Source organism: Citrobacter sp. U14242 (genome assembly GCF_046555775.1).
Lineage (GTDB): Bacteria > Pseudomonadota > Gammaproteobacteria > Enterobacterales > Enterobacteriaceae > Citrobacter.
The window spans coordinates 1-230686 of record NZ_JBKGLW010000001.1 but is presented as its reverse complement, the minus strand read 5'-3'; the positions used below and the strand labels follow the sequence as shown (position 1 = coordinate 230686).

Sequence of the window (230686 nt, the reverse complement as noted above, 5' to 3'; positions counted from 1 at the left end):
CGGCTCCGTTTGCCAGCGTTGAATAATCCAGGCCGTTGCTCCCGGGGAAAACGTCGTCGCCATAACCAGCTCCTTCCCCTGTGCCAGACAGGCCGCCGACAGCGACATAAAACACAGTGACAACGCCAACAAACTACCCCGACAGAAAAGTCTGTTTGTGATCCTGTTCATAAATACCAACATCTTCGAAAAATAATATTGAGACAAAACTTACCCGTTTATCACGACGGGTGGAAAAGATAAAACTGCTATCAGAATAACCAGACGGAATGCGATAACAGAGATAAAGAATACCTGAAAATGTCGTTTGAATTTGTTAATACCCGCACATGCTGATGATAAAAATGCATTAAGAATAATAATCCCGGTCTCACCATAATTCAAAAGGGTCAAAATCAGTCCCATTTTCAGCAAATTGGGTCAATAATGACACATTTCTTCAGTTTGAATTTCTTCACCACCTATATCACTCTTCACTGCGAAAAATCCTGATATTCACATCAATATAAATTTAGGTGATGATATGTTATCAATATTCAAGACAGGGCCATCGGCAAATAAAGTCCCGGAAGATAAAATTCAGGAGACTTATGGTCGATACCGCATTCAGGCGTTACTTAGCGTATTTCTTGGCTATCTTGCGTATTATATTGTACGCAATAACTTCACTCTCTCCACCCCGTACCTGAAAGAACATCTGGATCTCAGCGCAACACAGATTGGTTTACTCAGCAGTTGTATGCTCATTGCCTATGGGATCAGTAAAGGCATCATGAGCAGCCTGGCAGACAAAGCCAGCCCGAAAGTCTTTATGGCTTGCGGCCTGATCCTGTGCGCCATTGTCAACGTTGGCTTAGGGTTCAGCACCGGATTCTGGATTTTTGCCGCGCTGGTGGTCTTCAACGGGTTGTTCCAGGGGATGGGCGTCGGTCCCTCGTTTATAACCATCGCCAACTGGTTCCCACGCAAAGAGCGTGGACGCGTTGGTGCATTCTGGAATATCTCACACAACGTCGGTGGCGGTATTGTCGCCCCCATTGTTGGCGCCGCCTTTGCTATTCTCGGCAGCGAACACTGGCAAAGCGCCAGCTATATCGTCCCAGCCTGTGTTGCGGTGCTATTTGCTTTTATTGTTCTGATGTTGGGAAAAGGCTCACCACGCGAAGAGGGCTTGCCCGCTCTGGAACAGATGATGCCGGAAGAAAAAGTCGTGTTAAATGCCAGGCACGTAACCCAGGCACCGGAAAACATGAGCGCCTTTCAAATTTTTTGCACCTACGTGCTGCGTAACAAAAATGCCTGGTATGTTTCATTGGTAGATGTTTTTGTCTATATGGTGCGTTTTGGTATGATCAGTTGGTTACCGATTTATCTGTTAACTGAAAAACATTTCTCGAAAGAACAAATGAGCGTGGCGTTCCTGTTTTTCGAATGGGCCGCAATTCCTTCCACACTGCTGGCAGGCTGGCTGACCGATAAACTGTTTAAAGGTCGTCGCATGCCGTTGGCCATGATTTGTATGGCGCTGATCTTCGTCTGCCTGATCGGTTACTGGAAAAGTGAATCCCTGCTGATGGTCACTATTTTTGCCGCCATCGTCGGGTGCCTGATCTATGTGCCCCAGTTCCTGGCGTCTGTTCAGACCATGGAAATCGTCCCCAGCTTTGCTGTCGGTTCGGCGGTCGGATTACGCGGTTTTATGAGCTACATTTTTGGTGCATCGCTGGGAACCAGTCTGTTTGGTGTCATGGTCGATAAGATGGGATGGCATGGCGGTTTTTATCTGCTGATGGGCGGGATTGTCTGCTGCATTCTGTTCTGCTATCTGTCTCACCGCGGGGCGCTGGAACTCGAACAACAACGAAAAAATGCCCAACAACAGGACACGGAGCTGCAGCTTGCTGATGCAAGGTAATCTGCTTTAGAGAGAAAAAAGTGCCAGCGATGCTGGCACTTTAGTTTGCTCAGATGGAAGCCAGGAAATCAGTCAATGTGGTACACAATTGCGTTTTCAGTTATGAACCTTCGATTTAATGCTTATCATCCCCCACCATAAAGCGAATGATCAATCCGCATGCCGGGGCAAGAAAAAGAAATAGTCCCGTTACCATTTCGTTTCCATCAGTCAACCGTATGGTAAAGAAATAAATTAATGCCGTAAGGATAGCCATGCCGAAAAAAGAACTAATTGACGCGGCAGCGCCCATTACCTGCCAAATATAGCAACTGACGCACAGAATACTCAATGCGAGGAAAGTCCAAAAATAGAACATAGCGTTACCTCCTGTCTGCCGTAAAAATCGACGTAAGTCCTTACACATCCTTGATTTTATAGTCTAAGACAATTCCTATCCGTTCGCAATTCAAGCAACATTTCGCTACAATAACCGTTCATCTTCTGAACAGAGCATTCCCTGTTGACCTTTATTTAATCGTCATAAAAACAACAAATTATCTATAAGCTTATTCTCGCTTTTTATCGACCATAAAACATTTACGAAACTTGAGGAATTATTTCTGGATGATATTAATCTTCGGGTGTACATTGTCCGTCCGATCATTCATACCCCTCGTGGTTTGTCCTGACTCAGTTTTACACTCTTTACAGGAACCATTGTCGCTCATAGTGACCTAACTGTTCAGTGTCAGAGAGTAACGCTGTAGACAAAGAATCTTCGCGATACATTATTTTCGTACCAACAACAGGTGCTTATGTTCCCCCAATGTAAATTTTCGCGCGCGTTTTTGCATCCGCGCTACTGGCTCACATGGTTCGGTGTCGGTGTGCTCTGGTTACTGGTGCAACTCCCTTATCCTGTTTTATGTTTTCTGGGTACCCGTACAGGTACGCTGGCGCGCCCATTTCTAAAGCGCCGGGAATCCATTGCCCATAAAAATCTCGAACTCTGTTTCCCGAACCTGTCACAAGAAGAAAGGAACAAACTGGTCGACGAGAATTTTCGCTCACTCGGCATGGCTCTGCTTGAAACCGGTATGGCCTGGTTCTGGCCAGATCGCCGGGTGCGTAAATGGTTTGATGTTGAAGGTCTGGACAACCTGCAACGCGCTCAGGCGCATAACCGTGGCGTAATGGTAGTAGGCGTACATTTTATGTCGCTGGAACTGGGGGGCCGCGTGATGGGGCTTTGCCAGCCAATGATGGCAACCTACCGCCCGCACAACAACAAATTAATGGAGTGGATACAAACCCGCGGCCGTATGCGCTCGAACAAAGCCATGATCGGCAGAAATAATCTGCGCGGCATTGTCGGTGCCCTGAAAAAAGGGGAAGCCGTATGGTTTGCACCCGATCAGGATTATGGCCGTAAAGGCAGCTCATTTGCTCCCTTCTTCGCCGTCAAAAATGTTGCGACAACCAATGGTACCTACGTGCTGTCACGCTTGTCGGGGGCGAAAATGCTGACCGTCACCATGGTGAGAAAATCTGATAACTCCGGCTACCGTCTGTTTATCACGCCAGAAATGGAAGGTTACCCGGAAGATGAAAACCAGGCCGCGGCCTATATGAACAAAATCATTGAGAAAGAGATCATGCGGGCACCCGAGCAGTATCTCTGGATCCATCGTCGTTTCAAAACCCGCCCGATGGGTGAAGCCTCGCTATATGTCTAAAAAGAAAGGCCGAGTGGCCTTTCTTTATTTCTGCGCTTGAATTACTTAACACTCCACTTGTTCTGTAGTTCAGTCATTCGTTCGCTATATTCTCTGGCAAGGCAGGCGGGCTTATCCTGCTCTTTCCAGCATTCATTACGTCCTTTGATCCAGCCTCGTTGCTCTGCTTTTAGCATTGGGTCATTTTTCGATTTAGTCAGCGCCTGCTTGTAGACCCCGTTCAATTTTAAATCCATTGCGGAGAGCGACGGGCTCTGACAGATAATCTCTTCCATACTTCCCTTTTCCACTGCAGAACAGGAAAACGATGGGCCAGCATGAGTCGTTTTTTTCGCCGGAGAGAAATCAACATTATCTTCAGGCAGACAAATCCCATGCTTGCGGTTTGGGCCAGCCCAGGACACTTCCGGGTTTCCGTCATCTTTTCTGGAAATAGAGACGGTATTTTTACCGCTCTTCGCCTCCCAGTAATTGTCATTGAAGGTCTTAATGGTCGCTTTTGTGCCATTAATCCATACATTGCCTTTACCATCACTATTCACACCACCAATACTTGCGCAGCTAAAATTGAACGCTTGCGGTGCAGCCGCCATCGACGTCAATGGCGCAAGAACAAGTGCTAACATCATTAATCTGGTCATTTATAACCTTTTCATTATCAAATTCCGCGAAAAAATTAACCGCATTAACGTCAAGGTGATATGAGAATTTTCTGAGTAACAGCTACGTCGCTCAATAGCAATTTATTACCGTCAGAAATTAAACTGTCGCCGAATCACGACACTTGTAAGTTACTAAAATTAAATAAAAAAATGCCTCTTGTTTCACCTCATTTTTAGGCGTACATTAGCGCCGTCTGGAGCATTAAAGCTCAGAATTCTGAGGTGATGCAGCCAAGCAAACGCGGGGTATTCTCCCTTTCGTTTATGCTCGCATCAGCTCTCTGTCAGGTAAGCATATGTTCATTTAGGCGTACTCATCGTATGCGGAGAGATGAAAAGTGAAATATTTCTTTATGGGCATTTCTTTTATGGTCATCGTGTGGGCCGGTACTTTTGCCCTGATGATCTAAATTGAAAGATGCAGCAAAAAAACAGGAGCCATTTGGCTCCTGTTTGCGTATGTAAGGTAAAGGTTTTGCTAGTCGGTACTATCAGTGGCTGATTTCGGGCTGGCCGGCAGTAAACCATCTGCGCGGAACATGGCTTTGATCCCACGGATTGCCTGACGGGTACGGTCACGGTTCTCAATCAGCGCAAAACGCACGTGTGTATCACCATAGTCCCCAAAGCCAATCCCCGGCGAAACACAGACCTTCGCCTCATTCAGCAATTTTTTGGCAAATTCAAGCGACCCCATCGCGGCGTACTGCTCCGGAATTTTCGCCCACACGTACATCGACGCTTTTGGCATTTCAATCATCCAGCCCGCTTCATGCAGCCCCTTGACCAGCACATCGCGACGACGCTTATATTGCTCAGCGATATCCCGTACGCATTGCTGATCACCTTCCAGCGCGGCAATAGCGGCTACCTGCAGCGGTGTAAATGTTCCGTAATCGTGATAGCTCTTAATGCGCGCCAGTGCGTTTACCAGCGTTTTATTGCCAACCATAAAGCCAATGCGCCACCCCGCCATGTTATAGCTTTTCGACAAGGTGAAAAATTCAACGGCAACATCACGGGCACCCGGAACCTGCATAATCGATGGCGCTTTCCAGCCATCGTAGACAATATCGGCATAGGCCAGGTCATGAACCACCAGCACATCGTAGCGTTTAGCCAGTGCAACGACCTTTTCGAAGAACTCCAGCTCGACACACTGCGCCGTCGGGTTGGACGGGAAGCCTAAGATCATCATTTTCGGTTTCGGGTAGCTTTCGCGAATCGCACGCTCCAGTTCATTAAAGAAGTCGACCCCTTCCACCAGCGGCACGGAACGCACCTGTGCTCCGGCGATAACGGCACCATAAATATGGATGGGGTAACTGGGATTCGGCACCAGGACCGTGTCGCCGTGATCCAATGTAGCCAACATCAGGTGAGCCAGCCCCTCTTTGGAGCCAATCGTTACAATCGCTTCGGATTCAGGATCGATCTCGACGTCATAGCGTTCCTGATACCAGCGAGAAATCGCCCGACGTAAACGAGGAATACCGCGCGACGTTGAATAACCGTGGGTATCCGGGCGCTGCGCCACGGTACACAGTTTTTCAACAATGTGAGGAGGCGTAGCACCATCCGGATTCCCCATGCTGAAATCGATAATATCTTCGCCGCGCCGACGCGCAGCCATCTTCAGTTCAGCGGTAATGTTAAAAACGTAAGGGGGAAGACGATCAATACGCGTAAAACGACGTTCAGGGCGGGAATCAGCCATAATATCCTCAGATGTACGTTAGCGCCCGGACCGTCCGAGCGACGCTGCCACGATGGTGGCACGTTTAGAAAATAGCCTGAACAATTTCCTTCTGTCGAGAGGTACAGCAAAATATTTTTTATCGACATAAAAGAGGAACTACCTTTCTAAAACGGGAAATTCATGAATATCCAACCCTCATGAAATCACCAGTTTTTAACATTTTGTTGTTAAATACATTACGTTGAAGTTCGCCTTCTCAGGAGAGATATTGTAAATACAACAATCATGCAACAATCCCCTTTTAATATTGTGGTTTTTCCTCATTAGCCTGTGCTGACAGGGATGCTGGTCATCCTGCCTCAGGTTACCTATCATAGAGGTTTAACCCCTTCGCAAGAGTCACCTGTGCACGAAATATTCAATATGCTGCTGGCGGTCTTTGATCGGGCAGCGCTGATGCTGTTCTGTCTGTTTTTCCTGATTCGTATCCGCCTGTTCCGCGAACTGTTGCACAAGTCAGCTCACTCGGTGAAAGAACTGCTCGCCGTTACTGCCATTTTCTCCATGTTTGCCCTGTTCAGCACCTGGTCTGGTGTACCGGTAGAAGGCTCACTGGTGAACGTGCGTATCATTGCCGTGATGTCAGGAGGAATTCTGTTCGGCCCATGGGTCGGTATCATTACCGGACTCATCGCGGGTACGCACCGTTATCTGATTGATATTGGAGGTGTTACCGCCCTTCCCTGTTTTATTACCAGTATCCTTGCTGGCTGTATTGCGGGTTGGATCAACCGAAAAATCCCTAAGGCACAACACTGGCGCGCCGGTATTTTAGGCGGGATGCTGTGCGAATCATTGACCATGATTCTGGTGGTCGTCTGGGCCCCCACAACCGAACTGGGGCTGGATATCGTCTCGAAAATCGGTATCCCGATGATCCTTGGCAGCGTCTGTATCGGCTTTATCGTCATGCTGGTACAAAGCGTGGAAGGAGAGAAAGAGGCCAGTGCGGCAAAACAGGCTAAACTGGCGCTGGATATCGCCAACAAAACCCTGCCGCTTTTTCGACAGGTCAATAGCGAGTCGCTACGCCAGGTGTGCGAAATTATTCGCCATGATATTCATGCAGATGCCGTCGCGATCACCAATACCCAGCACGTTCTGGCCTATGTCGGCGTTGGCGAACTGAACTACCGCGATAACGATGATTTCGTTAGCCCTACCACCCAGCAGGCGATAAATTACGGAAAAATCATCATAAAGAACAATGATGAAGCACATCGCACGCCGGAAATACACTCCATGCTGGTAATACCGTTGTGGGAAAAAGGTGTGGTCACTGGCACACTGAAAATCTACTACTGCCATGCCCACCAGATCACCTCTTCATTACAAGAAATGGCTATCGGTCTGTCACAAATTATCTCGACTCAGCTTGAGGTTTCCCGCGCCGAGCAGCTACGCGAAATGGCAAATAAGGCAGAGTTGCGGGCACTACAAAGTAAAATAAATCCCCATTTTCTGTTTAACGCGCTAAACGCGATCTCATCGTCAGTGCGGCTTAACCCGGACACTGCACGCCAGCTCATTTTTAATTTATCTCGCTATCTTCGCTATAATATTGAATTAAAAGATGATGAGCAGATCGACATCAAGAAAGAGCTGTATCAAATTAAGGATTACATTGCCATTGAGCAGGCCCGTTTTGGCGATAAGTTGACGGTTATTTATGATATCGATGAAGAGGTCAGCTGTTTTATTCCCAGCCTGCTGATTCAGCCATTGGTTGAGAATGCCATCGTCCATGGGATCCAACCCTGCAAAGGGAAAGGTGTGGTCACTATCAGCGTAGCTGAATGTGGTAATCGGGTACGCATTGCCGTCAGAGATACCGGCCATGGTATCGATCCGAAAGTCATTGAACGCGTCGAGTCCAATGAAATGCCGGGCAATAAAATTGGCCTGTTGAATGTGCATCACCGCGTTAAGCTCCTGTACGGTGAAGGGCTACATATCCGCCGTCTTGAACCTGGCACAGAGATTGCCTTTTACGTGCCAAACCAGCACTCACCTGCAGCAGCCCCGGCCACATTATTGCTTTAACCAGGAGTAAAGTTGTGAAAGTCATCATTGTTGAAGATGAATTCCTGGCCCAACAGGAACTTAGCTGGCTGATAAAAGAGCACAGCCAGATGGAGATTGTCGGCACATTTGACGACGGTCTGGATGTGCTTAAATACCTGCAGCACAACCGCGTTGACGCTATTTTTCTGGATATTAACATTCCGTCACTGGATGGTGTGCTGTTGGCACAGAACATCAGTCAGTTTGCGCATAAGCCCTTTATTGTGTTTATTACAGCCTGGAAAGAACACGCTGTTGAAGCCTTTGAACTGGAAGCGTTTGACTATATTCTGAAACCGTACCAGGAATCACGAATTGTCGGCATGTTGCAAAAACTGGAGGCAGCCTGGCAACAGCAGCAAACAGGAGCCCTCCTGACCAGCCCGGTGACGCGTGAAAACGATACGATCAACCTGATCAAAGACGAGCGGATTATCGTTACGCCAATCAACGATATTTACTACGCTGAAGCTCATGAAAAGATGACCTTCGTCTACACGCGGCGCGAATCGTATGTCATGCCGATGAACATCACCGAATTTTGCAGCAAACTGCCTGCCTCACATTTTTTCCGCTGCCACCGCTCATTCTGCGTAAACCTGAACAAAATCCGCGAGATCGAACCATGGTTTAACAACACCTATATTTTGCGATTAAAAGATCTGGAATTTGAAATCCCGGTTAGCCGGAGTAAAGTGAAAGAGTTCAGACAGTTAATGCACTTATAGCGCCGAGAAAAAGCGATGAAAGAGCCAGGACTACCCGCGGACCAACAGTTTTTCGCCGATCTGTTCAGCGGCCTGGTGTTAAACCCCCAGCGTCTGGGGCGCGTGTGGTTCGCAACCCAGCCCACCCTATTACCGACCGGTAGTATATGTATCGACCTCCCGCGCCTCGATATCGTACTACGTGGCGAATACAGCAACCGGTTGGAAAAACAGCAGCATAGTCTGCCAGAAGGGGAGATGCTGTTTATCCCGGCGAAAGCGGCGAATCTACCCGGCAGCGATAAACCTGTGATGCTGCTGAGCCTGGTGTTTTCTCCGTCCTGGCTGGGGCTCTCATTTTATGAAAATCGAACCGCATCGCTGTTACGCCCGGTACGCCGTATTGAGTTACCCCATCCACAGCGCGGCGAAGGTGAGGCGATGCTCACCGCATTAACCCATTTAAGCCGCTCACCTCAGGCCCAGGATATTATTCAGCCGCTGGTGCTTAGCCTGCTGCATCTTTGTCGTAGCGTGGTGAATACCCACCCAGACACAGGGCGTCCGCGTGCTGAATTTCTCTATCACTGTATGTGTAATTGGGTACAGGATAACTATGCCCAACCGCTGACCCGGGAAAGCGTGGCGCAGTTTTTTAATATCACCCCTAATCACCTGTCAAAAGTCTTTGCCCAGCACGGCACCATGGGGTTCGTCGAATATCTGCGGTGGGTCAGAATGGCGAAGGCGCGCATTATCTTGCAGAAATACCATCTGTCGATTAGCGAAGTCGCGCAACGATGTGGATACCAGGACAGTGATTATTTCTGCCGCCTGTTCCGGCGTCAGTTTGGCCTGACGCCGGGAGAGTACGGCGCACGTTTTCAGTCTGCACGTTGATTGAGACAGCATCAACGGGTTTAATACGCCACAGGCTTACTCAATAAAGTGAATATGCGATGAAAAACAGACGTGCACTCTCCCTGATGTGTTATCAGATGCTGGAATCAGGTGCGGATCGTCGGACCGTGAAAAGAGCCCTGACCTCCCGCCGTGTTAAAGGTCGTCAGGCAGTGGTGCTACTGTGCAAGCAAGAGATGACGCTGTTAAGAGCCGGGAAACTGCCGGTGCAAAACGCGCCGCATTGATGATTTCGCTTTCCGGTTGCGTTTACCCAGCCTGCAACCACAACGCCACAAGGCTGGATAGCGCTCTTTCCGTGAAGCTTAAAACGTCAGTTCCGCCTTCAGCAGCGCCAGAATACTGTCGGCATTTTCAGCGGCAAACAACGATTGGCGGAACTGCTTGTTAACGAGCTTACGCGCCAGCTGCGAGAAGACCTTCACGTGGTTAATGCCTTCATCGGCACCCAGCGTCAGCATGATCACCAGTTCCACCTCACCCATCTCAGACTGCCAGTCAACGGGCTGGGCAAGCCGGGCAATGCTGATACTGGAATGACGGATCCACTGGGATTTCGTATGCGGGATAGCGACGCCAAAACCGACGGCGGTGGTGACTATCTCTTCGCGCTGCCAGACATCCTCTTCCAGCTCAAACGGATGTTCAGTTCGTCCATTTACCCCAAGATTGCCGCACAGGAATTGGATCACCTGCTCTTTGTTACTCAGCGTCTCGCCAACAAAGATATTCTCCAGCGCCAGCAGCGGACGCACATCTTTCTGCGGCGCAAACTGATTCAGCAAATCTTCTATCTCTTGAGCGCTACGGCACTCACAGGCCTGCATGGCGAGTTCACAGCATGCCTGGCTGTCCAGTTGACGAAGCTGACTTTTCACCGCTGGAATACGCGGACTACTCATGCTCAGTTCGTCGAGTCCTAAACCCAGGAGCAGCGGTAAATAGCGTCCTTCGCCACCCAGTTCACCACAAATGCCCACCCATTTACCGCGTTCGTGCGCCACGCGGACAATCTGTTGCAACATACGAAGGAACGACGGTGTAATCGGATTGTACAGCGGCGAAACGCGTGGGTTATTACGATCGACGGCGTACAGGTACTGGGTCATATCGTTTGAACCAATACTGAAAAAATCCACCTCATCACAGAAATGGTCGATGATGTAACACACCGACGGCACTTCAACCATAATCCCCAATGAGATTGTCGGAGCATGACGTAAACCGTCTTCTTTCAGCGCCACCAGCGCTTTTTGCAGTTCGCTTTTTACCCACAAAATCTGGTCGAGGCTATGCACCATCGGGATCATCAGCTGTGCGTTACCGAAGGTCGCCGCACGTAGGATGGCACGCAGTTGGGTACGAAACAGTCCGGCAAACTCCGGATAAATCCGCACCGCACGGTAGCCGAGGAACGGATTTTCTTCCTGCGGAATATTGAGATAGCGGATATTCTTATCACCGCCAATATCCATGGTGCGAAAGATAACCGGCTTGTCGCCCGCGGCCAATAAGACCTGCAGGTAGGCTTCAAACTGTTCCTGCTCGTCAGGAGCGCTGTCGCGGTCCATAAACAGCATTTCAGTACGAAACAGCCCAATCCCTTCCGCACCATTGGCAAATGCCCCCGGCGCTTCCAGCCCGGTGCCAATATTCGCCGCAACGTCAATGCGCTGGTTATCTTTGGTCAGCGCGGGTTGGGCGGCATCAAGCGCCTGCCGCCGCTGGCATTCATCGGCCAGCTTCTGTGCAATCGTGTAATAGCCGCGAACCGCATCGTCCGGATTGATGGCCAGTACCCCGCAGCGGGCATCCAGTACCGCAGACTGCCCTGTGTAGCGGCTAATGGCCTCCAGAGGCAAGCCGCTAAGCACCGGAATAGCCGACGCGCGAGCGAGAATCAGGGTATGCGAGGTGCGCCCCGTTTTCTCAAGGATCATGCCAGAAAGATGCTGCAAATCGAGGCTTAAAAACTGGCTGGGCGTCAAATCCTCAGCGACCAGAATCGTCGGCTCATTCAGTATCAGCGTATTGCGCGGACGTCTTTTAGGCCAGGTGATGTGCAGCAGTTGTTCGCTGATATCACGGATATCGCTGACGCGCTCGCGCAGATAATCGCTACCAGAGGCCGACAGCTTGTCGCACACCTGCTCCATATTAGCGACGATTGCCGCCCCTAGCCCCAAATGCTGCTCCAGCATTAAGCGGCGAATATTCCCGGCAAACTCGTCGTCCTGAATCAGAGACAGATGCGCGCTGAGGATGGTTTTACTCTCACCGTCGCGCTCGCGCAACTGTTGATTGAGCTGTTCGGCAAGCGTCGCCAGACTGTGCTCCAGCCGGGTATTGTCTTCTGCACTCGCCGCAATCGCGCGATAGCTTTCCAGATTATCGCTTAGCCAAAGCGTGAGCGAACCGGCGCCCACGCCCCCGGCCAGCACGGTGCCGTACAGCAGGTCCGGGTTGAGGCGAATCAGCGAACGCGGTAACGGATGAGCCGCCAGTTCCACCGACGTCGGTTGAACGCTATCGCTGTCAATAAACCGGTGCCGGAGATACTCCTCCAACGCTCGCCGGGCCTGTTCTTCATCGCGACCGGTGATGGCTAAACTACAGCTGTCGTTAAACAGCGTCCCGGTGCCAATCAGCGCCAGCGAGCTTTTCGCATCCGCCTTCGCATTCTGGCGATGGTTAATAAATATCACCTCACTTTGCCACTGACTGCACTGCTCTTTCAGCTCCCACGCCGGACGCGCATGCAGGCCATTGGGTAACGGGCAAAGAAATTGAATCGTTAGCATAACAACTCCTGATTAGCGGGAAATCAGCACCTGAAGTCCGTCAGATGAGCCACGGTTTCGCACGTAAGATGTGAAATAAGAGCCGACAACAACTGCTGCGTCTGAATGATGTCACGACAATCGGCAATCGACGCCGCACAGTGCCCATGTCGCGTGGCTGGCCCCATGACAACCGTTGGGATCCCCGTGCCGCTTACGTGCACCGCCCCGCCGTCGGTGCCGCCATTGCTGAACATATCCAGCTGTAGCGGTATACCTATCTCAGCGGCAATGCTTTCGATCCATGCCGTTAATTTTGGCGGCGCAATAAGCGACTTATCGCTCAGCACCAGCATCGGGCCTTTACCCGTCTGCCGGTGGTTGGCTTTACCATAATCAAAGTTTTTGGCCCAGCAGGCAGTATCCAGCACAATCGCCACATCAGGTTCGACCGCTCGCGCCGCCGTTTGCCCTCCGCGCAGCCCGACCTCTTCGCTGGAACTGGCCACCAGCCAGACCTCGCAAGGCAGTTCAGCACGATGCCATTCGCGCAGCAGGGCTATCAGCAAATAGCACCCGAGTCGATCATCAAAGGCTTTGCCCATCACCCGCTGGTGTGGCAGGACCTGAAAAGTCGTGTCGAAGGTGACGCGATCGCCTGGCCGAACACCGGCCTGAATCACTTCGTCATAAGAGCGTGCGCCAATATCTACCCGCAATGCGCTAACGTCATTGCCGCTGCGCTCACCGTCAAGCAGTCCGGGGATTTTGCTCTCTTCACGGGTGGTAATCCGCACCGGTTGCAATTGCCTGGCCGCCATACGCACATTTCCCACCGGCAATACATCGATTGCCCCTTCGCTGGAAATACCGCGCACGATAAATCCCACTTCATCCATATGCGCGCAGATCATCACCTTCGGACCGGTTGATTCATTCAGACGGATCAGCACCGATCCCAGGCCATCAAAGCGCACCTCTTTATGCAGACGATCCACTTCTTCGAGCAGGATCTGGCGCACTTCCTGTTCTGAAGAGGCGATCGCGTCCGCCTCGCTCAGAGCCTTCAATAGCGATAAGTCCATTACGCCTCTCCCGTGTGTAACAATGTTTTTGGCATGCTGTAGAGCACCTCTCCACCGTCTGGCGTAACCAGCACGACATCCTCAATACGCACGCCTCCCTGCCCCGGCAGATAAATACCCGGTTCAACGGTGAGCAGCATGCCAGCCGCCAGAGGCGTCGAGTCAGAGGGAGAGAAGCGTGGGTTTTCATGCACCTCAATGCCAATAGCATGTCCTGTATTGTGACCAAACTCATCGCCATAGCCCGCCAACGTAATGACCCGCCGGGCCGCAGCGTCCACCTCATTGCAGCGCGCGCCTGGTCGAATTGCCGCCACCGCCGCACGTTGCGCCGCAAGGACAATCTGATACACGGAAAACAGCGCACTTTCTTCAGCAGGCTGATTGGTGTCGGGGATGCGAAAGGTTCGCGTCATATCCGAACAATAGCCCTGGTACTGCGCGCCAAAATCCAGCGTGATGAACTCGCCTGCTTCGACAACCTTGTCGCTCGCTTTTCCGTGCGGCAGCGCGCCGCGCCAGCCGCTGGCGACAATGGTGTCAAAAGACGCTTTTTCCGCACCAAGCGTGCGCATAAACCACTCCAGCTCGGCGGCAATTTCACGCTCACTGAGCCCCGGCTGAATATAACGACGAATGTGTTCAGCGCTGAGATCGGCAATCCGGCAGGCTTCGCGTATACGGGTAATTTCCTGCGCCGTTTTTACCTGCCGCAGCACATCCGGTACAGCGCTCACCAGTCGGGCACGCAGTTTGCCTGACCATGTGTTCGCCGTTTCCCAGCTTACCTGCTCGCCTTCGACCCCCACCGTCTGCAGCTTTTCGTTAGCAATGATGTGATTCACCCGCGAATACAGCGTCTGCGCTCCATCAAGTAGATGGATCTGATAGCCCTGAGTACGCGTGGCGACATCGGTGTAATAACGAGCGTCGACCAGGATATGTGCGCTTTCATGGCTGATAAACACAAACCCAGAACTGCTGGAGATCCCCATATGTGGCTGTTTATTCTGCCGCGATGACAGCAGCATCGCATCGAGATGTTGCGCCGTTAGCCAGTCGCGCAGCGAAGCAAGAAAGCTCATGGTCACAATCCTTTTAATCAGAGACTTTCAATCAGCAATTTGCCTTTGCGATACATCATGTTGCGCAGAAACACCACCATCAGCGCCGTAATCACAGCACCTAGCAGGATCCCCGCCATATAGACGCCAAGGTTAGTAACCAGCGGCCACGCCCAGATAGCTGATTCCGGGAACCACTGCACCGCGCCCAGCCAGACGGCAACCGTCGATCCAACAATGGCGCCAACCATATAGGAAGGAATTGCCGTGATGGGGCTCTCCAGCGCAAACGGGATCGCCCCTTCGCTGATGCCCATAAACGCGAGGAACATCGCCGTTTTCCCCTGTGGGTAGAGCTGTGCGCTGAACAGGCGCTGACCGGTTAAGCGACGATCGAGAAGCGTGGCCAGCCCGAGCCCAATTGGAGGGATCACAATCGCAATAGCGCGCGCAGTTACCGGCAGAACGTGATCGGTGGTAAAGCTGAAGGCAACGAACCCTGCGGCCTTATTGATGGGGCCGCCGAGGTCAATCGCCGTTGCCGCGGAAATACCCATTGCATACATCAGCGTGCCTTTCTCTCCGGCCGCCGTCAGCAAAGTACGAATTCCACCGTTGATCCAGCCGCCAAACGGCGTTATCACGTAGTACATCGCCAGCATGACAAAAATGGCAGAAAGAATGGGCAGTAAAAAGGTGGTTTTGAACGCCAGCAGGAAATCAGGCAACTGGATTTTCTGGTTCATCCACTTCACCAGATACCCAGCTATAATCGAGATAATCAGCGCGCCAATAAAGGTTGACGGGACGGGAGCACTGGTTGCCCATTGCAGCGTCGCTGGGTCAAAATTCAGTACCTGCGTGGGCTGGGTGGACATCAGACCGCCGATGAACCCCGCTGGAAATGCCAGCTTGCCGCCGATAGAGTTGGCGACGAAGGCGGCAAACATCGGAATAGCAAAACCAAACAACACGCCGCCAAAAGATTGCGACAGCCAGGCAAATTTCAGTAATGAGAGATTAAAACCGGAGAATTTTCCGCTGTTCAGCGCATCCATGATGCCAGTGTCAGCAGGAATATCGAGCCAGCTATAGGCGATCAGTTGCGAGAAGGCGAGAATGACCCCGCCCATAATTAACGTCGGCACCATGCGTGAAATACCCGACATCACATGTTGTGGAAGTTCGCCCCAGAAGCTATTGCGGGAGGCCGGTGGATTTTTTATTGCCGCTGCCGCACCAGATGCGCCAGGCACAACGGTTGCACTGCGTTTTTTAATGGCCATACGTGATTCCCTGTAGACAATTATTGTTGTTCTGCGGCAACCATCTCTTCGATCTCTTTAATGATGCCAGCAGCATTTTTGATCGCGTCCTGCAACGTAATTTCATACACATCGCGCGTTTCAAAACGCTCGTTATCTTCCGGGGTGACGGCAACAGAATGGATAATTAACGTCGCCTCCGCGATGTCCTGCGGCGTCAGACGGTTTTGAATACCATCAGCACCCTGGGTTTCAATTTTCACTTCATAGCCTGCTTCAACCGCCGCTTCCTCCAGCGCCTGAGCCGCCATAAAGGTGTGAGCCAGCCCCATTGGGCACGCGCATACGGCAATCAGTTTTTTGCTCATAATCATTTCCTCGTAATAGTAAACGAGTGAAATTATGGTCCGGGAAAAGTAACAACCGTTATCAGACAAATAATGCTTTTACTGGATAAATAATCCCGTCATTCGGAAATGTGACGAAGGTCGGAAAGGGGGACGGCGGACATAAAAAAACCGCGTCAGAAGCGCGGCTTTGCGGGATGTATGGGCCGGATAAGCGCAAAGCGCTATCCGGCACAAGTCTTACAGAATGTGCCCCAGCGTCTGGCGTAAATGCGCGCCGGAACCAAGCAGACCTGGATTATCATGCACAATAAGATATACCGGAATATCCTGCACATAGGCTTTAAAACGCCCTTTATCCTCAAAACCACCGCGAAAACCCGACGCTTTAAAGAATTCCAGGAAGCGCGGCACTATGCCACCGGCAATGTACACCCCGCCAAACGTCCCTAGCGTTAATGCCAGATCGCCGCCAAACCGGCCCATGATGACGCAAAACAGCGACAGTGCACGACGACAATCAATACAGGAATCGGCCAGTGCGCGTTCCGTAATATCTTTCGGTTGCAGATTTTCCGGCAGACGTCCGTCGGATTTCACAATCGCGCGATACAGATTTACCAGCCCAGGACCGGACAGCACGCGCTCCGCAGAAACGTGGCCAATCTCAGCCCTCAACACTTCCAGGATAATCGCTTCTTCCTCGCTGTTCGGCGCAAAATCTACATGCCCCCCCTCGCCTGGCAGGCTCACCCAGCGTTTATCCACATGTACCAGATGTGCCACGCCAAGACCGGTGCCCGCGCCATAGACTGCAATAGGTTTGCCCTCGACAGGCTCAGCGCCGCCAAACTGGATCAAATGCTCTTTTTTCAGCATTGGGATTGCCATTGATACGGCAGTGAAATCGTTGATGATTTCCAGATGGCTAAAGCCCAGATTCTTTTTCATCTCAGCAATAGAAAATGCCCAGGTATGGTTGGTCATGGCCACCCAGTCGCCGGTTATTGGGCAGGCAATGGCGATACAGCCATCTTTGACGCTAACGCTATGCTCATCCAGGTACACGCGCACAACGGCTTCAAGGCTTGGGTAATCCAGCCCGGAATAGGTTTTCGCTTGCGAAATCTCGCCACTGGCGATATCGCACAGTGCAAGACGCGCATTGGTGCCGCCAACATCACCCACTAAAGCATATTTTGTCATTCTTCCACGGCTCCGCTAAAGTCAGAATAAATCTTTGCCACACTGTAAATTCATGGGGGCATAACAACAACGCCCTGAAGGCTGATGCCCGTGGAATATCGATCCAGGTCACAGAATTACTTTATCGTTTCAGCACCATTTGCAGCGATGCCGTTGGGCAGGCTGTGCAAACTACCTCTATGACTCTGCATTAAGGAATAGAAAATGCTCCATCCGCGAGCCAGAACGATGCTCTTGCTATCAACACCTGCGTTACTGATTGGTGTAGCGTCCAGTCTGGTGCTGATTGCTGTGATGAAAGTGGCTTCCGTTTTACAGCAATTTTTGTGGGAACGTCTGCCCATAAGCATCGGTATTGCCCAGGATTCTCCATTCTGGATTATTGCTATGCTCACGCTTACCGGGGTCATGGTCGGGCTCATCATCCGCTACAGTCATGGTCATGCTGGCCCTGACCCAGCCTGCGAACCCTTAATCGGTATGCCCGTCTCGACCTCTGCGTTGCCAGGACTGCTGGCCGCCCTGATTGTTGGCCTCGCGGGTGGCGTCAGTTTGGGCCCAGAGCACCCCATCATGACCGTTAACATTGCGCTGGCAGTGGCGATAGGTAGCCGCATGTTTCCGCGAATTGCAAAGCTGGACTGGACCATCCTCGCCTCTGCTGGCACCATCGGGGCGCTATTTGGCACCCCAGTTGCCGCTGCGCTGGTCTTTTCGCAAACGCTGAACAGCTCCAACGATGTCCCCCTATGGGACCGTCTGTTCGCACCGTTAATGGCCGCCGCGGCAGGATCACTCACCACCAGCCTGTTCTTTCATCCCCACTTTTCATTGCCCATCACGCACTATACGCAGATGCATCTGGTCGATATCTTCAGCGGCGCGGTCGTTGCTGCCATTGCTATCGCAGCGGGGATGGTGGCCGTGTGGTGCCTGCCTCGTTTGCACCATCTGATACATCGCCTGAAACACCCGGTGCTGATCCTCGGCGTTGGAGGCTTTATCCTTGGTATTCTGGGTGTTATCGGAGGACCACTGACCCTGTTTAAGGGCCTGGATGAGATGCAGCAAATGGCATTTAGCCAGACGCTGGGAGCCTCAGACTATTTCATGCTGGCGGTGATAAAGCTGGCAGCGTTGGTCGTGGCTGCAGCGAGTGGTTTTCGCGGTGGGCGGATTTTCCCCGCGGTATTCGTTGGCGTCGCGCTGGGGCTGATGCTGCACGCCCATGTCGAAGCCGTTCCTGCCGCGATTACGGTCTCCTGCGCCATTATGGGACTGGTACTGGTCGTCACTCGTGATGCATGGCTGAGCCTGTTTATGGCGGCTGTGGTGGTGCCGGACACCACCCTACTACCGCTGTTGTGCATCGTTATGCTTCCGGCCTGGCTGCTATTAGCCGGAAAACCAATGATGATTGCTGACCGTCCCGATAAGTAGCTACCCCCCGTTACGGGATTCCAGCGCACGGGTCACCGTGCGCAAGAGTTCAGGAAGGTCAGCTTTCGGCAACACCACCTCGATCAACGAGAGGCGTTGCGGTTTTACCAGACGAGCCAGAACCTCTTCCAGTTGGACAGCCTGCTTCACACGCCAGCATTCCGCCTGGCATTCACGACTTAGCGCCTGTGGCACCAGCGTCCAGCTCCATCCGGCGATATCATTGTATCGTTGGTTCGCGCCATGAATGGCACGTTCCACGGTATAACCGTCATTATTGAGCAGTAAAATAACAGGAGTTTGCCCGTCTCTAAGCATGGTACCCAATTCCTGAATGGTGAGCTGTGCCGCGCCATCGCCAATAATCAGGATCACCCTACGGTGCGGGAAGGCCGTTTGCGCCCCGAAAGCAGCAGGCAAAGCGTAACCGATTGACCCCCACAGCGGCTGGACCAGTACCTCCGCCCCGGCAGGAAGCGACAGCGCAGCTGCGCCAAATGCTGCGGTCCCCTGATCGACAAGAATAATGTCGTCGGGGGCCAGATACTGTTGCACCGTATGCCAGAAATTCCCCTGCGTCAGAGGGCCTTTCTCAACCTGCAGACGCCCGGCACAAGGACGTTCAGGCGGAAGCGAAAACGACATTTCCAGGCACAGTTCCCGTAGCGTAGTGACCGCCTGTTCCATAGGGATGTTAAACCAGCTCCCTCCAACCCGCGACGCATGAGGTTGAACCTCAATAGTTCGCTCGAGAGGTACGTTTTGCGTAAACCCGGCAGTCAGCGTGTCAACAAACTGGGTACCGACGCAAATAATCGTATCGGCATCTTCTATCGCCTGGCGCACATAATCACTGCTGGCCCCCGCACTGTATGTGCCAACAAACGCCGGATGTCGCTCGTCAAACAATCCTTTGCCCATCAACAGCGTGGCATGAGCCATCGGCGTTTCTGTCATCCAGCGTTGTAAAACGGGCTGCAAGCCAAAGCGTAGCGCGAGAAAATCGGCTAATAGCGACACTCGCGAACTGTCCAGCAACTGCTCACGCGCATGATAGCGAAACGCAGCAGCGACACTTCTTTCCGGCTCGCTCAAGGGAACAATAAGTATGTCACTCGGTGGTGTAGCAGGCTGTTTCGCAACATCAGCAGGTAGCATCAGATAACCCGGTCGTCTTTCGGTTAACATCGCCTGCAGCACACTATCAATTTCATAGCAGGCATTTTGTTCATCCAGCACTGCACTGGCTACCGTCACTGACTGTTGCATACGGTAGAAATGCTCAAAGTCACCGTCGCCAAGGGTGTGATGCATTAACTCGCCACGACGCTGAGCGCTGCGACATGGGGCCCCGACAATATGCAGGACAGGAACGTATTCTGCGTAACTTCCTGCAATGCCATTAATTGCGCTTAATTCGCCCACACCAAAAGTGGTCAGCAGCGCGCCCGCTCCGACTACCCGGGCGTAGCCATCCGCGGCATACGCCGCATTCAATTCATTCGCACATCCGACCCAACGCACACTTGAGTGGTCAATAACGTGGTCAAGAAACTGCAAATTGTAATCGCCCGGCACACCAAACAGATGGTCAATGCCACAGCCTGCCAGCCTGTCCAGCAGATAATCAGCAATAGAATACGGGGTTTGCATGACAGCTATCCTTCTGACGGTAACCTCATGTTGAGTATCGAAGAACTGTGATGACTGTCCAGGAATGTCGCCGTGAAGGGGTGGAAAGCAGGATGTACAGTTTTGGCGAATAAAATTTCCTTGAAGAATCGATTGTGTAACCGTATACACTGAAAAACACAAATATTCTGGAAGGAGGCGACATGGTTTATCAGGCTAACGAAAATCGCTATCACACGATGGAATACCGCCACTGCGGTCAGAGCGGGCTCAAACTGCCGATTGTCTCCCTGGGTCTGTGGCACAATTTTGGTGATACTACTCAGGTCGAAAACAGCCGGGCCTTATTACAGCGCGCCTTCGATCTGGGGATCAGCCATTTTGATCTGGCGAATAACTACGGTCCGCCGCCAGGTTCGGCTGAACGAAACTTCGGTCGAATCCTGCAGGAAGATTTTTTATCGTACCGGGATGAACTGATAATCTCGACCAAAGCGGGCTATACCATGTGGGAAGGTCCCTACGGTGACTGGGGGTCGCGCAAGTACCTTATTGCCAGCCTCGATCAAAGCCTGAAACGTATGGGGCTGGAGTATGTTGATATCTTCTATCACCACCGCCCCGATCCCCAAACACCGCTCAGAGAAACCATGAAAGCGCTGGATCATATTGTGCGTCAGGGGAAAGCGTTGTACGCAGGACTCTCTAACTATCCGACGGATCTCGCCAGACAGGCGATCGAAATACTCGATGATTTAGGGACACCATGTCTCATCCACCAGCCGAAATATTCCATGTTTGAGCGCGAGGTTGAGGGGGGACTGTTGTCACTTTTACAGGAGAAAGGTGTTGGCAGTATCGCCTTTTCCCCACTGGCTGGCGGGCAATTAACTGACCGCTATCTGAACGGTATTCCGGCGGATTCCCGGGCAGCAAGTGCCAGTCGTTTTCTCAACCCAGACCAGATCACCCCACAAAAACTGGAAAAAGTCCGTGCCCTGAATGCGCTGGCCGGGCGCCGGGGCCAAAAACTGTCCCAGATGGCGTTAGCCTGGGTTCTTCGCGATGATAAAGTGACATCAGTACTGATTGGCGCCAGCAAACCTGCGCAAATTGAAGATGCCGTTGGCATGCTGGCAAACCGTCATTTCTCTCCCGAAGAGTGTGCGGAGATCGACACCATCCTGGGTTGATGGAAATAAAGACACATTTATTAACAAAAAGTGCTCTCTCAGATCATTTAAGAGTTAAGGCGATGAAACGGGGCTTTACTGCCCCGTAATATTGCGTTAACAGGCCGGCTACGGCTCGATCGTGAAGGAGAGAAAGAATGTTCAGGTCATTGATTCTGGCGGCAGTCTTATTGGCTTTTGCACCGCTGGCCGCAAACGCTGGCGAAATAACCCTGCTGCCGTCAATTAAATTACAAATTGGCGATCGCGATAACTACGGCAACTACTGGGACGGTGGACGCTGGCGTGACCGGGATTACTGGCACCATAATTATGAATGGCGTAAAAATCGTTGGTGGCGTCATGACAACGGTTATCATCGCGGCTGGGATAAGCGCAAAGCTTATGAGCGTGGCTATCGTGAAGGCTGGAACGATCGCGATGACCATCGCGGGCGTGGACGTGGCCACGGGCACCACCATTAATGTAAAAAATCCCCATCATACGGGGAGTACTGTTCACACAAATCATCGAGTTACCCAGGGCCTGTGTCTATGCATAGGCCCTTTTTGCATCACGCTTTGTCAATCGCCAGATGACGAGCGTTCACATCCGCTCTCCCCTGCTTTCCCGTAAATTTCCTGTTCATTTCACAAATTCGCAAAATCGGAAAAAAAAATTCCGATTTATCGTGTTTTTTTTGAACTTTGCGCGATAAATATTAACATTAATTTAATATTATAAAACCTGGGGTGAGCGCTAATGAAAAAACAAGAACGACAAAAGGCCATTCGGGTTAAGTTAGTCACCGATAAAAAGGTTTATGTTAGTGAATTAGCAAAGGAATTATCTGTCACAACTCGCACGATCCGTAATGACTTAAATGAATTAAGTCAGAATAGCCTTTTCTCGTTATTTCATGGTGGTGCGCAATTAAAAAGCGCATCTGATGAATCATTATTTGAACAGTCTTTCACCAACACCATATTGAATGGGTTCAAAAGCCACAGAGAAGAAATTGTATCGGTTTCTACTCACGCCAAACAAAATAGCTATATAGATGATAGCATTTACATACTTGGTTCATTTAATATAGATATTGTTTCTGAAACGACGACATTTCCTCAGATTGGCCAGACCATCCGAGCCTCTGCCACCCGTTTTTATGCCGGAGGAAAAGGCACAAACCAGGCGGTTGCCGCAGCTAAAATCAATAACAATGTTCATCTCACCGTTAAGTTAGGAGCCGATGAATTTTCAAAAAAAGCCAAAAGATATTTAACCAACACTGAAATTTCTTCTTTTTCTTTTTTTGAAAATGAAATGTCATCCACGGGCATTGCAATGGTATGGGTTTCAGGAGCCACGGGTGACAATATGATCAGTATCGATCTTGGGGCCAATGAAACATTTACCCAGGAAGATATTCTATTGGATATTGATACCATCCGTAATTGCAAAGTTTTTTTAACCCAACTGGAGAACAATTTCCCGATCACGCGTTTCGCTATCATGCAGGCAAAACTGGGAAAATCGCTGGTTGTCCTGAACCCGGCGCCTTATGTTTCAGAGATCAAAGAAATATTGCATTTAATTGACATTATTACGCCAAACAGAATTGAAGCTGAAGCGTTATCTGGTATCAACATTATTGATATCTATTCGGCCAAAAATGCCGCCAGGAGCATTTATGTGCAAGGCGCAAAATGCGTCATTATCACGTTAGGTAGCGACGGTTGTCTGATCTTTGATGGCACAGTTTTCACGCATATTCCTGCCTATAAATCAGCCGTGGTCGATACCAGTGGAGCAGGCGATGCCTTTACCGGGGCACTGGCTGCATGCATTGCAAACGGTAAAGGACTCATCAATGCAGCGCAGTACGCTTCTGCGTTTGCATCGTTGAAAGTTGAACGTAAAGGTGCATCAAACATGCCCAACAATTCACTCGTTTATCATCGTATGCAGTAGCTGTTTAGAGCATCATTCAGCCCCCTACACCTATAGGATAATCTCATGAAAAATAAAATGTTTTATCGTGTTATCGGTGCCACAGTTGGTTTAGCGCTTTCCGCCACTTTCACCGCCCCCGCTTTTGCCGCCGATACTCAGACGCATAAACCTAAAGTCGCGCTGGTGATGAAGTCACTGGCAAATGAGTTTTTCCTGACCATGGAAACCGGAGCAAAAGAGTATCAGAAAAAAAATGCTGACAAGTTTGATTTGATTTCTAACGGCATCAAAAACGAAACGGATACGGCAAATCAAATCCAGATCGTTGAACAAATGATTGTCTCAAAAGCCGATGCGATTATCATTGCGCCATCAGACTCGAAAGCCCTTGTACCGGTCATTAAGAAGGCAATTGATGCAGGTATTATTGTCATCAACATTGATAACAAATTTGATGACGGTGTACTTAAAGATAAAAACCTGAATATTCCTTTTGTTGGCCCGGATAACCAAAAAGGTGCAAAAGAAATTGGCGATTATTTAGCGAAGCATCTTAAGGCCGGCGATCAGGTTGGCATTATTGAAGGCATCCCTACCTCCAGCAACTCTCAGCAACGTACTCTGGGCTTCCAAAATGCAATGGCGCAGGGTGGCATGAAAGTCGTTTCTGTTCAATCTGGCCAATGGGAAATTAACAACGCCAATGCGGTCGCGGCGGCAATGTTAAGTGAGTATCCTGATATCAAAGCACTGTTAGCCGATAACGATAATATGGCATTAGGTGCCGTTTCCGCCATCCGCTCTGCCGGAAAAAAAGGACAGGTTCTGGTTGTCGGCTATGACAATATCGAAGCAATTAAGCCTATGTTAAATGACGGTCGTGTTTTAGCAACTGCGGACCAATTTGCCTCTCAACAAGCTGTATTTGGTATTGATGCTGCCCTTGATGCCTTAAAAAATGGCAAAAAACAGAGTGAGCTCTCCAGCAACGTAGAAACCCCAATAAAACTGATCGTCAAACAATAAGCGGATAACAGTGCGCCGCTGTGGTACTGGCATCAGTTGAGTATCAGAGCGGCTTACCGGATAAGGCCAGAATATGAAAAGTGGGCAAGAAATCCTCACAATACAGGGGGTAGGTAAAACCTACAGTGAACCTGTTTTGGTGGATGTGACGCTAGCATTATATCCAGGAAAAGTACTGGCCCTGACGGGAGAAAACGGTGCCGGGAAAAGTACGTTATCAAAAATTATCGGCGGGTTAACCAACGCAACGACCGGGAAAATGGTTTATCAGGGGCAGCCTTACGCACCTGCGAGCCGAAAAGAGGCGGAAAAGCTGGGTGTTCGCATGGTTATGCAAGAACTCAATTTACTGCCTACGTTGTCGGTTGCAGAGAACTTATTTCTCGAACAACTTCCGCATCGATTCGGCTGGATCGATCGAAAAAAGCTCGTAGAAATGGCCCGTCCGGTAATGGCAATGGTTGGGCTGCAATCCGTCGATCCAAATACGCTGGTGGGCGAATTGGGGATTGGTCACCAGCAGATGATCGAAATCGCCAGAAACCTGATTGGTGAAAGCCGGATACTTATTCTGGATGAACCGACGGCCATGCTCAGTAGTCGTGAGGTCGAACTGCTGTTTAAACAAATAGCAATCTTCAAAGCCCGAGGCGTTTCAATAATTTATATTTCTCACCGACTGGATGAGCTTGCGATGATTGCTGATGACATCGCGGTGCTACGTGATGGTCATTTGGTCTGCGTGGACGATATTAAACGTTATACCAGCGATCAACTTGTTTCGTTGATGGTCGGCCGCGATTTAGAAAGTTCATTTGATTTAAGTGGACGCCAGGCCGGTCAACCCATCCTGAAAGTGGAAAATTTTAAGCGTGGAAAAATCATTCGGGACACGTCGTTTACCTTGCACAGTGGCGAAGTGCTCGGCATTAGTGGCCTTGTCGGCTCTGGCAGGACCGAGCTGCTACGCGCTATTTTTGGCGCGGACAAAATAGACAGTGGCACATTACTGATTGGTACTCCACTAAAACCGGTGGTGATCCGTTCGCCTGCACAAGCTATCCGACACGGTATCGCCTTAGTCACGGAGGATCGTAAAGGTGAAGGGCTTCTGCTACCACAGTCGGTTGCCGCAAATATCTCGTTGGGTAACAGCGAGAAAATTAGCCATCTGTCGGTCGTTAACGCATTGAGTGAAACCACATTAGCGAATAAGCACATCAAAAGTTTAGGCGTTCGTACAACGAATACCTCACAGGCCGTGGAAAGCCTGTCAGGTGGTAATCAGCAGAAAGTTCTCATTAGCCGGTGGCTGGAACGAGACTGTGAAGTCGTCTTATTTGATGAGCCGACTCGCGGTATTGATGTAGGTGCCAAACAAGATATTTATCAATTGCTGAATACGTTAACGGCGAAGGGAAAAGGCGTTGTTGTCGTTTCCAGTGACCTACGCGAACTGATGCTGGTTTGCGATCGTATTGCGGTCATTTCCGATGGCAAGTTAGTGAACACATTTACACGTGATAACTGGAGCCAGGATCGCATTTTAGCGGCTGCATTTTCGGCCTATCAGCATTCAGAAGAGACTGTCAGCGAGTAGCCGGGGATAAAAGATGAAAAACAATTTTGCGACAAAACAAGCGGCAGCAGAGAAAAGAAATACACCGACGTCATGGAAAGGCCTAAGTAGCTATATCGGGTTGCTCGGGGCGTTAGCCGCAATGATCGTCCTATTTTCATGCCTCAGTTCTCATTTCTGGAGCATGAACACTTTCAGCACTATTGCGAATCAGATCCCCGATTTAATCGTTATGTCGGTGGGGATGACATTTATCTTAATCATTGCCGGCATCGACCTTTCCGTTGGATCGTTGCTGGCGCTTGCTGCTGCAGTCGTCAGCGTCACCTATTTAAATTTTCATTGGACGCCCTGGCTTGCCGCGCTTTCAGGCGTAGCACTCGCCACATTCGTTGGAGCGTTAACGGGCCTGATTACCGTTGCCTGGCGTATTCCGGCGTTTATCGTCTCACTGGGCGTTCTGGAAATGGCCCGTGGAGCAGCGTATCAGTTAACTGACTCGCGGACCGCGTATATCGGTTCTATTTATGATTATTTAGCCGACCCCATTCTCTTTGGTGTCTCCCCTTCTTTTATTATCGCGATCGTTGTCATTGTTGCAGGGCATCTGGTACTGACGCGAACCGTATTTGGTCGCCATTTGATCGGTATTGGCACCAATGAAGAAGCCGTTCGATTGTCAGGTATAAATCCAGGTCCTTATAAGGTCGCAGTCTTTGCCTTGATGGGGGGATTATCCGGCCTGGCGTCGCTGTTTCAGGTTGCCCGTCTTGAAGCCGCCGACCCCAATAGCGGCGTTGGCATGGAACTGCAGGTGATTGCCGCAGTTGTGATTGGCGGCACGAGCCTGATGGGAGGACGTGGCTCTATTATCTGTACGTTTCTTGGCGCGTTGATTATTTCCGTTCTGGCGGCGGGACTGGCGCAAATTGGCGCAAGCGAGCCGACAAAACGTTTTATAACAGGAGCCGTAATAATCGTTGCAGTGGTACTTGATACATACCGTAGCCACTTAAATAAAAAATAATCATGAGGGTTGCCCGGCTTGACCGGGTAACCACAGCAGATGAAATCCCTGTTACAGTCCGAGCGCGGTCCCGACGAGCAACCAGATATTCAGCGCCACCACCAGCACCACAATCACCCAGCCAACATATTTAACCCAGACAGTGTTAACCAAATCCCCCATTAACGTACTGTTGCTGGTGAATATCAGGAGTGGTACCAGCGCCAGCGCGATACCGAAACTCAGTAGTACCTGACTCATGACCAGAATACGGGTGGGATCGAGGCCCATCAGGATGACGATAAATGACGGCATCATGGTGACGGTACGGCGCACCCAGAGCGGGATATGAAAGCGGATAAACCCTTGCATAACCACCTGCCCCGCCAGCGTGCCAACCACAGTAGAGGAAAGCCCTGCTGCCACCAGGCTTAAACCAAATACGGTAGCCGCAGCATGACTCAGCAGCGGTTCAAGCGTCAGATAGGCCTGGTCCAGGTCTGCAATACCGGTATGCCCGCTAAAGTGAAACGCGGCTGCCGCTGTCGCCATCATTGCCAGATTCACAAATCCGGCAATCGTCATGGCGATTGCCACATCCCATTTCGTCGCTGCGTAACGCTGTTGGCGCGTACCACCGTGCAAATGCTGGGTTAAGGAGGAGTGCAGATAAATGACGTGCGGCATGATGGTGGCACCAAGCACACCGGCCGCCAGGAACACCGCTTCGGAATTGGGCAGGCTCGGTATAACCATCCCTTTGCTAAGCTGCGCAAGGTTCGGTTGGGAAAAAATCAGCTCGACAATATATGCCGCTGCCACGAACAACAACAAACCGCCGATCACTTTTTCCAGGGGTTTTTGCCCGCGACGCTGCAGCATCAGAATTAAAAATGTCGCAATACCAGTGAGCACAGCCCCCTGCAGCAGCGAAACGCCAAGGATAAGTTTAAAGCCAATCGCAGCGCCAATAAATTCTGCAAGATCGGTCGCCATCGCAATAATTTCGGCCTGTACCCAGTAAAACCAAACCACTGGACGAGGATAGTGATCACGGATCTGTTCCGCCAGGTTTTTGCCGGTGGCAATGCCAAGCTTGGCCGACAGCACCTGAATCAGCATCGCCATCAGATTTGCCCAGACCACAACCCACAACAGTTTGTAGCCAAAGCTGGCCCCTGCCTGGATATTCGTAGCAAAGTTACCGGGATCGATATATCCGATAGCCGCGATGAACGCAGGTCCCATTAATGCGAGCTTCAACTTGCGCGCTGCCCGTCCACTGCTACTCTCAACGCGATCGTTAGTCATTTTAGTGCCTCAGAAACATAGCCTTTGCTATGTTTCAAGCTACGCCTGTTGAGAATGATTATCAAATTCATTTTAATGGGTGAAGTTGATTTCTCTGATAGCGTTTGTCTATGGAACGGTAAGAAATTTGGAAATGCCGGTAAGATGTTTGATTATTGTTATGAGATTAGCACAGTGACATAACTTTTCACTTCCATACTAAACATAACGGAAGTGTATCACCGATCACTAATTTTGAATCTCGTCACAGGTCCTTATTATAGTGTGTGTTTGATCTCGTTTTCTTTACTGTTGTTACATAGAATGTGCACGAAAACTAAATCTGCCTCAAATTTGGAGCAAATATGGACCGCGTTCTTCACTTTGTCCTGGCCCTTGCCGTGGTTGCGGTACTCGCACTGCTGGTAAGCAGTGACCGTAAAAAAATCCGCATTCGTTATGTTATTCAATTGCTTGTTATTGAAGTGTTACTGGCATGGTTCTTCCTGAACTCTGATGTCGGCCTGGGCTTTGTAAGAGGCTTTTCCGAGATGTTTGAAAAACTGCTCGGATTCGCTAATGAAGGGACTAACTTTGTCTTCGGCAGCATGAACGATAAAGGCCTGGCATTCTTCTTCCTGAAAGTGCTTTGCCCAATCGTCTTCATTTCCGCTCTGATCGGTATTTTGCAGCATATCCGTGTTCTGCCGGTTATCATCCGCGCGATTGGTTTCCTGTTATCCAAAGTGAACGGTATGGGCAAACTGGAATCCTTCAACGCCGTTAGCTCCCTGATCCTGGGTCAGTCCGAGAACTTTATCGCCTATAAAGATATCCTCGGTAAAATGTCTCGCAACCGCATGTACACCATGGCAGCAACGGCGATGTCTACCGTTTCCATGTCTATCGTTGGCGCATACATGACGATGCTGGAACCAAAATACGTTGTTGCTGCGCTGGTTCTGAACATGTTCAGCACCTTTATCGTCCTGTCACTGATCAACCCTTATACCGTTGATGCCAGCGAAGAAAATATTCAGATGTCCAATCTGCACGAAGGTCAGAGCTTCTTCGAAATGTTGGGTGAATACATTCTGGCAGGCTTCAAAGTTGCGATTATCGTTGCAGCAATGCTGATTGGTTTCATCGCACTGATCGCTGCCCTGAACGCCCTGTTCGCTACCGTTACCGGTTGGTTTGGCTACAGCATCTCCTTCCAGGGCATCCTGGGTTACATCTTCTACCCGATTGCGTGGGTGATGGGTGTGCCGTCCAGCGAAGCGCTGCAGGTGGGCAGTATCATGGCAACCAAACTGGTTTCCAACGAATTCGTCGCAATGATGGACCTGCAGAAAATCGCCTCTACGCTCTCTCCGCGCGCTGAAGGCATTATCTCTGTGTTCCTGGTTTCCTTCGCGAACTTCTCTTCTATCGGTATCATTGCAGGCGCAATTAAAGGTCTGAACGAAGAGCAAGGTAACGTGGTTTCCCGCTTTGGTCTGAAACTGGTTTACGGTTCTACACTGGTCAGCGTACTGTCTGCTTCCATTGCAGCACTGGTACTGTAAGACGACATCAATACAGCCGTTACCAAACCGGGGAGTTCAGATTCTCCCCGGTTTTTTTATGTCTGTTATCCAGCAATCTAAGCAAATAAACGAGAAACGCAGGCAGGAATCAAATGCAAAAAACCCCCGCTTTTCAGCGAGGGTTTCAATTTTGGTGGAGCTAAGCGGGATCGAACCGCTGACCTCTTGCATGCCATGCAAGCGCTCTCCCAGCTGAGCTATAGCCCCACGATGCGTTTACGTACCAAATTCATTGGGATTAAATTTGGTGGAGCTAAGCGGGATCGAACCGCTGACCTCTTGCATGCCATGCAAGCGCTCTCCCAGCTGAGCTATAGCCCCGTCACGTAAAGCTTGTCGAGTTGACGGGCGGCATCATATGAATTCCCTTCGCGTGTGTCAACGGCAAAATTAACTCATAGAATTCAATCGCTGAAAAAGCAGGCAAATGAAGAACATTGCGCAACAACTCGCATTCAGTAGTTAAACGCGTCACGGTTTCTACTAAAATGGTGCTATAAAATGAACCACTAATTAACCCCACGACTATTCAGGGAATCGTTATGTTCAAGGAACGGATGACGCCAGAAGAACTTGCTAATCTGACCGGATACAGCCGACAGACCATCAATAAATGGGTGCGCAAGGAAGGTTGGGCTACCTCACCCAAACCAGGCGTTCAGGGCGGTAAAGCCCGTCTGGTTCACGTTACCGAACAAGTTCGTGAATACATTCGCAGCGCTGAGCGTTCAGCGGAAGGCTTATCAGATAATTTATCTTTATCAGGTGACACCTCCATTGAAGCTCTACTGATAAGACTCGCCAAAGAAATGACGCCATCAGAACAGAAAATGTTTACGTCGCTGATCCTGCGTGAAGGCATTACGGGTTTGTTACAACGCTTAGGGATTCGCGACAACAAATAATATGAAAAAATTACGCAGTAAAATGACCACCGAAGAGCTGGCTGAATGTCTCGGTGTCGCCAAACAAACCGTCAATCGCTGGATCAGAGAGCAAAACTGGACAACCGAAAAGTTTCCCGGTGTTAAAGGTGGTCGCGCAAGGCTTATTCATATTGATGCGGCTGTCCGAGAGTTTCTTCTCAATATTCCCGCTTTTCGCAAAGTGCCAGAATTTTATCAGGCAGAAGAACCGCTTGCCGAGTATACACACGTGGTTCGCAGTCACGCCTGCCGTCAGATAATCAGCGCACTGGATAACATGTCACCAACGGAACAGGAAAAGCTGGCGATGTATATTTCGCGCGAAGGTATTCGCACTTTCCTGACCCGTCTGGGCATTGATGAGTCTGAATAAATACCAAAAAAACGGCAGGGTATGCGCCTGCCGTTATTTTATCTCTCAACCCGTCTTACTGCTGACTTTCACGCTCAGTAATAAACGCGAGCGCTTTGTTAATACGTTCAATGCTGCGAGATTTACCAATCGCATGCACAGTAACGTCTAACGCCGGAGACTGACCCGCACCAGTGACGGCTACGCGCAGCGGCATTCCGACTTTACCCATGCCCACTTCCAGCTCGTCAGCGGTTGCCTGAATCGCGTGGTGCACGTTTTCCGCGGTCCATTCGCTGATAGCAGCCAGTTTGTCGCGAACCACTTCCAGCGGCTGACGAGCAACCGGACGCAGGTGTTTCTTCGCCGCATCGGCATCGAACTCAGCAAAGTCTTCGTAGAAGTAGCGGCAGCTCTGCGCCATCTCTTTCAGCGTCTTGCAGCGTTCGCCCAGCAGTTTTACCAGCTCAGACAACTGCGGGCCAACGCGCGTATCGATATTTTCCTGCTCGATGTGCCACTGCAGATGTGTCGCCACATATTCTGGTGCCAGTGCATTAATGTAGTGGTGGTTCAACCACTGCAGTTTTTCAGTGTTGAATGCGCTCGCAGACTTGCTCACCGCACCGAGAGAGAACAGTTTGATCATTTCTTCACGGGTGAAGATCTCCTGATCGCCGCTGGACCACCCCAGACGTACCAGATAGTTCAGCAACGCTTCCGGCAGGTAGCCGTCGTCGCGATACTGCATAACGCTGACCGCACCGTGACGTTTAGAGAGTTTTTTGCCGTCGTCGCCGTTGATCATCGATACGTGAGCATAAACCGGGACCGGTGCGTTCAACGCTTTCAGGATGTTGATCTGACGCGGGGTGTTGTTGATATGGTCTTCACCACGAATGACGTGGGTGATTTCCATATCCCAGTCATCAACCACAACGCAAAAGTTATAGGTCGGGGAACCATCAGTACGGCGGATGATCAGGTCGTCCAGCTCCTGGTTGCTGAATTCGATCGGCCCACGGATCTGGTCGTCAAAAATAACGGAACCATCCTGCGGGTTGGCAAAACGCACCACGCAAGGTTCGTCGTCCGCGTGGTGTTCATGGCTATGACGGCAGCGACCGTCGTAACGCGGCTTCTCACCTTTCGCCATCTGCTCTTCACGCAGTTGTTCCAGACGCTCTTTGGAGCAATAGCATTTATATGCCGTACCTGCTTCCAGCATCTCATCAATGACAGCATTGTAACGATCAAAACGTTTAGTCTGGAAATACGGGCCTTCATCCCACTCCAGATTCAGCCAGTTCATACCATCCATAATGGCTTCAATAGCTTCCGGAGTGGAGCGTTCGAGATCGGTGTCTTCAATACGCAGCACAAACTCACCGCCATGGTTACGTGCAAAAAGCCAGGAATAAAGAGCAGTACGCGCACCGCCGACGTGCAGGTAACCTGTCGGGCTTGGCGCGAAGCGAGTTTTGATTTTCATGAAATGGCCTTACGTTTATAAAGATGCCGACAACCGGCAAATCCTGGGAAGATTATCAGGCTGGTATTCTATCACTGTGGTCTGATTCCTCAATGTTGTTCAGGTTGGAACATCACGCTTTGCCATTTTCGTATACAAATCATGCGGCATGGATTGTTTTGCGATCGTTTTGCTTAAATTTACGACGAACGAACAATTTCTTTAGAAAATGCGTTGACTCATTTTCAACTCTCCCTATAATGCGACTCCACACAGCGGGGGTGATTAGCTCAGCTGGGAGAGCACCTCCCTTACAAGGAGGGGGTCGGCGGTTCGAACCCGTCATCACCCACCAACTACTTTAAGTAGTCTCCGCCGTGTAAAGTAAGAAATTGAGAAGTGGGTGATTAGCTCAGCTGGGAGAGCACCTCCCTTACAAGGAGGGGGTCGGCGGTTCGATCCCGTCATCACCCACCACTTTCTCGCCAGCTGGATTTCTTACAATACAATGAAGTACCGAAGTGGGTGATTAGCTCAGCTGGGAGAGCACCTCCCTTACAAGGAGGGGGTCGGCGGTTCGATCCCGTCATCACCCACCACTTCGGGTCGTTAGCTCAGTTGGTAGAGCAGTTGACTTTTAATCAATTGGTCGCAGGTTCGAATCCTGCACGACCCACCAATGTAAAAAGGCGCCCTAAAGGCGCCTTTTTGCTATGCGCAAAATTTAATGATTCGAACCTGCAGCAGGTTCGGGTCGAACGTAGTGAGACAACGGAGCCGTTAACGGCGACGACCCGAAGGGCGAGCGAAGCGAGTCATCCTGCACGCCCCACCAATGTAAGAGAGGGCGCTGGCGGCGCCGTTTTGCGATTTGCGATTTATAAAAATCATGTTGTTAATGCTGTAACCAGCTTATTCAATGCCGGTGTAGCCTGCTGTTGCTCATAGACAATATACAAATCTGCCGGAATACGTTCCTCTAATGGGCGGAATACCACACCAGGCCAGTTCATTTGCGCATAACCATCAGCCATCAGCGTAATGCCGATCCCCATACTGATCATCGCCAGCACGGTCTGCGGTTCGACCACTTCACGTACAATCATCGGTGAAAATCCAGCCTGCTGGCAAATTCGCTGTAAAAAAGCCCAATCTGAATGTACGGAAGGTAATGTGACAAAATATTCATTGCGCAGTGCCGCCAGGGGCACCGCCTGACATACAGCCAGGTGATGATCTTCTGGCACTGCGACTAAAAATGATGATTCATGCAAACGCAGGCTGGCAAAACCCTCGGGAAGTTCAATCGCCATTCGCCAAATCCCGGCATCAAGCTCCCGACGCTCTAACAACGCCATTTGCATACCTGGCGATTTTTCGCGAAACAGTACCTCAACATTAGGGTTTGCTTTCAAAAAACGGTGCATTGCAGGGCGCATTCTGCCCCACAGCGCCGTACCCACTACGCCCAGTTCAATGCGCCCTGCTTCACCGCGACCAATCTGCTCTACCCGCGCTAGCGCCTGATTTGCACTGGCCAGCAAACGACGCGACTCTTCCATTAATATCTTTCCCGCATGGGTTAACGCCACGCTGCGAGAATGACGAATAAAAAGCAGTGTACCCAGTTGGTTTTCCAGTTCTTTAATATGAACACTAAGCGGTGGCTGAGACATATTCAGACGCGCCGCAGCACGCCCAAAATGGAGTTCCTCCGCAACGGCAAGAAAATAACGTAACAACTTAAGGTCTGTTCGGTATACACGTTCCATGGTTAAGTGCTCCGTAGCGGTGAGAAGGGTACGTCACTTTATCAAGGCATAAAGTACTTCACCACCAAATAACCTATATACATAAATACAATTGATAATATTCCCGGCAATACATTTGGAACGGGAATAGGTAAACGTAATAACGTAAAAAGAGCACCAATACCAAAACCGACACCCGAAGAGAAAAATATTTCTTTCACGCACTATCCTTTATAATTTAAAGCAGTTCTGGCAACCAGAACTGCTAATCCATTTTAATGAGCAACCGCACGACTCGCTATTTTCTCAGGATCATGTTTGTATTTAAATCCGAAGAAAAAAAGCACCGCGAGAAATAATGCATATCCTGCAAACACCAGCCATATTGTTTGCCAATCCTTAACGCCATCGAGGGAGAAATAATCCACTGCCATACCGCTGAGAATCGACCCCACCCAAGCTCCCACACCATTAACCATGGTCATAAACAACCCCTGAGCACTGGCGCGAATACTGGAGTCCACTTCCTGCTCTACAAACACCGACCCCGAAATATTGAAAAAGTCGAATGCACAGCCGTAAACGATCATCGACATAAGCAGCAGGATGAAACCGGTTGGTGACGGATCGCCAAAAGCAAAGAAACCAAAGCGCAGCGTCCATGCCAGCATGCTCATCAGCATCACCGTTTTAATACCAAATCGCTGCAGGAAGAACGGGATGGTAAGAATAAATCCGACCTCAGCCATTTGCGAAACGGACAGCAAAATAGACGGATATTTCACCACAAAACTGTCAGCAAACTCCGGATTGCGGGCAAAATCATGCAGGAACGGATTGCCAAAAACATTCGTGATTTGCAATACCGCGCCCAGCATCATGGCAAAGAGAAAGAAAATGGCCATACGCGGATTTTTAAATAATACAAACGCATCCAGCCCGAGTTTACTGGCAAGCGTTGCTGTTGCTTTTTTCTCTGCTACCGGGATTTTCGGTAACGTCAACGCATAACCCGCCAGCATCAACGAGGCCCCGGAGGCAATATAAAGTTGCACGTTACTCAGCTCAAGATGCAGCAGGCTGACCGACCACATCGCAATAATAAAACCTACCGTACCAAACACGCGGATAGGTGGGAAGTTTGTTACCGGGTCAAGGCCCGCCTGCGCGAGGCAGGAGTATGAGATGCTATTGGATAAAGCAATGGTTGGCATAAAGGCCATCGCGTTGATAAGCATCACCCAAAACATCATATCGGCGTCGGTTACTGAGGCGGAATAGAACAGTACGCCAGCACAAACCAAATGGCAGAGCATATAAGCGCGCTCTGCTCTAAGCCATTTATCGGCAATAATCCCCATAATACCGGGCATAATAATCGCCGCGATACCTTTGGAGCTATATACCATCCCAACGTCTGCACCGGTAAAACTCAGGGTATTAATCATGTAAGATCCGAGGGTCGTCAGCCAACTCCCCCAGATAAAATATTGCAAAAAGGACATTACCTTTAAACGAGAAGTGATGCTCATCATCGTTTCCTTATCGCATCAATAGACCTCATATCCGAGGCCTTTTTATGTTGTTTTATCAGGCAATTTTGCGCAGAAAGCCGCAAATAAGATTGATAAAGTTCTGTCGCGAAAGTTCCGCCGCTGCCAGGGTTTGCGCATGGGAGAGTTTTACATCGCCCAGCCCCTCTGCCAGATTGGTAATCGCGGATACTGCAACGACGTTGAGACCGCAATGACGAGCCGTTATCACTTCCGGCACAACGGACATCCCTACCACGTCGCCGCCAATAATCTGCATCATGCGAATTTCTGCCGCCGTTTCGAAGTTCGGCCCCGGATAAGAAACAAATACACCTTCGGTGAGAGGGAACCCCTCTTCTGCCGCAACGGTCTGGAGAACAGAGCGGTAATTTGCATCATAAGCATTTGCCAGCGAGAAGAAGCGATCGCCAAAACGATCATCATTCGCACCTACCATCGGCGTACCTGGCATCGTGTTGATATGATCGCGTAACGCCACCAGACTGCCCGGGCCGACTTCTGGGCGCAAAGACCCCGCAGCATTGGTACAGAACAGCAATTCACAACCCAATAATTTTAGAGTACGAATCGCGTCAGTCATGATGGTCATACCCCGACCTTCATAGAAATGACCACGACCTTTCATGCAGGCGACAGGCACACCTGCCAGATGACCGAGTACCAGTTCTCCTGCGTGTCCGTGGACGGTGCTGACAGGAAAGCCGGGAAGTTTTTCATAGGAAATGGCGACCGCATTCTCAATTTGCTCAGCCAGCGCACCAAGCCCGGAACCTAAAATAAACGCAACTCTCGGGGTAAACTCCGGTTTGTGCGCACGAATAATATCAACACAATACTCAGGATTATGAGAAATGAGAGCGTGAGGCATAAATATCCTTTTTCTATCAGGTTAAATTTGACTCCTTTTTTATAACGACGTTCACACCATGCTGACCAATACACTTTTCATGCCTTATCAATAGTCATTCGGTATCGATGGATTTAGATCCATCCGGTATTAATACCTGGACAAAACAGTATTGGTGGTTGGTTGTTTTTCGTATTAACAATATACCGATTTTATTCTTATAAATTACCCACTTATTCATTAAACCATTAATAAAAATCGGCATAGGGAAATATGCGATGAAAAAACAGCTCCTCACTCTGGCACTCTCTTCTTTACTCATTATTCCCGCGCTATCCCATGCGGAATTTAAAGGCGGTTTCGCCGATATTGGTCTGCATTACCTCGACTGGACATCAGACACCACGGAAAGAACCAGTAAGAAATCACATAAAGATGATTTTGGCTATCTGGAACTTGAAGGCGGTGCAAACTTTAGCTGGGGGGAAATGTACGGATTCTTCGACTGGGAGAATTTCTACAATGGCCGCCACGCTAAACCCGGCAGTGAACAGCGCTACACCTTCAAAAATACCAACCGTATCTATTTAGGTGATACAGGGTTAAACCTCTATCTTCATGCCTACGGGACTTACGGTTCACCGAACCGCGCTAACTTTCATGATGATATGTTTCTCTATGGTTTAGGCTATAACTTCACAGGTAACGGCTACTGGTTTAAACCCTTCTTTGCCAAACGCTATACCGACCAAACCTATTACACCGGGGATAACGGTTATGTAATGGGTTGGGTGGCCGGATATAGCTTCTTGCTGGGCAGTGAGAAATTCAGTGTGACTAACTGGAATGAGTACGAATTTGACCGTGACGCAACCTACGCCGCAGGGAATGGTGGTAAAGACGGCATTAATGGCGCGATCGCATTCTGGTGGAATGCTACCCCTCATCTGACAGCCGGCATTCAATATCGCTACGCCGATAATAAACTGGGAGAATCCTTCCTGCAGGACGGCATTATTTACTCCATCAAATACCTGTTTTAACGCATTACGCCAGCCAGATAATTAGATTTGATAGAGCGGATCGCGTGCCCGGCCAGCAGTTAATTCACTGGCCTGCGTACGCACCACGTCCCACAATGCCTGAGCGGCAGTTGAGAGAGAGCGATTTTTGCGTCGCGCCAACATCAGTTGCCGCTCAACAACTGGCGTTAAACGTTTAACCTGTAAATGGCTGCCCTGTGGTAAGGGTAGTGCCAGCGCGGGCAGCACGCTGATACCAATCCCTGCTTCGACCATCGGGAACAGCGTTGCCGGGTGTCCAATCTCCTGAACAATGTTGGCATCAATAGAAAAATGAGACAATGCCGCATCAATCAGCGGTCGGCTACCGGAGGCATAATCCTGCAACACCAGGCGCTCATGCTGCAGATCCTGCCAGTTAATCCATTCCCGGTGAGCTAGCGGGTGATCCTGACGACACAACAACAGAAACGGCTCCGATAGCACCGCTTCACACTGCAGATCGGTTACGGCTCCCGGGTCAATCACAATGCCAAAATCCACTTCCCCCTGACGAATACTCTCCAGTACCCACTGTTGTGGCCTGTCGTGCAGGACAAAATCAATTGCCGGATAAAGCTGATTGCTCTGCGCAATACACTGCGGAATGAGATGCGCGGAAATCGTCTGGCTGGCAGCCACACGCACCGTACCGGTTAACTGCGTACCCACCTGCCCGGCTTCGCGCAGCGTACTGTGCAGTTCATCCAGAATGCGTTCCAGCCGTGCCGCCAGCTGTTGCCCGGCTTCCGTCAGCACCACCTCGCGCGTTGTACGATCCAGTAGCCGGACACCCGTCTGTCCTTCCAGCTCTTTTACACTATGACTGACCGCCGACTGGCTTAAGCCGATGATATCCCCCGCCCGGCTAAAACTTTTAGCCTGAGCGACGGTGACAAAGATACGTAATTGGCGCAAAGAATAATTCATCGATTCAATTCATATATAGATGCAATAAATCAATTTTATTTCTCAAATGGAAAAACGCAAAATGTGAATACCGAATTTCAGGAGCTTTTATGAAACTTTTTCGTATCCTTGATCCGTTCACGCTGACGCTGATTACCGTCGTTTTATTGGCCTCATTTTTCCCTGCCGAAGGCGGCTTTGTTCCTTTTTTTGAAGGCCTAACCACCGCCGCTATTGCCCTGCTCTTTTTTATGCACGGTGCAAAGCTCTCGCGTGAAGCCATTATTGCCGGCGGTAGCCACTGGCGTTTGCATCTGTGGGTCATGTGCAGCACCTTTGTGGTCTTCCCCGTACTGGGCGTCCTGTTTGCCTGGTGGGCACCGGTCAACGTTGATCCGATGCTCTACACCGGTTTCCTGTACCTGTGCATTTTGCCTGCCACGGTGCAGTCGGCAATTGCCTTTACGTCACTGGCGGGCGGTAACGTTGCCGCCGCCGTGTGCTCCGCCTCTGCCTCCAGCCTGTTGGGTATTTTCCTCTCGCCGCTGTTGGTCGGGCTGGTGATGAATATGCATGGTGCAGAGGGCAGCCTGGAGCAGGTAGGGAAAATCATGCTGCAACTGCTGCTGCCATTCGTGCTGGGGCATCTTTCACGCCCATGGATTGGCGACTGGGTGTCGCGCCATAAAAAATGGATCGCCAAAACGGACCAGTCTTCGATTCTGCTGGTGGTTTACTCCGCTTTCAGTGAGGCGGTCGTGAACGGGATCTGGCACAAAGTTGGGGTCGGTTCACTGCTGTTTATTGTGATTGTCAGTCTCGTATTGCTGGCCATCGTGATCGGGATAAATGTCTTCGTGGCGCGTAAATGCGGCTTCAATAAAGCCGATGAAATTACTATTGTGTTCTGCGGATCGAAAAAGAGCCTGGCGAACGGGATCCCTATGGCGAATATTCTGTTCCCGACTTCGGTGATTGGTATGATGGTGCTGCCGTTGATGATCTTCCATCAAATTCAGCTGATGGTCTGTGCCGTGCTGGCGCGTCGCTATAAGCGCCAGACGGACGCATTACAGGCGGCGCAGCAGAGTCGCGCCGCGAAAGCTTAAAGCGGACGTTTCAGGGGCTGTACCAACTGTGTCAGCCCCTCGGTTTTAATCAGCAGCGTGATTTGCATTAGCTCACCCAGTTTGCCTGGCGGAAATTCATCTTTGCGGGCAAACCACAGCAGATACTCTTCCGGGACGTCAATCAGCCGACGCCCCTTATATTTTCCAAAAGGCATCACGGTATTGGCAATTTCAATCAGTTGCTCTTTTTCCATCTCAGGCGCCCAGTAAGCGGATCATTTCAGCTTCATCAATAACGGCAATGCCCAACTCCTGCGCTTTTGCCAGCTTCGAACCTGCCGCTTCACCGGCAATAACCAGATCGGTTTTCTTCGACACGCTGCCTGCCACTTTCGCCCCCAATTCAGTCAGCCGCGCTTTGGCATCATCGCGCGACATCTGGCTCAGACTCCCGGTCAGCACCACCGTTTTCCCCGCGAAAGGACTGTCGATATCTTCTGCATTGATGACGACGGGTGCTGGCCAGTGAATACCCTGCGCCAGCAACTGGACGATCACCTCGCGGTTGCTCTCTTCGGCAAAGAAGTTAAACACGTGAGTAGCCACCACAATGCCAACATCCGGTACTTTTTGCAGCTCTTCAATGGAAGCCGCTTCCAGCGCATCCAGCGTACCGAAATACGCGGCCAGACCCGCAGCCGTTGCTTCACCGACTTCGCGAATGCCCAGCGCATACAGGAAACGGGCAAAGGTGGTTTCTTTCGCTTTTTCCAGCGCGTTCACCACGTTTTGCGCCGATTTCGGTCCCATACGATCGAGACCGGTCAGCTTACCTGCGGTCAACGTGAACAGATCCGCTGGTGTGTGCACGTACTCTTTCTCGACCAGTTGATCGATAATTTTGTCGCCCATACCGTCAACATCCAGCGCACGACGGGAAACGAAGTGTTTGAGCGACTCTTTACGCTGCGCACCACAGATTAAACCGCCAGTGCAGCGAGTCACGGCTTCGCCTTCCACGCGTTCAACGTCAGAGTTACACACCGGACAATGCGTGGGAAACTCGATTTCGCGCGTATCTTCAGGACGCTCGGACAACACCACGTTTACCACCTGCGGGATCACATCGCCCGCACGACGAATAACGACTTTGTCGCCAATGCGTAATCCCAAACGCTCGATTTCATCGGCATTATGCAACGTAGCGTTACTGACCAGCACGCCAGCCACTTGCACCGGCTCGAGGCGAGCGACGGGCGTAATCGCGCCGGTACGCCCGACCTGAAACTCAACATCGCGAACAAAAGTCATCTGTTCCTGCGCCGGAAACTTAAAGGCTACCGCCCAGCGCGGTGCGCGGGCAACAAAGCCCAGTTGCTCCTGCAGCGCCATGGAGTTGACTTTGATCACCACGCCGTCAATATCGAATCCCAACGTTGGGCGGTCTTCTTCAACCTTATGATAGTAAGCGAGTACTTCCTCCGGAGAGTCGCACAACGTTACCCTGTTGCTGACCGGAAGGCCCCACGCTTTAAACTGCAGCAAGCGCCCCAAATGCGTATCGGGTAGTTCGCCGCCTTCCAGCACACCGACGCCATAGCAAAAGAAAGTAAGCGGTCGCTTCGCCGTGATACGCGGATCGAGCTGGCGTAATGATCCTGCCGCCGCATTACGCGGGTTAGCAAACACTTTGTTGCCAGTGCGGCGGGCTTCTTCGTTAATTTTTTCAAACCCGGCCTGCGGCAAAAACACTTCGCCGCGCACTTCCAGACGAGCCGGAATATTATCGCCGCGCAGTTTTAACGGGATCGCGCGGATGGTGCGCACGTTCGAGGTAATGTCCTCGCCAGTCGTACCATCACCACGCGTTGCTGCGCTGACCAGTACACCATTCTCATACAGGATACTGACCGCCAGACCATCCAGCTTCAGCTCACAGCACCAGGTCAGCTTATCCGTACTCTTCAGTCTGTCCTGAACGCGCTTATTGAAAGCGAGAAAACTCTCCTCATCAAACACGTTATCCAGCGACAGCATAGGCACTTCATGACGGATCTGGCTGAATGCCGCCAGTGGTGCGGCTCCTACGCGCTGGGTGGGTGAATCGGGCGTGACAAGTTCAGGATGCTGCGCTTCCAGTTCACGCAGTTCGCGCATCAGGCGATCATATTCCGCATCAGGAATTTCCGGCGCATCCATCACATGGTAAAGATACTCATGATGGCGAAGCGTGGTTCGCAGTTCTGTCAGTTGTTGTTCGATTGATTCCATATCGCACCATCAATGATAAAAAACCCCCGACAGGCGGGGGTTCAGAAAGGAGAGGTCACGCCAGATGAAAATCAGACGTGAGATTCTTTAACTTCGCGGATGCGGTCCTGATACTCGCGCAGTTTTTGCGGCGTCATCATACGACGTTGATCGTCGAGCACCACACCACCTACTTCATCGGCAATGTGTTGTGCGGACTGCAGCATCAGCTTGAAGTTTTGCAGCTCGTCGCCATAGGACGGAACCTGCATAAAGATAGTGACGCCCGGTGTGCTGAAATCGCCGGTCATCTCAGGGTCAAACGTCCCTGGGTTAACCATGTTGGCAAGACTGAACAGCGACGGACCACTACCATCCGGGCTGAGATGACGATGGAAAATATTCATATCGCCAAATTTAAAACCGGCCTGCTGAATGCTGTTGAGCAACACTTCACCGTTGAGCTCGCTACCATGATGCGCCGCGACGTTCATAATGATAACCGCTTCTTTACGCTGCGGTTTTTCAGCAACGGGCGCTTCTTCAACAACCGGTTCAGGCTGCGGTTGCGGTTCAACAACAGGCTCTACGGGCTGGAAGGTCTGCGGTGCAGGTTGTGGCGCTTGCTGCACGGGTTGCTGTACCTGTGGAGCCGCTGGCTGAGGTTGCATCGGTTGCTGCTGTACCGGCTGATGTTGCACCGGTTGTGGCTGTTGTACTGGCTGCTGCGGATGCTGAGCATGCGGCTGCGGTACCTGTGGCGCCTGAGTGGGCTGCTGCGCGTGTTGACGCGGCTGAGCAGACGCATAAGGCGGCTGGTACTGGTGTTGCGGCGCCTGAGGAGGAACACCATGTTCCTGAGCGCTGCCGGGAGCATGATTCACACGATGCACGCGGACTTCACCCACGCCTTCGTCTTCCTCGACGTCGTCGTTGTAGGAATCCTCGTCATCACGTTTAGACTTCATGCGTTTCAGTGGGCGATCGCGGAATATAGAAGACCGTTCTTTACGGCTAGTCCAGAAACCATGTACCAGTAAAGCGATTATGGCGATCGCGCCAACAATGATTAATATCAGACGCAAATCCTGCATCATTATATTCTCTGTTGTTCTAACACCTTGCCACCACGGCAAACATTTACTCACTAAGAGTATTTGCCGATTACGCCAAGTGCAAGTGCACTCTTGGCTTTCACGGCATAAAGATGAATAAAAACGTGCTTTTTGCTGTTTTTTCGAACATTTCTGAACAGCCTAACGCTCAACAACCCGGTAAGATACGCAAAGTTTACCAGAGCTTATATAACAAGGAGTATGTCCTGACCATGGTTTCATCATCTGCAGTTGTACCTCGCAGCGGTTTTTATTACTTTTCTCAGGGATGGAAACTCATCACTCAACCGGGAATTCGTCGCTTTGTTATCCTGCCTTTACTGGTGAATATTGTGCTGATGGGCGGTGCATTCTGGTGGTTGTTTACACAACTGGACAGTTGGATCCCCGCGCTGATGAGTCACGTCCCGAACTGGCTACAGTGGCTTAGCTATTTGCTATGGCCGATTGTCACGATCTCCGTGCTACTGGTATTTGGCTACCTGTTCTCCACCATCGCCAACTGGATTGCCGCACCGTTTAACGGCTTATTGGCAGAACAACTCGAAGCCCGCCTGACAGGTGCGACACCGCCTGACACTGGCGTTCTTGGCATCATGAAAGATGTGCCGCGTATTATGAAGCGCGAATGGCAAAAGCTGGCGTGGTATCTCCCACGCGCCTTTGTGTTACTGCTCCTCTATTTTATCCCCGGCGTGGGGCAGACCGTCGCACCCGTGCTGTGGTTCCTGTTCAGTGCGTGGATGCTGGCCATTCAATATTGTGATTATCCGTTCGACAACCACAAAGTCCCTTTCAAAGAGATGCGTATCGCCCTGCGCACACGCAAAGTCACCAACATGCAGTTTGGTGCGCTAACCAGTTTGTTTACAATGATCCCGGTGCTCAATTTGTTCATCATGCCGGTTGCGGTTTGTGGTGCCACGGCGATGTGGGTAGACTGCTATCGTGCTAAACACGCGTTATGGAAGTAATGCAAAAATGTGTAAAACAGGGGTGGCTTATGCCGCCCCTTATTCCATACTGACGTCGAATATTTCCTTTCTGAATATAGATATGCTAAATCCTTACTTCCCCATACTTTCTCAACAGGTATGCTGAAGCGGTATCCCAATTTCATACAGTTAAGGACAGGCCATGAGTAAGATTTTTGAAGACAACTCGCTGACTATCGGTCATACGCCGCTGGTTCGACTGAACCGTATCGGTAACGGACGCATTCTGGCGAAGGTGGAGTCACGTAACCCGAGCTTCAGCGTCAAATGCCGTATTGGTGCCAATATGATTTGGGATGCCGAAAAACGTGGTGTACTGAAGCCGGGCGTTGAGTTGGTCGAACCGACCAGCGGTAACACCGGGATCGCGCTGGCATACGTTGCTGCCGCCCGTGGCTACAAACTCACCCTGACGATGCCAGAAACCATGAGCATTGAACGCCGCAAGTTGCTAAAAGCACTGGGTGCAAATCTGGTGTTGACCGAAGGTGCGAAAGGTATGAAGGGCGCGATTCAAAAGGCAGAAGAGATTGTTGCCAGCGACCCAGAAAAATTCCTGCTGCTTCAGCAATTCAGCAACCCGGCTAACCCGGAAATCCACGAGAAAACCACCGGCCCGGAAATCTGGGAAGACACCGATGGTCAAGTTGATGTGTTTATCTCTGGCGTAGGCACCGGCGGTACGCTGACCGGGGTGACTCGCTACATTAAAGGGACTAAGGGCAAAACGGACCTCATCACCGTTGCCGTTGAACCGACAGACTCTCCGGTTATCGCCCAGGCGCTGGCGGGTGAAGAGCTGAAACCGGGTCCGCACAAAATTCAGGGCATTGGCGCAGGTTTCATTCCAGGTAACCTTGACCTGAAACTTATCGATAAAGTGGTTGCCATCACCAATGATGAAGCGATTTCCACGGCGCGCCGCCTGATGGAAGAAGAAGGCATTCTGGCAGGTATCTCTTCAGGTGCTGCGGTTGCTGCTGCGCTTAAACTCCAGGAAGATGAAACCTTTACCAATAAGAATATAGTGGTTATTCTACCGTCATCGGGTGAGCGTTATCTGAGCACAGCACTGTTTGCCGATCTCTTCACTGAGAAAGAACTGCAACAGTAATGCCAGCATGTTAAATGCGCGTAAAAAAGCACCCTTTTGGGTGCTTTTTTGTGGCCTGCTTCAAAGTTTCAACCCACCTGGCATTGATTCAGCCCGCCGGAACTGGTATTTAACCAAACTAATTATTTTGATGCGCGAAATTAATCGTTACAGGAAAAGCGCTAGCTGAATCGATTTTATGATTTGGTTCAACTCTTCCTTTCGCGGCATAATGTTTAATGACGAACGAAACGTCAGCGGCAAGAAGTTGCCAGCAACGGATTGCACCGAACTCCTTTTGTGTCGCGTCCTGTTTACGTCGACGCTAACAATACAGGCTAAAGTTGAACCGCCAGGCTAGACTTTAGTTCCACAACACTAAACCTATAAGTTGGGGAAATATAATGTTCCAGCAAGAAGTTACCATTACCGCTCCGAACGGTCTGCATACTCGCCCTGCTGCTCAGTTTGTTAAAGAAGCAAAAGGCTTTACGTCTGAAATCACTGTGACTTCCAACGGCAAAAGCGCCAGCGCCAAAAGCCTGTTTAAGCTGCAGACTCTGGGCCTGACCCAGGGCACCGTTGTTACCCTTTCCGCAGAAGGCGAAGACGAGCAGAAAGCAGTTGAGCATCTGGTTAAACTGATGGCTGAACTCGAGTAAGTTCAACGAGTTCTTTTAAATATCAGTCACAAGTAAGGTAGGGTTATGATTTCAGGCATTTTAGCATCCCCGGGTATCGCTTTCGGCAAGGCACTGCTGCTGAAAGAAGACGAAATCGTCATTGACCGGAAAAAAATTTCTGCCGACAAGGTTGATCAGGAAGTTGAACGTTTTCTGAGCGGTCGTGCCAAGGCATCTGCGCAACTGGAAGCGATCAAAACCAAAGCTGGTGAAACATTCGGTGAAGAAAAAGAAGCCATCTTTGAAGGGCATATCATGCTGCTCGAAGATGAGGAGCTGGAGCAGGAAATCATAGCCCTGATTAAAGATAAGCACATGACGGCTGACGCAGCTGCGCATGAGATTATCGAAGGTCAGGCCACAGCCCTGGAAGAGCTGGATGATGAATACCTGAAAGAACGTGCGGCTGACGTACGTGACATCGGTAAACGCCTGCTGCGTAACATCCTGGGTCTGGCAATTATCGACCTGAGCGCTATCCAGGAAGAAGTTATCCTGGTTGCCGCTGACTTGACCCCGTCAGAAACCGCACAGCTGAACCTCGAGAAGGTGCTGGGTTTCATCACTGACGCAGGTGGACGTACCTCTCATACCTCAATCATGGCGCGTTCTCTGGAACTGCCTGCCATCGTAGGTACCGGTAGCGTCACCTCGCAGGTGAAAAACGACGACTATCTGATTCTGGATGCCGTAAACAATCAGGTTTACGTCAACCCAACTAACGACGTTATCGAACAACTGCGTGCCGTTCAGGAACAGGTTGCTACCGAGAAAGCGGAACTCGCTAAGCTGAAAGATCTGCCCGCTATCACGCTGGACGGTCATCAGGTTGAAGTGTGTGCCAACATCGGTACCGTTCGTGACGTTGAAGGCGCTGAGCGTAACGGTGCTGAAGGCGTGGGTCTGTATCGTACCGAATTCCTGTTCATGGACCGTGAATCGCTGCCAACTGAAGAAGAACAGTTTGCTGCGTATAAAGCCGTTGCTGAAGCGTGTGGCTCTCAGGCGGTTATCGTACGTACCATGGACATCGGCGGCGATAAAGAACTGCCGTATATGAATTTCCCGAAAGAAGAGAACCCGTTCCTGGGCTGGCGTGCAGTGCGTATCGCCATGGATCGCAAAGAGATCCTGCGTGACCAGGTTCGCGCTATCCTGCGTGCCTCTGCTTTCGGCAAACTGCGCATCATGTTCCCGATGATTATCTCTGTTGAAGAAGTGCGCGCACTGCGCAAAGAGATCGAAATCTACAAACAGGAACTGCGTGACGAAGGTAAAGCATTTGACGAAAGCATTGAGATTGGCGTGATGGTGGAAACACCGGCTGCGGCAACAATTGCACGTCATTTAGCCAAAGAAGTTGATTTCTTTAGTATCGGCACCAATGATTTAACGCAGTACACCCTGGCAGTTGACCGTGGTAATGATATGATTTCACACCTTTACCAACCGATGTCGCCATCTGTTCTGACGCTGATCAAGCAAGTTATTGATGCTTCTCATGCTGAAGGCAAATGGACCGGCATGTGTGGTGAGCTTGCAGGCGACGAACGTGCTACACTTCTGTTGCTGGGGATGGGTCTGGACGAATTCTCTATGAGCGCCATTTCTATCCCGCGCATTAAGAAGATTATCCGTAACACGAACTTCGAAGATGCGAAGGTGTTAGCAGAGCAGGCTCTTGCTCAACCGACAACGGACGAGTTAATGACGCTGGTTAACAAGTTCATTGAAGAAAAAACAATCTGCTAATCCACGAGATGCGGCCCAATTTACTGCTTAGGAGAAGATCATGGGTTTGTTCGATAAACTGAAATCTCTGGTTTCTGATGATAAGAAAGACACCGGAACTATTGAGATTGTTGCTCCGCTCTCTGGCGAGATCGTCAACATCGAAGACGTGCCGGATGTAGTTTTTGCTGAAAAAATCGTTGGTGATGGTATTGCTATCAAACCAACTGGTAACAAAATGGTTGCCCCTGTTGATGGCACCATCGGCAAAATCTTTGAAACCAACCATGCGTTCTCTATCGAATCTGATAGCGGCATTGAGCTGTTTGTTCACTTCGGTATTGATACCGTTGAACTGAAAGGCGAAGGCTTCAAGCGTATCGCTGAAGAAGGCCAACGTGTGAAAGTGGGCGACCCGGTTATTGAATTCGATCTGCCGCTGCTGGAAGAGAAGGCCAAGTCAACCCTGACTCCGGTTGTTATCTCCAACATGGACGAAATCAAAGAACTGATCAAACTGTCCGGTAGCGTGACCGTGGGTGAAACTCCGGTTATCCGCATCAAGAAGTAATTCTTGCCGCAGGGAAGAATGGCGCCAGATGGCGCCATTTTTTTATCTAACGGGCGTCAAAACCTGCCGGATGGCGGCATTAAATTTGTGAGGTGACCGGTCGGTAACACGCCTCGCGCATCAGGATTTTCATGCCGTCCGGCCCGCTTTCCAGCATCCGCCGTTCCGAATCCGCCACTAACAGTTCACAATCATAGCCACCAGCAATCCCAAACATGGCGCGCGCCACACAGATATCTTCCAGCGCCTCTGTTCCGCTGGTATCAAAATGCCCAACGATGCGTCCATGCTGACGAACCACCAGTCGATAACTCTTCATCGCGCCTCCCCTGCCGGTGGCAGAATTAACTCATCACAACCGCACAAGTGCGTCCATGTCATCACTTCCAGCACGCGTTGTGCTGCATCGTGCGTGGCGGTAGTGAGGGGTTTCCCCAGCACGATACCGCTCACCAGTTCAGCGCAGAACAGATCGCCAGTCCCTTTCAGATCCGTTTTCACCCGCGGATGGGCTAGCACCTCAACCGTTTCAGCCGTCACGACGGCAACCTGAATGACCTCCTCGGTTTCTCCCGGTGCGCTGGTGATTACCACCCATTTCAGCGTATCGGTGAGCAGTGATTTGGCTGCCAATATCGCTTCATCAAGCGTGCGACACGGTTTACCGCTCAACATCTGCAGCTCAAACACGTTTGGTGTCAGGCCCTGTGCCAGCGGTAGCAGATGTTTGCGATACGCCTCCGGTATTTCGGCCTTTACGTACATGCCGCTGTCTGTATCGCCAATCACCGGATCGACCAGAATACACAGATCCGGGTGGGTCGCCCGAACGGTCTCCAGCCACTGTGCCAACAGAGCGATTTGTTCCGCACTGCCCATATACCCCGTGGTCACCGCTTTTAGCTCACGTAACGCATCGCGTTCATTTAAGGCGCGAAGATAGCCGCTAAACCAGTCGGCCGGGATAACACCACCATAAAAGGTCTCATAATGCGGTGTATTGCTGAACAGCACTGTTGGGATCGCAGTGACGCGTAATCCCTGCGCTTTGATGGCTGGCACGGCGATGCTGTTGCCTACGCTGCCATACACCACCTGTGACTGGACGGCAACGATATCGGTTTGTAACGCCCGATGCTTGTCGTCGAAGAGCACTGACTGTATTTCACTCTCCTGCTGCATAAACTTCTCCTCTCGCTGGACAGCGGGCTATCGCCTCACTATTATCGTCATATGCTAAAATTCATTTTGTCATAGGTCAATAATGATCGACGGAAAAACCGCTAACGAAATTTTTGACAGTATTCGTCAACATGTCGCTACAGGCACCCTCGCCTCAGGCGAAACGCTTCCGCCAGTGCGCGAGCTGGCGACGACATTGAACGTCAACCGCAATACTGTCGCGGCGGCTTATAAACGACTGGTCACCTCCGGGCTGGCACTCAGTCTTGGGAGAAACGGGACGGTAATAAAAGGAATGTCCTCCCCTGTCGCGCTGGAGGGAAGTAACCCGGATACCCCACTTACTGACCTTTCCGGCGGTAACCCGGCGCCGACGTGTCTCCCCGATCTCAGTCGTTATTTCGCGAAAATAAATAAGAGTCCACGTCTGTATGGCGATGCCGTCGTATCGCCCGAGCTTAAAACCTGGGCCACACGCTGGATGCAGGATGCCCTCCCTGGCGTGGGGGAAATTGATATCACCAGCGGTGCTATCGATGCCATTGAACGACTACTGTGCGCCCATTTATTGCCGGGCGATAGTGTCGCGGTAGAAGATCCCTGTTTTTTAAGTAGCATCAATATGTTGCGTTATGCGGGATTCTCAGCAAGTCCGGTCACCGTAGACAACGAAGGCATGCAACCTGACATGCTGGAGGCTGCGTTACAAAGAGGGGCGCGGGCAGTGATCCTGACCCCCCGCGCCCACAACCCGACGGGATGTAGCCTGAGTGCCTCACGCGCTGCCCAGTTACAAAACATCCTGACCCGCTATCCGCAGGTGCTGGTGATAGTCGACGACCACTTTGCACTGCTGTCCGCTTCCCGCTGGCACCCGGTGATTGCCACGCAAACCACACACTGGGCAGTCGTCCGTTCAATGTCGAAAACACTAGGCCCGGACTTACGCCTTGCAATCGTTGCCAGCGATCCGGTCACTTCAGCGAAACTGCGGTTGCGACTCAACCCCGGCAGTCAGTGGGTCAGCCATCTGCTTCAGGATTTAGCCTGCGCTTGTCTGAATGACGAGGAGTATCAACGTAAGCTGGTACAGACTCAGCAGTTTTACGCGACACAACAGCAAAAACTGACCACCGCTCTCAGAGGATATGGCATTGATCTGCCCGTCGGTGATGGTCTGAATCTGTGGCTGCCTCTGACGCACCACAGTCAATCACTTGCTTTTGCCCTGGCAAAATCCGGTTGGCTGGTACGCGAAGGCGAGGTGTTTGGTGTGAATACACCATCGCACGGTCTGCGCATTACGCTGTCGACCTTAAACGACAGCGATATTCATAAGCTGGCGGCTGATATTCATCAGGCGCAAAAGCGCTAACAGGAGAGAAAAAGTGCGAGTTCATTTTGTTATTCATGAGTCTTTTGAATCTGCTGGCGCGTATCTGCCGTGGGCAGAACAGCGTGGCTATACCATCACCTGGTCACGGGTTTACGCCGGAGAATCGGTTCCCGCCAATGCTGATGGGTTCGATATGCTGGTTGTCTTTGGTGGCCCGCAGTCTCCACGCACCACGCTGGCGGAGTGCCCGTATTTTGATTCTCAGGCCGAACAGCATCTGATCAATCAGGCGATTTCAGCACGCAAAATTGTGGTAGGGATCTGCTTAGGTTCACAGCTAATTGGCGAAGCGCTGGGCGCGAAGGTATGTCAAAGCCCGGAAAAAGAGATTGGTCATTATCCCATTACACTGACTGAAGCAGGTAAAGCAAACCCGCTGATCGCCCACTTCGGATCGCCGCTGATGGTCGGTCACTGGCACAACGACATGCCTGGATTAACCGATCAGGCGACAATTCTTGCGACAAGTGAAGGCTGTCCGAGACAAATCGTGCAATACGGTAATTTTATCTATGGCTTCCAGTGTCATATGGAATTCACCGCCGAGGCAATAGAGGGGCTGATTCAGCATTCGGAGCAAGAGTTAGCAGAGGCCGAAGGAAAACGCTTTATCCGATCTGTTGCTGAAATGCGCGAATGGGATTATCAACAGATGAATGAAAAACTGTGGCAGTTCCTGGATAAACTGGTAGAGAACCGTAACGATTAGTCATTGAAGGCCGGATAAAACACGCAACGTCTTATCCGGCGATCGTGTCGTATGTTTGCCAGAGGGCGCTACGCTTATCAGGCAAACAAATTAAATCCCTGCGCCCTGGTTGAAGTGCTCTTCACCAAAAACGCCGGTCGAAAGGTAACGATCGCCGCGATCGCAGATGATCGCCACCACCACAGATCCGGGTGTAGCACGCGCCACGCGTAACGCCCCCGCCACCGCGCCGCCAGAGCTCACGCCGCAGAAAATCCCTTCACGAACCGCCAGCTCACGCATAGTGTTTTCGGCGTCAGTCTGATGAATATCCAGCACTTCATCGACCAGCGAAGCGTTAAAAATACCCGGCATATATTCCGCAGGCCAGCGGCGGATTCCCGGAATGCTGCTGCCCTCTTCCGGCTGCAGACCGACAATCGTCACCGGTTTAGCCTGCTCACGCAGAAAACGCGACACCCCCGTAATAGTGCCTGTGGTGCCCATACTGGAGACAAAATGGGTGATACGTCCTGACGTCTGTTGCCAGATTTCCGGCCCGGTGGTCGTGTAATGCGCATACGGGTTATCGGGATTGTTAAACTGATCGAGCAGTTTTCCTTCGCCACGTTGGGCCATTTCCAGGGCTAAATCGCGTGCCCCTTCCATGCCCTGCTCTTTAGTCACCAGAATCAGTTCAGCGCCATAAGCACGCATTGCCGAACGTCGCTCCTGACTCATGTTATCCGGCATCAGCAGCTTCATGCGGTAGCCTTTCAATGCCGCAATCATTGCCAGCGCAATACCGGTATTCCCGCTGGTTGCTTCAATCAGTACGTCGCCAGGCTTAATTTCCCCGCGTTTTTCCGCTTCGACGATCATCGATAACGCCGCCCGGTCTTTCACCGATCCCGCCGGATTATTCCCTTCCAGCTTGACCCAAATTTCACTGCCGTTATCCGGCGTAAGGCGTTGCAGTTTGACCAGAGGCGTATTGCCAATTGTTTGTTCTAATGTGTTCACGAGCACTGTCCATAAAAAAGCCCGGATCGCGGAATGCGCCTCCGGGCGATAAACATGCGAATTAAGCTATCAGGCCGATTCTGCCAGAGCAAGCTCCGCTTCACGCGTTTCAATGCGCTGGTCACCGTTGTACAGACGTGCATTTTGCAGCCCGACAAACAGGCGTTCGCCACGAGCAGGGGAATCGTCTCCCTGCATGACCACTGTCAGCGGTTCGTGATACCACCCCAGTGGTTGCACAACTAATTGGGTGTAGTGACCTTTCGGGCTGGCTTCCAGCACCTGTACAGGCAACGGGGAATCCAGGCTGGTACGACGGCTCACATCCACTTCCCACGGACGCAGGAACAGGTCGACCGGTCCCTGATACGCGGGCGTATACCCCAGCGGCCAGCGATGTGCGCCAACGTGGAACTGACCGCCACGAACTGTGCCCTGCAGACGGTTAACTTCGCCCATAAACTCCAGCACAAAGCGGGTTGCCGGTTCGCGCCATACCTGGTCCGGCGCATCAGCCTGCTCAATATGTCCCTGGCTCATCACCACCACGCGATCCGCCACTTCCGTCGCTTCTTCCTGATCGTGGGTGACAAACACGCTGGTGAATTTCAGTTCTTCGTGCAACTGACGCAACCAGCGACGCAACTCTTTACGCACCTGAGCGTCAAGTGCGCCAAACGGTTCGTCGAGCAGCAGGATCTGCGGTTCCACTGCCAACGCACGCGCCAGCGCCACACGCTGTTTTTGCCCGCCGGAAAGCTGCGCCGGAAAGCGATCCGCCAGATGCGCAAGCTGCACCATTTCCAGCAATTTGGTGACTTTTGCTTTGATGGCGGCGGCATTTGGACGTTCGCGACGCGGCAGTACCGTCAGGCCAAAGGCGATATTGTCGAACACGGTCATATGGCGAAACAGCGCGTAGTGCTGAAAGACGAAGCCCACCTTACGGTCGCGGGCGTGCAGACGACTGACGTCCGTACCGTGAAAACGGATATGCCCGCTGGACTGATGCTCAAGCCCGGCAATAATGCGCAGCAGCGTCGTTTTACCCGAACCGGATGGTCCCAGCAGCGCGACCATCTGACCTGAAGGAATATCCAGCGAGATATCGTTCAGCACCTGGGTGCGACCAAAAGACTTCTTAATATTGGCAATCTCAATGCTCATGATTTTCCTCCTGCTGCGCGCGTTTTTCCTGGTTCTCCAGACGCCATTGCAGCATGCTCTTCAAAAACAGGGTAATAATCGCCATCAGCGTTAACAACGCCGCTGCGGTAAAGGAGCCGACAGTGTTGTAGTCCTGCTCCAGTAATTCAATCTGCAATGGCAACGACAAGGTTTCGCCACGAATCGAACCAGAAACCACCGACACCGCGCCAAATTCGCCAATCGCGCGGGCATTCGTCAGCACCACGCCATACAGTAGCGCCCAGCGGATATTCGGTAACGTCACACGACGGAACATCTGCCAGCCGGATGCACCGAGTAAAACCGCCGCTTCGTCTTCATTGCTGCCCTGGCTCAACATCACTGGCACCAGTTCGCGCACCACAAACGGACAGGTCACAAATACCGTAACCAGCACCATCCCCGGCCAGGCAAACATGATTTGCAGGTTATGTTCATCCAGCCAGCCGCCGAGCGGGCCGTTGGAGCCGTAAAACAGCAGATACACCAGACCCGCAACAACCGGCGACACCGCAAACGGGATATCCAGCAACGTCAGTAATAACTGACGACCAGGGAAGTTAAAACGGGTCACCAGCCAGGCCAGCAAGACGCCAAACACCAGGTTCACCGGCACGGCGATCAGTGCGATCAGCACCGTAAGCCAGATGGCATGCAGCATGTCCGGGTTAGCCAGATTCTGTAATACCGGCAGTAACCCTTTACTGAACGCCTGCACGAAGATATAGATCATCGGCACCAGCAGAATAAACGCGGACACCAGCATGCCCGTGCCAATCAGAAACCATTTCCCCCAGTTGATGCGGGGCGCGCCATAGCGTTTCAATTGGGTAATCTCTGCCATCAGTGACCTACCACGCGTCGACCAAAGCGACTCTGCAGGGTGTTAATCGAAAACAGTAGCAACAACGAAGCCCCAAGGATTACTGACGCAATCGCGCTGGCGGCCGGGTAGTCAAACTCCTGCAAGCGGACAAAAATCATCAGCGAGGTCACTTCCGTTTTCCACGCAATGTTCCCGGCGATGAAAATAACGGCGCCAAACTCCCCCAGACTGCGGGTGAAGGAGAGCGCCACACCAGCAACCAGCGCAGGTGATAACTCCGGCAGCACCACTTTACGAAAACTCTGCCAACGCGTAGCGCCAAGCGTTTCCGCCGCTTCTTCATACTCCGGACCTAACTCTTCCAGCACCGGCTGTACGGTACGCACCACGAACGGAATACTGGTAAATGCCATAGCCACCGCGATACCCAGCCAGGTGTAAGTAACCTTAATATCCAGTTTCGCCAGCCATTCGCCGTAGAAACCGTTGACCGAAAACAGTGACGCCAGCGTCAGACCCGCTACCGCCGTAGGCAGCGCAAACGGCAGGTCCATCAGCGCATCCAGCAACGTGCGGCCCGGAAAACGGTAGCGGGTTAAGATCCACGCCATTAACAGACCAAACACGCCGTTAAAAATCGACGCTACAAATGCTGACAGCAGCGTGACTTTATAGGCCGCCACTACCTGCGGGTTAGTAATCACATCCCAATATTGCGCCCAGCTCATTTGCGCCAGTTGCATTACCAGCGCACTAAGCGGTAACAGCAATATCAGGCACACAAACAGTAAGCTGGTACCCAGACTTAAGGTAAAGCCGGGCAGCACGCGTCGGGAAGAAACAGCAAACATTTACTTGCGCCCCGCCGCCAACAGCTTGTCCAGCTCACCACCGCTGACAAAGTGTGTTTTCATCACTTCGGGCCAGGAGCCGAACTTGTCTTCTACGCGGAACAATTCAGTCTGCGGGAATTTATCTTGCAGCTTGTCCATTACCTGTGGGTTATTCACACGGTAGTAATAGTCGGTGATGATGGTTTGCGCCTGCGGGCTGTACAGCCAGTTCAGGTACGCTTTAGCCGCTTTCTCTGTGCCGTTGGCCTGCACATTCTTATCTACCCAGGCAACCGGGAACTCGGCAAGAATATTGGTTTTCGGAATAACAACCTCAAAACCCTGTGCTTCATACTGCTTGCGAATGTTATTCACTTCTGACTCGAAGCTTATCAATACGTCACCGAGCCCACGCTCAGCAAAAGTGGTGGTCGCGCCACGGCCGCCAGTATCAAACACTTCGACATTTTTCAGGAACTGGGTCATAAATTGTTCGGTTTTGGCTTTATCGCCGCCGTCTGCTTTATCCGCAGCGCCCCACGCCGCTAAATAGGTGTAGCGCGCATTCCCGGAGGTTTTCGGGTTCGGGAAGATAAGCTTGACGTCAGAGCGAACAAGGTCATTCCAGTCGTGAATATTTTTGGGGTTTCCTTTACGCACCAGGAATCCCATTGTGGAATAGAACGGTGAACTGTTGTTCGGCAGACGAGTTTGCCAGTCGGCCGGGAGCAACTTGCCTTTGTCGTGCAGGATCTGCACGTCGGTCACCTGGTTATAGGTCACTACGTCGGCTTTCAGTCCCTGTAAAATCGCCAGCGCCTGTTTTGATGACCCGGCATGAGATTGCTTTATCGTCAGTTTGTCACCGCCGTTATCCTTCGCCCATTGCTGCTCAAACGGAGGATTAAGGGCGGCAAACAGCTCGCGAGACACATCGTATGAACTGTTCAACAGCTCTGTTGCCTGCGCCTGCCCCACCAGCAACAGCAGCGCCGCCAGCGTCAGGGTTCTTTTTTTCAGTAAGTTAACGGCCATTGCGCACCCTTATAAATTTAATGACTTTCTTATGGTCATCATATTTATAACCGGCACTAAAGGAGTAACGGTTTTATATACCGTTTGATGATTTGAAAGTTGAAAAGAGAATAAGAGGTACCTCCTCCCCAGTACACGGGGAGGAGACCGGCATCAATCAGACGCCGACGCTGACGCTTTCAGGCAGTGTGCTGCCGCCATCAATCACGTTTTGCGTGCCAGTTAAGTAACTGGACTCATCCGACGCCAGGAACGCCGCCAGTTCACCGACTTCGAGTGGGCAGGCCAGACGGCGCATTGGAATCGCTTTCGCCATTTCGACTAATACGGATTCAGGATCGTCCGGGTTAGACTGACGAGCAATATTCTCTGCCATCGGCGTACGAACGTAGCCCGGGCAAATAGCATTAACGCGAATGCCGGACTGCGCGTATTCCATAGCCAGGGATTTGGTCAAACCGATGATCGCGGCTTTCGACAGCGCATAGGCTGTTTCACCCGGATCGGCAACCATATCACCAGTCACTGATGACATCATCACGATGCGCCCGTCTTTACGCGCAATCATCTCCGGCAGAACGGCCTTCGTCACGTTCCAGACACCTTTAATGTTGACATCAATGTGGAAGTCGCGATCTTCATCGCTCATTTCAAGGAAGTTGCCAAGGCGACATACGCCTGCATTGTTAACCAGAATGTCGATTTTGCCTTCAATTTTCTTCGCGCGATTTACCGCGGCGGTAACAGAAGCAAAATCTCTGACGTCTGCGTGAACCGCTGTGCAACGGTGGCCGCGTCCAGCCAGTTCATCCGCCAGTTTTTCAATCTCATCGGAGATATCCAGCAGGATTAAGTTCGCACCATGGCGGGCAAACGTTCTGGCGATCCCCTCGCCAATACCCTGAGATGCGCCTGTAATCAATGCTGTTTTGCCCGTGAGTTTTCCCATTTCAATATTCTCCTTTTGAATATGAAGCCTTCACTTCATTCACGCAGAAGATACAGCAATAACAAATTCATGCTGAGGAATAGCTCACTAAATCAGGTTAATCTCAGGTAAAAAAAATCCCCGTCGGGGCGGGGACCTAACAACAATCACGACCTGACCAGATGAACAGAGGACTTACAGCCTTTTTTCCAGCAAATGTGCTCTCATCAACTCAGATGCCATCTGTGCATCCCCTTTTTTGATATGGAGCAGTATTTCTCTCTGTTTCGTCGCCGTATCAAGAAAATACTGACGATCGTTCACAGGTAGCGACTCCCTGGTTTTCTCGAAATATGTAATCAAAACATCAGAGAAAACCTGAAGCACCCGGTTGCCACTCGCCTGTAACAACAGTAAATGAAAATCCCTGTCGTGACGATCGGCCTCCTGCGGGTTATCAGCATTTTCTTCAATGAGCCTTAACTCGCTCTCAAGTTTAGAGATCATTGCCGGGAAAATTCTCCGCGTTGCCAGAGGGATAATCGCACACTCAATCAGGATCCTCGCCTCTGTAAATTCTGTGATATCAAACCCGGACAAATCAAACTGCATTAGCAACTGGTTATTTATGCTGTGCTGTTCCAAATTTTTCAAAACGCTGCCACGACGGGGAGAGCGCTCAAGCATTCCCATCTGTACCAGTGTGCTGAGCGCCTGACGAACTTTATATCTTGATGTATTAAAACGAACAGCAAGTTCAGTCTCAGTTTCAATGCGACCATCGGCATCACGGTTCGCATCATCAAGCAGATAATTTTTAATATTTTCAAACAGTTCGTTTTTGTTATTCATAAACACTCTCTGATTAAAGAGCTACAAAACAAATGAGTATAAATAATCTAATAAGTTAGATTGCTTAATATACTGTTATGGTAAGATTATAGCCCCTATTATTCAAACTATATCAAGCCATTTGTTAATAAAAAGGAATTAATTATGGTGTTATTCGTAACTCAGTTTGCGATAGTGCTTACATGTATCGGTATAGGTGGGCGTTTTGGCGGGATTGGCCTGGGGGCTGCAGGCGGGCTAGGACTCGCTATCCTGACTTTTGGTTTTGGACTCCCGCCCGACTCTCCTCCTATTACTGTTATTTCTATTATCCTTGCTGTTATCACTTGTATCACAATCCTCCAGGCGGCTGGCGGGCTTGATTTATTCGTGACGATGGCTGAACGGATCCTCAGAAAGTGGCCGGGCGCTATCACTTTTCTCGGACCAGCAGTCGCTTACCTTTTTACTGCAATCTGCGGAACAGGATATGTCGCCTTTTCCGTTTATCCAGTAATTGCAGAAATTGCAGCTGATGCGAGGGTACGGCCAGAAAGAGCCATGTCGATGTCAGTCATCGCTGCCAATTTTGGGCTCATTGCCAGCCCGGTCAGTGCGGTCGTGACAGGGACAATTGCAGTCCTTGCTGGATTACATGTCTCTGCTTTAGATATCTTATTAGTCACCATTCCCGGAACGTTCCTTGGTTGTCTTGTCGGCTGCCTGTTCGTCTTTAAAAGAGGTCATGAGCTTAACCGCGATCCGGAATTCCAACGCAGAGTTGCTGAAGGTGAGTTCGAATCGATAAAAGCTGAAGAGCGAGCAGCCAGTATTGTGACTAAAGAGGCCAAGAGAGGATTACTGATTTTTCTTATCGGGATCATCCTGGTCGTCCTTATGGGTTCAATTCCTGAATTACGTCCTGAATGGAATAACGGCACAGGGATGGAGCGTATGAGTATCCCAACCACGCTGCAAATAGTTATGCTGACAACGGCATGTATTATTATGATGGTGTGTCGAATTTCTCCTTCAAAACTCGATTCAGGTTCTGTTTTCAAAGCCGGCCTTGTGGGTGTCGTCGCCATATTTGGTCTGTCATGGATGATGAACTCCTTTTTTGAAGCCTGGCACGAATTATTTAACACGGCTTTCCACGATTTTCAGAATCCAGTATTGTTCGGCATTATTGTTTTTGGGCTTTCTGCCGTAATTTATAGCCCAGCGGCAACTGCTGTAGCGTTACTCCCCGCAGGCGTGTTAATGGGATATCCGGCAGAAACTTTGGTCGCCCTGCTCCCGCTAACCTGTGGATCATTCATTATTCCAGGGGGAGCACAGATTGGCTGTGTGGCGTTTGATCGTACAGGGACAACTCGAATTGGCAAGTATGTGGTTAATCACAGCTATATGCTACCAGGCCTTGTTACCGTTGTGGCATCAACTCTTTTTTGCTTCCTTTTTTCCAGTATGCTGATGTAGCGCGGGAGAGCAATTTAATTGGGTAATACCTATTTTCTCCTGGCATCCCCCTTGATTCACCTCAGAGAGGATGCCATTACTTACTTCTCAATATTGCTACTGTAATTTCCCACAGAATGCGCTTTACAGGACAACCTGAGCAATTAAGTAGGCAAAAATTACCTGAGAGATAACCATTACAAAACCCGGACGTATGTAGCTATGGTTGACAACAAAACGTCCAATCTTTGTAGTACCTGTTCGGTCAAATGCAACACAACCGATTTGATTGGCTCCCGGTATAATAAAATCACCACAGGTACAGGCAAAAATAGCGATAAGAAACGGTGCTGGTATTCCCAGGGTCACACCTAGTGGCATGATGGCGGCGACCGTCGCCGCTGGGCTCATAATGACCAGAGAGAACAAGAACACAACCACACCAAAAAGCATTGGTGCGCCATTTACCATACCACCAAAGACCTTAATCAGTTCTGGCTGATAAGCATCAAAAAACGTTGCCGTCATCCATGACACGCCGAGTATTGCAACCACCCCCATTAAGCCGGCACGGAAGACTGAGCCACTGTTCAAGGTGCTACTTGGTACTTTACTGACAATCATAATAAACAAAGCAGCTGTCAGCATGATCATCTGAATAACCATCGGGGTTGACAGTCTTTTTCCATCCCAGGAAGGGAGTAACCCGGTAAAAGAACCTAAAATAAGAACCAGCACCACCCCAATCGCAAAGATAACGACCCCTTTTTTTGCGCCCGCTGAAGCAACAAATTCTTTTTTCTGCGCAGTATGCATGAACTCATATTCACCAGCGGCAACTCGCCTCTGAAACTCAGGATCATCCTCCAGCTCTTTTCCGCGTTTGTACACTGAAAAGCTGGTAACAATGGCAGCCATAAAAAATGAAGGAAGAGCAATAGCCAGTATTTGCCCAAGGCTAATTCCAGCATATTCATGCAGAATAGCCAGCATCCCCGCTGTTGCCGCACTCATCGGGCTGGCGGCAACCGCGACGCTAGCCGCTATAACCGTTGCTGACAATGCTCGCTCCGGGCGAACCTTTGCTTCAGCGGCAACCTCAGCGACAACCGGATACAAAGAGAATGCAACGTAAGTAGTCCCGCAGAATAACGTAAATATTGAAGTCAATATTGGGGCAACAAAGGTAATAGCCTGTGGCTTTTTACGGAGTAATTTTTCAGCCACGCGCACAAGATAATCAAGTCCACCAGCCGCCTGTAATACACTGACTGCACCAATAACACAAATAATAATTAGCATTGCAGTAATAGACGGTGTGGAGGGTTTAAGTCCAAAACCCAGAACTAATATGGCAACACCAAGTCCGCCACCAGCACCAAGTCCCATTCCGCCATAACGCCCGCCGATACCAATACAAGCGAGCACAATAAACAATTGTAAAAAAAACAAAGCATCCATTTTTTCACCTCAACGCGACTCCCGGATATTGCATCCGGGAGATATTGATTATTATGCTCAGGATTAGTTCAGATATGATTTTGCAATTTCGATCTGTTTTTTAACGGCATCCGTCCCTGTTCCACCATAAGACATTCTTGCTTTAATACAGGCTTCCAGAGATATATTCTCATAAATATCATTTTCAATTTTATTATCAAATGAATGAAACTCATCCATTGTAAGTTCTTCCAGCATTTTTCTATGTTTTATACAGTAATTAACAGCACTGCCGACAATATGGTGAGCTTCCCTGAAAGGAATTCCCTTACGAACCAGGTAGTCAGCCATATCGGTCGCATTTGAGAAACCTCTTGCCGCCGCGTTGCGAGTATTATCAGAAAGAATAACCATTTTATCGAGCATCGGTGCCATAATTTTTAGACTGGTCTGCAAAGTATCCATGGAATCATAGACCTGCTCTTTATCCTCACTCATATCAGTATTATAGGCGAGAGGAATCCCTTTCATAATGGTCAGCATCGCCATTAAATTTCCGTACATACGACCGCCTTTACCGCGCATTTTTTCAGCCACGTCGGGATTTTTCTTCTGTGGCATGATGCTGGAACCGGTACAGAAATCATCAGAAAGCTCAATAAATTTAAAATCCTGACTTGAGAATAAAACCAGTTCTTCTGACAAACGGGTAAGATGCATAAAGCACATAGCGGCTGCAGCAGTGAATTCAACCATATGGTCACGATCGCTGACAGAATCAATACTATTCTCAGTCGGCTTATCAAAGCCAAGCTGTTGAGCGGTGAAATCACGATCAATAGGGAAAGTCGTGCCTGCAAGAGCAGCTGAACCTAAAGGACATTCTCCCATGCGTTGATAAAGGTCTGCAAAACGAGTCCAGTCACGACGTAACATCCAATAATATGCCATGATCCAGTGCGATAAAAGAATGGGCTGACCAGTCTGTAAATGAGTATAGCCCGGCATAATCGCATTAATATTATTTTCAGCTTTGTTGATAATGATTTTTTGCAGATTAACAATATCCTGCTGAATATCACGAATAGTTGATCTCATGTGCATTTTAGAATCGACAGTCGTCTGGTCATTACGACTTCGACCTGTATGAAGTTTCCCGCCAACAGGACCAATTATTTCGGTCATACGTCTTTCGATTGCCATATGAATATCTTCATCAACAGTATCAAAAACGAACTGCCCTTCTTCAATCTCTTTGCCTACTTGCTTTAACCCGCCAATAATCGCATTCGCTTCATCCTGTGTGATAATCCCCTGACGGCCCAACATAGTCGCGTGGGCAATACTCCCTTGAATATCAAAAGGACAGAGGCGTTGTTCCAGCATAATTGTCGCGTTGTATGATTCGACCAATTTATTTGTAGGCATATCAAAACGCCCACCCCATAATTTTGTAGACATAAAACCTCCAATGCACTTTTGTTGCCAAATGGTTAAACAGAAATTCCGTTATTTTTCGCTCATTTTCAGATTACAAGACCATTATTTTAATTGTCAACAAATCAAGTCATTAAATCAATTTATAACGAAATTAATTAGACTTATAAGGCATTTTATTTTTTATGAATAGAATAAAAAAATCAGATCTTCATCACATTTAAACCATGATTTATTTCAGATACATTCAGAATCTTTAAAGTAATTATCTGGAATCTATTACTTATTAATTCTAAATAGCGGTGATTAATATCGGTGCTTTAGCCCACTAACTAACAGGTAAACAACACTAAATTTGGGATGTGATTTTTTACGATGAACGTCAATGCGGGGGCAACATCAGCATGGCAAGCGTTGTGGGGTTCGGAGGGTAACTATTTTGTAAAAGATGGCGGCGTCACCGCCATCTGGAATCAAGAATTACAGCGCCATCAGTCGATCCAGCGACGGTGCAAAGTAATAGCCACCGGTGACCGGTTTAGTAAAGCGCAGCATCGCGTCACGTTTGCCGTCGGTATCACCAAACATGCTCAGCAGTTGCTGCTCAATATTGTGCAGACGCGCGCAGTAAGCGCAGAAATAGAGACCATGCGTACCGCTGGCTGTACCGTATGGCAGGCTCTGACGAACAATTTTCAGACCCTTGCCATCTTCTTTCAGATCCACACGGCTCAGGTGAGATGTTACCGGACGATCGTCACCATCGATCTCTTCGTTGGCTTCCTTGGTGCGGCCAATCATCATTTCCTGATCGTGAATACTCATGCGGTTCAGTTGCTTCAGGTTGTGCTCCCAACGCTGCACAAACACATAGCTGCCGCCGGCATCCACGCCATCTTTGATAACCGCGACTTCACGACGCGTTTCTTCTCCCGCCGGGTTTTCCGTGCCGTCTACAAAGCCGCTGAGATCGCGCTCTTCAACCCAACGGAAACCGTGGATCTCTTCTTTCACTTCGATGCAGTCGCCAAAGGCTTCCATCGCCGCCTGCGCAACGGAGAAATTCACGTCATGACGCAGGGAGAGAATATGGATCAGTACGTCATACTGGGTCGCCGGAGCCAGTCCTTTACCGTAGGGGATGAAGTCTTTCAGCTCTTCAGCGCCCACGCCGCCGCTCAGTGTGCGCCAGGTGTTGTTGCCAAAAGCGACGACCGCGCCAAGGTGCGCATCCGGGAATTTCGCTTCAAAGGTTGCCAGCTTATCGGCAAATGTTTTGCTGGCCGCTCGCAGAGCCTCAACATCACCTTTTACATTGGCTTCAATCCAAATCGCCGCACGGCAATGTTCTGGCAAAATGCCACTCTGAACCTGAGACATTGTTCCTCCTGAAAAAAAGCTGCCACGACATCGTGGCATTGATGGGCGTTATTCTACCTGTTTTTTTAGTAAGTCGATTTGTTCAGACGCAAATTAACGCCGCCAGATAATTTTGCTTACTTTCCACTCTTTCAGCGTATCGTCAGACGGCATTATACCTTCAGGGCCGCTCCACTCGCCGGAGAAAATATAGCTAATATGCTGACTTCCTTCAGCTTTACACTCAACATACGCACTGTCATCACCGGTTGCTTTCTGGCAATTACCGAATGCTTTAGTGTAAAGGTCGCTAAACGGTGTACCGATTTCGACACCCGAGGCTGATGCGATGTTGCTGTCCAATACATCAATGCGGCTGATGGTTCCCTGGTCGCCATTGATCACCATTGCCAGCTTGTCATCTTTCATCGCCTCAAAAAATCGCACTACATTGCCGTTATTGGTTTTCATCCCACTACGCAGGCGATAATCGCCATCCAGCGCATCAGCAATGGTCTTTTCTTCCAGTATTGTCGCACCCGTGAGTTTTCCCACGCCTTGCTCAGTGACCTCGGTCGAAGAACCAAACCAGTTCCACGGATTAGCGGCGGACCAGTTCACCGATGAGAGGGTTGAACACCCGGTCAGCACCAGCGGTATCGCGCATAACGTCAAACGCAGTGATTTCATTTCACTTCCTTCCATATTTATCAACGCTGCTTTGAGTCCGGTTTCACTAAAAAGTGCCGTTATTCTTTCTCGGGGGAAAAACAGGCACGCAAACGTTGATTGGTTAACAGCCAGACCAGCGCGACAATATCCGCCACCAGCAGCGCCAGACCAACGCCGTTGACAGGATCGCCTTCCAGCCACAGCATCGGCTGCCAGCAGAGCAGCGCCAGTTGAGCCAGAATCAGTAATCCGCGCAGCCTGTGCCACAAAACTGGAAATGCGAAACGCCGCCCGCTGAGTAAAAATGCCAGCACGGCCGGAACACCGGGAAGTAACCCCAGCCAGAACGCGTCATGATCGGGATAAAACAAATTCAGCAACGTGTTGCCCTGATCGCGGGAAGACCCCGCAATCACAAACAACACCCAGGTACGCGCCTGGAGCAGCAGCACGCACCAGAACAGAAATGGCAGACGCAGACGCCCATGACCGTCATAGTCGGCGGGATGGAACTCAGTACTCTTCATCTTCGATTAAACGTTTACCCAGATGGAGTACATCGGTATGTTCATAGCCCAAACGCTCATACATCCCCAGCACAACGTCATTATCGTCACGCACCATGATTTGAATCTTTGGACAACCACGGGCAATGAGCTTTTTCTCCAGTCGGTTCAGCAGCGCATTAGCAATACCACGCCCCCTGAACTCAGGATGCACGCCAAGGTAATAAGCGGAACCACGATGACCGTCATAGCCCCCCATCACTGTGCCAACAACTTCACCGTTCACTTCTGCGACCAGAAACAAACTGACGTCATGATTGACTTTGCGCTCAATATCCATTTCCGGGTCATTCCATGGACGCAGCAGATCACAGCGCTCCCAGAGGGTGATCACCTCTTCGAAATCTTCCTGGCGAAATACGCGTATTTCCATGGTATTAGTTTCCTTTTCAGGACGTTAAAAAGCGATTATGGCGCGAACCACTGATTTAGCCAATATCTGACGCGAAGCGACGGAAAAAATGGCATAATACGGAATTGTCACGTATTGAAATGAAAAGTAAAACAATTCTTATCCCGATCCGTCGCAACGGACTACGCGATACGATATAACGTCTGGAACCTTTTTTTACAACTCAGGCCGTATGAGCACTTTTAAACCACTAAAAACTCTCACATCGCGCCGCCAGGTGCTGAAAGCCGGACTGGCAGCCCTGACGCTGTCAGGCATGTCGCAAGCCATCGCAAAGGAAGAAACGCTAAAGACCAGTAATGGTCACAGCAAACCGAAAGCCAAAAAAGCGGGTGCTAAGCGTGTTGTTGTTCTTGACCCAGGGCACGGTGGTATTGATACCGGGGCAATTGGCCGCAACGGCTCGAAAGAAAAACACGTGGTGCTGGCGATTGCCAAGAATGTACGCTCGATTTTGCGCAATGAAGGAATTGATGCACGCCTGACCCGCTCCGGAGATACCTTCATTCCACTGTACGATCGCGTTGAGATTGCCCACAAGCACGGTGCCGATCTGTTTATGTCGATTCACGCCGACGGCTTCACCAATCCGAGCGCGGCGGGGGCATCGGTCTTCGCCCTGTCCAATCGCGGCGCCAGTAGCGCCATGGCGAAGTATCTGTCCGATCGTGAAAACCGTGCCGATGAAGTCGCGGGTAAAAAGGCCACCGATAAAGACCATTTATTGCAGCAGGTACTGTTCGATTTGGTACAAACTGACACCATTAAAAACAGCCTGACGCTCGGTTCGCACATTCTTAAGAAAATCATGCCGGTACACCGCCTGCACAGTCGCAGCACGGAACAAGCCGCTTTCGTGGTACTAAAATCACCTTCCATTCCGTCGGTACTGGTCGAAACGTCATTCATCACCAACCCGGAAGAAGAACGACTGCTGGGCACAACCGCATTTCGCCAGAAAATCGCCACTGCTATCGCCAATGGCATCATCAGCTATTTCCACTGGTTTGATAATCAGAAAGCCCATTCGAAGAAGCGTTAATTATGAAGCCCGATGCACAGCGCGTTAAACAGTTCCTGCTTAGTCTGCAGGATAATATTTGCCAACAGTTATCTGCCGTCGATGGTGCAACGTTTGTTGAAGATAACTGGCAGCGTGAAGCGGGCGGAGGTGGTCGTAGCCGGGTGCTACGTAACGGCGGTATCTTTGAACAAGCGGGGGTGAATTTCTCCCACGTACACGGTGACGCAATGCCAGCCTCTGCTACCGCACATCGCCCAGAGCTTGCCGGGCGCAGCTTTGAGGCGATGGGGGTCTCACTGGTCGTGCATCCGCTCAATCCGTACATCCCTACCAGCCATGCCAACGTGCGTTTTTTTATCGCAGAAAAACCGGGTGCCGATCCAGTATGGTGGTTTGGCGGTGGCTTTGATTTAACGCCCTACTATGGTTTTGAAGAAGATGCCATTCACTGGCATCGCACCGCGTTTGAACTCTGCCAACCGTTTGGTGATGACGTGTACCCGCGTTACAAAAAATGGTGCGACGACTACTTCTTTCTGAAGCACCGTAACGAGCAGCGCGGTATCGGTGGGCTGTTTTTCGATGACTTAAATACGCCAGATTTCGACCACTGCTTCGCCTTTATGCAGGCGGTCGGGCAAGGTTACACCGAAGCGTATCTGCCGATCGTCGAACGCCGCAAAGCGATGCGCTGGGGCGAGCGCGAGCGCGATTTCCAGCTTTATCGTCGCGGACGCTATGTGGAATTTAATCTGGTGTGGGATCGCGGCACGTTATTCGGTTTACAGACCGGCGGACGCACGGAATCAATTTTGATGTCAATGCCGCCGCTGGTACGCTGGGAATATGACTGGCAGCCGGAAGCGAACAGCCCGGAAGCTGCCCTTAGCGAGTTTATTCAGGTCCGCGACTGGGTGTAATTTACCTGGCCGGAGAAGACGCATTAGCGTCGCATCCGGCACGGCACAAAATTCATATCATCACGCCCACTGACGCATGCGCTGATGCAGCGTCAGCGAGGGTTTTTCCGCAAACAGCTGCTGGTAATCGGTAGCAAACTGCCCTAAATGCCAGAATCCCCACTGCATCGCAGCATCTTTCACCGTCGCACTTTGTGACCACGGGCTAATAAGCTCCCGGCGCACAGCATTCAGACGAATACGTTTTAACCAGGCATTCGGTCCGATACCCAGGATCGCGTGAAACGCGTTTTGCAGCGTGCGACGACTCACATGTAGCTGGTTGCACAAGTCGAGCACGGTCAGCGGCTCTGACATATTTTCCAGCACATATTCGCGCGCACGCGACAGCAGGCGGCGATAGCTCTGATGGCTGATGCTTTCAGCGGTCATCATTGGCTGAGCGTCTTCCAGCATAGTGCCCATCGCCAGCAGCAGGTTATCACCCAACACTTTGCGCACCGCCGGTTGATGAAGGTTCTCAGGATTTTCACTAAACGTCGCCAGCGCCTGTTGCACAAAGCCCCATAACGCTGCTTTATGCTGCTCTTTTACTTCCAGCGCCGACTGGTTGCGCAGCATATGCAACACCCTTTCCGGGTTATGCAGGAAGTTAGCCTGACGCGCAATGGTGTCTTCAGAGATAACGACGCCAAGAATGGTGTAGTCATCCGGCGTACTCAGTTCAAACTCCGTTCCGCCTGGGCGGGTCGCAATTTCAGCACTGCCAAGGCATTGCGTACCAATAAATCCCTGCTCGCCACGCGTAGCCGGAATACCAAACCAGAACGAGTTCGGCCAAACCAGGCATGACTGGCGCAGCGCCAGACCGGTGTATTCACGGAACACCTGAATATCATCAAGCAGGATTTCCGTGAACTCGCCATGAAATTTTCCCGGATGCAGTTGATCGTAAATCTGCTGCCAGGCGGTAATCGTCAGGGCATGCTCATACACATCTGTTGTTCGCCGTTGGTGAACGTTGTCCACCTCCACCTTCGGCGTAAGTTTAACGTCTTCGGGTAATGCTTCATGATAAAGATGGTGCAGGCTTGCAGTACGGGTCTTTTTCATGATCTTTTAAGCCGGAAGCTTCAATGAAGCCCCCGGCCCTCCGACAGGTTAATTTTTTAAGCGATAGCGACTACTGCGTTTACGCAACGCTCCGTCAGAAAAGAGCTGTTCCAGCGCATTTCTGGCTTTATCAAGTGACCAGCCAAAGTGCGCGGCCACTTCCCCTGCCGTCATTCCTTGACGGGTCGATGCCAACAACGCCAGGAGCTCATCAGAAGATTCAGATGTCACAGGCGTTTCCTGCGTCTTTTCCGCTTTGGCTTCTGGCATCATTTCTGGCTTTGGTGCAGATTTCTTCGGCGCACGTTTAAAACCGCCGATCAGCCACTGGGTGTCATCATCCGGCCGCCCTATCTCCTTACGGCTGATAACACGACCTGTACGCGCAGCAGCAGCACTGCCAGCATCCAGCGCAGCACGGCATGCCGCCAGATCGCCTTCCACCACCAGCGTCAGCCTGCCAGGATCGAGCACTTCGTGGCTAAGCAGTCGCACGTTCGCAGCTTTCAGCATGGCGTCCGCAGCATCAACAGCAGCCACCATGCCATCCACTTCCAGTAATCCCAGTGCATTGATCATCACAACCTCTCTTACGCGCGTTGTACCGGATTACGGGCAATATCCAGAACGGCATCGGCAAAGGCGTTACAAGCAGCTTTACATGCGGCCTGACTGCCGGTCAAAAACGCCGCTGAGTAGTTGGTTTCTGACGGTGGTGGAACGTAGGTCACCAGTTGTACATCGGCAGATTTCAGTGCAGCATCAATACCGAATGTCGCTTCCAGCGGCGGCGCCACCAGATAAGCCATGGGATCGCCAAGTCGACATCCCGCTGTCGCAGAAAGATACGAACCCGTGCGCGATACGACGTGCGCCAGGAAGGCGGTATTTTCTGCGTCATTTGCCCACTGGAACGCCGCGCCACTTTCAATATTGGCAACCATGGCGTCCAGACCCGCGCGAACTTCAGCCGGGTTCGGCCCACCGAGCATAATCAGCACTTCACCTGCAGTGGGAGAAGGCCCGTGCGCCGCACCGGCATACAATGAGCGGCCATAAACCACTTCCACCATCGCCTGTTTTGTCGCTTCGTCTGCGGCAATATACGCCACGTCATCAGAATCTGCTGTGATGAGCCCGAGGCTACGTATATGTGGCGGTAATTTAAGTTCGCGAGCAAAACCGTCATTTACCGAGGCAATCACGCGCATCGCGGTGACTGATGGTCTTATCAAATCTAATGCTGGCATGATGCCTCCTTAACGGGTCATATTGATGCCGGATGCTTTTTGCTCCAGCATGCGCTTGGCCAAATCGACGATTACCGCAGCCGCTTCTACCGGAGGCGTACCGCCCTGGTGAATGTTCGAGATACAGGTGCGGTCAGCTTCAACAGTGGTCGCCACGCGCGGTGAATAGACGGCGTAGCAGGAAAGACTTTCCGACTGGCCGAGGCCCGGACGTTCACCCACCAGCAGGATCACCGCTTTCGCGCCGAGCAGTTCACCGATCTGATCTTCAATTTTCACGCGGCCATAGCGAACAAAGAACGGTGTCCCGACTTTTAATCCGGCCTGTTTTAAGCCTGACAACAGCGGCGGCAGGATCTCTTCGTAGTTGGCGGTGATGGCGTCGGTAGACAGACCATCAGAGATAATCACCTGCACATCCGGGTTCATTACACACTGTGATTTCAGCGCTTCAATGGCTTCTGCGCTCAGACGACGCCCCATGTCCGGGCGCGTCAGGTACAGGTTTTTGTCACTGATTTCCGAGCGCACTTCCAGCAGCCCTTGTGCTTTTACCCACTCTTCCGGCACTTCTTTCAATACCGTATCTTTCGAACGTGAGTGGTCAGCCAGGAAGCGCAGTAGCGCCTGAGTACGTGGACGCGGACCCGCACGACCGGTACATACACGCGCGGCAGTGCTGCGGCGCAGTTCTGTCAGCACTTCTGCGCGGTGTGGGTTTTCAACGCCAATCCACGCTTTCGCTTCGGCTGAACCTAAGTCCATCGCACAGCTTTCACCCGTTGGTGCGGCACACTGCGTGGTGCTGCATTTCACTTCCGGTGACGGTGCCTGAGCCTGCGGCTGTGACGCCCCCATTGACGCCATTACGCTGCGTACAATTTCTTCAATCTGTTTTTGATCCATCGTATGTCATCCCCGCGTCATCAGAAGAACAGTGACGGATCGCCCGCCCGTTTGGTCAGGCGACCGTTTGCCATAATGCCCATGGTTTCCAGCCAGCGTTCAAACTCCGGCGACGGACGCAGGTTCAGCAGCTGGCGCACGGTCGCGGTATCGTGGAAGGCGGTGGTCTGGTAGTTGAGCATGATGTCGTCACCGAGCGGCATGCCCATGATGTAGTTGCAGCCAGCGGTGGCGAGCAGAATCATCAGGTTTTCGTTGAGGTTCTGGTCGGCATCAGCATGGTTGGTGTAGCAGCAGTCACAGCCCATTGAGATGCCGCTCAGCTTGCCCATGAAGTGGTCTTCCAGACCGGCACGAATAATCTGGCGGTCGTTGTAGAGATACTCTGGCCCAATAAAGCCCACCACGGTGTTCACCAGGAATGGATCGTAGTGACGCGCCAGCCCGTAGTTACGCGCTTCCATCGTCACCTGATCGGCACCGAAGTTAGCGCCAGCGGAAAGTGCAGAACCCTGCCCGGTCTCAAAGTACAGGCAGTTTTCCCCGGCAATACGGTTAAACTCCGCGCCCACGGCACGTGCTTCATCCAGCATTGCTAACTCAACGCCAAACTCTTTTAAGCCTTTTTCACTCCCGCAGATACTCTGGAAAATCAGCCCGCCCGGCGCGCCGCGACGAATGGCTTCAATCTGAGTGGTAACGTGCGCCAGTACGCAGCCCTGGGTCGGGATGTTAAATTTGTCGATTACGCCATACACGGTATCGAGGACGCGGCTTAAGTTCTCCACATCATCCGTTACCGGGTTGACGCCAATGACCGCATCACCCGCACCAAAGGAAAGACCTTCATAGATCTGAGCCGCGATACTCTGTACATCGTCACGGGTATCATTCGGCTGTAAACGGCAGCTAAAGGTGCCCGGCAAACCAATGGTGGTGTTCGCCTTTTTGATCACCGGCATTTTCTTGCCACCGTAGATAAGATCCGCGTTGGAGCAAATCTTAGCCACGCCTGCGACCACTTCTGACGTTAACCCTTTGCGCATAAACGCAATGTCATCGACAGAGGTTTCATCACTCAGCACATACTCGCGCAGCTCACTGATGCTCCAGTTTTTGATGCGGTTATAGGCCGTTTCGTTGACGTCATCCTGAATCAGACGCGTAACGCAGTCTTCTTCATAGGAAATCACCGGGTTGTTGCGGATATCCGCCACCGTCATTTCCGACAACACCTGCTTGGCAGCCACACGCTCCTGCGAGCTGGTTGCGGCCACTCCTGCCAGCACATCCCCCGAACGCAGTTCGTTGGCTTTTGCCAGCACCTCTTTTACATCCTTAAACTGATAAACATTGCCGAACAATGTGGTCTTTAGTTTCATAAGTCGTTCCCTCAGGAAGGAAATGCGAGTGATTTCACCGTCACCGGCACAACCGATCCGCCAAAAAGAGGCGTACCAATGTCGATATAGTCCCCCGCCCGGACAACCACCTCATCGATGACTGCCAGCGGGTGTTGCTGTAACTGTGGGCGTAACAGCATGCCCAGGGCTTTACCAAAATCCTGCTCGGCTACCACCAGCAGGGGATGCGGATTCGGATAACGCGCGATGAAGGCCAACAGCGCGTCAATAACCGTTAACAGTGCGGCATAGCGCACCGGTAACGAACCGGGCAGCGCCAGCACATAAGCATCTGTTTGTGGATCCAGATCGAGCTGCATCAACGCCTGCTGCCAGGCAGCAACCAAATCGGACTCGTCCACCGGAATCGCCACCGGCAGATTGCGCAGCGGAAGCTGAACGCCCTCCAGCCAGATGGTGCTGCCCGAAAGCGACAGCGTATGCGCACCAGCGCCAATCACCGTGGCGCGCACGGTTTGCGCCGGGAACTGCACGTTCATCTCACGCAGACGCGGATGCTCATGCAGCGCCGTGGCGAGCAGTGGCCCGATGTCGGAAAAACAGAAAGGATCGGCAGGTTGATTGCGGTAGCATTCGCCCACCCCGCCGGACAACGTAATCACTTCCGGTTTCACGCCCGCAGGCAGTAGACCGGTTTGCATCAGTGCCTGTGCCAGTGGTGAAAGCGTGCCTTCAATCACTTCAACAATCAGCGCCGCCATACGCCGCGCCACCTGAACCAGTTGCGTGGCGTTAAGCGAACGAGCGTCGGTGCCAGGACCAAAAACGTCATCGACAATCATCTGTCCCGGCTGATGCGCATGAACCACGCGCCCCTGGCCGTCCGTTTCCAGCAGACGCCCACCGACGTTCAGGCAGGCCGAACCGCTGACTTTTCCCGCGTCGAACAGCACGTAGTTGGAAGTCCCCCCGCCGATGTCGATATTCAGTACACGGCACAACTTCTGCTCTGACAGGGTCTGAGCACCCGCACCATGGCCAGCAATCACCGATTCCAGATGTGGACCGGCGCTTGCCACCACGAAATCGCCCAACGACTGGGAGAGCGTCATCACCGCCGGACGAGCATTGCGGGTTTTCGCACTTTCCCCGGTAATGATGATCGCGCCGGAATCGACGGTTTCTGGTGCGATGCCCGCGGCCTGATACTGTGCCAGGATCAACGCTTTCAGTTCGGCTTCTTTCAGCCCGCCCTGCTTATCAACGGGGGTAAAGAAAACCGGGCTTTGCCAGCTAATTTCGCGTTTGATGAATTCGTAGCGCGGCACCTGCGACACTGCCGCACGGTTAACCAGCTCAAGGCGGGAGAAGATCACCTGAGTGGTGGTGGTGCCGATATCGATACCGACGCTCAGTAGCTGGCGAGTGTTCACGATTGCGCCTCCGGGTTGGTTTCCACTTCTGCAGACACGTTTTCGTCTTTCGGTACCAACAGCATAGCCACACCAATCGCCGTCACGCCGCCAATCAGCTTGCCGACAATCATCGGGAAGATCATGGCGTTCATGTTCGCTGCGGCGAAGCCTAAGTGGTCACCCAAAGCGAAGGCCGCAGAGACCGCAAAGGCGCAGTTGATCACTTTGCCGCGGGTATCCATATTCTTCATCATGCCGAACATTGGGATGTTGTTCGCCAGCGTCGCCACCATACCAGCAGCTGCAATATTATTGATTTTTAACAGATTACCAACGCTCATCAGCGGTTTTTCGAACCAGCGAGTCAGCAGCAGTACCATTGGGTACGCACCAAGCAGTACGCAGGAGATAGAACCGATAACTTCGATGGCGCGCATCACTTCACCCGGCGTGTCTCCCGGAGCCATGAAGATAGGATCAAGACCCGGGATCAGCTCCCAGCCGAGCAGGAACTTAATCACTGCCGCAGCCAGACCGATGGTGATCAGTGCCACCAGGAACTTGGCGAAGATCTGGAAGCCGTTGATCATTTTTTCCGGAATGAATTTCAGTCCCAGCGCCACCAGCACGGCAACAATCAGTACCGGGATCATGTTCATCAGGATCAGCGCAAAGGTGAATTCCACCGGCTGCCCGTTGATTTCGACGCCGGAGTACATCGCTATCAAACCACCCGCAATACACCCAATAGGAATGGTGACGATACCGGCCAGCACGCCCAGCGCCAGATAACGACGGTCAGACGGTTCAATAATCCCCAGTGCAACCGGAATGGAGAACACCAGTGTCGGCCCCATCATCGCCCCGAGGATCAGACCAGAGTAGAGCCACGCCGCAACGTCGCCGCCCGCCAGTTCTTTCGCCAGGAAGAAACCGCCCATATCGCACGCCAGCAGCGTTCCGGCAAACATCGACGGGTTCGCGCCCAACATTTCGTACAGCGGAATAATCACCGGACCGAGTACATGCGCCAGTACCGGCGCCAGCGCGGTCATACCGACCATCGCCAGACCCAGCGCGCCCATCGCCATAAAACCTTCTTCAAACTGACCGCCCGATCCCTCAATACTCTTACCGAACTTGCCGAGGAAGCGTGCCGAACCGCCGAACTGCGACAGGATCCTGTCCACGGCGGCAATCAGCATAAAGAACATCATGATGTACATGATGATTTCGTTAATTCCCATAACCTTCACTCCCTGTCATATGTGTATTTATTGTGCCGCCGCATACAACGCGATAATGTCGGCCTGCGTGGCGGTTCGTGGGTTACTGCGAATACAAATGTCCTCCAGCGCAGCGTGTGCCCAAGCGCTGTAATGCGCGGGTTCAGCACCAACGTCAGAGAGTCGTTTGGTCTGGCCCACTTCGTTAATCAGATCGCTAACAGCGCTGATGGCATCACGATCGTCTGATTTCTTATTGGTTAATGCCCGCCCGATATGACTGAAGCGCTCACGGCACACCATGCGGTTAAACCCCATTACCGTAGGTAACAGCATGGCGTTAGCCTGCCCGTGAGGAATGTGCAGCGTCGCACCCGGCTGGTGCGCCATCGCGTGACACAAGCCCAGCCCCGCACTGGAAAACGCCATTCCAGCCATACAGGATGCCAGTAACATGCTTTCACGCGCCGCCAGATCATGGCCGTAGCCCACTGCTTTCGGCAGCGATTTGCCGATCATCGCAATCGCGCCAATCGCCAGGCTGTCGGTAAACGGCGTCGCGTTCAGGGCGCTGTACGCTTCAACCGCGTGAGTCAGCGCATCGATGCCGGTCATTGCCGTCACGTGCGCCGGAACGCCTTCCGTCAGCGCGGCATCCAGAATCGCCACATCCGGCATCAGCGTCGCGTGCGCCAGCACTTTCTTCAGCCCTGTCGCGGCATCAATAATCACCGTGACGTTGGTCGTTTCTGAGCCTGTTCCAGCGGTGGTCGGGACAGCAATCAGTGGCAACCGTGGGCATAACACGCTGCGTTCGTCCATGTCAGCCAGCGTCTGGGTCGGATTGGTCACCAGCAGCGCCACTGCTTTGGCGGCATCCAGCACGGAGCCGCCGCCAAAGGCCACGACGCCGTCGCACTTCGATTCACGCAGTTGCGCTACCGCCGCGCAGACATCAGTGATGCACGGTTCGCCCACTGGGCACGGCCACAGCGTCATCGCCACACCTTTCATCGCCAGGCTACGTTCAAGCGAGGCAGTCATTCCCGCCTGATGCAGGAAGCTATCCACCATGACGAACATATGCGTCAGTCCGCGCGTTTGCGCTTCCTGCCCGCAGATGCTGAGCGCACCCAATCCGCACAATGTGACAGGGGGAACACTAAACGTTTTAACGCGTTGCAGATTCAGGGTGTCGAATGCCTGAAAGAGCGCGGTCTGCAATTCAGCTTGCATAGATTCCTTCCGCTTTTTCTTTTCCGCTATTTGCAATCGCCAGCGGGGTCATGAACAGGCTGTGCTGCGGTAAGTGCACGTGCAGTTCCGGAAAACGCTTACGGAACAGCTCATCGACTCCCGGCTGCATGCAGGAACCACCGGCCAGCCATAAATCGGTAACTCCCTGTCCTGCAATATGGTGAGCTACGATTTCCGCCATCTTTTCGTAGACCGGCTTCACCACCGGCCAAATTTCTTTACCGTTGCTGCGCTTGTACTGCTCAGCTTCTTCGAGCTGAATGCGGCGATTTCCGGCCAGCGTCAGGGATATGTGGTGTCCACCGGTCGCTTCGTCGGCGGAGTAGGTCACTTTGCCCTGCTTCACAATGGCGATCCCGGTCGTACCACCACCAATATCGACGACTCCGGCGTTATCCAGCTTTAGCAGATCCGCCACGGCGGTTGGCTCATCCAGAACATGGCTAACCTCAAGTCCGGCGGACTCCAGCACGTTGATGGAAATACGCGGGTCCGTTCCCGGCGGGAACGAAGTCGCCGCATGGGTAAAACGACAACCTAACTGTTGTTCAAGCGTATCGAGATGGCGACGAACGATGGTCACCGCACCGAAGAAATCCCAAACGATGCCATCACGCACAACATCAGCCCAGTCCAGACAGACCGCAACCGGCTGCCCGTCGCTGTCGACAACCATCGACACCACATCGCAGGTTCCCAAATCAACGCCCAGCCACAGCGGTGAATCGCTCGCAGCGGGCGTCTGGTTACATAACGTTGCCGCTTTTTGCAGTCTGGGTGTGAGCCAAAGCTGTTCGTCGTGCGCCATCTCTTTCACTCCTTATACAATTCTGAAGGCGTCCACCAACACACAGCGACGCAGGCGTACAAACGTGCGCGCACTGGTCACCCCTTCCCCGGTTGGCGTGGTAATGGTCATGGTGGTCCAGCCTTCGCCGCCCAGTCCAAGACCGGCAATGCACGGTCCGTTCTTGACGAAAATGCTGGTATCGATGGCATTAGCCATGCGGTTCATGTTGTCGATATTGCGTGAGTGCATCGCCGCCGTATGGTGGCAACCACCTTCGAGCGTGACCGCCAGCGCAATGGCTTCGTCAACGTTAGCCACCCGCACTACCGGCAGCACCGGCATCATCAGTTCAGTCACCGCAAACGGATGCGTGGCGGAGGTTTCGACGAACAATAAGCGGGTTTGCTCCGGGACGTTCAGGCCAATCGCTGCGGCGATTTTTGCCGCATCGCGCCCGACCCAGTCACGGCTGACCGTGCCTTTACCGCGTTCGTCGACATTTTTCAGCAGTACCGGCTGCAGCTGTTCAGCCTGAGCGGTCGTCAGTTTGACCGCGTGCTGGCCTTCCATCAGACGCATCAGCTCGTCAGCAACGCTATCCACGACGATCAACACTTTTTCATCGGCGCAGATAATGTTGTTATCAAACGACGCACCTTTGACGATGGATTGCGCGGCGCGAGCCAAATCGGCGGTTTCATCCACCACCACCGGTGGATTACCTGCGCCTGCGGCAATCAGACGTTTGTTGGTGTGCTTACGCGCAGACTCCACCACCGCTTCACCGCCGGTAACCACCAGCAGGCCAATGCCTGGATACTTGAACAGACGCTGAGCGGTTTCGATATCCGGATTGGCAACGGTAACCAGCAGGTTTGCCGGACCACCCGCAGCCACTACAGCCTGGTTAAGCAGGCCGATCGCGCGCTGAGAAACGCCTTTTGCTGCCGGATGCGGCGCAAAAACCACGCTGTTGCCGGCGGCAATCAGACTGATGGCGTTATTAATGACGGTCGCAGCCGGGTTGGTGGACGGCGTTACCGACGCCACTACGCCCCACGGCGCGTTTTCAATCAGCGTCAGGCCGTTATCGCCGGTCAGTACCTGTGGAGACAAGCATTCCACGCCCGGCGTGCCGCGTGCCTGCGCCACGTTTTTGGCAAATTTATCTTCAACGCGTCCCATGCCGGTTTCACTGACGGCAAATTCCGCTAATTCTCTGGCGTGTTTTTCGCCCGCTTCACGAATGGCGTGAATGGCTAACTGACGCATAGCGACGCTTTTCAGCCCTTGCTGGGCCAGTTTTGCGGCCGCCACTGCGTCATCCAGGGAGGCAAAAACGCCCATTTCTTGAACGGCATTAACGGGCTGGCTGCTGTCTTTCATTTTCAGCAGCACCGCTTTCACGACCTGTTCAATATCCTGTTGATTCATGATTTTCTGCCTTATTTGTGGAAGATCACCTGACCACCTGCCACCACTTCATCGACAATGCCAATCACGCACAGATCGACAGGCGATGATTCGTTATGGTGCGCCTGACGGGCGGAGCTTCCACTGACCAGCAGAACCCACTCTCCGTTTCCCGCTCCGATGCTGTCGATCGCAACAGCACACTGCCCGTCAGGATTTCCCTGGGCATCAATCATTTCCACCATCAGCAACTTATCGTGCGCAAGTCCCTGATGGCGTACGGTACAAACGATTTGTCCTGTGACGATTGCCAGTTTCATACCCGCCTCCGTGGCATATTTCAGGTAAAACCTCCCCCTACCCTCCGCAGAAGGTAATGTGAAAAGGAGAGAGGGTGACGCCAGCAATGATGTGGCGTCACATGGACTACTTACATGTCGTTGCTATCGCCTTTAAAGCTGATCGGGAAGACTTCTTCCAGATCGCCATGCGGGCGCGGAATCACGTGTACAGAAACCAGTTCACCAATGCGCTGTGCTGCAGCTGCGCCCGCATCCGTTGCCGCTTTGCAGGCCGCCACGTCGCCACGAACCATTGCAGTAACCAGACCGCCACCGATCTGCTTCACGCCAACCAGTTTCACGCGTGCCGCTTTAACCATTGCGTCAGAAGCCTCAATCAGTGCAACCAGGCCCCGGGTTTCAATCATTCCTAATGCTTCCATTGTGCTTTCCTCTTAAGTAGAAGGGGTCCAGAACGGGACCTAAACAACCAGTGTTTGTGAGGCGTCTTCACGACTCACGTCAGTCTGGCGCGGCACTGCTGCCACCAACGCCAGTTCGATAATTTCCTGTACGCTACAGCCGCGAGAAAGGTCATGAAGCGGTGCGGCAAGCCCTTGAATCAACGGACCGACGGCACGATACCCTCCCAGGCGCTGAGCGATTTTGTAACCAATGTTGCCTGCCTCCAGTGACGGGAAGACCATCACATTGGCATTGCCGTGTAGCGGGCTGGCAGGCGCTTTTTGCGCGGCGACATCCGGTACAAAAGCGGCATCAAACTGCAGTTCACCATCAACAGTAAGCTGCGGTGCGCGTTCACGAACAATGTCCGTGGCCTGCTGCACGTTGGCCACGTTGGGATGGCGCGCGCTGCCATTACTTGAAAAGGACAGCATGGCGACACGCGGCTCTTCTCCGGTAATGGCCTGCCAGGTCTGCGCACTGGCAATCGCAATATCCGCTAACTGCGCAGCGGTTGGCTGCGGCACCACGCTGCAATCGGCAAACCCTAATGACGGCCCGAGGTACTGCGGCAGCATCAGGAAAATCGACGACAGCGTTTTGCATCCCGGCTGTAACCCAATGATGCGTAGCCCTGCACGCAGCACATTCGCGGTTGATGACAGGTTGCCCGCAATACACACATCGGCTTTACCTGCGCTGACCATCGCGGCGGCGAACATTAGCGGATCGTTGAGTTTCTCAAGTGCATCTGGCGGCGTTTTCTCTCCCGCACGGGCCAGCCAACGCAGCGCAAATTCCTCTCGCATTTGCGGGTTGCTTTGTGGGTCGATCACCTGAATACCGTCCATTGCCACGCGATGGCTGAGGGCAAACTGGCGCAGCGCGAACGGGCTGGCGACGAGAATGGGATGCGCCAACCCGTGCTGATGCAGGTAGTTCGCGGCTTTCAACACCCGAACATCCAGCGCATCCGGGAACACCACCCGAGCGGGTGCGCGCTGAGCGAGTTGGCGAGCACGTTCAATGATCATTGCTTCTCCCCCAGTCGCTGTTGGATTTGGCTGACGCTTAGCGGATGCTTCGCCACGCTCAGAATCATCATCACGTAGACCGTACTCGACAGGCGATTCAGCGCCTGCAAAATGTCCGGTCGCAATACTTCAAAACTGCGGGTGATAAACACCTGCGCCGCTACAGTTTCCGTTTCACGTACTTTGGTGCGCAGCAGATTAAGCAGTGCAGCGTCACGACCGTGACTGGCTTCCGGCACCAGATGATCGTGGTCCAGGTAACGCAGCGGCTGGTGCGAGAGTCGGTGTAAATCTTCGTCGCTTAAACCGACGATTGACTGCTCAGACAGCGGTTCGTCCATGGCATCGGCACGCATAATGTTGCCCAAACGTGAGCGGATATCCGCCAGCCATGGCTGCCACGGCTCCGCCAGTTCAATCTGCAGCCACACCGCCAGACCAATGGTGCTGTCCAGCGCCGCACGAAATCCCAGTCGCGGATCGCTTTTGGCAACCATCTTGTCTGCCGTCAGATGCGTCAACGTGTCAGGTTTCTTCGCCACCGGTTGATGACACAGCTCGCAGGTCGCCTGCGGATGTGTATCGCTGCTGGTTAAACCATGCACCGGCTGCGGCTGCTGTTCCTCGTCGTCAACAAACAAGCTTCCCTGCTCGTCGATATACTTAATGCGCAGACGACGGCTTTCCAGCAACTCCCGGGCAGACGGCGTCAGGCGAGCATCAGCGGGGAGGTGAATTTCAGCCCCTTCGCTGAGCGTATGGTTCGCTCTGAGCCATGCTTCGGTAATGAAATCCTTCATACATCCGCCTTAGCAGGACTGCCAGTTCGCAGGCCAGGCCACATACAGGAATTTCACAGTCGATGGCGTACCAAACTCGATGCTGGAACCCTTCGGGATAAACATCACATCCCCGGCTTTCGCAATCATGGTTTCGCCTTCATGACGAACGTGCAGTTCGCCTTCCAGAATCATGTCGATTTCGTCGTAATTCAGCGTCCATGGGAAAAACGCGTTATCCCACTGCATGAAGCCGGCGGCCATGCTACTGCCGTCCTGATCGGTCACTAAGTCGGTTAAGCCGACGCAGTGCGGTTGAGCACCGTCAAAACGACCAAACTTCACACTGCTGCCGTCAATGACTTTCACGCCGCCCTTGCCGGTAACCGACGTGAAGCTCGGCTGCATTCCGCCCTGCTCCAGCGACTGCTTCTCCTTCATGACTTTATCCATCAGCTGCGCGACCAGACTTTCGGTGAACTGCCCTTCCGGCAGTTGCGCGATGATGGTTTCGCGAATGCGCTGACTTTCCGATTTGCCATCATCCACTGGAGCGGCCGCAGCAGCAGTTGCTGCAACTGGCGCTGATTCATCGCATTCAGTGATAGTGACGCCCAGCAGCTCCGCAACCTCGCGAGCCTCCGGGGTGATGATGCTGGCGCGCAGAACAACCGACAATTCCTGTTCGCCGCGTGCGTGGGCCGCACGAATATCGTTAGCTGTGATGAGTTTTTTCACCTGCCCTTTCCTCCTTTTGGCTGAGCTCAGTCAGATAATCCACCAGGTGCTGCACGCTGCGCGGGTCATGGCTATTGAGTTCAAAAATTGGCTCCTGGAACCCTATCCCGCGAAGTAGTTGTCGCGTTGCGGCGACGTCGGCATCCGGCATGTCCGTTTTGCTGATAACGGCGATTTGTCGTTTACTGGCGCCGATATCCAACAGCCCGGCAGGTAAGCGACTTTCTTTATCATTTGCCGCGTGTATATAAATCAACGTATCAACATCTTGCAGCGTGGTAATTAAGGCGTGATACCAGCGCGGATGGCTAAAATATTCTCCGGGTGTATCGATATCACCGTTTTCATTAAACTCCACGGCCTGCGTTTTTCTGGCGAGGGAATAATTTCCCTGGAGCGCATTAAAAAGCGTTGTTTTCCCCGCCCCGACCGTACCGACAAAAGCAATACGTTTCATCGCCGCCTCTGATTAACTTTTTGTCAGGTTGCACAAAGTGAAATTTAATACCCGACCCAGGCCGCTAACGGTCTGTAATAATGCTTCTTCGACCGCACCAACAGAGCCGTAGATCACCAGCGCACCGCTGAATCTATCGAGAAAACCGATATGTACATCTGCTGCCTTCATAGCAAAATCACCGGCAATCATCGCGGTTTCGCCCGGCGTCAGCGTCATGATGCCGATAGCACCCGCTTCGGGAACGCCGATCTTTTTCGCCAGTTCTTCACCGGGGTGCGCAATCAGATGCGCCAGCGTGACCTGTTTTCCCGGCACAAATTCCTGAATGATGCGTTCTTTTTCCATTGCTCACCGCCTCTGCTAAAACTGTCCTCATCGTGGCAATTTTTTGTCAGAGTAAATAACAAAATTCGGCAAGTGGGTTTAAAAGGTGAAGTAGATCACTAAGAAATGAAAAATAAAAAGGCGCGGGAGAACCCCGCGCCGGAATTAATTAAAGTGAAATTACAGCGGTTGCGTTTGGGCTTCTACGACCGCCAGCGCCACCATATTAACGATACGACGAACAGAGGCGATCGGCGTTAATACGTGAACCGGTTTAGCGACCCCCATCAGTACCGGACCCACGGTAACACCTTCCGAACTGGACACGCGTAGTAAGTTGTAACTAATACGCGCCGCTTCCATATTTGGCATCACCAGAATATTGGCTGAGCCTTTCAGTGGGCTGTCCGGCATTCTGTCGTTACGAATGCTCTCTACCAGCGCCGCATCGCCGTGCATTTCACCGTCGATCATCAGCTCAGGCGCACGCGCCTTAATCAGCTCAAGCGCGTCGCGCATTTTGCTGGCGGATGGGCAGTTGGAGGAGCCAAAGTTAGAGTGCGACAGCAACGCCACTTTCGGTTCGATACCGAAGCGACGCACCGTTTCTGCCGCCATCACGGCGATTTCAGCCAGCTGTTCCGGCGTAGGGTCATCGTTAACGTAGGTATCCGCAATAAAGGTGTTTCCGCTTGGCAGCAGCAGCGCGTTCATCGCCCCTGCCGTATGGACACCTTCACGATGACCAAACACCTCTTTTACCACGCTGAAATGCTCATGGTAGTCGCCAATCGTACCGCAGATCATTGCATCTGCTTCGCCACGCTGCACCATGATCGCACCGATCACCGTGGTGTTAGCGATCACTGCGCGCTGCGCCTGTTCCTGGGTAATACCGCGGCGCTTCATGATCTGGTAATACTCGCTCCAGTACTCTTTGAAGCGCGGATCGGATTCATTATTGACGATCTCGAAATCGACGCCCGCTTTGATCTGCAGACCCAGCTTCTGGATACGCATTTCGATCACGCTCGGACGACCAATCAGGATCGGCTTCGCCAGGCCTAAGGTGATCAATTCCTGCGTTGCATGCAGTACACGCGCTTCTTCCCCTTCCGTCAGCACCACGCGCTTCGGCGCTTTACGTGCCAGCGAGAATATCGGCTTCATGAATAAGTTGGTTTTGTAGACGAATTCGGTCAGCTTATCGATGTAAGCGTCAAAATCAGCAATCGGACGTGTCGCCACGCCGGAATCCATCGCCGCTTTCGCTACCGCTGGCGCGATTTTGACAATCAGACGTGGGTCAAACGGTTTAGGAATAATGTATTCCGGGCCGAAGCTCAGATCCTGGTCGCCATAAGCCGAAGCCACGACTTCGCTCTGTTCAGCATGCGCCAGTTCAGCAATGGCGTGTACCGCGGCCAGTTTCATCTCTTCGTTGATAGCGGTCGCACCAACGTCCAGCGCGCCACGGAAGATGAACGGGAAGCACAGGACGTTGTTAACCTGGTTCGGATAGTCAGAGCGGCCAGTACAGATAATGGCGTCAGAACGCACCTCTTTTGCCAGCGGCGGCAGGATTTCCGGTTCCGGGTTTGCCAGCGCGAGGATCATCGGCGCACGGGCCATTTTCTTGACCATTTCCTGAGTCAATACTTTTGGACCCGAGCAGCCGAGGAAGATGTCCGCACCATCAATCACGTCATCCAGCGTTCGCTTACCGTCATCTACCACCGCATAAGCCGCTTTGGTTTCCGCCATATTCGGCTCGCGATCTTTGTAAATCACGCCTTTGGAGTCGCAGACCACAATGTTGTGCTTCTGCATGCCCAGCGCCACCAGCAGGTTCATACAGGCAATCGCCGCAGCACCTGCACCGGACACCACCATGCGCACATCAGAAATATTCTTCTCTACCACCCGCAGACCGTTAAGAATTGCGGCCGTACTGATAATCGCAGTGCCGTGCTGGTCATCATGGAATACCGGAATATTCATGCGCTCACGTAGCTTTTGCTCAATGTAGAAACATTCCGGCGCTTTGATGTCTTCGAGGTTGATACCGCCAAATGTCGGTTCGAGGGCCGCCACGACATTGATAAATTTATCCGGATCGAGTTCATCGACTTCAATATCGAACACGTCAATTCCGGCGAATTTCTTAAACAGAACGCCTTTCCCTTCCATCACCGGCTTGCCAGCCAGCGCACCAATATTGCCCAGTCCCAGCACCGCAGTACCGTTGGAAATAACCGCAACCAGATTACCGCGCGCGGTATATTTGTAGGCCGCCAACGGGTCTTTTTCAATTTCCAGACAGGGAGCTGCAACACCGGGTGAATAGGCCAGCGCAAGGTCACGTTGGGTGGCAAGAGGTTTGGTCGGAGAAACCTGAATTTTGCCTGGTACTGGAAATTCGTGGAAATCGAGGGCGCTTTGTTTTAACTGGTCATCCATCTTGTTGTTCCTTTCACGTATCGATCAAAAAGTGTCGCAGGTAACCCTTCTACTGAGGCGCACATTATCACCTCAGTCAACGGCGCAAACTTTGAAGGTCCCCAAACTCTCACTACTCAAAGAAAGAATTTGTTATCAATTTATAACAGCCATGTTACCTGCTTAAGCCAGCAATACCATCCCTGTCTGCTATGCTTTTTGCTGACAACGCCCGCAATTTTCCCAAAAGTGTGAATCACAACACGCATCTAACGCTTTACTTTTCAAGGAGTATTTCCTATGACCCGTAAAGAGATTGCCAATGCCATTCGTGCGCTGAGTATGGATGCCGTCCAAAAAGCCAACTCAGGCCATCCCGGCGCACCGATGGGTATGGCCGATATCGCCGAAGTGCTGTGGAACGATTTTCTCCGCCATAATCCAGGCGATCCTCACTGGTACGATCGTGACCGGTTTATCCTGTCCAACGGTCACGCCTCAATGCTGCTCTACAGCCTGCTACACCTTTCCGGCTACGATCTGCCGTTAGAAGAGTTAAAGAATTTCCGCCAGCTGCACTCGAAAACGCCAGGACATCCGGAAATTGGCTACACGCCGGGCGTGGAAACCACCACGGGTCCACTGGGTCAGGGACTCGCAAACGCCGTCGGGATGGCCATAGCTGAACGGACGCTGGCTGCACAGTTTAATCAGCCGGATCACGAAATTGTCGACCACTTCACCTACGTCTTTATGGGTGACGGCTGTCTGATGGAAGGGATTTCTCACGAAGCCTGTTCGCTGGCGGGCACGCTGGGACTGGGTAAACTGATCGGTTTCTACGATCACAACGGTATCTCGATTGATGGCGAAACCAAAGGCTGGTTTACCGACGATACCGCGAAACGCTTTGAAGCGTATCACTGGCATGTGGTGCACGAAATAGACGGCCACGACCCTGAGGCGGTGAAGAAAGCCATTCTTGAAGCCCAAAGCGTGACCGATAAGCCGTCGCTGATTATCTGTCGGACGGTGATTGGCTTTGGCTCACCGAATAAGGCCGGGAAAGAAGAGGCGCACGGCGCGGCGTTGGGTGAAGAAGAAGTGGCGTTGACCCGTCAGAAGCTGGGCTGGCACCATCCGGCCTTTGAGATCCCGAAAGACATTTACCGGGCATGGGATGCACGCGAAAAAGGGGAAAAAGCGCAACAGAACTGGAAGGCGAAATTCGCGGCTTACCAACACGCATACCCGGAACTGGCAGCGGAATTTACCCGCCGGATGCGCGGCGAACTCCCCGACGAATGGGAAAAAACAACCCAGAAATACATTACCGAATTACAGGCTAATCCGGCCAAAATCGCCAGCCGCAAGGCTTCGCAAAATACACTGAACGCCTACGGGCCAATACTCCCTGAACTGCTTGGTGGTTCGGCAGATCTCGCGCCCAGCAACCTGACTATCTGGAAAGGCTCAGCATCCCTGAAAGAAGATCCCGCTGGCAATTATATTCACTACGGCGTGCGTGAATTTGGCATGACTGCCATTGCCAACGGCATCGCTCATCACGGTGGTTTTGTGCCGTACACTGCGACCTTCCTGATGTTTGTCGAGTATGCCCGTAACGCCGCACGCATGGCGGCACTCATGAAAGCCAGGCAGATCATGGTCTATACCCACGACTCGATTGGTCTGGGAGAAGATGGACCGACGCACCAGGCGGTCGAACAACTCGCCAGCCTGCGCCTGACGCCAAATTTCAGCACCTGGCGTCCGTGCGATCAGGTGGAGGCAGCGGTCGGCTGGAAGCTCGCGGTGGAGCGTCATAACGGACCCACGGCGTTGATCCTCTCCAGACAGAATCTGGCGCAGGTTGAACGCACTCCCGAGCAGGTGAAGCAGATTGCCCGCGGTGGCTATGTGCTGAAAGACGGTGGAGGAAAACCCGATGTCATCCTGATTGCCACCGGGTCAGAAATGGAAATCACGCTGCTGGCGGCGGAGAAACTGACGGGTGAAGGTCGTAACGTCCGCGTGGTCTCCCTGCCCTCAACGGATATCTTCGACGCCCAGGACGAGGCGTACCGGGAATCTGTCCTGCCAGCAAACGTCAGCGCGCGGGTAGCAGTCGAAGCGGGCATTGCCGACTACTGGTACAAATACGTCGGGCTGAAAGGCGCAATTGTCGGCATGATCGGCTACGGGGAATCCGCCCCTGCGGACAAGCTATTCCCTTTCTTCGGCTTTACGGTGGAGAACATCGTCGAAAAAGCGCATAAAGTGCTTAACGCGTGATCCACAATGTAGGCCAGGCATCAGGGCCATGCCAGTTATCACAGCTTGGCTCTTGTGCGTAACGCACCAGACGAAAGCGCTGGCCGTCAAAACGCCAGCGCGTCTGGATCCCGCAGTCCGACAATCCACGGCCTTTGGCGAGAGTGACCAACTCACGAGATTTCTCGTCAAACGTGGCATTGGTCAGCTCCATGTCGGTACTGTCTGCATCGGTTTTAAATGGCAGGCTCAGGCGTACAGCGCGAGAGGTAAACGGTGTGGCGCGGGAAACGGTCCATGCCAGATCGATCGTGTTGTACGCCCCTGCTTCGCAGCCGATCATCAGCAGCGCTTTGTCGTCTGTTAAGGCGAAAACCCGCATCTCACGACGCATGGGATCGAGTGAACAGCGGATGCCATTGATCCGCCAGTTGCCATAATCCAACAGCTCGCTACGCTCCTGTTGAGTGAGTGGCGTTGGCGTGGAATTAACCACCGCCACACCTTTCAGGGCAGGAGCCGGTGGAACGCTGAGCGGCGGCTCGTCTCCTTTCTCAATCCAGGCGGTTTCACTCCCGACGCGCTTTTGTTGCGCATCAATAAACAACAATGCGGCTTTCAGCCCAGACAGAGAAAGCGTTTGCGTACCTTTTTGCAGGGTAATGGCTTTCGCATCCTGCACCGTTTGTAAAAAGGTACCGATGGTAACCGGATCATCCGTCATCAAATGCCAGGGCGTAATACGCCAGTGTTCACCGGCCAAGGGGAGTGGCGCGCCGTCCAGCAGCAAGCGCGGCGCAATATCGGCCTCTTTGACATCAGGAGAATCCATACCGCCAAGTTCAATACGTAACACGGCATCGGTATGCGCCCCGGCACTGCGGCTCAGGGTCATCACCAGACCGTGATGATCTCCCGTATTGCGCGCCACGCAGAAGTTTTGATTGTTGCAGGTCACCTGCCAATCTGAAAATGCCTGCTGCGCAGGCGCCGCCCACAGCAAGCGGGCCGGTAGCAGGCCGAGCAGGAATAAGAAAATAATGCGATAGCGCATGGACGGTACAACCCCGAAATCAAAACACACAGCCCAGGCAGTATCTTCCTTGCGCGACTGATGTGGCTCAATAAGAATCGTCGGATTGGCCTGTATCTTTGTAAAGAAATATAAACCCTGACCGCTAATCCATAAGATGCGACGATTGCAGGTAGTTAAGTAAAAGCACCGTTTTCCCGTCGCGAATCTCGCCCGTTTTGATCATCGATAGTGCCTGTTCAAAAGGCAATTCCAGTACATCAATATCCTCATCTTCAATACCGCCACCCGCATTTGCCCGTTGGCTGTCACTGTATTGCGCGATAAAAAAGTGAATGATCTCCGTCACGCCGCCCGGCGACATATATAACTCAAAAAGTTTTCGTGCTTCGCCCACTTCATAGCCGGTCTCTTCAATGGCTTCTTTACGAATGCAAACTTCCGGCTCATCGTTGTCCAGCAACCCGGCGCAGGCTTCAATCAGTTGTCCACTTTCATTGCCGTTGACCCAGGTCGCAATACGGAACTGACGGGTCAGCACGACGGTTTTTTTCTCCGGGTTATACAGCAAAACTGTGGCACCGTTACCACGATCGTAAACCTCACGTTTGTGGCGAATGACCTCGCCATTGCTGCGGGTCAGGTCATAGGTGATATTGCGCAGGATGAAGTAGTTATCAGAAAGAACTTTATCTTTGATGAGGGTAATTTTTTGCGACATACCGGCTCCACAGCAAGAAGTGAGAAATAATACTACGCCGTGAAACCGGGTTTGTCTGCGTACAATGTGAGCCTGAACAGCGAAGCGCCATCAGACAATCATGCGGAACAAGGCCGGATGCCAACGCTAACGCGCCTTGTCCGGCCTTGTCAGTGGATTAGTGAGATTTGACTGATTTTACACCCAGCCAATCAATTATCCCCTGCGCAGCATGACGCCCTTCCGCCATCGCAGTAACGACCAGGTCTGCACCGCGAACGGCATCCCCCCCGGCAAAGATCTTCGGGTTAGTGGTTTGATAACGGTATGCGCTCTCAACATCAGCAGCGATGCGCCCCCAACTATCAACCTTCACGCCGTGAGTTTCCAGCCACGGCATACCGTGAGGATGAAAACCAAACGCCATAATTACCGCATCAGCAGGCATCACAAATTCACTCCCGGCAATGGGTACCGGACGACGACGCCCTTGTGCGTCAGGTTCACCGAGCTGGGTACGTAAGAAACGCACACCGCTGACGCGCCCTTCGGCATTCAGCACCAGTTCCACCGGTTGGACGTTAAATTCAAAGTTAGCCCCCTCTTCGCGGGCATTTTTTACCTCTTTTTTCGAGCCAGGCATGTTGGCCTCATCGCGACGGTAAGCGCACGTCACCTGACTTGCACCGTGACGTAACGCGGTTCGTACACAGTCCATCGCCGTATCACCGCCGCCGAGCACCACCACGTTCAGCCCGGCGGTATCAATAAACGGTTCTTCCGGCAGCTCATCCAGCCCCATCACCTGTTTGGTGTTGGCAATCAGGAACGGCAGCGCGTCATACACGCCGGGCGCATCCTCGTTTGGCAGATCCGCTTTCATCGAGCGATAGGTACCGACGCCGACGAAGACGGCATCGTAGTCTTCAAGCAGCGCCGCCAGCGCAACGTCCTTTCCGACCTCACAGTTCAGTTCGAAATGAATACCCATGGCGCTGAAAATTTCACGACGGCGTGCCAGCAACGATTTGTCCAGCTTGAAAGCCGGAATACCAAATGTCAGTAAACCGCCAATTTCAGGATGACGATCGAACACGGTAGCGCTGACACCGTTTCGCGCTAACACATCTGCACAGGCAAGACCTGCCGGACCGGCGCCAATAATGGCGACACGTTTATCGACTTTCTGTACATGGCTTAGGTCGGGTCGCCATCCTTTGCTCAGCGCACGGTCAGAAATATAACGTTCAATATTGCCGATAGTCACCGCACCATGCTCGTTCCGCACCGTACAGGCCCCTTCGCACAGTCGGTCCTGTGGACAGACGCGTCCAGTCACCTCTGGCAGGCAGTTAGTCTGGTGAGAAAGCTCTACCGCCGCATCAATGTTCCCGGCTTTTACCAGTTCAATCCACTGCGGGATGTGGTTATGCAGTGGGCAGGTCCATTCGCAAATACTGTGTTCTCCGCACTTCAGGCAGCGGGACGCTTCCCGCTCCGCCTGCGCCGTACGAAATGGCAGGTATATTTCATCAAAGCTGGTTTTACGGGCTTCTATAGCCAATTTATCCGGTTCACCGCGCGGTGGCGTCGCCTGCATCTGCTCGCGCCTGGTGAGTCGATGGGCCGTAAAACCGGTCGAGCTGGCATGCCAGGGCTGACTTTCGAGACTTGCCGTACGCAGCCGGCGTGCTTTTGATAATCCGGTCAGCGAGCTTTCCGTCACCAGTTGTAACGCCTGCGCCGGACAGTTCTCCACGCAAGCCGGACCCTCTTCACGCCCCTGACACAAGTCGCATTTGTGCGCCGTTGCTTTTACCTTTCCTTTAGCGACGGGAGTGAGTACGATCTGCATCGTACCAAAAGGACAGGCAACGACGCACGATTTGCAGCCAATACACTTTTGCGCATTCACCTGAACGCTGTCGTGCTCATGACTAATGGCCCCATTCGGGCAACTTCTGGCGCAAGGGGCATCTTCACAGTGGTGGCAGGTGACTGCACTGCGCTGTTGCTGATGCTTGATGACGGTAATTCGGGGCTGAAAATGCCGTTGGCTCAGGACATGTTGCTCGTCATTGTGGGCCATGACGCAGGCGACCTCACAGGCGTGGCATCCCAGGCACTGTTGGCTATTGACCATAATAAAACGATTCATGGCTTCCTTCTTTTTTGGTTGTGAAAACCTTATTCTTTATATGACTGTTGTTATTAACCGACCCTGAAGAGGGCGGCAATGTTCATTTGCCCAGGAAGCACAACTATTTATCCAGAACCTGTGGCAGATCAATTTATTTCATCGAATATGAAATTGCGTTTCATTTAGCAATCAGTTTCATGGCGATTTTATTAACATTTATCAACTACACTGAGTCGTTCGGGCTGTATCCAGGCGCGACGCGTATTGTGTGAGGATGTGCGAGTGACGGTAAAGCGTCCTGTCTCGGCCAGTTTAGCCAAAGCTTTTTTCTACATCGTGCTGCTGTCAATTCTCTCTACGGGTATTGCACTGCTTACGCTGACCAGCAGTTTGCGGGATGCTGAAGCCATCAATATTGCCGGCTCTCTGCGTATGCAGAGCTATCGATTAGGTTACGATTTGCAAAGCCAGAGCCCGCAGTTAAACGCCCACCGTCAGCTTTTCCAGCAAGCGCTTAACGCGCCAGCATTGCAAAATCTGAACGCCTGGTATGTGCCGCAAGCGGTAAAAAGTCGCTATGGCCGCCTGCATGCTAACTGGCTGGAAATGAACGCCCGCCTGATTAATGGCGACTTGCAGTGGTATCAGTCTAATATCAACAACTACGTCGATCAGATAGATCTCTTTGTGCTGGCACTTCAGCATTATGCCGAGCGCAAGGTGATGTTGGTTTTTGGCATATCGCTGGCGGGGGGGATCGGCATCTTCACCCTCGTCTTCTTTACGCTACGGCGTATTCGCCAGCAGGTCGTGCGCCCGCTGAATAAGCTGGTGATGGCCAGCCAGCATATTGAACACGGTCGGTTTGATATCTCACCGCTGGATACACAACTCCCCAACGAACTGGGATTACTGGCGAAGACGTTTAGCCAGATGTCGAGTGAGTTGCATAAGCTGTACCGCTCGCTGGAAGCCTCCGTCGCCGAGAAAACCCACGATCTCCACGAAGCCAATCGCCGTCTGGAAGTGTTATATCAGTGTTCTCAGGCACTGAATACCAGCCAGATTGACGTGTACTGCTTCCGCCATATTTTACAGATTGTCCGCGAACATGACGCCGCGTATTTCCTGGAGCTCACCGTCGGTGATAACTGGCGAATCAGCGAAGGAACGAAAAGCCCCGACCTGCCCATGCAGATCCTGCCGGTCACGATGCAGGAGACCGTTTATGGTGAACTACACTGGCAAAGCCCTAACGTGAGTGCTTCCACACCGCTGCTCAATAGCGTGTCATCCATGCTCGGGCGCGGGCTGTACTTCAATCAGGCGCAAAAACATTTTCAGCAACTGCTGTTAATGGAAGAGCGAGCGACCATCGCACGCGAGCTCCACGACTCGCTGGCGCAGGTACTTTCTTATTTACGTATTCAGCTTACGCTACTGAAACGCTCTATTCCGCAGGATAACGTTCCGGCGCAAAGCATCATGGCGGACTTTTCCCAGGCACTGAATGATGCCTATCGCCAATTGCGCGAACTGCTTACCACCTTCCGCCTGACCTTACAGCAGGCCGATTTGCCTTCCGCCCTGCATGAAATGCTGGAAACGTTGCAAAATCAAACATCGGCTAAACTGACTCTCGATTGTCGACTGCCAACACTGGCACTGGACGCGCAAATGCAGGTGCATCTGTTGCAGATCATCCGTGAAGCGGTGCTGAATGCCATTAAGCATGCCAATGCCAGCGAAATTGCTGTCAGTTGTGTGACCGCGCCGGATGGTAATCATACCGTTTATATCCGTGATAACGGTGTCGGCATCGGTGAGCCTCATGAGCCTACGGGGCACTATGGTTTGAATATTATGCGTGAGCGTGCGGAAAGACTTGGCGGCACGTTGACCTTCTCGCAACCCTCCGGAGGAGGCACGCTGGTGAGTATCAGCTTTCGATCGGCAGAGACCGACAGTCAGCTAACGTAAAGAACGGCAACGCGTCGGAAAGCCTGAATTCAGGCCTGACGGCATTGGTACAAAAGGTACGCTGTAAACGGGCATGATAATTTACATTATCTTCTTTTTTTCTCCACGTTTGGCCCGTACCTTGCCGCTACAGTGAAGCAAGTTATACCGATAACGATACGCAGAAACACGAGGTCCCCTTTTAATGGCGAATTTTTTTATCGATCGCCCCATTTTTGCCTGGGTGTTAGCTATCCTGTTGTGCCTGACAGGAACCCTGGCTATTTTTTCGCTGCCCGTTGAACAATATCCCGACCTGGCGCCACCAAACGTACGCGTCACCGCGAACTATCCTGGTGCATCGGCACAAACGCTGGAAAACACCGTAACCCAGGTTATCGAACAGAACATGACCGGCCTCGATAACCTGATGTATATGTCATCCCAAAGCAGCGGAACCGGTCAGGCGACGGTGATGCTGAGCTTCGTCGCCGGAACCGATCCTGACGAGGCCGTCCAGCAGGTGCAGAACCAGCTGCAATCGGCAATGCGTAAACTGCCGCAGGCGGTACAGGATCAGGGGGTCACGGTGCGTAAGACCGGGGACACCAATATTCTGACCATCGCCTTCGTCTCCACCGATGGCTCAATGGATAAGCAGGACATCGCCGACTACGTGGCGAGTAATATTCAGGACCCGCTTAGCCGTATTAACGGGGTCGGGGATATTGACGCCTACGGCTCACAGTATTCCATGCGTATCTGGCTCGACCCGGCCAAACTTAACAGCTTCCAGATGACCGCCAAAGATGTGACGGACGCTATTGAGTCACAGAATGCGCAAATTGCGGTAGGGCAGCTTGGCGGTACGCCTTCTGTGGACAAACAGGCGTTGAATGCGACGATCAACGCGCAGTCGCTACTACAAACGCCGGAACAGTTCCGCGACATTACACTACGTGTTAACCAGGACGGCTCGGAAGTCAGACTAGGCGATGTGGCAACGGTCGAAATGGGGGCCGAGAAGTACGACTACCTCAGCCGGTTTAATGGCCACCCCGCGTCCGGACTTGGGGTCAAACTGGCCTCTGGTGCCAATGAAATGGCAACAGCAGAACGGGTCATCAACCGCCTCAATGAACTGTCGCAGTATTTTCCGCACGGGCTGGAATACAAGGTGGCATATGAAACCACCTCTTTCGTCAAAGCGTCGATTGTCGATGTGGTGAAAACGCTGCTCGAAGCTATCGCGCTGGTCTTCCTCGTAATGTACCTGTTCCTGCAAAACTTCCGCGCGACGCTTATCCCGACCATCGCCGTCCCGGTGGTGTTAATGGGTACCTTCTCCGTACTTTACGCCTTTGGCTACAGCATCAACACGCTGACGATGTTTGCGATGGTGCTGGCAATCGGTCTGCTGGTCGATGACGCCATTGTGGTGGTGGAGAACGTCGAGCGCATCATGAGCGAAGAAGGCCTCTCACCGCGTGAAGCGACGCGAAAATCGATGGGGCAGATCCAGGGCGCGTTGGTGGGTATTGCCATGGTGCTGTCGGCGGTCTTTATTCCAATGGCCTTCTTCGGCGGTACCACCGGGGCCATTTATCGCCAGTTCTCGATTACCATTGTCTCAGCAATGGTGCTGTCTGTTCTGGTGGCGATGATCCTGACCCCTGCCCTGTGCGCTACGCTACTTAAACCTCTGCATAAGGGCGAGCATCACGGCCAGACCGGGTTCTTCGGCTGGTTCAACCGGATGTTCAACCGCAACGCTGAACGTTACGAAAAAGGCGTTGCCCGGATTTTGCATCGTAGCCTGCGTTGGATCCTGATCTACGGCCTGCTGCTTGGCGGCATGGTGTTCCTGTTCCTGCGCCTGCCAACCTCCTTCCTGCCGTTGGAAGACCGCGGGATGTTTACCACCTCGGTACAGTTGCCGAGTGGCTCCACGCAGCAGCAAACATTAAAAGTCGTTGAGGAAGTCGAGCAGTACTACTTCACTCACGAAAAAGACAACATTATGTCGGTCTTCTCGACTGTCGGTTCCGGCCCTGGCGGGAACGGACAGAACGTGGCGCGCATGTTTGTCCGCTTAAAAGACTGGGACGATCGTGACGCCACCACCGGCACCTCATTTGCCATTATCGAACGCGCCACCAAAGCCTTTAACCAGATTAAAGAGGCTCGCGTCTTCGCCAGCAGCCCTCCGGCTATTAGTGGTCTGGGGAGTTCTGCCGGTTTTGATATGGAATTACAGGACCACGCAGGCGCAGGCCATGACGCATTAATGGCCGCACGCGACAAACTGATAGAACTTGCCGGGAAAGACACGTCTCTTACCCGCGTACGTCATAATGGTCTGGACGACAGCCCACAGCTGCAAATTGATATCGACCAGCGCAAAGCGCAGGCGCTGGGTGTGTCTATTGATGATATCAACGACACGTTGCAGACGGCCTGGGGTTCCAGCTACGTCAATGACTTTATGGACCGGGGCCGCGTGAAAAAAGTCTACGTGCAGGCGGCGGCGAAATATCGCATGCTCCCTGACGATATCAACCTGTGGTACGTGCGCAATAATAGCGGTGGTATGGTGCCGTTCTCGGCGTTTGCCACTTCGCGCTGGGAAACCGGTTCACCGCGTCTGGAACGCTATAACGGCTACTCTGCGGTCGAGATCGTCGGTGAAGCTGCGCCCGGCATTAGTACCGGTACGGCAATGGACGTGATGGAGTCGCTGGTACATCAGCTACCGACCGGGTTTGGCCTCGAATGGACGGCAATGTCGTATCAGGAACGGCTCTCGGGATCTCAGGCTCCTGCCCTGTACGCCATTTCACTGTTAGTCGTGTTCCTGTGTCTGGCGGCGCTGTACGAAAGCTGGTCGGTTCCGTTCTCCGTCATGCTGGTCGTACCGTTAGGGGTCATTGGCGCGCTGCTGGCGACCTGGATGCGCGGCCTGGAAAACGATGTTTATTTCCAGGTCGGTTTATTAACAGTAATCGGGCTATCGGCGAAGAACGCAATACTGATTGTTGAATTCGCCAACGAGATGAACGAAAAAGGACACGACCTGCTCGACGCTACGCTGCATGCCTGTCGCCAGCGTTTACGTCCGATTTTGATGACCTCACTGGCGTTTATCTTCGGGGTGCTGCCGATGACCATCAGCAGCGGCGCAGGCTCTGGCGGCCAGCATGCGGTGGGGACCGGTGTAATGGGCGGGATGATATCCGCCACCATTCTGGCGATTTACTTCGTTCCGCTGTTCTTTGTGCTGGTGCGCAGACGCTTCCCGTTGAAGCCAAAGCCTGAATAAGGCACAAAAAAGGCGACTTACAATGAGTCGCCTTTTTTTATCCCTTACGGGATCAGGATGTCTGTCTGAAATTTATTTACGAAGCATCACTTCGATAAAGTCTTTCCAGTTCCCCAGTTCACGTTCAATCATAACAACCTCTCTTATTATTATGAGCATTCTACAAAATCATCATCATCAAAAGAAGAACATTTAACCGATGATTGTGATTGCATCCTCCCATGTGTGGGGTATATGTCATCACTATGCGCCATACCCATAAATTTTATGTGACTTACGGCAATATTTTGAAATATTCATACATAATCTACGACTTTGACAATCTGATGGAAAAACAGTCGGATGCAAACAGGTAAATTCTGAATTTCAACCCAGCCGAGGTTCTGGAACTTTCAGGAATCATTATTCACTCTTCAACAACAATGTTATATTTTTCTATAACGATTGAGTGACAATATGTATTATCCGGAATAACACCGTTCAAGAATAAATATTCAAAATACGTCAATAAGGATTCAAATGATTACCCTCTACGGCATTAAAAACTGCGATACCATTAAAAAAGCCCGACGCTGGCTGGAGGAACACGGCATTGACTACCGCTTCCATGATTATCGCGTTGACGGTCTGGACAATGCACTCATACAGTCTTTTATCAGCGAGTTAGGCTGGGAGCCGCTGCTCAATACGCGCGGAACCACCTGGCGTAAACTGGATGAAGCCACACGTCACCAAATCACCACGGCGGACGCCGCCGCCTCGTTGATGATTGAAATGCCAGCAATTATCAAACGCCCATTGCTCTGCGAGCCGGGTAAGCCTATGCTGCTTGGTTTTAGTGAATCCAGTTATACTCTATGGATTTCGAGTTGCAGGAAGGCAACAAGCGAGTGAGTCTCCAGGAGCTTACTGAAGTAAGTGACTGGGGCGAGTGAACGCCGTTGCCGCACATGCGGCTTGAAAAACGACGAGTATACGCAGTTTTTTAATGAGGTGTAGTCTATGTCGTGCCCGGTTATTGAGCTGACACAGCAGCTTATTCGCCGTCCTTCCCTGAGCCCGGATGATGCCGGGTGCCAGGCGTTAATGATTGAACGCCTGCGCGCGGTAGGTTTTACCGTTGAGCGTATGGATTTTGGTGACACACAGAATTTTTGGGCATGGCGCGGAAAAGGTGAGACGCTGGCATTTGCCGGTCACACCGACGTAGTGCCCGCAGGCGATGTTGATCGGTGGATTAATCCGCCATTTGAACCAACCATTCGCGATGGCCTGCTGTTCGGACGCGGTGCGGCCGATATGAAAGGTTCGCTGGCGGCAATGATCGTGGCTGCAGAGCGATTCGTCGCCCAACATCCGAACCATCAAGGGCGTCTGGCATTTTTGATAACGTCTGACGAAGAAGCCAGCGCTAAAAACGGCACCGTGAAGGTCGTTGAAACGCTGATGGCGCGCAATGAGCGGCTGGATTATTGCCTGGTCGGCGAGCCGTCCAGCACCGAAATCGTCGGTGACGTGGTGAAAAATGGGCGCCGTGGTTCCCTCACCTGCAACCTGACGATCCACGGCGTTCAGGGGCATGTGGCCTATCCGCATCTGGCTGATAACCCGGTGCACCGGGCTGCACCAATGCTAAATGAGCTGGTGGCGATTGAATGGGATCAGGGCAATGCGTTCTTCCCGGCAACCAGCATGCAGATTGCCAATATCCAGGCAGGCACGGGCAGCAACAACGTCATCCCTGGCGAACTGTTTATTCAGTTCAACTTCCGTTTCAGTACCGAATTAAACGACGAAATGATTAAGTCGCGGGTACTGGAACTGTTGGACAAGTATCAACTGCGTTACACAGTAGACTGGTGGCTTTCCGGCCAACCGTTCCTCACCGAACGCGGTAAACTGGTGGATGCAGTGGTGAATGCCATTGAGCACTATAATGAGATTAAACCGCAGTTACTGACGACAGGCGGGACATCCGACGGGCGCTTTATTGCCCGCATGGGGGCACAGGTGGTGGAACTTGGGCCGGTCAATGCCACCATTCATAAAATAAATGAATGCGTCAATGCCGCCGACCTGCAGCTGCTTGCCCGTATGTATCAACGTATCATGGAACAACTCGTCGCCTGATGAATTGTTCCTGCAAGAGGAAATGAGCATGGACTGGCTGGCAAAATATTGGTGGATTTTAGTGCTGGTGTTTCTGGTGGGGGTACTGCTGAATGTGATCAAAGATCTTAAGCGTGTCGACCACAAGAAGTTTCTTGCCAATAAGCCGGAGCTTCCCCCGCATCGTGATTTTAACGATAAATGGGACGATGACGACGATTGGCCGAACAAAGACCAACCTAAGAAGTAAGTACGATTTAAAAGCCCGGAAAATCATTTCTTTTCCGGGCTTTTCGTTTAAATCATCTCAATCACATCATCATCGTGAGGCTTACCACCGCTCAGCGCTTCATCGAAATAGTGCTTCGGTACGGTAAAACGCAGATGATCGAGCGCAAACTGCATGCTGCGATCGTCAATGGCGTGACCCAGGTCGTCGACGATATCCAACGTCACATCCCCACCAGCGCGAATTAACGCTTCCTGCGCTGCGACGGCGTGAGACAGTTCAATGACCCGATCTTCCCCACCATGAATCAAATGCACCGTCGTTGCTGTGGTTGCAACCTCCGGCAAGCTGGCGTAGCGGCCATTGAACGCAATCACCCGCGATGCCAACCCCGGCTCAGCTTTGATACTCTCAAGTGACATAATCGCCCCCTGAGAAAAACCAATCAACGCGGTAGCCTGAGGGGAAACGCCGCTCTGCTGCTGCCAGTAGCGAACGGTGTCGATAAAGACCGGCATGATGGCATCAATACGCGCCTGACGGTTCTCTTCTGTTACACCCTGAACAGAAAACCACTGACGCCCACCGGCAGCGCCATAAGGCTCAGCGCCACCAATGCTGACAATCAGCGCGTCCGGAAACAGTGGTGCAAACCAGGAACCAATTTCACCCATGGCTACCGGGTTATCGCCGACGCCATGAAACAGCAGAAGTAGCTGTTGAGCGGGTTTATCGGGACTTTGAACAACAAAATGGTCATGTTTCATGGCGATCTCCTTAACTGATGAGAATTATTCTACGCCGCTTAATCGCAATGACCATGCCAGTAAATTGAAGAAGTTAGTGAAAAAATTGCCATTGCATAATGCGATTACGTAACCGTTGCTGACGTTCGGTATCCAACTGCACTAACGCCTGTGCCGCCTCTTCACGCTGAACCAGCAACAACGCTTTGCGCCCCGAGACCTTCAACCGCTTGCACAATTCCGCGTCACTGCATTTTTCCTGTAAACGCCCTCGCAGCGCCGGGAGAGGCTGTTCACAGTGCTGGAGCAGACGACTCAGACAGCCGAGTGATGTGAGTAACGGCCGATGCGCGAAGGCAAACCCTGCCAGCTCATCCCAGTCATCATCATTAAGCGTAGACTCTTTCAGTGGAACGACCGGGATACACTCATCATTCCATTGTGCGAGGATCGCCGCATCACGACGCAATCGCTGATGTTCCCGCTCAGCCAGACGCTGCCCGGCATCACTGATAGGAAGTAACGCCATTGCCGTATAGCACCCACTGCTGGCTTCACGATGATTCCCCATCCGCACCATAACAAAACCGCAGCGTTGCCAAAAACGCCACAATTCGGCCGTATAACCAAAACTGACGGAAAGATAATCACACTGCGAGGAATACTGATGGGCCTGCATAATCAGTTGCTGCCCGATACCTTCCCGCTGACGAGCGGGATGAACCGCAATACGGCTAACCCGCCGCCCAACCAGCGTTGCGGCCAGCGGATCGCTGCCATGCGCCGCCAGTGACTGCGCAACCAGATTGCCTCTTGGCCGACGATATCCCGCCCACACAGCCTGACTTAACGCTGCGGATAGTCCCCCCTCATCCACCAGCCAGACGGCGCCCGCAACGGAGTCCACGCCCGATGCCTGAAGAAAATGTTGCCCCGGCGCATCCATCATCCGGCGCAGATCCAGTGGTGAAGTGCGATAATGCGCGCCGGAGAGCAATTGATAGACCGCCAGCGGTAGCATCGGGTTGGTATGCCAGACATTCGCATCAAATGCGCAGAAGCGAATCTCCCCCTGTGGCGCATGAGTAAAGGTTTCATCATCAAACACCAGCACATCGCTGACCATTTTTTCCAGTGGGCATCCCTGTGCCCAACGCACTGGCTGTTGTAATTCAAAGCGCCGCAAATGTGGGAAGCGAGCGCAGAATTTCAGCAAAAACCCTCTGCCTGTTCCTTCATAGCCCTGAACGGTTGTCGTTAACAGCGTGCGGGGAAAGCGTGAAACCAGCTGATGTAGAAGCGGCGCAGGAATAGCAGCCGCTTCATCAACAACGAGCCAGTCAGCCGTTTCAGCGTTGGCTAACAGCGCGTCCGGCGCCATAAAGCAGTAGCGTTCCCCAGCAAACTGCGCCAGTACATCCGTTGCCGCTTTAGCCGGTGCAGTAACGATAGCCGTCCCCGTCATACGCGAAATCAACTGCCCAGCCAGCGCGGATTTTCCCCGACCACGCGCGGCGGTCACTGCAACCACACCCGGAGGCATATCCAGCAGGTAATGTAAAATCTTCGCCTGTTCCGGCTGAGGATCGCCGTTTGCCGCCTGCCAGTCTGCTCGCACAGGAAAATGCGGATAGGATTTCGCCTGATGCTGTTGCCAATGCAGCGTTTCCCCTTCACGGGTCACTGCTCTCCTGAAGTGTTCAACAAAGTGTGGTGTTGGGATAGGTTCGGCGCAGTCGCTCCAGCGCAGGGAATCCGCGTCCGGAGACGTGTGCCAGGCCTGCCAGGGTGGGGTCAACAACACCAGCCAACTCCCGGCGCGGAGCGTGCCGCTGAGTGCGGCAAATGCCGCCGCGTCAAACCCCTGTCCGGCATCAAAAACGGCATGGCAAAATTCACGCCCTAACAGCGTTTGTAGCGCCTGTGGTGTGCAACCTGGCTCAGCAGGGGCTGTTGCCCCCACCCACAGCCAGTCGCCGGGCAATGTATTGCGTAGCGCTAACGCCTGAGCCTGGCACCAGTTGTCTTCGCCGCTGATGATCAGCAGACGGCGAATCCCTTCTCGGGCCATGCGTTCTGTGAGCGCACTCAGTACAGCATTGTCAGACATCCCTGCCTCAATATCTTAAATGCCTTTGCCAAAGGTATTACATTGTCCCGGATCGCCACTGTCAAAGCCGCGTTTAAACCAGGTGTAACGTTGCTGCGAGGTGCCGTGAGTAAAGCTATCGGGCACCACGCGCCCTTGCCCTTGCTGTTGCAAACGATCATCACCAATGGCCTGAGCGGCGTTGAGCGCCTCTTCCAGATCGCCGGATTCAAGTACACCCTGCTGCTGCATACTGTGTCCCCAGACACCCGCAAAGCAATCCGCCTGCAATTCCATACGAACAGAAAGTCGATTCACTTCAGCTTCAGAGGCATTCTGCTGCATCTGGCGAACTTTCGGTTCAATACCCAGCAGTTTCTGCACATGGTGGCCCACCTCATGCGCGATGACATAGCCCTGAGCAAAATCGCCATCAGCGCCCAGCTTATTTTTCATGTCATCATAGAAGGAAAGATCGATATATACCGTACCGTCCGCCGGGCAATAAAACGGTCCCATCACGGACTGGCCCGCACCGCAGCCGGTACGCGTCGCGCCACGATACATCACCAGCTTCGGCTGTTGATAGGTGCGTCCCATTTTTTCAAACTGCTGACCCCAGGTATCTTCGGTCGTTGCCAGTATCACTGAGGTAAATTTTGCGGCTTCATCATCATTCGGGCTGATGGAGCGTGTGGTTTGCTGTTGCGAAACAGGCTGACCGGTCATGAGTCCGGTGAGATCCACGCCATAATAGCCCGCGACAAGCACCACAATCAGCAGAATGATACCGCCTTTACCACTCGGCAAACGAAAACCGGGACCGCCCATGGAAGGGCCACCACCGGCGCTATTTCGTCTGTCTTCCACATTGTCACTTTCACGACGCCCTTGCCAGCGCATAGTCACCTCAACTTTTTATTCATTATGTTGATGATCGTAGGCGGTTCGGAACAGGATTACCATAAGAAACAGTAATCAAAATCGGGGGGATTGATGAGCCGGAGAGCGATCGCCGGCTCAGGGAGGCGTTAGTCTAACTTCACACCCAGACGATGCGCGACAGCTTCATAGGCTTCGATCAGGCCGCCCAGACTCTGGCGGAAGCGATCTTTGTCCATTTTATCCAGCGTTTCTTTGTCCCACAGACGACTACCGTCCGGTGAGAATTCGTCGCCCAGCACCACTTCACCTTTATACAAGCCAAACTCAAGTTTGAAGTCGACCAGAATCAGACCTGCGTCATCAAACATCTTTTTCAGCACGTCGTTGGCTTTGTAGGTCAGCTCTTTCATACGTGCCAGATTCTCTTTGCTCACCCAACCAAAAGTTTCGCAATAGGAATCGTTAATCATTGGATCGTGCATAGCATCATTTTTCAGGAACAGATCAAACAGCGGCGGATTCAGTTCAATACCTTCCTCAACACCTAAACGCTTCACCAGAGAACCGGCCGCGCGGTTACGTACCACGCACTCAACCGGTACCATCTCCAGTTTTTTCACCAGACATTCGGTATCGGATAACAGTCGCTCCATCTGGGTAGGAATGCCTGCTTCTTGCAGTTTGGTCATAATGAAATGGTTGAATTTGTTATTCACCATACCTTTACGGTCAAACTGTTCAATGCGCGCGCCATCCCCTGCTGACGTATCATTGCGGAATTCGAGCACCAACAGGTCCGGGTTTTCCGTGCTGTATACGGTCTTCGCTTTACCACGATACAACTCAGCTTGCTTTTGCATCTTTATTACTCCTGGGTGTGAATTAACGATAAATATTGCGTTTTTCTGCCGACGCACACGTTTGCGTATCATATCAGAAAAAAAGGGCTGGATAACTCCAGCCCTTCATTTTTACTTACTGAACGCTGCCTGGAAGACGGCAACCAGCGCGTCGTTCTGGCTTTGCGTCAGGGTATGCCCCTTCGGATCGATAAACTGCATGCTACTGCGGTTGTCTAAATCACCCACCTGCAGTTTATAGTCACCGGATACAAGTCCTGGATCGGTTGCGCCCAGTTCCTGCCAGTTGCTGTCTGACAGTGGTTTGTAAGTCACTGCGATGCTGCCCTGAGAACGGGTACTATCAGTCACTTTCATGCCCACTTTTTCCAGCGCTGCCGGCAGACGCTGCCACACCACGTTGAACGGTCCACGTACCACCAGCATCGGTAAACCGGTGTCATCTGCAGCACTCTGAACGTCCATAGTCGCGGCAGAACGGTTCTGCGCGGCATTCGCAGCGTCAGTGGCGTTCTTATCCAGACCCGCAGAGATAACGTTCATCATCTCAGCGCTGTAGCGCTGCATTGATGCCGGATCGGCTACCGGTTTTCCAGCCTGCTCGAGGTTAATCAATTTCACCGTTACCGCCTGCTGATAGCCCTGCGGTTTAACCGAGATTTGATAACGTCCACGGTACTGTTCGTCTTCATCCAGACGGTTCCAGTCAACCCAATCGGTGGTCAGCGTCTGGCTGGCATCATCACGTTTCACGATAGTGTAGTTTTTAGACTGCACAACGCTCACGACCTGTGGCCACAGCGTGTTACCACGACCATTTTCCACCAGCAATGTCGCCGTATCACCCGCGATCTGAGTACGGGCACCCGTGACTAATGCTAACGGCTGAGCCGGTGGGCGAATGTCCAGCGCTTTCCCCACGGCACCGCTACCGTTGGTTACCGGGATGTTATAGTCGCCGGTCATAACCGGCAGAATCATCCCAGCTGGCGCGTGAAGCTCAGCAAGCGGTGCGGCCTCCAGATAGGATTCATCACCGCTCACCTGGCGCTTATAGCGCGAGTCAGAACTACAGGCCGCGAGCAACATAACAAGCGAAACACCCGCAACCTTGGCCAGGCGCGACTTTTGTACTGAGTAAGCCATCAAATCTCCCTAAACTTTACAGCAAACCGGCATGCTTAAGCGCCGCTTTGACGATATCACGAGCATTATCCGTGATTGGTGTCATCGGCAAACGTAGCGTATCGGTCGCCACAAGTCCCAACTCCTTACATGCCCATTTCACTGGGATAGGATTGGGTTCGACAAATAGTTTGTTGTGTAACGGCATCAGACGTTGGTTGATCACCCGCGCCTCGGCAAAATGCCCTTCTGCCGCCAGTTTGCACATTTCAGCCATTTCACGTGCCGCTACGTTAGTAGTAACGGAAATCACGCCATGACCACCGAGCTGCATAAAGTCCAGCCCGGTCGCGTCATCACCGCTGAGCAGAATAAAATCGTCTGAAACCAGCTCTTTGATCTGGTGAACACGACTTAAGTTCCCTGTAGCCTCTTTGATAGCGACAATATTTTTTACCTTCGCCAGACGACCAACGGTTTCAGGCAGCATATCGCAGCCAGTGCGGGACGGCACATTATACAGAATTTGTGGCAAGTCAGTATGTTCCGCGATGGCTTTGAAATGCTGGAACAAACCTTCCTGAGTTGGGCGGTTGTAATAAGGCGTCACCGTCAGGCAGCCGACAACACCGCTGTCGTTGAAACGCTGCGTCAGACTAATGGCTTCTGCGGTCGCATTGGCGCCCGTTCCGGCGATAACCGGAATACGCCCATCGGCCAGCTCCAGCGTCATCATTACCACATCGCCATGTTCATCATGACTCAGGGTAGCGGACTCACCGGTGGTGCCAACCGAAACGATCGCCGAGGTGCCACTGGCGACATGATAATCAATCAGTTTTTTCAGGCTCGACCGGCAGACTTTACCTTTCTCATCCATCGGCGTAATAAGCGCGACAATACTTCCCGTGAACATGGGCCATCCTCTGTGCAAACAAGTGTCTCAATGGTACGTTTGGTACGACAATAAAAGCAAGCGACCATAGCCCTTCTGATTGTTGTATGCATGTTTTTTTTATGCTTTCCTTATGATTACCTCACCGCTCGAAGGAAGAACAGGTTTGACATCGTCATCGCAACACTATCTGGTCATTACTGCGCTGGGTGCTGACCGCCCGGGAATTGTGAACACTATCACCCGTCATGTCAGCAGTTGTGGCTGTAATATCGAAGACAGCCGACTGGCCATGCTGGGTGACGAGTTTACGTTTATCATGTTGTTATCCGGAACCTGGAATGCCATCACCCTGATTGAATCAACCTTGCCTTTGAAAGGCGCAGAGCTGGATTTATTGATTGTGATGAAGCGTACAACCGCGCGTCCCCGCCCGGCGATGCCCGCCACGGTATGGGTGCAGGTCGACGTCCCCGACTCTCCTCATTTAATTGAGCGCTTTACCGCCCTTTTTGACAGCCACCAAATGAATATTGCGGAACTGGTTTCGCGCACACAACCGGCTGAAAACGGCAAGGCTGCACAATTGTTTATTCAAATTACCGCACATAGTCCTGCGTCACATGATTCGGCAAATATTGAGGATGCGTTTAAAGCACTCTGTACAGAACTCAATGCGCAAGGCAGTATTAACGTCGTCAATTACTCACAGCATGATGAACAGGATGGAGTTAAGTAATGAACCCACTGAAAGCCGGTGATATCGCACCGAAATTTAGCTTGCCGGATCAAGACGGAGAACAAGTAAATTTAACCGACTTCCAGGGACAGCGTGTTCTGGTTTATTTCTACCCGAAAGCCATGACGCCCGGCTGTACCGTACAGGCCTGTGGCTTGCGCGATAACATGGATCAGTTAAAAAAAGCCGGTGTTGAGGTGCTGGGAATAAGCACCGATAAACCAGAAAAGCTTTCCCGATTTGCGGAGAAAGAAGTGCTTAACTTCACGCTCCTGTCTGATGAAGATCATCAGGTTTGCGAGCAGTTTGGCGTCTGGGGTGAAAAGTCATTTATGGGTAAGACCTACGATGGCATCCACCGCATCAGCTTTCTGATTGATGCCGAAGGCAAAATTGAACATGTGTTTGATGATTTCAAAACCAGCAATCACCACGATATCGTGCTGAACTGGGTTCTGGAAAACGCCTAAGATACGTTTTGCTGAATAATGCCTGATGGCGACGCGAGCACGTCTTATCAGGCCTACATCTGTACAAATCTGTAGGCCGAATAAGGTGTTTACGCTGCCATCCGGCATAAAAATCGTTTATTCAAACGTTCCTTTTACGCACGCTTTCTTCTCTTTCACCCTGGCTTTCCCCTTCGCCCACAGGTCATTCACGTCCGTTCAGCACCAGAATATCCGCATCACATCCCGCCGACGGCATTGCGCCGTCGGAACTGATGGATTAGCGATCGTCAACCGTCTGACCATCCGGCCAGGCATGCACCACGGCTTTGATGAGCGTCGCCAGCGGAATGGCAAAGAATACCCCCCAGAATCCCCACAGACCGCCGAAAATAACTACCGACAGAATAATCACCAATGGATGCAGGTTTACGGCTTCAGAGAAGAGTACGGGAACCAGCAGATTGCCGTCCAGCGCCTGGATTATCAGATACACGGCGAAACAGCTCCAGAACTCCGTTCCGAGTCCGAACTGAAACAACGCCACACCAACGACCGGAATAGTCACCACAAACGCGCCGATGTACGGGATGAGCACAGAGAACCCCACCAGCACAGCCAACAGCAGAGAGTAGTTAAGACCAAACATCAGGAAGCCCAGCCAGGTTGCAACACCGACCACCACCATCTCCAGGACTTTACCGCGGATATAGTTGGTGATTTGCTGGTTCATCTCTTTCCAGACCTGTCCTGCCAGTCCACGATTTCGCGGCAGCACCCGGCGCACAGCATTCAACATCTGGCTTTTATCCTTCACCAAAAAGAACACCATCAGTGGGACAAGCACCAGATACACCGCCAGCGTCAACAGCCCAACCAGAGAAGCCAGCGAATATTTCACCACTGAATCACCCATGGTGAGCATCCGGGAACGCATATTCTCGGCCATCGCATCAATGATGCCCGCATCCATAAGCGCCGGATAACGTCGCGGTAAGGTGGCGGCAAAGTCAGACAATTTGTTGAGCATGCCAGGCATATCGCGTATCAAATAGATGCCTTGCTGCCATGCGACAGGCATTACCACAAACGCCATCAGCAGCAAAATACCGACAAACACTACCAGCACAATTGACGTCGCCCAGCGCCGCGAACAACCGATATTTTCCAGCCGGGCGGTAGGCCATTCCAGCAGATAAGCCAGCACAATCGCGACCAGCAGCGGCGCTAACAGACCACTAAAGAAGAACAGGATGCCAAAACCGGCAACCAGAATTATCAGCAAGGCAATAGCCTCAGGGTCGCTAAAGCGGCGGCGATACCATTGCGTCAACATTTCGAGCATAAAACCTTCCCTGAACCTCAATAGCGGGATTGCGATCCCGAATTGTATCGAAATGTCACAAAAAAGACTTCGCTTTTTATGGCTGATTACGCAAAGTGAAAAGACATTTTTCCTGGGTGTTCATCGTCAGGTTTCGCAGTTACACTCGCTAAGCTTGCGGAGTGTGAACGATACTTCACGGCATTGGTCAAATGGCTATCTCAAAAAAGAATACAGGACAGAGGTTATGTTCAGGCAGTTGAAAAAAAACCTGGTTGCTACCCTCATTGCTGCACTGACCGTCGGTCAGGTCGCGCCCGCATTTGCTGACACTGCGGATACCCTACCTGATATGGGAACCTCAGCAGGGAGTACGCTTTCTATTGGTCAAGAAATGCAGATGGGCGATTATTACGTTCGCCAGCTGCGCGGTAGTGCGCCGTTAATTAACGATCCGCTGCTAACCCAATATATTAATGCTCTGGGGATGCGCCTGGTTTCGCATGCAGATTCCGTAAAAACGCCCTTCACTTTCTTTTTAATTAACAACGATGAAATAAACGCCTTCGCTTTTTTTGGCGGCAACGTTGTATTGCACTCAGCACTGTTCCGCTATTCCGATAACGAAAGCCAACTGGCATCGGTAATGGCGCACGAAATTTCTCACGTCACGCAGCGCCACCTGGCGCGAGCGATGGAAGATCAGAAACGTAGCGCCCCGCTGACATGGGTCGGTGCATTAGGCTCGATTTTATTAGCGATGGCCAGCCCGCAGGCAGGTATGGCGGCGCTAACCGGTACGCTGGCGGGTACTCGCCAGGGGATGATTAGCTTTACTCAACAGAACGAACAGGAAGCAGACCGCATCGGTATTCAGGTGCTGCAACGTTCAGGATTCGATCCCCAGGCCATGCCAACATTCCTGGAGAAACTGCTCGATCAGGCCCGTTACTCTACACGTCCCCCGGAAATTCTTCTGACTCACCCCCTGCCAGAAAGCCGTCTGGCAGATGCGCGTAACCGCGCCAACCAGATGCGCCCGGTAGTCGTGCAATCTTCAGAAGATTTTTATTTGGCCAAAGCGCGAACCCTGGGCATGTATAATTCAGGCCGCAACCAGTTAACCAGCGATCTACTGGATAACTGGTCGAAAGGCAACGTGCGCGAACAGCGCGCTGCGCAGTACGGTCGGGCGCTGCAAGCGATGGAAGCCAGTAAATACGACGAAGCACGTAAAACGCTTCAGCCGCTGCTCGCGGCAGATCCGAATAATGCATGGTACCTCGACCTGGCAACGGACATCGATCTCGGCCAGAAGAAAACCAGCGATGCCATTAATCGCCTGAAAAACGCTCGCGACCTGCGCGTGAATCCAGTATTGCAACTCAACCTGGCAAATGCGTATTTGCAGGGAGGACAAGCTAAAGAGGCTGCCACCATCCTGAATCGCTATACGTTTAACCATAAAGATGACACTAACGGCTGGGATCTGTTGGCGCAAACGGAAGCGAACCTGAATAACCGCGATCAGGAGCTGGCCGCACGTGCTGAAGGGTATGCGCTGGCAGGCCGTCTTGATCAGGCCATCTCGATGCTCAGCAACGCCAGTTCTCAGGTGAAACTCGGCAGCCAGCAGCAGGCCAGATACGATGCCCGTATCGACCAACTGCGCCAACTGCAAGAGCGCTTTAAACCGTACTCGAAAATGTAACTAGTGAATACTTGCCGGATAGTGGCGCTGTTGCGTCTTATCCGGCCTGCGGCAGGCACAATAGGTCGGCCGAATCGTCATGCAAGGAGAAGTCATGTCAGACGCGATTAAAATTTACCATAACCCACGCTGCTCAAAGAGCCGTGAAACGCTGGAGTTACTCAAGTCTAACGGTGTAGAGCCAGAAGTCGTGCTCTATCTGGAAACCCCGGCTGATGCAGCGACACTGCGTGAATTGCTGAAGATGCTGGGAATGTCCAGCGCTCGCGAACTGATGCGTCAGAAAGAAGATCTCTACAAATCGCTCAACCTGGCGGACAGCAGTTTGAGTGAAGATGCGCTGATTCAGGCGATGGTCGAAAACCCGAAGCTGATGGAGCGACCGATTGTGGTAGCGAAGGGTCAGGCACGGATTGGTCGCCCACCTGAGCAAGTGCTGGAAATCGTCGGTTAATCTTAAGACTGCCGCAGTTTTTCGGCTGCGGCACTTACAGCTTCAAAATTTCTTTTACGAAGGGAATCGTCAGCTTACGCTGAGCGGTGATCGAAGCATGGTCCAGTTGATCCAGCGTCATAAACAGCGTACGCATCTCCCGATCCAGACGCTTAAGCAGGAAACGTCCTACATCTTCAGGCAGTTCGAACCCACGTAATCTGGCACGTAATTGCAAAGCCTGTAGCTTGTCTTCATCGGAAAGCGGCTGAAGCTTGTAGATTTGCCCCCAGTCCAGACGTGAGGCAAGGTCCGGCAGCCCCAAATTCAGCTGTCTCGGCGGACGGTCGCCGGTGATCAACAGGCGGGTTTTCCCTGATTCCAGGATGCGGTTGTAGAGATCAAAGATCGCCATTTCCCAAAGAGAATCTCCGGCGACACACTCGATATTATCGATGCATACCAGTGACAGATGCTCCATTCCGTCAAGCACCTCGGGTACGAACCAGGTTCGTTTATCGAGCGGCACATACCCTACCGCATCACCGCGTGCAGACAGTTCTGCACATGCCGCATGCAGCAAGTGACTACGGCCTGCGCCTTCACGCGACCAAAGATAAATGTACCCGCTATGTTCCTGACGCAGCACGTTTTGCAGTGCAGCCAGTAAAGAGGAGTTATCCCCCGGCCAGAAACTTGCGAAGGTTTCATCGTCAGGAAGATAAAGTGGCAGAGAGAGCTGTGCCGGTGTGTTCAGAGATACCTCAACCCAGGATTTCATAAAATCGAGATGAGTTTAACACAGAAATACGTCGTGATAGAACCGGGCAGCAGCGCTGCCCGGTCAGAGACTTACTGTTGCGGGCTATCCGCATCTTTAGCATCAAGAACCACTTCTTCCGGACGCAGCAGACTGATGACTTTGAAAATCAGGCTCAGGCAAACGCCGACGATGGTCGCCAGCGCCATACCTTTCAGTTCCGCAGCACCAATGTGAACCTTCGCGCCACTTACGCCGATGATCAAAATAACAGACGTCAGAATCAGGTTTTGCGCCTTGTTATAATCGACTTTTGATTCGATCAACACGCGAATACCGGAAGCGCCGATGACGCCGTACAGCAACAACGATACGCCCCCCATTACCGGCAGCGGGATAATCTGGATCGCAGCTGCCAGTTTACCTACACAGGAGAGCAGAATCGCAAAAATCGCCGCTCCGCCGATAACCCAGGTACTGTATACGCGAGTAATCGCCATAACACCGATGTTTTCACCGTAGGTGGTGTTAGGCGTCGAACCAAAGAAGCCGGAGATCACCGTCGACAGGCCGTTGGCGAACATCGAACGGTGCAGGCCAGGATCGCGAATCAAATCTTTCTTCACGATATTGGCCGTTACGACCAGGTGGCCTACGTGTTCGGCGATAACGACTAATGCCGCAGGCAGGATAGTCAGAATAGCAACCCACTCAAAGCGCGGTGTGTAGAACGTCGGCAGAGCAAACCAGTGAGCTTGCGCAATGGGTGTGGTGTCCACAACGCCCATCACAAAGGAAAGCGCGTAACCGGCCAGTACACCAATCAAAATCGGGATAATCGCCATAAAACCGCGGAACAGCACAGAGCCAAATACCGTTACGGCCAGCGTCACCATTGAGATGATGATGGTTTTCGAGTCTGGTAATTGCCCTTCAGCAGGCAACAATCCCGCCATGCCCGCAGCAACACCCGCCAGCTCCAGCCCGATGACGGCAACGATTGCGCCCATCGCGGCAGGCGGGAACATAACATCCAGCCAGCCAGTACCGGCTTTCTTCACAATGAAAGAAACCAGGCAGAACAGAACGCCGCACATAATAAAACCGCCCAGCGCCACTTCATATCCTAACGGTAGCAGCAACAGTACCGGGGAGATAAACGCAAAGCTCGAACCCAGATAGGCTGGAATTTTACCTTTGCAAATGAAGAGATACAGCAACGTACCAATGCCGTTAAACAGCAGGACGGTAGCCGGGTTGATATGAAACAGGACTGGCACCAGAACCGTTGCACCAAACATGGCGAACAGGTGCTGCAAACTAAGCGGGATTGTCTGTAAAAGCGGCGGTCTTTCGCTCACCCCGATAGCACGGCGCGTCATAGTGTTTTCCTCTGAGTATTGTGTGTTAGTAGCGATTGGGTTGTTTTATTCAAAAAAAAGCCGACTCTTAAAGTCGGCTTCTTTTTATTTATTCATTTACTTGGTACCAAAAATCTTATCGCCGGCATCGCCGAGTCCCGGAATAATGTATCCATGCTCGTTCAGCCCCTGATCGATAGATGCGGTGTACAGCTCAACATCCGGGTGTGCTTTTTCCAGTGCCGCGATACCTTCTGGTGCCGCAACCAGGACCAGTACTTTAATGCTGGTGCAGCCTGCATTCTTCAGCAGGTCGATGGTCGCGATAACGGAACCACCGGTTGCCAGCATCGGGTCAACGATCAGCGCCATGCGCTCATCAATATTAGATACCAGCTTCTGGAAGTATGGAACCGGCTCCAGGGTTTCTTCGTTACGGTACATACCCACAACGCTGATACGCGCGCTCGGAACGTTCTCCAGTACGCCTTCCATCATACCCAGGCCCGCACGCAGGATGGGTACAACGGTGATTTTTTTACCTTTGATTTGGTCTACTTCAACCGGGCCGTTCCAACCTTCAATGGTCACCTTTTCGGTTTCCAGACCTGCAGTTGCTTCATAAGTCAGCAGACTGCCAACTTCCGAGGCGAGTTCACGAAAGCGTTTAGTGCTGATGTCGTTTTCACGCATCAGTCCCAGCTTGTGTTTGACGAGTGGGTGTTTGACTTCCACGATCTTCATACTCTTCTCCTTTCCTCAGACGAGTGGCAACCACAAAAAAAATCGCCGGATTATACCGCTTTTCGTCTCTGGCGCAACACTGGATACGCTTGATATGGATCAACCAAAGTCATTTACGTCTGGAAGATGAGTATAAAACAAGCCCCGTAATATGGGCGGGGCTTAATATCAATACACTGAATTTTATAGAGATTCAGCGTTACTCCGGATAACATTTTGATACCATGAAAAAGATTTCTTAGGAGACCGTGCTAATGTCCCACTGCCGTCATTATTTTTGTCGACATAAATAAATCCATAGCGTTTTTTCATTTCGCCGGTTCCCGCTGACACTAAATCAATGCAGCCCCACGGTGTGTAGCCCATCAGATCCACGCCATCTTCCACCACTGCTTTTTTCATCTCACGAATATGGGCTGCCAGGTAGTCAATGCGGTACTGATCGTTCACCGTGCCGTCACTTTCCTGTACATCAATCGCGCCAAACCCGTTTTCAACAATAAACAGCGGGAGCTGATAATGATCCCAGAACCAGTTCAGCGAATAGCGCAGACCAACCGGATCAATCTGCCAGCCCCAGTCTGATTTCTGCACATACGGATTGGGCACCAGACTTTTCGATTCGTCGTAATCCAACTGCGGGTTATCTGCCGTTGCCTGAGTCGCGAAGGACATATAGTAGCTAAAACCGATATAGTCGACGCAGCCCTGAGCCAGTATTTGTCGGTCTTCTTCAGTAATATCGAGTTCGAAGCCGCGACGCGCAAAGTAGTTCAACAGATGCTGCGGATACTTGCCCCGTACGTGAACGTCGGTAAACCAGTATCGACGGTGCATCGCGTTCATCGCCATCATCATATCGTCTGGCGCACAGGTCAGTGGATAAACAGGACACATAGCGATCATGCACCCAACCTGCAATGCCGGGTTGATTTCACGTGCAACCTTTACTGCCAGCGCGCTCGCCACCAGTTCATAGTGTGCAGCCTGATACATGACCGGTTCGCGGTCTTCACCCGGCTGATACTTAAGGCCGGAGTTGGTAAACGGCGCGAAATCTTCATGGAAGTTAGCCTGGTTGTTGATTTCATTAAACGTCATCCAGTACTTCACTTTACGCTGGTAGCGCGTGAAAACCACCCCGGCAAAACGGACAAAGAAATCAATCAGTTTACGATTGCGCCATCCGCCATATTCCGTCACCAGGTGATAAGGCATCTCGAAATGCGACAGTGTAATCACCGGTTCAATCCCATACTTCAGGCATTCATCAAAGAGATCGTCGTAGAATTGCAATCCGGCTTCATTGGGCAGTGCTTCATCACCTTGCGGGAAAATACGCGTCCATGCAATGGAGGTACGAAAGCACGTAAAGCCCATTTCGGCAAACAGCTTAATATCATCTTGATAGCGATGATAAAAATCGATGGCCTCGTGGTTAGGGTAATTTTTGCCTGCAATCACGCCGTCGGTAATTTCACGCGCTACCCCATGGGCCCCAGCCGTCATCACATCGGCAACGCTAATCCCTTTACCGCCCTCCTGCCAGCCGCCTTCCAGTTGATGAGCAGCCACAGCGCCGCCCCACATAAAATCTGCTTTAAACCCAGGCATACGTTTCCCCTCTCGTGATTGCACTGTTCAAACACACCTGATGTGGTTCGCAACAGAAAACAGAAACCGGTTTCAGTACGATACTGTGCATTCAGCAGGCAGGTTTCAAGCACAAGACTGAACCCGGTTTCATTTTCGTGGCGCAGTTCAAACAAATGGATAAACGACTGGAAAATGCTGAAATACTCAGCAGATAAACGTCAATGCAAAGCAGGCTCGCAAACGTTTGCTTTCCCTGTTAGAATTGCGCCGAATTTAACTTTTACTGCAAGTAAACACGTGGGGAACCAGGCAGTGACCGATAAAACCTCTCTTAGCTACAAAGATGCCGGTGTTGATATTGACGCAGGTAATGCTCTGGTTGATCGAATCAAAGGCGTAGTAAAGAAAACTCGTCGCCCGGAAGTGATGGGTGGTCTGGGTGGCTTCGGTGCGCTGTGCGCATTGCCGCAAAAATATCGTGAACCTGTACTGGTTTCCGGCACTGATGGCGTAGGGACAAAACTGCGTCTGGCGATGGATCTGAAACGCCACGATACCATCGGCATTGATCTGGTGGCGATGTGTGTAAACGACCTCGTGGTTCAGGGCGCTGAACCGCTGTTTTTCCTCGACTACTATGCAACGGGTAAACTGGATGTGGACACCGCAGCCAGCGTAATCAACGGCATTGCCGAAGGTTGCCTACAGTCTGGTTGTGCATTGGTTGGTGGTGAAACGGCTGAAATGCCTGGGATGTATCACGGTGAAGATTATGACGTGGCAGGTTTCTGTGTCGGCGTCGTTGAAAAATCAGAGATTATCGACGGTTCAAAAGTGGCTGATGGCGATGTGCTGATTGCACTCGGCTCCAGTGGCCCACACTCCAATGGTTATTCCCTGGTGCGTAAGATCGTTGAAGTCAGCGGCTGCGACCCGGAAACAACCGAACTGGATGGTAAATCACTGGCCGATCACCTGCTGGCACCGACGCGCATTTATGTGAAATCCATTCTGGAACTGATCGAGAAGGTTGATGTGCACGCTATCGCGCACCTGACCGGCGGGGGTTTCTGGGAAAATATTCCGCGCGTACTGCCAGACAATACTCAGGCCGTCATCGACGAATCCTCATGGCAGTGGCCGGCCGTCTTCAACTGGCTGCAAACTGCGGGTAACGTTAGTCAGCACGAGATGTACCGCACCTTCAACTGTGGGGTCGGCATGGTCATTGCTCTGCCGGAATCCGAAGTAGAAAGTGCGCTCGCTCTGCTGAATGCAAAAGGTGAAAACGCCTGGAAAATCGGTATCATCAAAGCGTCTGATTCCGAACAGCGTGTGGTCATTGAATGAAAAACATTGTGGTGCTCATTTCCGGCAACGGAAGCAATTTGCAGGCAATAATCGATGCCTGCAAACAGAAAAAAATCAGTGGCACCATACGTGCAGTATTCAGCAACAAGGCCGATGCGTTCGGCCTTGTTCGTGCACGAGAGGAAAATATTCCGGCACATTCCCTGGAAGCAAGCCACTTTGCCAGCCGCGAAGCATTCGACCGCCAGCTAATACAAGAGATTGACGCCTGGGCGCCCGATGTCGTCGTGCTGGCCGGCTATATGCGCATCCTCAGCCCGGCGTTTGTCGCTCACTATTCTGAACGACTGCTGAATATCCATCCCTCTTTATTACCCAAGTATCCAGGCCTGCATACCCATCGTCAGGTGCTGGAAAATGGGGATGAAGAACACGGAACCTCAGTCCATTTCGTCACTGATGAACTGGACGGTGGACCGGTTATTCTTCAGGCCAAAGTTCCGGTATTTGAAGGCGACAGCGAAGATGATATTACTGCCCGGGTTCAGGCGCAGGAACATACCATTTACCCACTGGTGGTAAGCTGGTTTATTGATGGTCGCCTGAAGATGCGTGATAACGCTGCATGGCTGGATGGCATCCGCTTACCGCCAAAAGGCTATGCGGCCGACGAATAATAAAATTCAACCTGTAAGCCGAATGTCACCATCCGGCTTACAGGCATAACTACCTTTTCCGGTTAATACCACCGGTATTCATCTACGCTCCCCCTTTCTCTTTGCTATCAGACGGTTTATTGTCATATTTTTCTGGCACAGTTGGACATCTGAGAGCAATGCTCGCCATAATAAATCGGTAGTGTCCCGTGAATGAAACGGAGTAAAAGTGGTAATGGGTCAGGAAAAGCTATACATCGAGAAAGAACTCAGTTGGTTAGCGTTCAACGAACGTGTACTCCAGGAAGCTGCTGATAAATCAAACCCGTTGATCGAACGGATGCGTTTCTTAGGCATCTATTCCAATAACCTCGACGAGTTTTATAAGGTGCGTTTTGCCGAACTGAAGCGCCGGATCATTATTAGCGAAGAACAGGGTTCAAACTCTCACTCCCGCCATCTGTTAGGCAAAATCCAGGCCCGCGTATTAAAAGCCGATCAGGAATTTGACGGTCTTTACAACGAGTTGCTGCTGGAGATGGCGCGCAATCAGATTTTCTTAATCAACGAACGCCAGCTATCGGTCAATCAGCAAAGCTGGTTGCGTCATTACTTCAAGCAATATCTTCGCCAGCACATCACGCCGATCCTGATTAACCGCGAGACGGATTTAGTCCAGTTTTTGAAAGATGACTACACCTATCTGGCGGTAGAGATTATCCGTGGTGATACGATCCGCTACGCGCTGCTGGAAATCCCTTCCGATAAGGTTCCCCGTTTTGTGAATTTGCCGCCGGAGACCCCGCGCCGTCGCAAGCCGATGATCCTGTTGGACAACATTTTACGTTATTGCCTTGACGATATTTTCAAAGGGTTCTTTGATTACGATGCGCTGAATGCCTATTCGATGAAAATGACCCGCGACGCCGAGTACGATTTGGTGCATGAGATGGAATCGAGCCTGATGGAGCTCATGTCTTCCAGCCTGAAGCAACGTCTGACCGCGGAGCCTGTACGTTTTGTTTATCAGCGCGATATGCCCAATGCGCTGGTTGAAGTACTGCGTGAAAAGCTGACGATCTCTCGCTACGACTCCATTGTCCCCGGCGGGCGTTATCATAACTTCAAAGACTTTATTAATTTCCCCAACGTTGGCAAAGCTAACCTGGTGAACAAACCCTTGCCGCGTCTGCGCCATATCTGGTTCGATAACGAGAAGTTTCGCAACGGCTTTGATGCCGTACGTGAACGCGATGTGTTACTTTATTATCCGTATCACACCTTTGAACACGTTCTTGAACTGCTGCGCCAGGCCTCATTCGACCCGAGCGTGCTGGCGATAAAAATTAACATCTACCGTGTGGCAAAAGATTCGCGCATCATCGACTCGATGATCCATGCCGCGCATAACGGTAAAAAAGTAACCGTGGTGGTGGAACTGCAGGCGCGCTTCGATGAAGAGGCCAATATTCATTGGGCTAAACGCCTTACCGAAGCGGGGGTCCACGTCATCTTCTCCGCGCCAGGGCTGAAAATTCACGCCAAGCTGTTCCTGATTTCGCGTAAAGAAGGTGATGACGTCGTGCGCTATGCACATATCGGCACCGGGAACTTCAACGAAAAAACAGCGCGTCTGTATACCGACTACTCGTTGCTGACTGCCGATTCGCGCATTACCAACGAAGTCCGTCGGGTGTTTAACTTCATCGAAAACCCGTATCGCCCGGTAACGTTCGATTATCTGCTGGTTTCCCCGCAAAACTCACGGCGCCTGCTGTACAGCATGATTGACAAAGAGATCGCTAATGCACAGCAAGGGCTGCCTTCTGGCATTACCCTGAAGCTGAATAATCTGGTCGATAAAGGGCTGGTTGACCGCCTGTATGCGGCTTCAGGTTCAGGTGTCCCCGTTAATTTATTGATCCGCGGTATGTGCTCACTGATCCCGAATTTGGAAGGCATCAGTGATAATATTCGCGTTATCAGCATTGTTGACCGCTATCTCGAACACGACCGGGTCTATATCTTTGAGAACGGGGGCGATAAGCAGGTGTATCTCTCCTCTGCTGACTGGATGACAAGAAACATCGATTATCGTATCGAAGTTGCCACACCGCTTCTTGACCCGCGCCTTAAGCAGCGCGTGCTGGATATTATCGATATCCTGTTCAGCGACACGGTGAAAGCCCGCTTTATTGATAAAGAACTGAGTAATCGCTACGTACCGCGCGGAAACCGTCGTAAGGTTCAGTCACAATTAGCGATTTACGACTACATCAAATCACTCGAGCAACCTGACTAACTCTATGCCAATACACGACAAGTCTCCACGACCGCAGGAATTTGCTGCGGTCGACCTTGGTTCAAACAGTTTCCATATGGTCATTGCCCGCGTGGTCGATGGCGCAATGCAAATTATCGGGCGACTGAAACAACGCGTACATCTGGCGGACGGCCTTGGCGCGGACAACAAGCTAAGCGAAGAAGCGATGGAACGCGGCTTAAGCTGTCTGTCACTTTTCGCTGAACGTCTGCAGGGATTTCCTCCCTCCAGCGTCTGCATCGTGGGAACCCATACTTTGCGCCAGGCGCTAAATGCGACTGATTTTCTTAAGCGAGCAGAAAAGGTCATCCCCTACCCGATCGAAATAATTTCCGGTAACGAAGAAGCCCGACTGATTTTTATGGGCGTGGAACATACACAGCCAGAAAAGGGCCGTAAGCTGGTTATCGACATCGGTGGTGGTTCGACAGAGCTGGTGATCGGTGAAGATTTCGAGCCTAAACTGGTCGAAAGTCGCCGTATGGGTTGCGTCAGTTTTGCCCAGATGTACTTTCCGGGTGGTGCGATCAGCCGGGAAAACTTCCAGCGCGCCCGTATGGCGGCAGCGCAAAAGCTGGAAACGCTCACCTGGCAATTTCGAATTCAGGGCTGGAATGTAGCACTGGGAGCTTCAGGCACCATCAAAGCAGCGCATGAAGTGCTGCTGGAAATGGGTGAGAAAGATGGTTTTATCACCCCTGAACGTCTGGACAAGCTGACAACTGAAGTCCTGAAGCATGCTTCCTTTGAGGCACTCAGCATGCCGGGGCTGTCAGAAGAACGAAAGGCGGTTTTTGTTCCCGGTCTGGCAATACTGTGCGGCGTTTTTGATGCCCTCGCTATTCGTGAACTCCGACTTTCCGATGGCGCGTTGCGTGAAGGCGTACTGTATGAAATGGAAGGCCGTTTTCGCCACCAGGATGTTCGTAGCCGTACCGCCAGTAGTCTGGCAAACCAGTACAATATCGACAGCGAACAAGCCCGACGCGTACTGGAAACTACCATGCAGATGTACGATCAGTGGCATGCGCAGCAACCTAAACTGGCAAACCCGCAACTGGAAGCATTGCTCCGGTGGGCGGCTATGCTGCATGAAGTCGGGCTGAACATCAACCACAGCGGACTGCATCGCCACTCGGCTTATATTCTGCAAAACAGCGACCTGCCAGGTTTCAACCAGGAGCAACAGCTGATGATGGCGACCCTGGTTCGCTATCATCGTAAAGCGGTTAAGCTGGATGATTTGCCCCGCTTTACGTTGTTCAAGAAAAAGCAGTTCCTGCCGCTAATTCAGCTGTTGCGACTTGGGGTATTGCTCAACAACCAGCGCCAGGCAACCACTACACCGCCGACGCTCACGTTGATTACCGACGATAACCACTGGACGCTACGCTTCCCGCACGACTGGTTTAGCCAGAACGCGCTGGTGCTGCTCGATCTGGAAAAAGAACAGCAATACTGGGAGGCTGTCACAGGCTGGCGCCTTAAAATTGAGGAAGAAAACTCACCCGATATCGCTGCGTGAGTGATCGGCAGGTGCCAGCGTGGCTGGCACCTGTTCTTCCAGAGTTTGATGCAGCGGCCGCGGCTCACCGATCAGATAGCCTTGCAAATAATCAATCCCCAGAGAAATCACCGCACTACGTATTTCTTCGCTTTCGACATACTCCGCCACCACCAACATTTTTTTCATCCGCGCCAGGTGACAAATCGAGGCCACGATTTGGTAGTCGAGACTATTTGAGACAATGTTACGGATAAAGCTTCCGTCAATCTTCAGGATGTCAGCGCTCACATTTTTCAACCGTGCATAGCTGGCATAGCCGGTACCAAAATCATCGATCGCGATCTGACAGCCCAGTACTTGCAGTTGCAGCAATGTTGCCTGGGCCTGCTCCGCATTGGTTAACGCATTGCTCTCTGTAACCTCAAAGATCAATTGCCATGCTTCAACCTGATATTTCACCAACAACTGACTGATTTCTTGAGGAAACCTGGCTCGACATACAGACGTGGGCGATAAATTGATCGCAAAACGATGAGCGGGCATTTTCTCCCGACTCTGCGCCATAAATTTCAGCGTATTTTCAATGACCCACAGATCAATGCTGGATGACAACCCAAACTCATGGGCTACCGGTAAGAAATTATCAGGCGCAATCGTTTCACCTTCATCGCCCTGAAGACGCAGCAGGATTTCATGATAAACATCGCCCCGCACGCCAAAAATCGGCTGTGCCATCAGGAAGAAGCGATCATGCTCCAGCGCCTGCTGTAAACGGTTCATCATCGCCACTTTATCTTTCAGATCCCGCTGCAGGTGCATTACGCCACGTCGCTGCAAACTCTCCGGCATATTGGTTGCCAGCGAGAGCTCGGCGATGGTGCTTAACTCCCCCAGTAACAGATAGATGTGGTTAACAGGTGAGCGAACATAGCAAAAACTGATCCCAACCTGCGGTTGTAGGGACAGACCATCCCAGACAAAACGAAACTGCCTGATATGTTTGTCCAGCGCTTCAATACGCTGCTGATGCGACTCAGTATTAAAACGCAGAATTAAATCATTACCGGATAGTTGAAAAACATATTCGTCTTGTTCCAGCAACGGCGCTATCCAATGAGAAAGTTTTTGCTTGTACTGGATACGCAGCATAATACCGTAGTTTTTCACCAACAGTTCCATGCCCGGTATACGCAGAAAACAGAGCACTGACCATGGCGCTTTTTTCAGCGTTAGGTTCAATGCCCGCAGGTTTGGCAAATGCACCATCGGATCAAAATATGCCAGACGATGTGTGCGTCGGGTGACAAATCGCTGACGCGTTGCCAGCACGGCAATGTAATTTACGATGAAAGAAAAAACGAGGTAACTCGAAGAAGTAATTGCAAGTTGTATATCGTAACCCGAATACCAGGGCATATAGCGCTGATAATAATGAATGGCAGTTATCAACACGACTGTCCATATCATTGAAATAAATCTATAACCGTAACGCATTGCGCCCCATAACATGAGGGGCAGTAACAGAGACAAGGTATAATTTGTGCTGAATATCGAACTCTGTTCATTTAACGGCATACACAGCAAAGCCATCAATAAAGTCAATATTATCAACCAGACAGCAAATTCTGTTCGCGTGACTTTAGTGTCAAACTGCTGCTTTAATTGTGAAAAATAGCCCCGTATATGCAACGGGTTTCGAATGGTTCGGATTATAAAATAGCACAGAGGAATACCCACAAGGTTTCCTACCAGCATAGCCTGGTAGTTGATCAACGTTCCTGTATTAAAGGGCATAACGCCCACCATACCTGATTTGCTCTCGTATACGCCAACAAACGCAGCGAACTGGAAAAGGATCAGGAATAGCGTTGCCGGACAGAAAACCTGCCAAAACATTCGCTGAAACATCAGATGGGAGTCGCCATGAGCCACGTTGTTTCGCCGGGGAGCAAAAACTTTATATCCGCCCCAACTAAGCACCATTGTAACTATAAAGTGCGTAATAATTGACAGCGTTTCAAATAACCCAACCTGCGGATATTTGTACCAACCGATAGCAATGATTATTCCTGGCAGTGCCGCCCAACTAAAAAACAACATCAGGCTAATCGTCAGCGCTAAAGGCATGTAGAAAAGGATGACAGTACCGGTACTAATATGCGCGTAGGTATTGGCAGTGCTTAATAACGGCAACAGTAAAGATGGTAAGATGAGGGGCAGCGCCCACCATTTATCTCTAATACTTATATAGTTTTTATTGAGTTTCATAGATGCTCAGTAGAATCCCTCACGTCATGCAGGGGTATTTTCTGTGAAGGACATTAAGACAGGCATCCCACCTGACTTTAAAACGATGATGTAATACACATCACAATGACTCATTGATTTTAGTTACGGATAACCGATGAGGTTTGATATATGTCAAAAAAAACATCCACCATTAATCAATTATTACTTTTTTCTTTATTTATGATCGTTTATTCATTATTAATGCAAATAATAAAATTATCTTTCATAACATAAGAAGATAAAACAACTGATGCAGTTTTACATAATGATGAATTGACCATTCCCTCTTAGTGTGCCTTAATGTAAGCATCGCCCATCGTTGGGCACACTTAAAGGAACCCTTTGTGAGCCAGGTTACCAGCCTACGAAAACGACACCGATTTAACAGTCGCATGATCCGGATCGTACTGCTTATCAGCTTTCTCTTCTTCTTTGGACGCTTCGTCTACTCTGCTATCGGTGCGTGGCACCACCACCAGGACAAGAAAGAATCCCAGCAGACCACCCTGCCGCAACAGACTTCCCCTGCACAAACTGACCAACGCTGATCGCTCGTATCTGTGATATCCCAGTCTTAAGATTCCTTACCGGATGGCTAATCACCTGACTTTTAACCATCCGGTAAGGGATTTGAGTCCCTTCATCACACTATTTTTATAACCCAGCATATTGCCCCTGGCAAATCATGTTTTTTGGACATAAAAAAACGAACAAAGCACAGATAACCGCTAATAAATACCATTAATTAATATAAATAGTCCGTGCATTTATATTTAATATGTTATTTAAAACTTATATGAGCCTTTTACCGTTTTATATTCAGCAGGGTCTTATATTTTTTCTAATGTTCATTCTGCCCGGAGCCCCCCTGCTGCTGGCCGGATACAGCTACCTCATTACGGCCGTGGGTAAAGAGGCACAGTAGTCGCTGTTAGAACCCGGCCATCTCATCTGGAGAGCGACAAACCTGAAAATGTTTAAGTAAACGGCGCAGAGAATTTCTCTGCGCCAGTATTCTGAATACTGAGCCAGATAAGTTATTAACAATCCTATCAACCCCTGACATTGCCTTTAAACTAAATGGATTAGCTGATACTCCAGTCCTCCAGACGTAATCCATTAATACGTTCGAACTCACGAGTATTGTTCGTCACCAGAATTAAACCGAGTGCGCGGGCGTGGGCCGCAATCATGCTGTCATACGGGCCAACGGGTGTACCTGCTCTTGCCAGTTCTGCCCGGATTTGCCCTGTCTGTACCGCCGCGTCGATACCATAATTCAGCACCTCCAGCCGGGCGATAAATCCTTCAACCACGCGCAGGTTTTTCTCCGGGCTGGCGGACTTTTCCGCGCCGTAAATCAGTTCCATCAGCGTGACTGAACTGATACACATCCGCCCATAATGCTGATTAAATGCCTCACGGACTGCCTGAGGTTTATTTTTGATCGTATAGATACAGATATTGGTATCCAGCATGAATTTGAGCATCAGAACCCTTCCCTGTCCTGGTCACCGGGCTGCTCACGGGCGGCCATAAAGTCAGACGTCACGCTCTCACCATCAAACCAGCTGTCCCAGCTTTCGCCTGCGGGAGTAATAATGCGCGTTCGCCCTACCGCAACGATATCCACGTGTTTGACATCCTCCGGTAAAGCCACCGCTTTTGGCAGTCGCACCGCCTGGCTACGGTTGCTTTTGAATACGGTTGTCTTTTCCATTCTCGCCTCCGGCGGTGAAGTTTTGTACATATTGTCAGCATAAGGTAATTATGGGATATGTCAACGGGATATACACAAGAAGGAAATACCGTGGCAGTACTTCCACAGGTAGCGCTCTACCGACGCAGGCCTCGCGGCCAGCCTGCAACTGGCGCAGGTGATGTGCCTGCGTGGACAGGAAACGGTACAGTGCTGTCAGTCGCTGAAAACCTGGGATAAACAGCTGGAAAAAGGGGATGAACGTCTGTCAGTGATCTTCGGCACCAAAGGTGAGCGACCGCGCATGACGCAGGTGATTGACAGGGAAGCGCTTCGCCTGGCGGTGAAAGAGGCGCTGAATATTGCCGGGGAGCGTGACGGGCATCTGATTGACAAGCCGGATCTGAAATCCGCGATGGACTACTGGCACAACCATCTTCGCGATGCCGGGCTGACGGGAGAATACTCCCCTCACTCCCTACGCTATGCCAGGGCACAGGACGCGATCCGCTATTATGAGGAGCAGGGGTTAAGCCACAAAGAGGCACTGGCGGTGTCTTCAACGGATCTGGGGCATGGGGATGGATGAGGGAAGTATATTGAGCAAGTTTATGGCAAAATTAATTAGCCTGATATCCATCATAAAAGCAATATAAATAACAACATAACTTCTCGTAGCAATCACTCTAAATGCTAGTATTTTCTCTTTGTGCAATACCAGATAATTGCAGATATTGCAAAACTAAAGCAACAGAGATTCCAAAAGAAATAAAAGGTGCTATAACTTTATTCATTCCATTTACCATCAAATTGAAAATAAACGCACAGGCATAAAAACCGTTCATCAGCCTATCTGGAATGCCGTACATCTGCTTACGCGTTGCATTAGTTGAAAACAAATCCTCTAAAAACTGTTCGCGATTCTCTTCGGGAATTTTGTCGAGAATTTCCCCCATAAAAATATCATGGCCATCCATAATTTAATTCATTTTATTTTAAATGATGAATACATTGCAGTTAAAACACACGGTAATTATCGCTATTTTCATTCATGAAATATATAAATAAATATTTAAAAAAGCGCTTGCTACCGCTGTCATCTGAGATGGCTAATCGTTAGCAGGAGCACTTTTTGAAAGTCATGCTATGTAATATACGCCATGATATCTCCTGAATATAGTTCTTTACATGTACAAAAAAGAGGAAAAGCACAATGCACATGAATAAAATCACAGGTAACGTATTTAGTACTATAAACCGACTAGAATCAAACGTATTTAGTACTATAAACCGACTAGAATCATTTGCTAGCGAAAAGAAACATTCTCTTGGTGAACGCATTCATAATATCGCAAATCGGGCACATATAAAGCATGAGATAAAACTAGAGATTAAGTCCACTTTAAAGGACATAAAAGGATTCAAAAAATTTAATGAACAACAACCCACAACAAAGCTAACCGTATTTATTAACACAGCGGATTTAAATATTCTCAATAATAGAATAGAAGCTATAAATGATAAAATCATCAGTTTTAATGGTGACAATCCTAATAAAAATGCACCTATGAAAAAAGAACTTAGTCGTATCAACAGTTACTATTCCGATCTAAAAACAGAACACAGGAGTAGACAGCAAGTTATAATCGGCATACAAATCAAAGAAATACAAAATTTTCTTGAGCAGAAACCTGAGCCGGGAATGGACTCAAATATGCACAAGTTGTGTTCAAAAATATGTACGTCAATTAATAATAAAGAAGATTGCGACAGTTTTCTCCGTAGCGATAGCAAAAATATTGAGATGACTGTATCAAGACTTAAAGTGGATTTACAAAAGCCAGAGTTAACACACTCTGATATCAACACTGTAGGACTATATACCTTATATTTTATGAGAGAACATGGGCCTAAAATTCCCCCTGAGAAATTTCTCGCCATAATGACTAATGATAATAAGGCCAACCGAGATAAGGTTCTGGACAAAGTGATCAGCGACTGGAAAGATACTCTTAGCCCTGAAAATAAAGCCGCATTTCAGGAAATCAGCGACATGTTCAGACATGTAATGACTATAGACAACAATTGTCCAGCTGGTGCTGATACCTACGCCTTTCAGCCAGGGAATTACCTGCAAACTACACCTAATGCATGGGGTTTATATTCGCAGCAGGGAAATGAGGGGCTACGGGGCAATGCTGGTGACGATTATAGAAAAGACCAGCAAGCTTTGGGTTTAGCATTTATAAATCATTTCTCGCCTGTATCTACTAACGTAAACGCACCAGCAGAGTCAGCACAAACACAGGCAGAACCCGCCCAAACACCAGCACAACCTTCATCACAACCTTCACAACCTTCACAACCTTCACAACCTTCACAACAAACGGCAGACAAGGCGTTGCAAGGAGATGATCTCTGGCAAACAGAAGACTAAATATCACGTAACAAGCGTTCAAAGCATATCTCGGGCCACATCGTGGCCCTTTTTATATTCTACACAATCTCATACGCGGACATATTGTACGGGTAATACAGCCAACCAGCATGCTTTGAAGCACGCAAGCCGCACACCCTTCGTGAGATGTAGGCAACGCGCGCGACATTATGTTGGTAGCGGGCTGTTTATGCTATGAGCAAAGGGAAAGCATTGAATTACAGGCCAGGTTAAGACCAGCCGTATAATTCTTATGCATAAATAAAAACCCCCTGTAAAAACAGAGGGTTGATTGCAGTTTTACCTGTTCATGAAAACTCAGGAAGGGTTATCGGCTTATTCCCACTCAATGGTTGCTGGCGGCTTACCGCTGATGTCATACACCACGCGGGAGATACCGTTCACTTCATTGATGATGCGGTTAGACACACGGCCCAGGAAGTCATACGGCAGGTGCGCCCAGTGCGCGGTCATAAAGTCGATGGTTTCAACCGCACGCAGGGAAACCACCCAGTCGTACTTACGGCCATCACCCATTACGCCAACGGAACGAACCGGCAGGAACACGGTGAATGCCTGGCTCACTTTGTTGTACAGGTCAGCTTTGTGCAGCTCTTCAATGAAGATAGCGTCCGCACGACGCAGCAGGTCGCAGTACTCTTTCTTCACTTCGCCCAGCACACGTACGCCCAGACCGGGTCCCGGGAACGGGTGACGGTACAGCATGTCGTATGGCAGACCCAGTTCCAGACCAATTTTACGCACTTCGTCTTTGAACAGCTCACGCAGCGGTTCAACAAGCCCCATCTTCATCTCTTTCGGCAGGCCGCCGACGTTGTGGTGAGATTTGATGACGTGGGCTTTACCGGTTGCCGAAGCCGCAGATTCGATCACGTCCGGGTAGATAGTGCCCTGCGCCAGCCATTTAACGTCTTCCAGTTTCAGTGCTTCTTCATCGAACACTTCAACGAACACACGACCGATGATTTTACGCTTGGCTTCCGGATCGTTCTCGCCTTTCAGCGCATCCAGGAAACGCTGCTCGCCTTCGACATGAACAATGTTCAGACCGAAATGGTCACCGAACATATCCATCACTTGCTGGGCTTCGTTCAGACGCAGCAGACCGTTATCCACGAAGACGCAGGTCAGGTTTTTGCCAATGGCGCGGTGCAGCAGCATGGCGGTAACGGAGGAGTCAACGCCACCGGACAGACCGAGGATCACTTTGTCATTACCAACCTGCTCACGAATACGTGCCACGGCGTCGTCGATGATTTTTTCCGGCGTCCACAGCGCTTCACACTGGCAGATGTCACGCACAAAGCGCTCCAGCATACGCATACCCTGACGGGTATGGGTCACTTCCGGATGGAACTGTACACCGTAGAAGCGTTTTTCTTCATGCGCCATGATGGCGAACGGGCAACTGTCGGTGCTGGCAACGGTAACAAAACCTTCCGGGATAGCAGTCACTTTATCGCCGTGGCTCATCCATACGTCCAGCAGAGGTTTGCCTTCTGCAGTCAGGGAGTCTTCGATACCACGGATCAGCGCGCTATCGGTCTGGACCTCAACCTGTGCATAACCGAACTCACGCTCGTTAGAACCTTCAACATGTCCACCCAGTTGCATTGCCATGGTCTGCATGCCATAGCACACGCCAAAGACCGGCACGCCAGCATTGAACACGTACTCTGGTGCACGTGGGCTGTTTGCTTCGGTGGTACTTTCCGGACCACCGGAAAGAATAATACCGCTTGGGTTGAATTCGCGAATTTGTGCTTCCGTAACATCCCATGCCCACAGCTCACAGTAGACGCCCAGTTCACGTACGCGACGTGCAACCAGCTGAGTGTACTGCGATCCGAAATCGAGGATGAGAATGCGATGTTTATGAATATTGTCTGTCATTGACGCTAATTCCGAGGCAAGTGAAACAAATTCGCCCGGCATAGAGCCGGGCGCGGAAACTTATCAGGAGCCCATGCGGTAGTTAGGGGACTCTTTGGTGATGGTCACATCGTGAACGTGACTTTCCTGAATACCCGCACCACTGATACGGACAAATTCAGCCTGAGTACGCAGCGCGTCGATAGTACCACAGCCGGTCAGACCCATACAGGAGCGCAGGCCGCCCATCTGCTGGTGAATGATCTCTTTCAGGCGACCTTTATACGCCACACGGCCTTCGATACCTTCCGGAACCAGTTTGTCAGCAGCGTTATCGCTCTGGAAATAACGGTCAGAAGAACCTTTGGACATCGCACCCAGGGACCCCATACCACGGTAAGACTTGTAAGAACGCCCCTGGTACAGTTCGATTTCTCCCGGAGACTCTTCGGTACCTGCCAGCATAGAACCCACCATGACAGCAGCAGCACCTGCAGCAATCGCTTTAGCAATGTCGCCAGAGAAACGAATACCGCCGTCGGCGATAACCGGAATGCCTGTCCCTTCCAGTGCTGCAACCGCATCAGAAACGGCGGTAATCTGCGGAACGCCCACACCGGTAACGATACGGGTAGTACAGATGGAGCCAGGACCGATACCGACTTTAACTGCGCTACAGCCTGCTTCAGCCAGAGCGCGCGCACCGGCACCCGTCGCAACGTTGCCGCCGATGATCTGCAGATCCGGGTATTTTGCACGTGTTTCGCGGATACGCTGCAGAACACCTTCAGAGTGGCCATGAGAGGAGTCGATCAGCAGAACGTCAACACCGGCGGCAACCAGCGCATCAACACGCTCTTCATTTCCTGCGCCGGCACCAACCGCAGCACCCACGCGCAGACGACCATGCTCATCTTTACAGGCGTTAGGTTTACGTTCTGCTTTCTGGAAATCTTTTACGGTGATCATGCCGAGAAGATGGAAGCTGTCATCAACGACCAGCGCTTTCTCAACACGTTTTTCGTGCATTTTTGCAAACACAACATCACGCGCTTCACCTTCACGTACAGTGACCAGACGCTCTTTCGGCGTCATGTAAACGCTAACCGGCTGGCTGAGGTCGGTAACAAAGCGTACGTCACGACCAGTGATGATACCGACCAGTTCGTTGTCTTCCGTTACAACCGGGTAGCCTGCAAAGCCATTACGCTCGGTCAGTTCTTTCACTTCACGCAGCGTGGTGGTTGGCAGTACGGTCTGAGGGTCAGTCACCACGCCAGATTCGTGTTTTTTCACACGTTTAACTTCTTCGGCCTGGCGCTCGATGGACATGTTTTTGTGGATAAAACCGATGCCGCCTTCCTGAGCCAGGGCAATTGCCAGGCGTGCTTCCGTCACGGTGTCCATTGCCGCAGAGAGCATAGGAATGTTCAGGCGAATGGTTTTCGTCAACTGCGTGCTGAGGTCAGCTGTATTCGGCAGAACGGTAGAATGAGCGGGAACGAGGAGGACGTCGTCAAACGTCAGGGCTTCTTTAGCGATACGTAGCATGGGCAATATCTCACCTGGGAGGTTATTAAATATTGCCGCGGCATTATACAGAGCGTAACCGATTGCATCCACACTTTTTTGCAAAAAAACCTTGCGCTCCTCTGTGAGCATGTTACTTTCGATTGAATAACCTGCTGATTTAGAATTTGATCCCGCTCACATGTTATCCTCTCAGACCACCTCAATTTTTACCGTAAGCCGCCTGAATCAGACGGTACGTCTGCTGCTTGAGCAGGAGATGGGACAAGTCTGGATCAGCGGTGAAATCTCGAATTTCACTCAGCCCTCGTCCGGACACTGGTACTTCACCTTAAAAGACGATACCGCTCAGGTACGCTGCGCGATGTTTCGCAACAGCAACCGTCGTGTGACGTTTCGTCCCCAGCACGGACAACAAGTGCTGGTGCGCGCCAATATTACGCTGTATGAACCGCGCGGTGACTACCAGATTATCGTTGAGAGCATGCAGCCTGCGGGTGAAGGTTTGCTGCAGCAGAAATACGAACAACTCAAAGCGAAGCTACAAGCTGAAGGATTGTTTGATCAGCAGTTCAAGAAATCACTGCCCTCACCGGCCCACTGCGTCGGGGTGATCACCTCAAAAACCGGCGCTGCGCTGCACGATATTCTCCACGTACTGAAGCGTCGTGACCCTTCCCTGCCCGTGATAATTTACCCAACCGCCGTGCAGGGTGATGATGCACCAGCCCAGATCGTACGTGCCATTGAACTGGCTAACGCACGTCAGGAGTGCGATGTTTTAATCGTCGGGCGTGGCGGCGGTTCACTGGAAGATTTGTGGAGCTTTAACGACGAACGCGTGGCGCGCGCGATTTTTGCCAGTGCAATTCCCGTGGTCAGCGCCGTCGGACATGAAACCGACGTGACCATCGCTGATTTTGTTGGCGACCTGCGCGCACCAACGCCGTCTGCGGCAGCCGAAATTGTCAGCCGCAATCAACAGGAGTTGTTACGTCAGATTCAGTCTGTACAGCAACGCCTGGGAATGGCGATGGATTACTATCTTGCCAACCGTACCCGTCGCTTTACTCAGATCCATCATCGCTTGCAACAACAGCACCCTCAGTTGCGTCTGGCACGCCAGCAGACCTCACTTGAGCGTCTGCGTCAGCGGATGAACTTCGCACTGGATAATCAACTAAAACGCTCGGCGTCACGTCAGTTGCGTATTACCCAACGATTGAACCAGCAAAACCCACAGCCTCGAATTTATCGTGGCCAGACGCGTATTCAGCAACTGGAACATCGTCTGGCACAGAACATTCGTACACGGCTGAGCGAGCAACGTGAACGCTTCGGTAATACGGTAACGCATCTGGAAGCTGTCAGCCCGTTAGCTACGCTGGCGCGCGGCTATAGTGTCACTACCGCGACGGACGGCAACGTGCTGAAGCAGACCAAACAAGTGAAGGCTGGTGATGTGCTCACGACCCGACTGTCAGATGGCTGGGTCGTGAGTGAAGTAAAAGGCATAACGGCGGCAAAGAAAACGCGTAAGAAAAAGCCGGATTAAACCGGCGCAAACGCCACGCGTTTCTTCGAAATCAGCCCATGGCCATTCTGACAGAAGTAATCCACCGCTCCGCAGGCTTTTAATACCTGGAGCGGTTGATGGCACTCCGGACAGCGCGCTTCTAACGGAATATCTTTATTACAGCGCTCACAGTGTGCCACACCGTTTTGTGGCTCCAGTTGAGCATGACAATCCGGGCAGTTAATCGACATGGTGACTCCTTACAGGGAATGCATTATTGCTTTGATATTAACATGATACACTTAATGTGGCCCACGCAACTGTTGCTGTAACGTTAGCAAGTACTCGACTTCGTCAAGCCTGCGTAGTGTCTTGCGTCCCACCTCCTGTGGGCTGCGTTCAAACAGGCTTTGCCCCCCCAGAATGTACTCTGCCAGACAGTGAGCATAAATCGTACCGGGAAGCCTCCAGCGACGCACAGCATCACCGTCAATCAATTCAAGCACATCCCCGGTGCCGCGCCGGTCATGGCTGATGATACGACCATCGCTCAGATACAGGCGCAGGCCTTTTTGTCCGCCAGTTGGACCCGCGTATTTATTCAGCCAGATATCCAGCGGTATACCGCTAATCTGTCCCTGTAAATGCGCCTCTCCTTCCGCCGTGATCAGGTCCCCCTGAGCGATATCTCGTCCCAGACGGTCTTTAGCGCGCTTCACCTGCAAAGTCATACTGTCATTGCCGCCCAGGTAACGTACCGTTTCACGCAACATTGCCAGCACGTGCGTACCAATGTCCAGAATCACGCCATCCGGATGGCGAAGCTCGCGCGTATCCGGCTCACCGGTGGCAAAGTTGAGCGCGATAGGTTCCCCGGCGGTGTTAAACCCGCTTGGCTCCTGCAAGAATCCTTCAATTTTAACAATGTCCGAAAAGTGGGAAACCAGTGCCGGTTGTGGGTTATCGCCCTGCCACTGCGCCCCGAGTTTCCCCAATGCCAGTTGCAGTGCGCCAGTACGCGCCATCCAATGGTCTAGCGCCAGTACGCGATCAGCGACACCGGGTTGAACCAGCAGCATTTTCAGTTTTTCAATTTGGGAAAGCGTGGCGACAATCGGTTTTTCGACCACGATTCGTGCGATGGGAGCGGCCAGCGCCTGTTCCAGCACCTCAAGATGGTGCAGGGATGCGGTGGTGATAAACAGGGTATCAAGCGGTTTTAAAAGAAGCTCAGCGAGCGATGCGCAGCGTGTCACGCCAGCCGGCTGTTTTGCGGGTTGCACATCAAATCCCACACAGCGGAGTGAATCACCGAACATGTGACGTAGTGCGGGCAGGTATGCCGTTTCAACCACTGCGCCAAGCCCCACAAACCCTAACAGCATACTCTTACCTCGTTGATTGAATTGCCGGAGCAGAATGCCCGCCCCGGCAATGTCGAGGTGTTATCAGGCGCTGGTAACCGGTTTAGTCTGCGCATTCTCCAGCATACGGCGTATCGGAACAATGAGGACTACCAGTACCGCAGCACAGATTATCAACGCGATGGAGCAACGCGCAAACAGATCCGGCAGCATATCCAGCTGATCGGCCTTCACGTGACCACCAATCAGGCCCGCCGCCAGGTTACCCAGCGCACTGGCACAGAACCACAGTCCCATCATCTGACCGCGCATTCTTTCCGGCGCCAGCAGCGTCATTGTCGCCAGGCCAATCGGACTCAGGCACAGTTCACCCAGTGTCAGCATCAGGATGCTGCCCACCAGCCAGAAAGGCGAAACGCCTGCACCGCCATTATTCAGCACGTTTTGTGCTGCCAGCATCATCAGGCCAAAACCCGCTGCGGCACACAGAATACCGATAACAAATTTAGTGATACTGCTCGGGCGAATGTTCATGCTGGCAAGCTTCGGCCACGCCCAGCTAAAGACCGGGGCCAGCAGGATGATAAACAGCGCGTTAATCGACTGGAACCAGACAGCCGGGATTTCAAAATCGCCGATCATACGGTTAGTGTAGTCGTTAGCGAACAGGTTAAACGACGTTGGCTTTTGCTCAAATGCCGACCAGAAGAAGGCGGCGGAAACCAGCAGAATAAAGCAGACCAACAATCTGGCGCGCTCTTTACGGTTCAGGCCAGCAAAGACAAACAGGTAGATGAAGTAGAGGGCCACGGATGCCGCAATCACATACACCAACACGCTGGCTACCGCGACCGGGTTAATCACAATCACACCTTGAGCTATCAGGGTAACAATGACAGCCACACCTACCGCCAGCGCCAACAACCACGTGCCTACGCCCTTTCTTTTAACTACCGGGCTGTTCCAGGTAGAGTCCAGCCCGACTTCGCTGTCGTAGCGTTTCATCGCCGGAACAGCAAACACGCGGAAGATAATCAACGCAACCAGCATCCCGATGCCACCAATACCAAAGCCCCAATGCCAGCCATGAGATTTAATCAGCCACCCGGAGATCAACGGCGCAATGAAGGAGCCCATATTGATACCCATGTAGAACAGCGAGAAACCGCCATCACGACGCGCATCGCCTTTTTTATACAGCGTCCCAACCATTACCGAAATACAGGTCTTGAACAGACCTGAGCCGAGCACGATAAACATCAGGCCGATAAAGAACAGGTTGTCACCCATGATGGCAGAGAGCGCAATCGATAGATGGCCGAGGGCAATCAGGATAGATCCATACCAGACCGCTCTTTGCTGACCAAGCCAGTTATCCGCCAGCCAGCCGCCCGGCAGTGCGGCAAGATACATGGTACCGGCAAAGATACCGACAATCGCCGACGCATTTTCACGCGCCAGCCCCATACCGCCGTCATAAACAGTAGCAGCCATAAACAGGATCAGTAACGGGCGAATGCCATAAAACGAAAAACGCTCCCACATCTCAGTGAAAAACAATGAGCCGAGCGGATAAGGATGACCGAAGAACGTTCGGCTTTCTTTTTGATTAACAGAGGATTGCATAATTCTCCCGAAAAATATGTCGTGTGCTTGTAAACACCGTGATGTACGCCGGCCAGTTACGTAGCTGGTCGATTTTTTACATACGGCGAAGAGTTATTTAACCATTTGATAACCTGACAGTAGTTTTGTCTAGTACCAACCCGGTGACTTTAAGATGAAAATTCGACAATTGTCTACTTTCTTAGATTTAAACTTGGTAAAAAGCGAATAGTCATTGACAGCAAACAGACAGGTACAGGCTAAAAAAGGGCGAAAAAAAAGCCCGCGATTTACGCGGGCCCCTATTGCCATCAGCAGGAGTTACTTGCTTTTTTTGATGTGCTTAATCAAACGCTTACGCTTACGCATCTGCGTTGGTGTCAGTGTATTACGTTTGTTCGCAAACGGGTTTTCCCCTTCTTTGAACTGAATACGAATTGGTGTACCCATTACTTCCAGTGATTTGCGGAAGTAGTTCATCAGATAGCGCTTGTATGAATCCGGCAGGTCTTTCACCTGGTTACCGTGAATCACCACAATAGGCGGGTTATAACCACCGGCGTGCGCATACTTAAGCTTCACACGGCGACCACGTACCAGCGGCGGCTGATGGTCTTCTACCGCCATGGTCATGATGCGGGTCAGCATCGCGGTGCTAACGCGGCGAGTTGAGCTGTCATACGCTTCGCGCACGGATTCGAACAGGTTACCTACACCGCTGCCGTGCAACGCGGAAATAAAGTGAACACGGGCAAAATCGATAAAGCCCAGGCGGAAGTCCAGCGTCTCTTTTACCTGTTCTTTCACTTCCTGCGTCAGGCCGTCCCATTTGTTGACGACGATAACAAGTGAGCGCCCACTATTGAGGATAAAGCCCAGCAGCGAGAGGTCCTGATCGGAGATCCCTTCGCGGGCGTCAATCACCAGCATCACCACGTTGGCATCTTCAATTGCCTGCAACGTTTTGATTACGGAGAACTTTTCTACCGCCTCGGTAATTTTACCGCGCTTACGTACACCTGCAGTATCAATCAGCACATATTCGCGCTCATCACGTTCCATCGGAATATAAATACTGTCGCGCGTGGTCCCCGGCATATCGTAAACCACCACGCGGTCTTCACCGAGAATACGGTTAGTCAGTGTGGACTTACCTACGTTCGGGCGCCCGACAATTGCCAGTTTGATGGGCAGATCCTGCGGATTGAAATCATCTTCAGGCTCTTCTTCGCCATTTTCTTCGGCTTCCAGTTTCGCCCAGTATTCCGCATCTTCATCGACTTCTTCCTGCGGCGCGACATCGTCCATCCACGGGAGCAGAACGTGCTCCAGCAGGCTAAGGACACCACGACCATGGGAAGCCGCGATGGGGTAAATTTCACCCAGCCCCAGTGAGTAAAAATCGACAACGGCCTGATCCGGATCGAGTCCGTCAGTTTTGTTGGCAACGAGGAAGGTTGGTTTCTGGCGCGCACGCAGATGCTTGGCAATGGCTTCATCTGCCGGCATCAGACCAGCACGCGCATCCACCATGAACAGCACAACGTCAGCTTCTTCGATAGCCAGCAACGACTGCTCAGCCATACGGGTTTCAACACCGTCTTCGGTGCCATCAATACCGCCAGTATCAATGCAGATAAACTCGCGGCCTTCAATTTCCGCACGACCGTACTTACGGTCACGAGTCAGACCCGGGAAATCCGCAACCAGCGCATCTCGGGTGCGAGTTAGACGGTTAAATAACGTGGATTTGCCAACGTTAGGGCGCCCGACAAGCGCGACCACAGGTACCATGTTTAAAGCCTCATTTAAAAAATCATCAGACAATGGACACTCTTTTTGCGCCATTGTTAAAAACAGTAAAACGGCCCCTGCACCAGGAGCCGTTTTTCAAAGCGAGCGGCCAGGACGATTAACGCGTAATGGAGTACAACGTACCGTCTTTCGCCTGGATCAGCAGTTTACCATCAGCAGAAACCGGCTCGGTCAGGAAACCTGAGCTGTCGACTTTCTGCTGAGCGACAAAGCGACCATCTTCAACGTTAATCCAGTGCAGGTAGCCTTCGCTATCACCTACGACCAGGTTGCCGTTATACAGAGCCGGAGACGTCAGCAGACGGTGCAGCAGATCGCTTTGCGTCCACAGCGTCACGCCACCATCGGTAGTCAGCGCCAGCACGCGGTCATTCTGATCAACCAGATAGATACGATTACCATCGACGATGAAATCATTCACCGAGCCGAGCTCACGTTTCCACATGATCTGACCACTGCGCAGATCCAGCGCCGTCAGGTTACCATTATAAGCCAGTGCGTAAACTACGCCATTGACGATAACCGGCGTGGTATCGACATCACTCAGACGGTCGATTTCGGTTGGGCCAGTCGCCTGAGAGATACGCTGCTGCCAAATCATCTGACCCTGCTGCATCAGTACGGCACTTACGCGACCATTATCGCCACCCACAATAGCTGCGCCAAAGGCGGTCGCCGGAGCGGATTCACCACGTAAGGAAAGTGATGGCATGTCGAGGTTCACGGTCCATTTGATAGCGCCGTCAGCTTCGTTCAATGCCTGCAACTGACCGTTACTGGTATGGATCAATACCACGCCATCGCTCACCACCGGGCGAGACAACGCTTCACCGGCAACTTTCGTTTGCCATGCGGTTGTACCGTCACTGGTGTTAAGTGCATAAACCTGTGCTTTTTCGCTGCCAATATAAACATGGCCGCCCGACACGGTTACACCGCCAGAAAGCTGAGCTGATGCACGGGAGAACCAACCGTCTTTCTCACCCAGATTAACAGACCAGACCTCTTTGCCGTCGTCTGCGTTCAGCGCTTTCACCACACCGGCGCGAGAGGCTGCATAGACCACGTTATCCGCCAGCGCAGGATGAAGGTTAGAGTAGAAATCACCAATACCGTTACCTACAGACGTGCTCCAGGCAGTAGACGGAGTAAACTGGTTTTCAACCACCGGTAACGGGGACATCTTAACGACATCTTCTTCGCCACTAAACAGTGAACAGCCGCTCAATAGGGTAACGGAAAGCAGCCCTGGCAGAAGTAATTTACGCAATTGCATCGGGTCCCTCTCAGATGGACAAATTATTGATTTTCATCTGCATCATTTCGCTCAGAGCAGGAGAGGCATCGCTTTTCACACCCGCTTCCCATGCGCTACGCGCACCTTGTTTGTCGCCTTTGCTAAGCAACGCTTCACCACGCAGATCGGCCACAATTGCCGCCCACCCTTCACCTTTAATGGTATCAAGTGTTTTTAGCGCGGTATCAGCCTGCTTAAGCTGAACCTGAACACGCGCAAGACGCAGATTAAGCACCGCGTTGAGATTCTCATCGCTGGTTGCGGCCAGGCCTTGTTGTAACTGGGCCGCGGCTTTCTCTAGTTCGTTTTGGTCAACAAACTGCTGTGCCAGTTCCATTGACGCTAACGCGCCATAGGTGTTTTTGTTTTCCGCTGCAAATTTCTCTGCGGCAGGAATGCTATCAGGCTTACCTGCGCTAACCGCAGTCACCGTATTTTGATATGCCAGAGAAGCAGAACGTGCGGACTCCGTCTGATGACTGGTCCAGTAACGCCAGCCGACCAGCGCGCCAACCCCTAAAATTACCCCAACAGCCAGCGCTTTGCCGTTTTCAGCAAAGAAGCGTTTTACCGCATCAACCTGGTCGTGTTCGTTCTCGTAAATTTCCACGCTGTCCTTCTCCTTAGCCCAGTAGAGTGCGCAAATGCGTGGCAACGCTATCCTGCGCTACTGCCGTTTGCTCACCAGAGCGCAAATCCTTCACTACAACGGTACCGTCAGCCACTTCGGACTCACCCAGTACCAGTGCAACGCGGGCGCCCCACTTATCGGCGCGAGCAAACTGTTTCTTAAAGTTGCCGCCACCGTGGTTAGTCATCAGTTTCACACCGGGAACTTCATCACGCAGACGTTCAGCAAGCCGCATCGCAGCCGACTGTGTATCCGCACCTGAAGCAACCAGGTATATATCGACAACAGGATCTGCGTTAAATTCCGGATTAACTGCCTGAACTAACAAAACAAGTCGTTCAAGACCCATAGCAAAGCCTACCGCTGGCGTAGCACGACCGCCAAGTTGCTCAACCAGGCCATCATAACGACCACCTGCACATACGGTACCCTGTGAGCCCAGGCTGTTGGTTACCCACTCAAATACGGTGCGGTTGTAGTAGTCGAGACCACGAACCAGGCGCTGATTAACGGTATAGGCAATTCCTGCGGATTCCAGCAGCTTGCACAGGCCCGCGAAATGTTCGCGAGAATCGTCATCCAGATAGTCACCCAGTGCAGGGGCATCGTTCAGCAGCGCCTGCACTTCCGGGTTTTTGGAGTCGAGCACGCGCAGCGGGTTGGTGTACATGCGGCGCTTGCAATCTTCGTCCAGTTTTTCTTTGTGCTGTTCCAGGTAGGCGACCAGCGCATCACGGTAGTTAGCACGCGCTTCAAGCGAACCAATAGAGTTCAGCTCAAGGCTAACATGCTGGGAAATACCCAGTGCACGCCACCAGCGGGCAGTCAGCATAATCAGTTCAGCATCAATGTCCGGTCCTTGCAGACCAAACACTTCGACACCCAACTGATGGAATTGGCGATAACGTCCTTTTTGCGGACGTTCGTGGCGGAACATCGGCCCGATGTACCACAGACGCTGTTCCTGATTGTACAGGAGACCATGTTCGATGCCGGCGCGTACGCAGCCCGCAGTGCCTTCAGGACGCAGGGTCAGGCTATCGCCATTGCGGTCCTCAAAGGTATACATCTCTTTTTCAACGACGTCGGTCACTTCACCGATCGCACGTTTGAATAACGGGGTCTGCTCTACAATCGGCAAGCGGATTTCACTGTAACCGTAGCTGCCGAGCACGTTTTTGAGAGTGCCTTCAATGCGCTGCCAGATGGCGGTTTCGCCAGGCAGATAATCGTTCATGCCGCGAATGGCTTGAATGTTTTTTGCCACGTTTATTCTCTTTATGGATATAAAAATGAACCCTCAGCGCTAACCCGAATAATACGGGCGCCATGCGGGTTCAATCATACACGGGAAGCACGCCGCTTCCCATCACGTTATTATTTTTCAAGCTGCTGCACGTCAATGCGTCGCGCTTCGTCGAGAATACTCGCTTTGGCGCGAATACGGGCTTCGAGCTGCGTGATCATGTCATCGTTGTCGAGTCTGTCTTTACGCACGCCGTCTTCATACAGGCCGCTTTTCTTGTTGCCGCCCGTCACGCCCAGCGTGGAAACCAGTGCTTCGCCAGGACCGTTTACCACGCAACCGATGATCGAAACGTCCATTGGCGTAATGATATCTTCCAGGCGTTGCTCCAGCGCGTTAACCGTGCCGATAACGTCGAACTCCTGGCGTGAGCAGGTTGGACAAGCGATAAAGTTAATGCCACGCGCGCGAATGCGCAGTGATTTCAGAATATCAAAGCCCACTTTGATCTCTTCGACCGGATCCGCCGCCAGAGAAACACGCAGCGTATCACCGATGCCTTCTGACAGCAGCAGTCCCAGACCGATCGCAGATTTTACCGCACCACTACGTGCGCCACCGGCTTCGGTGATCCCCAGGTGCAGCGGTTGATCAATCTGTTTTGCCAGCAGACGATAAGATTCTACGGCGAGGAAAACATCAGACGCTTTCACGCTAACTTTGAACTGATCGAAGTTCAGACGATCGAGATGATCCACATGGCGCATCGCGGATTCCAGCAGCGCCTGCGGTGTTGGTTCACCGTATTTTTCCTGCAGATCTTTTTCCAGCGATCCGGCGTTGACGCCGATGCGGATAGGAATATTTTTGTCACGAGCGCAGTCCACCACCATGCGAATACGCTCTTCGTTACCGATGTTACCTGGGTTGATACGCAGACAATCGACACCGTATTCCGCCACTTTCAGCGCAATACGGTAATCAAAGTGAATATCGGCAACCAGCGGGACATTAACCTGCTGTTTGATAAGCTTGAACGCTTCTGCAGCATCCATTGTCGGTACAGAGACACGAACAATATCTGCGCCAACACGTTCCAGCGCTTTGATCTGATTAACCGTCGCTTCCACATCCGTGGTACGCGTATTGGTCATAGACTGTACGGCGATGGGAGCCCCATCGCCGATCGGCACGTTCCCAACGTAAATGCGTGTCGATTTTCTACGTTGAATTGGAGCCTGATTATGCATTAAAAAATCTCCCGCATTGCCGTCTGTTACTGAGCCGATGATTGTTCGGCATTAACGGTCAGACGCGCAACCTGGTTAGTTCTGATAAAACGACTCAGGTCAACAGGTTTACCCTGGAACTGAATCTGCACTGCCGCCGGCGCACCAATTTTCAGTTTGTACGGAGCCTGACCGGCCAGATTCAAATTGCCATCTTTACGCTGCATGCCGCTAAACAGTTTTTTACCGGTTGCGTCGGTCACTTCCAGCCAGCAGTCAGCGGTGAAATTCATCACCAGCGCGTTAGGATCGGCAGCCGGCGTTGTTATACCGGCCTGGTCAGTCGGCAGTGATGCCGCTGTCGCCGGTGCAGTGGGTGTGGTCGCTGCAGTATCAACATTGGCCTGAGACGGAGCGACAACGGCGTTTTGATCTGCGCCAGGAGCCGGGGTCGCTGCAGTATCCGGCGTTTGAGCAGCATCAGCCACTGCGCCATCACCCGGAGCCGGTGTATTGTCCTGGCTTGCGGCAGCGCTGGTATCCAGCGGTACACTCTGTGCGTTATCTTTACCGGCATTCAGTTCAGCGGAAGATTGATCGGCCATCGTGGTGATTTCTTCCTGCTGCGCTTTATGGTTTTGCCACCACCAGGCGCCCGTCAGTCCGACAACGACAAACAGTACCAGCCAGGTAAAGGTCATTAGCCAGCCGTCACGCTTCTTGCGGCGCTTACCGAGCGAAAAACTCTGCATCGGCGCAACTTTGGCAGGGCGAATCGGAGCCTGTTTTTCCAGCCCTGGCAACAGTTCTTCTTCAGGAATATGCACCAGACGCGCATAAGAACGGATATACCCGCGCAGGAATGTTGAAGCGAGATCGGCGGGTGCCTTATCTTCTTCAATATCGCGTACCGTGGAGACCTTCAGGCAGAGTCGTTCCGCGACCACCTGTTGGCTGAATCCGAGTTGTTCACGGGCATTGCGCAGACGAACGCCGGTGGATAGTGCTTCATTTTTGTCGTGCGTGGCTTCAGTATTCATTCGCTACAGCTGCGTAAATTTGGGTTCTGGCGCCGGCGAGCCACAATGCTCACCCACACCGCGAAACATCTGGTCAGTTAACCTTCGTCAGACAGTATAAAACGGTCAGACTATCAATGACAAAACAGCGTAAACCTGAGGGTCTAAACTCTTGTTGCACCGCTACATACTGCCTTAAAGTCGACTAAAACGCACCGTTATTATTGTTCAGAAGACTACAACAAAGGACCTTATGTAACTTACATTGCACTACGGTACATTATTTATACCGTAGTGCATTCGGTATCAAACGGTTTTGATATCGATAGCATCGCCCTGCATACGCTTGCGCAGAGTGCGCTTGGTACGGTCGATAACGTCTCCCGCCAGCTGACCACAGGCTGCATCGATGTCATCGCCACGTGTTTTACGCACGATGGTCGTGAAACCATAGCTCATCAACACTTTAGAGAAACGATCGATACGACTGTTAGAGCTACGGCCATACGGCGCGCCCGGGAACGGGTTCCACGGAATCAGGTTGATCTTACACGGCGTGTCTTTCAGCAGTTCTGCAAGCTGATGAGCATGCTCAGTGCCATCGTTGATGTGATCCAACATCACATACTCGATAGTCACGCGGCCCTGGTTCGCATTGGATTTCTCCAGATAGCGGCGCACGGCCCCGAGGAACGTTTCGATATTGTACTTTTTGTTGATAGGTACAATTTCGTCACGAATCTCATCATTTGGCGCATGCAGAGAAATCGCCAGTGCGACATCAATCATATCGCCCAACTTATCCAGCGCAGGTACAACGCCTGAGGTGGACAGCGTAACGCGACGCTTGGACAACCCGAAACCGAAGTCATCAAGCATAATTTCCATCGCCGGAACGACGTTAGTCAGGTTAAGCAGTGGCTCCCCCATCCCCATCATCACCACGTTGGTGATTGGACGTACGCCTGTGGCTTTCACCGCGCCGACGATTTTCGCCGCACGCCAGACCTGACCAATGATTTCCGACACACGCAGGTTACGGTTAAAGCCCTGCTGCGCCGTAGAGCAGAATTTACACTCTAATGCACAACCAACCTGTGAAGAAACACACAGGGTCGCGCGATCGTCTTCCGGGATATAAACCGTTTCAACACGCTGATCGCCAACCGCGATGGCCCACTTGATGGTGCCATCAGAAGAACGCTGCTCTTCCACCACTTCCGGGGCGCGAATTTCAGCCACTTCTTTCAATTTGTTGCGCAGCACCTTATTGATGTCAGTCATGTCATCAAAATTATCGCTGCAATAGTGGTACATCCATTTCATGACCTGATCGGCACGAAACGGTTTTTCGCCCATCTCTTTGAAGAATTCGCGCATCTGCTGACGGTTCAGATCCAGCAGGTTAATTTTTCCATTTTTATTTGGAACCGCAGCAATGACGACTTCAGAGGTGTTAACTAATTCAGACATAATTTTTTCCGGCCTCGTTGTTACACGTTATGGCCCGTGGAGGGTTAAAAAGAAACGCCCCGGTAAGCGGTCTGCTCTTCCGGGGCGTTGCATTGTACAAAGTCTGGCGCAGGGATGCCACGTTTGCACGAAGCATTAGCGAAAATAATATGTAAACGACCCCGTTAAATTAACGAGTACGAGCGCACACTTCGCCTTCACCAAAGAAATAGGCGATTTCACGGGCTGCAGATTCAACGGAATCGGAACCGTGAGTACCATTTTCGGTGAAGCTGTCAGCGTAGTCGGCACGCAGCGTACCAGCCAGCGCATTTGCCGGATTCGTTGCGCCCAGCAGATCGCGATGACGCTGAACGGCGTTTTCGCTTTCCAGTACAGAAACAACAATCGGACCGGAAGTCATGAATTCAACCAGGCCATCAAAGAACGGTTTGCCGTCGTGCTCAGCATAGAAACCACGCGCCTGCTCAACGGTCAGGTGCAGCATTTTAGTACCGACAATTTTGAACCCTGCTGCTTCGAAGCGCGCAAAGATGCTCCCAATAACGTTTTTTGCCACCGCGTTTGGTTTGATGATGGAAAAAGTACGTTCAATAGCCATGATTACCTCTGAAAAAAGATGTTCTGTTATGGTTTACCTGGCGCGGATTATAAAGAGCATCCTGGCCGTTGACTATTGACGAAGGTAACATTTCTTTAAAATAAGATGATTTTTAGCAACAAAGCATCTCAACCTGGTCTATTGCAAAGAAAATCTCACCGCCGCCACCTGTCCCGCGTCATCCATCACCAGGAGTTGGTAATCCCCTTTTACTGTGAGTCGCAGGGTAAGACGACGCCCACGCTCATCCAGCCGTTCACCGTTAAGAAACCACCAGCGCTCACCTGTCCCACCGCTGGTTTGCACCGGTACTGAGACCTCCGGAGAACCGGGTAAGCGTTTCACAATCGCGCCATCACGAATGCCTGTCAACTGGAGCGGTAAGAAAGCGTCCTGCCCCAGCGGCGGGCAGGTAGCGGAAACCGGCGGTAGCCGTGCGGCTCGGCGCTCAGATTGCGGCAGCCAGGGCTCCAGCGGCAAGGGCCAGACGATTAACATATGTTCGCGCGCCTGCGCGCAATCTGGCGCAACGCGATTTCCTGTCTCATCTAACCAGACGGGAAAACGAATACCGTTAACCCCTTCCTGCTCGGGTAATAACAGCGTCGGCGGCTGGCTACCGTCCAGTAGCCAGGTGGCTAAGCGGCGACGACAGTTGCCGTCCCCGTCTGGCAAAAATTGCCCGCCCGGCCAGCAGACCACGCCCCGGCTGACCGACTCTGGACGAGGATCTTCTGGCTGATGTGTCCCACGCGCCAGCAGCAGGTTGTTGACCTGATTCAGCAAAGGCACCGCGCTGGCAAAACCAAACTGCCCGACCACCGGCGTACCGTCGGGTCGACCGGTCCAGATACCTATCACATGACGTGAATTAACGCCGATTGCCCATGCGTCACGATAGCCATAACTGGTGCCCGTTTTCCATGCCAGCGGAACCACTCTGCTCAGCGCGTTATCCGGCAGGGGCTGCGCTTCGTCAGCCATAATCCGCCGAATAATCCATGCCGCACCTGCTGACATCAACGGTCGATCCAGGAGTGGATCTGTCGGCTGCAAACGCAGTTTTCCCGCCTTACCATGACGGGCAAACGCACTGTATGCCGCCGCCATATCTTCAAGTCTCGCCCCCGCGCCGCCCAGGATCAACGACAGATTCGGCGCAGCGCCTGCGGGTAAGTACAGCGGCAAACCCACATTGCGCAATTTTGCGGCAAAACGCTTCGAACCATAAGCGTCAAGCACCTGAACTGCGGGTAAATTTAACGAACGCACCAGCGCTTCACTCATGCTCACCGGGCCATGAAAGCCACTATCAAAATTCCCTGGACGATAATCCCCGGTACGACGCGGCACGTCCTGCAGCAACGAAGCCGGGTGAATCAATCCGTCATCCAGCGCCAGGCCATAGATAAACGGCTTCAGCACCGATCCCGGAGAACGAATCGCGTTCACCATATCCACATGACCAAAACGAGTGTCGTCATTCATATCCACCGAGCCGACCCAGCCACGCACGCTCATATCGGTGTGATCGACTACAATCATCGCCAGCGAAGTGCGCGCAGGAAGCCGCCCCTTCCAGTTTTGTGCCAGCTCTTCCAGCTGGCGTTGCAGCCCGGCATCCAGCGTGGTCACTATTTTGTCACTGCGACTTTTTCCCAGCATCATGCGCGAGAATAAGGGTGCTAACTGCGGCATCTGCCTGGGAGCCAACCAGACGGGCTCTTCGCGTGACTCCTGTACCTGTTTTGTGGGCCAAATCCCTTGCGTCGCCATACGCTCAAGCACTTTATTGCGCGCGGCTTCGGCGCGTTCCGGCCAGCGATCCGGGCGCAAGCGGCTCGGCGCCTGTGGCAGTACGGCCAGTAATGCCGCCTCAGAATAACTGAGTTGGGCGGGGGATTTACCAAGATATGCCCAGCTTGCTGCGCCAACGCCCTGAAGCGTGCCGCCGAAAGGTGCGCGGTTGAGGTACAGCGTCAGGATATCGCGCTTGGAAAGGTGCCACTCAAGTTGGAATGCGCGCCAGAGCTGGCGTAACTTACCGCCAAAGGTGCGAGGATGAGGATCAAGTAATCTTGCCACCTGCATGGTAAGCGTACTGCCTCCTGAGACGACGCGTCCAGAAGAAAGGTCCTGCCACGCCGCACGCAGCACCGAAAACGGATTAACACCGGGATGTTTCCAGAACCAGCGATCTTCGTAATTGATTAATGCATCGAGGTACCGGGGAGAAACCTCATCAATAGTGACCGGATAACGCCAGATACCGTCCGCATCGGCAAAACGCCATAGCGGCGTACCATCGTACGCCACCACGACGCGCGCAGGATCGACTTCATGCAGCGGCAGCGGCCAGATTTTATCTGCCGACCAAACCGCCACCACAAGTAATAGCATAACGGCGGCCAGCCAGCCGCCGCGTTTAGCCCATCGAAGCATCATTTACGGTCTGACAATCAGCGGGCCCTCAGCCGTGCCAGTCGCGCGCCACTGCGGAACATACATCGATTCCACCTGCGGCACAGGAATCTGATATGTCCCCGGCGTGACCGCCCGCGCCAGATACACCAGCGTGACCGGCTGCCCTTCGTTGACCGCGACCGCCGCGACAAAGCGATCGTCGCGGAACTCCACGTGCTGAATATCAGCCTGCTGCATTTGATTGAGCAGATTCGCCACTTCACTGCCGCTATCCTGCAGGCTGGCGCTGCCGTTAGCCAGATTCTGGTTTTCCAGCTCCAGTCCGGCAGGCAGGAGATCGACCACCAGCGCATCCGGTACATTCTGGCTGGCTTTCACCGTCAGCCAAACCAGCACCAGCTCACCGCTGCGCAAAGACGAGAGCGATTTACTCTGCCCATCGGTGCCCAGCATCTGACGTTCAATATGCAGGACATTACTGGCAGGCTGCGGCGAAGTTTGCGGGTAACCACTTACATCCAGACGCAACCACAGCGGCAGATTACCGGTATTGGTGACGCTCAGAGTAGACAGCTGATCGGCAGCCAGATTACGGGTTTGCGATTTCTCACCTGTCAGAGGCTGTTCGGCAAGTGACGTCTGCGCCTGCCACGTGCCAGGCAAATCCTGCAATGTGCGCGCAGCAAGGAACAGCGCATTATTTTCCTGAGTGGAGAGCCAGCGCTGGCCAAAGGCCTGCTCTGATAGCGTGTTCAGCAGCGTATTCTGCACGTCAGGTTTGAGCTTATTCTCTTCCAGTAACGCCAGCATCAGCGCATTATCGCGCAGCTGACTGCCGTAATCCGCCATCCACTGCTGCGCATCGCGGCGTGGTGTATTCAATGCCAGCGTCAAAGCCTGTTCACTGCGATTCGCATCGCCCATGTTTTTCAGTGCAACCCCCAATTGCAGCAGCGGTAGACCGGAGGCGGCCTGAGCACGACGCTCCCAGATCTCGCGCAGTGCACCAAGCGGGGCTTTCTGCTGACGGGCCAACACCAACGCGGCATAGGCCTGCACGGCAAACCGGCTGGCTGCGGTATCATCAGTGTAGCGAATCGACATCATGCCCGGATCCTGCAAATAGCGCAGCAACCGCGCATTGCCCTGGTTAATCACTTCAGCCGGAACGCTGTAGCCCTGCTCATTTGCCCGGACGAGGAAATCCATGACATAGGCGCTCAGCCAGTACTCTTCCGGCCCGTTTTTATCCCACAATGCAAACCCACCGTTATCACGCTGCATCTGCAGCAACCGGGAAATACCGATCTCGACCGCCGCGCGACGTTTCTCATCACTATCGCCCGCAATGCCCAACGCCTTCAACTGCGCGGCGTTGGTATATAACGACGGGAACAGTCCGCTGGCTGTTTGTTCCAGACAACCGTAAGGATAGGCTTTCAATTCGCGGATGTAGCGCGCCAGATTCAGCGGCGGTTTGCCGCTGAACAGCAGTTGTCCCTGCACTGTCACCGGCGAGAAATTAACCAACTCTTCACCTGGCAATTGCCAGATTTCACCCGGCTGGAGGGCAACACCGTTATTGACAGTTTGCGCCGGGAACGCCGGGCGCACGCCAATCTTCCACTGTTTATGCTGAACAGGTAGCGTTTCGCCGGGCAGCGTCAGGCCGCTAATCTGCGCCTGAATTTCGCCATCGCCGAATCCCTCCAGCGCCCGCACCGGAATAAATAGTGTGGTACGCACGCCCGGTGCCAGATTCACCGGAGCAGGATTTTGCCCCATCAACTCCATTAATCCGTTGGCGGTAAGCTGAATATCCAACGTTTGCGGTTTGTCTGTCAGGTTGGTGACGTCCAACGTCAGGCGCGAGATATCACCTCCGGCCATAAAGCGCGGCATATTCAATTCAGCAATCACCGGGGCGGCAACAATCACTTTACTTTCGCTGCTGCCAAAATCATCCGCTGTCCAGGCCTGCGCCATTACCCGCAACTCACCATTGAAATCACCAATCGGTAACGTCACCGTCCCTTCGCCCTGTTCGTTTAGCATGACCGGCAACGCCTGTTGCGCCACGATATTGACGTGATTAACCGGTGGTTTTCCGCCGCGTTTTAACGCATCGCCATCGCCCCCGAAACGCAGCGCCGCCAGACGCCCTTGCCCTTCAATAACCTGGCCATAAATATCATAAATATCCGCGCCATAGCGTTTCTGCCCGAAAAATGCCTGCCACGGATCTGGCGTGGCGTAATCCGTGATATTCAACACCCCGCTATCAACGGCAGAGACCAGTACATAAACCTGCTTTGGTATCTCGCCATTTTTAACACTGGCTTTCACCTTGACGATCAGCGGCTGATTGGGGCGCATTTTCGCCGGGTTTTCCAGGGCCAGCGCCAGACGACGGTTCTCATCACCCAACGGCAAATGCAGCAGCCCAACCGCACGTTTAGGCGTTGCTGAACGGGATTTGTCGCCAGGGCGGATCACCAGCGCACTGAGATACAAATCGTGGCGGTTCCAGCTTTTATCGACCGGAATAGAGAGCTCAAGACCATCCGCAGGCACCTCGATTTCTTGCCACCACAGCGGACCATTACTCGATTCCACCATCGCATAGCCTTTACCCGCTGCCGGCGCGGCAATGTGCAGCTTCATGGTATCGCCGGGACGATAATTGGGTTTGTCCAGTTTCAACGTCACGCGATCCGGGCGCACAGCCCCGCTACCGTCGCTGTTATCCTGCCAGCTGTATCCGGCCCAGAAGCGTACACTGCTCACCGTATCGTTTGGCGCTTTAACCTCGAGGCGGTATGCACCCCACTCTACCGGGAAACTCACTTTACCGGTTTCATCGGCCTTAAGATCCAGCGTCTGCTCGCCTTCGACCAGATCCTTTTGATCGAACTGAGACTGCCAGCCTTCGCCCTCAGACCAGTTCCAGTAATAATCCCGACGTTCACGGATCAAACGCACCTGCAAACCGGTTACCGCTTTTTTCTCGCCTTGCGCATCGGCATACACGATATCGAAGGCGGCGTTGCTGCCTTCATCCACGATGGGCTGATTCACGGTGGTATCGGTGCGGTAGTCATAGACGGCTTTTGCCGCAAACTGCGGACGAATACCCGGCAGCGTATCCGCAGGCCAGATGGCTTGGTCTGCCCGACGGGTCACTGGACGGCCCCCCGACTCCAGCAGGCTGGCCTGCAAAATGACCTGCAGCGGCGAATGCGTTTCTTGCCACTGGCTACTGGCGATGACCTCGCCGCGACCTTGTTCATCTAACGTAAGCTGAACTTCATCGAGGCTACGGGACAGGTTTTCTTCAGCAATATTACCGAACTGGAATCCCGGTAGCGCCTGCACCGCTTCACGCAGTGGCCGCAGGAAAAGCTGTCCTTGCAGGGCGTTACCGTTGGCAGGTGCGCCGTACAGGTAGTAGCCCACAACTGAAAACGTCACATCATCCGCCGGCGCCACGGGCGTTTTTTCCGCAGCGAGATTGAGCGCCATTCGCTCCGGCATAAAGTCTTCGACGTGGAAGTCCCACATCCGCGACTGGTTATCACCAGTATTAGCCCGAATATGCCACATGCCGGTTGGCGCACTGCTGTCCAGCGGCCAGCTAAAGCGATACAAACCGTTTTCGGGCTGGCTGATCACCGTGCGTAATACCTGTCCGTCGGGTTTCACGACCTCCAGCTTAACCGGCTGATCGGGCAACGTTTTGCCGTCGCTGTCGCGCAGGAGTCCGTTGAGGATCACCGTTTCACCAGGGCGATAGAGATCGCGTGGACCAAACATAAAGAACTGCTTGCTGTAGCCCGGCGCCCCCGCGATATCAAACTCGGCCAGATCCAGCGCCGGGAGCTTCAAATCCAACAATGTGGTTTGCCCATCTTTTCGCGCCAGCAATAAAGCCGCATCTTTATCAGTTTCAAGCTTTACATGCCCCTGCGCATCACTGGTGGCTTGCGCCAATGTCTGCCCTTTCTCATTGAGTAAGGTGATATCAATCCCCTGTTGCGCAGCACCGTTTTCCAGGCTTTGTGTGAAAACATCCAGTTGGTTGTGGTAACGGTGGACAGAGACACCGATATCGCTAAGCGTAAACAACGTCGCGGCATTGCTGTAGTTGTACTGCCCGGCCTGATTCATCACCGCCACGTACACGCCCGCCTGCTGCAGCGGTTTGATATCGCTCAACGGCAGCAACAGTTTCTCCCGGGTATTACGCGTTGGATTGAGATCAAAGCGTCCGGTATACACCAGTTCCGCCATTTTCAGCAGGTTATCGGATTCCCAGTTGGACAATGCGTTACGGTATTCCCACTGGCTGACAAAGGCACCAAGCGATTCAGGTTTCACGCGAAAGAAGTTCACATCTACGCTATTAACGTTCAGCGCCATCACCGGTAACCCTTCGATCACTTTGCCCGGCAGTAGCGAGCCACGACTGGCAAACCCTACACTCGGCTGAACATCGCGCGTGGTAATATTTTTTTCATACTCAATGCCAAACGTCGCTTTATTCAACGCCAGCAAATCGCGCTCAATGGTTACCACCAGCTCACGATTGGGCTCCAGATGACGTAAACGTAGCTCTTTCAGGTTTGGCGCCAGTTCCCAGGCTCCGTCTACTTTGCCGCTTTTTTTATCGACAACGTGCAGCACGCGAGAAAAATCTTGTTCGGGATTGAGAGGAATAGAGAAAGTCAGCACCAGAGTTGCTGCACCATCAAGCTGAACTTCTGAGGCATCCAACAGCGTCAACGGTTTACCCTGGCTTTGCTGCATCAGCTTTTGTAATTGCGCCGGATCTTTTACCGGTGCGCTCTGCGGGGCTGGCGCATCATTTTTCGCCGCTGTTGACGGCTTATCGTTATTATTATCGCACCCCGCCAGCGCCAACATCAGCATACAGGCCACTACGCGAATATATTTCATTTTTCATCCCTGGCCGCAGTGGCCCGTTAGCTACGTAGAACAACTATTATGCGTCAGATTTCAGGTGGTGGAAGTCAGTAATAGGATGTTGTATCTGAATTTTCGTGATTAATGTGGGTCCACCTGACAAATCAGCCTCTTTTACTTGTCGCTTTACAGTAAACAGCCGACAATTTGCCGAAACCTGGTAATAATGGAGATGCCTATGACTACCGCCTTCTTTGTCGCTGCCGACTGGCTTGTCGAACATATTGACGACCCGGAAATACAAATTCTTGATGCCCGGATGGCACCCCCAGGCCAGGAAGATCGTGATGTTGGCGAGGAATATCGTGCAGGCCATATTCCTGGCGCTGTCTTTTTTGATATTGAAGCCCTCTCTGACCACACCTCCCCCTTTCCACATATGATGCCGCGCCCGGAGGCTTTCGCTGTAGCCATGCGCGAGTTGGGTGTACATCAGGATAAACACCTGGTCATCTACGATGACGGCAATCTGTTTTCTGCCCCGCGAGCCTGGTGGATGCTGCGCACGTTTGGCGTGGAAAATGTCTCCATTTTGGCAGGCGGTTTTGCGAGTTGGCAGCGTGATGCGTTACCGTTGCAGGAAGGGAGCGTTGATCTGCCAGAAGGCGAGTTTGACGCCGCATTTACGCCAGAGGCCGTAGTGCGAGTGACCGATGTCCTGCTGGCCAGCCATGAAAAAACCGCGCAGATTGTCGATGCGCGACCGGCTGCGCGTTTTAACGCTGAAGTTGACGAGCCGCGTCCAGGCCTGAAACGTGGTCATGTTCCAGGCGCACTGAACGTGCCATGGACTGAACTGGTACGTGATGGAGAATTGAAAACTACCGACGAACTGGATGCGATTTTCTTCAGCCACGGCGTGAGTTTTGACAGACCCATTATCGCCAGCTGCGGCTCCGGCGTCACAGCTGCCGTGGTGGTGCTGGCGCTTACCACGCTGGGTGTCCCCAACGTCGCGTTGTATGACGGTGCGTGGAGCGAATGGGGAGCGCGCAACGATTTACCGGTAGAACCGGCTGAGACTCAATAAAATCTGATTTACGCTCATCTTTTGCCCACAAAAAAACCGCTCAAATGAGCGGTTTTTTTGTGCCAGTCCAGTTCGCGGCCTTTCCAGCAGGCTGTGTTGCCATAGCAACGCAGGCACACCGTAGCGAATTAATAATCACTTTTCGGGCGGGTTATGTCAAGTTGATTAGCTTAGAAACTATTCAATGTTTAGGGTATTATCTTTCCCGGCCCTTTTCGCCGCCTCGCAAGCGGGCACTGGTTTCGGGAAAGGACATTCCATGGCCGTAAGCGCAGGCACACCGTAGTGCTTGCTATCGCGGCATTATCGCCAGTGGTGCTGTCGTGATGCGGTCTTCGCATGGACCGCGCAATGAAGATACGATATTTCTGTATCGTGCTTGTTGTTTCTGGCGCGTTGTGTCTTCACGGGGACCGGAGTTACTCAGGTAATTCTGTACGCGTGACGCTCAGCACCCAGGGCAGGTAAGCCAGGTAGCCGCCCTTCGGGGCGGCTTTCCTTTAATCAGATAATCCGATTCTGTTTAAAATCGCGCAGGAAACCGCCCCAGCGGCGCTCGTAGAACGGCGCGATGTGCTCGGTAATAAAGTGGCTGACGCCCTTCTCACCTTTCTTCACCTGGCAGATATCAATCGGTTCATCACCCGGTAAGGTATCCGTTGCTACACTGCCCGTGGCATGAATAATCTCTTCAATATCACCATCGGCTTCAATGCCAATCAGCAGGTTCGGCTGAGCATCAGGACTCTCTTTAATCGAGCAAATAAATGCCCGTTTAACGGGTTTAATGGTTTTAAACAGCGTGGTCAGTGAGTCAATCATCTGCGCCGGCGGTTCCGCAACCTCAGAGAGGATAAGCGACTCGCCGCCTTCCAGCACTTCCTGGGTACTCAGCGGATTGCCTTCTTCCCCCATCAGCAGACTGATTTCGCGTGGCATAAACTCTTTGCCGGTGGGCAGTTTGGCGTTGAGAAACAGCGTTGCGCCCAGCGTCATTTCAAACAGCGTGCGTACCGGCATCACAACAAATGCCTGTTCGTCTTCAACGGCCTGCTGCAAGGCTTCAAGAGAGGTGAAAAACGGGATCACGGTGGTGCCGTCTTCTTTTTCCCAGTGCTGCAGATCCAGCGCGCTATCTTCAACCACCGCCTCGCCTTCTGCGGCTGTTCCCGGAACCCAGACGGTGGATTCCAGCAGCGTACGGAAAAATGCCGGGCGATGCGCAGGCTCAGTCGCCGCTTGTTCCAGCAACGTTTCTAATTCGTTTTTTGTTTCAGACATAAGAACCACAAATTGGATAAGTACGTGTAGGCCGAATGCGCGAAATGCCATCCGGCCATACAGTCATAAATTACGCGGTCAGCAGGTTGGCAATCGTGCGCACACCCAGACCAGTTGCGCCCGCAGACCACTGCTCAACCGGCGCTTTGCGATACGTTGCAGAGCAATCGATGTGCAGCCAGCCTTGCTGATAATTTTCCACAAAGTGTGACAGGAAGCCTGCTGCAGTACTTGCGCCAGCCGGGTAAGCCGCACTGCCGGTGTTGTTCAGCTCAGCAAAGTTAGACGGCAGCTGGCTACGATGGAATTCCGCCAGCGGCAGACGCCAGAACAACTCGTTTTCTTGTGCGGCACTTGCCAGCAGGCGAGCAGCCAGTTGGTCATCAAAGCTGAACAGCGCGTGATAATCATTACCCAGTGCCGTTTTCGCGGCACCTGTCAGCGTGGCGGCATCAATGATCAGCTCCGGTTTCTGCGCACTGGCGTCAATCAGACCATCCGCCAACACCAGACGGCCTTCGGCGTCGGTGTTCATCACTTCAACATTTTTGCCGTTGCGATAGCGAATAATATCGCCGAGTTTGAAGGCATTACCGCTGATCAGGTTATCCGCACAGCACAGGTACAGCTTCACGCGCTTGTTCAGACCGCGAGTAATAGCAAATGCCAGTGCACCCGTCACCGTCGCTGCGCCGCCCATATCGGACTTCATCGAGTCCATAAACGCACTTTGCTTGATGCTGTAACCGCCGGAATCAAAGGTGATCCCTTTGCCAACCAGGCAGGCGTAAACCGGCGCTTCTTTATCGCCTGTTGGGTTGTAGTCCAGCGCCAGCAACACCGGCGGACGTTCGGAACCGCGTCCAACGGTATGCAGTCCCATGTAGTTCTGCTCACGCAGATCTTCACCTTTTGTGATGCGGTAAGAGACGTTATCGCACGCGACAGAGCACAGCAGATCAACCGCACGCTGCGCCAGTTGTTCCGGGCCCAGTTCTTCCGCCGGGGCGTTAATGGTATCGCGCACCCAGTCGATAATTTTCAGACGGTTATCCAGCTCTTTACGCTGCGCCTCGTCCAGAGCAGCCCACTCAACTTTTCGGCTGCCTTTCGGCCCTTTATAACCCTGCCAGAATGCCCAGCTGCGCTCGGTATCCCAGCCTTCACCGTCCAGTTGGACGTGTTTAATCCCCAGGCCGTCAATTTTACGCGCGGCACGCTGGATAAGGCCCAGGTCATCTTTTCCGTTCAGGTGCAGGGTAATGCCATCATTATTGATACTGTATGTTGCCTTTTCACCCCAGCGGGCATCGGCAGGTTGCGTGGAAAGCGTAATTTTCATGGCTTCTGTCATTTTATTTATCCTTATTTTCGCGCATACAGGAAAACGGGCCACCCGTGGGCAGCCCGTTGACTTATTCGGCTTCGTCCAGCCAGACCAGCAAAATGGCCTCAAGGATTTTTTCGTTCGATGCCTGTGGATCATCATCGAACTCTTCCAGGTCACAGATCCATTGGTGCAGATCGGTGAAACGAACGGTCTTGGGATCGAGATCGGGGAACGCGTCGTACAACGCCTCGCCGATTTCGCGGCTATCGGTCCACTTCAGTCCCATACTACCCTCTGTTAATGCTCACGCGCATGATTGATTGTGTAACGTGGGATTTCGACCACTAAATCATCCTCAGTGACCCGTGCCTGACAGCTCAAACGGCTCTCCGGCTCCAGACCCCAGGCTTTATCCAGCATGTCGTCTTCTTCTTCTGTGCTTTCCGGCAAAGAATCAAAACCTTCACGTACGATGCAGTGACAGGTCGTGCAGGCACAGGATTTTTCACAGGCGTGTTCAATCTCGATACCGTTACGCAGGGCAACGTCGAGTATCGTTTCGCCAGTCTCAGCTTCCAGAACGGCACCATCGGGACAGAGATCCTGATGAGGCAAAATAACAATCTTTGGCATATTAAACCTCGTCCACAGAATGGCCTTTCAGCGCGCTACGGACAGATTTATCCATGCGGCGAGCAGCGAAATCCTGGGTTTGTTTGTCTACGTTTTTAATGGCTTGTTCGATTGCGTCAACATCGTCGCCCTGTGCAACCTCGCTCAAATGCGCGGCGGCGGCGTCGATAGTCTGACGTTCTGCGGCGCTTAACAGCGCGGCATCAGCAGCGAGCGCACCGGACAGGCTTTCCAGTACACGTGCTGCTTCGACTTTTTGTTCTGCCAGCATACGCGCTTTGACATCCTGCTCGGCAAAACTCATCGAATCCTGAATCATAGAGGCGATTTCACTGTCGGTCAGACCGTAGGACGGCTTGACCTGAATTGAGGATTCCACGCCGGTGGATTTCTCCATGGCGGTCACGCTTAGCAGTCCGTCCGCATCGACCTGGAAGGTGACGCGGATATGCGCACCGCCTGCTGGCAGCGCCGGAATACCACGCAGCGCAAAACGCGCCAGCGAACGGCAGTCCTGCACCAGCTCACGCTCGCCCTGCATCACGTGGATGGACATCGCGGTTTGACCATCTTTAAAGGTGGTGAAATCCTGCGCACGCGCCACCGGAATAGTGGTATTACGCGGGATCACTTTTTCCACCAGGCCCCCCATGGTTTCAAGCCCCAGGGACAGCGGGATAACGTCCAGCAGCAGCATTTCACTGTCCGGTTTATTGCCGACCAGAATATCGGCCTGGATTGCCGCGCCGATGGCGACCACTTTGTCCGGGTCGATTGAAGTCAGCGGCGTACGGCCAAAGAATTCGCCGACGCGTTCACGCACCAGCGGCACACGCGTTGAACCACCGACCATCACCACTTCCAGCACATCCTGCGCCTCAACGCCCGCATCTTTCAACGCGCGACGACAGGCCAGCAGCGTACGCTTAACCAGTGCGGAGATCAGTTCATTAAACGTTTCACGGGAGATTTCACCCTGCCATCCCGCCACGTTAACTGTGACAGACTCGGCGTCGCTCAGCGCAATTTTGGCGGCAATCGCGGCATCCAACAGTTCACGCTGTACGCGGTTGTCGCTACGATCGGCTACTCCTGCCTGCTCACGGATGTAGTCGGCCAGCAGATGGTCAAAATCATCACCGCCGAGCGCGGAATCCCCGCCGGTCGCCAGCACTTCAAACACGCCACGGCTCAGGCGCAGAATAGAAATATCAAATGTACCGCCGCCAAGGTCATAAACGGCAATGACACCTTCCTGACCGGAATCCAGGCCATAGGCGATTGCAGCAGCAGTGGGTTCGTTCAGCAGACGCAGTACGTGCAGACCCGCCAGACGCGCGGCGTCTTTAGTACCCTGACGCTGTGCGTCGTCAAAATAGGCCGGAACGGTAATCACCACGCCGTCCAGTTCGCCGGACAGCGCTTCGGTTGCCCGCGCGGCCAGCGCTTTCAGAATGTCAGCGGATACGCGCACCGGATTAAGCAAACCGGCAGCGGTTTCAATCATCGGCAGACCGTTTTCGCTTGCCTGAAATGTATACGGCAGATGTGGGTAACGCGCCTGGATATCCGCCAGCGAGCGGCCCATCATGCGTTTTACCGAACTGACAGTGTTAGCGGTGTCCAACGCGGCATTGGCGCGGGCATCGTAACCGACAGAGTAGCCCTGCTGCTGATAGTGAACCACTGACGGCAACAGGTGGCGACCTTCGTGGTCAGCCAGCGTTTCGGCCTGGCCGCTGCGTACGGTCGCAACCAGGGAGTTGGTGGTGCCTAAATCGATACCGACCGCCAGACGACGCTGGTGCGGCGCGGCGCTCAGACCAGGCTCACTAATTTGTAATAAGGCCATTTTCGCTTCCGGAAATTAAAAATCGAGCAGTTTTTCTTCGAGTTGTTCTGCACTGCTTCGTAGTTTATCGAGAAAACGCAGCTTACGCACGGTATCTGCCGCCGCGTCCCACGTCTCGCTGTCCAGCTGTTCAACCATCAGTTGATGACGAACGTTGTACATCTCGCTGACGCGCTGCATAAACGCATCCAGACGTTGACTGTCTTTAGCCTGTTCAATCTCGTCCAGCTCTTCGCGAAGTTCCAGTTGCTCCATCAGGAACGCGGTATCGCGCACCGTGTGCTGCTCGCTTCGGATATCAAAGCCGTGTAAAGACAGTAAGTATTCGGCGCGCATCAAGGGATGACGCAGCGTTTGCCAGGCCTGGTTGATCGTGGCGGATTGCGAAACGGCAGCAAGTTGTTCCGCCTGAGAACCGCTGGCGAATTTATCAGGATGATACTGACGTTGTAGATCCTGAAAACGAAGGCTCAGCGCCTGAGTATCGAGCTGATAACGGGCCGGTAAGCCAAAGAGGGTGAAGTAGTCCATAACATTCTCAGGGGTAGCTATTAGAACAAACCCCACACGTAGCAAAGCCACGGTGGGGTTTTCGGGTGACGCACGTTACACGTGGAAGCTTTCGCCGCACCCACACTCGTCTTTCACGTTAGGGTTGGTGAACTTAAACCCTTCGTTCAGACCTTCTTTGACGAAGTCTAACTGCGTACCGTCGAGGAATTGCAGGCTCTTGCCGTCGACCACAACTTTAACGCCTTTGTCTTCAAACACGGTATCTTCAGCCGCCGGCTCGTCAACAAATTCCAGTACATAGGCCATACCTGAGCAGCCGGAGGTTCTCACGCCCAGACGCAGACCAAACCCTTTACCGCGGTTTGCCAGGAAGGTATTTACACGCGCTGCTGCACTGTCGCTTAAGGTAATCGACATAATAAAACCTCAACTCTTAATTATTTTGCTTCACGTTTGCTTTTGTAATCCGCAATCGCGGCTTTAATCGCGTCTTCAGCCAGAATAGAACAGTGAATTTTCACTGGTGGCAGTTCAAGTTCGTCTGCGATATCGGTGTTTTTAATCGCCTGTGCTTCGTCCAGAGATTTCCCTTTTACCCACTCGGTAACCAGAGAGCTGGAGGCAATAGCGGAACCGCAGCCGTAAGTCTTGAAACGCGCGTCTTCAATGATACCCTCATTGTTGACTTTGATCTGCAACTTCATCACGTCGCCACAGGCCGGTGCACCCACCATGCCGCTGCCCACGTTCTCGTCGCTATTGTCAAAAGAGCCCACGTTACGTGGATTCTCGTAATGATCGATTACTTTTTCGCTGTAAGCCATGATGAATTCTCCTTATCGGTACCGATTAGTGATGTGACCATTCAATGCTGTTCAGATCCACGCCCTGCTTGAACATTTCCCACAGCGGAGAAAGGTCACGCAGACGGCCGATGGAGTTACGAACCAGATTGATGGTGTAGTCAATCTCTTCTTCGGTAGTGAAACGACCTAAAGAGAAACGAATTGAGCTGTGTGCCAGCTCGTCAGTCATCCCCAGCGCACGCAGCACATAGGAGGGTTCCAGGCTTGCAGAAGTACATGCAGAACCGGAAGAAACAGCCAGATCTTTCAGCGCCATAATCAGCGATTCGCCTTCAACAAAGTTGAAGCTGACGTTGAGAATGTTCGGTGCACCATGCTCGAGGTCACCGTTCAGGTACACCTCTTCCATATCTTTTACGCCGTTCCACAGACGGTTACGCAGACCGCGCAGACGCGCCATCTCGGTTTCCATCTCTTCTTTCGCGATACGATAAGCTTCACCCATACCGACAATCTGGTGGACAGGCAGCGTACCGGAACGCATACCGCGCTCGTGACCACCGCCGTGCATCTGTGCTTCGATGCGAATACGCGGTTTACGACGAACATACAGCGCGCCGATACCTTTCGGACCGTAAATTTTGTGACCGGAGAAGGACATCAGGTCAACTTTCAGTTGGCTCAGATCGATAGGCAGTTTGCCCACGCTCTGGGTCGCATCAACATGGTAGATGATGCCACGCGCACGGCACATTTCGCCGATAGCCGCGATATCCTGCACCACGCCGATTTCATTGTTCACGTGCATGATAGAAACGAGGATGGTGTCATCACGCATCGCCGCTTCGAGTTCTTTCAGGTCAATAATACCGTTGCGCTGCGGGGCGAGGTAGGTCACTTCAAACCCTTCACGCTCCAGCTGACGACAGGTGTCCAGCACGGCTTTGTGCTCCGTTTTGCTGGTGATGATGTGCTTGCCTTTTTTCTGATAAAAGTTGGCCGCACCTTTAATCGCCAGGTTGTCGGATTCGGTCGCACCGGAAGTAAAGACGATTTCACGCGGATCGGCACCTACCAGATCGGCAATCTGATTACGGGCGATATCTACCGCCTCTTCAGCATGCCAGCCAAAACGGTGTGAACGGGACGCTGGGTTACCAAAGTTTCCGTCCAGGGTCAGACACTGCATCATTTTCTCGGCAACACGCGGGTCCACCGGCGTGGTTGCGGAGTAGTCGAGATAGATCGGTAATTTCATTGCTCTATAAACTCCGTACATCGCTTCAATGCAAGGAACCAGGCAACCGGCTGGATGTACGACCGAGTTAACGGGGTGTCCAACACCCCGGCCTGATTCTGAATACTTTTTATTATGCGCGCAACTTAACGTCGATCGCGTCTTGTGAACGATTGCTGCGTGGAGCGTCATGCGTGTGCTGGCGACCAGACACATCGAGGACTTCCTGATTATTGACCAGTTCGCCCAACGTAATATTGTTGAGGAAACCGGTCAGGCGGTCGCTCAAATCACGCCACAGCGCGTGGGTCAGGCACTTATCGCCGCCCTGACAACCGCCTTTGCCCTGGCAACGGGTCGCATCTACAGACTCGTCAACAGCGCTAATCACTTCACCTACTGCGATGCTGCCTGCATCTTTACCCAGCAGATATCCACCGCCTGGTCCACGTACGCTGGAAACCAGACCGTTTTTACGCAAACGGGAAAACAGCTGCTCCAGGTATGAAAGGGAAATTCCCTGACGTTCAGAAATATCAGCCAACGGTACCGGGCCCGTTTCGGAGTTGAGCGCAACGTCCAACATTGCGGTCACGGCATAACGCCCTTTTGATGTCAGTCTCATGTCTTACTTAGCCTCAAACTCGCCCCTGCCCGGGGTTTTTTATTGTAAAATGGGGGTATTGCATAGCAGGGGCAAGTCTGACATTCCCGACTAAATCAGTCAACTATTTACTTGACTAATTTAGTCAGGTATTTTGCGTTCCGTGCGGTATTCGTTTGCCGGATGGCGCTTCGCGTATCCGGCGTAAAGACAAGCTACTTCCCTTTATTCTGTTGTTCAATCGACGCTAAAATCCCGCGCAGGATATTCAGTTCCTGGCTCTCCGGACGTGCACGCGTGAACAGACGACGCAGCTTGTTCATCACCTGCCCCGGATGGCCTTCACGGATAAACCCGGTCGACAGCAGTGTCTGTTCCAGATGACCGTAAAAACGCTCTAAATCATCGACCAGTGGATACTCAGTTTCTTCGTATTCTGTGGTCTTACCGCTTTCCTGCGTGGCCAGCCAGGCCATGCGCACTTCATAAGAGATGACTTGTACCGCCATCGCCAGATTGAGCGAACTGTATTCCGGGTTCGCGGCAATAGCGACGTGATAATGGCACTTTTGCAGTTCTTCGTTAGTCAGCCCCACGCGCTCACGGCCAAAGACCAGCGCTACCGGGGTATTCGCCGCTTCGGCTACGCTTTTTAAACCACACTCACGCGGATCCAGCATCGGCCACGGCAGGGTACGGGAACGCGCGCTGGTTCCGACAACCAGGCTACAACCCGCCAGCGCTTCATCGAGGGTATCGACGATTTGCGCACTGCCAATCACATCACTGGCACCGGCCGCCAGGGCGATGGCCTGGGAGTCCGGTTTTACCAATGGATTGACCAGCCACAGATTGGTTAAACCCATCGTTTTCATTGCGCGGGCAACAGAGCCCATGTTGCCAGTGTGAGACGTTTCCACCAGCACAATTCGAATATTTTGCAGCATTGTATTTCTTCGGCTAAAGATTATTCGGCCATATTATCATAAAACGAAGACATATACCGAACTCGCTGCTATACTCTGCGCCGTTTTCCCGTTCTTTAACATCCAGTGAGAGAGACCGATGCATCCGATGCTGACCATCGCCGTGCGCGCAGCGCGCAAGGCGGGTAATGTAATTGCCAAACACTACGAAACACCAGACTCTGTAGAAACCAGCCAGAAAGGCAGCAATGATTTCGTGACTAACGTCGATAAAGCCGCTGAAGCGATTATTATCGAAACAATCCGCAAATCTTACCCTCAGCACACCATCATCACCGAAGAAAGCGGTGAACATGTTGGTGAAGATTTGGATGTTCAATGGGTTATCGATCCACTGGATGGCACCACCAACTTCGTAAAACGTCTGCCGCACTTCGCGGTATCTATCGCAGTACGCATCAAAGGCCGTACTGAAGTCGCCGTTGTTTACGATCCAATGCGTAACGAGCTGTTCACCGCGACTCGCGGTCAGGGCGCACAGCTGAACGGCTACCGTCTGCGTGGCAGCACCGCTCGCGATCTGGATGGCACCATCATCGCCACCGGCTTCCCGTTCAAAGCGAAGCAGCACGCCGCTTCTTATATGAAAATCCTCGGCAACATGTTCACCGAATGCGCGGACTTCCGTCGCACCGGTTCTGCAGCGCTGGATCTGGCATACGTTGCCGCCGCACGCGTTGATGGTTATTTTGAAATTGGCCTGCGCCCGTGGGATTTTGCCGCAGGTGAACTGATTGCCCGTGAAGCTGGCGCACTGGTGTGCGACTTTACCGGTGGTCATAACTACATGGCGACTGGCAACATTGTTGCTGGTAACCCGCGCGTCGTTAAAGCCATGCTGGCAAACATGCGTGACGAACTGAGCGACGCACTGAAGCGTTAATCTCAGGAGTGCCCGGTAACGTGCTATCGCTTACCGGGCCGACAACTTAAAACGGTCGTAATCCCCTTCCCACTGGCACCGCACTCATCCACATCACCACCGCAGCAACCACTAACATTGCACCACCGGCCAATGCCAGCATGGTCCAGCCAATCTGTCGCCACAACACAGGCGCTTTATTTCCGCTAAGTCTTACCGCCAGCGTACGGAAACTGTGTACCAGTAACGCCAGCGAGGTAATGGTCAGGGAGGTTCCCGCGGCCATCGCCAGCGCCGACGCCATCCCCCAGCTAAAGACGCCAACCACTTTACTGAACAGCAGCACCATGATTGCGCCGGAACACGGGCGCATGCCCATAGAGAGAATTATCATCAGTCGCGCACGCCAGTCATCGCCACTTCGCAGTTGTTCCGGGTTGGGCAAATGCTGATGCCCGCAGCCACAGCGTTCGTCATGCACATGATACGGCGTGAAGGCGCTAAATTTCGGTCGACGCAGCAATACGCGTAATCTTTTTAACGCCCGCCAACACAGCAAAATCCCCAACACCCCGACCAGTGCATAACTCCCTTTCTCCAGCCAGAAACTGCTCATATGCAGCTGCCGGGCGGGCAGTTGCAGCAGCGTGAGCACCACCACCACCAGCCCAATTGCGACCAGTCCCTGTAACAACGAAGAAGCCAGCGTTAGCCCAATACTCGACTTCAGCTTCGAGGGATGTGTCGCCAGCCAGGTGGTAATAACAATTTTCCCGTGTCCCGGCCCCAGCGCGTGTAGTACCCCATACAGGAAACTAAACAGCAGCAGCGATCCCCCGGCCCGGGTCGGATTAGCAGCAACCGCTTTGAGCAACCCACTCATCTGCTGATTAACGTCCCGCTGCCAGACAATACTTTTCACCATCACCTGCGGCCAGGCTTGCCATAACCACAGTGCACCACCGGTCGCCAGCAGCAAAAACAGCGCCAGCGGCCATAGACTAAGCCAACGACGTCTGGCCGTGTGTAGTCGGTACATTACTGACATTGCAACGTCACCGTCTGTGCAAACTGTTTACCTAATTCCATATCCTCTGGCGGTGCATCTTCTTTATCCAGCGACTGTGCAAAACTCAGCGTTTGCTCATCCGGCGTCGGCGTATGTACGGAAATCCGACATTGCTGGCGTAGGGTCCGCGCCAGAGAGGCATCGCTGTCTTTGTCATAGCTCATATCCACGTAGTAGGTGGGATCGAACGTGGAAATAATATAGGTCTGGCCGGAAAGCGGCTGCGGCTCGGCCAGCGGCAGTACAAACGTCAACACCGCCTGATGTTCCTCACGCTCCATGCCATATTCCGTCGGCCTGTTTTTAAACTTTACTTTCTGCCCGTTGTGCCACACTTCGGTGAAATAGTGCTGTCCGAGGACATTGGCCATCACTTCCGCCGCCAGTTTTTTCCAGATCTCATCACCCGGTTTGGCATTGCCCGCATCGTACAGCAGGTCAGCCGAGGTGATTTCATCCATCGTCCAGCGCATTTTCAGCGCTACAAACTGGTTATTGTCGCTCACTATCTCAGTTTTCAGATGGATAAAACTGTGGGGATGCGCACCGACATTAAAAGACAGGATAGCCAGGATCAACGTGACAATGATGCGTTGAACGCGTTGCATGAGTTCTCCACGGTAGAAATACAGGCCGCCACGATGATGACGTCCTGGGCGAAAAGAGTGGTGAGCATATCATCGAACGGAAAAATGTTGAGCCCCCTTTTCCGGTATCGATTCAGTTCTCAATTTCGATAATTTCTTATTTTCCCGCAACCGTAAAAAAGACATTTCATTGCTTCAACTTACGTCAAATGATACGAAAATGTTAATTAAAAGTTTAATATTAATGTTTAATTAACAAAAATGATGCCATAAAAAATTCAACCCACATTTAATTTAACCAAAAATTAACCATAATTTATCCATAAAATAACAATAATGGGCATGCATCACATTCCTCAAACTTATGGTTCATTCCCTCTTCCATTCGTTGTTAACTTCACGCCGTGACATGCCCTGCCCCCTACTAAAGGTACAACTATGAAATTCAAACTCGCATTACTCAGTGCAACCCTGGTTTCTGCATGCATGTTGTCCGGTACGTCCTTTGCGGCGGAAAAATATGAAATTGCTGTGGTTGCCAAAGTCACCGGTATTCCCTGGTTTAACCGCATGGAAACCGGCGTGAACGAAGCAGCAAAAAAACTCGATGTGAACGCTTACCAGACCGGTCCCTCTACGCCAGATCCGGCTCAGCAGGTAAAGGTGATTGAAGATCTGATCGCCAAAAACGTCAATGCGATCATTGTGGTGCCAAACGATGCCAAAGTCCTTGAACCCGTACTGAAAAAAGCGCGCGAGAAAGGCATTGTGGTCCTGACGCACGAATCCCCGGACGAGCACATCGGCCAGTGGGATATCGAAACCATCGACAGTGAAAAATACGCGCAGGCCAACGTTGATGAGCTGGCGAAAAGTATGGGCGGCAAAGGGGGTTATGCCATCTATGTCGGCTCACTGACCGTGCCGTTGCATAACGCGTGGGCCGACTACGCGATTAAGTATCAGAAAGAAAAATACCCGGAGATGTTCGAAGTCACCTCCCGTCTGCCGGTAGCGGAAAGTATTGATAAGTCCTATGCCACCACGCTGGATCTGATGAAAACCTATCCGCAGATGAAAGGCATTATCGGTTTCGGCTCGCTGGGTCCTATCGGTGCAGGCCAGGCGGTTCAGAAAAAACGCGCCAAAGATAAGATTGCCGTCGTCGGTATCGCTATGCCAGCACAAGCCGCGCCTTACCTGATGCGTGGCGACATCAAAAAAGCGTTGCTGTGGGATCCGAAAGATGCAGGCTACGCGCTGGTCACGGTTGCCGATCAACTGTTACAGGGCAAAGAGGTCAATGCTGATCTGAGTATCGATGGTTTAGGGAAAGCCGATATCGACATGGAGAAGAAAGTGATCCGCTTTAACAAGATCCTCGAAGTCACCAAAGACAACGCGCAATCACTCGGTTTCTAAGGCTTTAGCCAACACCAGGGAACCTTAACGCCGACCGTCTGGTCGGCGCTATCTACCAAACTAACACTCAGCGTCCGTCAGGACGCTCGCAGGGGTATTGTCCATGACAGACACCACCGCATTTATCACTCTTGAGAATATCAGCAAACAATTCCCGGGCGTGCTGGCGCTGGATAACGTGAATCTGACGCTGAAAAAAGGCGAAGTTCACTGTCTGGCGGGTCAAAACGGCTGTGGTAAGAGCACCATCATTAAAGTGATTTCCGGGGTCTATCACCCTGAAAAAGGGGCGCAGATTTTACTCGATGGCAAACTGTTCCATCATCTGACACCGCAACTCTCTTCCCACTATGGTATTCAGGTTATTTATCAGGACCTGTCGCTGTTTCCCAATTTTAGCGTCGCGGAGAATATTGCGGTTAACCGTTACCTGCCCGGCGGCGATATCTGGGTACGGCGTGGTGCCATGAAGCAGCAAGCGCTGGCGGCCATGAAACGCATCGGAGTGAACATTGATCCCGATAAAAAAGTCGAAAAACTCTCGATTGCCGACCGACAACTGGTCGCTATTTGCCGGGCGATCGCCGCCGATGCCCGACTGGTCATTATGGATGAACCCACCGCCTCTCTGACCCGCCAGGAAGTTAACGGTCTGCTGCGGGTGGTCAACGAACTGAAAGCGGCCGGGATTTGCGTGGTGTTTGTCAGCCATCGTCTTGATGAGGTGATGGAAGTGGCAGACCGCATCAGCGTGATGCGCGACGGCAAACTGGTAGGCACGTACCCTGCCAGCGAACTGGACAGCCACGAGCTGGCCTTCCTGATGACCGGACAACGCTTCCACTACAGCCCGCTGCCGGAGAAATCATTCGACGATCGGGAACCGCTGCTTGAGCTGCGCAACCTGAGTCGTCGCGGGAAGTATCAGGATATTAATCTGTCGCTGCACGGCGGCGAGATAGTTTCCATTGTTGGTCTGCTGGGTGCCGGACGTACCGAGCTCTGTCTGAGCCTGTTCGGTATGACGCATCCTGAAAGCGGTGAAATGCGCATTAACGGTCAACCGGTCACGCTTCGCAATAACCACGATGCCATTAAGCACGGGATAGGCTACGTCTCAGAAGATCGCCTGACGCAGGGGCTTATCATGGAGCAGTCGATCTATGACAACACTATCGTCACGGTATTTGACCAACTGCATACCCGCAGCGGCCTGCTCGATCATCACAAAGCGCAAAAGCTGGTCGCTGACCTGATCCGCGAGCTAAACATTAAAGTCTCCGATCCACATCTGCCGGTCAAAACACTTTCTGGTGGTAATGCCCAGCGTATCGCCATTGCTAAATGGGTGGCGACCAATCCGCGCATCCTGATCCTCGACTCGCCTACCGTTGGCGTCGATATCGCCAACAAAGAAGGCATTTATCAGATAGCCCGCGACCTGGCGGAACAGGGGATGGCGGTACTGATGATTTGCGATGAAATTCCGGAAGCGTATTACAACAGCCATCGCGTGCTGGTGATGCGCCGCGGCAAGCTGGTAGCGGAATTTAACCCCCATCACTGTCGTGAAGATGAGATTGCTGAAGTGGTCGAGGTAATCAATGAATAGTCTGCGTTTCTCCCGTTTAATCGGGCAACATGAGTTCTGGCTGGGCCTTCTGGTCGTGGCGCTTGCCGTCGGGCTGAGTCTCAGCACCGATGAGTTTCTGTCACTGGGGAACCTGACAGATGTGGCGACCAGCTACGCGATTCTTGGCATCCTTGCCTGTGGGCTGTTTGTGGTGTTGATTTCCGGCGGTATCGACATCTCCTTCCCGGCCATGACCGCCATTGCCCAATACGCGATGGCCAGTTGGGTGATCGGCCACGGCGGCAACTTCGCACTGGCGCTGGCGATTGCGGTTGCAGTGGGTCTGCTGCTCGGACTCATCAACGGCTTCCTGGTCTACTGGCTGCGCGTCCCGGCGATCATCATTACTATCGCCACGTTGAACGTTTATTACGGCCTACTGGTTTACACCACCAAAGGCACCTGGCTGTATGGCTTCCCCGACTGGTTTATGAACGGCATCAACTGGCTCTCGTTCACCGCCGCGGACGGTTATGACTACGGTTTGACGCTGCCCCTGCTGTGCCTGGTCGCTGTAATCATCTTTACGGCCGTACTGATGAACTATACCCGTCTTGGCCGTCAGGTTTACGCCATGGGCGGCAACCGTGATGCGGCCTCGCGTCTGGGACTTAACCTGCTGAAACTGCATTTCTACGTGTATGGCTATATGGGCATTCTGGCGGGTGTCGCCGCCGTGGTGCAGGCGCAAATCACCCAGTCTGTGGCCCCCAATTCACTGCTTGGTTTTGAGCTAACAGTGCTGGCAGCGGTGGTACTCGGGGGAACCAGCATGAGCGGTGGACGTGGCACGTTAACCGGAACGTTGCTTGGCGTTGTCCTGCTGGCCTTCTTACAAAACGGCCTGACGCTGCTCAGCGTCTCCTCTTACTGGCATACCGTGTTCAGCGGCGCCATTATCCTGGTCAGCATCAGCGCCACGGCCTGGAACGAAAAACGCAAACTGGCAAGGGAGCTTTGAGATGAAAACAATCGCCAGATTTTTACCCGGTGATGCCATCATTCGCCTGCAATGCGTCATTATTGTGGTCGTCGCACTGGTCTTCTCGGCCCTGCTCGGCAGCCGTTTTTTCAGCATTGCTAACTTTCAGTCCATCGGTTCGCAGTTACCGATCCTCGGCATGCTGGCCCTGGGAATGGGCATGACCATGCTGACCGGCGGCATTAACCTGTCGATTATTGCCGGGGCGAACGCCTGCTCGCTGGTGATGGCAGCCGTTATCGTCACCCATCCGGATAACCCGCTGTTTCTGGTCATCGCCCTGCTGGCGGGCGCCGCCGTGGCAGTTGCTATCGGCACCCTGAACGGCGCGCTGATCGCCTGGGTCGGTGTGTCGCCTATTCTCGCCACGCTCGGCACCATGACGCTTATCTCCGGGCTGAATATTCTGCTGTCTAACGGGACGGTCATCTCCGGCTTCCCGACGGCGATTCAATATCTTGGCAACGCAACGATTGCCGGGGTTCCGGTGGCGCTGCTGCTCTTTTTCCTTGTGGCGATCCTGCTGTGGGTTCTGCTCGAACACACCACATTAGGGCGCAGCCTGTATCTCGTCGGCTCCAATGAACAGGCAACCCGCTACAGCGGTGTGAATACCGTTCGGGTACAGATTTCCGTGTACGTCATTTCGGCACTGCTCGGCTGGGTAGCCGCCATTCTGATGATGGCGAAATTCAACTCGGCGAAAGCCGGATATGGCGAATCCTACCTGCTGGTGACCATCCTTGCTTCCGTACTTGGCGGCATCAACCCGGATGGCGGCTTCGGGCGCATTATCGGCCTGGTGCTGGCGCTCATTGTGCTGCAAATGCTGGAAAGCGGCCTTAACTTGCTGGGGGTCAGTAGCTATCTGACGATGGCGCTGTGGGGCGCGGTGCTGATCCTCTTTATCGCATTACAGAATCGTAAAGCCTGATTCCAGGAGAAAAAATTATGGCAAGTTACTTTATTGGTGTGGATGTCGGAACCGGAAGCGCCCGGGCAGGCGTGTTTGATCTCAACGGCAGGATGGTCGGCCAGGCCAGTCGGGCCATCGAGATTTACCGTCCGCAAGCCGATTTCGTTGAGCAGTCCTCCGATAACATCTGGCAGGCAGTGTGTAACGCGGTTCGCGATGCCATCAACCAGTCAGATATCAACCCGATTCAGGTGAAAGGTCTGGGCTTTGACGCCACCTGTTCATTAGTGGTGCTGGATAAAGAAGGCAAACCGCTGACCATCAGCCCTTCCGGGCGCAGCGAACAGAACATTATCGTGTGGATGGACCACCGCGCCATTACCCAGGCCGAGCGGATTAACGCCCAGCACCATCGGGTGCTGGACTACGTCGGCGGAATTATTTCGCCGGAAATGCAGACGCCAAAACTGTTGTGGCTGAAGCAGCATATGCCCAATACCTGGGCCAATGCAGGTTACTACTTTGATTTGCCAGACTTCCTCACCTGGCGTGCGACCGGAGATGACACGCGCTCGCTGTGCTCAACGGTATGCAAATGGACCTATATGGGCCATGAAGACAAATGGGATGCCAGCTACTTCCGCCAGATCGGTCTGGAAGATTTACTGGAGCACGATGCTGCCAAAATTGGCCGCTACGTAAAAACCATGGGTGAACCACTCGGTCATGGGCTGTCGGCACGAGCCGCCAGCGAAATGGGGCTGATTCCGGGGACTGCAGTCAGCGTATCGATCATCGATGCCCACGCAGGTACGCTCGGCACACTCGGCGCCTGCGGCGTTTCCGGCGAAGTGGCGGATTTCGACCGTCGTGTCGCACTGATTGGCGGGACCTCCACTGGCCATATGGCCATTTCCAAAGAACCCCGTTTTATCAGCGGCATCTGGGGTCCCTACTACTCTGCTGTTCTGCCAGGGTATTGGCTGAATGAAGGCGGGCAGTCAGCGACCGGGGCGTTAATCGACCACGTCATTCAGTCGCATCCGTGCTATGAAACACTACTGGCGCAAGCGAAGTCCCAGGGACAAACCATTTACGAAGTCCTGAACGCACTGCTGCGTAAAATGGCCGGTGAGCCGGAAGATATCGCCTTCCTGACCCGCGACATGCATATCCTGCCCTATTTCCACGGCAACCGCTCACCGCGCGCAAACCCAACGCTCACAGGGGCAATCACCGGGCTGAAGCTGTCCCGCACGCCAGAAGACATGGCGTTGCAGTATCTGGCAACTATCCAGTCCATTGCCCTGGGGACACGTCATATTATCGAGACGATGAATCAAAGTGGTTACACCATCGATACGATTATGGCCAGCGGCGGCGGGACAAAGAACCCGATCTTCGTTCAGGAACATGCTAACGCCACGGGTTGCGCAATGTTGCTGCCAGAAGAGAGTGAAGCCATGCTGCTGGGTAGCGCGATGATGGGAACCATCGCGGCAGGTGTTTTTGACACCCTCCCGGAAGCCATGTCGGCGATGAGTCGTATTGGTAAGACGGTCACACCACAAACTAACCGTATTAAGCAGTACTACGATCGCAAATACCGGGTATTCCACGAGATGTATCAGGACCACATGAAGTACCGCGAGCTGATGCAGGAGGACGCATGAATGATTCCTGGTCTCAGGCCAGCGGCGTATGGCAACTCTACAGCGATGCTCTCGCGGGACTGAGAGAGCATCTGACCGAGCAAACCTGGCTGTCACTGATGGCGGAACTGCGCGATTGCACGGGGAAAATCGTCGTCACTGGCGTCGGCACGTCCGGCATTGCAGCACGTAAAGTGGCGCATATGCTTGCCTGCGTGGAGCGTCCGGCAATTTACCTCAATGCCACTGACGCCGCACATGGCGACCTGGGTTTTTTACGTGCCAACGATCTGGTGATTATGTTGTCACGTGGGGGAAATTCGGATGAGCTCACCCGGCTGCTGCCAGGACTTGCTGAGAAGAATGTGTCGATAATCAGCGTGACTGAAAACCCGAACTCCGCTATCGCCAGGGCGTCGCGACTGGTTATTTCCACCGGCGTACAGCGCGAAGCCGATCCGCTAAACATGCTGGCAACCACGTCAATAATGCTGGTACTGGCAATCTTTGATGCCGCCTGCGCCTGCCTGATGAGCGAAAGCGGCTACTCAAAGGAGACGTTGTTGTCTGTGCATCCCGGCGGTGATGTGGGGTTAACGCTGAGCCGTGGTAAGTAACGCCAGGCAGCTGTTCCGGAGGTAATGAATCTGTTGCCTCCGGTATATTGCTACGTTCACCTTATATTTTTCACTTCTCTGAAACAATCCTCCCTGTGAACGTGTTAAGGGTACTATCGCCGTACCCTTAACAATCCCGGCTCCCGGCGGGAAAATTACCACTTCGAGGTCCCCTCCGTTTATTCCTCCAGGCTACCGGGCCGGGCGCGAGGTAGCGTCCTTGCACGTTCACGGGTATCTGCGCTTCAGAGAAATAACACCGTTGAGGTGAACGGAACCCCATAGAAGAATAAAATGTTCTCCATAATGTTTAGCAGATATGCAGTACATCTCTGGCATATCTAAACAAAAGATAAAACAGTGAAAAAGGGGGTTAACGCGCTGCGTTTAACTCCCGGTCACTGTTCCTCACGTTAAAAATTCTGTGACGTTCTCCAGCATTCCTGGCGGAAAGCATTCCATTCTCCATTTCAATAAGCAAACTTTAGCTATTCTTATCAAACATACTTACGGGAGATCCTACAGATGATGCCAACGCTTGCCCCGCCATCTGTACTATCCGCTCCCCAGCGCCGTTGTCAGGTGCTTCTGACACTTTTCCTGCCAGGGCAGGTTGCCACTGCGCAGACTTTCAGCACGCTGAACGGGGTCGATGATGCCACGGTTCGGGAAGATATTATCGGTGCCGGGCTCGAAATCCAGCGCTATCATCGGCTCGCCATTACCACCGCTCAGAATGGAAGTTATGTAATAGAAGGAACCCCGCTTAATCAGCGTCTGTGCCTGTTACAGTGGCTGCGCCGTGGCCTGCGGATTTGTCCAACGTTTATTGCCCAGCAGTTTACCCCGGCGTTAAAAATGGAACTTAAACAACGCGGTATTGCGCGGACGCTGTATGACGACACCAATCTGCATGCGCTGATCAACCTGTGTTCCCGACGCTTGCAGAAGCCGTTTGAGTGCCGAGATATCCAGTTTCTGCAGCTTTATTTACAGTACTGCCTGCTACAGCATCACGCAGGGATCACCCCGGAGTTTAATCCTCTGCAACAACGCTGGGCGCAAGCTTGTGCCGAATACCCACTCGCTGAGGAAATCGGCCGCCACTGGCAACGGCACGTTATGCAGAGTGCGCCGCTGGGGGAATCGCTGTTTATGGCGCTGCTGTTTTCGATGATCCGCATCCCCGACCCGATCCGTGATAACCACCAGCAGGATCGTCGTCTGCGCCTTGAGATTGCCCGGTTGGTGCTGCGTTTTCGTGAGTACGGCAACGTCCGCTTCAGCGATGAACAGGGGCTAAATGACCAACTGTATGTCCATCTGGCTCAAGCGCTGAACCGCAGTCTGTTCGCCATTGGTATTGATAACACCCTGCCGGAAGAATTCAGTCGGCTGTATCCCCGGTTAGTACGTACCACGCGTGAAGCGTTACACGGATTCGAAGAGGAATACGATGTGCGTTTTTCAGAGGAAGAGACTGGGCTGGTGGCCGTCATTTTCGGTGCCTGGCTGATGCAGGAAAAGGATTTACACGAGAAGCAGATAATCCTGCTGACCGGCAATAATGAACGACTCGAAGCCCATATAGAACAACAGCTACGCGAACTGACTTTGCTGCCGCTGAATGTCAAACATATGCCGATGCAGGACTTTCAGAAACAGGGTTCGCCGCGTGGTGTGGCGCTGATTATCACGGCATACACCACGCCGCTGCCGCTGTTTTCACCACCGTTGATTCATGCGGACCTGGCGCTTACGCCGCATCAGCAGCAGCAGATCCGCAAAATCCTTGAATCATAACGCCGATGCCTGCGCCGTCACTTTAGGCCGCAAGGCGATGGCGGGAAGCGCCACCAGCGCCATCACCCAGAATACGCCACTGCCCAGATTTTGATACAGGTAGCCGGCGAACACGGTCATGATGGCGATACTCCCCCCCATCGCCACCGCGGAATAAACCGCCTGCAAACGAATGACTTCGCTGCCCTGTCGCGTCGCGATATAACGCATCGCCGCCAGATGACAGACCGTAAATGTGCCGCAATGCAGGATCTGCACTACAATCAGCCACGGCAGTTCGGTACTCCAGCCCATCAATCCCCAACGCACCACGCCGCAAACGGCAGAGAGCAGCAGCAGATCGCGAGCGCTAAAGCGACGGAATAGCTTGTGGCTGAGCGCAAAAATAATCACTTCCGCCACCACACCGAGCGACCATAAGTACCCTACCGCCGAGGCAGAATATCCAGCCGACTGCCAGTAGAGGGCGCTAAAACCGTAATAGGCCGCATGAGCCCCTTGCAGCAGGCTTACGCAGGCGAGAAAACGCCAGCTTTGGGCTATCAACGTGCGCCAGGCCGGCCATCCTGCGCTCTCCTGCTGACGGTTTTCACCCGCAGGCTGAACACTCGGGCGGATCATCATCCCCAGCAGCATCGACGCGACCCCAAGCGACAACAGTACAAGGATCATCCGGTAATCAAACAAGCTCACCAGTTTACCGGTTAGCGCGGAGCCGATCACAAATGCCACAGACCCCCACAGGCGCACCCGACCATAATCCAGGGTGATCTGTTTTTGCCAGGTGTTGGCCAGCGCATCCGTCAGCGGCACCAGCGGTGAGAAAAACAGGTTAAAGCCGACCATCACCACCATCAGCCACGCGACGTGGGTTCCCGCCCAGAAAGCCAGCGCAAAGACCAGCGTCAGGAGCGCCAGGATACGCAAGGCAGAGATCAGGCGGGAGGGATCGCTCACGCGCGGCGCAATCAGCAAACTCCCCAGAAAACGAGCAATCAGCCCCGCGCCCAGCAGCACACCAATGGTTTCCGGCGTCAGCCCTAACCCTTCGAGCCAGACGCTCCAGAAAGGCAGAAAAATACCGTAGCTAAAGAAATAGGTGAAATAACTGAGCGCCAGCCAGCGCGTGGAATGCAGAGCCATGAATCCCTCCCGTTTAGAGGCGATAGTCTGGCGACAAACGCAGGCTGGCGCAAGAGAACATTAACAGACAAATAACATGATTTTCGCCCTATTCGATACAAATTTGCAGCGAAAAATGGCAACGTTCCCCCTGAGCCAGAACCTGCAATCCCGGCTGCCCCTGCATGTGATGGGCATTTACCGGATGCGTCTGCGGCTCAAGACACAAGAACGACTCACCCGACATTCTGAACAGCATCAACCATGGAGTTTGCGCTAAAATCGTGACCTTCATCACATCGCGTTGAATGACGGCCCGCCCACTCCAGCCAGAATAGCCAACGTTGAGCCAGGCATCTTCACCATATTGCGCGTGCATGAAGTCCGCCATAGTCGGGATGTCGCTTTGCCAGCCTAGCGGCAGATGTTGCTCCCCCTCCGGCCAGTAGCCGCTGGCCGTGAACTGCACCGTACTGCACGTATCAAAAGCGAAAAACGGATGAAATCCACAGCCATAGAGCATCGGCTGTTCGCCGCAGTGGGTAAGGGTCAGCGAAGCATGAAGGCTCGATGCTTCCAACTGATAACACAACTCTGCCATATAGTCGTAGCCACAGGGATGCCAACTGCGCAACCTCAGCAAACAACCGCTTTGGGTGGCGGTGACAATCTCCCAGCGCTTCAGCCAGCCGTCTCCGTGCAGGAAAAACACGTCATCAGCATCATGTACGGGCAAAACCACCTCTTCACCACGCAGCGTAAAGCGATTCCCCGCGACCCGATTCGCCACCGGCAGCATCGGAAACAAACCACAATCCCCCGGCCCTTCCCCATGACCTGCCCGCAATACCGCCTGTTGATGTTGTAATGAAACCAGATTCAGTAACGTACCGCCCTGGGGATCAACGCACATCTGCAGATGTGCGTTTTGTAGCATCAGCACGCTATCCATCAGCGGGTGCTTCGTTGTTGGGCTGCAGCATTCACTTTCATATGCTGTGCCGCCAGTTGTTCTTCTAATGCTTCCAGCGTAATCCCCTTCGTTTCCGGCACATTACGCAGTACATACATGAAGCCCATGGCACAAATCACGCCGTACAACAGGAAACTTCCTGATGCCCCCAGGCTGGCGTTCAGCAGCGGGAAGGTGTAGGTCAGCAGGAAGCAGGCAATCCACAGCGCCAGCGTGCCAAGAGACATCGCCAGCCCGCGCACACGGTTCGGGAAAATTTCAGACAGCAACACCCAGGTCACCGGGGCCAGCGTCAGGGCGTAGATTGCAATCGCCGCCAGTACCAGAACCAGAACCGGCCATCCCATAATGCCTAACCCGTACGCGCTGGCAATTAACACGTAGATAATCGTTAGTCCTGAAGCACCGAACAGCATCAACTTACGGCGACCAATTTTGTCCACCAACGGCAGTGCGGCAAGGGTGAAGACCAGGTTAATGATCCCGGTCGCCACGATCGATTTTAGCGTGCCATTAATGTCAAACCCGGCCGAGGCGAAGATCTCCTGTGCATAGTTGAAGATCACGTTGATCCCACACCACTGCTGGAAGACAGCCAGCACCATCCCAATGATGACGATCGGTTTGATCTGCGGCTGTAATAACGTTGACCAGGCCACTTTGTGGTTATCTTTTTGCAGCGTATATTCAATCTCTTTCAGCGTTTGTCCGGCATACTCCGCCGAACCAATGCGCTGCAACATGGCGCGGGCACGCTCGACTTTTCCTGCCTTCACCAGCCAGCGCGGTGATTCCGGCACAAAAAACATTAGCACCAGGAACACCACTGCAGGCACTAATTCGGCACCAAACATCCAACGCCAGCCCGTCTGACCATTCCAGCTTTCCACGATGGCCTGTTGTGTGGCACCTGTGGCAACAGGTTCGGCAATCATCAGGTTGATCAGTTGCGCCGCCAATACACCAATCACGATGGTAAGCTGGTTAACCGCCACAAAACGACCGCGTTTTTCTGCCGGACTGACCTCGGCGATATACAGCGGGCTAAGGGCTGATGCCAAACCAATTCCTACACCACCGACGATACGATAAACAATAAACATGTCGAAATTACTGGCCATCGCAGTTCCCCAGGCAGAAGCGCTGAAGAGGATCGCCGAGAGGATAAGCGGCATTTTTCGGCCAAATTTATCGGCGCACCAGCCGGACATTAACGCACCGAAGATACAGCCGACCAGTGCAGAACTCATTGCCCAACCGGACTGCGCGGGGTCAGTAATCGAGAAATATGCTTCGTAGAAGGGTTTTGCCCCGCCAATCACCACCCAGTCATAGCCAAACAGTAAACCACCGCAGGCTGCAACCAGGCAGATAGTCCAGACATAGCCAATTTTTAAATGTGTCTGCGCATTATTCATTATGATTCCTCTTTCAGGGAAACGCAGGGAACAGAAGGTTTCAGGTGGAGTTTCCCCCACCTGATCAGGGTGTTATTGAAAAAGCTTTATATCGATGGCGTGACGCAGCAGCAGTGCTTTGTCATGCGCCGGATTGTGTTTCAGCAGTTCATCAAGATCTCGTCGGCAGGCCGGGTGATCCCCGAGCCCCAGATGCCCAAGCGCATTGATAAACAAACAGTGTTGTTGGTGTTTTGCTTGCGCGGAGGTATCCAGTACCACCAGATCCGGCAGCGATACGGCAAAGAAATCGACATCAGGAACGTTGTCATGCTGCGACTCAACCCACTGCAGGAAGCTGTGGAACAGCGCGTCTGCTCGTGCGTTCTCGCCCAGGGCTTTCAGCGCCATGCCTTGCCAGAAGAGGTAGTCCACCGGTTGGTCGTTGTAATAGCGCCCGGCATCCAGTGAAGTGCCGCCGCACGTCGCTCGCGCAAAATAACGTTGGGACTCCTCAACGTAGCCTTGTTGCTGTGAACAACATCCCAGTAAATACCAGATGTCATTATCTGTCTGTCCGGGTAAGCGCCCTTCGCCAAGATTCTGCGGGTAGCGCAGTGCTTCTTGCAGTAAAGAGATGGCTGATTGCTGATCACCAGATTGTATTGCCGCCAGCGCACGATGCAGTTGATTGAGCAGGTATTGCCCGGTCGCTTTGCCCTCTCCGCCTTCCCACGGATGAAACACTCGCTCGCGCAGCACAGCAGCAGCGGCATCGTAGTGACCCAATCCATTCCACAGGCTGAGCAGCTCCACCGTCAGGTCATCACGCAGGAAGACAATCTCTTTGCTGGCCTCCAGTCGCTGCAAACGTTGTTCCGTCGGTTGCGCCATCAGTTTATTGAGATAGTCGAGTTCAAACAGGAAACGCGCGTTTTGCGGCTCCAGTGCAACAGCCTGTGATAAATAGCGTTTTGCCAGGTGAGCATCGTGCTGTTTGTTCCACGCATAAATACCAAGTAAACGATGTACCGGGGCAAAATCCGGCTCCTGCTCAAGGGTGAATTGCCAACAGGAGACTGCCTCGGCATAACGCCGCTTGCTGTACCAGAAACAACCGAGTAGATAGCGGGCAAACGCATCCTGTTCCAGGGTTTGCAGCATCTGTACCTCATCCAGCGTATTAGGGAACCGGACGCGATTTTGCAGACACTCACGAGCACGAGCGATAAAGTGCTGCGGATTATCGCTTAATGAAGCCCGCCACAGCATCGGCAGCGTTTCCTGGCTGTCGAGCAACGCCAACACACAACCAGCGGCGTCCCGCTGACCTAACGAGATCAGCCAGCCGGCCAACTCACAGGCATTCGTACCACGACGTCCGGTAATCGAGATCAACGCTTGCGCGGAGGTTTCGTCCTGACTGATGGCCCAGCGGGCATAATGCAGGGTATAACTCAACGGATAATCAACCAGCTGCTGGCTTATATATTCCAGCGCCTTCTCACGCTGATTCAGCTTCGCCAGCGCCAACGCTTTCAGCCCCATAGCCAGGTTATTACTGCCATTAAAACGCAGGCTCTGTTCTACCTTTTCCAGCGCGCCGGCGTAGTCCTGACGCTTCATCGCCAGACGTGCCAACGACCAGAAGGCAGCATCGCGACAGTTACCACTCCAGCTTGCCTTGTAGTAACTTTCCCACGCACCGTTATTGTCACCCTGACGCTCCAGCGCAGCAGCCAGCAACATACTGGCTTCACCATCACGCGGATTCTTATTGAGCTTATGCGCACGTTCCAGCGCCTTGCTTGCACAGCTCTGTGCCAGTGCCCAGTCCGCACGGTTTAGCGCCAGCGTCCCTAACGCTACATTGTTACGGTAATCCAGCGAGTCAACCTCCAGTGCGCGGCGGTAATAGTCTTCGGCATAACGGCTTGCATGGTTGTACTGCTCCAGATGCTGGCCAATAAAATAGAGTTCATCGGTATTGGATAATGCCTCAGGCAGCGCAGGGGCGACGGCCGCCTTCGGCAGCGGTAATTCTTGTGCAATATGCTCCTCATACTGCAAAAGCATGGTGCCATCAGCGCTGCAGACCGTCATCGTCACCCGTGCATACCCTTTGTCGGACACATCGGCCAGCCAGCTTTTCCCAGGCTCCAGCGTGAGCGTGTGTTCGTAGAACGGTTGCCCCTGAGCAGAGAGTGTGACCTGAACATCGCGCAGCGGCGCAATCGCATAGACACCAATGGAAAGTTGCCCGCTGTCACGTACCAGGCGAAGCACGAGCTGCGTACTGGCGTTTTGCACCATCCCAAGTTCGCTATAGGGCAGGAAGTTTTGCACGAAGACTTTCTCTTCGTACGGCGCAAGCCAGGTAAAGTCCGGTTGGTTATCGGTGAAGACGCCGGTCATCAGTTCGATATACGGGCCGTTGTTATCGGTGAGATTACGATCCCAGGCAACGCCAAAATCACCGTATCCCCAGGTCCACTGCTTTTTGCCCGGGGATACGTGGTGATCGGCGACGTGCAGCAATCCGCCGCGTTCGCCGTGATGCCACGCGCCAACAAAGTCATAGTCTGATTTTTCAGCCATGTAGGAGGTAGGCACCGGCACGTTCCTGTAGCGCGAGATATCCACGCCCGCCGAGTAGTCCACTTTATAGTAAGTACCGGTCGCAATTGGGAATGCGGAGACATCGCGTTTGCCATGGTCAAATACCGCGGTCACATCCGGCGGGAATACGCTCTGGTGGTCATCTCCGCCCTTCACGGCTGGATTCGCCCACCATAGAAAGTGACGTGGTGTCGCATTGCCGTTAAATACCTTCCCGGTGATCTCAATCAGCGCGCGATCCGGGTACAGGGTGAATCCAGTCATCACCTGTAAACCACGCATGGGTTCTACCTCGCCCATCCACACGGTGTATTCACCCTGCTCACCCTGCTGTTGCGTAAAGTCGACCGGCATAAAGGTGGTCGGGCGATGATGCTGCGGCCAGTTAAACTCTATGCCGCCAGAGATCCACGGCCCGAGTAAACCGACCAGAGCAGGCTTGACCACTTCGTTGTAGTAGACAAAATCACGTTGCTGCACTTTGTCAAATGCACGATGAATACGCCCACCTAACTCTGGCAGCAGCATAATGCGAATGAAGTCATTTTCCATCCACACCGCCTGATAATCGCGCATTTCGCGCTTGCCGGTCAGCGTATCAATCACGCCATAGGGATACACCGCACCAGAGGAGCCCTGATAAACCCGCTTTTCCAGAAACATGGGATTAGCGTCTTCTTCGCCTGCCGTCCACGTTGGGAGGGTGATCGTTTCCTGCCAGACTTTCACTGAACCGTACATGCCGCTCTCCACTCAATAAACAAAAGTAAAAATTCAACTTGATGCTATTCTGCGGCAGATAAGTGGCGCTAAAATGCGCAATGCTCACGCAATATAGTAAAGGGAGTTAAGTGTATGCGGCGTTCGGGATTCAATAATGCCAGGGTCCGTCAAGCAAATAAGCAGATATTTCTGTCGCACCTGTGGCGGGAGAAACAGCTCAGTAAGTCACAGCTGGCACAGCTCACCAATCTGTCGATCCCCGCTGTCAGTAATATTCTCGAAGAGTTAATGGATGAAGGAAGAATCAGTCATTCACGAGAAACGCTAAGCCAGCGCGGTCTGAGCAGCGGCAGCTATCATTTGCCGGAACAAGGCGCATGGACGTTGTGTATTAACGTCACGCCCACCAGCATCACCAGCCAACTGGCAGACGCGCGCCTGGTCGCCGTCGGTGACTGGCGGCATGAAGCGATCAATCCCGAGACGCCAAAAGCGTTACTGGCAGCACTGGCGGCACACTGGCGGGAATACCGACGGCATTATCCCGAGATGACGATCAATCTGGCGCTGGGCGTTCACGGCCAGGTTGATCCAATTACCGGGGCCTCCAAAACCATGCCACAGGCACCGTGGAAAACACCGGTAGAAATAAAATATCTGCTGGAGGAAATGCTCGGTGTGCAGGTCCGGCTGGATAATGACTGTGTGATGCTGGCGCTGGCGGAAAAGTGGCAGAACCCGGCAGCAAACGGTGATTTTTGCGTGATCAATGTCGATTACGGTATCGGTTCATCGTTTGTCATTAACGACAACATCTGGCGTGGCAGCTTATATGGCAGCGGCCAGATTGGGCATACCATTATCAATCCTGATGGCGTGGCCTGTGATTGTGGTCGCTACGGCTGTCTGGAAACGGTCGCCTCGCTAAGCGCCCTGAAGAAACAGGCTCGCATATGGATGAAATCTCAGCCTGCCCCGCATTACGATCCGGAAACACTGACCACCGATCAACTGCTCGATGCCTGGAAACAGGGAGATGTGCGTATTCAGGCCTGGGCCGAACACGCTGCCAGCGCCATCGGTCTGAGCCTGTATAACTTTCTTAATATACTAAATATTAATCAAATATGGTTGTATGGACGCAGTTGCGCTTTTGGTGATAACTGGCTCAATACTCTCGTGCAACAAACCGGATTCAATCCGTTCGACCATGGCGATAATCCACGCGCCAGGGCCACACAAATCAGTTTCGGGCAACTTAGCCTATCTCAGCAACTGATGGGCATTGGCTATCTGTATGTGGAATCACAACTGAGCGAGCTGTAACCATTACTCCGTCAGACTCACCTCTAAACGTTCCTGTACCGTGGCGATAAAATCAGCAAGCGCGGGTTTTATCGTCCCCTTTTTCCACGCCATCAGCAGTGAAATGGTCGGGATATCGCCGACAATTGGCCGGAAAACCACCTGACCGGTATTAAAATTATTCATATAACCGGGTATCAAAGTTACCCCCAGTCCCATACCGACCAGGTTCATGGTCACCAGAATATTGGTCGCCACCTGTACAATATTGGGCTGGCTTTTTTGCTGCTGGAACCAGTTTTTAACAATCATCGCTAACGCACCGGAATAAGCGGGATCGGTGCTGACAAAATTGACACCGTTCAGTTGCTGTGCCGATATCGCCTTTTCACTGGCTAACGGATGGTTAACCGGTAGCACCACCACCAGCGGCTCATGGAAAAGTTCCAGGTAGTCCAGTTCCGGGCTGTACACCGGATGGCGCATTAAGCCAACATCCAGCGCCCCACGCAGGATCTTCTCTTCCTGCTCCGTGGTTATCAGGCTCACCAGTTCAATGTGTGTATCCGGTTGTTTTAAACGAAACAAAGGCAGCACCTTCGGCAGCAGATTCACCTCTGCTGAAGGAACAAAACCAATCGTAAAATGCTTATCTTCCTGCACCGTTTTACGGGCGCGAGTTTTCGCGTTCTCCGCCTGTTCGAGGATAGCCAGCGCATCCTGTAAAAAGCACTCTCCCGCCGCTGTCAGAGCCACTTTTCGCTTATCGCGTACCAGCAACGGAACGCCCACACAGGTCTCCAGATCACGGATCTGGCTACTCAACGACGGCTGAGAGGTATGCAGCTTTTCTGCCGCACGGGTGAAATTCAGCGCCTGCGCCACCGCGACAAAATAGCGTAAGTGCCTCAGTTCCATGCCCTTCTCCTTGTTATCGAAAAAATGTCTCAACTGGTAGAAATTTACTATTTCACAGATTGATAACTAACCAGCAACATCCTTATGGCACAAAAAAAGAAGGTCAATACATCTTAGCTTTCAGGATTAAAAAATATGACCACACCCTCAAATTTAGACATCTACCAACTGATTGATACCCAAAACGGTCGCGTAACTCCACGGATTTATACCGACCCTGAAATTTACCAACTGGAGCTGGAACGTATCTTCGGACGCTGCTGGCTCTTTCTCGCCCACGAAAGCCAAATCCCCAAGCCCGGTGATTTTTTTAACACCTACATGGGCGAGGATGCGGTCGTGGTGGTGCGTCAGAAAGACGGCAGCATCAAAGCCTTTCTCAACCAATGCCGTCACCGCGCAATGCGGGTCAGTTACGCTGACTGCGGCAACACCCGCGCCTTTACCTGCCCGTATCACGGCTGGTCATACGGTATTAACGGCGAGCTAATCGATGTCCCGCTGGAGCCGCGTGCTTACCCACAAGGGTTGTGCAAATCTCACTGGGGGCTGAACGAAGTGCCCGGCGTGGAAAGCTACAAGGGGCTGATCTTCGGCAACTGGGACACCAGTGCGCCTGCGCTACGCGATTATCTCGGCGACATCGCCTGGTATCTGGACGGTGTGCTCGATCGTCGCGAAGGCGGCACTGAAATCGTCGGTGGTGTACAAAAATGGACTATCGACTGTAACTGGAAATTCCCCGCCGAGCAGTTTGCCAGCGACCAATATCACGCCCTGTTTAGCCATGCTTCTGCCGTTCAGGTACTGGGCGCGAAAGATGACGGCAGTGATAAACGTCTGGGGGACGGGCAAACCGCCCGTCCGGTGTGGGAAACCGCCAAAGATGCGCTGCAATTCGGTCAGGACGGTCACGGCAGCGGATTTTTCTTTACCGAGAAACCCGATGCCAACGTCTGGGTTGACGGCGAAGTCTCCAGCTATTACCGCGACACCTACGCCGAAGCCGAAGAGCGTTTGGGCAAAGTACGCGCCCTGCGCCTGGCCGGTCATAACAATATCTTCCCCACCCTGTCCTGGCTGAACGGTACCGCCACGCTGCGCGTCTGGCATCCGCGCGGGCCGGATCAGGTCGAAGTGTGGGCGTTCTGTATTACCGACAAAGCGGCCTCCGATGAAGTGAAAGCCGCATTTGAAAATAGCGCCACCCGCGCCTTTGGCCCGGCCGGGTTCCTTGAGCAGGATGACTCGGAAAACTGGTGTGAAATTCAAAAACTGCTGAAAGGCCACCGGGCGCGCAATACCAAACTGTGTCTGGAGATGGGATTGGGCCAGGAAAAGCGTCGTGAAGACGGCATTCCGGGGATCACCAACTACATCTTCTCGGAAACCGCCGCGCGTGGGATGTATCAACGTTGGGCCGATCTGCTCAGTAGCGAAAGCTGGCAGGAAGTGCAGGAAAAAACCGCCGCTTACCAGCAGGAGGTGATGAAATGAGTACCTTAGTCTCCCTGGAACTTCATCATCGCATTACCCAGTTTCTTTACCACGAAGCCAGCCTGCTGGATGACTGGAAGTTTCGCGACTGGCTGGCAGAACTGGACGACGACATTCGCTACACCATGCGTACCACGGTGAATGCTCAGACCCGCGATCGCCGCAAAGGCGTACAACCGCCGACGACGTGGATTTTCAATGACAACAAAGATCAGCTTGAGCGCCGGATCGCCCGGCTGGAAACCGGTATGGCCTGGGCGGAAGAACCGCCATCCCGCACTCGTCATCTGATCAGCAACCTGCAGGTCAGCGAAACGGGCCAACCCGACGTGTTCGCGGTGCGCCTTAACTACCTGCTGTACCGCGCGCAAAAAGAGCGAGATGAAACCTTTTATGTTGGCATGCGCGTAGACAAAGTTCGCCGTCTGCCGGGTGATGAGTGGCGTTTACTGGAGCGTGAGATCGTGCTGGATCAGGCGGTGATCACCTCCCATAACCTGAGTGTACTGTTCTGATGAATCGTGTATTTGCTTGCCCCGTAGGGGATCTGCCAGAGGGTGAAGCACTCCGGCTCGACACGTCGCCCGTCATCGCGCTGTTTAACGTTGGCGGCGAATTTTATGCCATTAACGATCGCTGTAGCCACGGTAACGCCTCGATGTCGGAAGGTTATCTGGAAGACGATGCCACCGTGGAATGCCCGCTGCATGCGGCCAGTTTTTGTCTGAAAACCGGCAAAGCGCTATGCCTGCCCGCCACCGATCCGCTGACGACCTACACGGTGTATGTGGAAGGTAACGATGTGTTTGTTGATATTCCCGGAGGGGCCTGATGAGCGATTTACGCGATAACGTGGTCTTTATTACTGGCGGTGGCTCCGGTCTTGGGCTGGCACTGGTCGAACGCTTTATCGAAGAAGGTGCAAAAGTTGCCACGCTGGAACTGTCGACAGCCAAGGTCGCCAGCTTGCGCCAGCGCTTTGGCGAACACGTGCTGGCGGTCGAAGGAAACGTCACCTGCTACGCTGACTATCAGCGCGCAGTGGATCAGATCCTCACGTCGTTCGGCAAACTGGACTGCTTCATCGGTAATGCCGGGATTTGGGATCATAATGCTTCGCTGATCAATACCTCCGCCGGGGCGCTGGAAAGCGGCTTTCATGAGTTGTTCAACGTCAACGTACTGGGTTATCTGCTGGGGGCCAAAGCCTGCGCCCCCGCGCTAATTGCCAGCGAAGGCAGCATCATTTTTACCCTTTCCAATGCGGCATGGTACCCCGGCGGCGGCGGCCCGCTGTATACCGCCAGTAAACATGCGGCAACCGGACTGATTCGCCAGTTAGCCTATGAGCTGGCGCCGAAGGTCCGCGTCAACGGCGTAGGGCCGTGCGGAATGGCAACCGACCTGCGCGGCCCGCAGGCGTTGGGTCAGAACGATACCTCAATTATGCAATCACTGACGCCGGAAAAAATCGCCGCCATCCTACCGCTGCAGTTTTTCCCTGATCCGGCAGATTTTACCGGTCCATACGTGATGCTGGCATCGCGGCGCAACAACCGCACATTGAGCGGCGTGATGATCAATGCCGACGCCGGTCTGGGTATTCGCGGTATTCGTCACGTTGCCGCCGGGCTGGATCTCTGAGGAGGCGTTATGCACAACAACATCATTGCTATCGTCGGCGGTGGACAGGCCGCTGCGATGGCGGCGGTAGCACTACGCCAGCAAGGGTTTGACGGCGAGATACATCTGTTCTCCAATGAACCGCATCTGCCGTACGAACGCCCTCCATTGTCCAAAGCCATGCTGCTGGACGACGCCCCACAGCTACAGCCGGTGCTGAGCACGGACTGGTGGCGGGACAATAACGTTCAGCTGCATCTGGGCGTAACCGTGCGAACGCTCGGCCGACAAACCCACGAGCTGGCATTGGCTGACGGGCAGACCTACCCGTGGGATCGGTTACTGATTGCCACGGGTGCGTCAGCGCGCCCGTTCCCATTACTGGATACGCTCGGTGATCGCTGCTTCACGCTGCGCCACGCCGGGGATGCGACGCGTCTGCGGGAAGCGCTCAGCCCTGGGCAGTCGTTCGCCATTGTCGGGGCCGGAACCATTGGACTTGAGCTGGCCGCCAGCGCCACGCAGCGCGGTTGCCAGGTCACCGTCATTGAACTGGCCACCACGGTGATGGGCCGCAACGCGCCGCTGCCGATACAGCGTTACCTGGCCGCCCGTCATCAGCAGGCGGGCGTACACCTTATTCTCAACAATGCGATTGAGCAGGTGTTTGAGGGAGAGCGTCTTACTCTTACATTGCAAAGCGGTGAGCAGCTTCAGGTTGATAGCGTGATTTACGGTATCGGGATTATTGCCAACGACGGGCTTGCCCGTGAGGCAGGTCTTGATGTGGCAAATGGCATTATCATTGATACCTCATGCACAACCGCAGATCCGAACATTTTTGCCGCCGGTGATGTGGCAGTACAGCGTTTGCCAGACGGAACGCTGCAACGTTGTGAAAGCTGGGAAAACGCCAATAATCAGGCGCAAACTGCCGCAGCGGCTATGCTCGAATTACCTCTACCGACACTGCCCCCGCCCTGGTTCTGGACCGACCAATTTAATGACAATCTGCAATTTGTTGGTGATATGTGTGGAGAGAACTGGGTCGTTCGCGGCAATCCAGATGACGGCAAGGCTATCTGGTTCCAGCTACGCGACGAGGCGTTGATTGGCGCAGTAGCGCTCAACAACGGACGCGAAGTGCGCGTGTTGCGTAAGCTGATTCAGTCTGGACGAGCGGTGAACGAGGAAGCTCTGCGTGATCCAACTGTGGCGTTGAAGTCCTTGTGATAACGGCCTGATAAACACAGCACCATCGGGCACAAAAAAGGCCGCATTCGCGGCCTTTTTCACATCAAACGATTAACGCTTACGCGTAAACCGGGAAGCGTGCACAGATATCCAGCACTTTACCTTTCACACGCTCAATAACAGCTTCGTCATTGATGTTGTCCAGAACGTCACACATCCAGCCAGCCAGTTCTTTCACTTCTGCTTCTTTAAAGCCACGACGAGTCACAGCCGGAGAACCGATGCGGATACCGGACGTTACAAACGGGCTCTTCGGATCGTTCGGAACGCTGTTTTTGTTAACGGTGATGTTAGCACGGCCCAGCGCAGCGTCAGCTTCTTTACCGGTCAGGTTTTTATCAACCAGATCCAGCAGGAACAAGTGGTTTTCAGTACCGCCAGAAACCACTTTGTAACCACGGTTCAGGAACACTTCCACCATCGCTTTGGCATTTTTAGCAACCTGCTGTTGGTAAACTTTGAACTCTGGCTCCATCGCTTCTTTCAGTGCTACCGCTTTACCGGCAATCACGTGCATCAGAGGGCCGCCCTGCGCATTTGGGAAGACAGCGGAATTCAGCTTTTTGTACAGCTCTTCGTCACCGCCTTTCGCCAGGATCAGGCCGCCACGCGGACCCGCCAGGGTTTTGTGGGTGGTGGTAGTCACAACATGAGCATGCGGAACCGGGTTCGGGTAAACGCCTGCGGCAATCAGACCCGCAACGTGCGCCATGTCAACAAACAGGTATGCGCCGATGCTGTCGGCGATTTCACGCATTTTTGCCCAGTCAACCACACCGGAATAAGCAGAGAAGCCACCGATGATCATCTTCGGCTTGTGCTCTTTGGCCTGCTTAGCCATGTCTTCGTAGTCAATTTTACCGGACTCATCAATACCGTAAGGGATGATGTTGTACAGTTTACCGGAGAAGTTTACCGGGGAGCCGTGAGTCAGGTGGCCGCCTTGTGCCAGGTTCATACCCAGAACGGTATCGCCCGGTTGCAGCAGAGCGGTATAAACAGCGAAGTTAGCCTGAGAACCTGAGTGCGGTTGGACGTTAGCGTAATCAGCACCAAACAGCGCTTTCGCGCGGTCGATCGCCAGTTGCTCAACGATATCAACGTATTCGCAACCGCCGTAGTAGCGCTTGCCCGGATAACCTTCAGCATATTTGTTGGTCAGCTGAGAACCCTGTGCCTGCATAACACGCGGGCTGGTGTAGTTTTCGGAGGCGATCAGTTCGATGTGCTCTTCCTGACGTACTTTTTCCTGCTCCATAGCCTGCCACAGTTCGGCATCATAATCGGCAATGTTCATTTCACGCTTTAACATCCGCATCTCCTGACTCAGCTAACGATAAATTTTTAGGCCTTATAAAGGCGGTCCATAGGACAACGGCCAACAGTATAACCGAATCATTCCTCGATAACAGGTCTTGACAAAGGATTTTACGCAAACGATTACCTCCACAGCATACAAGGCTTTGGAGAATAAAGAGATGGCGAATTTCAACGGATTTCTTTTCAGGTTTGTGATGCAGATTTTTCACGTTGTAACCTTTACAACGCAAAGTTACAAAGAACCATTTACAATGCAGGGGTATTTTTTATAAGATGTATTTGACATACATCATTAAAGTTTCAGATAAAGGAAGACCGTATGCTTGACGCACAAACCATCGCTACAGTGAAAGCCACCATCCCCTTGCTGGTTGAAACAGGTCCGAAACTGACCGCTCATTTCTACGATCGCATGTTTACGCATAACCCAGAGCTGAAAGAAATTTTCAACATGAGTAACCAGCGTAATGGCGATCAACGTGAAGCGTTGTTTAACGCCATTGCCGCGTATGCCAGCAATATCGAAAACCTGCCAGCGCTGCTGCCAGCGGTCGAGAAAATTGCCCAGAAGCATACCAGTTTCCAGATTAAACCCGAGCAATACAACATCGTGGGGGGGCATCTGTTGGCAACGCTGGATGAGATGTTCAGTCCAGGACAAGAAGTGCTGGATGCGTGGGGCAAAGCGTATGGGGTGCTGGCTAACGTCTTCATCAACCGTGAAGCGCAGATTTACAGCGAGAACGCCAACAAAAATGGCGGCTGGGAAGGCACCCGTCCTTTCCGTATCGTGGCCAAAACGCCTCGCAGTGCGCTTATCACCAGCTTTGAGTTCGAACCTGTTGACGGCAAAACCGTTGCTGAATACCACCCGGGACAGTATCTGGGCGTTTGGCTGAAGCCAGAAGGCTTCCCACATCAGGAAATTCGTCAGTACTCACTGACCCGTAAACCGAACGGCAAAGGCTACCGTATTGCTGTTAAGCGTGAAGAAGGTGGCCAGGTCTCAACCTGGTTGCACAACCACGCAAATGTGGGTGACGTTGTTCATTTAGCCGCACCTGCGGGCGATTTCTTTATGGATGTCGCCACCGATACCCCGGTGTCGCTGATTTCCGCAGGCGTGGGTCAGACCCCAATGCTGGCGATGCTGGATACGCTGGCGAAAGCGAATCACACGGCGCAGGTCAACTGGTTCCACGCAGCGGAAAACGGCGACGTGCATGCCTTTGCTGATGAAGTCAACGAACTAGGCAAAACGCTGCCACGCTTTAGTGCACACACCTGGTATCGTGAGCCAACCGAAGCCGATCGCGCGAAAGGTACGTTTGACAGTGTTGGACTGATGGATCTGAACAAACTGGAAGGCGCTATCAGCGACCCGACGATGCAGTTCTATCTGTGCGGCCCGGTTGGCTTTATGCAATTTGCTGCAAAGCAACTGGTCGGTCTGGGTGTGAAAAACGAAAACATTCATTACGAATGCTTCGGCCCACATAAAGTCTTGTAATTAAGTCATGCCTGATGGCGCTGTGCTTATCAGGCCTACGGGAGTGTGTAGGCCGGATAAGGTGTTTACACCGCCATCCGGCAAGCACGGCGCGACTTAGATTGCCGCGTCGTCTTCTTCGCCGGTACGGATACGAATAACACGCGCCACATCGAAGACAAAAATCTTACCGTCACCGATTTTGCCAGTCTGGGCAGTACGAATAATCGTGTCGACACAGGTATCGACAATATCGTCGGTAACCACGATTTCAATTTTTACCTTCGGTAGAAAATCCACCATATATTCCGCGCCACGGTACAGCTCGGTGTGGCCTTTCTGACGGCCAAACCCCTTCACTTCTGTCACTGTCATACCGGTAATGCCGACTTCTGCCAGCGCTTCGCGGACATCGTCCAGCTTGAAGGGTTTAATAATCGCATCAATTTTTTTCATGGTTTTCCTGTCGTTTTTATCGCGTAACCGGTTGCTCACCGTATCATAAATCAGTCGTATTGACGGTGCTACTCTTTAAAGTCGTTTGCATCCAGCTCGTGACGAGAAAGCAATTTATAGAATTCTGTGCGATTGCGTCCCGCCATTCGTGCAGCATGGGTAACATTGCCTTTGGTGATTTGCAGCAGCTTACGCAAGTAGTTGAGCTCAAACTGATTGCGCGCTTCAACAAAGGTTGGCAGCGCCGTATTTTCACCTTCCAGCGCCTGCTCCACCAGCGCGTCACTGATCACCGGCGAAGACGTTAACGCCACGCACTGTTCAATCACGTTGACCAACTGACGCACGTTGCCCGGCCAACTGGCGGTCATTAAACGTTTCATCGCATCAGTCGAAAAAGCACGGACAAACGGTTTATGCCGTTCGGCTGACTGACGCAGCAAATGGTTTGCCAGCAGTGGTATATCTTCTGTACGCTCAGCCAGCGCCGGGATCTTCAGACTCACCACATTAAGACGGTAATAGAGATCCTCACGAAATTCGCCCCGCGCCATGGCTTTGGGCAGGTCGCGGTGCGTTGCAGAAACAATCCGCACATCAATGTCGATATCGCGATTGCTTCCAAGCGGACGAACTTTACGCTCCTGCAATACGCGCAGCAATTTAACCTGTAACGGCGCGGGCATGTCGCCTATTTCGTCGAGAAATAACGTCCCGCCTTCTGCTGCCTGAAACAAGCCTTCACGATTACTCACCGCTCCGGTAAAGGCACCGCGCGCATGACCAAAAAGCTCTGATTCCAGCAGTTGTTCCGGCAACGCCCCGCAGTTTATGGCGATAAAGGGCTTGTGGCTGCGCGGGCTGGCGTTGTGAATCGCCTGGGCAAACACCTCTTTCCCGGTGCCGCTCTGACCATTGATCAATACACTGACATCCGATTGCGCCACCATCCGCGCCTGTTCTAACAAACGCAGCATTAACGGGCTACGGGTAACAATTGATTCACGCCAGCTGTCATCAGTAGCAGGCGCGGACTGTTCCAGCGCACCGTCAATCGCTTTATATAGCGCGTCTTTATCGACCGGTTTGGTGAGAAAGCTGAAAACCCCCTGCTGCGTTGCCGCGACAGCATCGGGAATGGAGCCGTGCGCGGTCAGGATAATGACCGGCATCCCCGGCTGCACTTTCTGGATTTCAGTGAACAGTTGCATGCCGTCCATTTCATCCATGCGCAGGTCGCTAATGACCAGATCCACTTTTTCACGATTCAGTACCCGTAATCCTTCCTGCCCACTTTCTGCAGTGACGACGCTGTAACCTTCGCTGGTCAGCCGCATACCGAGCAATTTCAACAGCCCCGGATCGTCATCGACGAGCAGCAAATGCGCGGGCTTGCGGCTTATCATGGCGTGACCTCCCCATCATCAGGCGTCGTGAGTTTATCATTACCATGCAACGCATCGGGATTGTAGCTGCCGGCAGGTTTACGGGTGGACAGTTGTCGTTCAATATCGGTCAGGTTTTCCAGCTTACGGGTGGTGAGATCGAGCTGGCTCTGCAAATTCTGTTGCTGTTGGCGCAGCGCATCAAGATCGCTGTCGGATGACTGCTGAAGTTTACTGTAGCGCATACGTTCTTCTGCAAGCTGTAACTGCAGCGTTTGACTACTGCGCCAGACCTGATAAAGCGGACGTACCTGGGCCGGAATTTGCGGGCTTAGCGCATCCAGACGGGTCATTATTTCACGCCTTTCAGGCGGTGTAATGTGGGCGCCATCAAGCAGGATCCCACGCTTAAAAGCGCCCTGCCAGGTATCCGTGAGTTGGGTACTGGCTTCACTGCGTGCCTGAACAGGCATCAGACGATCGGCACAATCCATGGTCCGCAGCCAGTAGAGCGGGTTGGTATCTGTGGACTGGCCCGACAGCGACCAGATATCCGTACATTCGGTGGCAAGGTAATCAGCGAGTTGATGCGGCGGGATTTTCTCCTGCGAAGGATCGCCGATAATGTGATTCACCGCGTTTGGAACGCAGCCGACCAGCGCCAGGCATGGCAGACTTGCGAGTAAGACGCGGCGAATAAAATCTCGTTTAAGCATTCGGGCAACAACGTGTGGCATACTCACCAGACTTAGGTTCATTTTAGTGGTTTTTCGATGCAGATAGCGGCAGTTCTATGCGAAAACAAACGCTTTGCGCATGCTCATCAACCAAATACAGTTTTCCCCGCATCCGGCGGATACAGTCTCTGGCGATACTCAGTCCCAACCCGCTTCCTTTGACTGCCCCTTTTCGCTGATGGCTACCCTGGAAAAAAGGTTCGAAGATCATCGCCTGTTCTGCTTCTGGAATCGGTGTGCCGGTATTTATGACATCAATGTATACCGTCGAGCCATGCAAACTGCTGCGGATCCAAATGTTACCGGATTCAGCGCCATAGTGCACCGCATTGGAATAAAGATTGTCCAGCACGCTCATTAACAGCATTGGCTCGGCCAGACAAGCGTTCGCCGCCAGCGCAACATCAGTATGTATCATTTTGGCGCGAGCGGGCAGGCTATGTGCTGAAACAACACTTTCCACCAACGGCGCGATTTCAACGCGCTCAAGTTCTACTTCGTCATCCGCCAGCTTGCGGTTGTAATCAAGCAATTGCTCAATCAGCTTTTGCAGATTACGGCTACTGTCATCCAGAATACCGACAACCTCTTTTTGCTCGGGAGTGAGCGGCCCAACGACCTGATCGGCCAGCAACTCCGTGCCTTCACGCATACTTGCCAGCGGCGTTTTCAGTTCATGTGAGAGATGGCGTAAAAACTGATGTCGCTGTGACTCAAGCCAGGAAAGGCGCTCGCTCAACCAGATTATGCGCTGGCCAACGGAACGCAGTTCCCGGGGGCCCGTAAACAATACGCTATCGCCCAGTGAGCGACCTTCCCCCAGACGGTTAATCATCCGTTCAATACCCTTCACCGGACCGATAATCATACGGGTAAACAGCAGTACCATCGCCAGACTAACGAGAAACAGTACCAGCGCCTGCCAGCCAAAGAACTGACCACGTTCGGCAATTTCTTGTTGTAACTGCTGACCGCGCGAGAAGACCACGGTACGTGTGGCCTGCACCATGTCGGTATTCGCATTAGCGAAGGCTTCCAGGCGGGCAGCCGCCTGGCTGTCAGGACCGCTGTTATTACACTGCAGCTGGGCCAGATCGTTGAGATCCTGCCGCAACGCCTGGTAGAGCGTGTTGTCCGGTAAAACGCCCGCATGCGCGTCCAGCATGTCGCTATAACGTTTACGCTGGCTCTGGTAAACCTTTGCCAGCGTCGGATCATCCAGCACACAATACTGTCGGTAGCTACGCTCCATCTCCAGCGCGGCGTTGGTCATTGCCTCGCTACGTCGGGCATCAATGAGCGTGGTTCTGTTAGTCAGCGCCGCCTGAGCGCTCAGGGCGTTCAGGCTCTGCCACGCCTGCCAGGCCAGTACGAGCAAAGGAAGCAGGATCAGCAAAAATGCCAGTGTCACCAGCTGACGTAAGGATCGGGGGAAAACAGACCAGCGCTTCAAGGCGTTACTCTCAATAGACGGGAATAAGACGATGCTAACTGAGGGGAACGTCAGATACAACAAAGCCGGGATTAACCCGGCTTTGTTATGGAATAAGGCGGTGCCTAACTCGACGTTTCGCCCGAAGGTTGATATGAGCTTCGCTAATATCAGATGTTGGACGGCAGGCACCTTGTTGTGCGTCATTCGAAGTTTATGTAGCACGTCCCGAAGGGGCTGACATAAGAAGGTGAATGAGCCACTGGTTAATATTATGCAGCATCTGTGCCAATATTCAAAACACTTTATTAACACAATGATAAATATAAGAAATATTAATAATCGTGCAAAAATAAGGGGTGAGTGTTTTTTGTTCATTATGTCGCTAATCAGCAACACTCGCAGTGCTTAAAAACAAAACCATTATAAATCAAATCATTAAGTGTCTCTTTTTGGCGACAAGCCAACCCTGCCAATGTCGGGATTTCCCGACACTTTATTTTTCGGCATAAGCGCTGAGTTTATTGCCGGATGGCGACGGAAACGCCGCATCCGGCCTGCAAGTGCCCTTCCCCGCAGGCCTGATAAGCGCAGCACCATCAGCCACCCTGTATCCTGGTGACAAAAAAGCCCCTCAAGAGGGGGCTTCATGATTTTCGACCAGATTAACCGAGCTGTTTACGCGCATTACGGAAGATGCGCATCCACGGGCTATCCTCGCCCCAGTTTTCCGGGTGCCAGGAGTTGCTCACGGTACGGAATACACGTTCCGGGTGTGGCATCATAATGGTTACACGACCATTTTCGGTGGTAACAGCAGTGATACCGTTTGGCGAACCGTTCGGGTTAGCCGGATAGGTTTCGGTCACCTTACCGAAGTTATCAACGTAGCGCAGTGCCACCAGCCCTTTGCTCTCCAGCCCTGCCAAATGCGCATCGTCACGCACTTCTACACGACCTTCGCCGTGAGAAACCGCGATTGGCATCTGTGACCCCACCATACCCTGCAGCAGCAGAGACGGGCTTTGTGTCACTTCGACCAGACTGAAACGCGCTTCAAAGCGATCGGATTGGTTACGCACAAAGCGCGGCCACAGGTCGCTTCCTGGGATCAGCTCGCGCAGGTTAGACATCATCTGACAACCGTTACACACGCCGAGTGCCAGCGTTTGCGGGCGATGGAAGAAGGTTTCGAACTCATCACGAACACGATTGTTGAACAGAATCGACTTCGCCCAACCTTCGCCTGCGCCAAGCACATCACCGTAAGAGAAACCACCACAGGCCACCAGCGCCTGGAAGTTCCCCAGACCAATACGGCCGCCCAGCAGATCGCTCATATGAACGTCAATAGCGTCAAAGCCTGCACGGTGGAAAGCCGCCGCCATTTCTACGTGGGAGTTAACGCCCTGTTCGCGCAGCACGGCCACTTTTGGACGCGCACCGGTAGCGATATACGGGGCCGCAATATCTTCGTTGATATCAAATGACAGTTTCACGTTTAGGCCAGGATCGGCATCGTTGGTTTTAGCGTCGTGTTCCTGATCGGCACATTCCGGGTTATCGCGTAGACGCTGCATCTGCCAGGTGGTTTCCGCCCACCACATACGCAGGGTAGTACGGCTTTCGCTAAACACCGGCTGACCGTGGGCAGTCAGAGTGAAACGATCGCCGCCTACCGCCTGGCCGAGATAATGTACGCAATCAGCCAGACCGTTCGCCGCCAGAATCGCTTCTACCGCGTCACGGTCAGCGGCGCGAACCTGAATGACAGCCCCCAACTCTTCATTAAACAGCGCCGCCAGATGATCATCACCCAGAGTACCGATATCTGCTTCAACGCCACAGTGACCGGTAAAGGCCATTTCTGCCAGCGTAACCAGCAGACCGCCGTCGGAGCGGTCATGGTAAGCCAGTAGCTTACGTTGTGCGACCAACGCCTGAATGGCGTCGTAGAAGCCTTTCAACTGCGTTACATCGCGCACATCGGCAGGTTTGTCGCCCAGTTGACGGTATACCTGTGCCAGCGATGTCGCACCCAGAGCATTGTGACCAAGGCCAAGATCAATTAACAGCAGCGCATTGTCTTCAGTAGACAGCTGCGGCGTGATGGTATGGCGCACGTCTTCCACACGAGCAAAGGCGGTAATCACCAGTGACAGCGGGGAGGTCATTTCACGCTGCTCGTTACCTTCCTGCCAGCGGGTTTTCATCGACATGGAGTCTTTACCCACCGGGATAGTCAGGCCAAGCGCCGGACATAACTCTTCCCCGACGGCTTTTACCGCTTCGTACAGCCCGGCATCTTCACCGGGATGGCCAGCAGCAGCCATCCAGTTTGCTGATAATTTGATACGTTTGATATCGCCAATCTGTGTGGCCGCAATATTGGTTAGCGCTTCACCGACGGCCAGACGCGCAGAGGCGGAGAAGTCCAGCAGCGCGACAGGTGCGCGTTCACCGATGGACATCGCTTCACCATAGTAGCTATCCAGACTGGCGGTAGTGACCGCACAGTTCGCTACCGGGATCTGCCACGGCCCAACCATTTGGTCACGCGCCACCATCCCGGTAACAGTACGGTCGCCGATGGTAACAAGGAAGGTTTTCTCTGCCACGGTCGGCAGGTGCAGCACGCGGTTTACCGCGTCAGCAATCGTAATATGCTCACGTGTAAGCTGCTCGCCTTTGGCTTTCAGCGTTTGTACGTCGCGGGTCATTTTCGGCGTTTTACCCAGCAGAACGTCCAGCGGCATGTCAATCGGCTGATTGTCGAAGTGGCTATCGCTCAGAGTCAGGTGTTGTTCTTCGGTGGCTTCACCAATCACCGCATAGGGGGCACGCTCGCGCTTACACAGCTCATCAAACAGCGGCAGCTGATCGGCGGCCACCGCCAGCACATAGCGCTCCTGAGATTCGTTACACCAGATTTCCAGCGGGCTCATACCCGGTTCATCACTCAGGATATCGCGCAACTGGAATTTACCGCCACGTCCGCCGTCACTGACCAGCTCCGGCATGGCATTAGACAGGCCGCCCGCGCCAACATCGTGGATGAACAGGATCGGGTTTGCGTCCCCCATTTGCCAGCAACGGTCGATAACTTCCTGGCAACGACGTTCCATTTCTGGGTTGTCGCGCTGTACAGAAGCAAAATCAAGATCGGCATCAGACTGACCGGACGCCATAGATGATGCAGCCCCACCACCAAGACCGATGTTCATCGCCGGACCGCCGAGGACGATCAGCTTAGCACCCACCACGATCTCGCCTTTCTGCACGTGATCTTCACGGATATTGCCGATCCCACCCGCCAGCATGATCGGTTTATGGTAACCACGCAGCTCTTCACCGTTATGGCTGTTCACTTTCTCTTCATAGGTGCGGAAGTAGCCCGTCAGCGCAGGACGACCAAATTCGTTGTTAAACGCCGCGCCGCCCAATGGACCTTCTGTCATGATATCCAGTGCGGTGACAATACGGTCCGGCTTGCCAAAATCTTCTTCCCACGGCTGTTCAAAGCCCGGGATACGCAGGTTGGAAACGGAGAAACCCACCAGGCCGGCTTTCGGTTTCGCACCGCGCCCGGTTGCGCCTTCATCACGAATTTCACCGCCAGAGCCCGTTGCGGCACCCGGCCACGGCGAGATCGCCGTCGGGTGGTTATGGGTTTCAACCTTCATCAGGATATGAGCAGGCTCCTGATGGAAATCGTAGCGACCGGTCTGGTGGTCAGCAAAGTAGCGACCCACTTCAGAACCTTCCATCACCGCTGCGTTATCTTTATAGGCAGACAGGACGTGATCCGGCGTGGTTTCGAAGGTGTTTTTGATCATCTTGAACAGCGATTTCGGCTGCTGCTTACCGTCGATCACCCAGTCGGCATTAAAAATCTTATGGCGGCAGTGCTCAGAGTTGGCCTGTGCAAACATGTACAGTTCGATATCGTTCGGGTTGCGTCCCAGTTTGGTGAACGCATCTTGCAGATAGTCGATTTCATCCTCTGCCAGCGCCAGCCCCAGACGCAGGTTAGCGTCAATCAACGCCTGGCGCCCTTCACCCAGCAGGTCAACGCTGGAAACCGGCGCAGGCTGGTGATGAACAAACAGTTTTTCAGCATCGCTCAGCGCAGAGAAAACCGTTTCCATCATGCGGTCATGCAGAATATCGGCAACCGTCAGCCACTGCTCAGCAGTCAGCGTGGAAGCCTCAACATACCAGGCAATGCCACGTTCCAGACGGCTAATTTGTTGCAGGCCGCAGTTATGGGCAATATCAGTCGCTTTAGAAGACCACGGGGAGATGGTGCCCGGGCGGGGCGTGACCAGCAGCAGTTTGCCTTCAGGGGCATGACTGTGAAGAGCAGGACCATATTTCAGCAGGCGGGCAAGTTGCGCGCGCTCATCCTCATTTAATGGTGCATTCAGATCGGCAAAATGGACGTACTCGGCGTAAATATTGTGGACCTGGAGGTTGGCAGCCTGAAAACGTGCCAGCAGTTTGTTAATACGGAATGCAGACAGTGCAGGTGAACCACGCAGAATTTCCATCATAAGTCTCTCGTCTTCTAAGCTTTCGGTGTGCCCAAGTGGGGGAAACGGGCGTCATTATAAAGAATCTACCGCGCCGACGAAACCGTTTGCGTCGAAATAAAATCACGACCTTGTCTTATCATCAAATGCGATCTGGTTTCTGAATAAGTTGCCAACTGACGCAAGTTTAAGCAAAATGCCGCTCATTAATGACTAATTCACTTCTTAATCAATACCACAGCACGCAGAGACAACGTACGGTTCAGAGAATTAACTAATTGAAAAAATTAAAGATTAATTATCTGTTCATCGGTATTTTGACGCTGTTGTTGGCAGCGGCCCTCTGGCCATCTATCCCCTGGTTCGGTAAAGCCGACAATCGTATCGCCGCCATTCAGTCGCGGGGAGAGTTGCGCGTCAGTACTATCGACTCACCGCTCACTTACGCCACGCTTAATGGGAAAAAGTTTGGACTGGATTACGAACTGACCAAAGCCTTCGCCAACTACCTGGGTGTGAAGCTGAAAATCACCGTACGCCAGAACATCAGCCAGCTTTTTGACGACCTGGATAACGGTAATGCCGATCTGTTAGCCGCTGGTCTGGTGTATAACAGCGAGCGTGTTAAAAATTATCAGCCGGGTCCGACCTACTATTCCGTATCGCAACAATTGGTGTATCGGGTTGGGCAATATCGACCTCGCAGCCTTGCCAGTGTGACCGAAAATCAGCTGACCATTGCCCCGGGACACGTGGTGATAAACGACCTCCAGCAGATAAAAGAAAAAAAATACCCTGACCTGAGCTGGAAAGTTGATAAGAAAAAGGGCACCACTGAACTGCTTGATGATGTCATCGCCGGTAAGCTGGACTATACCATCGCTGATTCCGTTGCCATCAGCCTGTACCAGCGTGTACATCCTGAGCTGGCCGTCGCGCTGGATGTCTCCGACGAACAACCTGTTACCTGGTTCAGCCGTCTGGACGATGACAATACGCTGTCCGCTGCCCTGCTGGATTTCTTCAATACCATGAATGAAGACGGCTCGCTTGCGCGGCTGGAAGAAAAGTACCTTGGGCATGGCGATGATTTTGACTATGTTGATACCCGCACCTTCCTGCGTGCGGTTGATAGCGTGTTACCGGATCTGAAGCCACTTTTTGAGAAATATGCGCAGGAAATAGACTGGCGACTGCTCGCGGCAATCTCTTATCAGGAATCACACTGGGACGCCCAGGCAACCTCCCCGACCGGCGTACGCGGTCTGATGATGCTGACCAAAAATACCGCCCAAAGCCTTGGGCTCACTGACCGTACCGATGCCGAACAGAGCATCAGCGGTGGCGCGCGCTACTTACAGGATATGATGAGTAAAGTGCCGGATACCGTCCCTGAAGGAGAACGTATCTGGTTTGCACTCGCCGCTTACAATATGGGCTACGCGCATATGCTGGATGCGCGGGCGCTGACGGTAAAAACCAAAGGCAACCCGAACAGTTGGTCCGATGTAAAACAACGTCTGCCGCTGCTCAGTCAAAAGCCGTATTACAACAAGCTGACCTATGGCTATGCGCGCGGTCACGAAGCCTACGCCTATGTGGAAAATATCCGTAAATACCAGATAAGTCTGGTGGGATACCTGCAAGAGAAAGAAAAGCAGGCAATTGAAACACAGCAACTGGCGCAGGATTACCCGGCGGTATCGCCCGCAGAACTGTTAGGTGAGGAGAAGTTGCCGCTGGCGGCATTCCTGTCTCAGACCTCATCAAGCTATCTGTCGCACACCCCTTCTCTGCTATTTTCGACGCAGAAAAAAGAGCAGAAGTAGTCTTTGAAGGGAGGCCATCGGGCTGATTAGCGCAACGCCCTCAGGCAATCAGCTCGGTATTTACCTGTTGGAGGATTTTTTCAGGGCTTTAATTTCCTGACGACGCATACGGAAAAAATCGCTGAGCAACGTGGCGCATTCATCACGTAACACGCCTTCAGTCACATCAACCCGATGGTTCATGCCAGGATGATGCAGTACGTCCATTAACGAACCAGCAGCCCCCGTTTTCGCATCGCGCGCACCAAAAACCACCCGACCAATACGGCTGTGCACCATCGCACCGGCACACATGACGCACGGTTCCAGTGTGACATACAACGTCGCATCCAGCAGACGGTAGTTTTGTAGCACCATGCCGCCCTGGCGCAACGCCATGATTTCAGCGTGGGCGGTAGGATCATGATGGCCAATCGGCCGATTCCAGCCTTCGCCAATAACGTGGTTGTTGAGTACCAATACTGCACCCACCGGGACTTCACGCTCATCCCAGGCGCGCTTAGCTAACGTTAAAGCATGGCGCATCCAGTATTCGTGGTTAAATTCAACATCAGACAAAGGGGTAACTCCAGTAATAAAAAGCGGACGCATTATACCCGTCATACTCCAAATTGCATGCGCGTTCGCTATTCGAGTTGTTGCAGTTCCCCGCGCGGCGTGACGCGCCAGCGATGCTGGCAAAAAGAGAGCAATGGATTGTCCTGCTTACTGTCGCTGTAACCGCTGTATAGATGCAATGGCGCGCCAATCTGCTGTTCCAGTTGCGCTACTTTTTCATGCCCCAGACAGCGTAGTGGCAATACCCAGCCACCGTATCCACGCGCCATTTGACTGGCGATCAGATTGACACGCGGCAGCCACGGTGTATCGAAGTAAACCTGCTCCACCAGCGACTGCGGGGAACCGGTGATAAGCCAAATATCAGCATCGGAGCTTAGCAAGTACGTCGTCAGGCGCTGCTGCACGACAGGAAATGCCGTCACATGACCACGAAACCAGCGCACAAAATCGGCCTGATGTGCCTTCAGGCACGTTTCACTGCGACCAAACGTGCAGCCCCACAAGAGCAGGCTCATGGGCCAGCGGGCAGCGCGCCCTTTAATTAACATTGCCAGCGCAATAATCGGCAACAGAGGCAGCACCAGCAACGCATTTAGCGGTTGGCGACGCAACAGAAAACGTAAGAAACTGCCGAACATATCCTGCTGGTGTAACGTGCCATCCAAATCAAAAAAAACAACGCGACGCTGGTGACTGGTCAAACCTTATTCCTCTGGATCGTTGAACCCCAATAGCCAGGTAAACAGGAACCCGGCAATAACCGCTACCAGATAGCCTAACAGATAGAACATCACTTTTCCGGCAACAATCGTCAGTGCCAGCGGCAATCCCGAGATGCCAAAGGTGATGACCGTCGCTACCTTCCAGTAGCTGATCAGCGCCCCACCTACAGCACCACCGAGACAGGCACCGATAAACGGCTTGCCTAATGGCAATGTCACACCAAAAATCAGCGGTTCGCCAATACCCAGCAATCCGACCGGCAGCGCGCTTTTAATCACTTTTTTCAGCCGTGCGTTACGGGTTTTCATCAGTACCGCAATAGCCGCACCGATTTGCCCCACTCCTGCCATCGCCAGAATTGGAAAGAGTGCGTTATACCCGTGCGCCTGCACCAGTTCTACATGGATGGGGACCAATCCCTGATGGAGTCCGGTGAGAACCAGTGGCAGAAAGGTGCCTGCCAGCACCGCCCCCACCAGGACGCCACCGCGATCGATAGCCCAGGAAGCGCCATGGGCAATGGATTCGGCTATCCAGCCACCAAGCGGTTGCAGCGCCACAATGGCGATTGTCCCGGTAATAAGGGTGGTCAGCAGTGGATTAAGGATCAGTTCAAGGGACTCCGGCAGCACTTCGCGGAATTTACGCTCAATCCAGCACATCAGCGCCACCACCAGCAGCACCGCGATCACCCCACCGCGCCCCGGCTGCAATGCCTCGCCAAACAAGGTAATTTGCGCCAGTTGCGGGCTGGAGAGAATACCGGCCATCACGCCTCCCATCGCCAGCGAACCGCCAAACACTTTGGCAGTATTCACCCCGACAAGGATGTTCATAATGGCAAACACGGCGCTACCGAAAATCCCTAACAGCCCCAACATATTCGGATAGTGGGTCGCAAAGTCCCCCACGATGTCCGGACGTTTAAGGATGTTAATGATGCCGGTAATCAAACCGGAGGCGATAAACGCCGGAATAAGCGGGATAAAAACGTTTGCCAGTTTGCGCAGCGCGTCACTCATTGGCGCTTTGTACTTCGCTTTGGCCTCTGATTTTGTTCGCTCAATGTCCCCCACACTGGAACGTTCGCCGCCATCGGCAATCAGGGAACGCATGGCATCGACCACTTTCCCGGCTTTGCCCGGACCAACAATAATCTGGTGCTGCGCCCCCTGCTTCACGTAGCCGCTAACGCCCGGCAGTTGCTTGAGTCGGGAAATATCGAGCTGAGCGTCATCCTGTACTTCCACTCTGACGCGCGTCATACAGTTTTCCAGGCGCAGAATATTTTTCTCTCCGCCCACGCCCAGCAGGATATCGCTGGCAAGCACCGCCGTTTTATCCATATTAACCTCTTAGTGTTCTAACGCCGCGCGTAAAAAACCCTGATGTGCAGCCAGTTTTTCCCGGGCTGCAGTGGCATCAAGCCCCGTGAGAGCCATCAAAATGGCGGGCTTCACATCAAAATCGGTCTGTTTCAGCAGAGCCTGCGCCTGGTCATACGCAATACCGGTGGCTTCCACGACCATGCGACACGCCCGGTCTACCAGCTTAACGTTGGTCGCTTTCATATCCACCATCAGGTTCTGATACACCTTGCCAAACTTCACCATGGCGCCGGTAGAAATCATATTGAGCACCAGTTTTTGCGCAGTACCGGACTTCAGTCGCGTTGACCCTGTCAGGGCCTCTGGGCCAACAACCGGTGATATGGCGATGTCCGCTTCACGCGCGATGGGGGAATCCGGGTTACAGGAAATCGCCACCGTGGTGCAGCCTACGGAACGGGCATATTGCAAGCCGCCAATCACATACGGTGTACGCCCGGATGCCGCCAGACCCACCACCAAATCCTGTGCCGTAAGGTTGAGCGAACGAAGATCATCTTCACCCAGTTGCGGGTTATCTTCTGCACCTTCAACGGCCTTCAGCAATGCGCCCGGCCCGCCAGCAATCAGGCCAACAACCCGTCCATGCGGTACACCAAAAGTCGGTGGGCACTCAGACGCATCCAGTACGCCAAGACGCCCACTGGTCCCCGCCCCCATGTAGATAATCCGTCCCCCCGCTTTTAACGCGTCAGCCGCCGCATCAACCGCAAGCGCAACTTCAGTCAGAGTTGCTTTTACAGCAACGGCTACCAGCGTATCCTGTTGATTAAAACGATGAACCAACTCAAGCGTGGATAACGCATCAAGATCCATTGTCTGAGGATTGCGGCTTTCTGAAACTAACGCACCGAGATTCATTTCTTGTTCCTTAGGAATTTTTAATTCATAGTAATCCGTTATAATGGAATATAATATTCACCCAGGCGAGTGAAATTTTGTTTTGTAATCGCCATCACGTTTCGCCCAGGAGACAGCATGAACTGTTTGATTCGCATTCGTCAGCGTTACCCGGACCTCGCGCAAAGCGATAAAAAGCTTGCGGATTACCTCCTTGCACAGCCGGATACTGCGCGTCATCTCAGTTCACAGCAACTCGCTTTTGAAGCGGGCGTCAGCCAGTCCAGCGTCGTGAAGTTCGCACAAAAAATGGGGTTTAAAGGGTTTCCCGCACTGAAACTGGCCATCAGCGAAGCACTGGCCAGTAATCCCAATCCCCATTCTATCCCAGTGCATAATCAGATCCGCGGCGATGATCCAATGCGTCTGGTTGGTGAAAAACTGATTCAGGAGAACGTTGCGGCCATGCACGCCACACTGGATATCAACAGCGAAGAAAAGCTGATGGAAAGCGTCGCCTTGTTACGCTCAGCCCGACGCATTGTTCTGACCGGAATTGGCGCCTCCGGGCTGGTGGCACAGAATTTTGCCTGGAAACTGTTGAAAATTGGTTTTAACGCGGTGGTGGAACGCGATATGCACGCCCTGCTGGCAACGGTACAGGCACTTTCACCGGGCGACCTCCTGTTGGCGATTTCCTATACCGGGGAACGTCGTGAACTCAACCTGGCTGCGGATGAAACATTGCGTACCGGCGCAAAAATCCTTGCCATCACCGGATTTACACCCAATGCCCTGCAACAGCGAGCAAGCCATTGCCTGTATACGATTGCCGAAGAACAGGCCACGCGCAGCGCGGCAATTTCATCGACGCACGCGCAGATGATGCTGACCGATTTACTGTTTATGGCGCTGGTTCAGCAGGATTTAGAACATGCCCCGGAACGAATTCGCCACAGTGAAGCGTTGGTAAAAAAACTGGTCTGAGCAAAGAATGCGCGTATAATGCCCGCCCGATTTGTGATGTTTTGAGAGTTTCCTGATGGCCCTGTTAATCACTAAAAAGTGTATCAATTGCGATATGTGCGAACCCGAATGCCCGAATGAGGCGATTTCAATGGGTGAGAGCATCTACGAGATTAACAGCGACAAATGTACAGAATGCGTAGGCCATTACGACACGCCAACCTGTCAGAAAGTGTGTCCGATCCCCAACACCATTTTGAAAGACCCGGCACATAGCGAAACCGAAGAACAGCTGTGGGATAAGTTTGTATTAATGCATCACGCGGATAAGCTGTAACTCGCCCTGATAGCATGCCGGATGGCGGCGTAAGCGCCTTATCCGGCCTACAAAATCCTGACACTAGCTTTCGATAATCACCGTGGCACAAGCGTAGTGCCGTTCATCGGCCAGCGTCACATGCATATGCGCGACACCCAATTTTTCCGCCAGTTTTAACGCCTCCCCCCATAACCGCAGGCGCGGTTTACCGAGTTCATCGTTGAAGACTTCAAACTGATTAAACGCCAACCCATTGCGAATGCCGGTACCGAAGGCTTTTGCTGCAGCCTCTTTTACCGCAAAGCGCTTTGCCAGAAAACGCACCGGTTGCTGATGCGTTTCCCAGATGGCCCATTCGTTGTCACTCAGGACCCGTCTGGCCAGGCGTTCACCGGAGCGGGAGATCACCGCCTCGATCCGCGCAATCTCCACGATATCCGTGCCTAAACCCAGAATCGCCATTAGCCACGCGCTTCCAGCATCAGACGTTTCATTTCCACTACCGCGTCCTTCAGCCCGCTCATCACCGCACGTCCGATAATGGCATGCCCAATGTTCAGCTCATGCATTTCCGGGATCCGCGCTATGGCTTTGACGTTGTGATACGTCAAACCGTGACCGGCATTCACCTTCAGACCCAAACTGGCTGCAAAAGTCGCCGCGTTGGCAATACGCGCCAGCTCACTCGCCTGTTCAGCATCGGTTTTCGCATCCGCATAGCAACCGGTATGAATTTCAATGAATGGAGCGCCCACGTCAGCAGCCGCTTTAATTTGTTCTTCATCCGCATCGATAAACAACGAGACCAGAATTCCGGCATCGGCCAGTCGCTTGCAGGCATCGCGCATTTTGTCGCGCTGCCCCGCAACGTCCAGCCCCCCTTCCGTCGTGACTTCCTGACGTTTTTCCGGCACCAGGCAGCAAAAATGCGGCTTCGTCTCTACGGCGATAGCCAACATTTCTTCGGTTACCGCCATTTCCAGATTCATTCGCGTATCCAGCGTCTGGCGCAGAATACGTACGTCGCGGTCGGTAATATGGCGACGGTCTTCACGCAGGTGTACGGTGATGCCATCCGCTCCGGCCTGTTCAACGATAAACGCGGCCTGAACCGGGTCCGGGTATGCGGTACCACGAGCATTACGTAAAGTGGCAATGTGATCAATGTTGACGCCTAACAGTAATTCAGCCATGACAATCCTCGTTATTTTATTTTCGCTTCGGCAGAAACTGCCGGAATAATTCGCGGCTCTTTAAGGGCTTACCACCAAGATACGGCTTTAAGGCCATACGGGTAAAGCGTTTCGCAGCACGCAGCGTGTCAGCATCCGGAAATTCACGCGATTCAAGCGCTTTCAGATGGCGTCCGGTAAAGGTGCTGTTATCGATGACGACACTGGCGATAAATCCTTTTTCTTCACGATAGCGGTAGGTCATGGTGTCATCTACCGGCTCGCCGCTGCCCGCACAGTGGGTGAAATCCACGCCGTAACCCAGGTGGTTAAGTAAGGCCAGTTCAAAGCGACGCAGCGCCGGCTCTGGCGAACCTGTCGCGCCAGCCAGTGCCTGAATGCAGTTCAGGTAGTCGAAAAAGAGTTCAGAAAAACGGGTTTCATACTCAAGCACGCGCGAGATGAGTTCATTGATGTACAGGCCGCTGTACAACGTGATACCGCTAAGGGGGAGTGCCAAAGATACGGCTTCCGCGCTGCGTAAGGTTTTCACCTCACCGCGGCCGCCAAAGCGAAGTAACAGCGGGGTAAAAGGCTGGAGTGCGCCTTTCAGATTGGAACGTTTAGAACGTGCGCCTTTGGCGACAAGGCGCACGCGGCCAGACTCTTCCGTGAAGACATCCAGCACGAGACTGGTTTCGCTCCAGGGGCGACTATGTAAGACAAAGGCGCGTTGCCATCCTTCCATCATACCCGCCGTCTTTCAAGCTGCAGGTGTGTTGGCCGCGCCCACTCACCCCAATCACTTACTTGAGTAAGCTCCCGGAGATTCGCGGCCTTAGCGCCGCCCAGCACCTCGAAAGCCATAACCTGTGTGAAATTAGACGTCGTCGCCGTAACCGAGACTGCGCAGCGCACGTTCGTCATCGGCCCAGCCGGATTTCACTTTCACCCACAACTCCAGGTGTACAGGCGCTTCGAACATCTCCTGCATGTCTTTACGGGCTTCAATGCCGATGGTTTTGATTTTGGCGCCTTTATTACCAATCACCATCTTCTTCTGCCCTTCACGCTCAACGAGGATCAGACCGTTGATGTCGTAACCGCCGCGCTCGTTAGAAATAAAACGTTCAATTTCGACGGTGACAGAATAAGGCAGCTCAGCCCCCAGGAAACGCATCAGTTTTTCGCGGATGATCTCAGAGGCCATAAAACGCTGGGAGCGATCGGTGATGTAATCTTCCGGGAAGTGATGAATTGCTTCCGGCAGATGTTTACGCACGATACCCGCGATAGTATCGACATTCAGTCCAGTTTCGGCAGACATCGGGACGATATCAAGGAAATTCATCTGGCTTGCCAGGAACTGCAGGTGCGGCAACAGATCGGCCTTTTCCTGGACGTTATCCACTTTATTGACAGCCAGAATAACCGGGACCTTACCGTCACGCAGCTTGTTGAGCACCATCTCATCGTCCGGCGTCCAGCGCGTGCCTTCCACGACAAAAATAACCAGCTCAACGTCACCGATAGAACTGCTTGCCGCTTTGTTCATCAGCCGGTTGATGGCGCGTTTCTCTTCCATATGCAGACCCGGGGTATCGACATAAATCGCCTGATACGCGCCTTCGGTATGGATACCAACAATACGGTGACGAGTTGTCTGTGCCTTACGTGAGGTAATGGAAATCTTCTGCCCAAGCAGATTATTCAACAGGGTGGATTTGCCGACGTTCGGGCGACCGACGATGGCAATAAATCCGCAGTAAGTTTTCTCTTCGCTCATTCCAGCTCCAGTTTTTTCAACGCCTGTTCGGCGGCAGCCTGCTCAGCCTTACGTCGGCTCGAACCTGTGCCAACCACCGGTTCACTCAGGCCGCTGACCTGGCAGTGGATTGTAAATTCTTGATCGTGCGCTTCGCCACGGACCTGCACCACCAGATAAGACGGCAGCGGCAGGTGGCGGCCCTGCAAATATTCCTGCAAGCGCGTTTTCGGATCTTTTTGTTTGTCGCCCGGACTAATTTCGTCCAGACGCGTTTGATACCAGTTCAGGATCAGTTGTTCAACCGTCTGAATATCGCTGTCGAGGAAGACCCCTCCGATCAACGCTTCGACGGTATCCGCCAGAATTGATTCGCGACGAAAACCGCCGCTTTTCAGTTCACCCGGTCCCAGGCGTAAACATTCACCGAGGTCAAATTCACGGGCTAATTCAGCCAGCGTATTTCCACGCACCAGCGTGGCGCGCATGCGGCTCATGTCACCTTCATCCACACGCGGGAAACGGTGATACAGCGCATTCGCAATAACAAAGCTCAAAATAGAGTCGCCTAAAAATTCTAAACGCTCGTTATGTTTGCTGCTGGCACTACGGTGAGTTAATGCCTGCTGCAACAGCTCCTGATGATTAAAAGTGTAGCCCAGCTTCCGTTGAAGCCGATTAATTACGATGGGATTCATGCGATACCAATAAATGAATGCGTCAACAATTCAGCACACGAAACAGACCTGATATACACCCGTCATTAGAGAGACCAATGCTGTTTCGTGTGCCGTGGCAACCTGACGGTGCCAACCTAAAACTTCGGGGGAATATTCTATACACAACGACAAGGGATGTCGTTAGTCTGAGGGAATTAATCCGAGAAATAATTCACGCTGTCGTTATTAAGACGACAGCGTGAACAATTATCAGCAATTAGTGGATGCCACCAATGCGGCTCAAACGAACGCCGGTTGGCCACTCACCTTCTTGTTTGTCGAAACTCATCCAGATTGCGGTCGCTTTACCTACCAGATTCGCTTCCGGTACAAATCCCCAATAACGACTGTCCGCACTGTTGTCACGGTTATCACCCATCATGAAGTAATGCCCCGGTGGAACGATCCAGGTTGCCAGTTGTTGACCTGGCTGGCGGTAATACATCCCTACCTGATCCTGTGCAATTGGCACGGTCAGAATGCGATGTGTTACCTCACCCAGCGTTTCTTTACGCTCGGTCAGGCGAATACCGTTGTCTTTCGTTTCGTTCAGCGGAACCTCAAAGAAACCGCTAGTCGCTTCCCCGCCGTTACGGCGAGCAAACGTCTGCACAAAATCGCTTGGCTGAACATCGGAATAGGTTACCGGCAGCGCGTTTTCACACGCCTGACCAGAACTGCATCCTGGCTGAATAGTGACCTCTTTCGCCACCGGATCGTACGTCACTTTGTCTCCCGGTAAACCGACAGCACGTTTGATGTAGTCCAGACGCGGATCTTCCGGGTATTTAAATACCACGATGTCACCGCGTTTCGGGTGGCCTGTTTCGATTAGCGTTTTCTGATAAATAGGATCTTTAATTCCGTAGGCAAATTTCTCTACCAGAATAAAATCACCAATCAACAGTGTTGGCATCATCGAACCCGACGGGATCTGGAAGGGTTCATAAATAAATGAACGCACCACCAGCACAATAGCCAGTACCGGGAAAACGGATGCACCGGTTTCCAGCCAGCCCGGCTTAGGGGCAACTTTTTTCAGCGTCGCTTTATCCAGTGAATCACCTGCAGCGGCCTGTGCCGCAGCCTGGCGCTCCCGGCGTTTTGGCGCGAAGACAAACTTATCTACGCACCATAAAATGCCCGTCACCAGTGTGGCAATCACCAGAATCAGGGCAAACATGTTCGCCATGCCAACTCCTTAAGATTATTTGCTGTCTTTACCGACATGCAGAATAGCGAGGAAGGCTTCCTGCGGCAGTTCGACGTTACCGATCTGCTTCATTCGCTTTTTACCCTCTTTCTGTTTTTGCAGCAGTTTTTTCTTACGGCTGATATCACCACCGTAGCACTTAGCCAGAACGTTTTTACGCAGCTGCTTAACCGTTGAACGCGCAATGATGTGCGTACCAATGGCCGCCTGAATTGCGATATCAAACTGCTGGCGAGGGATCAGATCTTTCATCTTCTCGACCAGTTCACGGCCGCGGCTCTGGGAGTTATCGCGGTGAGTAATCAGCGCCAGTGCATCGACGCGTTCGTTGTTGATGAGAACATCAACACGTACCATGTCGGAGGCCTGGAAACGTTTGAAGTTATAATCCAGCGACGCGTAGCCGCGAGAGGTTGACTTCAGACGATCGAAGAAGTCGAGGACCACTTCTGCCATTGGAATTTCATAGGTCAGCGCAACCTGGTTACCGTGGTAAACCATGTTGGTCTGTACACCACGCTTCTCGATACACAGCGTAATAACGTTGCCGAGGTATGCCTGCGGCAACAGCATGTGGCATTCAGCAATCGGTTCGCGCAGTTCGTAGATATTGTTCAGCGGCGGCAGCTTGGACGGGCTATCGACGTAGATAGTCTCTTTCGCGGTGGTTTCCACTTCGTAAACTACGGTCGGCGCGGTGGTGATCAGATCAAGATCGTATTCACGTTCCAGACGCTCCTGAATGATCTCCATGTGCAGCAGACCCAGGAAGCCACAGCGGAAGCCGAAGCCCAGCGCGGTAGAGCTTTCCGGCTCGTAGAACAGGGAAGCATCGTTCAGGCTCAGCTTACCAAGCGCATCACGGAAGTTTTCGTAGTCGTCAGAGCTAACCGGGAACAGACCCGCGTAAACCTGCGGCTTCACTTTTTTAAAACCAGGCAGGGGTTTATCCGCCGGGTTACGAGCCAATGTCAGGGTATCGCCTACCGGTGCGCCGAGGATGTCTTTAATGGCGCAAACTAACCAACCTACCTCGCCACACTTCAGTTCGGTACGGTCAACCTGTTTCGGCGTAAAGATGCCCAGACGGTCGGCATTGTAGACCTGACCGGTGCTCATCACTTTGATTTTGTCGCCTTTACGCATGGTTCCGTTTTTAATACGGACCAGCGAGACCACACCGAGATAGTTGTCGAACCAGGAGTCGATGATCAGTGCCTGTAACGGGCCTTCCGGGTCACCTTCCGGCGGTGGAATATCACGTACCAGACGTTCAAGAACGTCCGTCACGCCAACCCCGGTTTTCGCCGAGCAACGGACAGCGTCAGCCGCATCGATACCGACGATATCTTCAATCTCTTCCGCCACACGCTCTGGATCGGCGGCTGGCAGGTCAATTTTGTTCAGCACCGGCACAACTTCCAGATCCATTTCCATGGCGGTATAGCAGTTAGCCAGTGTTTGCGCTTCAACACCCTGCCCGGCATCAACGACCAGCAGTGCGCCTTCACAGGCGGCAAGCGAGCGAGAAACTTCATAAGAGAAGTCAACGTGGCCCGGCGTGTCGATAAAGTTAAGCTGGTAGGTTTCACCATCAGATGCTTTGAAATCGAGCGTCACGCTCTGCGCTTTGATAGTAATACCGCGCTCACGCTCAAGATCCATCGAGTCGAGAACCTGCGCTTCCATTTCACGGTCAGACAGGCCACCGCAGATCTGGATAATACGGTCAGACAGCGTCGATTTACCGTGGTCGATGTGAGCTATGATTGAAAAGTTACGTATGTTCTTCATATAGTGTAATTATTGTGCCTTACGCCTGCCTGAGCAGGCTCTGAGAAGTCGCTGTTCTGAGCTTAACGTCTGTTTTAGTGAAACGCCGCATTCTACACTACATCGCCGAGGCGAGGAAATGTTCATAGAGCAAGGATAGCGGGAACTGGAAACGGCATCGCTTTTCTGATGTAAAACATCGTAAGAGAAGCGTGATACCCGATGGCGCAAGCTTATCGGGCCTACAGGGCTTACTGATCGTTTGTAGGCCGGATAAGGCGAAGCCGCCATCCGGCAAGAATATCATGGGGTCGTTTCGGTAGATGGTGTTTCAACGCGAATCAGATCAGGCGGGAGAGCAATGTTGAGAATAACCGGTTGCCAGGCTTCGCGCTCAGCAAGCTTACGGGAATATCCTCGCGCAATCAGGAATCCCCCCACGCCGCCCAGTATCGCCCCGCTTAGTGCGGCGATATCGCTGCCAAACAGCACCTGAAACAGCGCAGCAAAAATAAAGAGCCCCGCCAGCGGAGACATATAAACCAGCATCGCCGAACCTAACAGACTCCCTTCGGCAATACCCAGTTCAACTTTTTGCCCTGGCGTCAGCGGTTCATCGCTGGGTACCACGATAGTATGTGTTGTTTGCGGCCCCAGTTTGTTCAGCACACGGCTGCCACATCCCGCCCGCGAAGCGCAGCTGCTACACGATGCTTTAACATCGCAGCTGACCGTCGCCAGACCATTTTGCCAGGAAACAACCGTTGCCCATTCCTTAATCATTGCGCTGCCCTGAACTTAATATTGTCCGCGATACGTTTTGCCGTTTGCGGCGGGAGCTCGCCCACAATGGTTATTTCGGCGTTATCCCGTACGGTAGTACTGACCGTTCGGCGTCCGGTGCGCAGCAGTTGATCGGCGCTGTTTTGCGAGGCGCGGTTCACATTCACAGAAAAACTGAACAGGCCATCAGAATACAGACGTGATTCAATCGGCATGTTATCCATTGTCGGCAGTGGACGTCGACTGCTGGAGACCTCACTGAATCCTTGTGGTAACCACGATGGACTCCAGTTGAAGTTAGTTTTCTCTCCCGCTGGAACAGACAGTAACGGCGGAAGATTTGCTTTCGCCAGCGTCTGCATGCTGTCGCTAACCCCACTATTGACGGTAAAGGCGATAACGCGGAATTGTTCCAGCGTTTCGCCATCCCGATCGAGGAGATCAACACGCATTGGCAGCTTGGTTTCGGTGTCCATCCAGACGATGTAGCTGTAACGCGTACCGTCACGCGCTACCACGCGGATAACTTCACAGAGTCGGTCTGCAATACGCGTGCGGCCTACCGCGATAAAATCATAGTAGGGAGCAAGACGTTTAAAGTCGGTGTAAATCAGGGATGGCAGAGAATCAACGATATAGTCGCCATTCAGCGTGAACGGTTCGAGTCCTGGCTCAAAGTAACTGATTTCGTTGCCACGTTGCACCACTTCCCGGCGCGGTCCATCCATTTGCAACAACTGTGCAAGAGGGCGGTTGTCCTGGCGGGCATGGCGATAACGTAGGGATTCAACGCCCTGTTTATTGATGCTGACAAATGACAGCTCATAGGTGAGCGACTGGCTGGCCAGATTCATCTGCTGCAACAACGCCCCGGACGCAGGATTGGCCGAGGCGTTTACAGAGAAGAACAGGCTACCAGCCACAAGTGACATGGCAAACCAAAGTTGCTTCATTACTGCGATTGCGTTCCTAAAGTTTGAATTCCTGGCACCTGGACAGCGGCTTGCTGTGTTTGCGCCTGCTCAAACTGAAGCTGTTCGGAGTGCAGTCGACGTTGCAGTTCGTAATCCTGCAACATGGCATTAATACGACGACGCTGCTCCTGTACCTGCTGTTGCTGACCGCCACTGGCTGTCGCGTCAGAAGGTACACCCAGGCTCACCGGACTGGCTTTACCCATCATCGGTAAGGTATTAAATACCGGCGTTTCGGGCTGCTGGGACGTTTCAGATTGTCCATTATAGTGCTGGACGCCAACAATAACTGCAAGTGATACACACGCGGCCACACCCATCTGGGTAAGCTGCGCGGCCCACGGACGCATTTTCTTCCAGAATGGCATTTTCTGCCACTGATGCGGTGCTGGCTGGGCCTCAGGGATCAATGGCGCCGCCTGACGTACGGGCTCATCTGCGATGGCAGCCATTACGCGGTCGGAAATATCGAAATGGAGAACGTCGGCGGTATCACCTCGCATAGAATCGCGGATCAGGTGATAACTCTCCCAGGTTTTTTGCATTTCCGGGTCATGAGTCAACTCTTTAAGTAACTCAGTGTCCAGCGTTTCGCCATCCATTAAAGCGGAAAGTTTTTCTTTCTGCATGCCTAATACCTTTTCCAGTATCCCGCTATCGTCAACGCCTGATAAGCGGTTGAACTTTATTATCAATAGCTTCCCTCGCTCGGAAGATACGTGAACGCACCGTACCCACCGGACAATCCATGATAGCGGCTATCTCTTCATAGCTCAGGCCATCCAGCTCCCGCAAGGTTATTGCCATGCGTAAATCTTCCGGGAGGGACTCAATAGTTCGGAAAACTATCTGTCTCAGTTCTTCTGACAACATTAAGTTCTCAGGGTTCGAAATTTCTTTCAGAGCTCCGCCACTTTCGTAATTTTCTGCTTCAATCGCATCTATATCACTGGAAGGTGGACGACGCCCCTGAGCGACCAGGTAATTCTTCGCTGTATTGACTGCAATACGATACAGCCAGGTATAAAAAGCACTATCTCCCCGGAACGAGTCCAGCGCACGATAGGCCTTGATAAATGCTTCTTGTACAACATCGGGAACATCGCCCGAAGGTACATAGCGGGAAACCAGACTCGCCACCTTATGCTGGTAGCGAACCACCAGTAAGTTAAAGGCTTTCTGATCTCCCTTCTGGACCCGTTCAACCAGGACCTGGTCCGTTAACTGCTCGCTCATCCGAGGTAAAGTCTCCCCAAACCAAATTTCCACGCGCTTTCGAAACGCCACTCCATAAGCTTCACTATGAGCAAGCAAAAGCTTAGAGTGCTCAAGTTTCGTAAAGTTCCGTTACGCATTTGTTTTTGTTTGTCATGTTGTAGACAGGTCTTATCTCTCATTATAAGTCTACATAACCCGATCAACGCACTATCTGTATAGAAATGCCCATTTCACCGCTTGCAGAGTAACCCAACAGCCACTTTATTTCACCTCATAATCTGATGCTAACGGCCTGCTTCACAAAATATTTTTGCTCTTTCAGTCATCCCCATGCCTTTCCTCTATGTTTAGCCATTGCAACACAGTTAAAAATAAAACGTGCAGTATCGCGCAATGTGGTGCTATGGTGACCAAACTCTGTTTAGTACATTAAACAAAAATCATGAATACGACTCCCGAATTATCCTGTGATGTACTGATCATTGGCAGCGGGGCTGCCGGACTTTCACTGGCGCTACGCCTGGCTGAAAAACATCAGGTCATTGTCCTGAGCAAAGGGCCGGTTAGCGAAGGCTCGACATTTTATGCTCAGGGTGGCATCGCCGCCGTTTTTGATGAAACCGACAGCATTGACTCTCACGTTGAAGACACGCTGATTGCAGGGGCCGGTCTTTGCGATCGTCATGCTGTTGAGTTTGTTGCCAGCAACGCCCGTTCATGTGTCCAGTGGCTGATTGATCAAGGCGTCTTATTTGATACTCAGGTTCAGCCCAACGGCGAAGAGAGCTATCACCTGACCCGAGAAGGCGGCCATAGCCATCGACGAATCCTGCATGCGGCAGATGCTACCGGTAAAGAAGTCGAAACCACGCTGGTCAGCCAGGCGCAAAATCATCCGAATATTCGGGTGCTGGAACGCAGTAACGCCGTGGACCTGATCATCTCAGATAAAATTGGTCTACCGGGGACGCGCCGGGTTGTTGGAGCATGGATTTGGAACCGGAATAAAGAGGCTGTTGAAACCTGTCATGCGAAGTCAGTCGTACTGGCTACCGGCGGCGCTTCTAAAGTGTATCAATACACCACCAACCCGGATATTTCCTCCGGTGATGGGATAGCCATGGCCTGGCGTGCGGGTTGCCGCGTTGCCAATCTCGAATTTAACCAGTTTCACCCAACCGCACTGTATCACCCACAGGCGCGCAATTTTCTGCTGACCGAAGCACTACGCGGGGAAGGCGCGCACCTGAAACGCCCGGATGGCTCACGCTTCATGCCCGACTTTGACAAGCGCGGCGAGCTGGCCCCACGTGATATTGTCGCCCGTGCCATCGGCCATGAAATGAAGCGTTTGGGTGCTGACTGCATGTTCCTCGACATCAGCCATAAACCAGAAGAATTTGTCCGCCAGCATTTCCCGATGATTTATGAAAAACTGTTAGGCCTGGGTATCGATCTGACCAAAGAGCCGGTCCCTATCGTCCCCGCTGCACACTATACCTGCGGCGGTGTGATGGTTGATGACTTTGGCCGCACAGATGTAGACGGTTTATATGCCATCGGTGAAGTGAGCTATACCGGTCTGCATGGTGCCAATCGCATGGCGTCAAACTCGCTGCTGGAGTGTCTGGTATATGGCTGGTCTGCAGCGGAAGATATTGACCGCAGAATGCCTTATGCCCGCGGCGTTAACTCGCTGCCGGGTTGGGATGAAAGTCGGGTAGAAAATCCGGATGAATTGGTTGTTATCCAGCATAACTGGCATGAGTTACGGCTGTTTATGTGGGATTACGTCGGCATCGTGCGTACGACCAAACGTCTGGAGCGTGCACTGCGACGTATCACTATGCTACAGCAGGAAATCGACGAATATTACGCTCATTTCCGCGTGTCGAATAATTTGCTGGAACTGCGCAATCTGGTGCAGGTCGCCGAATTAATTGTACGCTGTGCGATGATGCGCAAAGAAAGTCGGGGCCTGCACTACACGCTGGATTATCCGGAGCAGTTGCCTGAATCAGGCCCTTCTATTCTTTCGCCACTAAGCCATCACATAAACAGATAAAATGCCTGGGTCAGCGCCGTGTAGCCTTCAGAATAACGCTGGTCTGACCCACGGATAACCAGCCTGTCGCTAAAGCACTCCCCGGTCTGCGGGGAGAAAGCCAGCAAAACCCGATGCGGTAACCGGGCCTCGGTTTCCGCCACATCCGTACGCAAACGCAGATGCCAGCCCATACTTAATGCCTGTTGGGTAAACGCGTTGCCAATTTGCTCCGGTAGCACCACACAAAAAAAACCTTCTTCGGTAATGCTGTCAGCCGCCAGGGTGAGTAATGCTTCGTGATCGAGTGTGGTCGTGTAGCGCGCCTGTTCTCGCTGTGGGGTTGCGCATTCCACACCCTGTTCATAATAAGGTGGATTGCTGATAATCAAGTCAAAACGTACGGTCTGGCGCGGTACCCATTGCTGAGCATCCTCTGAATGCACCGTCACACGATGCCTCCAGGGAGATTGCGCGATGTTTTCCTGCGCCTGCTGCGCAGCATCGACATCAAGCTCAACAGCATCAATGATGACGTTCTCGTCTGTACGTTGGGCCAGCATCAGCGCCAGCAGGCCACTCCCGGTACCAATATCAAGGATCCGTTTTACGCCGGCCACAGGGGCCCAGGCACCCAATAAAATACCGTCCGTTCCGACTTTCATTGCACAACGATCGTGTGCCACAAAAAACTGCTTAAAAGTAAACCCATTACGCCGAAGTACGGATGTAGACTGAGGCATGAAGAACAACCTTCCTGGGAAAAAAACGATAACATAGGATAAAAACAATACCTGAGAAGGTATATCCATACAAACAGATGAAGATTGCAGCCGTAACGTCTATAATCAGCGCCCCACTCAGAGGTAGAACATGACTGTAACGACTTTTTCCGAACTTGAACTCGATGAAAGCCTGCTGGAAGCCCTCCAGGAAAAAGGTTTCACTCGCCCGACCGCCATTCAGGCTGCCGCCATTCCGCCTGCGCTCGATGGCCGTGATGTACTCGGTTCTGCGCCGACAGGCACCGGTAAAACGGCGGCATATTTGCTGCCAGCGTTGCAGCACCTGCTCGACTTCCCGCGCAAGAAATCCGGTCCACCACGCATTTTAATCCTGACGCCAACGCGCGAACTGGCGATGCAGGTTGCCGAACACGCCCGTGAATTGGCCAAAAATACGCATCTGGATATTGCCACCATTACTGGCGGCGTGGCTTACATGAACCACATGGAAGTCTTCAGCGAAAACCAGGACATCGTGGTCGCCACCACGGGTCGTTTACTGCAATACATCAAAGAAGAGAACTTTGACTGTCATGCGGTTGAGACACTGATCCTTGATGAAGCCGATCGCATGCTGGACATGGGCTTTGCCCAGGACATCGAGCATATTGCCGGTGAAACCCGCTGGCGTAAGCAGACCATGCTGTTCTCAGCCACGCTGGAAGGTGATGCGATTAAAGATTTTGCCGAACGTCTGCTGGACGATCCGGTTGAAGTTTCTGCGGATCCGTCGACACGCGAACGCAAGAAGATCCATCAATGGTACTACCGTGCCGATGACATCGAGCATAAAACAGCTCTGCTGATCCATCTGCTAAAACAGCCGGAAGCGACCCGCTCAATCGTCTTTGTCCGTAAACGTGAGCGTGTGCACGAGCTGGCAGGTTGGCTGCGCCAGGCTGGCATTAATAACTGCTATCTCGAAGGCGAGATGGTGCAGATTAAGCGTAACGAAGCGATCAAACGTCTGACCGATGGTCGTGTGAACGTACTGGTTGCAACAGATGTTGCTGCGCGTGGTATCGACATCCCGGACGTCAGCCACGTGTTTAACTTCGACATGCCGCGCAGTGGCGATGCCTATCTGCACCGCATTGGCCGTACTGGTCGTGCCGGGCGGAAAGGTACCGCGATTTCTCTGGTTGAAGCGCATGACCACCTGTTACTCGGCAAAGCGAGTCGTTATATTGACGAGCCATTGAAGGCACGCGTCATTGATGAACTGCGTCCAACAACGCGTGCGCCAAGTGAGAAGTCTAACGGCAAGCCATCCAAGAAAGTGCTGGCGAAACGCGCAGAGAAAAAAGCCAAAGATAAAGAAAAGCCGCGAGTGAAGAAACGTCACCGCGATGCCAAGAATATCGGCAAACGTCGCAAGCCAAGCGGTACTGCCCCACAGCAGACCGACAAAGAGTAAGCAGAATGCCGGGCCAGTCAGCCCGGCATTTTTTCATGCACGGCAAAGCTCTCTGAAATACATTCTATAAAAACCCGCATCGCCGGGCTAACGACTTTTCCGGCATGATGTGCGCACAATGCGGTAATCAGTTCAGGCTCCTGACTGAATGGCAACTCGATTAATTCACCTGAGCGTAATTCCCTCTCGACGGTAAACCGCGGTAAAAAACTGACACCAAGATTCGCAGAAACACACTGCTTGATGCTTTCGATACTCCATAGCTCGATAGTGTTTTCCAGCGTAATCTGTCGCTTACGCAGCATACTTTCAAAACGCTGTCTAAAAATACATTGCAGTTCATTAATGATAAAAGTGCAGGGAATATGCTGATTATGCTGAGTGAAATCAACATCCTGAAGGGCCGGAGAGGCGACCAGCGCCAGTGACTGTTCCCCCAGCGACAACATCTTAAGCGCATCATCATTTCCCACCCGATAAAACACCCCCAGATCAACCTCATCACCCAGCAGAGCATCACGAATGACATAACAATTGAGCGACTGTAGGGACAACCGAACATTAGGCGCTCGTTGTTTAAAGCGCTGTAAAACCTGCGGCATTTTATAGGCCAGCAACGTTTCTCCGGTTGCGACGCGGAGATCACCGCTCGGCTGTGCATCTTGTTGCGCCGTCTGACGGATCGACGCCATCACGCGAGTCAGGTCATGTATATGTGGCATCAGCCGTTTACCCTCACTGGTGAGACACATCCGCCGGCCAATTTTTTCGAATAACTGTATTGAGAGTTCTTGTTCAAGCTGTTGAATATGAAACGTTACGGTTGATTGCGTACAGCAAAGCTTTTGTGAAGCCCGAAGGAATGAGCCCTCTTCCACTACCGTTTTTAACGTAATAAACCGACGTAAATCCATCCTCACCAACCCATCGAAATTATCGAATTCAAAATGCAAAAACATTCATTTTTTAAAATATTGTGTCTCGGGTACTGTCTGCTAAAACAGAGGAGATAACAAGTGACCCCCATGCTTTTAAGTGCATTCTGGACCTATACACTGATTACTGCGCTAACACCCGGCCCGAATAATATCCTCGCGCTGAGTGCGGCAACATCACATGGCTTACGTCAGAGCACGCGTGTTCTGGCAGGAATGAGCCTGGGCTTTTTAATCGTCATGCTGCTGTGCGCCGGGATCTCGTTTTCGCTTGCCGTCCTGGATCCGGCTATCATTCATTGGCTGAGTTGGGCAGGGGCAGCCTACATTTTATGGCTGGCCATGAAAATCGCCACCAGCCCAGCCTCAAACGATAGCCTACAGGCAGAACCGATTAGCTTTTGGGCGAGTTTTGGTTTGCAGTTTGTGAACGTCAAAATCATTTTGTACGGCATTACCGCGTTATCCACGTTTGTGTTGCCATATACCCAGGGTGCTTACTGGTTAGTGAGTGTCAGTATTTTGCTGGCGCTGATTGGAACCTTTGGCAATGCCTGCTGGGCGCTGGCTGGTCATCTTTTCCAGCGGATTTTTCGCCACTATGGACGGCAGCTGAATATCGTTCTGGCATTACTGTTGGTTTATTGTGCGGTGAGGATTTTTTACTAACGGAGGTGAAAAGGCGGAAGCTGCACTAACATCTTCCGCCTTCTGATTTTCTGCTAATCGGGGTTACTCCCCGCGAGCCTTACAGGCTCTCAGTAAAGGTACGAGCAATAACGTCGCGCTGCTGTTCTGGAGTCAGCGAGTTAAAACGTACTGCATAACCAGAAACACGGATGGTCAGCTGCGGATATTTTTCCGGGTGCTTAACTGCATCTTCCAGTGTTTCACGACGCAGAACGTTAACGTTCAGGTGCTGGCCACCTTCTACGCGCACTTCTGGCTGTACATCTACCGGTACTTCACGGTATTCGATTTCGCCCAGTTTGCTGACGGCAACGACTTCATCAGCGTTGAAACCTGCTTTCGCAACGATGCAGCGTGCTTCGCCTTTTTCGCTGTCCAGCAGCCAGAAAGAGTTCAGCAGGTCGTCGTTTGCAGCTTTAGTAATCTGGATACCTGTAATCATGTTGATGCCTCCCCGGCAAAATTATTTGATTTCGGTTGGCCTCATCCGGCCAATTGGTAAAACCATTGTTGCTTGAGTGTATATATACCCCTCACACACCCTTGAATCTTTGATTTAAATCAACAAAAACCACACATGAAAAGTGGTGATAGGTGGATTTTATTGTTTTACATCAACTTACACCATGTGCGGTGATAAACTTTTTACATAAATTTTCAACTATCTTTAAGGGGTAGCTCTTTGAGAAACGTGCAGAATTTTGCGCCATTGAAAGAAGCAGTTAAGCTATGGGGATTGAAAAAATCGCAGGAGAGCGAGATGGCCACCGAATTAACCTGGCACGATGTGCTGGCTGAAGAGAAACAGCAGCCCTATTTTGTGAACACGTTGCATACCGTTGCCGGCGAACGCCAGTCAGGTATGACAATTTATCCGCCACAAAAAGATGTGTTTAACGCTTTTCGCTTTACTGAGCTTGGCGACGTTAAAGTTGTCATTCTGGGACAAGATCCTTACCACGGTCCAGGGCAGGCCCATGGTCTGGCTTTCTCTGTACGTCCAGGCATCGCCACTCCGCCGTCATTACTGAACATGTATAAAGAACTGGAAGCCACCATCCCAGGATTTACCCGTCCGACGCATGGATACCTGGAGAGCTGGGCCCGTCAGGGAGTGTTGCTACTGAACACTGTTCTCACCGTTCGGGCAGGTCAGGCACATTCACATGCCAGCCTGGGTTGGGAAACCTTTACCGATAAAGTCATTAGCCTGATTAACGAACATCGTGAAGGCGTTGTTTTCCTGCTTTGGGGCTCTCACGCCCAGAAGAAAGGGTCCATTATTGATGCACAGCGCCACCATGTGCTGAAAGCGCCGCACCCGTCCCCCCTTTCTGCCCATCGCGGTTTCTTTGGTTGTAATCACTTTGTACTGGCAAATGAATGGCTGGAACAACGGGGAGAAAAGCCGATCGACTGGATGCCGGTATTGCCGGCGGAGAGCGAGTAAAAAAATGCCAGCGAATCGCTGGCATTTTTATTATCAGGCTTTGTTCTGACGCCACCACTCCGCGAGCAGAACACCTGTCGCAACGGAGACGTTAAGCGTTTCTACGTTGCCAGTACCATCAATCGCAACGCACAGGTCGTCTGCTGAGCAAGCTGCTTCTGGCAGAGCTTCACGTTCGCGGCCTAACACCAGCACCATTTTTTCTGGCAGCGTGGTGTTAAATAGCGGCTTACCTTTGTCGCTTGAGGTCATGACGACGGTGTAACCCGCCTGGCGGAAATCATCCAGCACATCCACAATACTGTCGCCAGTAATCGGTTGAACATGCTCGGCACCACCTTCCGCAGTACGGATGGCCGCACCGGATTCCAGCAGCGCTGCATCCTGTACCACGACGCCTTTCACGCCGAAGTGCGCGCAGCTGCGCATCATACCACCCAGGTTATGCGGGTTGGCGATATCTTCCAGCGCCAGCACACAATCCTGCGCCCCCGCCTGACCAACCCACTGCTTAACGGTAGTACCGTTACGTTTTTTGATCAGGAAGCAAACACCGCCATGGTGCTCAGTACCAGACGCTTTCGCCAGTTCGGCCTCATCAACCACGTGATAGGCTTTGCGGTTTGCCGCCATCCAGCGCAATGCTTCTTTGAATCGCGGTGTTACGCTCTGAATAAACCAGGCGCGGACGATGGCGTCCGGGCGGCTCTGGAACAGCGCCTGACACGCATTTTCGCCATAAACGCGGGTTTCTTCCGCGCGCTGACGACGCAGTACTTCAGGATCGATAAAGCTCTTACCGCTGATGCCACCATGATCGGCTTTATCCGCAATATCATCATTCGGTGCACGGGATACGGTACGCCACGGTGAATCTTCACGTCTGCGATCGCGTTCTACATCGCGGTCACGACCGCGTTCACGACCGCGTTCACTGTTCGGACCCTTTCTGTCATCACGGGCAGGGCGACGACCGCCTTCGGCTCGGGAAGTACCGGGGCGACCGCCGCCTTTGCCAGTACGTGGATTTTGGGTGCGTTTATCCGAGTCATCGTCACTGCGGACGTACATCACTTTGACCTTGCCGTTTTTGTTCTTCAGTTCGTCGCTCATGTTTTTCTCCACCTGCTCTGCGCGAAGCGCGCAGATTACCCGATGTGCACGTCGTTAGCCATTATTTCATTTAAAAGCTAATGACTATTGTACTCATTGAATAAAACGCATTGTTGTTTAAAACAGTCTCTCCGATAATATGTAACATAATAGAAACATACTGGCGTCATTGCCGCGAAGTCCACCCTACTCATCCAGAGGTTAGTTATGAATACCGTTTGTACCAGCTGCCAGGCTATCAACCGCATTCCCGACGATCGTGTTCAGGAAGCGGCCAAATGCGGACGCTGTGGTCACGACCTGTTTGACGGGGAGGTGATCAATGCGACCGGTGAAACGCTGGATAAGCTGCTAAAAGACGATCTTCCGGTGGTAGTTGATTTTTGGGCACCATGGTGTGGTCCGTGCCGTAACTTCGCACCTATTTTTGAAGATGTCGCGGAAGAGCGTAGCGGTAAAGTGCGCTTTGTTAAAGTGAATACGGAAGCCGAACGCGAACTCAGTGCACGTTTCGGTATCCGCAGCATTCCGACCATCATGATCTTCAGGAAGGGTGAAGTCGTCGATATGCTGAATGGCGCTGTACCCAAAGCCCCGTTTGATAGCTGGCTTAACGAATCGTTATAATCTCTGCGGGGCGCATCTTGTGCCCCGTTTTCACCTCTGCGACAATAGCGTTTTTCAACGTGTTTCCCCATGACCGATAACGCTGTTCTTCAGTTACGCGCCGAGCGCCTCGCGCGCGCCACACGTCCTTTTCTTGCCCGAGGCAACCGCATTCGTCGCTGTCAGCGTTGTCTGCTACCGCTAAAACTCTGTCTGTGCGCCACATGGGTGTCTTCTCAGGCCAAAAGCCGTTTTTGTCTGATGATGTTCGATACCGAACCGATGAAGCCCAGTAACACGGGACGTTTGATTGCCGATATTTTACCCAACACTGCTGCTTTTCAGTGGTCTCGCACCGAACCACCGCAGGAGCTGCTTGATCTGGTGCAACATCCTGATTATCAGCCAATGGTCGTTTTCCCCGCGTCTTATGCCGGTGAAGAACGTGACGTCATTTTCACACCACCAGCCGGTAAACCACCGTTGTTTATCATGCTTGATGGCACCTGGCCGGAAGCACGTAAAATGTTCCGTAAAAGTCCCTACCTCGACAACCTGCCGGTGATCTCCGTCGATCTATCGCGCCTTTCCGCTTACCACCTGCGCGGGGTGCACGCCGAGGGACAATACTGCACTGCCGAAGTCGCCATTGCCTTGTTGGATTTGGCAGGAGATACGCAAGCAGCTGAGGGCTTAAGCGCCCACTTTACTCGCTTTAAAACACGCTACCTGGCAGGAAAAACTCAACATCAGGGAAGCGTCACAGCAGAGTCAATAGAAAGCGTTTAAAATCATTCGGTCACTGGAGTCATTAAGGAAGCCGATATGAGTCAACGTGGTCTGGAAGCGCTACTGCGACCGAAGTCCATTGCAGTGATTGGGGCGTCAATGAAGCCAAATCGAGCAGGATACCTGATGATGCGTAACCTGCTGGCAGGAGGGTTCAACGGCCCCGTTTTACCAGTGACACCCGCCTGGAAAGCAGTGTTGGGCGTACTGGCCTGGCCCAATATTGGCAGCCTGCCTTTTTCTCCTGATCTGGCCATTTTGTGTACCAATGCCAGCCGTAATCTGGCGTTACTGGAAGCACTGGGCGAGAAAGGCTGCAAAACCTGCATTATTCTCTCGGCTCCCGCGGCACAGCATGCTGAACTGCTGGCCTGCGCATCACGTTATAAAATTCGTCTACTGGGCCCTAACAGTCTCGGGGTTCTGGCCCCCTGGCAAGGGCTTAACGCCAGCTTTTCTCCCGTTCCGATTAAACGCGGCAAGCTTGCTTTTATCTCCCAGTCGGCGGCGATTTCCAACACCATTCTGGACTGGGCGCAGCAGCGCGATATGGGTTTTTCCTGGTTTATCGCGCTGGGCGACAGCCTGGATATTGATGTTGATGAACTACTGGATTACCTGACGCGCGACAGCAAAACCAGCGCGATATTGCTCTACCTCGAACATTTAAGCGATGCCCGACGTTTTGTCTCAGCCGCGCGTAGCGCCTCGCGTAACAAACCTATTCTGGTGATTAAAAGCGGCCGTAGCCCCGCAGCACAGCGTTTACTGCATACCAGTGCCGGAATGGACCCGGCCTGGGATGCAGCGATTCAACGTGCTGGTTTATTGCGCGTACAGGACACTCATGAGCTTTTCTCGGCAGTCGAAACCCTGAGCCATATGCGCCCGTTACGCGGCGACAGACTGATGATCATTAGCAATGGGGCCGCTCCCGCGGCGCTGGCATTAGATGAGCTGTGGTCGAGAAACGGTAAGCTGGCCGCGCTGAGTGAGGAAACCTGTCAGAAATTACGCGATGCCTTACCTGCTCACGTAGATATTGCCAACCCACTGGATCTGCGTGACGATGCCAGCAGCGAACATTACGTCAAGACACTGGATATTTTACTCGCCAGTCAGGATTTCGACGCACTGATGGTCATTCACTCACCCAGTGCGGCAGCCCCCGGAACCGAGAGCGCACAGGCGCTAATTGAAGCCGTCAAACACCATCCGCGAGGTAAGTTCGTCTCCTTGCTGACCAACTGGTGCGGCGAGTTTTCATCCCAGGAAGCTCGCAGGCTGTTTAGTGAAGCCGGATTACCCACCTATCGCACACCGGAAGGTACCATTACGGCCTTCATGCATATGGTCGAATATCGGCGTAACCAGAAGCAACTGCGAGAAACACCAGCCCTACCCGATAGCCTGACCGCTAACACCGCCGAAGCGCATAGTCTGTTACAGCAGGCGATTGCTGAGGGAGCAACATCGCTGGATACCCATGAAGTGCAGCCGATTTTGCAAGCCTATGGTTTACACACTCTACCTACCTGGATCGCCAGCGACAGTGCGGAAGCCGTACACATCGCAGAACAAATCGGTTACCCGGTAGCACTGAAGCTTCGCTCTCCTGATATCCCGCATAAGTCGGAAGTTCAGGGGGTTATGTTGTACCTGCGTACGGCAACAGAAGTACAGCAGGCTGCGAATGCGATTTTTGATCGGGTAAGAATGGCCTGGCCACAGGCACGTATCCACGGTTTGTTAGTACAAAGTATGGCTAACCGCGCCGGTGCTCAGGAGCTGCGCGTCGTCGTCGAACATGATCCTGTGTTTGGCCCACTGATTATGTTGGGTGAAGGTGGCGTTGAGTGGCGTCCTGAAGAGCAAGCTGTTGTCGCATTGCCACCACTCAACATGAACCTGGCGCGTTATCTGGTGATCCAGGGGATCAAAAACAAAAAGATCCGCGCTCGCAGCGCACTACGTCCCTTAGATATTGCAGGCTTAAGCCAACTGTTGGTCCAGGTCTCCAACCTGATCGTAGACTGTCCGGAAATTCAGCGCCTGGATATCCATCCTCTGTTGGCCTCTGCTGGGGAATTTACTGCACTGGACGTCACACTGGATATTGGCCCTTTCACGGGCGATAACGAAAGCAGACTGGCGATACGCCCTTATCCCCATCAGCTTGAAGAGTGGGTCGAGATGAAGAACGGCGAGCGCTGTCTGTTCCGCCCTATTCTGCCGGAAGATGAACCCTATTTGCAGCAATTCATTTCACAGGTGACGAAAGAAGATCTTTATTATCGCTACTTCAGTGAGATCAACGAATTCACCCATGAAGATTTAGCCAACATGACGCAGATCGACTACGATCGGGAAATGGCCTTTGTGGCCGTGCGTTGTCGTGATAACCACGAAGAGATCCTCGGCGTGACGCGGGCCATCTCCGATCCGGATAATATCGATGCGGAATTTGCCGTACTGGTTCGTTCAGACCTCAAAGGGCTGGGTTTAGGTCGCCGGTTGATGGAAAAGTTGATTGCATACACCCGAGATCACGGACTTAGACGTTTAAATGGTATTACGATGCCAAACAATCGTGGGATGGTCGCCCTGGCCCGAAAACTCGGGTTTGATGTCGACGTCCAGCTCGAAGAGGGAATTGTTGGGCTAACGCTGAATCTGGCCCAATATGAGGAATCGTGAGTAAGGTACTGGAAATGTTGACCACATTCATGGGTACTGGTGGTATCATTGCCCGCTTATGTCGTCTGCAAAGCACAGAGGACCCTTCAATGAACAGAGAAGAAATGCACTGTGATGTTGTCAAAATTTAAGCGTAATAAACATCAACAACACCTTGCCCAACTACCTAAGATTTCTCAGTCAGTTGATGATGTAGATTTCTTTTATGCTCCCGCAAATTTCAGGGAGACTCTGCTGGAGAAAATTGCCAGCGCGACGCGACGGATCTGCATTATTGCGCTGTATCTGGAACAGGATGACGGCGGTAAAGGCATACTCGACGCGCTCTATGCGGCAAAGCGGCAGCGTCCTGAACTGGATATCCGGGTGCTTGTCGACTGGCATCGAGCTCAGCGTGGACGCATTGGTGTTGCGGCATCCAATACCAACGCTGACTGGTATTGCCGCATGGCGCAAGAAAACCCTGGTATCGATATCCCTGTCTACGGCGTGCCGATTAACACCCGCGAAGCGCTTGGTGTTCTGCATTTTAAAGGCTTTATCATTGATGATAGCGTCCTGTATAGCGGGGCCAGTCTGAACGATGTTTACTTACACCAACATGATAAATACCGCTATGACCGCTATCAGCTGATTCGCAACGCGAAGATGGCCGATATCATGTACGATTGGGTTACGCAGAACCTGATGAATGGGCGCGGCGTTAATCGTCTCGATGATATCCATCGTCCTAAAAGTCCGGAAATTAAAAACGATATCCGCCTGTACCGCCAGGAATTGCGCGATGCATCCTTCCATTTTCAGGGTGATGCGGATAATGAACAGCTTTCGGTCACGCCGCTGGTTGGGCTCGGAAAATCCAGTCTGTTAAATAAGACTATTTTCCACCTCATGCCCTGTGCGGAGCACAAACTCACAATCTGTACCCCTTATTTCAACCTGCCTGCCATACTGGTGCGCAATATCATTCAACTGCTGCGTGAAGGGAAAAAAGTTGAAATCATTGTCGGTGATAAAACCGCCAACGACTTTTTCATTCCGGAAGATGAGCCATTCAAGATCATCGGTGCGCTGCCTTATCTGTATGAAATAAATCTGCGTCGTTTCCTGAGCAGACTGCAGTATTACGTGAATACTGACCAGCTGGTCGTGCGCTTATGGAAAGATGATGACAACACCTATCATCTGAAAGGCATGTGGGTTGATGATAAATGGATGCTGCTTACCGGCAATAATCTTAACCCCCGCGCCTGGCGGCTGGATTTGGAAAACGCCATTCTTATCCATGATCCCCAGCAGGAACTGACTCCCCAGCGAGATAAAGAGCTGGAGCTTATCCGTACCCACACCACCGTCGTGAAACACTATCGCGACTTGCAAAGTATTGCTGACTATCCGGTGAAAGTGCGTAAGCTTATCCGTCGATTACGCCGTATTCGAATCGACAGATTAATCAGCCGTATTCTGTAATCAAGACCCCGTCCAGTGACGGGGTTTTTCCTATGGAGGCAGCGGTGCGCCTGTGTATTCTTGCCAGTGTTTTGCTTCTTTCCGGTTGTAGCCACATGGCTAACGACAGCTGGAGTGGGCAAGACAAAGCTCAACACTTTATCGCCTCGGCCATGCTTGCCGCAGCAGGGAACGAGTATGCACGACATCAGGGAAACAGTCGCGATCGTAGCGCAGCTATCGGTTTGATGTTCTCAGTCAGCCTTGGTGCATCAAAAGAGCTGTGGGACAGCCGCCCCACGGGGAGCGGCTGGAGCTGGAAAGACTTTGCCTGGGATGTGGCGGGCGCATCAACCGGCTATGCCGTTTGGCAACTGGCACATCATTAGAGGCGTAAGCCTCTTCCCTTACGGTGTAACATCAGCGAAACCAGGAATGCGACCACCGCCATCGCAGTGACATACCAGAAAAATGACGTTTCCATACCGACAGATTTTAGGGATAACGCGACATATTCAGCCGAACCCCCAAACAGGGCATTGGCTACCGCATACGATAATCCCACCCCCAGCGCACGGACCTGCGCCGGAAACATCTCTGCCTTCAGTATCCCGCTGATGGACGTATAGAAACTGACGATCAGCAAGGCGCACATCACAAGGGCAAATGCCACAAACGGAGAACTCACATTCTGCAGTGCCGACAGAATAGGCACAGTGAAAATCGTCGCCAGCGCACCAAAGCATAGCATTGAAGTCCGTCGGCCTATTTTATCTGACAACGCACCGAACAGCGGTTGTACCAACATAAACACGCACAATGCAGCCGTCATAATGCCGCTGGCCACGTTGGCATGCATACCCGCCGTATTGACCAGATATTTCTGCATGTAGGTCGTAAACGTATAAAAACACAGAGAGCCAGCAGCGGTGAACCCCAGAACCATAAGAAAGGCTTTGCGGTTACGCCACAACCCTTTCAGAGAACCCGCTTCTTTCAACGCACGGACATCCTGTTTTGATGTTTCATCCAGTTGACGACGCAGCCACAATGCCACAATAGCTAACACAGCACCCAGTGCAAACGGAATACGCCAGCCCCAGGCTCTGAGCGCAGAATCGTCCAGGGTTTGCTGTAGTATGACCACAACAAGTAATGCCAGTAGTTGCCCACCAATTAACGTAACGTACTGGAACGATGCATAGAATCCTTTCTTACCTTCAACTGCCACTTCACTCATGTAAGTCGCGCTAGTACCGTATTCCCCACCAACAGATAGCCCCTGGAATAATCTGGCCAGCAGTAATAGCGCGGGAGCCCAGGTGCCGATCGTCTCATATCCAGGTAGACAGGCGATCACCAGCGATCCCATGCACATCATGCAGACAGATAACAACATAGACTTTTTACGTCCGTGTTTATCCGCAATACGACCAAAAAGCCATCCCCCGATTGGCCGCATCAGAAAGCCAGCAGCGAAAACGCCGGCGGTTTGTAACAATTGGGTGGTGGTATTTCCGGAAGGAAAAAATATGTGGGCAAAATAAAGGGAACAGAAAGAGTAGATATAGAAATCAAACCATTCAACCAGATTCCCTGACGATGCACCAACAATTGCCCATATACGACGACGGGTATCGCCATCTGCCAGCGCCCCGTTCTCAGTTACACTGCTATCAGCCATTAGAATTGTACCCCTGCCAGGATCTTATGAATCTATCAATGATGTTTCGCATCTATTTTTAGTAAAATAAATGTTATATAATTGTTATAATTTATTATGAGAGATAGATCACAATTTTAATTAGCAGGAAAAGGATTAAGAAATGTTCGAGGGAAGAGAGCAGATTAGCTGTCAGAAATAGCATGGGCTAAGGTGCTACGCGATGGTCTGATGCTGAAACTGGCAATGTGCCCAGGCCTGCAAAATACGTTCAGTCCAGCGCAGACGCAAAAAAGCCCATCCGTCAGGATGGGCTTCTTCACTTGTTTGATGCCTGGCAGTTCCCTACTCTCGCATGGGGAGACCCCACACTACCATCGGCGCTACGGCGTTTCACTTCTGAGTTCGGCATGGGGTCAGGTGGGACCACCGCGCTACAGCCGCCAGGCAAATTCTTTGTGCTCTGTACGCAATTCTTTATCGCATCCGCCGCGTTGGCTGCTCTCGCGAACGTCAGTCACATACTTCAGTATGCTCCTTCCGTCGCTTCACTTGCCGCCTTGCTGCTGCGCAAACTATTGCGTACTACAATCTGTTATCAAGCTGATATTGATGTCTCTTCGCCAAAACATCTTCGGCGTTGTAAGGTTAAGCCTCACGGTTCATTAGTATCGGTTAGCTCAATGTATCGCTACACTTACACACCCGACCTATCAACGTCATCGTCTTTAACGTTCCTTCAGGACTCTCAAGGAGTCAGGGAGAACTCATCTCGGGGCAAGTTTCGTGCTTAGATGCTTTCAGCACTTATCTCTTCCGCATTTAGCTACCGGGCAATGCCATT

208 protein-coding genes, 6 tRNA genes, 2 rRNA genes, 1 other RNA gene and 1 pseudogene (1 of these 218 cut by a window edge) are annotated in these 230686 nt (G+C 52.3%); 81 read left to right on the top strand and 137 right to left on the bottom strand.

What is annotated here, in order from left to right; translation table 11 throughout:
• Positions 1 to 108, bottom strand: partial view of a phosphoglycerate transport regulator PgtC gene (gene pgtC / locus ACLJXE_RS01090; RefSeq protein ID WP_410750017.1) — the beginning only. It extends 1092 nt beyond the left edge of the window; only the first 108 of its 1200 coding nucleotides appear in the window; the start codon lies at positions 106 to 108; its stop codon lies beyond the left edge, outside the window.
• Between the two features lie 415 nt (positions 109 to 523).
• On the opposite strand from pgtC, the gene pgtP reads away from it, so the two are divergent.
• Positions 524 to 1915, top strand: a complete 1392-nt coding sequence (pgtP, locus tag ACLJXE_RS01085; protein ID WP_410749863.1) for a phosphoglycerate transporter PgtP — start codon at positions 524 to 526, stop codon at positions 1913 to 1915.
• A 115-nt stretch (positions 1916 to 2030) separates the two neighbouring features.
• On the opposite strand, the gene ACLJXE_RS01080 is transcribed toward pgtP, so the two are convergent.
• Entirely contained in the window at positions 2031 to 2273 is a 243-nt protein-coding gene (locus ACLJXE_RS01080; RefSeq protein WP_410749862.1) for a YfdY family protein, read from the bottom strand.
• A gap of 439 nt (positions 2274 to 2712) precedes the next feature.
• Here ACLJXE_RS01080 and lpxP point away from each other — a divergent pair, with 439 nt between their 5' ends.
• Positions 2713 to 3633, top strand: a complete 921-nt coding sequence (gene lpxP / locus ACLJXE_RS01075) for a kdo(2)-lipid IV(A) palmitoleoyltransferase (protein ID WP_410749861.1) — start codon at positions 2713 to 2715, stop codon at positions 3631 to 3633.
• A 41-nt stretch (positions 3634 to 3674) separates the two neighbouring features.
• Here the strand turns inward: lpxP and ACLJXE_RS01070 are convergent, their stop codons facing one another.
• Positions 3675 to 4262 carry a lysozyme inhibitor LprI family protein gene (locus tag ACLJXE_RS01070; protein ID WP_410749860.1) on the bottom strand — a complete coding sequence of 196 codons (588 nt, stop codon included), beginning with the start codon at positions 4260 to 4262 and terminating at the stop codon, positions 3675 to 3677.
• Between the two features lie 371 nt (positions 4263 to 4633).
• Here ACLJXE_RS01070 and ypdK point away from each other — a divergent pair, with 371 nt between their 5' ends.
• Entirely contained in the window at positions 4634 to 4705 is a 72-nt protein-coding gene (gene ypdK, locus ACLJXE_RS01065) for a membrane protein YpdK (protein ID WP_010723117.1), read from the top strand.
• A 68-nt stretch (positions 4706 to 4773) separates the two neighbouring features.
• Here the strand turns inward: ypdK and alaC are convergent, their stop codons facing one another.
• Entirely contained in the window at positions 4774 to 6012 is a 1239-nt protein-coding gene (gene alaC, locus ACLJXE_RS01060) for an alanine transaminase (RefSeq protein ID WP_410749859.1), read from the bottom strand.
• Between the two features lie 387 nt (positions 6013 to 6399).
• Here alaC and ACLJXE_RS01055 point away from each other — a divergent pair, with 387 nt between their 5' ends.
• From ACLJXE_RS01055 to ACLJXE_RS01040, 4 genes are read left to right on the top strand one after another with little or no spacing between them, the layout of a single operon-like run.
• Complete coding sequence (locus tag ACLJXE_RS01055; protein ID WP_137384256.1) at positions 6400 to 8097, top strand: sensor histidine kinase; 1698 nt, start codon at positions 6400 to 6402, stop codon at positions 8095 to 8097.
• A 14-nt stretch (positions 8098 to 8111) separates the two neighbouring features.
• Positions 8112 to 8846: a two-component system response regulator YpdB gene (gene ypdB, locus ACLJXE_RS01050; RefSeq protein WP_410749858.1), complete on the top strand. Its 735-nt coding sequence runs from the start codon at positions 8112 to 8114 to the stop codon at positions 8844 to 8846.
• Positions 8847 to 8861: 15 nt separating this feature from the next.
• Entirely contained in the window at positions 8862 to 9725 is an 864-nt protein-coding gene (locus ACLJXE_RS01045) for a helix-turn-helix transcriptional regulator (RefSeq protein WP_410749857.1), read from the top strand.
• Positions 9726 to 9784: 59 nt separating this feature from the next.
• Positions 9785 to 9973, top strand: coding sequence for a hypothetical protein (locus tag ACLJXE_RS01040; protein WP_410749856.1), 189 nt, complete (start codon positions 9785 to 9787; stop codon positions 9971 to 9973).
• A gap of 78 nt (positions 9974 to 10051) precedes the next feature.
• Here the strand turns inward: ACLJXE_RS01040 and ptsP are convergent, their stop codons facing one another.
• From ptsP to glk, 6 genes are all read right to left on the bottom strand, one after another.
• Entirely contained in the window at positions 10052 to 12547 is a 2496-nt protein-coding gene (gene ptsP / locus ACLJXE_RS01035; RefSeq protein ID WP_410749855.1) for a phosphoenolpyruvate--protein phosphotransferase, read from the bottom strand.
• Positions 12548 to 12570: 23 nt separating this feature from the next.
• Positions 12571 to 13611 carry an aminopeptidase gene (gene ypdE, locus ACLJXE_RS01030; protein ID WP_410749854.1) on the bottom strand — a complete coding sequence of 347 codons (1041 nt, stop codon included), beginning with the start codon at positions 13609 to 13611 and terminating at the stop codon, positions 12571 to 12573.
• Positions 13611 to 14696 carry an aminopeptidase gene (gene ypdF / locus ACLJXE_RS01025; RefSeq protein WP_410749853.1) on the bottom strand — a complete coding sequence of 362 codons (1086 nt, stop codon included), beginning with the start codon at positions 14694 to 14696 and terminating at the stop codon, positions 13611 to 13613. The genes ypdE and ypdF overlap by 1 nt, the downstream gene beginning before the upstream one ends.
• 17 nt (positions 14697 to 14713) lie before the next feature.
• A complete protein-coding gene (locus tag ACLJXE_RS01020) occupies positions 14714 to 15961 on the bottom strand; it encodes a PTS fructose transporter subunit IIC (RefSeq protein WP_410749852.1) in 1248 nt (415 codons plus the stop codon).
• Between the two features lie 20 nt (positions 15962 to 15981).
• On the bottom strand, positions 15982 to 16308 hold the full coding sequence (locus ACLJXE_RS01015; RefSeq protein WP_096756278.1) for a PTS fructose transporter subunit IIB: 327 nt from the start codon (positions 16306 to 16308) through the stop codon (positions 15982 to 15984).
• A 219-nt stretch (positions 16309 to 16527) separates the two neighbouring features.
• On the bottom strand, positions 16528 to 17493 hold the full coding sequence (gene glk, locus ACLJXE_RS01010; RefSeq protein WP_115643122.1) for a glucokinase: 966 nt from the start codon (positions 17491 to 17493) through the stop codon (positions 16528 to 16530).
• A gap of 204 nt (positions 17494 to 17697) precedes the next feature.
• Between glk and ACLJXE_RS01005 the strand changes: the two genes are divergently transcribed.
• Positions 17698 to 18933: an ion channel protein gene (locus tag ACLJXE_RS01005; RefSeq protein ID WP_410749851.1), complete on the top strand. Its 1236-nt coding sequence runs from the start codon at positions 17698 to 17700 to the stop codon at positions 18931 to 18933.
• Here ACLJXE_RS01005 and ACLJXE_RS01000 read toward each other — a convergent pair whose 3' ends face one another.
• A complete protein-coding gene (locus ACLJXE_RS01000; protein WP_410749850.1) occupies positions 18934 to 20586 on the bottom strand; it encodes an alpha-keto acid decarboxylase family protein in 1653 nt (550 codons plus the stop codon).
• A 182-nt stretch (positions 20587 to 20768) separates the two neighbouring features.
• Here ACLJXE_RS01000 and mgrA point away from each other — a divergent pair, with 182 nt between their 5' ends.
• The 6 genes from mgrA to ACLJXE_RS00970 all read left to right on the top strand — a co-directional run bounded on the left by mgrA (position 20769) and on the right by ACLJXE_RS00970 (position 27322).
• On the top strand, positions 20769 to 21758 hold the full coding sequence (gene mgrA / locus ACLJXE_RS00995) for an L-glyceraldehyde 3-phosphate reductase (RefSeq protein WP_410749849.1): 990 nt from the start codon (positions 20769 to 20771) through the stop codon (positions 21756 to 21758).
• Positions 21759 to 21895: 137 nt separating this feature from the next.
• On the top strand, positions 21896 to 22222 hold the full coding sequence (ypeC, locus tag ACLJXE_RS00990) for a DUF2502 domain-containing protein YpeC (RefSeq protein ID WP_410749848.1): 327 nt from the start codon (positions 21896 to 21898) through the stop codon (positions 22220 to 22222).
• Between the two features lie 277 nt (positions 22223 to 22499).
• The gene (locus tag ACLJXE_RS00985) at positions 22500 to 23708 is read left to right on the top strand and encodes a PfkB family carbohydrate kinase (RefSeq protein WP_286628986.1); all 1209 of its coding nucleotides are present in this window, start codon (positions 22500 to 22502) and stop codon (positions 23706 to 23708) included.
• Positions 23709 to 23753: 45 nt separating this feature from the next.
• A complete protein-coding gene (locus ACLJXE_RS00980; RefSeq protein ID WP_137384263.1) occupies positions 23754 to 24716 on the top strand; it encodes a sugar ABC transporter substrate-binding protein in 963 nt (320 codons plus the stop codon).
• 73 nt (positions 24717 to 24789) lie between these two features.
• Positions 24790 to 26316 (top strand): sugar ABC transporter ATP-binding protein, encoded by a 1527-nt coding sequence (locus ACLJXE_RS00975; protein WP_410749847.1) that lies wholly within the window; start codon positions 24790 to 24792, stop codon positions 26314 to 26316.
• Positions 26317 to 26329: 13 nt separating this feature from the next.
• Complete coding sequence (locus ACLJXE_RS00970) at positions 26330 to 27322, top strand: ABC transporter permease (RefSeq protein ID WP_286628983.1); 993 nt, start codon at positions 26330 to 26332, stop codon at positions 27320 to 27322.
• A gap of 51 nt (positions 27323 to 27373) precedes the next feature.
• Here ACLJXE_RS00970 and ACLJXE_RS00965 read toward each other — a convergent pair whose 3' ends face one another.
• On the bottom strand, positions 27374 to 28612 hold the full coding sequence (locus tag ACLJXE_RS00965; protein WP_410749846.1) for an Nramp family divalent metal transporter: 1239 nt from the start codon (positions 28610 to 28612) through the stop codon (positions 27374 to 27376).
• A gap of 344 nt (positions 28613 to 28956) precedes the next feature.
• Between ACLJXE_RS00965 and nupC the strand changes: the two genes are divergently transcribed.
• Positions 28957 to 30159 carry a nucleoside permease NupC gene (nupC, locus tag ACLJXE_RS00960; protein ID WP_048210997.1) on the top strand — a complete coding sequence of 401 codons (1203 nt, stop codon included), beginning with the start codon at positions 28957 to 28959 and terminating at the stop codon, positions 30157 to 30159.
• A gap of 152 nt (positions 30160 to 30311) precedes the next feature.
• On the opposite strand, the gene ACLJXE_RS00955 is transcribed toward nupC, so the two are convergent.
• A tRNA-Ala gene (locus ACLJXE_RS00955) sits at positions 30312 to 30387 on the bottom strand.
• Positions 30388 to 30425: 38 nt separating this feature from the next.
• Positions 30426 to 30501: transfer RNA gene (locus ACLJXE_RS00950), tRNA-Ala, on the bottom strand.
• Positions 30502 to 30722: 221 nt separating this feature from the next.
• Between ACLJXE_RS00950 and ACLJXE_RS00945 the strand changes: the two genes are divergently transcribed.
• Entirely contained in the window at positions 30723 to 31085 is a 363-nt protein-coding gene (locus tag ACLJXE_RS00945) for a YfeC-like transcriptional regulator (protein WP_003028277.1), read from the top strand.
• Position 31086: 1 nt separating this feature from the next.
• Positions 31087 to 31479: a MerR family transcriptional regulator gene (locus tag ACLJXE_RS00940; RefSeq protein WP_286628980.1), complete on the top strand. Its 393-nt coding sequence runs from the start codon at positions 31087 to 31089 to the stop codon at positions 31477 to 31479.
• Positions 31480 to 31534: 55 nt separating this feature from the next.
• On the opposite strand, the gene gltX is transcribed toward ACLJXE_RS00940, so the two are convergent.
• Positions 31535 to 32950: a glutamate--tRNA ligase gene (gltX, locus tag ACLJXE_RS00935; RefSeq protein WP_410749845.1), complete on the bottom strand. Its 1416-nt coding sequence runs from the start codon at positions 32948 to 32950 to the stop codon at positions 31535 to 31537.
• A 258-nt stretch (positions 32951 to 33208) separates the two neighbouring features.
• Between gltX and ACLJXE_RS00930 the strand changes: the two genes are divergently transcribed.
• The 5 genes from ACLJXE_RS00930 (at position 33209) to ACLJXE_RS00910 (ending at position 33764) form a co-directional block, all read left to right on the top strand.
• Positions 33209 to 33284 (top strand) — tRNA-Val (locus ACLJXE_RS00930).
• 46 nt (positions 33285 to 33330) lie between these two features.
• Positions 33331 to 33406: transfer RNA gene (locus ACLJXE_RS00925), tRNA-Val, on the top strand.
• Between the two features lie 46 nt (positions 33407 to 33452).
• Positions 33453 to 33528: transfer RNA gene (locus tag ACLJXE_RS00920), tRNA-Val, on the top strand.
• A gap of 4 nt (positions 33529 to 33532) precedes the next feature.
• Positions 33533 to 33608: transfer RNA gene (locus ACLJXE_RS00915), tRNA-Lys, on the top strand.
• Between the two features lie 24 nt (positions 33609 to 33632).
• Positions 33633 to 33764, top strand: a non-coding RNA gene (locus ACLJXE_RS00910) — RtT sRNA.
• 52 nt (positions 33765 to 33816) lie between these two features.
• Here the strand turns inward: ACLJXE_RS00910 and ACLJXE_RS00905 are convergent.
• Genes ACLJXE_RS00905 through xapA form a run of 4 tightly spaced genes read right to left on the bottom strand, consistent with a single transcriptional unit; the run spans position 33817 to position 37104 of the window.
• Complete coding sequence (locus tag ACLJXE_RS00905; protein WP_410749844.1) at positions 33817 to 34701, bottom strand: LysR family transcriptional regulator; 885 nt, start codon at positions 34699 to 34701, stop codon at positions 33817 to 33819.
• A 41-nt stretch (positions 34702 to 34742) separates the two neighbouring features.
• A complete protein-coding gene (locus ACLJXE_RS00900) occupies positions 34743 to 34901 on the bottom strand; it encodes a XapX domain-containing protein (RefSeq protein ID WP_135324838.1) in 159 nt (52 codons plus the stop codon).
• A 54-nt stretch (positions 34902 to 34955) separates the two neighbouring features.
• The gene (locus tag ACLJXE_RS00895; RefSeq protein WP_410750016.1) at positions 34956 to 36212 is read right to left on the bottom strand and encodes a nucleoside permease; all 1257 of its coding nucleotides are present in this window, start codon (positions 36210 to 36212) and stop codon (positions 34956 to 34958) included.
• Between the two features lie 58 nt (positions 36213 to 36270).
• Positions 36271 to 37104 (bottom strand): xanthosine phosphorylase, encoded by an 834-nt coding sequence (gene xapA / locus ACLJXE_RS00890; protein WP_410749843.1) that lies wholly within the window; start codon positions 37102 to 37104, stop codon positions 36271 to 36273.
• A 257-nt stretch (positions 37105 to 37361) separates the two neighbouring features.
• Between xapA and ACLJXE_RS00885 the strand changes: the two genes are divergently transcribed.
• Complete coding sequence (locus ACLJXE_RS00885) at positions 37362 to 38126, top strand: outer membrane protein OmpK (protein ID WP_410749842.1); 765 nt, start codon at positions 37362 to 37364, stop codon at positions 38124 to 38126.
• Positions 38127 to 38147: 21 nt separating this feature from the next.
• Here the strand turns inward: ACLJXE_RS00885 and ACLJXE_RS00880 are convergent, their stop codons facing one another.
• A complete protein-coding gene (locus ACLJXE_RS00880; protein WP_202038129.1) occupies positions 38148 to 39074 on the bottom strand; it encodes a LysR family transcriptional regulator in 927 nt (308 codons plus the stop codon).
• Positions 39075 to 39163: 89 nt separating this feature from the next.
• Between ACLJXE_RS00880 and ACLJXE_RS00875 the strand changes: the two genes are divergently transcribed.
• Positions 39164 to 40162 (top strand): bile acid:sodium symporter family protein, encoded by a 999-nt coding sequence (locus tag ACLJXE_RS00875; protein WP_410749841.1) that lies wholly within the window; start codon positions 39164 to 39166, stop codon positions 40160 to 40162.
• Here the strand turns inward: ACLJXE_RS00875 and ACLJXE_RS00870 are convergent.
• The 3 genes from ACLJXE_RS00870 to zipA all read right to left on the bottom strand — a co-directional run bounded on the left by ACLJXE_RS00870 (position 40159) and on the right by zipA (position 43470).
• Positions 40159 to 40377 (bottom strand): DUF3820 family protein, encoded by a 219-nt coding sequence (locus ACLJXE_RS00870; RefSeq protein ID WP_048210989.1) that lies wholly within the window; start codon positions 40375 to 40377, stop codon positions 40159 to 40161. The genes ACLJXE_RS00875 and ACLJXE_RS00870 overlap by 4 nt on opposite strands.
• Before the next feature lies 1 nt (position 40378).
• A complete protein-coding gene (ligA, locus tag ACLJXE_RS00865; RefSeq protein ID WP_410749840.1) occupies positions 40379 to 42394 on the bottom strand; it encodes an NAD-dependent DNA ligase LigA in 2016 nt (671 codons plus the stop codon).
• A 71-nt stretch (positions 42395 to 42465) separates the two neighbouring features.
• Positions 42466 to 43470: a cell division protein ZipA gene (gene zipA, locus ACLJXE_RS00860; protein WP_410749839.1), complete on the bottom strand. Its 1005-nt coding sequence runs from the start codon at positions 43468 to 43470 to the stop codon at positions 42466 to 42468.
• Between the two features lie 230 nt (positions 43471 to 43700).
• Between zipA and cysZ the strand changes: the two genes are divergently transcribed.
• The 5 genes from cysZ to crr all read left to right on the top strand — a co-directional run bounded on the left by cysZ (position 43701) and on the right by crr (position 48561).
• Positions 43701 to 44462 (top strand): sulfate transporter CysZ, encoded by a 762-nt coding sequence (gene cysZ / locus ACLJXE_RS00855; RefSeq protein ID WP_410749838.1) that lies wholly within the window; start codon positions 43701 to 43703, stop codon positions 44460 to 44462.
• Positions 44463 to 44625: 163 nt separating this feature from the next.
• Positions 44626 to 45597, top strand: a complete 972-nt coding sequence (cysK, locus tag ACLJXE_RS00850) for a cysteine synthase A (protein ID WP_003038091.1) — start codon at positions 44626 to 44628, stop codon at positions 45595 to 45597.
• 383 nt (positions 45598 to 45980) lie between these two features.
• A complete protein-coding gene (gene ptsH / locus ACLJXE_RS00845) occupies positions 45981 to 46238 on the top strand; it encodes a phosphocarrier protein Hpr (RefSeq protein WP_002913505.1) in 258 nt (85 codons plus the stop codon).
• A 45-nt stretch (positions 46239 to 46283) separates the two neighbouring features.
• Positions 46284 to 48011 (top strand): phosphoenolpyruvate-protein phosphotransferase PtsI, encoded by a 1728-nt coding sequence (gene ptsI / locus ACLJXE_RS00840; RefSeq protein WP_005121951.1) that lies wholly within the window; start codon positions 46284 to 46286, stop codon positions 48009 to 48011.
• Between the two features lie 40 nt (positions 48012 to 48051).
• Complete coding sequence (crr, locus tag ACLJXE_RS00835; RefSeq protein ID WP_000522253.1) at positions 48052 to 48561, top strand: PTS glucose transporter subunit IIA; 510 nt, start codon at positions 48052 to 48054, stop codon at positions 48559 to 48561.
• 79 nt (positions 48562 to 48640) lie between these two features.
• Here crr and ACLJXE_RS00830 read toward each other — a convergent pair whose 3' ends face one another.
• Positions 48641 to 48880: a cytoplasmic protein gene (locus tag ACLJXE_RS00830; protein ID WP_410749837.1), complete on the bottom strand. Its 240-nt coding sequence runs from the start codon at positions 48878 to 48880 to the stop codon at positions 48641 to 48643.
• The gene (gene pdxK / locus ACLJXE_RS00825) at positions 48877 to 49743 is read right to left on the bottom strand and encodes a pyridoxine/pyridoxal/pyridoxamine kinase (RefSeq protein WP_286628966.1); all 867 of its coding nucleotides are present in this window, start codon (positions 49741 to 49743) and stop codon (positions 48877 to 48879) included. The genes ACLJXE_RS00830 and pdxK overlap by 4 nt, the downstream gene beginning before the upstream one ends.
• A gap of 82 nt (positions 49744 to 49825) precedes the next feature.
• Between pdxK and ptsJ the strand changes: the two genes are divergently transcribed.
• Together ptsJ and ACLJXE_RS00815 are read left to right on the top strand one after the other, a co-directional pair.
• A complete protein-coding gene (gene ptsJ / locus ACLJXE_RS00820; RefSeq protein ID WP_410749836.1) occupies positions 49826 to 51118 on the top strand; it encodes a transcriptional regulator PtsJ in 1293 nt (430 codons plus the stop codon).
• Between the two features lie 13 nt (positions 51119 to 51131).
• Positions 51132 to 51848, top strand: a complete 717-nt coding sequence (locus ACLJXE_RS00815; protein ID WP_410749835.1) for a type 1 glutamine amidotransferase — start codon at positions 51132 to 51134, stop codon at positions 51846 to 51848.
• A gap of 90 nt (positions 51849 to 51938) precedes the next feature.
• On the opposite strand, the gene cysM is transcribed toward ACLJXE_RS00815, so the two are convergent.
• The 7 genes from cysM to ACLJXE_RS00780 form a co-directional block, all read right to left on the bottom strand.
• A complete protein-coding gene (gene cysM, locus ACLJXE_RS00810; RefSeq protein ID WP_410749834.1) occupies positions 51939 to 52850 on the bottom strand; it encodes a cysteine synthase CysM in 912 nt (303 codons plus the stop codon).
• A gap of 69 nt (positions 52851 to 52919) precedes the next feature.
• Positions 52920 to 54017: a sulfate/thiosulfate ABC transporter ATP-binding protein CysA gene (gene cysA / locus ACLJXE_RS00805; RefSeq protein ID WP_286628961.1), complete on the bottom strand. Its 1098-nt coding sequence runs from the start codon at positions 54015 to 54017 to the stop codon at positions 52920 to 52922.
• Positions 54007 to 54882: a sulfate/thiosulfate ABC transporter permease CysW gene (gene cysW / locus ACLJXE_RS00800; protein ID WP_202038118.1), complete on the bottom strand. Its 876-nt coding sequence runs from the start codon at positions 54880 to 54882 to the stop codon at positions 54007 to 54009. The genes cysA and cysW overlap by 11 nt, the downstream gene beginning before the upstream one ends.
• Entirely contained in the window at positions 54882 to 55715 is an 834-nt protein-coding gene (gene cysT, locus ACLJXE_RS00795; RefSeq protein WP_003038061.1) for a sulfate/thiosulfate ABC transporter permease CysT, read from the bottom strand. The genes cysW and cysT overlap by 1 nt, the downstream gene beginning before the upstream one ends.
• A complete protein-coding gene (gene cysP, locus ACLJXE_RS00790) occupies positions 55716 to 56732 on the bottom strand; it encodes a thiosulfate/sulfate ABC transporter substrate-binding protein CysP (protein ID WP_286628958.1) in 1017 nt (338 codons plus the stop codon). It abuts the gene before it with no gap.
• 157 nt (positions 56733 to 56889) lie between these two features.
• The gene (gene ucpA, locus ACLJXE_RS00785; protein ID WP_410749833.1) at positions 56890 to 57681 is read right to left on the bottom strand and encodes an SDR family oxidoreductase UcpA; all 792 of its coding nucleotides are present in this window, start codon (positions 57679 to 57681) and stop codon (positions 56890 to 56892) included.
• A 174-nt stretch (positions 57682 to 57855) separates the two neighbouring features.
• Entirely contained in the window at positions 57856 to 58512 is a 657-nt protein-coding gene (locus ACLJXE_RS00780; protein ID WP_410749832.1) for a FadR/GntR family transcriptional regulator, read from the bottom strand.
• A gap of 144 nt (positions 58513 to 58656) precedes the next feature.
• Between ACLJXE_RS00780 and ACLJXE_RS00775 the strand changes: the two genes are divergently transcribed.
• A complete protein-coding gene (locus ACLJXE_RS00775) occupies positions 58657 to 59973 on the top strand; it encodes an anaerobic C4-dicarboxylate transporter family protein (RefSeq protein WP_410749831.1) in 1317 nt (438 codons plus the stop codon).
• A 123-nt stretch (positions 59974 to 60096) separates the two neighbouring features.
• On the opposite strand, the gene ACLJXE_RS00770 is transcribed toward ACLJXE_RS00775, so the two are convergent.
• From ACLJXE_RS00770 to ACLJXE_RS00745, 6 genes are all read right to left on the bottom strand, one after another.
• A complete protein-coding gene (locus ACLJXE_RS00770) occupies positions 60097 to 61413 on the bottom strand; it encodes an anaerobic C4-dicarboxylate transporter family protein (RefSeq protein ID WP_410749830.1) in 1317 nt (438 codons plus the stop codon).
• 63 nt (positions 61414 to 61476) lie between these two features.
• Positions 61477 to 62853 carry an argininosuccinate lyase gene (argH, locus tag ACLJXE_RS00765; protein ID WP_286628953.1) on the bottom strand — a complete coding sequence of 459 codons (1377 nt, stop codon included), beginning with the start codon at positions 62851 to 62853 and terminating at the stop codon, positions 61477 to 61479.
• A 456-nt stretch (positions 62854 to 63309) separates the two neighbouring features.
• A complete protein-coding gene (yfeX, locus tag ACLJXE_RS00760; protein WP_048210975.1) occupies positions 63310 to 64209 on the bottom strand; it encodes a porphyrinogen peroxidase in 900 nt (299 codons plus the stop codon).
• A 93-nt stretch (positions 64210 to 64302) separates the two neighbouring features.
• Positions 64303 to 64878 carry an RpoE-regulated lipoprotein gene (locus tag ACLJXE_RS00755; RefSeq protein ID WP_410749829.1) on the bottom strand — a complete coding sequence of 192 codons (576 nt, stop codon included), beginning with the start codon at positions 64876 to 64878 and terminating at the stop codon, positions 64303 to 64305.
• Between the two features lie 59 nt (positions 64879 to 64937).
• Positions 64938 to 65387: a DUF2919 domain-containing protein gene (locus tag ACLJXE_RS00750; protein ID WP_410749828.1), complete on the bottom strand. Its 450-nt coding sequence runs from the start codon at positions 65385 to 65387 to the stop codon at positions 64938 to 64940.
• A complete protein-coding gene (locus ACLJXE_RS00745; protein WP_048210972.1) occupies positions 65374 to 65799 on the bottom strand; it encodes a GNAT family acetyltransferase in 426 nt (141 codons plus the stop codon). Before ACLJXE_RS00745 ends, ACLJXE_RS00750 begins: the two co-directional genes overlap by 14 nt.
• Before the next feature lie 211 nt (positions 65800 to 66010).
• Here ACLJXE_RS00745 and amiA point away from each other — a divergent pair, with 211 nt between their 5' ends.
• Both amiA and hemF read left to right on the top strand, forming a co-directional pair.
• A complete protein-coding gene (gene amiA, locus ACLJXE_RS00740; protein ID WP_410749827.1) occupies positions 66011 to 66880 on the top strand; it encodes an N-acetylmuramoyl-L-alanine amidase AmiA in 870 nt (289 codons plus the stop codon).
• 2 nt (positions 66881 to 66882) lie between these two features.
• Positions 66883 to 67782: an oxygen-dependent coproporphyrinogen oxidase gene (gene hemF / locus ACLJXE_RS00735; RefSeq protein WP_410749826.1), complete on the top strand. Its 900-nt coding sequence runs from the start codon at positions 66883 to 66885 to the stop codon at positions 67780 to 67782.
• 60 nt (positions 67783 to 67842) lie between these two features.
• On the opposite strand, the gene eutR is transcribed toward hemF, so the two are convergent.
• The 18 genes from eutR to maeB form a co-directional block, all read right to left on the bottom strand.
• Positions 67843 to 68895, bottom strand: a complete 1053-nt coding sequence (gene eutR / locus ACLJXE_RS00730; RefSeq protein ID WP_410749825.1) for an HTH-type transcriptional regulator EutR — start codon at positions 68893 to 68895, stop codon at positions 67843 to 67845.
• Between the two features lie 48 nt (positions 68896 to 68943).
• Entirely contained in the window at positions 68944 to 69474 is a 531-nt protein-coding gene (eutK, locus tag ACLJXE_RS00725) for an ethanolamine utilization microcompartment protein EutK (RefSeq protein WP_286628946.1), read from the bottom strand.
• 11 nt (positions 69475 to 69485) lie between these two features.
• The gene (gene eutL, locus ACLJXE_RS00720; RefSeq protein ID WP_198903394.1) at positions 69486 to 70145 is read right to left on the bottom strand and encodes an ethanolamine utilization microcompartment protein EutL; all 660 of its coding nucleotides are present in this window, start codon (positions 70143 to 70145) and stop codon (positions 69486 to 69488) included.
• A gap of 9 nt (positions 70146 to 70154) precedes the next feature.
• Positions 70155 to 71051, bottom strand: a complete 897-nt coding sequence (gene eutC / locus ACLJXE_RS00715; protein WP_410749824.1) for an ethanolamine ammonia-lyase subunit EutC — start codon at positions 71049 to 71051, stop codon at positions 70155 to 70157.
• Between the two features lie 20 nt (positions 71052 to 71071).
• Positions 71072 to 72433: an ethanolamine ammonia-lyase subunit alpha gene (gene eutB, locus ACLJXE_RS00710; protein WP_005121914.1), complete on the bottom strand. Its 1362-nt coding sequence runs from the start codon at positions 72431 to 72433 to the stop codon at positions 71072 to 71074.
• An 11-nt stretch (positions 72434 to 72444) separates the two neighbouring features.
• Positions 72445 to 73848 carry an ethanolamine ammonia-lyase reactivating factor EutA gene (eutA, locus tag ACLJXE_RS00705; RefSeq protein ID WP_410749823.1) on the bottom strand — a complete coding sequence of 468 codons (1404 nt, stop codon included), beginning with the start codon at positions 73846 to 73848 and terminating at the stop codon, positions 72445 to 72447.
• Positions 73845 to 75077 (bottom strand): ethanolamine utilization protein EutH, encoded by a 1233-nt coding sequence (gene eutH / locus ACLJXE_RS00700; protein ID WP_286628940.1) that lies wholly within the window; start codon positions 75075 to 75077, stop codon positions 73845 to 73847. The genes eutA and eutH overlap by 4 nt, the downstream gene beginning before the upstream one ends.
• 27 nt (positions 75078 to 75104) lie before the next feature.
• The gene (eutG, locus tag ACLJXE_RS00695) at positions 75105 to 76292 is read right to left on the bottom strand and encodes an ethanolamine utilization ethanol dehydrogenase EutG (RefSeq protein ID WP_286628939.1); all 1188 of its coding nucleotides are present in this window, start codon (positions 76290 to 76292) and stop codon (positions 75105 to 75107) included.
• Positions 76282 to 77121 (bottom strand): ethanolamine utilization protein EutJ, encoded by an 840-nt coding sequence (gene eutJ / locus ACLJXE_RS00690; RefSeq protein ID WP_286628937.1) that lies wholly within the window; start codon positions 77119 to 77121, stop codon positions 76282 to 76284. Before eutJ ends, eutG begins: the two co-directional genes overlap by 11 nt.
• 12 nt (positions 77122 to 77133) lie before the next feature.
• On the bottom strand, positions 77134 to 78537 hold the full coding sequence (locus ACLJXE_RS00685; RefSeq protein ID WP_410749822.1) for an aldehyde dehydrogenase family protein: 1404 nt from the start codon (positions 78535 to 78537) through the stop codon (positions 77134 to 77136).
• Positions 78538 to 78548: 11 nt separating this feature from the next.
• Positions 78549 to 78836, bottom strand: coding sequence for an ethanolamine utilization microcompartment protein EutN (eutN, locus tag ACLJXE_RS00680; protein WP_137384744.1), 288 nt, complete (start codon positions 78834 to 78836; stop codon positions 78549 to 78551).
• 110 nt (positions 78837 to 78946) lie between these two features.
• Positions 78947 to 79240 (bottom strand): ethanolamine utilization microcompartment protein EutM, encoded by a 294-nt coding sequence (gene eutM / locus ACLJXE_RS00675; protein WP_003835054.1) that lies wholly within the window; start codon positions 79238 to 79240, stop codon positions 78947 to 78949.
• Between the two features lie 39 nt (positions 79241 to 79279).
• Complete coding sequence (pta, locus tag ACLJXE_RS00670) at positions 79280 to 80296, bottom strand: phosphate acetyltransferase (RefSeq protein ID WP_271454148.1); 1017 nt, start codon at positions 80294 to 80296, stop codon at positions 79280 to 79282.
• Complete coding sequence (gene eutT / locus ACLJXE_RS00665; protein WP_410749821.1) at positions 80293 to 81096, bottom strand: ethanolamine utilization cob(I)yrinic acid a,c-diamide adenosyltransferase EutT; 804 nt, start codon at positions 81094 to 81096, stop codon at positions 80293 to 80295. The genes pta and eutT overlap by 4 nt, the downstream gene beginning before the upstream one ends.
• 9 nt (positions 81097 to 81105) lie before the next feature.
• The gene (gene eutQ, locus ACLJXE_RS00660; RefSeq protein WP_286628934.1) at positions 81106 to 81813 is read right to left on the bottom strand and encodes an ethanolamine utilization acetate kinase EutQ; all 708 of its coding nucleotides are present in this window, start codon (positions 81811 to 81813) and stop codon (positions 81106 to 81108) included.
• A complete protein-coding gene (eutP, locus tag ACLJXE_RS00655; protein ID WP_016153958.1) occupies positions 81791 to 82270 on the bottom strand; it encodes an ethanolamine utilization acetate kinase EutP in 480 nt (159 codons plus the stop codon). Before eutP ends, eutQ begins: the two co-directional genes overlap by 23 nt.
• A 12-nt stretch (positions 82271 to 82282) precedes the next feature.
• Positions 82283 to 82618 (bottom strand): ethanolamine utilization microcompartment protein EutS, encoded by a 336-nt coding sequence (eutS, locus tag ACLJXE_RS00650; RefSeq protein ID WP_286628933.1) that lies wholly within the window; start codon positions 82616 to 82618, stop codon positions 82283 to 82285.
• A gap of 159 nt (positions 82619 to 82777) precedes the next feature.
• A complete protein-coding gene (maeB, locus tag ACLJXE_RS00645) occupies positions 82778 to 85057 on the bottom strand; it encodes an NADP-dependent oxaloacetate-decarboxylating malate dehydrogenase (RefSeq protein WP_271440170.1) in 2280 nt (759 codons plus the stop codon).
• 279 nt (positions 85058 to 85336) lie between these two features.
• On the opposite strand from maeB, the gene tkt reads away from it, so the two are divergent.
• Positions 85337 to 87331, top strand: a complete 1995-nt coding sequence (gene tkt / locus ACLJXE_RS00640) for a transketolase (RefSeq protein ID WP_410749820.1) — start codon at positions 85337 to 85339, stop codon at positions 87329 to 87331.
• Here the strand turns inward: tkt and ACLJXE_RS00635 are convergent.
• The 3 genes from ACLJXE_RS00635 to aegA all read right to left on the bottom strand — a co-directional run bounded on the left by ACLJXE_RS00635 (position 87321) and on the right by aegA (position 91201).
• A complete protein-coding gene (locus ACLJXE_RS00635; protein ID WP_286628931.1) occupies positions 87321 to 88364 on the bottom strand; it encodes a DUF1176 domain-containing protein in 1044 nt (347 codons plus the stop codon). The two genes, tkt and ACLJXE_RS00635, sit on opposite strands and share 11 nt — an antisense overlap.
• A 124-nt stretch (positions 88365 to 88488) precedes the next feature.
• Positions 88489 to 89064 (bottom strand): GDP-mannose pyrophosphatase NudK, encoded by a 576-nt coding sequence (gene nudK / locus ACLJXE_RS00630; RefSeq protein WP_286628930.1) that lies wholly within the window; start codon positions 89062 to 89064, stop codon positions 88489 to 88491.
• A gap of 157 nt (positions 89065 to 89221) precedes the next feature.
• Positions 89222 to 91201: a formate-dependent uric acid utilization protein AegA gene (aegA, locus tag ACLJXE_RS00625; protein ID WP_410749819.1), complete on the bottom strand. Its 1980-nt coding sequence runs from the start codon at positions 91199 to 91201 to the stop codon at positions 89222 to 89224.
• 264 nt (positions 91202 to 91465) lie between these two features.
• On the opposite strand from aegA, the gene narQ reads away from it, so the two are divergent.
• The gene (gene narQ / locus ACLJXE_RS00620; RefSeq protein WP_410749818.1) at positions 91466 to 93163 is read left to right on the top strand and encodes a nitrate/nitrite two-component system sensor histidine kinase NarQ; all 1698 of its coding nucleotides are present in this window, start codon (positions 91466 to 91468) and stop codon (positions 93161 to 93163) included.
• A gap of 184 nt (positions 93164 to 93347) precedes the next feature.
• A complete protein-coding gene (gene acrD / locus ACLJXE_RS00615) occupies positions 93348 to 96461 on the top strand; it encodes a multidrug efflux RND transporter permease AcrD (protein ID WP_410749817.1) in 3114 nt (1037 codons plus the stop codon).
• A 72-nt stretch (positions 96462 to 96533) separates the two neighbouring features.
• Here the strand turns inward: acrD and ypfM are convergent, their stop codons facing one another.
• Entirely contained in the window at positions 96534 to 96593 is a 60-nt protein-coding gene (gene ypfM / locus ACLJXE_RS00610) for a protein YpfM (RefSeq protein WP_001386977.1), read from the bottom strand.
• Positions 96594 to 96980: 387 nt separating this feature from the next.
• Here ypfM and ACLJXE_RS00605 point away from each other — a divergent pair, with 387 nt between their 5' ends.
• The 3 genes from ACLJXE_RS00605 (at position 96981) to ACLJXE_RS00595 (ending at position 98820) form a co-directional block, all read left to right on the top strand.
• Positions 96981 to 97355: an ArsC family reductase gene (locus ACLJXE_RS00605; protein ID WP_410749816.1), complete on the top strand. Its 375-nt coding sequence runs from the start codon at positions 96981 to 96983 to the stop codon at positions 97353 to 97355.
• Positions 97356 to 97463: 108 nt separating this feature from the next.
• A complete protein-coding gene (dapE, locus tag ACLJXE_RS00600; protein WP_410749815.1) occupies positions 97464 to 98591 on the top strand; it encodes a succinyl-diaminopimelate desuccinylase in 1128 nt (375 codons plus the stop codon).
• Between the two features lie 28 nt (positions 98592 to 98619).
• A complete protein-coding gene (locus ACLJXE_RS00595; RefSeq protein ID WP_003835080.1) occupies positions 98620 to 98820 on the top strand; it encodes a YpfN family protein in 201 nt (66 codons plus the stop codon).
• Positions 98821 to 98867: 47 nt separating this feature from the next.
• Here ACLJXE_RS00595 and ypfH read toward each other — a convergent pair whose 3' ends face one another.
• From ypfH to dapA, 6 genes are all read right to left on the bottom strand, one after another.
• The gene (gene ypfH, locus ACLJXE_RS00590) at positions 98868 to 99566 is read right to left on the bottom strand and encodes an esterase (protein ID WP_286628923.1); all 699 of its coding nucleotides are present in this window, start codon (positions 99564 to 99566) and stop codon (positions 98868 to 98870) included.
• 73 nt (positions 99567 to 99639) lie between these two features.
• Positions 99640 to 101655: a tRNA(Met) cytidine acetyltransferase TmcA gene (locus ACLJXE_RS00585; protein WP_410749814.1), complete on the bottom strand. Its 2016-nt coding sequence runs from the start codon at positions 101653 to 101655 to the stop codon at positions 99640 to 99642.
• Between the two features lie 15 nt (positions 101656 to 101670).
• Entirely contained in the window at positions 101671 to 102537 is an 867-nt protein-coding gene (locus ACLJXE_RS00580; RefSeq protein WP_286628920.1) for a neutral zinc metallopeptidase, read from the bottom strand.
• Positions 102538 to 102665: 128 nt separating this feature from the next.
• Positions 102666 to 103379, bottom strand: a complete 714-nt coding sequence (purC, locus tag ACLJXE_RS00575; protein WP_003835086.1) for a phosphoribosylaminoimidazolesuccinocarboxamide synthase — start codon at positions 103377 to 103379, stop codon at positions 102666 to 102668.
• A gap of 111 nt (positions 103380 to 103490) precedes the next feature.
• Positions 103491 to 104525, bottom strand: coding sequence for an outer membrane protein assembly factor BamC (bamC, locus tag ACLJXE_RS00570; protein WP_410749813.1), 1035 nt, complete (start codon positions 104523 to 104525; stop codon positions 103491 to 103493).
• 16 nt (positions 104526 to 104541) lie between these two features.
• Positions 104542 to 105420, bottom strand: a complete 879-nt coding sequence (gene dapA / locus ACLJXE_RS00565) for a 4-hydroxy-tetrahydrodipicolinate synthase (RefSeq protein WP_410749812.1) — start codon at positions 105418 to 105420, stop codon at positions 104542 to 104544.
• 145 nt (positions 105421 to 105565) lie between these two features.
• Between dapA and ACLJXE_RS00560 the strand changes: the two genes are divergently transcribed.
• A complete protein-coding gene (locus tag ACLJXE_RS00560; protein ID WP_003037954.1) occupies positions 105566 to 106138 on the top strand; it encodes a glycine cleavage system transcriptional repressor in 573 nt (190 codons plus the stop codon).
• Positions 106138 to 106608 carry a thioredoxin-dependent thiol peroxidase gene (gene bcp / locus ACLJXE_RS00555; RefSeq protein WP_137384768.1) on the top strand — a complete coding sequence of 157 codons (471 nt, stop codon included), beginning with the start codon at positions 106138 to 106140 and terminating at the stop codon, positions 106606 to 106608. Before ACLJXE_RS00560 ends, bcp begins: the two co-directional genes overlap by 1 nt.
• Before the next feature lie 259 nt (positions 106609 to 106867).
• Here the strand turns inward: bcp and ACLJXE_RS00550 are convergent, their stop codons facing one another.
• On the bottom strand, positions 106868 to 107932 hold the full coding sequence (locus ACLJXE_RS00550; protein WP_005121878.1) for an AI-2E family transporter: 1065 nt from the start codon (positions 107930 to 107932) through the stop codon (positions 106868 to 106870).
• A gap of 226 nt (positions 107933 to 108158) precedes the next feature.
• Between ACLJXE_RS00550 and bepA the strand changes: the two genes are divergently transcribed.
• Both bepA and arsC read left to right on the top strand, forming a co-directional pair.
• Positions 108159 to 109622 carry a beta-barrel assembly-enhancing protease gene (gene bepA, locus ACLJXE_RS00545; protein WP_286628916.1) on the top strand — a complete coding sequence of 488 codons (1464 nt, stop codon included), beginning with the start codon at positions 108159 to 108161 and terminating at the stop codon, positions 109620 to 109622.
• Between the two features lie 94 nt (positions 109623 to 109716).
• A complete protein-coding gene (arsC, locus tag ACLJXE_RS00540; RefSeq protein WP_137384773.1) occupies positions 109717 to 110076 on the top strand; it encodes an arsenate reductase (glutaredoxin) in 360 nt (119 codons plus the stop codon).
• Between the two features lie 34 nt (positions 110077 to 110110).
• Here arsC and ACLJXE_RS00535 read toward each other — a convergent pair whose 3' ends face one another.
• The 4 genes from ACLJXE_RS00535 to ACLJXE_RS00520 all read right to left on the bottom strand — a co-directional run bounded on the left by ACLJXE_RS00535 (position 110111) and on the right by ACLJXE_RS00520 (position 114534).
• Positions 110111 to 110812 carry a DnaA inactivator Hda gene (locus ACLJXE_RS00535; protein WP_211924219.1) on the bottom strand — a complete coding sequence of 234 codons (702 nt, stop codon included), beginning with the start codon at positions 110810 to 110812 and terminating at the stop codon, positions 110111 to 110113.
• A 95-nt stretch (positions 110813 to 110907) separates the two neighbouring features.
• On the bottom strand, positions 110908 to 112197 hold the full coding sequence (uraA, locus tag ACLJXE_RS00530) for a uracil permease (RefSeq protein ID WP_003835107.1): 1290 nt from the start codon (positions 112195 to 112197) through the stop codon (positions 110908 to 110910).
• 96 nt (positions 112198 to 112293) lie between these two features.
• Positions 112294 to 112920: a uracil phosphoribosyltransferase gene (upp, locus tag ACLJXE_RS00525; RefSeq protein ID WP_003835110.1), complete on the bottom strand. Its 627-nt coding sequence runs from the start codon at positions 112918 to 112920 to the stop codon at positions 112294 to 112296.
• A 183-nt stretch (positions 112921 to 113103) separates the two neighbouring features.
• Positions 113104 to 114534: a 6-phospho-beta-glucosidase gene (locus ACLJXE_RS00520; RefSeq protein ID WP_410749811.1), complete on the bottom strand. Its 1431-nt coding sequence runs from the start codon at positions 114532 to 114534 to the stop codon at positions 113104 to 113106.
• Between the two features lie 294 nt (positions 114535 to 114828).
• On the opposite strand from ACLJXE_RS00520, the gene purM reads away from it, so the two are divergent.
• The 4 genes from purM (at position 114829) to ppx (ending at position 120331) form a co-directional block, all read left to right on the top strand.
• The gene (purM, locus tag ACLJXE_RS00515; RefSeq protein ID WP_286628914.1) at positions 114829 to 115866 is read left to right on the top strand and encodes a phosphoribosylformylglycinamidine cyclo-ligase; all 1038 of its coding nucleotides are present in this window, start codon (positions 114829 to 114831) and stop codon (positions 115864 to 115866) included.
• Positions 115863 to 116504 carry a phosphoribosylglycinamide formyltransferase gene (purN, locus tag ACLJXE_RS00510; protein ID WP_410749810.1) on the top strand — a complete coding sequence of 214 codons (642 nt, stop codon included), beginning with the start codon at positions 115863 to 115865 and terminating at the stop codon, positions 116502 to 116504. Before purM ends, purN begins: the two co-directional genes overlap by 4 nt.
• Before the next feature lie 214 nt (positions 116505 to 116718).
• Entirely contained in the window at positions 116719 to 118785 is a 2067-nt protein-coding gene (ppk1, locus tag ACLJXE_RS00505) for a polyphosphate kinase 1 (RefSeq protein ID WP_286628911.1), read from the top strand.
• 4 nt (positions 118786 to 118789) lie between these two features.
• A complete protein-coding gene (gene ppx, locus ACLJXE_RS00500) occupies positions 118790 to 120331 on the top strand; it encodes an exopolyphosphatase (RefSeq protein ID WP_271440151.1) in 1542 nt (513 codons plus the stop codon).
• On the opposite strand, the gene ACLJXE_RS00495 is transcribed toward ppx, so the two are convergent.
• On the bottom strand, positions 120311 to 122581 hold the full coding sequence (locus ACLJXE_RS00495) for an EAL domain-containing protein (RefSeq protein WP_410749809.1): 2271 nt from the start codon (positions 122579 to 122581) through the stop codon (positions 120311 to 120313). The genes ppx and ACLJXE_RS00495 overlap by 21 nt on opposite strands.
• Positions 122582 to 122946: 365 nt before the next feature.
• Between ACLJXE_RS00495 and ACLJXE_RS00490 the strand changes: the two genes are divergently transcribed.
• Complete coding sequence (locus ACLJXE_RS00490) at positions 122947 to 123150, top strand: YfgG family protein (RefSeq protein WP_410749808.1); 204 nt, start codon at positions 122947 to 122949, stop codon at positions 123148 to 123150.
• A gap of 537 nt (positions 123151 to 123687) precedes the next feature.
• Here ACLJXE_RS00490 and vapC read toward each other — a convergent pair.
• Together vapC and vapB are read right to left on the bottom strand one after the other, a co-directional pair.
• Complete coding sequence (vapC, locus tag ACLJXE_RS00485; RefSeq protein WP_410749807.1) at positions 123688 to 124092, bottom strand: type II toxin-antitoxin system tRNA(fMet)-specific endonuclease VapC; 405 nt, start codon at positions 124090 to 124092, stop codon at positions 123688 to 123690.
• Positions 124092 to 124322, bottom strand: a complete 231-nt coding sequence (vapB, locus tag ACLJXE_RS00480) for a type II toxin-antitoxin system VapB family antitoxin (RefSeq protein WP_004853165.1) — start codon at positions 124320 to 124322, stop codon at positions 124092 to 124094. The genes vapC and vapB overlap by 1 nt, the downstream gene beginning before the upstream one ends.
• Before the next feature lie 121 nt (positions 124323 to 124443).
• On the opposite strand from vapB, the pseudogene ACLJXE_RS00475 reads away from it, so the two are divergent.
• A pseudogene (locus ACLJXE_RS00475) lies at positions 124444 to 124890 on the top strand (integrase domain-containing protein); the annotation flags it as partial.
• Between the two features lie 97 nt (positions 124891 to 124987).
• Here ACLJXE_RS00475 and ACLJXE_RS00470 read toward each other — a convergent pair.
• The gene (locus tag ACLJXE_RS00470; RefSeq protein ID WP_410749806.1) at positions 124988 to 125278 is read right to left on the bottom strand and encodes a hypothetical protein; all 291 of its coding nucleotides are present in this window, start codon (positions 125276 to 125278) and stop codon (positions 124988 to 124990) included.
• A 236-nt stretch (positions 125279 to 125514) separates the two neighbouring features.
• Between ACLJXE_RS00470 and ACLJXE_RS00465 the strand changes: the two genes are divergently transcribed.
• On the top strand, positions 125515 to 126738 hold the full coding sequence (locus ACLJXE_RS00465) for a hypothetical protein (protein WP_410749805.1): 1224 nt from the start codon (positions 125515 to 125517) through the stop codon (positions 126736 to 126738).
• A gap of 336 nt (positions 126739 to 127074) precedes the next feature.
• Here ACLJXE_RS00465 and guaA read toward each other — a convergent pair whose 3' ends face one another.
• A complete protein-coding gene (gene guaA / locus ACLJXE_RS00460) occupies positions 127075 to 128652 on the bottom strand; it encodes a glutamine-hydrolyzing GMP synthase (RefSeq protein WP_124021378.1) in 1578 nt (525 codons plus the stop codon).
• Positions 128653 to 128715: 63 nt separating this feature from the next.
• Positions 128716 to 130182: an IMP dehydrogenase gene (guaB, locus tag ACLJXE_RS00455; RefSeq protein ID WP_048210934.1), complete on the bottom strand. Its 1467-nt coding sequence runs from the start codon at positions 130180 to 130182 to the stop codon at positions 128716 to 128718.
• A 160-nt stretch (positions 130183 to 130342) separates the two neighbouring features.
• Here guaB and xseA point away from each other — a divergent pair, with 160 nt between their 5' ends.
• On the top strand, positions 130343 to 131716 hold the full coding sequence (gene xseA, locus ACLJXE_RS00450) for an exodeoxyribonuclease VII large subunit (RefSeq protein WP_410749804.1): 1374 nt from the start codon (positions 130343 to 130345) through the stop codon (positions 131714 to 131716).
• Here the strand turns inward: xseA and ACLJXE_RS00445 are convergent.
• The 13 genes from ACLJXE_RS00445 to ACLJXE_RS00385 form a co-directional block, all read right to left on the bottom strand.
• Positions 131713 to 131928 carry a zinc ribbon domain-containing protein gene (locus ACLJXE_RS00445; protein WP_410749803.1) on the bottom strand — a complete coding sequence of 72 codons (216 nt, stop codon included), beginning with the start codon at positions 131926 to 131928 and terminating at the stop codon, positions 131713 to 131715. The genes xseA and ACLJXE_RS00445 overlap by 4 nt on opposite strands.
• 51 nt (positions 131929 to 131979) lie before the next feature.
• Positions 131980 to 133062 carry a Gfo/Idh/MocA family oxidoreductase gene (locus tag ACLJXE_RS00440; protein WP_410749802.1) on the bottom strand — a complete coding sequence of 361 codons (1083 nt, stop codon included), beginning with the start codon at positions 133060 to 133062 and terminating at the stop codon, positions 131980 to 131982.
• Between the two features lie 63 nt (positions 133063 to 133125).
• Complete coding sequence (locus ACLJXE_RS00435) at positions 133126 to 134667, bottom strand: peptide MFS transporter (RefSeq protein WP_137384788.1); 1542 nt, start codon at positions 134665 to 134667, stop codon at positions 133126 to 133128.
• 300 nt (positions 134668 to 134967) lie between these two features.
• Positions 134968 to 136440 (bottom strand): ribosome biogenesis GTPase Der, encoded by a 1473-nt coding sequence (gene der / locus ACLJXE_RS00430; RefSeq protein WP_271440698.1) that lies wholly within the window; start codon positions 136438 to 136440, stop codon positions 134968 to 134970.
• Between the two features lie 118 nt (positions 136441 to 136558).
• The gene (gene bamB, locus ACLJXE_RS00425; RefSeq protein ID WP_286628904.1) at positions 136559 to 137737 is read right to left on the bottom strand and encodes an outer membrane protein assembly factor BamB; all 1179 of its coding nucleotides are present in this window, start codon (positions 137735 to 137737) and stop codon (positions 136559 to 136561) included.
• A 10-nt stretch (positions 137738 to 137747) separates the two neighbouring features.
• Positions 137748 to 138368: a YfgM family protein gene (locus tag ACLJXE_RS00420; RefSeq protein ID WP_410749801.1), complete on the bottom strand. Its 621-nt coding sequence runs from the start codon at positions 138366 to 138368 to the stop codon at positions 137748 to 137750.
• Between the two features lie 13 nt (positions 138369 to 138381).
• Complete coding sequence (gene hisS, locus ACLJXE_RS00415) at positions 138382 to 139656, bottom strand: histidine--tRNA ligase (protein WP_286628902.1); 1275 nt, start codon at positions 139654 to 139656, stop codon at positions 138382 to 138384.
• 110 nt (positions 139657 to 139766) lie between these two features.
• Complete coding sequence (gene ispG, locus ACLJXE_RS00410) at positions 139767 to 140885, bottom strand: flavodoxin-dependent (E)-4-hydroxy-3-methylbut-2-enyl-diphosphate synthase (RefSeq protein WP_016154000.1); 1119 nt, start codon at positions 140883 to 140885, stop codon at positions 139767 to 139769.
• Between the two features lie 26 nt (positions 140886 to 140911).
• Positions 140912 to 141904 (bottom strand): cytoskeleton protein RodZ, encoded by a 993-nt coding sequence (gene rodZ, locus ACLJXE_RS00405; RefSeq protein WP_410749800.1) that lies wholly within the window; start codon positions 141902 to 141904, stop codon positions 140912 to 140914.
• Between the two features lie 285 nt (positions 141905 to 142189).
• A complete protein-coding gene (locus ACLJXE_RS00400; RefSeq protein ID WP_137384795.1) occupies positions 142190 to 143356 on the bottom strand; it encodes a bifunctional tRNA (adenosine(37)-C2)-methyltransferase TrmG/ribosomal RNA large subunit methyltransferase RlmN in 1167 nt (388 codons plus the stop codon).
• Between the two features lie 169 nt (positions 143357 to 143525).
• Positions 143526 to 143957, bottom strand: coding sequence for a nucleoside-diphosphate kinase (gene ndk / locus ACLJXE_RS00395; RefSeq protein WP_213133616.1), 432 nt, complete (start codon positions 143955 to 143957; stop codon positions 143526 to 143528).
• 138 nt (positions 143958 to 144095) lie between these two features.
• Positions 144096 to 146402: a peptidoglycan glycosyltransferase PbpC gene (pbpC, locus tag ACLJXE_RS00390; protein ID WP_410749799.1), complete on the bottom strand. Its 2307-nt coding sequence runs from the start codon at positions 146400 to 146402 to the stop codon at positions 144096 to 144098.
• Positions 146403 to 151337 carry an alpha-2-macroglobulin family protein gene (locus ACLJXE_RS00385; protein WP_410749798.1) on the bottom strand — a complete coding sequence of 1645 codons (4935 nt, stop codon included), beginning with the start codon at positions 151335 to 151337 and terminating at the stop codon, positions 146403 to 146405. It lies immediately after the preceding gene.
• Positions 151338 to 151542: 205 nt separating this feature from the next.
• Between ACLJXE_RS00385 and sseA the strand changes: the two genes are divergently transcribed.
• Both sseA and timP read left to right on the top strand, forming a co-directional pair.
• The gene (sseA, locus tag ACLJXE_RS00380; RefSeq protein ID WP_410749797.1) at positions 151543 to 152394 is read left to right on the top strand and encodes a 3-mercaptopyruvate sulfurtransferase; all 852 of its coding nucleotides are present in this window, start codon (positions 151543 to 151545) and stop codon (positions 152392 to 152394) included.
• Between the two features lie 339 nt (positions 152395 to 152733).
• Entirely contained in the window at positions 152734 to 152862 is a 129-nt protein-coding gene (gene timP / locus ACLJXE_RS00375) for a small toxic inner membrane protein TimP (protein ID WP_410749796.1), read from the top strand.
• A gap of 36 nt (positions 152863 to 152898) precedes the next feature.
• Here the strand turns inward: timP and sseB are convergent, their stop codons facing one another.
• The 11 genes from sseB to trmJ all read right to left on the bottom strand — a co-directional run bounded on the left by sseB (position 152899) and on the right by trmJ (position 161597).
• On the bottom strand, positions 152899 to 153675 hold the full coding sequence (gene sseB / locus ACLJXE_RS00370) for an enhanced serine sensitivity protein SseB (RefSeq protein ID WP_410749795.1): 777 nt from the start codon (positions 153673 to 153675) through the stop codon (positions 152899 to 152901).
• A gap of 70 nt (positions 153676 to 153745) precedes the next feature.
• Positions 153746 to 155029, bottom strand: coding sequence for an aminopeptidase PepB (gene pepB, locus ACLJXE_RS00365; RefSeq protein WP_410749794.1), 1284 nt, complete (start codon positions 155027 to 155029; stop codon positions 153746 to 153748).
• A 61-nt stretch (positions 155030 to 155090) separates the two neighbouring features.
• Positions 155091 to 155291: a Fe-S cluster assembly protein IscX gene (gene iscX, locus ACLJXE_RS00360; protein ID WP_003037694.1), complete on the bottom strand. Its 201-nt coding sequence runs from the start codon at positions 155289 to 155291 to the stop codon at positions 155091 to 155093.
• 11 nt (positions 155292 to 155302) lie between these two features.
• Positions 155303 to 155638 carry an ISC system 2Fe-2S type ferredoxin gene (gene fdx / locus ACLJXE_RS00355; RefSeq protein WP_003037690.1) on the bottom strand — a complete coding sequence of 112 codons (336 nt, stop codon included), beginning with the start codon at positions 155636 to 155638 and terminating at the stop codon, positions 155303 to 155305.
• A gap of 1 nt (position 155639) precedes the next feature.
• Positions 155640 to 157490, bottom strand: coding sequence for a Fe-S protein assembly chaperone HscA (gene hscA, locus ACLJXE_RS00350; RefSeq protein ID WP_410749793.1), 1851 nt, complete (start codon positions 157488 to 157490; stop codon positions 155640 to 155642).
• Positions 157491 to 157505: 15 nt separating this feature from the next.
• On the bottom strand, positions 157506 to 158021 hold the full coding sequence (gene hscB, locus ACLJXE_RS00345) for a co-chaperone HscB (protein WP_003838436.1): 516 nt from the start codon (positions 158019 to 158021) through the stop codon (positions 157506 to 157508).
• A gap of 75 nt (positions 158022 to 158096) precedes the next feature.
• Positions 158097 to 158420 carry an iron-sulfur cluster assembly protein IscA gene (gene iscA, locus ACLJXE_RS00340; protein WP_003037681.1) on the bottom strand — a complete coding sequence of 108 codons (324 nt, stop codon included), beginning with the start codon at positions 158418 to 158420 and terminating at the stop codon, positions 158097 to 158099.
• A gap of 20 nt (positions 158421 to 158440) precedes the next feature.
• The gene (iscU, locus tag ACLJXE_RS00335) at positions 158441 to 158827 is read right to left on the bottom strand and encodes a Fe-S cluster assembly scaffold IscU (RefSeq protein WP_002913991.1); all 387 of its coding nucleotides are present in this window, start codon (positions 158825 to 158827) and stop codon (positions 158441 to 158443) included.
• A 25-nt stretch (positions 158828 to 158852) separates the two neighbouring features.
• Positions 158853 to 160067, bottom strand: coding sequence for a cysteine desulfurase (gene iscS / locus ACLJXE_RS00330; protein WP_135324753.1), 1215 nt, complete (start codon positions 160065 to 160067; stop codon positions 158853 to 158855).
• Positions 160068 to 160179: 112 nt separating this feature from the next.
• On the bottom strand, positions 160180 to 160671 hold the full coding sequence (iscR, locus tag ACLJXE_RS00325) for a Fe-S cluster assembly transcriptional regulator IscR (protein ID WP_286628894.1): 492 nt from the start codon (positions 160669 to 160671) through the stop codon (positions 160180 to 160182).
• 194 nt (positions 160672 to 160865) lie between these two features.
• Positions 160866 to 161597 (bottom strand): tRNA (cytosine(32)/uridine(32)-2'-O)-methyltransferase TrmJ, encoded by a 732-nt coding sequence (trmJ, locus tag ACLJXE_RS00320; protein WP_286628892.1) that lies wholly within the window; start codon positions 161595 to 161597, stop codon positions 160866 to 160868.
• Between the two features lie 118 nt (positions 161598 to 161715).
• Here trmJ and suhB point away from each other — a divergent pair, with 118 nt between their 5' ends.
• Entirely contained in the window at positions 161716 to 162519 is an 804-nt protein-coding gene (gene suhB / locus ACLJXE_RS00315; protein ID WP_003835237.1) for an inositol-1-monophosphatase, read from the top strand.
• A 46-nt stretch (positions 162520 to 162565) separates the two neighbouring features.
• Here suhB and ACLJXE_RS00310 read toward each other — a convergent pair whose 3' ends face one another.
• Positions 162566 to 163546 carry a nickel/cobalt transporter gene (locus ACLJXE_RS00310; RefSeq protein WP_410749792.1) on the bottom strand — a complete coding sequence of 327 codons (981 nt, stop codon included), beginning with the start codon at positions 163544 to 163546 and terminating at the stop codon, positions 162566 to 162568.
• Positions 163537 to 164175 (bottom strand): DUF1007 family protein, encoded by a 639-nt coding sequence (locus tag ACLJXE_RS00305; RefSeq protein WP_410749791.1) that lies wholly within the window; start codon positions 164173 to 164175, stop codon positions 163537 to 163539. Before ACLJXE_RS00305 ends, ACLJXE_RS00310 begins: the two co-directional genes overlap by 10 nt.
• A 417-nt stretch (positions 164176 to 164592) precedes the next feature.
• Here ACLJXE_RS00305 and ACLJXE_RS00300 point away from each other — a divergent pair, with 417 nt between their 5' ends.
• The 7 genes from ACLJXE_RS00300 (at position 164593) to csiE (ending at position 173179) form a co-directional block, all read left to right on the top strand.
• Positions 164593 to 165576, top strand: coding sequence for an autoinducer 2 ABC transporter substrate-binding protein (locus ACLJXE_RS00300; protein WP_286628889.1), 984 nt, complete (start codon positions 164593 to 164595; stop codon positions 165574 to 165576).
• Between the two features lie 103 nt (positions 165577 to 165679).
• A complete protein-coding gene (locus ACLJXE_RS00295) occupies positions 165680 to 167188 on the top strand; it encodes a sugar ABC transporter ATP-binding protein (protein WP_410749790.1) in 1509 nt (502 codons plus the stop codon).
• The gene (locus ACLJXE_RS00290) at positions 167181 to 168170 is read left to right on the top strand and encodes an ABC transporter permease (protein ID WP_410749789.1); all 990 of its coding nucleotides are present in this window, start codon (positions 167181 to 167183) and stop codon (positions 168168 to 168170) included. The genes ACLJXE_RS00295 and ACLJXE_RS00290 overlap by 8 nt, the downstream gene beginning before the upstream one ends.
• Before the next feature lies 1 nt (position 168171).
• Positions 168172 to 169125 (top strand): ABC transporter permease, encoded by a 954-nt coding sequence (locus ACLJXE_RS00285; RefSeq protein WP_410749788.1) that lies wholly within the window; start codon positions 168172 to 168174, stop codon positions 169123 to 169125.
• Between the two features lie 17 nt (positions 169126 to 169142).
• Positions 169143 to 170780: an FGGY-family carbohydrate kinase gene (locus ACLJXE_RS00280; protein WP_410749787.1), complete on the top strand. Its 1638-nt coding sequence runs from the start codon at positions 169143 to 169145 to the stop codon at positions 170778 to 170780.
• Positions 170777 to 171376, top strand: coding sequence for an SIS domain-containing protein (locus ACLJXE_RS00275; RefSeq protein WP_410749786.1), 600 nt, complete (start codon positions 170777 to 170779; stop codon positions 171374 to 171376). The genes ACLJXE_RS00280 and ACLJXE_RS00275 overlap by 4 nt, the downstream gene beginning before the upstream one ends.
• A 525-nt stretch (positions 171377 to 171901) precedes the next feature.
• Positions 171902 to 173179, top strand: coding sequence for a stationary phase inducible protein CsiE (gene csiE / locus ACLJXE_RS00270; protein WP_410749785.1), 1278 nt, complete (start codon positions 171902 to 171904; stop codon positions 173177 to 173179).
• Here the strand turns inward: csiE and ACLJXE_RS00265 are convergent.
• The 4 genes from ACLJXE_RS00265 to ACLJXE_RS00250 form a co-directional block, all read right to left on the bottom strand.
• Entirely contained in the window at positions 173174 to 174322 is a 1149-nt protein-coding gene (locus tag ACLJXE_RS00265) for a 3-phenylpropionate MFS transporter (protein ID WP_410749784.1), read from the bottom strand. The genes csiE and ACLJXE_RS00265 overlap by 6 nt on opposite strands.
• An 88-nt stretch (positions 174323 to 174410) precedes the next feature.
• Complete coding sequence (locus ACLJXE_RS00260) at positions 174411 to 175253, bottom strand: aldose 1-epimerase (protein ID WP_410749783.1); 843 nt, start codon at positions 175251 to 175253, stop codon at positions 174411 to 174413.
• The gene (locus ACLJXE_RS00255) at positions 175253 to 176692 is read right to left on the bottom strand and encodes a sugar porter family MFS transporter (protein ID WP_410749782.1); all 1440 of its coding nucleotides are present in this window, start codon (positions 176690 to 176692) and stop codon (positions 175253 to 175255) included. The genes ACLJXE_RS00260 and ACLJXE_RS00255 overlap by 1 nt, the downstream gene beginning before the upstream one ends.
• A gap of 72 nt (positions 176693 to 176764) precedes the next feature.
• A complete protein-coding gene (locus ACLJXE_RS00250; RefSeq protein WP_410749781.1) occupies positions 176765 to 180031 on the bottom strand; it encodes a DUF5107 domain-containing protein in 3267 nt (1088 codons plus the stop codon).
• Positions 180032 to 180145: 114 nt separating this feature from the next.
• Here ACLJXE_RS00250 and ACLJXE_RS00245 point away from each other — a divergent pair, with 114 nt between their 5' ends.
• Positions 180146 to 181339 (top strand): ROK family protein, encoded by a 1194-nt coding sequence (locus tag ACLJXE_RS00245; RefSeq protein WP_410749780.1) that lies wholly within the window; start codon positions 180146 to 180148, stop codon positions 181337 to 181339.
• A 3-nt stretch (positions 181340 to 181342) separates the two neighbouring features.
• On the opposite strand, the gene hcaR is transcribed toward ACLJXE_RS00245, so the two are convergent.
• Positions 181343 to 182236 (bottom strand): DNA-binding transcriptional regulator HcaR, encoded by an 894-nt coding sequence (hcaR, locus tag ACLJXE_RS00240; protein WP_410749779.1) that lies wholly within the window; start codon positions 182234 to 182236, stop codon positions 181343 to 181345.
• Between the two features lie 135 nt (positions 182237 to 182371).
• On the opposite strand from hcaR, the gene hcaE reads away from it, so the two are divergent.
• From hcaE to hcaD, 5 genes are read left to right on the top strand one after another with little or no spacing between them, the layout of a single operon-like run.
• Positions 182372 to 183733: a 3-phenylpropionate/cinnamic acid dioxygenase subunit alpha gene (gene hcaE, locus ACLJXE_RS00235; RefSeq protein ID WP_410749778.1), complete on the top strand. Its 1362-nt coding sequence runs from the start codon at positions 182372 to 182374 to the stop codon at positions 183731 to 183733.
• Entirely contained in the window at positions 183730 to 184248 is a 519-nt protein-coding gene (gene hcaF / locus ACLJXE_RS00230) for a 3-phenylpropionate/cinnamic acid dioxygenase subunit beta (protein ID WP_410749777.1), read from the top strand. Before hcaE ends, hcaF begins: the two co-directional genes overlap by 4 nt.
• Positions 184248 to 184565, top strand: a complete 318-nt coding sequence (gene hcaC / locus ACLJXE_RS00225; RefSeq protein WP_410749776.1) for a 3-phenylpropionate/cinnamic acid dioxygenase ferredoxin subunit — start codon at positions 184248 to 184250, stop codon at positions 184563 to 184565. The genes hcaF and hcaC overlap by 1 nt, the downstream gene beginning before the upstream one ends.
• The gene (gene hcaB / locus ACLJXE_RS00220) at positions 184565 to 185377 is read left to right on the top strand and encodes a 3-phenylpropionate-dihydrodiol/cinnamic acid-dihydrodiol dehydrogenase (RefSeq protein ID WP_410749775.1); all 813 of its coding nucleotides are present in this window, start codon (positions 184565 to 184567) and stop codon (positions 185375 to 185377) included. Before hcaC ends, hcaB begins: the two co-directional genes overlap by 1 nt.
• A gap of 9 nt (positions 185378 to 185386) precedes the next feature.
• Complete coding sequence (gene hcaD / locus ACLJXE_RS00215) at positions 185387 to 186589, top strand: phenylpropionate dioxygenase ferredoxin reductase subunit (RefSeq protein ID WP_410749774.1); 1203 nt, start codon at positions 185387 to 185389, stop codon at positions 186587 to 186589.
• Positions 186590 to 186668: 79 nt separating this feature from the next.
• Here hcaD and glyA read toward each other — a convergent pair whose 3' ends face one another.
• Positions 186669 to 187922: a serine hydroxymethyltransferase gene (gene glyA, locus ACLJXE_RS00210; protein ID WP_286628857.1), complete on the bottom strand. Its 1254-nt coding sequence runs from the start codon at positions 187920 to 187922 to the stop codon at positions 186669 to 186671.
• 327 nt (positions 187923 to 188249) lie between these two features.
• On the opposite strand from glyA, the gene hmpA reads away from it, so the two are divergent.
• Positions 188250 to 189440 carry an NO-inducible flavohemoprotein gene (gene hmpA / locus ACLJXE_RS00205; RefSeq protein WP_410749773.1) on the top strand — a complete coding sequence of 397 codons (1191 nt, stop codon included), beginning with the start codon at positions 188250 to 188252 and terminating at the stop codon, positions 189438 to 189440.
• A 96-nt stretch (positions 189441 to 189536) separates the two neighbouring features.
• Here the strand turns inward: hmpA and glnB are convergent, their stop codons facing one another.
• From glnB to purL, 5 genes are all read right to left on the bottom strand, one after another.
• Entirely contained in the window at positions 189537 to 189875 is a 339-nt protein-coding gene (gene glnB / locus ACLJXE_RS00200; RefSeq protein WP_002914032.1) for a nitrogen regulatory protein P-II, read from the bottom strand.
• 68 nt (positions 189876 to 189943) lie between these two features.
• Entirely contained in the window at positions 189944 to 191278 is a 1335-nt protein-coding gene (gene glrR / locus ACLJXE_RS00195) for a two-component system response regulator GlrR (RefSeq protein ID WP_305764056.1), read from the bottom strand.
• Complete coding sequence (gene qseG, locus ACLJXE_RS00190) at positions 191278 to 191997, bottom strand: two-component system QseEF-associated lipoprotein QseG (protein ID WP_410749772.1); 720 nt, start codon at positions 191995 to 191997, stop codon at positions 191278 to 191280. Before qseG ends, glrR begins: the two co-directional genes overlap by 1 nt.
• A gap of 22 nt (positions 191998 to 192019) precedes the next feature.
• Positions 192020 to 193450: a two component system sensor histidine kinase QseE/GlrK gene (gene qseE, locus ACLJXE_RS00185; RefSeq protein WP_410750015.1), complete on the bottom strand. Its 1431-nt coding sequence runs from the start codon at positions 193448 to 193450 to the stop codon at positions 192020 to 192022.
• 644 nt (positions 193451 to 194094) lie between these two features.
• On the bottom strand, positions 194095 to 197982 hold the full coding sequence (gene purL / locus ACLJXE_RS00180; protein WP_410749771.1) for a phosphoribosylformylglycinamidine synthase: 3888 nt from the start codon (positions 197980 to 197982) through the stop codon (positions 194095 to 194097).
• Between the two features lie 257 nt (positions 197983 to 198239).
• Here purL and mltF point away from each other — a divergent pair, with 257 nt between their 5' ends.
• Positions 198240 to 199790, top strand: a complete 1551-nt coding sequence (mltF, locus tag ACLJXE_RS00175) for a membrane-bound lytic murein transglycosylase MltF (RefSeq protein ID WP_286628851.1) — start codon at positions 198240 to 198242, stop codon at positions 199788 to 199790.
• 60 nt (positions 199791 to 199850) lie between these two features.
• Here mltF and tadA read toward each other — a convergent pair whose 3' ends face one another.
• The 4 genes from tadA to murQ are packed head-to-tail and all read right to left on the bottom strand — an operon-like array spanning position 199851 to position 203323.
• Positions 199851 to 200381 (bottom strand): tRNA adenosine(34) deaminase TadA, encoded by a 531-nt coding sequence (tadA, locus tag ACLJXE_RS00170; protein ID WP_286628850.1) that lies wholly within the window; start codon positions 200379 to 200381, stop codon positions 199851 to 199853.
• A 35-nt stretch (positions 200382 to 200416) separates the two neighbouring features.
• Positions 200417 to 201052: a phosphatidylglycerophosphatase C gene (gene yfhb / locus ACLJXE_RS00165; protein ID WP_286628849.1), complete on the bottom strand. Its 636-nt coding sequence runs from the start codon at positions 201050 to 201052 to the stop codon at positions 200417 to 200419.
• Between the two features lie 3 nt (positions 201053 to 201055).
• Positions 201056 to 202420, bottom strand: a complete 1365-nt coding sequence (locus ACLJXE_RS00160) for a PTS transporter subunit EIIC (protein WP_410749770.1) — start codon at positions 202418 to 202420, stop codon at positions 201056 to 201058.
• Positions 202421 to 202429: 9 nt separating this feature from the next.
• Positions 202430 to 203323: an N-acetylmuramic acid 6-phosphate etherase gene (gene murQ / locus ACLJXE_RS00155; protein ID WP_410749769.1), complete on the bottom strand. Its 894-nt coding sequence runs from the start codon at positions 203321 to 203323 to the stop codon at positions 202430 to 202432.
• Positions 203324 to 203440: 117 nt separating this feature from the next.
• On the opposite strand from murQ, the gene ACLJXE_RS00150 reads away from it, so the two are divergent.
• Positions 203441 to 204289: a MurR/RpiR family transcriptional regulator gene (locus ACLJXE_RS00150; protein WP_048210891.1), complete on the top strand. Its 849-nt coding sequence runs from the start codon at positions 203441 to 203443 to the stop codon at positions 204287 to 204289.
• Positions 204290 to 204344: 55 nt separating this feature from the next.
• Positions 204345 to 204605: a YfhL family 4Fe-4S dicluster ferredoxin gene (locus tag ACLJXE_RS00145; RefSeq protein WP_137383471.1), complete on the top strand. Its 261-nt coding sequence runs from the start codon at positions 204345 to 204347 to the stop codon at positions 204603 to 204605.
• Between the two features lie 63 nt (positions 204606 to 204668).
• Here the strand turns inward: ACLJXE_RS00145 and acpS are convergent, their stop codons facing one another.
• The 12 genes from acpS to rseD form a co-directional block, all read right to left on the bottom strand.
• The gene (gene acpS / locus ACLJXE_RS00140) at positions 204669 to 205049 is read right to left on the bottom strand and encodes a holo-ACP synthase (protein WP_005130319.1); all 381 of its coding nucleotides are present in this window, start codon (positions 205047 to 205049) and stop codon (positions 204669 to 204671) included.
• Positions 205049 to 205780 (bottom strand): pyridoxine 5'-phosphate synthase, encoded by a 732-nt coding sequence (pdxJ, locus tag ACLJXE_RS00135; RefSeq protein WP_286628843.1) that lies wholly within the window; start codon positions 205778 to 205780, stop codon positions 205049 to 205051. Before pdxJ ends, acpS begins: the two co-directional genes overlap by 1 nt.
• A 16-nt stretch (positions 205781 to 205796) precedes the next feature.
• Complete coding sequence (recO, locus tag ACLJXE_RS00130) at positions 205797 to 206507, bottom strand: DNA repair protein RecO (protein ID WP_286629306.1); 711 nt, start codon at positions 206505 to 206507, stop codon at positions 205797 to 205799.
• Positions 206508 to 206639: 132 nt separating this feature from the next.
• Positions 206640 to 207545 (bottom strand): GTPase Era, encoded by a 906-nt coding sequence (era, locus tag ACLJXE_RS00125; protein ID WP_286628842.1) that lies wholly within the window; start codon positions 207543 to 207545, stop codon positions 206640 to 206642.
• Complete coding sequence (gene rnc / locus ACLJXE_RS00120; RefSeq protein WP_003037579.1) at positions 207542 to 208222, bottom strand: ribonuclease III; 681 nt, start codon at positions 208220 to 208222, stop codon at positions 207542 to 207544. The genes era and rnc overlap by 4 nt, the downstream gene beginning before the upstream one ends.
• Positions 208223 to 208460: 238 nt before the next feature.
• Positions 208461 to 209435, bottom strand: a complete 975-nt coding sequence (gene lepB / locus ACLJXE_RS00115; RefSeq protein ID WP_410749768.1) for a signal peptidase I — start codon at positions 209433 to 209435, stop codon at positions 208461 to 208463.
• Positions 209436 to 209450: 15 nt separating this feature from the next.
• Positions 209451 to 211250 carry a translation elongation factor 4 gene (lepA, locus tag ACLJXE_RS00110; RefSeq protein ID WP_005130327.1) on the bottom strand — a complete coding sequence of 600 codons (1800 nt, stop codon included), beginning with the start codon at positions 211248 to 211250 and terminating at the stop codon, positions 209451 to 209453.
• 282 nt (positions 211251 to 211532) lie between these two features.
• Positions 211533 to 212012, bottom strand: a complete 480-nt coding sequence (gene rseC, locus ACLJXE_RS00105; protein ID WP_286628839.1) for a SoxR-reducing system protein RseC — start codon at positions 212010 to 212012, stop codon at positions 211533 to 211535.
• Positions 212009 to 212965, bottom strand: a complete 957-nt coding sequence (gene rseB, locus ACLJXE_RS00100; protein WP_286628838.1) for a sigma-E factor regulatory protein RseB — start codon at positions 212963 to 212965, stop codon at positions 212009 to 212011. Before rseB ends, rseC begins: the two co-directional genes overlap by 4 nt.
• Positions 212965 to 213615, bottom strand: coding sequence for an anti-sigma-E factor RseA (gene rseA / locus ACLJXE_RS00095; protein WP_271440664.1), 651 nt, complete (start codon positions 213613 to 213615; stop codon positions 212965 to 212967). The genes rseB and rseA overlap by 1 nt, the downstream gene beginning before the upstream one ends.
• 31 nt (positions 213616 to 213646) lie before the next feature.
• Positions 213647 to 214222, bottom strand: a complete 576-nt coding sequence (gene rpoE / locus ACLJXE_RS00090) for an RNA polymerase sigma factor RpoE (RefSeq protein ID WP_003037573.1) — start codon at positions 214220 to 214222, stop codon at positions 213647 to 213649.
• On the bottom strand, positions 214219 to 214383 hold the full coding sequence (rseD, locus tag ACLJXE_RS00085; RefSeq protein WP_124022090.1) for a rpoE leader peptide RseD: 165 nt from the start codon (positions 214381 to 214383) through the stop codon (positions 214219 to 214221). Before rseD ends, rpoE begins: the two co-directional genes overlap by 4 nt.
• A gap of 263 nt (positions 214384 to 214646) precedes the next feature.
• Between rseD and nadB the strand changes: the two genes are divergently transcribed.
• Positions 214647 to 216269 carry an L-aspartate oxidase gene (gene nadB, locus ACLJXE_RS00080; RefSeq protein ID WP_410749767.1) on the top strand — a complete coding sequence of 541 codons (1623 nt, stop codon included), beginning with the start codon at positions 214647 to 214649 and terminating at the stop codon, positions 216267 to 216269.
• Here nadB and trmN read toward each other — a convergent pair.
• Positions 216254 to 216991, bottom strand: a complete 738-nt coding sequence (gene trmN, locus ACLJXE_RS00075; protein WP_286628835.1) for a tRNA(1)(Val) (adenine(37)-N(6))-methyltransferase TrmN — start codon at positions 216989 to 216991, stop codon at positions 216254 to 216256. The two genes, nadB and trmN, sit on opposite strands and share 16 nt — an antisense overlap.
• 130 nt (positions 216992 to 217121) lie before the next feature.
• Here trmN and srmB point away from each other — a divergent pair, with 130 nt between their 5' ends.
• Positions 217122 to 218450, top strand: coding sequence for an ATP-dependent RNA helicase SrmB (gene srmB, locus ACLJXE_RS00070; protein ID WP_286628833.1), 1329 nt, complete (start codon positions 217122 to 217124; stop codon positions 218448 to 218450).
• A 17-nt stretch (positions 218451 to 218467) separates the two neighbouring features.
• Here srmB and ACLJXE_RS00065 read toward each other — a convergent pair whose 3' ends face one another.
• On the bottom strand, positions 218468 to 219364 hold the full coding sequence (locus ACLJXE_RS00065) for a LysR family transcriptional regulator (RefSeq protein ID WP_410749766.1): 897 nt from the start codon (positions 219362 to 219364) through the stop codon (positions 218468 to 218470).
• A gap of 102 nt (positions 219365 to 219466) precedes the next feature.
• Here ACLJXE_RS00065 and eamB point away from each other — a divergent pair, with 102 nt between their 5' ends.
• Positions 219467 to 220054, top strand: coding sequence for a cysteine/O-acetylserine transporter (gene eamB / locus ACLJXE_RS00060; RefSeq protein WP_410749765.1), 588 nt, complete (start codon positions 219467 to 219469; stop codon positions 220052 to 220054).
• A gap of 79 nt (positions 220055 to 220133) precedes the next feature.
• On the opposite strand, the gene grcA is transcribed toward eamB, so the two are convergent.
• A complete protein-coding gene (gene grcA / locus ACLJXE_RS00055) occupies positions 220134 to 220517 on the bottom strand; it encodes an autonomous glycyl radical cofactor GrcA (protein WP_003037563.1) in 384 nt (127 codons plus the stop codon).
• A 318-nt stretch (positions 220518 to 220835) separates the two neighbouring features.
• On the opposite strand from grcA, the gene ung reads away from it, so the two are divergent.
• The gene (gene ung, locus ACLJXE_RS00050; RefSeq protein ID WP_286628829.1) at positions 220836 to 221525 is read left to right on the top strand and encodes a uracil-DNA glycosylase; all 690 of its coding nucleotides are present in this window, start codon (positions 220836 to 220838) and stop codon (positions 221523 to 221525) included.
• A 33-nt stretch (positions 221526 to 221558) separates the two neighbouring features.
• On the opposite strand, the gene ACLJXE_RS00045 is transcribed toward ung, so the two are convergent.
• A complete protein-coding gene (locus ACLJXE_RS00045) occupies positions 221559 to 222638 on the bottom strand; it encodes a tRNA/rRNA methyltransferase (RefSeq protein WP_286628828.1) in 1080 nt (359 codons plus the stop codon).
• 207 nt (positions 222639 to 222845) lie between these two features.
• On the opposite strand from ACLJXE_RS00045, the gene trxC reads away from it, so the two are divergent.
• The 5 genes from trxC to ACLJXE_RS00020 all read left to right on the top strand — a co-directional run bounded on the left by trxC (position 222846) and on the right by ACLJXE_RS00020 (position 228568).
• Entirely contained in the window at positions 222846 to 223265 is a 420-nt protein-coding gene (trxC, locus tag ACLJXE_RS00040; protein WP_137383461.1) for a thioredoxin TrxC, read from the top strand.
• A gap of 69 nt (positions 223266 to 223334) precedes the next feature.
• A complete protein-coding gene (tapT, locus tag ACLJXE_RS00035) occupies positions 223335 to 224033 on the top strand; it encodes a tRNA-uridine aminocarboxypropyltransferase (RefSeq protein WP_286628824.1) in 699 nt (232 codons plus the stop codon).
• Positions 224034 to 224069: 36 nt separating this feature from the next.
• Positions 224070 to 226730: a bifunctional acetate--CoA ligase family protein/GNAT family N-acetyltransferase gene (locus ACLJXE_RS00030; protein WP_410749764.1), complete on the top strand. Its 2661-nt coding sequence runs from the start codon at positions 224070 to 224072 to the stop codon at positions 226728 to 226730.
• 114 nt (positions 226731 to 226844) lie between these two features.
• Complete coding sequence (pssA, locus tag ACLJXE_RS00025) at positions 226845 to 228200, top strand: CDP-diacylglycerol--serine O-phosphatidyltransferase (protein ID WP_048210877.1); 1356 nt, start codon at positions 226845 to 226847, stop codon at positions 228198 to 228200.
• 32 nt (positions 228201 to 228232) lie between these two features.
• Positions 228233 to 228568 carry a YfiM family lipoprotein gene (locus tag ACLJXE_RS00020; RefSeq protein ID WP_410749763.1) on the top strand — a complete coding sequence of 112 codons (336 nt, stop codon included), beginning with the start codon at positions 228233 to 228235 and terminating at the stop codon, positions 228566 to 228568.
• Here ACLJXE_RS00020 and ACLJXE_RS00015 read toward each other — a convergent pair.
• The 3 genes from ACLJXE_RS00015 to ACLJXE_RS00005 all read right to left on the bottom strand — a co-directional run.
• Complete coding sequence (locus ACLJXE_RS00015; protein WP_410749762.1) at positions 228565 to 229863, bottom strand: MFS transporter; 1299 nt, start codon at positions 229861 to 229863, stop codon at positions 228565 to 228567. The genes ACLJXE_RS00020 and ACLJXE_RS00015 overlap by 4 nt on opposite strands.
• Before the next feature lie 311 nt (positions 229864 to 230174).
• Positions 230175 to 230290 (bottom strand): 5S ribosomal RNA (gene rrf / locus ACLJXE_RS00010).
• A gap of 196 nt (positions 230291 to 230486) precedes the next feature.
• Positions 230487 to 230686 (bottom strand): 23S ribosomal RNA (locus ACLJXE_RS00005); the annotation flags it as partial.

What these genes read in the sequence shown, in the direction of transcription:
- pgtP (WP_410749863.1), top strand. Translation starts at nt 524, where the DNA reads ATGTTATCAATATTCAAGACAGGGCCATCGGCAAATAAAGTCCCGGAA.
- ACLJXE_RS01080 (WP_410749862.1), bottom strand. Translation starts at nt 2,273, where the DNA reads ATGTTCTATTTTTGGACTTTCCTCGCATTGAGTATTCTGTGCGTCAGT.
- lpxP (WP_410749861.1), top strand. Translation starts at nt 2,713, where the DNA reads ATGTTCCCCCAATGTAAATTTTCGCGCGCGTTTTTGCATCCGCGCTAC.
- ACLJXE_RS01070 (WP_410749860.1), bottom strand. Translation starts at nt 4,262, where the DNA reads ATGATGTTAGCACTTGTTCTTGCGCCATTGACGTCGATGGCGGCTGCA.
- alaC (WP_410749859.1), bottom strand. Translation starts at nt 6,012, where the DNA reads ATGGCTGATTCCCGCCCTGAACGTCGTTTTACGCGTATTGATCGTCTT.
- ACLJXE_RS01045 (WP_410749857.1), top strand. Translation starts at nt 8,862, where the DNA reads ATGAAAGAGCCAGGACTACCCGCGGACCAACAGTTTTTCGCCGATCTG.
- ACLJXE_RS01040 (WP_410749856.1), top strand. Translation starts at nt 9,785, where the DNA reads ATGAAAAACAGACGTGCACTCTCCCTGATGTGTTATCAGATGCTGGAA.
- ptsP (WP_410749855.1), bottom strand. Translation starts at nt 12,547, where the DNA reads ATGCTAACGATTCAATTTCTTTGCCCGTTACCCAATGGCCTGCATGCG.
- ypdE (WP_410749854.1), bottom strand. Translation starts at nt 13,611, where the DNA reads ATGGACTTATCGCTATTGAAGGCTCTGAGCGAGGCGGACGCGATCGCC.
- ypdF (WP_410749853.1), bottom strand. Translation starts at nt 14,696, where the DNA reads ATGAGCTTTCTTGCTTCGCTGCGCGACTGGCTAACGGCGCAACATCTC.
- ACLJXE_RS01020 (WP_410749852.1), bottom strand. Translation starts at nt 15,961, where the DNA reads ATGGCCATTAAAAAACGCAGTGCAACCGTTGTGCCTGGCGCATCTGGT.
- ACLJXE_RS01015 (WP_096756278.1), bottom strand. Translation starts at nt 16,308, where the DNA reads ATGAGCAAAAAACTGATTGCCGTATGCGCGTGCCCAATGGGGCTGGCT.
- glk (WP_115643122.1), bottom strand. Translation starts at nt 17,493, where the DNA reads ATGACAAAATATGCTTTAGTGGGTGATGTTGGCGGCACCAATGCGCGT.
- ACLJXE_RS01005 (WP_410749851.1), top strand. Translation starts at nt 17,698, where the DNA reads ATGCTCCATCCGCGAGCCAGAACGATGCTCTTGCTATCAACACCTGCG.
- ACLJXE_RS01000 (WP_410749850.1), bottom strand. Translation starts at nt 20,586, where the DNA reads ATGCAAACCCCGTATTCTATTGCTGATTATCTGCTGGACAGGCTGGCA.
- mgrA (WP_410749849.1), top strand. Translation starts at nt 20,769, where the DNA reads ATGGTTTATCAGGCTAACGAAAATCGCTATCACACGATGGAATACCGC.
- ypeC (WP_410749848.1), top strand. Translation starts at nt 21,896, where the DNA reads ATGTTCAGGTCATTGATTCTGGCGGCAGTCTTATTGGCTTTTGCACCG.
- ACLJXE_RS00985 (WP_286628986.1), top strand. Translation starts at nt 22,500, where the DNA reads ATGAAAAAACAAGAACGACAAAAGGCCATTCGGGTTAAGTTAGTCACC.
- ACLJXE_RS00980 (WP_137384263.1), top strand. Translation starts at nt 23,754, where the DNA reads ATGAAAAATAAAATGTTTTATCGTGTTATCGGTGCCACAGTTGGTTTA.
- ACLJXE_RS00975 (WP_410749847.1), top strand. Translation starts at nt 24,790, where the DNA reads ATGAAAAGTGGGCAAGAAATCCTCACAATACAGGGGGTAGGTAAAACC.
- ACLJXE_RS00970 (WP_286628983.1), top strand. Translation starts at nt 26,330, where the DNA reads ATGAAAAACAATTTTGCGACAAAACAAGCGGCAGCAGAGAAAAGAAAT.
- ACLJXE_RS00965 (WP_410749846.1), bottom strand. Translation starts at nt 28,612, where the DNA reads ATGACTAACGATCGCGTTGAGAGTAGCAGTGGACGGGCAGCGCGCAAG.
- nupC (WP_048210997.1), top strand. Translation starts at nt 28,957, where the DNA reads ATGGACCGCGTTCTTCACTTTGTCCTGGCCCTTGCCGTGGTTGCGGTA.
- ACLJXE_RS00945 (WP_003028277.1), top strand. Translation starts at nt 30,723, where the DNA reads ATGTTCAAGGAACGGATGACGCCAGAAGAACTTGCTAATCTGACCGGA.
- ACLJXE_RS00940 (WP_286628980.1), top strand. Translation starts at nt 31,087, where the DNA reads ATGAAAAAATTACGCAGTAAAATGACCACCGAAGAGCTGGCTGAATGT.
- gltX (WP_410749845.1), bottom strand. Translation starts at nt 32,950, where the DNA reads ATGAAAATCAAAACTCGCTTCGCGCCAAGCCCGACAGGTTACCTGCAC.
- ACLJXE_RS00905 (WP_410749844.1), bottom strand. Translation starts at nt 34,701, where the DNA reads ATGGAACGTGTATACCGAACAGACCTTAAGTTGTTACGTTATTTTCTT.
- ACLJXE_RS00895 (WP_410750016.1), bottom strand. Translation starts at nt 36,212, where the DNA reads ATGAGCATCACTTCTCGTTTAAAGGTAATGTCCTTTTTGCAATATTTT.
- xapA (WP_410749843.1), bottom strand. Translation starts at nt 37,104, where the DNA reads ATGCCTCACGCTCTCATTTCTCATAATCCTGAGTATTGTGTTGATATT.
- ACLJXE_RS00885 (WP_410749842.1), top strand. Translation starts at nt 37,362, where the DNA reads ATGAAAAAACAGCTCCTCACTCTGGCACTCTCTTCTTTACTCATTATT.
- ACLJXE_RS00880 (WP_202038129.1), bottom strand. Translation starts at nt 39,074, where the DNA reads ATGAATTATTCTTTGCGCCAATTACGTATCTTTGTCACCGTCGCTCAG.
- ACLJXE_RS00875 (WP_410749841.1), top strand. Translation starts at nt 39,164, where the DNA reads ATGAAACTTTTTCGTATCCTTGATCCGTTCACGCTGACGCTGATTACC.
- ACLJXE_RS00870 (WP_048210989.1), bottom strand. Translation starts at nt 40,377, where the DNA reads ATGGAAAAAGAGCAACTGATTGAAATTGCCAATACCGTGATGCCTTTT.
- ligA (WP_410749840.1), bottom strand. Translation starts at nt 42,394, where the DNA reads ATGGAATCAATCGAACAACAACTGACAGAACTGCGAACCACGCTTCGC.
- zipA (WP_410749839.1), bottom strand. Translation starts at nt 43,470, where the DNA reads ATGATGCAGGATTTGCGTCTGATATTAATCATTGTTGGCGCGATCGCC.
- cysZ (WP_410749838.1), top strand. Translation starts at nt 43,701, where the DNA reads ATGGTTTCATCATCTGCAGTTGTACCTCGCAGCGGTTTTTATTACTTT.
- cysK (WP_003038091.1), top strand. Translation starts at nt 44,626, where the DNA reads ATGAGTAAGATTTTTGAAGACAACTCGCTGACTATCGGTCATACGCCG.
- ptsH (WP_002913505.1), top strand. Translation starts at nt 45,981, where the DNA reads ATGTTCCAGCAAGAAGTTACCATTACCGCTCCGAACGGTCTGCATACT.
- ptsI (WP_005121951.1), top strand. Translation starts at nt 46,284, where the DNA reads ATGATTTCAGGCATTTTAGCATCCCCGGGTATCGCTTTCGGCAAGGCA.
- crr (WP_000522253.1), top strand. Translation starts at nt 48,052, where the DNA reads ATGGGTTTGTTCGATAAACTGAAATCTCTGGTTTCTGATGATAAGAAA.
- ACLJXE_RS00830 (WP_410749837.1), bottom strand. Translation starts at nt 48,880, where the DNA reads ATGAAGAGTTATCGACTGGTGGTTCGTCAGCATGGACGCATCGTTGGG.
- pdxK (WP_286628966.1), bottom strand. Translation starts at nt 49,743, where the DNA reads ATGCAGCAGGAGAGTGAAATACAGTCAGTGCTCTTCGACGACAAGCAT.
- ptsJ (WP_410749836.1), top strand. Translation starts at nt 49,826, where the DNA reads ATGATCGACGGAAAAACCGCTAACGAAATTTTTGACAGTATTCGTCAA.
- cysA (WP_286628961.1), bottom strand. Translation starts at nt 54,017, where the DNA reads ATGAGCATTGAGATTGCCAATATTAAGAAGTCTTTTGGTCGCACCCAG.
- cysW (WP_202038118.1), bottom strand. Translation starts at nt 54,882, where the DNA reads ATGGCAGAGATTACCCAATTGAAACGCTATGGCGCGCCCCGCATCAAC.
- cysT (WP_003038061.1), bottom strand. Translation starts at nt 55,715, where the DNA reads ATGTTTGCTGTTTCTTCCCGACGCGTGCTGCCCGGCTTTACCTTAAGT.
- cysP (WP_286628958.1), bottom strand. Translation starts at nt 56,732, where the DNA reads ATGGCCGTTAACTTACTGAAAAAAAGAACCCTGACGCTGGCGGCGCTG.
- ucpA (WP_410749833.1), bottom strand. Translation starts at nt 57,681, where the DNA reads ATGGGAAAACTCACGGGCAAAACAGCATTGATTACAGGCGCATCTCAG.
- ACLJXE_RS00780 (WP_410749832.1), bottom strand. Translation starts at nt 58,512, where the DNA reads ATGAATAACAAAAACGAACTGTTTGAAAATATTAAAAATTATCTGCTT.
- ACLJXE_RS00775 (WP_410749831.1), top strand. Translation starts at nt 58,657, where the DNA reads ATGGTGTTATTCGTAACTCAGTTTGCGATAGTGCTTACATGTATCGGT.
- ACLJXE_RS00770 (WP_410749830.1), bottom strand. Translation starts at nt 61,413, where the DNA reads ATGGATGCTTTGTTTTTTTTACAATTGTTTATTGTGCTCGCTTGTATT.
- argH (WP_286628953.1), bottom strand. Translation starts at nt 62,853, where the DNA reads ATGTCTACAAAATTATGGGGTGGGCGTTTTGATATGCCTACAAATAAA.
- yfeX (WP_048210975.1), bottom strand. Translation starts at nt 64,209, where the DNA reads ATGTCTCAGGTTCAGAGTGGCATTTTGCCAGAACATTGCCGTGCGGCG.
- ACLJXE_RS00755 (WP_410749829.1), bottom strand. Translation starts at nt 64,878, where the DNA reads ATGAAATCACTGCGTTTGACGTTATGCGCGATACCGCTGGTGCTGACC.
- ACLJXE_RS00750 (WP_410749828.1), bottom strand. Translation starts at nt 65,387, where the DNA reads ATGAAGAGTACTGAGTTCCATCCCGCCGACTATGACGGTCATGGGCGT.
- ACLJXE_RS00745 (WP_048210972.1), bottom strand. Translation starts at nt 65,799, where the DNA reads ATGGAAATACGCGTATTTCGCCAGGAAGATTTCGAAGAGGTGATCACC.
- amiA (WP_410749827.1), top strand. Translation starts at nt 66,011, where the DNA reads ATGAGCACTTTTAAACCACTAAAAACTCTCACATCGCGCCGCCAGGTG.
- hemF (WP_410749826.1), top strand. Translation starts at nt 66,883, where the DNA reads ATGAAGCCCGATGCACAGCGCGTTAAACAGTTCCTGCTTAGTCTGCAG.
- eutR (WP_410749825.1), bottom strand. Translation starts at nt 68,895, where the DNA reads ATGAAAAAGACCCGTACTGCAAGCCTGCACCATCTTTATCATGAAGCA.
- eutK (WP_286628946.1), bottom strand. Translation starts at nt 69,474, where the DNA reads ATGATCAATGCACTGGGATTACTGGAAGTGGATGGCATGGTGGCTGCT.
- eutL (WP_198903394.1), bottom strand. Translation starts at nt 70,145, where the DNA reads ATGCCAGCATTAGATTTGATAAGACCATCAGTCACCGCGATGCGCGTG.
- eutC (WP_410749824.1), bottom strand. Translation starts at nt 71,051, where the DNA reads ATGGATCAAAAACAGATTGAAGAAATTGTACGCAGCGTAATGGCGTCA.
- eutB (WP_005121914.1), bottom strand. Translation starts at nt 72,433, where the DNA reads ATGAAACTAAAGACCACATTGTTCGGCAATGTTTATCAGTTTAAGGAT.
- eutH (WP_286628940.1), bottom strand. Translation starts at nt 75,077, where the DNA reads ATGGGAATTAACGAAATCATCATGTACATCATGATGTTCTTTATGCTG.
- eutG (WP_286628939.1), bottom strand. Translation starts at nt 76,292, where the DNA reads ATGCAAGCTGAATTGCAGACCGCGCTCTTTCAGGCATTCGACACCCTG.
- eutJ (WP_286628937.1), bottom strand. Translation starts at nt 77,121, where the DNA reads ATGGCGCACGACGAACAGCTTTGGCTCACACCCAGACTGCAAAAAGCG.
- ACLJXE_RS00685 (WP_410749822.1), bottom strand. Translation starts at nt 78,537, where the DNA reads ATGAATCAACAGGATATTGAACAGGTCGTGAAAGCGGTGCTGCTGAAA.
- eutN (WP_137384744.1), bottom strand. Translation starts at nt 78,836, where the DNA reads ATGAAACTGGCAATCGTCACAGGACAAATCGTTTGTACCGTACGCCAT.
- eutM (WP_003835054.1), bottom strand. Translation starts at nt 79,240, where the DNA reads ATGGAAGCATTAGGAATGATTGAAACCCGGGGCCTGGTTGCACTGATT.
- pta (WP_271454148.1), bottom strand. Translation starts at nt 80,296, where the DNA reads ATGATCATTGAACGTGCTCGCCAACTCGCTCAGCGCGCACCCGCTCGG.
- eutT (WP_410749821.1), bottom strand. Translation starts at nt 81,096, where the DNA reads ATGAAGGATTTCATTACCGAAGCATGGCTCAGAGCGAACCATACGCTC.
- eutP (WP_016153958.1), bottom strand. Translation starts at nt 82,270, where the DNA reads ATGAAACGTATTGCTTTTGTCGGTACGGTCGGGGCGGGGAAAACAACG.
- eutS (WP_286628933.1), bottom strand. Translation starts at nt 82,618, where the DNA reads ATGGAAAAAGAACGCATCATTCAGGAATTTGTGCCGGGAAAACAGGTC.
- maeB (WP_271440170.1), bottom strand. Translation starts at nt 85,057, where the DNA reads ATGGATGACCAGTTAAAACAAAGCGCCCTCGATTTCCACGAATTTCCA.
- tkt (WP_410749820.1), top strand. Translation starts at nt 85,337, where the DNA reads ATGACCCGTAAAGAGATTGCCAATGCCATTCGTGCGCTGAGTATGGAT.
- ACLJXE_RS00635 (WP_286628931.1), bottom strand. Translation starts at nt 88,364, where the DNA reads ATGCGCTATCGCATTATTTTCTTATTCCTGCTCGGCCTGCTACCGGCC.
- nudK (WP_286628930.1), bottom strand. Translation starts at nt 89,064, where the DNA reads ATGTCGCAAAAAATTACCCTCATCAAAGATAAAGTTCTTTCTGATAAC.
- aegA (WP_410749819.1), bottom strand. Translation starts at nt 91,201, where the DNA reads ATGAATCGTTTTATTATGGTCAATAGCCAACAGTGCCTGGGATGCCAC.
- acrD (WP_410749817.1), top strand. Translation starts at nt 93,348, where the DNA reads ATGGCGAATTTTTTTATCGATCGCCCCATTTTTGCCTGGGTGTTAGCT.
- ACLJXE_RS00605 (WP_410749816.1), top strand. Translation starts at nt 96,981, where the DNA reads ATGATTACCCTCTACGGCATTAAAAACTGCGATACCATTAAAAAAGCC.
- dapE (WP_410749815.1), top strand. Translation starts at nt 97,464, where the DNA reads ATGTCGTGCCCGGTTATTGAGCTGACACAGCAGCTTATTCGCCGTCCT.
- ACLJXE_RS00595 (WP_003835080.1), top strand. Translation starts at nt 98,620, where the DNA reads ATGGACTGGCTGGCAAAATATTGGTGGATTTTAGTGCTGGTGTTTCTG.
- ypfH (WP_286628923.1), bottom strand. Translation starts at nt 99,566, where the DNA reads ATGAAACATGACCATTTTGTTGTTCAAAGTCCCGATAAACCCGCTCAA.
- ACLJXE_RS00585 (WP_410749814.1), bottom strand. Translation starts at nt 101,655, where the DNA reads ATGTCTGACAATGCTGTACTGAGTGCGCTCACAGAACGCATGGCCCGA.
- ACLJXE_RS00580 (WP_286628920.1), bottom strand. Translation starts at nt 102,537, where the DNA reads ATGCGCTGGCAAGGGCGTCGTGAAAGTGACAATGTGGAAGACAGACGA.
- purC (WP_003835086.1), bottom strand. Translation starts at nt 103,379, where the DNA reads ATGCAAAAGCAAGCTGAGTTGTATCGTGGTAAAGCGAAGACCGTATAC.
- bamC (WP_410749813.1), bottom strand. Translation starts at nt 104,525, where the DNA reads ATGGCTTACTCAGTACAAAAGTCGCGCCTGGCCAAGGTTGCGGGTGTT.
- dapA (WP_410749812.1), bottom strand. Translation starts at nt 105,420, where the DNA reads ATGTTCACGGGAAGTATTGTCGCGCTTATTACGCCGATGGATGAGAAA.
- bcp (WP_137384768.1), top strand. Translation starts at nt 106,138, where the DNA reads ATGAACCCACTGAAAGCCGGTGATATCGCACCGAAATTTAGCTTGCCG.
- ACLJXE_RS00550 (WP_005121878.1), bottom strand. Translation starts at nt 107,932, where the DNA reads ATGCTCGAAATGTTGACGCAATGGTATCGCCGCCGCTTTAGCGACCCT.
- bepA (WP_286628916.1), top strand. Translation starts at nt 108,159, where the DNA reads ATGTTCAGGCAGTTGAAAAAAAACCTGGTTGCTACCCTCATTGCTGCA.
- arsC (WP_137384773.1), top strand. Translation starts at nt 109,717, where the DNA reads ATGTCAGACGCGATTAAAATTTACCATAACCCACGCTGCTCAAAGAGC.
- uraA (WP_003835107.1), bottom strand. Translation starts at nt 112,197, where the DNA reads ATGACGCGCCGTGCTATCGGGGTGAGCGAAAGACCGCCGCTTTTACAG.
- upp (WP_003835110.1), bottom strand. Translation starts at nt 112,920, where the DNA reads ATGAAGATCGTGGAAGTCAAACACCCACTCGTCAAACACAAGCTGGGA.
- ACLJXE_RS00520 (WP_410749811.1), bottom strand. Translation starts at nt 114,534, where the DNA reads ATGCCTGGGTTTAAAGCAGATTTTATGTGGGGCGGCGCTGTGGCTGCT.
- purN (WP_410749810.1), top strand. Translation starts at nt 115,863, where the DNA reads ATGAAAAACATTGTGGTGCTCATTTCCGGCAACGGAAGCAATTTGCAG.
- ppk1 (WP_286628911.1), top strand. Translation starts at nt 116,719, where the DNA reads ATGGGTCAGGAAAAGCTATACATCGAGAAAGAACTCAGTTGGTTAGCG.
- ppx (WP_271440151.1), top strand. Translation starts at nt 118,790, where the DNA reads ATGCCAATACACGACAAGTCTCCACGACCGCAGGAATTTGCTGCGGTC.
- ACLJXE_RS00495 (WP_410749809.1), bottom strand. Translation starts at nt 122,581, where the DNA reads ATGAAACTCAATAAAAACTATATAAGTATTAGAGATAAATGGTGGGCG.
- vapC (WP_410749807.1), bottom strand. Translation starts at nt 124,092, where the DNA reads ATGCTCAAATTCATGCTGGATACCAATATCTGTATCTATACGATCAAA.
- vapB (WP_004853165.1), bottom strand. Translation starts at nt 124,322, where the DNA reads ATGGAAAAGACAACCGTATTCAAAAGCAACCGTAGCCAGGCGGTGCGA.
- ACLJXE_RS00470 (WP_410749806.1), bottom strand. Translation starts at nt 125,278, where the DNA reads ATGGATGGCCATGATATTTTTATGGGGGAAATTCTCGACAAAATTCCC.
- ACLJXE_RS00465 (WP_410749805.1), top strand. Translation starts at nt 125,515, where the DNA reads ATGCACATGAATAAAATCACAGGTAACGTATTTAGTACTATAAACCGA.
- guaA (WP_124021378.1), bottom strand. Translation starts at nt 128,652, where the DNA reads ATGACAGACAATATTCATAAACATCGCATTCTCATCCTCGATTTCGGA.
- guaB (WP_048210934.1), bottom strand. Translation starts at nt 130,182, where the DNA reads ATGCTACGTATCGCTAAAGAAGCCCTGACGTTTGACGACGTCCTCCTC.
- xseA (WP_410749804.1), top strand. Translation starts at nt 130,343, where the DNA reads ATGTTATCCTCTCAGACCACCTCAATTTTTACCGTAAGCCGCCTGAAT.
- ACLJXE_RS00445 (WP_410749803.1), bottom strand. Translation starts at nt 131,928, where the DNA reads ATGTCGATTAACTGCCCGGATTGTCATGCTCAACTGGAGCCACAAAAC.
- ACLJXE_RS00440 (WP_410749802.1), bottom strand. Translation starts at nt 133,062, where the DNA reads ATGCTGTTAGGGTTTGTGGGGCTTGGCGCAGTGGTTGAAACGGCATAC.
- ACLJXE_RS00435 (WP_137384788.1), bottom strand. Translation starts at nt 134,667, where the DNA reads ATGCAATCCTCTGTTAATCAAAAAGAAAGCCGAACGTTCTTCGGTCAT.
- der (WP_271440698.1), bottom strand. Translation starts at nt 136,440, where the DNA reads ATGGTACCTGTGGTCGCGCTTGTCGGGCGCCCTAACGTTGGCAAATCC.
- bamB (WP_286628904.1), bottom strand. Translation starts at nt 137,737, where the DNA reads ATGCAATTGCGTAAATTACTTCTGCCAGGGCTGCTTTCCGTTACCCTA.
- ispG (WP_016154000.1), bottom strand. Translation starts at nt 140,885, where the DNA reads ATGCATAATCAGGCTCCAATTCAACGTAGAAAATCGACACGCATTTAC.
- rodZ (WP_410749800.1), bottom strand. Translation starts at nt 141,904, where the DNA reads ATGAATACTGAAGCCACGCACGACAAAAATGAAGCACTATCCACCGGC.
- ACLJXE_RS00400 (WP_137384795.1), bottom strand. Translation starts at nt 143,356, where the DNA reads ATGTCTGAATTAGTTAACACCTCTGAAGTCGTCATTGCTGCGGTTCCA.
- ndk (WP_213133616.1), bottom strand. Translation starts at nt 143,957, where the DNA reads ATGGCTATTGAACGTACTTTTTCCATCATCAAACCAAACGCGGTGGCA.
- pbpC (WP_410749799.1), bottom strand. Translation starts at nt 146,402, where the DNA reads ATGATGCTTCGATGGGCTAAACGCGGCGGCTGGCTGGCCGCCGTTATG.
- ACLJXE_RS00385 (WP_410749798.1), bottom strand. Translation starts at nt 151,337, where the DNA reads ATGAAATATATTCGCGTAGTGGCCTGTATGCTGATGTTGGCGCTGGCG.
- sseA (WP_410749797.1), top strand. Translation starts at nt 151,543, where the DNA reads ATGACTACCGCCTTCTTTGTCGCTGCCGACTGGCTTGTCGAACATATT.
- timP (WP_410749796.1), top strand. Translation starts at nt 152,734, where the DNA reads ATGGACCGCGCAATGAAGATACGATATTTCTGTATCGTGCTTGTTGTT.
- sseB (WP_410749795.1), bottom strand. Translation starts at nt 153,675, where the DNA reads ATGTCTGAAACAAAAAACGAATTAGAAACGTTGCTGGAACAAGCGGCG.
- pepB (WP_410749794.1), bottom strand. Translation starts at nt 155,029, where the DNA reads ATGACAGAAGCCATGAAAATTACGCTTTCCACGCAACCTGCCGATGCC.
- iscX (WP_003037694.1), bottom strand. Translation starts at nt 155,291, where the DNA reads ATGGGACTGAAGTGGACCGATAGCCGCGAAATCGGCGAGGCGTTGTAC.
- fdx (WP_003037690.1), bottom strand. Translation starts at nt 155,638, where the DNA reads ATGCCAAAGATTGTTATTTTGCCTCATCAGGATCTCTGTCCCGATGGT.
- hscA (WP_410749793.1), bottom strand. Translation starts at nt 157,490, where the DNA reads ATGGCCTTATTACAAATTAGTGAGCCTGGTCTGAGCGCCGCGCCGCAC.
- hscB (WP_003838436.1), bottom strand. Translation starts at nt 158,021, where the DNA reads ATGGACTACTTCACCCTCTTTGGCTTACCGGCCCGTTATCAGCTCGAT.
- iscA (WP_003037681.1), bottom strand. Translation starts at nt 158,420, where the DNA reads ATGTCGATTACCTTAAGCGACAGTGCAGCAGCGCGTGTAAATACCTTC.
- iscU (WP_002913991.1), bottom strand. Translation starts at nt 158,827, where the DNA reads ATGGCTTACAGCGAAAAAGTAATCGATCATTACGAGAATCCACGTAAC.
- iscS (WP_135324753.1), bottom strand. Translation starts at nt 160,067, where the DNA reads ATGAAATTACCGATCTATCTCGACTACTCCGCAACCACGCCGGTGGAC.
- iscR (WP_286628894.1), bottom strand. Translation starts at nt 160,671, where the DNA reads ATGAGACTGACATCAAAAGGGCGTTATGCCGTGACCGCAATGTTGGAC.
- trmJ (WP_286628892.1), bottom strand. Translation starts at nt 161,597, where the DNA reads ATGCTGCAAAATATTCGAATTGTGCTGGTGGAAACGTCTCACACTGGC.
- suhB (WP_003835237.1), top strand. Translation starts at nt 161,716, where the DNA reads ATGCATCCGATGCTGACCATCGCCGTGCGCGCAGCGCGCAAGGCGGGT.
- ACLJXE_RS00310 (WP_410749792.1), bottom strand. Translation starts at nt 163,546, where the DNA reads ATGTCAGTAATGTACCGACTACACACGGCCAGACGTCGTTGGCTTAGT.
- ACLJXE_RS00305 (WP_410749791.1), bottom strand. Translation starts at nt 164,175, where the DNA reads ATGCAACGCGTTCAACGCATCATTGTCACGTTGATCCTGGCTATCCTG.
- ACLJXE_RS00300 (WP_286628889.1), top strand. Translation starts at nt 164,593, where the DNA reads ATGAAATTCAAACTCGCATTACTCAGTGCAACCCTGGTTTCTGCATGC.
- ACLJXE_RS00295 (WP_410749790.1), top strand. Translation starts at nt 165,680, where the DNA reads ATGACAGACACCACCGCATTTATCACTCTTGAGAATATCAGCAAACAA.
- ACLJXE_RS00290 (WP_410749789.1), top strand. Translation starts at nt 167,181, where the DNA reads ATGAATAGTCTGCGTTTCTCCCGTTTAATCGGGCAACATGAGTTCTGG.
- ACLJXE_RS00285 (WP_410749788.1), top strand. Translation starts at nt 168,172, where the DNA reads ATGAAAACAATCGCCAGATTTTTACCCGGTGATGCCATCATTCGCCTG.
- ACLJXE_RS00280 (WP_410749787.1), top strand. Translation starts at nt 169,143, where the DNA reads ATGGCAAGTTACTTTATTGGTGTGGATGTCGGAACCGGAAGCGCCCGG.
- ACLJXE_RS00275 (WP_410749786.1), top strand. Translation starts at nt 170,777, where the DNA reads ATGAATGATTCCTGGTCTCAGGCCAGCGGCGTATGGCAACTCTACAGC.
- csiE (WP_410749785.1), top strand. Translation starts at nt 171,902, where the DNA reads ATGATGCCAACGCTTGCCCCGCCATCTGTACTATCCGCTCCCCAGCGC.
- ACLJXE_RS00265 (WP_410749784.1), bottom strand. Translation starts at nt 174,322, where the DNA reads ATGGCTCTGCATTCCACGCGCTGGCTGGCGCTCAGTTATTTCACCTAT.
- ACLJXE_RS00260 (WP_410749783.1), bottom strand. Translation starts at nt 175,253, where the DNA reads ATGGATAGCGTGCTGATGCTACAAAACGCACATCTGCAGATGTGCGTT.
- ACLJXE_RS00255 (WP_410749782.1), bottom strand. Translation starts at nt 176,692, where the DNA reads ATGAATAATGCGCAGACACATTTAAAAATTGGCTATGTCTGGACTATC.
- ACLJXE_RS00250 (WP_410749781.1), bottom strand. Translation starts at nt 180,031, where the DNA reads ATGTACGGTTCAGTGAAAGTCTGGCAGGAAACGATCACCCTCCCAACG.
- ACLJXE_RS00245 (WP_410749780.1), top strand. Translation starts at nt 180,146, where the DNA reads ATGCGGCGTTCGGGATTCAATAATGCCAGGGTCCGTCAAGCAAATAAG.
- hcaR (WP_410749779.1), bottom strand. Translation starts at nt 182,236, where the DNA reads ATGGAACTGAGGCACTTACGCTATTTTGTCGCGGTGGCGCAGGCGCTG.
- hcaE (WP_410749778.1), top strand. Translation starts at nt 182,372, where the DNA reads ATGACCACACCCTCAAATTTAGACATCTACCAACTGATTGATACCCAA.
- hcaF (WP_410749777.1), top strand. Translation starts at nt 183,730, where the DNA reads ATGAGTACCTTAGTCTCCCTGGAACTTCATCATCGCATTACCCAGTTT.
- hcaC (WP_410749776.1), top strand. Translation starts at nt 184,248, where the DNA reads ATGAATCGTGTATTTGCTTGCCCCGTAGGGGATCTGCCAGAGGGTGAA.
- hcaB (WP_410749775.1), top strand. Translation starts at nt 184,565, where the DNA reads ATGAGCGATTTACGCGATAACGTGGTCTTTATTACTGGCGGTGGCTCC.
- hcaD (WP_410749774.1), top strand. Translation starts at nt 185,387, where the DNA reads ATGCACAACAACATCATTGCTATCGTCGGCGGTGGACAGGCCGCTGCG.
- glyA (WP_286628857.1), bottom strand. Translation starts at nt 187,922, where the DNA reads ATGTTAAAGCGTGAAATGAACATTGCCGATTATGATGCCGAACTGTGG.
- hmpA (WP_410749773.1), top strand. Translation starts at nt 188,250, where the DNA reads ATGCTTGACGCACAAACCATCGCTACAGTGAAAGCCACCATCCCCTTG.
- glnB (WP_002914032.1), bottom strand. Translation starts at nt 189,875, where the DNA reads ATGAAAAAAATTGATGCGATTATTAAACCCTTCAAGCTGGACGATGTC.
- qseG (WP_410749772.1), bottom strand. Translation starts at nt 191,997, where the DNA reads ATGCCACACGTTGTTGCCCGAATGCTTAAACGAGATTTTATTCGCCGC.
- purL (WP_410749771.1), bottom strand. Translation starts at nt 197,982, where the DNA reads ATGATGGAAATTCTGCGTGGTTCACCTGCACTGTCTGCATTCCGTATT.
- tadA (WP_286628850.1), bottom strand. Translation starts at nt 200,381, where the DNA reads ATGCGTCCGCTTTTTATTACTGGAGTTACCCCTTTGTCTGATGTTGAA.
- ACLJXE_RS00160 (WP_410749770.1), bottom strand. Translation starts at nt 202,420, where the DNA reads ATGGATAAAACGGCGGTGCTTGCCAGCGATATCCTGCTGGGCGTGGGC.
- murQ (WP_410749769.1), bottom strand. Translation starts at nt 203,323, where the DNA reads ATGAATCTCGGTGCGTTAGTTTCAGAAAGCCGCAATCCTCAGACAATG.
- ACLJXE_RS00150 (WP_048210891.1), top strand. Translation starts at nt 203,441, where the DNA reads ATGAACTGTTTGATTCGCATTCGTCAGCGTTACCCGGACCTCGCGCAA.
- ACLJXE_RS00145 (WP_137383471.1), top strand. Translation starts at nt 204,345, where the DNA reads ATGGCCCTGTTAATCACTAAAAAGTGTATCAATTGCGATATGTGCGAA.
- acpS (WP_005130319.1), bottom strand. Translation starts at nt 205,049, where the DNA reads ATGGCGATTCTGGGTTTAGGCACGGATATCGTGGAGATTGCGCGGATC.
- pdxJ (WP_286628843.1), bottom strand. Translation starts at nt 205,780, where the DNA reads ATGGCTGAATTACTGTTAGGCGTCAACATTGATCACATTGCCACTTTA.
- recO (WP_286629306.1), bottom strand. Translation starts at nt 206,507, where the DNA reads ATGGAAGGATGGCAACGCGCCTTTGTCTTACATAGTCGCCCCTGGAGC.
- era (WP_286628842.1), bottom strand. Translation starts at nt 207,545, where the DNA reads ATGAGCGAAGAGAAAACTTACTGCGGATTTATTGCCATCGTCGGTCGC.
- rnc (WP_003037579.1), bottom strand. Translation starts at nt 208,222, where the DNA reads ATGAATCCCATCGTAATTAATCGGCTTCAACGGAAGCTGGGCTACACT.
- lepB (WP_410749768.1), bottom strand. Translation starts at nt 209,435, where the DNA reads ATGGCGAACATGTTTGCCCTGATTCTGGTGATTGCCACACTGGTGACG.
- lepA (WP_005130327.1), bottom strand. Translation starts at nt 211,250, where the DNA reads ATGAAGAACATACGTAACTTTTCAATCATAGCTCACATCGACCACGGT.
- rseC (WP_286628839.1), bottom strand. Translation starts at nt 212,012, where the DNA reads ATGATTAAGGAATGGGCAACGGTTGTTTCCTGGCAAAATGGTCTGGCG.
- rseB (WP_286628838.1), bottom strand. Translation starts at nt 212,965, where the DNA reads ATGAAGCAACTTTGGTTTGCCATGTCACTTGTGGCTGGTAGCCTGTTC.
- rseA (WP_271440664.1), bottom strand. Translation starts at nt 213,615, where the DNA reads ATGCAGAAAGAAAAACTTTCCGCTTTAATGGATGGCGAAACGCTGGAC.
- rpoE (WP_003037573.1), bottom strand. Translation starts at nt 214,222, where the DNA reads ATGAGCGAGCAGTTAACGGACCAGGTCCTGGTTGAACGGGTCCAGAAG.
- rseD (WP_124022090.1), bottom strand. Translation starts at nt 214,383, where the DNA reads ATGAGAGATAAGACCTGTCTACAACATGACAAACAAAAACAAATGCGT.
- nadB (WP_410749767.1), top strand. Translation starts at nt 214,647, where the DNA reads ATGAATACGACTCCCGAATTATCCTGTGATGTACTGATCATTGGCAGC.
- trmN (WP_286628835.1), bottom strand. Translation starts at nt 216,991, where the DNA reads ATGCCTCAGTCTACATCCGTACTTCGGCGTAATGGGTTTACTTTTAAG.
- srmB (WP_286628833.1), top strand. Translation starts at nt 217,122, where the DNA reads ATGACTGTAACGACTTTTTCCGAACTTGAACTCGATGAAAGCCTGCTG.
- ACLJXE_RS00065 (WP_410749766.1), bottom strand. Translation starts at nt 219,364, where the DNA reads ATGGATTTACGTCGGTTTATTACGTTAAAAACGGTAGTGGAAGAGGGC.
- grcA (WP_003037563.1), bottom strand. Translation starts at nt 220,517, where the DNA reads ATGATTACAGGTATCCAGATTACTAAAGCTGCAAACGACGACCTGCTG.
- ung (WP_286628829.1), top strand. Translation starts at nt 220,836, where the DNA reads ATGGCCACCGAATTAACCTGGCACGATGTGCTGGCTGAAGAGAAACAG.
- ACLJXE_RS00045 (WP_286628828.1), bottom strand. Translation starts at nt 222,638, where the DNA reads ATGAGCGACGAACTGAAGAACAAAAACGGCAAGGTCAAAGTGATGTAC.
- trxC (WP_137383461.1), top strand. Translation starts at nt 222,846, where the DNA reads ATGAATACCGTTTGTACCAGCTGCCAGGCTATCAACCGCATTCCCGAC.
- tapT (WP_286628824.1), top strand. Translation starts at nt 223,335, where the DNA reads ATGACCGATAACGCTGTTCTTCAGTTACGCGCCGAGCGCCTCGCGCGC.
- ACLJXE_RS00030 (WP_410749764.1), top strand. Translation starts at nt 224,070, where the DNA reads ATGAGTCAACGTGGTCTGGAAGCGCTACTGCGACCGAAGTCCATTGCA.
- pssA (WP_048210877.1), top strand. Translation starts at nt 226,845, where the DNA reads ATGTTGTCAAAATTTAAGCGTAATAAACATCAACAACACCTTGCCCAA.
- ACLJXE_RS00020 (WP_410749763.1), top strand. Translation starts at nt 228,233, where the DNA reads ATGGAGGCAGCGGTGCGCCTGTGTATTCTTGCCAGTGTTTTGCTTCTT.
- ACLJXE_RS00015 (WP_410749762.1), bottom strand. Translation starts at nt 229,863, where the DNA reads ATGGCTGATAGCAGTGTAACTGAGAACGGGGCGCTGGCAGATGGCGAT.